Source organism: Bradyrhizobium embrapense (genome assembly GCF_001189235.2).
Lineage (GTDB): Bacteria > Pseudomonadota > Alphaproteobacteria > Rhizobiales > Xanthobacteraceae > Bradyrhizobium > Bradyrhizobium embrapense.
Map to the genome: position 1 here is coordinate 115344 of NZ_LFIP02000006.1, position 228454 is coordinate 343797.

Here is a 228454-nt window from a genome sequence, read left to right on the forward strand (position 1 = left end):
TCGATCTTTGGATTGGCGCGTCTGGCATATCCAATGGTCTTGTCCAGATCGCACTCAAGCAGTGAGGCCAGATCGATCTTGTTGATCACCATGAGTGAAGAAGCCGCGAACATATCGGGATATTTCAGCGGCTTGTCTTCACCTTCGGTCATTGACAACACAACGATCTTGCAGGCCTCGCCAAGATCGAAGGCCGCGGGACAGACTAGGTTACCGACGTTCTCGATGAAGAGGATACCGCGCGTGAGCCGCGGCAAGCGGCGATAAGCCTCGCCAATCATTGCAGCATCGAGATGGCACCCTTTACCCGTATTGACTTGAATAGCTGGCACACCGGCCGCTCGAATCCGTTCGGCATCGTTTGAGGTCTGCTGATCGCCCTCGATGACTCCGGTCGGATAGCTGAGCTTGAGCTCGGATACGGCGCGCACGAGCAGCGAGGTTTTGCCCGCACCGGGACTCGACATAAGATTAAATACCAGCAGCTCATCGGCCGCAAAGCGCGTCCGGTTGTCGGCCGCGATTGCATTGTTCTTGCCGAGGATGTCACGCTCGACCCAAATGACGCGTTCGCGGCTCGTGCCCTTGACCTTCAATCCAACTGGGGGGGCGCCGCAGCCCAGAAGCGCTTGCCGACCATCATTCTGATAATGTTCGTGATCATGACTGTGGCGGGCATCGGACGAATGCTGCACCCTCTCGTCGCCGTGAAAATGCGCGTCATGGCGCTCGCCATCGTTCTGCCTATGAGGACGGCAACGGCCTTGGCTCTCCGGATCACGCCCTCTGGCAAGTTCGATCGAAGACGTCGCTTGGCTGCAACCGCAAACGGTACACATCAATCGATCTCCAGTTCTTTCACTCGCATCTGTTCGCCGCCGGTTACTTGCAACTGATAGCTCCCGCAGCAAGGACAGGCGTCGCCGCGGCGGGCAATTTCGACAGTGCTAGAACAGCTCATGCACCAGGCGATCCCCGGGAGCTCGAGGATCTCAAGAGCTGCCCCCTCGGCAATCGTTCGCGTTGCAACGACAGCAAAGCAGAACCTGATCGCATCAGGCGCGACATGGCTGAGCGCCCCGATTTCGAGACAGATGCTCCGCACCCGCGACAACGATCGGTGACGCACCTCCTCCTCGACGATTTGGATGATGCCCAGACAAACCGCCATTTCATGCATCTTCAACTTTGCGAAACCTGAGTGTGAATCCGACACATGGGTCGAGCGATTCGATCACCGCACGAACCGCTTTCTGATGCCGTCTCGCCGTCAGCACCGCGCCCTGCAGGTTCCGGACAACCGGTCCGCTCCTATGGAAATTCCATTCCGTCGGAGCAAGAAATTCGAAGCGGTATATCTGGCCCTGAGGATCAAGCTCAACCGCGTGATAGAGCCTGCCCCTGGCGCATTCGACGGCGGTCGCGGCGCGTCCCGAACCCAACCGGTAGCTTTCGATGATCCCAGGCTCCGCTGAGTCGATATGAGCGCCGGACTTGAGCCAATCGCAGAGCCGAACGATCTCTGCAATTCTGGCCTTCAGCCGCTCGACCGCACCCGACCGACCCAGCCAGAGCCGATCACGCGTCATTTGGCGTGCCCATGGACCCGTCTCGGGCGCACGCCCCCCAAGGTCGGGACAATGACAAAATGTCGGATCATCGCCGAGCAGCCGTTCAATGATGTTTCGGTCGTCGGCAACGGACAGGAACGAGTGCGCGATCCGGATCGATTTCAAGTCGATCTCGTCCAGCGCGGCTATTCGAATTGCCAATGGGCTGCCGGGCCTGGGCGCGCCGTCTCCGTCCGGCATCCCGATCGTGGCCAGTCCAGCCACAATTCCTGCCGTCGCTTCGCGTCGAGCAGCACCGCATGCCGGTTGTCCGCTACCGATAAGTGCGGACACTCCCTGCATCACGGAACGAATCGCGGCGGCACCGGCGATGTCCTGCGAAAGGTGTCCGACCAAGAGGCCCCGCAGCAATTCTGCGATGCGCTCGGCAACGACCAGCGCAATACGATGCTGTTTCGTCGTGCGGGTAATCGCTTCGTCACGCGCCGTCTCGATCGCAGACAGCAGCGCGGTTTGCTGCGCAACAGCACACAATGCGAAGAGCCGTGGGATGTGTTTGAGCAGCGACGAAGCCGGTCTGCCGGCGAACAGACGCGCCAGCAGTGGCCGGGCTCGTGGCAGGATCTCGACCGCGGCAATTACGTCGGCAGCAAGCCAGATCGTGACATCGATTTTGTTGCGGATCGCGAAGCTCATATGCACCGCTGCGTCATTAGCTTGCGCGGAACGGCAGCCGCGCTGCCTGCGCTGTCTGCGATATCCCACTGGATTTCGAGTATCTTTAAGTTCTTCATGTGAGGTACGCCTCCATAATTTCCTGCAGGCGCCCGGCGGAGTCCTCGAAATCCTCGTCAGCAGCCAAGGCTACGATCGGCACGCCTCCCACCTCCACCGTATCGAGGATGATGTCGTCCAAAGAATTGAAGTACTGTACCGACCAGACGTTTCTCACCTCGGTCGCCTGCACGCGGCATGTGCCGTAACCGCGGAAGATGAGCTGGACCGGACCATTGCCCAAACTTTGCTGCAGGAACGCCATGTCCACAGCACTCATCGGCAGCAACGTCAGATTGATAACATGCGCCCGCATGCCAGACCGCCAGACACGCGCCCGCTCGCGTATTTCCGCAAGTACCGCGAGCACGTTCATGGCGCCGTCCGGCGCCGCGCCGATCAGAAAGTCGGCAGACGTCAACTCAGTTGCGGCGCGCTGCACAATCTGCGGGATTGCCCCAACCTCGACATATTCGTACGTCGGCTCGGACCCGATACGCACGCGCCAGATTCCTGCAAGGACCGACTCCCGGAGTTGCGCAAAAGAGCCATCTGGCAGCGCAACCACGCCGGCGACCTCGCCTTCCCCGAGCACCTCGCCAATCAGCTTGCGCTCGAGCTCGCTGAGATTGGCGAGTCCGTACGGCTGTGTCCGAGTGCTCTGCCTCTGGCCGCGAGCGGCAGCGGCGACATTCGACAACAGCACCGTGACATTCGGATAGTTCCTTGCAAGCTCGTTGCCGTCGCGCCGGGCGCGCTTGGCTACCGCCTCCATAGTCGTCAGCCCGCTATGGAATGCATCGAGACTTTCGGTGCCCGTGGCAGACTTGCTCACCATCTGCTCGACGTCACCGGATACGACGCGGACCGCTGTCGTCATGATACGATGTCCCGGGAGGCATAGCCGGCACAAATGCTACTCGCGTACAGCCAAACGATCGGTACGACGATGCGGTCGATCTTGACCAAACGGACCAGGCGCCTGCCGATCAGGCAGAGCGTACCGTGCCGATGGCACGAAATTGGCGTCGATTGACGACGCGGGCCGAGTCTTCCGACCAGCTTTCCAGCCAACGCATGCGCAGGCCCTGCGCCTTGCACGCAACGCCGAAAAGCCTTGATCAATTCAGGAAAGGATAATGCCACATGGACGGCCCGGAGCGAATGCATGGCAGCGACCGCCAGCACCACTTGGGGTGCGCTCGCGGAAGCGTGCGTGGCCAGGCGTGCAAGCGCGCTGATGCTCTCCACCTCGGACGGACAGGGTGCGAGATCATGCCGCGCCGGCTGGAACTTCATCAGACTCCCTTCAGATCGTCCTTGGTTTGAGCTAGGTGAGATGTAGCAAGGCACGTGCCAATCATCGTCGCGCTGTGAGGGAGACTGGAATCATCACTCGAAGCATTGACCTTTCCATGCGGAAGGTGCGCGCGATTGATCGATTTGCGAGCAGGCGAGGTCACCGCAACATCCGCAGCAGAACCGCTAACGTAGATGCTCAGGCAATTGCGGCTCACGACCGACCAGGTCCGCAAAGAAGGGGCCGCAGTCCTGGCCGTTACGGCTGGCGTCAAGCCCGTCGAGTGCTTCCGAGATCAGTCTTGCTTCATCCTCATCCAAGAGTCGCACGGCGGTGTCGATATGAACGAGCACCCTAGCGCCGACCGGGGCGCAGTAGAGCAGCATGACCGAGACACGCCGCTGTTCGTTGCGATACTCACAAAGTGCCGTGATGTCGTCCGTCTCAACAATCATCATTGGTAAGCCAAGGCACATGATCAATCGCGGGCCGCTAGATCGGCTGCGCTCCCATCTCATAACTTGCATGGTCGATACTGTTCGCCAACAGCCGTTCTGATGCAGGCAGCGGCGCCGTTCGCGGTGCAGCCGGCGAGCCCCACTGCGTCAGGATTTTGCAAGCCAATTCGATTGCCGGCGCAATCTGGAAGCGCACCGGAGCTGTCAGAGGACCACCCCAGTGCTGCAGGTCCAGCGCCTGACATCCGATGAGAGCGAGTTCTCGCGGGCAGCGGCCAAGCAGATCGGCCGCACTCAAGACCTCCTGAAAGCCGGTCTGATGTAGGCTTATCTTCTTGGCGCCGGCAAATTTTGGCACCTCGGCATCCCGCATGAGCTTCAACTCTCCGGGCGGGAGTGCAAAGTCGATAGCATCGAACACGATCAGGCAATCGGCCTGCTCAAGATAGCTCACGAGGTAGAGCCCCTGCGTGCCGCCATCAAGGATGGTGACGTTGTCAGCGACTACATAGCGGCGATGGAACTCCTCTACCGCCCGCACGCCGAACCCCTCATCGGCCCACAGGATATTGCCGATGCCAAGCACAAGGATCCGTTGCTTGTTCTCCGGAACTAGTAACCGCGTGCCATTCAATCGCGAAACTCGCGCTCACCCGAAATCATGGAGGAGATGCTCCGGCGCGACATGATGTCCTCCCGGATCACTGCGTAGATGTGAACCAGAACAAAGACCAAGATCACCCACAGGCCGAGATGATGCCAGGTATGGACGTCCTGGCTATTCGGCCAGATTGAAAACACCCAGCCGAACAGCCTGTCCTGCCAACTGTCGCTACCGGCGCCCTGCCCATAAAGTGCAAAGCCTGTGACGATCATGAACGTGACGGTTTGCGTAAACATAAGAAACATTGCGAGCTGAGCCAGGGGGTTGTGCCCGACGCGTCTGTCGGGCTCAACTGCAAGGAACCCGTACCGGCGAATCTCTTGGTGCACCTCGCGCCAAAAGCACCCGCGCCAGAGCGGAACACAAAAGATCTGCGTGGCATGTCGATTTCCAATCAAGGCCGAGTAAATGCGCAGAACAAAGCCGACGCTAAGGACATATCCCGCAGAGAAATGCGCAAATCGGATATAGCCGAACAGGAAATTGCCGCTTGCTTGTCCCGACATCGCCGGTGTGCCCGTTCCAATCAGATAGCCGGTTAAGGCCAGCATCAGAATGGCCGCCGCATTGACCCAGTGCCACAGTCGCACCGGCGCGTCATAAACGTAGACGCCGCGATGGCCGATGCCGCGCTCGGCCGGTGTAGCATCGACGGCAGCGGGGGGCTGCCGAGCCTCGTTTCGCATGTCCCTAACGAACATTGACTAAAGCCATTTCTTGGCCGTCAAGACTCATCACATGGGTCGAGCACGCCAGGCACGGATCAAAGGAATGGATCGTACGCAAGATCTCCAGGGGTCGCAGCGGATCGGCCAACGGGGTGCCGATCAGCGAGGCTTCAAAGGCGCCAATATTACCCTTGGGATCACGAGGAGATCCGTTCCATGTCGTCGGCACGACACATTGATAGTTGTCGATCTTTGTGTCCTTGATCTTGATCCAGTGTCCAAGCGCACCGCGCGGCGCCTCAGCGAAGCCGTAGCCCATGGCCTCCTTGGGCCAGCTTTCCGGCTTCCATCTTGTGACATTGGCAGTTGCCGTATTGCCTGCCTTAATGTGGACGACCAACTTATCCTGGAAATAACGCAGCTGATGCGCCGCCCACTGACATTCGAGTGCCCGCGCCGCGGTACGGCCGAGTGTCGAGAACATCGCCGTCAGGGGAAGATTTAGTCCCTTGAGCAGTCTGTCGGCCGGCTCCTTGAACTCGGCTTTGCCCTGCGCATAACCGATGATGTATCGCGCTAAAGGCCCGACCTCGACGGCGTGGCCGCGCCAGCGCGGCGCTTTGATCCACGAATACTTGCCGCCTTCGTCGAGTTCCTTGATACTAGTCTGACTGCCCTTGACTCTTGGCCCGAGCTCGAAACTCGGTTCGGTAATGCCATCCCATGGATGCAGTCCACAGCAATCGCGCGGGTATTTATACCACGAATGCGTGACGAACTCCTGGATCTGCTCCGGATCACTATGGTCGATCGGCAATATCTCCGTGAGGTTGCCATCAAGGATCACGCCGCGCGGCAGCTTGAGATTGTTCGAAGAACAGTCGTTGGCGTTTTCGAGGATGTCGCCATAGGACATTACGCTTTTGCTTGAAAGTCCGCCGCCATGGAGCCAATCTTTATAGAACGAGCCGATCATTGCGACGTCGGGCAGATAGACCTGCTCGACAAACTCGATCGAACGGTCGATGATCGAGGATACGAGATTAAGGCGCTCCATGTTGATCGCACCCACCGCACCAGTTCCGTCGATGTTGATTGCGCAGGGCACGCCGCCGACCAGCCAGTTCGGATGCGGATTCTTGCCCCCATAGACGGCTTGGATTTTGACGATCTCCTTCTGGAAGTCGAGCGCTTCCAGATAATGCGCCAGGGCCATCAGGTTCGCCTCCGCTGGAAGCTTGTAGGCCGGATGCCCCCAATAACCGTTCTTGAAGGGACCTAATTGCCCTGATGCGAAGAATTTAGTCAGCCTGATCTGCAGATCCTTAAAATAGCCAGGAGACGACAACGGCCACGGCGAGATGGACTGCGCCAGCGCGGAGGTCGACTTGGGGGCGGCCTGGAGCGCGGAGACCACGTCGACCCAATCGAGTGCGTGCAGATGGTAGAAGTGTACGAGATGATCATGCACGAGCAAGCACAGCTGCATGATGTTTCGGATCGAATTGGCATTCTCCGGAATCGTGATCCCTAGCGCATTCTCAACCGCGCGCACGGAGGTCAGCGCATGGGTGCCGGTACAGACACCGCAAATCCGCTCAGTAAACGCCCAGGCGTCGCGTGGATCGCGCCCGCGCAGGATGACTTCGATGCCACGCCACATCGTCCCGCTCGAAACAGCATTGCGGATCACGTTGTCGGCATCGACATTGGCTTCGACACGCAGGTGGCCTTCGATGCGCGTCAACGGATCGATGACAATCCGCTTCCCGGAGCGATCGAGATTGAACCCATTTGGTATCTGTGCGGCCACCGTCGCCCTCTTCTCAATTCCGTTTACTTTGGTGGAGCTGTGCGATCCGGCTTGTTGGTCAACCGCTTCACGGCGGTGACCGCCGCATGGGCGGCGACGGTCAGCCCAACCACCCCGGCAGCAGCCATACCAATCTGATCGGCGTTCTTCTCAATGCCGAACTGCTTGATGGTCGTGAGTCGGTCGTAAAACGAACCCTTGTCCCAAAAGCCGTCTTCGGAGCAACTGAGGCAGCCGTGGCCGGATTGAATCGGAAATGAAACACCGCCGTTCCACCGAAGGGCCGAACAGGCATTGTAGGTGGTCGGCCCCTTGCAACCCATCTTGTAGAGGCAATGACCCTTGCGCGCGCACTCATCGTCCCACTCTTCGACGAATTGGCCGGCGTCGAAATGGGAACGTCGATAGCATTTGTCGTGAATACGCTCGGAATAAAACATCTTTGGGCGCCCTTGGCGATCGAGCTCCGGAAGCTTTCCGAACGTGGTGATGAAAGTCACCAAGCCGCTCATGACCTCTGCGATAGGCGGACACCCAGGCACCTTGATGATCGGCTTGTTCTTGATCACCTGATCGATCGGCGCAGCGCCAGTCGGATTGGGCTTGGCCGCCTGGACGCATCCCCAGGACGCACACGTGCCCCAAGCGATGATCGCCATCGACTCTTCCGCCATCGACCTGAGCCTTTCAACGAACGGCTTGCCGCCGTCAATACAGAACATGCCCCCCTGCTTCAGCGGCGGATTACCTTCGACCGCAAGCACATACTTGCCTTTATACTTGGCGCGGGCTTCCTCCAGGATGGCTTCAGCCTGCTCTCCTGCCGCCGCCATGATCGTATCGTCATAGTCGAGCGAAATCATCGACAGCAGCATGTCTTTGATCAGCGGATGGGCCGAGCGGATGAAGCTTTCCGAGCAGCAGGTGCACTCGAGCCCGTGCAGCCAGATCACGGGTACGCGCGGCTTGGTCTCCAGGGCGTCGGCAATAGTGCTTGCGGCAAGCGGACCAAGTCCCAAGCTTGCGGCAGTCAAACTGCAGAATTTGTGGAAACTACGACGCGTGATGCCCTGACGTCTGATCACGCTATAAAGCGTCTCCGTTGCCCCACCCATGAACCCTTCCATGTGAGTCGTCGTCGGCAGTAACGAACCGCTGACGCAGCAGCAAGAAACAGGCCATCGGAGCGCAACGCTTGACTGGGTGCCAAGCCAGCCTTTCGACTCTTGTCCTATCGGCGAGCTGGCCAGCAAGCCCCAGGCTCGCGCCGTTGAGTCCGGTCACGCCAGTAATGTCGGGCTTTGAACGTCGATGTGAGAACTTCAACAGAGCAGCACCATGATTTGCCAATCCAGGGCGACCACGTCATACCCTCTTTTGCACGATCGGAACACGCGCGCGCATACCGGTCGTTGAATGAGTTGGTGCAGTTGACGGGCACCGTCCATCTCAATCAGACTTGCTCTCTGCGGGCCAAATGGGGTTCGATCCGCGTCATAGTCCGACTGCGGAAACACGCCAAAGTGGCCGGCCCAGCGCCGAACAGAACGCGAGCCGAGCCGCGCAGCGCACATGCTTTGATCTGCAAGGCGGATCGGTCCGATCTGCGTGTCATTCAATGTGGCTGCCGCACGGCATTACCAAGGGATCGGGCGCCAAGATGTTCTAAAGCGATCATCTAGGAGAGCATCGCGCGGGCCTGCGAGCGTCTCTTCGCGATGCCGGAAGCGTCACGTTCGTTCCTAGCACCGGCGCAATCCGGCCGAGGATAGCAGCTCCGGCGCTGAGTTCAGTCCTCGGTGTCCAGCGGCACCGCCGGTTTCCGAAACTGTCGTCGGGCTCTTTCAACGCCGGGCGAATTATCGAATTATTCCAGCATAGACGATGTACTGGACTTGTTCGCGATAGTACTTGCGGATTTCTCCGGGCGCGGCCGTTCCGACCACCACGATCAGACGCTCCTTCGGGTCGCAGAAAAATTGTGTTCCGTAAGCGCCGGTCCAGGTGAACTCACCTGGATTGCCCGGAACCGCCGAGATACCCTCGCTTATGCGCACAGCCACTCCGAGTCCAAAGCCGAAGCCGGCACGATGCGCCTCCACATTGGCGACCTTATTCTTGATCTCCGGCCCGAGGTGGTTGGAGATCATGTGGCGCACCGTCTTCGGTCCGAGAATGCGCTGCCCATCGAGCTCCCCGCCGTTTAGCAGCATTTGCCCGAAGCGCACATAGTCACCGACTGTCGCAAACGCGCAGGCTCCTCCGCAGTCAAACATTGTCGGACTTTCGAGGAGCTCGATCTCTTGAGGCTTTCCAGTCAGCGGGTCGTCTGGAAACGGATGCGCGAGGCGCTCGCGTTGTGATGTGGATAAATGGAAAGTGGCATCCTGCATCCCGATCGGCTTCCACAGGTTGCTGGCAAGATAGTCGCCCAATCGTTGTCCGCTGACCTGTTCCACGACAGCTCCGAGCACGTCGGTCGAGAAGCCGTATTCGAATTCCGTCCCCGGTTGGTGCGCTAGCGGCAACTTGGTAATGGCCTGGATGAAGGCCTGCTTGTCACCCTTTAGCGGCGGGGCTGCAAAATCCGGGTAGAGACGCGCCACTTGGTCTGGACTATCTGGAGGCGCGCCATAGGTGAGACCTGATGTGTGCCGATAAAGATCGTGGATGTAGATCGGAGAACTCTGCGCTTGATACCGCAACGAACCCTTAAGCCGTGGCACCGCGACCTTCATGTTTCCGAATTCCGGGTAATAATCCGTGAGCCTGCTCCGTAGAGGCAGGCGACCTTGCTCCATGAGGGTGAGCCCGGCAACGGCCACCATCGGCTTGGTCATAGATGCAAGCGCGAACATCGCATCGAGCCGCATCGACGATCCTTTTGCAGGATCAAGTTGGCCATACGCCTTGTAATGAATCAGCTTGCCGTCTCGGGCGATTGCAACCACCGCGCCCGGCACGCGCTTGCTTTCGATCTCACGATCGAAGAACTCGTCTAGCTTGGCAAGGCGTTGCTGAGAAACTCCAACGTCAGCGGCCATGGCCTCGGGCAGAGGCGCTGAATGCACTGAATTGAAGCTGATTCCAGCAACCACTGCGGCCATAACAAGCTTGTTCATTCTATCCTCGCCAATAGACGGAGCTGGCTTGTGCTGCTCCAGCTCTGGCATGTCTGGTCCTCATGTGCTTCTCCTGGCACAGCGTCTGTCGAGGAGAGCTAAGGTGAAGATGATCGCAAAAGCGAACATCACCATACCGCCCGCAACCACACTCGCCTCTCGCCAGCGTGATGCCTGGACGTAGTCTATGACGTAGGCTGACAACACCTTGGTGCGGCCAGGAATATTGCCGCCAATCATCATCACGACACCGAATGTGCCGATCGTATGAGCAAAGCCAATCACAGCGGCTTTGACAAACTCCAATCGCGCCAGCGGCAAACCGATGGTAACGAAGGCATGCAACGGAGAACCCCGCGCCGCAGCTTCCAGCGGAGGGTCGCCCATCGCAACAAAGGCGTTGCGGATCGGCTGCACCACCAAAGGCAGCGCCGAGAGCACCGATCCGACTACGATTCCTGCGAAGGTAAAGGCGAGCGAGCGCTCGCCCCAGAAAGAAGCGAGAAGCCCCCCCGGTCCGCCGGGCCCGAGCAGAACGAGGACACAGAAACCGAGTGCCGTCGGCGGTAGCACCAGCAGAAGCGTGATGATCGCTGCCACCGCCTCGCGCAGAACAGTATGTGAACGCGCTAGCCACCACGCGAGCGGCGCACCAATCACCAAGAGGATGATGGTCGTCACGCTGGCGAGCTCGATCGTGAGCGCAACGGATTGCCAAATCTCTGCCGAAAACGCATCCATAGGCGTCAGCCCCCCAGTGAGAGACGGTCGCCGTCTCGGGGCAGTGATCGCCTACACATCCGGCGCGCCGAGGCATGGGGCGCGCAGCGCCTCTTAGTGGTGCGGACCTTCGCAGCGACCACTACATTGACGCGCATCGCTTTCGCGAGCAAGAGCAGCGTCGCAAACTTCATGGGAAACTCCTGTCACGGGGCTGCTTCGACCGGTCTTGACGGCGGCAGCTCCTCGGTCGTTATCCAGCAATCTCTGTGCCGCTTGCGCAATGTGGTGCGTTCTAGGCTCAACGTGAGAAAATACGCACAGACGACGAGTTCGCTGTGGAGTGAATCTTGCGCTCTGTCAGGTTTCCGGCATCTTTGTTCCCGAGCAGACAGCGACGGCACAATGATGCGGCAGGGTTTGACGCCCTCAGGTTTGTTATTGGATCTTACGGCGCTTCATGGTCACTCGACGCGATCCTTAAGTGGATTCTGTTTCGAAAATTGCCCCGGTCGTTTAGAGTTCGCTCGAACGCGGGCGCGGCTGAGCGCAAGCACAACCCGCCACAGTCCCATTTACGATAATGGGCGCGGCTGGTAGCAAGGGTATCGGAATTCGTGCCTTGCTGGACATTGCCGCAAAGGACCTCCAAGCAGCGACACCTTCATCCGGTATTCATGTGCGCACCGTGATAAACGAGCGCACAACCTTGCGACATGCAGCTAGTTGTGCCGGAGACAGGACCTGCCGCCGAAAACGGTTTGCAGCGACCTACAGAGCGTCCGGGCGGTGCCGTATATCGACCGTGATAGTGCCCCGGGCGCGAGAGACACATGCACAGATCTTTTCGTTCGCGCGTTTCTGCGGCGCGCTGAAGAAGACGTCACGGTGATCAAGCTCACCGTCGATCTTGATGATGTCGATGGCGCAAACACCACACTCGCCGCGCCGGCAATCCGCAATCACCTCGCAACCGGATTCATTGAGTACGTCCAGCAGCGAGCGATCACTCGGAATTTCGATTTCGAGGTTCCTATCGACAAAGCGAACCCGAAATCCTTCAGTCGGCAGCGAGCCGCTCGACCCGAAGGTTTCATAGCGCAGGTCGGACACCGTTCGTCCTGCGCTATCCCAGGCCCGGCGCGCAGCATCGAGCATCCGCATCGGACCGCACAACATGGTCAAGGCGTCAGGCGGCAGCGAGGCGAACAGATTATCGAAATTGAGCCGGCGCCCCTCATTGCCTACATGGACAATAAGCCGCTCGTTCAGCAAGGGGGTGAGGACATCCAAATAGGCGGCTTGCTCGCGCGAGGGCACAGCATAATGCAGCGTGAAATCGGCATCGCGGCGGGCAAGCACCTGAGCTGCCCCAACCAGTGGCGTAATGCCGATGCCGCCCGCGATCAGGCAGTAGTGCCGGCGCGCCCAGTCGATCTGCAGCAATGAGGCAGGCAATGTGATGCTCAGCCGCGCACCCGGCGCAAGGGACCACATGTACCGCGAGCCGCCGCGGGTGTCCTCGGCGCGGCGCACCGCGATACGATAGCCGCCTCGGTCGGCTTCGCCGACCAGCGAGTAAGACCGCGTCTCTGGGCGCCCATCGATAGTGACAGCGACATTGATATGGCCGCCGACCGGATAGATCGCGCCATCAAAGCTTTCCGGTCTGATTAGCAACTCGCGGATCGAAGGCGTCAGATCGCGCGTCGCGACAAGGGTTGCCGGTATCCAGCTTTCAATGAATCGCATGCAGATTCCTTTACTCGCCTGCCATCCTGATAAGCGCCAGCCCCGGCAGTAGGTCAAAATGCGTCTTTTTCTGGAGCACCAAGCGCAAATTGCGCGCCGCCACTCGCGCATGCTCGCGCATGATCGCCTCAGCGCGCGCACCTTCGCGGTTTTCGATTGCGTCGATCACGACGCGGTGTTGATCTTGCGCAATCATGAGCGTGTCGCGCGCGTCCGGCAGTGTCGATTGGGTCATCACAAAGCCGCTTGGGGAGGCAAAGGGCAGCGCGGAGGCGCGATCCACCTGCCGGATCAAGGGCGGGCTACGCGACAATTCGGTCAACATGGCGTGAAGGCGCGCATTGAGTGCGACGTAGGAGGAGAAAGCGTCCACAGAGATTGGATCCTGCCGCACCACGCCGTCGATCTCGTCAAGGCATCGTTTCAGGGGCTCGAGATCGCGCGACGAAGCGCCGCGCTCGGCTGCAAAACGAGCGGCGAGACCTTCGAGCGTGCCACGCAGCTCGATCGAATCTATGACATCTCGCTCCGAGAACGTCTTCACCATGAAGCCGCCAGAAGGAATCGCTTCCAGAAGTCCCTCCTCCTCCAGGCGGACCAATGCCATTCGTACCGGGGTGCGCGAAGCGCCGGTCGTCTCAACAGCCTGCAATTCGGAGATCCGCTCGCCCGGCCGCAAGTCGCCGGACAGGATCAGATCGCGCAAGCTGAGCTGGGCACGTACAGTTTGTGAGACGGAGCGATCGCTTTCGCGCTCGGCCATGCCCTACTCCGCGGCCTGCCGACTGTGCGATGGATTCTCGGCGTCGATCATCCGGTCTACCAGGCGGCGGGCCCACATTGCGCCCGCATCGATATTAAGATTGTAAAAGGCGCGGTCAGGATTTTCGTCAATCGCGCGCTGCTGCGCCTCGAGGAGGACCTCGTCCTCACGGAAGATGCCAGAAACGCCTTGGCGGAGCTCGGTGGTCAGGCGCTGTTCGTTTAAGCGATAATTGCGCACAAATGCCCAGAAATAATGGCAGCTCGTTTCCGTTTCGGGCGTGATCGTGTTGAGCACAAGACCATTGACGCCGGCAGCGCGATTGCCTTCGGGCGCGCCGGTTCCAGTGGGCGCCACACCGACGTCGATATTGATCGTGCACGGGGCTTCGAAACGAATGATTTGCCAGCGGTCCACCGGACCGGGTTTTTGCAACTGCTTGGCCCAAAATGGCGGCGCGGTAATCCCCTTCATCCAGCGCGTTACGGTGGCGGTCTTCTCCCCATGAGTGACGTCAAACGGCGCTTCCGCGACGGCGTCATTGCCGATACTGGCGCCGTGCACAAAAGTTTCGTGCGTCAGGTCCATGAGATTGTCGATAACCAGACGATAATCGCATTTCAGATGAATGGTATCACCATCGCCGGCCCAAGCGGGATCATCGTTCCAGTGCATGTCCGGCACCAAGGCCGGGTCGGCTAGCGCCGGATCACCCATCCATAGCCAGACGAAGCGATGGCGCTCGACGACGGGATACGCACGCACACAGGCGGAGGGATTGATCGTTTCCTGCGAGGGCATGAAGGTGCAGCGGCCCTGCGCGTTGAATTTCAGACCATGATAGCCGCAGACAACGCTGTCGCCCTCAAGGCGGCCTTTTGAGAGAGGCACTAGTCGATGCCAACAGGCGTCCTCGAGCGCCACCACTTCACCATTGGTGCGCCGATACATCACCACGTGCCTGCCGCAGATCGTGCGCGGCAACAAGGCCTGCTTCACCTCGGCATCCCAAGCGGCTGCGTACCAGACATTCATCGGAAAGCACCGGCTCACGTATCAACCCCTTCAGCTCTGGACACTACATGTATACAATATCCGGCAACTTCGGTTGAAGTGTGGCCGCAAATGCGTAATTGAGTGGCAGGCCCGGAAAATGTGTATACAGAAAAGGATCCTAAATCGATATCGCCAGCCAAGCATCGGCTTGGGTTAGCGCGCGGCAAAACGGCAGTGCCCGCTGAGTCCGACCTCGCCGGCGCGCATGCCCGACCGCATCTCGCCCCAGAAACTGCGCTGACCTCATATGGCGATCTGCTAGGTCCCTAACCTGATCGGGCTCTCAGCACGGGGCACTGCCTGGCCGGCAGCACAGCCCTCCCCCTTTGCCGGGATCGGACGTGGAGGCCATAGTGCCGAGACCGGCCCGCACTCTCGAATCATCTAGTGCGTCGCGCCCGCGATCTTTGGCAGCCCTGCGCCATATGCACGGCGCTTCTCAAGCATGCGGCTCCAGATAAGCGCAACCTCCAGCGTGCGCAGCAGCCGCTGCGATCGCCCGAGATCGGATCGAGCTTGATACCTCCAGGTGAAATGGGCAGCGCGAATGGCAGCACTTTATTAATGCCGACATCATGCAGAAGCGCGCCCCGAAGCGCTAGCAAAATCCGATGGGCGACATTCGACACCCAAGCTGAAGGCGCCATTGGTCCGTGCGATCCGGCCGCGAAAGTCGGTAATGGCCTCCGCCAATTCGCCGAAGCGCGCCTCTGCACTATTTACGATAGTGGCAGCCCCTCCCCCAATGCGCACGGATGGCGTGAAGGCGCGTTGCTCAAGCATCGCGCATGCTTGAGCAATCCGATCAAAACCACGGAATCAGTGCGCCCATTCATGTTGCGCCGCGGCAGCCGCGCTGCATGCGCCCGTGCTCGAAGATTCTCATCGAACGACGATTCGGTTCTGTAGCGCGCGCCTACATGCGGGAGCTTTCGCAGCATGTGCGGTGTTCTCATTCGATTTGAAGCCCCTATGTCAACGCCGGCGGCGCCACACCCCTGGCCAACCGCGAGGCCGAGCAGCGGCGACGGTAGCCCGTCTTGAGGTGCCACGTTGCCACTGAAATCGGCAACAGACGGAAGGACTTCAAGGGTCATAAGATTGCTTCTTCTTGGAAGACCTCTGCGAGCTCTTGTACGCACAAGCAGATGTCCGCCTTCTGCTGAACTGTGCGGTCACATCACCTGGAGACAAATGCCCCGCGAACGAACATGCTTTGCCGCTAGCGAAAATGCAGCGCTTCCATTTCAGAATTTGTAGGCAATCGGGTTCTAGATCTTCGATGTGCCGGACATCCATTGCGTGAATGCCTACGATCGAAACTATCGATTTTACCAATCTCACGCAGTGTTGCATCAATCTTATCAGTCAGCGTATACCGATCACGCTAGGCTTCTAGGTCGAGAAGTGCCCACCCTACGCCCAGCCGACCAAAGATGCGTATTATGCCGCCACGTCATGTTCGGGCTTGCGACCGCGGTGCGAGCATTTGATTCGAGCCAATGGCGAGTTTATCCCCGAACACTTGATTGGCCGCAGATCGGGCATCTGGTGCATATCTTGCTTAGCGAAAAAAGATAACCTACTGGACGCCTGCCTTTGGGATGACGCGCCGCCTCGCGGATCGTCTTCAATCGGACACGGCTAAAACAACGAGCCTCGCATGATGCTGTCGCCTCTCAACGACGCGGCGGCTTGCATTCGAGTATATTCGGGAAGGAAGCGTCATGACCACCATGGCAACCGCGGCACCCGCGCGCGCGTCGCAGACTTGGTATAAGATCCTCTACATCCAGGTGTTGATCGCCATTGTGGTTGGTGCCTTGGTCGGTTGGCTGTGGCCATCTGTCGCGACCAACGATTGGGTCAAGGCGCTCGGTGATGGCTTCATCAAACTCATCAAGATGGTGATCGCACCGATCATCTTCTGCACCGTCGCATCCGGCATCGCGCACATTCAGGATGCAAAGAAAGTCGGTCGCGTCGGCGTCAAGGCATTGGTCTATTTCGAGATCGTCTCCAGCTTTGCGCTGCTGTTGGGCCTTATTATGGGTAATCTGGTCCAAGTCGGTCATGGCCTTGCAGTCAAGCCGGACGCTGCAGCGGTCGCCAATTACGTCAAGCAAGCGGAAGCCTCCAAGAGCGTCGATTTCTTTCTCAATATCATTCCCGATACCGTGGTCAGCGCGTTCGCTCGCGGCGATGTTTTGCAGGTGCTCCTGTTCGCGATCTTGTTCGGTTTTTCTATGATGGCGCTGGGAGAACGCGGGGAGCGGCTGCGCGGCATGATTGACGACGTCGCGCACGCGGTGTTCGGTGTAATCGCCATCATCATGAAAGCGGCCCCGATCGGAGCCTTCGGCGCCATGGCCTTCACGATTGGCAAGTTCGGGCCGGCGGCGCTCGGCAATCTGATCGGTCTGATCGCGCTATTTTACGTTACGGCTGCGCTTTTTGTCGTGGTGGTGCTCGGTGTCATCGCGCGCATCGTCGGCTTTTCGATTTTCAAGTTTATTGTCTATATCAAGGACGAGCTTTTGATCGTGCTCGGCACTTCCTCCTCGGAAAGCGCGCTGCCGCAATTGATGGAGAAACTTGAGCGGCTGGGCTGCTCCAAGCCCGTGGTCGGCCTAGTGGTCCCAACTGGGTACTCCTTCAACCTCGATGGCACCAACATTTATATGACGCTTGCTACATTGTTCATTGCCCAAGCGCTCGGAGTCGATCTCACCTTTGGCCAACAGCTCACGATCTTGCTCGTGGCAATGCTGACCTCCAAGGGGGCAAGCGGCGTCACCGGCGCGGGCTTCATCACGCTCGCCGCAACGTTGTCGGTCGTCAACCCAGCGCTGGTACCGGGTATGGCAATCGTGTTCTCGATCGACAAGTTCATGAGCGAGGTACGCGCCCTTACCAACATCACTGGCAATGGCATTGCAGCCGTGTTCGTATCCTGGTGGGAAGGCGAGCTTGAGCACGCGACATTGCACGCTCGGCTCGACCGGCTCACCACTGTCGATACAGGGAGGTAGGCCGCGGATCTTGGTCGCCGTCATTGCAAGACGCGTCGAATCCAAGCGCAACCGCATTCACGATTCTTCGTAGTTTAGGTCGGCATGCACCGTGCCTGATCTGCGAATCCGAGCTTTCTCCCAGGGCATCCCCAGAACGCAGCTCTTGCTCCGCGTCACGCCCTCGGCAGTCGCCTGTGAGGGGTTACCGCACGCGATAAGGAGCTGCAGTTTTAGAAAGTCATTTTCAAGCGTGGTCTTTCGAGGTCAGGCTTCTGGCCAGCCGGGCGCCTGTGCAATATTGCCGAGCCAGACAGTAAGGCTGCGAAAGAACGTATCCAGCTTGACGGACCAAGATGTTGGCCCGCCCACAAATGCCCGTGTGCGTGGTCAACACACTTGCCTCGCCCGGCCGACGAGGCGGTAGCGTCTTCCGTGCAACTCAGTACTACGGTGCGTATCAGATCGCGATGGATGTGATCAGCGCGGACTAGATTGGCACCTTGACAGAGACGAGGCAGCTCGCGGAAGCAAGTATCGGCTCGGCCCTCATATACCCCCCCTGGATTCCGGCTGACGGTTCGTCGGCACCGAGCCTGGGCGCACATGGCCGCGAGGCATAGATAGCAGTTGCATAACTTCGCCCTGCTATCTCGGCACATTACATTGCCCTCCCGTCCGCATGATCAATCGCGAGATGCGTGGTCCCGCAGCTTGCACCTGGCCTTGCCGGGTTCGACGAGGGGCCTGCTTTTTCGGCCGCGACGTCCTGGCTGAACTGAAGTCCTTGTCCTCGTCGCGGGTGCCACGGGGTCGCGGTCCTCGGCCGCAGCCTCGAATGCCTGCCCCAAAGGTCACCGGCGGCGGAGGAAAGCAGACAACCCAGCCTCGATGTACAGAGGTCAGATGCAATATTGAAAGGTTTAGGACAACTATACGTACGTTTGTAATGCGTCTTCCTTCGGCGCGTGCTGAGTTCAACAGAAGGCAATCAATCTCGCAACCGCGTACGAGCGTCTGTCGACACGGAAAGGATTGCCTCATTTTTGCCTAAAATGTTATAGCTCTCCCGCCGGAGAAAAGCCCGGACGATATAAAAATGCGTAGTCAGATCAGCAATTTGAAAGTTTCAGCCCCTCAGTTTACCTTCGGCAGCATAACGTTGGCCGTGGTAACGCTGGCTTGCTTGTACCTTCACGCGCAGTTCGCTGCGACGGCGTTCGCCTATTTGTTGGTCGTATTGCTTTTTTCGCTGATGGGCAGCCTCATCGCGTCATCCGCGCTTTGTGTCGTGGCCATCGTAGGTTTGGCTTACTATTTTGCGCCGCCAGCGTTCAGTCTGCGGATCGATGACCCACAAGATCTTCCGGTGGTCGTTGCGTTCTTCATTGTCTCGATCATTGGAACGCACCTGATGGGAAAAGTCCGCCAAGAAAGCCAAGCCGCGCGTGAGGCCGCAGCCAAGCTCCGGATCAGCGCGGCCGATTTGGAGGACCGCGAGAAACGCTGGCAAGCGATTTTTGAACACAATCCGGCCATGTACGTCATGGTCGACGAAGCCGGTACCGTCCTCAATACCAATACGTTCGGCGCGGCACAGCTCGGCTATGCGCGTTCCGAACTGATCGGCCACTCCATCCTGGGAGTCTTTCTGGAGGAGGATCGCGAGTTAGCTCGCGAATGCATTCGCGCCTGCCTTGAAGATATCGGTCAATCGCGAACCTGGGAGGCCCGGAAAGTCAGGAACGACGGCTCGGTACTGTGGGTACGTGAAAATGCCAAAGCCATGATCTGGGCTGATGACCGGCCCATTGTTCTGATATCCTGCGAAGATATCACCGAACGGAAGCGGACCGAGTCTGCCCTGCAGCGGAGCGAAGCACATTTGGCCCAGGCGCAGGAGCTGAGCCATACAGGCAGCTTCGGCTGGAATGTCGCCACCGGCGAGGTCTTCTGGTCAAAGGAGACGTTTCGAATATTTGAGTTGGACCCGCAGACCGTTCCGTCGCCGCACCTCGTCGTCGAGCGCACCCATCCAGATGATAGGGCTTCGGTTCAAGAGGTCATTAATCGGGCGGTGCGAGATCCGAAGGATTTCGAACATGAATACCGGCTGCTGCTGCCGGACGGCTCGGTGAAGTACATCCATGCGCGGGCACGAGCCACGAGAACCGCCAGCGGTGATATTGAGTTTGTCGGAGCAGCGACGGATGTTACCGCCGAGCGACAATCAGAGCAGAAGCTGCGCCGCAGTGAGGCCTATCTCGCCGAAGCCCAGCACCTCAGTCACACGGGCAGTTGGTCCTGGGACTTTCACGGGCTCGATTTTGTGTATCGCTCCGCCGAGGTCGATCGTCTGTTTGAGTTTGATCCGCAAGAGACTGTATCAATAGAGACCATTCGCTCGCGCATCCATCCAGACGACCTCCCCGGGCTCCAGGAGGCGCACCGCCAGGCTATCGAGCTCAAGAAAGATCGCTTCGAGCATGATTTTCGAATTCTTCTAAAAGACGGCGGGATAAGGCGCATACACTCCGTTGCGCATATCGTGGTCGGCAACGATGGCTGCGTGAGCGAACTGATCGGAACGCATATGGATGTGACCGAGCAATACGCCGCTAGAGAGCGCCTGGAAAACACACTGGCTGCGCTGCGCGAAAGCGAGCAACGCTTTCGCGATTACGCCGAGACGGCTTCCGATTGGCTCTGGGAGACCGGGCCAGATCACCAGGTTACGCGCTTGTCCGAGCACACCAGCACTGCGGGAATCTTAGCGACAGGATTGATGGGCCTGCTCCGCTGGGACATTGCGTGCGATGTGGAAGAGGAACCTGAGAAGTGGCGGCAGCACCGGGCCACACTGGAGGCGCATCTGCCGTTCCGGGATCTGGTCTACCGTACTTTCAACCGGACCGGATCTCCGATCTACGTTCGGACGAGCGGCAAGCCCTTTTTTGATGCGAACGGCAAGTTCCTTGGCTACCGCGGCGTCAGCACCGACATCACCGCTATTATTCGCGCAGATCAAGCCGAACAACAATTGCGGAAGGCACAGGCGGAACTTGCTCATGTGACACGTGTGACGACGTTAGGAGAGCTGACAACCTCCATTGCCCATGAAATCAACCAACCACTCGGCGCTATTATCAGCAACGCTGACGCGTGCCTCGGTTGGATAGGCCGCGAAACTCCTGATCTATCGGCGGCGCGCTCTTCGGTTGAGTGGATCATCGAAGACGCAATACGGGCAAGCGAAGTGATCCGTCGCGTGCGCACACTTGCGAAGAAGGGCGAGATCGAGAGGGCGCCGCTCGATATCAATGAGATCGTTAGGGACGTCATTGCGCTAGTGACACGAGAGCTGGTGAGCCACCAGGTGGCGTTAAGAACCGAGCTGACGGCAGCTCTCCCTACGATTCTCGGTGACCGGATTCAGCTGCAGCAAGTGATCATCAATCTGGTGATGAACGGGATCGAAGCCATGGACGCGGTCACGGACCGAAAGCGTGAGTTGCTGATTCAGTCGTCCATGGACGATATGGGGCACGTGCAGGTGGCCGTGACAGACTGGGGCGTCGGGATCGCCGAGAATGATGCGGACCGCGTGCTAGATCCTTTCTTCACCACGAAGTCCAGCGGACTTGGAATGGGTCTTTCGATCTGCCGGTCAATCGTAGAAGCTCACGGAGGACGGCTGTCCATGGTGCGCAAGCAGGTCCCGGGCGTGACATTCCAGTTTGCCCTGCCGTTGCATGAGGAGGTCGGCTCGTGACGCGACGCTTTGACTCGCCAAGCAGCAATCCCGAGACTTCGACAGCGGCAATCGTCTTCGTCGTCGAGGACGACATCTCCATGCGTCGGTCGCTCACTAACCTTTTTCAATCGGTGGGTTTGGACGTCGTTGCATTTGGGTCGGCCCGCGAGATGCTGCAGAGCGCACTTCCGGATGTTGTTAGCTGTCTGGTTCTTGATGTCCGGCTCCCAGGCTTGAGCGGCCTGGAGTTCCAGACTGAGCTAACGAAGTCGAACATACATATTCCGATCATTTTCATTACCGGCCATGGCGACATTCCCATGAGCGTCAGGGCGATGAAAGGAGGCGCGGTCGATTTTCTTACCAAACCGTTTCGCGATCAGGAATTGCTTGACGCGGTGATTGCCGCGACCGAGCGCGACCGCAAAAGACGGCAGGCCCAGCAAGCCGTCGCAACCCTGCAGTCCCTATTTGAGACCCTAAGCCCGCGCGAACAGGCGGTGATGAAGCTGGTCGCTTCCGGCCTGATGAATAAGCAGGTAGCCGCTGAGCTTGGGCTCGCTGAGATTACGGTCAAGATCTACCGGGGACACGTAATGAGAAAGATGCGTGCCCGCTCACTGGCCGATCTGATCAGAATGGCTGAGACTCTGGGGATCGGAGCCAATCGTTCTGAACAAACCTAAGTATGATTTTACAATTTCGTCACTCGAGCCCACTTTTCGCCCAGGGTGGCTAATGCCTCGGCAGCCGTTAGTCCCGCGCCAGGAGAGATCGTCTTGTCCACGCCTTTGATTTCTGTCGTTGACGACGACGCATCTGTCCGTGCGGCGACGGAGAACCTATTGAAATCGCGCGGCTACATCGTTCAAACATTTACATCGGCGGAGGATTTTTTGAGATCGCCGCGGTTGAACGAGACCTCTTGCGTAATTACGGACGTGCAGATGCCGGTTATGAGCGGCTTGGACCTGCTGGCGGAAATGCGGACCCGCGGTTATCGGGTACCTTTCATTTTCATTACTGCGTTCCCGAACGACCGCGTGCGCGCCTCAGCCTTGAGCGCAGGAGCGATTGGCTTCTTGGCCAAGCCCTTCGCCGGACATACACTGATCGAGCACCTCGATGCCGCACTGAAGGAAAACCGCAATGGAGGACGCACTTGAAACGATCAGCCGGCGGCGAGTCATTTCAGCCCTGAATGTTGAGATCCGGTCGCGAGCTCGGCGCGATCTTATTGAAGCGGGCTCTCCGAAATCAGCCGGCACCAACGGTAGTCGATGTCGTACTGCCTCTTGGCCCGTGAGTTGTCCACCAGGCATCAGGCCGCTCAGAACGACGTTGCCACCAAGGGTCGGCATACTTGGCACCTCTAGGCCCCGCTCGTCTCTGCTTTTTGGCACTTCAGGTGACCTTGCGCAGAAGTTGTTCGACAAGCTCAAGCGCTTCTTCGCTCAGATTCGTAGCAGCTAAATGCGATTGCGACATACCGCCTGGCGCAACAAAAGAGCTTCGTTCAACTCAGAAGCTCCCTGTGGGGCCATCGTGAGAAATCATGGGTGTTTTGGGTGATATTGATTGGCGCGCGAAAGCTCTGCGCGAGCTCCTTCGGCTACGGCGCCAGTCGGCACAGTTTTGCCCTGCTTGTCTATGGTGCCTGGCATCGCTCCGCGCTTTTCTTCAGACCACCCCCTTATAGTGGCCTCTTCGACCCTCCCCACTCTTGTTTCCAGCTGGTAGCTGAAGTATCGCGCGTCGTCGGAATCTCGGGTTGTTCCATAGTCTTCGGCAACTTCTGCAGTCCGCCTTGCTCTAGCGGACACGAACTCGGAGCACTCTTGCGGGTTTATCGGCGATGTACTTGATCTCGTCGCCATGATAGGCCTTCACGGCTTCCCGGAATGATCTGCGATCTTCGAATTCTATCACAGGAGGAGTTGAAACCAGCAAATACGGTCTCGTTGCTGATGATGAGCTGCCGCTTGACCCAGATTCGGCTGACCGCGTGTTGGCGAACGCATCCGCAAAGCTGTTTGCATCCGCTTGTAGTCAGCTTCGGCGAAGGGCGGCGATTGGTAGTAGTACGAGCCATTGATGCGATTATACATGGCGATTAGTGCTTCCGTCGGGCATAGATTTCTGCACTTGGTCAACGGCCTGTTCTCATGTTGCTGTCAAGGGGCTCGATCAAGCGGAACCGCTTCCGGCTGAGCGTCCGGACGCTGGACTTCGAAGGTGCCCACGGTAGGAGGCAGGGCCAAAGACGACGGTTGATCAAGCTCTCATGCGCGGGTTGGCTACGGCATGACCGTGGTTTCGTCTTGGGGCTGCCTCGGTCTAGGAGCGAGCGTCGGCAATGCCGGCTCATAACAGGCCACGAGGATTCCCCACGGCACCCTGCCTCCTGCCCTGGGCACCAGATATGGTCGAGCAGCGTTCTTTCAGGCGACCGGCCCGAGAGCTGTACTTGCCGAGTGATCGCCCACAGGAAGCCGACCATCTCGCGTGCAATGGCAGTGGTGACGATCACCTTGGGTTTGCCGGCCGCCGACAAGCGGCGATAGCGGGCGCACAGCCTGACCTGGGCCGTCCAGGCGATATCGCGGATAGCTTGAGGCAGGCGCTCGTTACGGTCATGGAGCTTGCTGACGCGGGCTTGCATGCGATAGGTCCACGCCCCTCGATCAGAGCCCGCCTGTCCAGAGCGTTGCCAGCCTTGGTGATGCCGCCGCGTCGGATGGTGACGCCGCTCGAATGCTCTGACGGCACGAGGCCGAGAAAGGTCATCAACTGTCGGGGATTGTCGAAGCGGGAGAAGTCGCCGACCTCGGCAACCACCGTCACGGCAACGATGAAGGCGACGCCGCGCATGGCCTGCACGGCCTCTACGAACGGCGTCATCGACCATTGTGGCGCCAGCTCCTCGATCCGCTTGGTCAAGCAGTCCACACGGGCCTCAGCGTCGGTCACGGCATGAATGTAGTCCTGCAGAACGATTTGGCCCGCCGGGTGATCGAAGCGCACCGTGGTGAGCCGGCGACGATAAGCCAGAGTCCGCCCCCCTCTTCCCGGCATAGATGCGCCCATGTCGCAGCAGGAAGCCTTGGAGATGTTGCCGCGCCTTTCCGAGCACACGCATCACCGTGGCGCGAGCTCTCACCAAGTCGCGCATGGCTTCATGCGCCGCATCCGGAACCCACACGGCTGTCAGCTCGCCGCTCCGGTGCAGCTTGGCCAGCATCGCCGCATCGCGCCGGGCAGTTTTTACCCGATCGCCGGCCTTCATCGGGATCAGCGAGGGGGCCACCACGATGCAGTTGTGCCCCAGTCCCGTCAGTTGTCGATGCAGGCCATATCCGCAGGGTCCGGCTTCGTAACAAAAACTTACCTGCCGGTCACCCTTGCCAAGCTTCTCCGCCAGCTTGTCGATTTGATCGGCGTGATTAGGGATGATCCCCAAGTTACGAACTTCACCGCCGCGCATCCCTTCCGCCACTGCGACCGAAATCGTCGCCTTGTGCACATCCAGCCCCACGAAAATGCTATCGTTCATCAGGCCCGCTCCCCATGCTTGAGGCTCGGCGCCGGACCATGCGGCGCAACCCTCGATGGAGCTTGCCGCGGGGCGGGCCGCCCGTCACCTCAAAGGGCAAACATAGGGTCTAGGCCGTGTGGAGTTGATAGGCAGCCTGGCTTACGAAAACCTGGCGGTGGATTCCGCTAATCGTACTTCACTCTGGCTTGCTTGCTTCCAAACGAGCACGGCGCACGCTCAAGCTATTGGCACTCAGTAGGTTTGATGAGGCCGCGAGCAAGTCCTAGAATGCATCTTCACAACCAATTGGATCGTTCGATGTTGGCTTGCTGACTCCAAGCGGATCGTTGGCTTTCCAAACTCCCACCGCACCGCCTCATATCCCGTTCTTCGTTTGGATGCTTCAGTGCAGGTCGTAAACGGGGCGTCTTAAATAGATTGACGATGTCAGGCTTTGACCGGCGATATCGCCTATCTAACTGCGGCTCGTGGAAGCGCGCCCTTTGTCGGCGTCAGCGCTCATTTATCCAAATCCGCATTTCGCCTTCGCCGCGGTTAGCCCAGCTGAACCACGGAATGAATGTCAACCGCTGCGGTTCTAGCTGTCCAGGCACCTTGTCGTAGTGATAAAGTGCCGCTTCTTCGGATTGCGTGTGTTGCAGTCGCACTCCGTCAGCCTGCAGCAAAATCTTGCCCTTGAAGAGACCAGTTCCGTCGACAAGCGAAAACTGGCTGTCTGCATGAAGCCAAACGTTGTGTAACTCGGTCCCGTTGTCGACTTCCTCAAGGCAATAAACTAACGGGCCACGCTCTATGGCCACCTTGCCGGCCAAATTGCGAACTTGCGGATAGCCGTAGACGCGACGCACTTGCATCGGCAGCAATAGTTTGACGCGATCTCCCTGCCTCCATGTCCGGTGAATGTGCAAATAGCCATTTCGCGGCTCGCAATTGATACGTTCTCCGTTCAGGCTCGCCGTCGGCGCGCTGCACCATTGTGGTAGGCGCAGAGCGAGCGTGTGAGAAATTGGCAGTGCGGATTCGACGGCGATCTCCACCTCGTCTTTCCAGGGATAGTCGCCGTTCACGAGCAGTCGCAGCTTAGCCCCGCCGACCGACATTTCCACCCTATTGCCGACGTAGAGATTTACATAGAGCGCATCGGCGCGGAGCGTATAGATATAATGACCAATCGATGCGAAAAGCCGTGCGATGTTCGGTGGACAGCACGCGCAGCCAAACCAGGGCCTTCGCACCGGCGAGACATGATTATAAATGCCATTAGCCCTCAGCGTTTTGGGATGCATTTCGAGCGGGTTAACATAGAAATAATGACGACCGTCGAATGCGATACTGCCGAGAACGGTATTGTAGAGCGCGCGCTCCATCACGTCGGCATATTGACCATCCAGCTCCATCTCCAGCATACGACGCGCGAACATCATTAGGCCAATGGATGCGCAACTTTCCGCGTACGCGGTATCGTTCGGCAGATCGTAATCGCAGCTAAACGCTTCGCCCGCGCTTTGCGAGCCGATGGCTCCGGTGATATAGATCTGGCGCTGCACCATGTTTTGCCACAGCCGTAGGCAAGTCTGACGTTGCTGATCGTTCTGACGCAGACGCGCAAGATGCGCTACCCCAGTCATGAGGTATACAAAGCGAACCGCATGGCCGGTGGCAGTCCGCTGCTTGGAAAGTGGCAAATGCGCTTGGCTATATGCTTTGTTTTTTAACATCCAGGGCAGGCCGCCTGATTCGGTGGCACAGGATTGCCGGCGCTTCTCGTACTCAATGTCGTAAAAATGTGGCTCCGAGCCGCGTTGCTCCACGAAAAAATGGGCTAGCGTGAGATATCGCTGCTCATGCGTCACTTCGTAGAGGCGCGTCAACGCAAGTTCAATTTCCGGGTGGCCATCGTAGCCATGTAGCTGATCGCGTTCCGGGCCGAAAACCGTGTCGACGTGGTCAGCAAGTCTGCAACCAACCTCGAGCAATCGCCGTTTGCCAGTCGCCTGAAAGAAAGTGACACCCGCTTCAATCAAATGGCCGGCGCAGTAAAGCTCGTGGCACTCCGCTAGGTTGCTCCAGCGCTGCCGAGGCGCGTTCAGTATGAAATAGGTGTTAAGATAGCCATCGCCACATTGGGCGGCCGCAATCAATTCAATCAGCTCGTCGGCAGCCTTCTCCAGCTCTGGATTGGGTGCCTGGCATAGTGACCAAGCAACCGCCTCAAGCCATTTTGCGACGTCACTGTCCTGAAAAACCGTTCCATGGAACTCGCCTCTCGCATTTCCTGCGGCGATGCGGAAGTTCTCCACCGCGTGGCTCGGTATCGCCTCGGGATTGCGATCGTTCAGCACCTCCCATTGGTAGGGAATTGCCACTTCCCTTACCAACTGCTGACATTTCCCAATCAGCGGATCCAAGACGTGTAGGTTGTGAAGATCGATTTCGGCCACATTCCGCTCACTCATTTCGTTCCTCCCTGGTGGGTCGGAAGGACGCCTAGCAAGGCAAGCCAACTCACCATGATTGCGTTGCTGGGGTTGCGGCCCTGAGGTTTGCGGCTGCACAGTCCTATTCCCGAAGCGAGCGTTGCAGTGACAGAAATGGAGAGGGTTCTCCTGCGGCGTCGTACGACCAGACACGTGCGGGCAGCGGCTTGTTCGAGGAGCGGGCCAGCAATTCCCATGCCGAGAATGAGGGCTGTTCTTCTGGTCGATCCGATCTGCGGCTCTGCGATAAGCGTCCGTTGGTCCGCCCAACTAACCGGATTTACCAGTCGAGCTAAATCCCGCATCGCTGCAGCGCTGGGTCGATCTGGTATACGAACCGATCGGCTGTCCCAGGGCAGATAATCGCCCACGACCCCGCCGGCCGCAGATACAGCCGGAACGCCCCTTTCGTCGCGACAAGCCGCCCGCACCTGATCCGAGGCCTTTCAATACGCTGCGCGGGAATGTCCGGTTACGAACAATCCTTTGATGACGCGTGGCAGGTGGGCGGACCGCAGGGCGCGTGAAACCCAAGTCGGATCGAATGGGCCGCCGCCGCGCAGGATTCAACGGAGACACTGGGGCGCTAATCCTAGGCAATCCCGACGGGTCGAAGCGCATGCTCCGTGAGCGTCACGAGAGGATCACCGGTTCCTGGGCTTGACCTGTGCGGAATGCTCTGGATAGCACGGTCGGGATGATTGACGCCGCCGGCGCGCGATGATGGGTTGATCCCGGTTCGGAGCGGGCAACGGGGATCAGAATGACCGGCGAGTCGCAGCTGCGCGAGAAGCTTCGGAAGATCGAGGCGTTGTTCGTGGGTGCCGGAACTGCTGGTGAGCGCCTTGCAGCGGAAGCCGCACTGCAGCGGGTGCGAGCCCGGGTCGAGGAACTTGCTCGCCACGATCCACCGATCGAACAGCAATTCTCACTTCCCGACCAGTGGTCTCGGCACTTGTTTCTGGCGCTTTGCCGCCGATGTGGGCTGCGGCCGTTTCGTTATCGCCGGCAGCGACGCAACACGGTGATGGTCCGTGCGTCACGGGGCTTCGTTGATCGGGTCCTGCTGCCGGAGTTCACAGAGCTTGAGGGTGCGCTACAAGTGTATCTGCACGAGGTGACGCTGCGCGTGATCCGCGAAGAGATTTACGACGACGCCAGCGATGCGCAGGAAGTTTCCGACGCCTTGCCGTCGATCTGATCAAGCGGCGATCTTTGCCTCGGAACCGTCGCACGCAGCTTTCTAATGCCACGGCAACAGCGTGTTCAGCTGATTTATTTTGGTGCGTCCGGAGACGATGCGCTCGAGAACGTCACTAAGATAGTGCCGCGAGTCGATGTCGTGAAGTTTTGCCGTGTTGATGAGCGACGCGAGAATGGCCCATGTCTCGTCGGCGCCTTCACTACCGGCGAACAGATAGTTTTTCTTTCCCAATCCGATCGGCTTGATGCTGCGCTCGACCGTATTGCTGTCAATCTCGATGCGCCCATCATCGATGAATCGCGTCAGGCCTTCCCAATGCTTGAGGGCGTAGCGGATCGCCCTGCCAAGGGCCGATTTCTTCGAGACTTCCAGCAGTTGCACTTCGAACCAGGGCTTGAAGTCCTCGATCAGCGGCCTGGTGTCGGATTGTCGCACCGCAACTCGTTGCGTCGCCGGCAAACCGCGAATGCGATCCTCAGCGGCGTAGAACATCGCGATCCGCTGCAGCGCTTCCGCAGCAATCGCGACTTCGTCGCGACGTGAACGCCCCAGAACTTCCGCCGCGCATGCGCGAAGCAGAACGCCAGCTGCATCAGACGGCTGCCGTCTTGATCGGGCCCTTGTAGGCCGCATAGCCGATGGAGTGGACGCCCCCCGACGGCATCGATTGTGCCAAGATGTGGGTGTTTGAACCCGGTAAGGAGGACGTCCGTGGGCGAGGTTAGCATCTTTGGTTTGGATTTGGCTAAGAACGTGTTCCACGTCCACGGAGTTGCTCAGGATGGGAGGACCGTTCTGCGTAAGCAACTCCACCGTGGCAGATTGCCTGAGTTTTCGCGGAGTTGCCGAGGTGTGTGGTCGCGATGGAGGCCTGCGCCAGCGCCCATTATTGGGGACGGGAGATCGGTAAGTTCGGCCACGATATCCGGTTGATCCATCCCTCGTACGTGAAGCCCTTCGTTAAGCGTCAGAAGAACGATGCAGCGGATGCCGAAGCGATCGCCGAAGCCGCGTCTCGACCAACGATGCACTTTGTCGGCATCAAGAGCCCGAGAAGCAAGCTTCTTCCATGGCGTTCAAGGTTCGTGATCTCTTGGTTCGACAGCGTACACAGGCGATTAATGCCTTGCGCGGGCATCTTGCGGAATACGGGTCGATCGTGGCTCAGGGCGTGAGACATATCCCCCGACTGGCTGAGCTCCTGGCACCATATCCGGACCTGCCTGATCTAGCCCGCAGCCTTTGCCAGAATCTCTTGACGCATGTGAAATCCCTGTCGGAGCAGAGAGCAGAGCTGGAGGAGGGACTGCGGGTGCGCGCGAGACAGGACGAAGTTGCCTCTCGTTTAATGACCATTCCGGGAATCGGCGCAATCTGCGCTACAGCGACAGAGGCCTTGGCGCCGTCGGCGGAGGCCTTTTCTAAGGGACGAGATTTTGCGGCCTGGGTTGGTCTCACGCCCAAACAGACTTCCTCTGGAGGTAAGGATAGGCTCGGCAAGATCTCCAGGATGGGCCGGCAAGATCTCCGGCGCCTCCTTGTGCTTGGTGCGACCGCCGTTGTGCGATGGGCAAGACGCTATGGATCACCAGCAGGATCACGGCTGGCGAGAATGCTCTCGAAGAAGCCACCAAAGCTGATCGCGGTCGCTCTAGCGAACAAAATGGCGCGTATCGCCTGGGCCTTGATGATCCGCGGTGGCGCTTACCAGGCTCCAGCGTCTGGCGCTGCTTAACGCAAGGCCAGAAGCCGAGAGACGTCGGGAATGTGGTAAGGTCTAACGGCGGGTTATGGGCAATCGGTCAGGGACTGGGATTGGACGAATCAACTGAATCAACAGGTCGATGAGTGCCAGCGAGCACGCGTAGCCGAATTGGATCCAATCCACGCATTCCATAAGGGCCCGCGACGTGTCGAGGTCGCATTACGATGCCGGACACACGTCAGCACCCAACCACATGCCTATTCCGAAGTTATATTTTGCTTGCATTCACTGGGGCGTCCACACACATCGACCTGCAGGATGCCGCGGTACTCCCCGAACAGCCGCTTGGCGCGGATCGCCTTGCGATCCTCGGCGAACACGTAGATCACCGCCGGCGGCTCCGGGCCGCCCCGTGGGCGGTCATCGGTGGCGATCGCCCAGAACTGGCAGACTTTGGTCCTGCCACGACCGGGATCGAGGACTGGCAGCGGCGTCTCGTCGGCAAACGGCCGCGGGTAGGACATCACCGCGTGGTGCAACAGCGCGTGAAGCGGCTTCAGCCGCCAGGCGAGGCGGCCCATCCACAAGGCCAGTGTTTGCGGATCGAGCGTGATGCCTTGGGCGGCAAACATCTGTTCCTGGCGATACAGCGGCAGCTAGTAGCCATATTTCATACCGCGACGCGGGCCAGCAAGGCTTCCGTCATCATTCCACCGTCGATCGCCTGGGCCGACGCGGGTGCCTGTACCACACCCTGGCGGCAGCCCCGGCAGCCGTGCCGCGGAAGCACGATGCGCTTGATCCGGTACTGCATCGGACTGACGTCGAAGGCTTCCTTGACGGTCTCGGCGATCTTGTGCAGCTGCTCGCCGCAGCAGGGGCAGCTGTGGCTCTCGATATCGACCACGACATCGATGCGCGGCAAATGCTCCGGAAGCTTCCCGCGGTTGCGTCGCGCCGGTCGCTTTCCACGGCCCTCTGCTCCGTCAGGCAGCCTGACTCCGATCACATCGTCGTTGGCGGCGGCACGAGCCGCCTGTGCGCTGATGGTGTAGAGAGACAGCTGTCCGATATCCAGTGTCTTGGAGCGCGCACCGAAGATCGCGCGCTTGCACTGGGACAGGATCATCAGGAGCTTGTCGTTCTCCTGGATCGCAGCGTGCCGGTGAGCGATCGCTGCATCACGCTCGGTCGCCAGCGTGCTGCATTCCTCCGACAACGCCGCAAGCCGTGACGATAGCGCCATCACGGTTTGTCGGAGCATTGCTGGATCGGAAGGCAAATCACTCATGCAGAGTAATCTACAACAACTCCGCATGAGTGACGAACGCCTCTTGGTAATGATCAACCAGCTCGTACCGGCTGATCCACAGGTCGCATCGGCACACGCTTTCAGTCCGAGCCATCGCCGACCCTTCGCGTCTGCACGAATTGCTGCGCTGGGAATGGAAGCTCCCGCGGCAAGCCGACGAGCCCACCGATCAGCAAGCTGCCTAACCTTCAAGCAGCGATATCATAACGCTACCCGGGTTCGATCCTAGGTCTTGATCGTAAGCCGCAGATGTCGGCTGGTCTGCGCTCCTAGCGCCACCTCGTTCATGGATTGGTGGAGATCTCGCATCACATAAAGTCTCCATCAGAGTCGGACGCTGACGAAGATTCAGGATCGCTGGCGTATTTGGAGAGATACGTCGAATGCTGGGTATCACGCCGCCATTCACCATCCCTGCGGCTCCAGGGTCCGGACCGGGTTGGGTCAAGTACCATATCGTCTCGGTCCACATGGACAAAACCCATTTGTTCTGCACGGGTTCTCGCTTCGTCATTCGCAGGACGCCAGTTCACCAGAGGCCGTTCGCCGTCTTGCTGAAGTTGATGCTCGAGCAGAATATCGCCGGCGTTCGAAACGAGCGGATGAGCAACCTGGAAATCCACGATGGACGTGACGTCAGTTCGACCGGGAAACTGTTCTCGCCAGCCTTGGCTGTTGAAGTCAGTCATAGGAAATCCGCCTTCCGTTCTTTGGAGACCGACGCTCCTATTTCCGAGTTGGTAGCTGTAATATCGGGCGGCGTCCGAATCTCTTCGGATGCCATACTCACTAGCGACGTGCGCCGTGCGCCTAGCCCTTTCGGATACAAATTCTGAGTATTCCTGGGGATTGTTGGCGATATGATTGATCTCATCGCCATGAAAAGTCCTCACCTCTCGCCGGAATCTCTCTTGGTTGATCTCGATAACAGGACGTCTTGGACTGTTGTAATAACTTGGACCCGAGGATGAGCCGGCGTCGGAATCCTGCAATCGCATTCTAGAGAATGCGTCCGCGAAGTCGGCGGCATTCCCGTGCTCCGGTGAGCTTGCGCGATGATATTCATCATCGGATGGAACATCCGACCAATTGTTAATTCGACCGTACATGACGACCACACTCCTATGGATGTTGCATTGTGTTCAGGTCGTTAGACCTGACTCCGCTGATAATCAGCTTAGCTGTCCGTAAGCTGACGCGGGCAAATAAAGGGAGAACTAAATTCGGTGAAACGATAGGGCGAGGCGCGCAGTCAGGCGCCGCGCTCACCGGGGCGTCTTCATAAGTGTCGTCCGTGAAGAAGTGTCCAAGCCGTTGAGTGAGAGTCGGTTTTCGTCCCCGCTGCGATACGAGATTGCAAGCTTTTCACGGCGGAAGGCCGGAAAGCCCGCAGAATAGCCAGCCGTGATTCGTTCGTAGCGGAGGCGCGCGATGCGCCCGAAGAAGCCGGAAACGACGGGGGAAGGCGACCTGCTTCGCACCAGGTTCGATCGGATCATCCCCCTGAAGCAGGAGCAAGGGTTTGCTCGTTGCTTTCTTGAGGCGTTTCCGTGATCAGGATCTTTTCGATGCGGTGCGGCTTGGCTTGGCATGAAACGCGACCTTCGGCAAGGGCGCGAGGATACCGAGCATCGGTTCTGAATCGGCTTCAGGCTGATTTGGCCCTGTAGGAAGGGGGGGCAGGTCCCCATCAGCGTTAGTCAGGGGTTACGATGATGACCCAAACAAGATTGAATCTGCTCGTCCAGCTAATCGGTCTATGATTTGAAACTTCGGATGCAACTATATCGATAACCTGTCCGGCTCCGTCATCCAAAACCAACGCAACGGAACGCAAACCCAACAGCCCGATGCCGAGGCGGGAGGCTCCGACATGACCACCGCGGCTTCATTCGACAGTTACCGATTTGGCAAGATTACGTGGCTGATCTACGTCCGCGCCTCTTACGAGGGCGGCATGGTAAGCCAAGAGCTGAAGCGGAATGGCATAGACCATCGGCGCAAAGTTTGCGACCATCTCCGGCAGCACAATGGTCATGAGTGTGTCTAGCGTCGCTTCCAAAGCGCCCTTCGCATCGGTGATCAGAACGATCTTGCCGCCGCGAGCTGCAACTTCTTGCATATTCGATACGGTCTTCTCGAAGAGCTCGTCGTAAGGCGCAATCATCACCACAGGCACGGCCTCATCGATCAAGGCGATCGGTCCGTGCTTGAGCTCGCCGGCGGCATAACCTTCTGAGTGAATATAGGAAATTTCCTTCAACTTGAGTGCGCCCTCCAACGCCAGGGGGGCCGACGTGCCACGGCCGAGATAGAGCACGTCCCTCGAGTTGGCGATGTCGCCCGCGAGCTTTTCGATCTGCGGCTCAATCAACAGCGCCGCAGCAATCAACCGCGGCACTTCGATGAGCTCGCGCACGAGATTCGATTCATGGATCTCTAACAGCTTACCGCGCTCTTTTCCTGCTGCGACGGCAAGCACCGCCAATACCATCAGCTGGCAGATGAATGCCTTCGTAGAAGCGACGCCGATTTCTGGCCCCGCCAGCGTCGGCAGCACGGATTCGCTTTCGCGCGCAATCGTCGACGTAGAGACGTTAACCACAGATATCGTGTGCAGGCCTTGGCTCTTGGCGTATCGCAGCGCAGCTAGTGTGTCAGCGGTTTCGCCGGACTGCGAGATGACGATCGCAAGATCGCCCTGACGCAAAGGCGCCTCCCTGTAGCGGAACTCAGAGGCTACATCTATCTCGACAGGCAAGCGAGCCAACCGCTCGAACCAGTATTTGGCGATGTGACCGGCATAGTTTGCCGTTCCGCACGCGGTAATCGAGATACGCTGAATGGAGCTAAAATTGAACGGCAATGTGAGCGGCAGGGCTACGCGCTCGCCTGACCTATCAAGATAATGCGCCAGTGTTTTGCAGGCCACTGTCGGCTGCTCGTGGATTTCCTTGGCCATGAAATGGCGATAGTTCTCTTTATCCACAAGGAGTGACGATACGCCAGGCTTTGATGTCTCCCGCTGGACGACGGAGCCGTCTGCGCCATAGATCACGCAGATCGCGCGGGTAAGCACAGCCCAGTCGCCGTCTTCAAGATAGGTAATGGTGTCGGTCAACGGCGCGAGCGCGATCGCGTCCGATCCCAGGTACACTTCGCCGTTGCCATGTCCGATCGCGAGGGGCGATCCTTTGCGCGTACCGATCAAAAGGTCGTCGTGGCCCTTGAAGAGGAATGCAAGCGCGAAGGCTCCGCGCAGCCGCGGGAGCGAGGCTTGTACTGCATCCTGCGGCGAGTAGCCATTCTTAAGATAAGATTCGACGAGATGCGCCACCACCTCCGTGTCCGTCTCTGAGCGGAAGTTGGCCCCATCCCTCTCCAGCTCGGCTCGCAACTCGCGGAAGTTTTCAATGATCCCGTTATGAACGACCGCGACATTTTCCGTCGCATGCGGATGAGCATTGCTCTCGGTCGGTTTTCCATGAGTAGCCCAGCGGGTATGACCTATACCGGCATGACCCTCGGGCGGACAATAGCGCAGCCGCTCCTCAAGGTTTCTCAGCTTACCTTCAGCCCGCCGGAGCTTGATATGTAGCCCTTCGAGCGTCGCAAGGCCTGCGGAGTCGTAGCCACGATATTCCAATCGCTTGAGCGAAGCGACCAACTGCCCGACGACCGGACCACGCCCCAAGATGCCGACAATTCCACACATATCAATTAATGCCGCCCAAGCTCAAAGAGCGCGACGTCCCCGACGGGAAATCTGGTCATGAAATTCGCTCTCGACAAAAGCTGACTTTCGCTGGATAGCGACGATGGCGTCATTGCCGCAGAAGCCGCCGCAAGGATACGTCGTGCAAGTAGTGTGGCGTCACCTTACAACGTCCTGCTCTCGCATTCACGCAACCGTTCTAGGGTTTGTCGCGCTGGTGTAACAGGCTCATCAGCCTCTGACGGTTTCCAGCTATGTTGGTCGGAATGAGACTAATTGATTGCCACCGAAGCTCCATTGTACGAACGTAAGCTTTCCATAGCGAACTTATTTGAAGAACTATACCAATGTTTGCTGCATTCTCACATTTCGTGCTCGCGTCGATGATCCTGCCGCCCAGAGTATGGGTTCCGGTCAGAAGAATCGGGACATTTTTGTAGAGCTAATGTTGTGATGCGCGGGCTTCGCCGTGCTCTGGCTTACGTCCAGAGTTCAGATGCATCGACTACCGCGGCTTCAGCAAGTCACCCTCTTGCGCCATGGCCACATCGAGCGAATGCGCGCACCCAATGAAAGATAGAGACCACGAACTTCCGACCCTCTCTCATTGACGTATGCACAGAAGGGGGTTCGCCGTCTGCGAAGGTTCGTCGGATTTCATTTTGAATCTCGATGGTATTCCCCCTCCAGCACGATATAAATCAATGTATATAGTGTGCATTCCTGCACGATGTGTATGACTAGATCTAACGATCGGCTTCCTTTGATTCCGGGTGACGTGCGCCGACGGATTTCTCGAGAAGCCCGTTTCGCAAAGGACGATTCGAAGGGAAGCTTTCTTTCCAGCGCAGCTAAGAGAGACCATGGCGGCTCAGGATTCGAAGCGGCGCGTTGCGCTGATCACCGGCGTCACCGGGCAGGACGGCGCGTATCTCGCCGAATACCTGCTTGGGCTCGGCTACACCGTGCACGGGGTCAAGCGTCGCTCGTCCTCGCTCAACACCGCGCGCGTCGATCATCTCTATCAGGACCCGCATGCCGGCAACGTGCCGTTCCTGATGCACTACGGCGACATGACCGATTCGACCAATCTGATTCGGCTGATGCAGCAGATCCGGCCGACCGAGATCTACAATCTGGCCGCCCAGAGCCACGTCCAGGTCAGTTTCGAGAGCCCGGAATACACTGCCAATGCCGACGCGATCGGCGTGCTGCGCTTGCTGGAGGCGATCCGCATCCTCGGCATGGAGAAGGAGACGCGGTTCTACCAGGCCTCGACCTCGGAGCTGTACGGGCTGGTGCAGGAGGTGCCGCAGAAGGAAACGACGCCGTTCTATCCGCGCTCGCCCTATGGCGTCGCCAAGCTCTACGGCTACTGGATCACGGTGAACTACCGTGAGGCCTACCGCATGTTTGCGAGCAACGGTATCCTGTTCAACCATGAGAGCCCGATCCGCGGCGAGACCTTCGTGACGCGCAAGATCACCCGCGCCGTCGCGCGCATCGAGGTCGGCCTGGAGAGCAAGCTCTATCTCGGCAATCTCGACGCCAAGCGCGACTGGGGCCACGCCCGCGATTATGTCGAGGGCATGCACAGGATCCTGCAGGTGGATGAGCCTGGCGACTTCGTGCTCGCGACCGGCGAGACGCGATCGGTCCGCGAGTTCGTCGAGTTGGCGTTCGCGGAGGTCGGCCGCAACGTCGAATGGCGCGGCAAGGGTGTCGAGGAGGTCGGCGTCGACAAGGCGACCGGCAACACCCTGGTGCAGATCGATCCGACCTATTTCCGTCCGACCGAGGTCGATCTTCTGATCGGCGACGCGAGCAAGGCGCGCGCCCAGCTCGGCTGGGCACCCAAAACGCCGTTCGCGCAGCTGGTGAAGGAAATGATCGAACGCGATCTCGTCGAGGCCAAGCAGGATGCGGCCGATGGCAAGCACGGCGTTTGAACTGAAGGGCAAGAGGGTCTTTGTCGCCGGCCATCGCGGCATGGTCGGCTCGGCGCTGATGCGCCGGCTGGCGCGCGAACAGGCCGATCTCCTCACGGTGTCGCGCAGCCAGATCGATCTGCGCGACCAAGCCGCGGTCAACGCCTGGTTTGCCGCCAAGCGGCCGCAGGCCGTGTTCCTCGCCGCGGCCAAGGTCGGCGGCATCGTCGCCAACAACACGCTGCGGGCCGAATTCCTCTACGACAATCTGGCGATCGCAACCAATGTGATCCAGGCGGCGCACGCCAATGGTTGTGAGAAGCTGATGTTTTTCGGCTCGTCCTGCATCTATCCACCGCTGGCGCCGCAGCCGCTTCGTGAGGATTCGATGCTGACCGGCCCCCTGGAGCCGACCAACGAGCCCTATGCCATCGCCAAGATCGCCGGCATCAAGATGGCCGAAGCCTATCGCAGCCAGTATGGCTCGGACTTCATCAGCGTGATGCCGACCAATCTTTATGGTCCCGGCGACAATTATCACCCCGAATACAGCCACGTCGTCGCCGCGCTGATCCGCCGGTTTCACGAGGCCAAGGTCTCCGGCGCCGGCAATGTCGTGGTGTGGGGCACCGGCACGCCACGCCGCGAATTCCTTTATGTCGACGATCTCGCCGACGCTTGCATTCATTTGATGAAGACCTATTCCTCCCCTGAACTGGTCAACATCGGTACCGGCGAAGATATCACGATCGCCGAGTTCGCCCTGTTGGTCGCGGCCGCGATCGGCTTTCGCGGCGAGATCGGCTTCGACACCTCGCGCCCCGACGGCACGCCGCGCAAGTTGCTCGACGTCAGCCGACTGGGTAGGCTCGGCTGGCGCGCCCAAACCTCACTGCAGGAAGGCATTCAGTTGGCGTATCGGGCGTATCTCGCCGACAGCAGATGGACGGCCAGAGTAACCGCGTGTCCCGACAAGCGGGCGCAGGGCCGATCCCAGAATACTCGGCGGTGAATGTCCCAACATAGCCGGGCTAACCGGTCACGCAGATATTCAACTTCGCCGCGCAGTCAACCCAGTTCATTAACAACAACGCTCGGTGGGACGCCCAGCGCCGAGTGATCCGGTATGTCAAAGCTGCGGCTCAGCTATGCGGCTTGCAGGGACAGAGGCATCATCGACGTGCTGTTCCACAACCATCAAGTTGCGACCTATCGACGGTCGGCACGAACGCCGCCTTGCGACCGGTCATTAGCTCGACGCGCGTCGCTATTCCCTCTGAGCCGTCGCTTAGAGAGACTCTGCCATCACCATCCGCGCCGACAGCGTCGCGATGCACATGAGCACGCCTAACATCGCGAACGCCAACGGCAAGCCGACCATGTGTGCGACGAGCCCAATGCTGGCGGGACCGACCAGTATACCCGCATACCCGGCCGTGGTGATGACTGCAATCGCAACGCCTACGGGCATCACTCTCTGTTTGCCGGCGCATCGACACAGTACGGGTACAACATTTGAAACACCCAATCCAATAAGCACGAACCCCGCCATGGCAATCAACGCAATCGGCGCGGCCACCACAGCCAAGAAGCCGGTCAAAATTGGCACGGTCCCGAGCATCAATGTGGTACGGTCGCCGAGCCGAGCTACCATGGTATCTCCGCTGAGACGGCCTGCGGCCATCGCAATTGAGAAGAGCATACAGCCAAGGCCGCCGTGCGCCTCTGCGAGGAGGCCTTGCCCAACGAGAAGCAAAGCGCTCCAATCAAGCATTGCACCTTCGACGAGAAAGGTGACAGCCGCGAGTACGGCTACCAGCAACACACTGCGATTGGGCAAGACAAACAACGGTTCCTGCGGTCTCAAACTCATGGCGAGCAGCCGCGGCCATGCTGACATAATCGCGATCATCATTAAGGCCGAACAGACCAACGTCGAGATAAGCGGGCCACGCTGCAGCGAAAGAAACGAGGTCACCGCGGCAGAACCGGTAAATTCGCCAATGCTGTATTGGGCGTGGAAGCCGGACATCAATGGACGTCCCGTGGCGTGCTCCAATTCAATCGCATGAATATTCATGGCTACGTCGATCGAACCAAGTGAAACACCGAAGGCAAACAGCATGGCACCGAGGCTGAGAGGTGTGCCGGCAACTGCAAGCCACGGCAGGATGAGCGAGATGCCAAGCCCACCCGCGATGATGATGGGCTTGCTGCCATAGCGCGCATTCGACACACTGGTCAAAAGCATAGCGATGACGGACCCCGCTCCGAGACAGAGTAGCAGAAGACCGAGCACGCGGTTATCCACCCCGAGCCGCTCCTTCGCCAGCGGCACCAAAGGCGCCCAGGCCGCGAGGCCGAAGCCAGCCACGAAAAATGCGAGCCGCGTCCCGAGCAGGCCCGCAGACCAATTGGCAGATGGTATCACAGGCACTCCTGAGAGGACGGCTCGCGAGCGGGGCACCTCACCCCGTGCGCTACGCCTGCAAGCGGCCTGAAGCTCGATGATGACGGCCTCAAGTTGACAATCTTCATCTCTGCAAATGCTATGCCGTCGCAAAACGGCCCAAGTTCTGGCGAGCGAAGGTCAAATGAGAGTAATTGTCGATCACCATCCGGCGTGTCGCGCAGTCTTTCTGGGATAAACTAACCATACGAGTGACAATCGTCTTTGCTGGTACCCTACGGAGCGCAAAGCCCAAGGATTCCTTGTCGGAAAACATACAAAGCCCAGCGCGCCCTTGCCTGCGCTGACTCACCTCGAACACAGTCGTCAGTTTCTATGACATCACTTTTCAGCCAATCCGCAGCTCTCAGCAAAGCTGAGCAGGCTGAACGTGCGCGCGGGGCCTCTGGGACAAGCTGGGACGCAGTTAAGTCGCCGTGCGAAGACATCTGGCACGGCGTAGGGGATCACCGGCCTGAAGCTCTGAATACATGGAATCTCACAAGTATTGGACCGGCATTGACGGCTTGCGCGCGACCGCCGTCTAACGGTCATCGCCTTTCACTAAGGCTCAATCATCCCCGGCGGCTTTATCGGTGAAGAGGTCCTTTTCGTGATCAGCGATTTCGGGTGATCCGGTCTTTCAAGATTAGTGTGCACTGACGAAGATCACCACCATTTCGAGTGGAACGGCAAGAACATCAGCCTACAAACGTTGAATTTCCTCTGATATTGGATATCTGGCTCGTGCGCCGTGTTGTCTTTGGAGCAATTAGTTCGATGTTCATGCCGTTCTCGTCGACACCGAAAGGGGCAGCGCGGCGCCGCGATCACATCAATTCAATTAGCTCCGCGATCGCTTGGCCAGGTCCAGGACGGGTGCCTTCGACATCAAGGAGCCCGCTGGCATCGTTCATGCGCTTATACCCGCACCTTGCCGAGGTCGCCGTTCTGACCAGCTCGAACGGCGCGTGGTAAGGAACGAGTATAGCAACCAAAGATCAATCAATATCGTCGTGGCCATCACGCTATAAGCCCACGCGCTCTGCACTAGATTGAGCTCGATTAGAACCCGTGACAAACCGAAGCCCACGATCCAAGCATCGAAACTCATGCAAATGCGTCGAAATATCTCCGGATCAAGTTGGCGAATGACGTAGGATCCCAGCGGGATGCCGAGCACAACGCTGGGTATTAAGACATGGAGAAGACTGCCGCTTTCGGAGATGAACAGGCCAAGCCTATAATAGACGAAAGCGGTCACGCTCGATTCCGCCACGCGCACCAGGGCAAGTCCGGCGCGAAATTCGTTTTTGACCAGGCCCTGATTGTTAAACAGCATCGCCAAGGGCGGGCCGGAGATAGTAGTCACCGAATAGAGGATGCCCAGCATCGATCCGAATGGCAGACTGATTAGCCAGCTTGCTTCGATAGGGCGGCGCCAACCGGCGGCTTGCAGCAGGATCAAAGGAAGAATGATCGTGTAAGTGGCGAATTTGATCCAGCCTGGCTGCAGTGAAGCCAATGCATACCCGCCAAGTGCAATGCCTGGCAAGAGTCCAACCAAGATGGGAAACACGCGCCTCCAAACCGCCGGTACGCCCTTCAGATTGATGAGGAGCACGTAAACGTTGACGAAGACTTCGACGGTGACAATGGCAGGATTGAGAATGCGATTGGTGTAGAAAACCAGCGCAAGCGGCACAGTGAGCGACGAAAAACCGTAGCCGATGGCTCCGTTTACGAAAGCCGCAAAACACGTCGTTGCGGCCAGGAACCAGATAGAAGCATCAAACTCAGGCATTTCCTTAACTTTCCCACGCCAGAGGGCGCCCAATCCCGCCGGGGAATCAGACGCAAACCTTGGTCTTCAAGATCGCGAAAGATTCTGACCACTCGCTTACGAGCTCCGGCCGCCTTAATAATGGCGATGGCCGCGGTCAAGTGCAGGGCTTCTACGTTTGCTCCCCGTTACGGGCTGCAGTTGTGCAACAAAAGCGGCGCTGTACTCCCCGTTACCTAACTAAATCATTCAGCCATGCGCCTCGGTTTGCTGAAACAATGGTCTTCGTATCGAAATCGCAACAGCGCCAGCATCCGTGTAAGTGCGGACAACCAGTTCTCTAATCCCACAGAATTGCACTTGCGGTAGCCACCCTAAGGCGGATCAGACCGGAATTCATCTCTTTCAGCTAGTAATTCAACGCGGCCAAATGAAAGAAAGTAATTTCTCTTTCAAGAGCAATTTGGATGATGGATAAGCTGCATCCTGCTCAATAACGCATTAATTCTCTCCGCGCGCGGCGCGGTGGGTCAACGTTCGGCTGCGGTGAACGTGCGGCAATTCATCGTGGCGAAGCAACTGCGGATTGTTGACGTGTTCTTCGAGCGCCCGATGCGCGCAGTAACCTCGGCAGCAATAGCGCGAAGACCTCGATGCAACGGAGCGTTACGCCCCTCCTGAGGCTCCGCCGTTCACGACGCCGACACCTTGAAATGATCTTCTTTCTCCTCTATGAGGCAGTCCTTTGCCGCGGGCGAACGATGGGTCGAGAGGAGCGCGCCGGGAGAGGCCGTCCTTTGGTCTCGCCACGAATCTCGGGGCATTACCACGTTGGCAGGAAACGCCCCTACCGTAGAGCAGTAATCAGTCAATCTGGCCTGATCCCGGCGTCATTACTCGGCCGGCTGGGCCTCGGCAGCGCTGGTGAGGTCGAACTTGCGGCCCTTCTTCGCGTGACCGGCACTCGCATCGACGCGGTGATCGGAGGCGATCGCGACATAGACCGCCGGCAGGACGAAGAGCGTGAACAGCGTGCCGATAGACATGCCCGCGACGAGCACGAGCCCAATCGAGAAGCGGCTCGCGGCGCCAGCTCCTGTTGCCGCCAACAAAGGTACCACGCCTGTGACCATAGCCGCCGTCGTCATCAAGATTGGACGAAGTCGGACGCGAGCCGCCATCTCTATCGCGGAGCGACGGTCAAGTCTCTCCTTGAGCTGCAGCTCGTTGGCGAATTCAACCATCAGGATCCCGTGCTTGGCAATTAGACCGACAAGCGTCAGCAGCCCGACCTGAGTGTAGATGTTCATCGTCGCCCAGCCAAAGAATAGTGGTGTCAAGGCGCCGGCAATTGCCATGGGTACACTGATCATAATAATGAGGGGATCGCGCAGACTTTCGAACTGCGCCGCAAGCACCAAGAATATGACGATCAATGCAAATGCGAAGGTGATGGCAAGTTGGTCACCCTCGTGCACATATTGCCGCGCGTCGGCAAGGAAGTCGTGGCTGAAACCCGCCGGCAGCTTCTTTGCCTCTGCTTCCAAGAAGTCCACGGCTTGACCGATCGTGACCCCAGGCATCGGCACGGCCTGAAAGGTCGCGCAGTTGAGCTGGTTGTAGTGGGTGAGCGCGTTCGGATCAGTCGCAGTCTCGACCGAGACGACGGTAGATAGCGGAAGCATCGAGCCCGTCGCAGTCTTTACATAATAGTTCCCAATCGCTTCTGGGGCCATGCGTTTCTCGCGCGGCACCTGCGGGATCACCTGGTAGGAGCGGCCCTGCAGATTGAAACGATTGACGTAGTTTCCGCCAAGTAGGGTGGCCAGCGCGTCGCCGATATTCTGCATGGTGATGCCAAGATTGTTGGCCTTGGACCGATCGACCTTGATTCGCACCACCGGCTGGTTGAATTCGAGGTCAGAGTCGCTAACCATGAACAGACCACTCTTGCGCGCGGCGTCCTTCAGTTTCAACATTTGCTCATAGACGGATTGGTAGCCAAGCGTCGAATTGATCACCATCTGAACGGGCAGGCCGTCCGATCCGCCCGGAAGCGCCGGCAAGCTAAAAGCAAATGCGTTAATGCCTTCGATTTTCGACAGCTCGGCTTGAACAAGGGACCTAAGCACGATCGATGATCGCTTGCGCTCGTCCCACGGCTTCAGCAACATTCCGGCCATGCCTGATTGCGAGGCGCCACTACCGTTGAGCACGAAGCTCAAATCGGTCTCGGAAAACTTTCGGAAGGCCTTTTCGAGCTTGGCACCGTAGTAGTCGAGATAGTCGATATTGGCATATTTCGGCGCCTTCGTGAGTGCGAATACGATACCTTGATCCTCCTCGGGTGCAAGTTCCTTAGAGGTATGCACATAGAAAAAGCCGACAAGGCCCAGCATGGTCAGTGCAAACAGCCAGGTAATTGGGCGATAGTCGAGCGAGCGATCAAGCTTGCGGCTGTACCAGCATGTCATGGCAGCGAACACGCGGTTCGAAAATCTTGCAAACCGCCCCTCCTCGGCGCTCTTTAGAAAGACCGAGCACATCATCGGCGACAGCGTCAAAGCGATCACGCCAGACACGATCACCGCCCCGGCCAGCGTGAACGCGAACTCGCGGAACAGCGCACCGGTGAGGCCACCGAGAAAGCCGATGGGGGCGTATACGGCCGCCAACGTAATCGTCATGGAGACGACAGGGACCACGATCTCGCGCGCTCCCTTCGTGGCGGCCTGCAGGGGCGGCGCCCCTTCCTCTAGATGACGATAGACGTTCTCCACCACGACGATCGCGTCGTCGACCACGAGACCTATCGCGAGCACCATCGCAAGCAGGGTCAGGAGGTTGAATGAGAACCCCAGCGCCAGCATCAAGCTGCAGACGCCAACGAGCGACAGCGGAATGGTGACGACGGGAATGACGACCGATCGCAGCGAGGCTAGGAACAGGAAGATCACCATCACCACGATCACGATGGCCTCGATGAGCGTCTTCTCCACTTCATCGATCGACGATTGGATGAATTTCGTTGAATCGTAGGCCACTTTCATTTTGAGCGATGGCGGCAGGTTGCGCTCCATTTCTGGAAACAGCGCGCGAACGCCTCGCACTATGTTCAGCGGATTGCCTTGTGGACCCGCCTGCACGCCGATGACAACCGCGCGCTCGCCGTTCATGACGGCACTGACGTCTGTCGTCTGCGCGGCAAGCTCGACTGTCGCAATGTCCTCAATGCGCACAAAGCCACCATCATTGGCTTTAACGATCATGCGCTTGAAGTCATCTACACTCCGTAGGTCGGTATTTGCCGTGACGTCGGAGATAGTGAAATATCCCTTGGTCTGGCCGGCCGCCGCCTGGAAGTTATTGGCGGCGATTGCAGCCGAAACATCCGCCGGCGAGACGCCGCGCCCTGCCATTTTCGCCGTATCGAGCCATAGCCGCATCGCAAAACTTTGGCCGCCCAGGATGTCTGCCGCGGCGACGCCATCAACGGTTGACATAACCGGTTGCACGACGCGCGAGAGATAGTCAGAAATCGCGCTGGCCGTCAGTTCCTCGCTGGAGAAAGCGATATACATGACAGCGGTGGCCTGACCCGTTGCCTTAGTGACGACTGGATCGTTTGATTCCTTTGGGATTAAATATTTGATTGAGTTGACCTTAGAAAGCACCTCGGTGAGCGCCTCGTTGGGATCGAAATTCAGCTTTATGTAGACTTGGATTGTCGACGTACCGAGTACCGATGAGGAAGTGATGTAGTCGACGCCCTCGGCGGAAGCGACGGCCTGCTCCAGTGGAGTGGTGATGAACCCCTGGATCATGTCGGCGGAGGCGCCAGGATAGGAAGTCGTGATATTGACGACCGTATTGGACAGCTTGGGATACTGCCGGATCGGCAGAACAGTGGCCGCGCGAAGTCCGATCAGCAGGATCAGGAGACTGAGGACGACAGACAACACCGGGCGTTTGATGAAAAGTTCGGTAAATGCCATCTCGACTCGCATTCAAGGTAACGCAAATTCGTGAGCAGGTCGCGCTGCCCGCGGCTAATGCGCGTAAAACTTGGGAACTGAAAACGCCTGATCCAAAGGCAAACGCGCCCAAGTAGGGAGCTCAGTCCTGCGCTTCTTACATCGTGGTTGCTTGGCCCTGCCCTTCTCATCACTGACCGCGACCTCGAATTGCGGGCGCACTTCCCAAGTTAAACATCCATGTCTTTTGGCACCTAAGCAGCCTGCGGGCCGCCTCGAGACGTGGAATTGAGCTCACCTGTTTCCATGTCGTTTCGTCTTCAGACCTTGATGGAACGCAAGGGCTTCCAGCGAAGAATCAAGCCAGCTCAAGGCTTCGCTTCGATCGCTCGTTGATCCGGCCTCGATGTCGAAATTAGAAACGATCTGATGGATGCTCAACTCTACAAAGGTGAGTGGGTAATATAGGATGGGCTGTCAAACCTATACCAAGGTTTTGTCAAAGCGGAACGCTGAAGCCTCATCGCCCGCCTCAACACCAGTGAAGAGCTCGCTAGGTTGGAAAAACCGTATCTTATGACTTCGCGCCGACGCGGCCTGCTGATTCTACGCACGTCGCGCGCCTTCATAACGACACATGATAACTGCGCCAAAGCGGGCCTTCGGACCGAATTCACGCTTCGAGCTGCAGAACGGGGAAGGAACGTATGCGGAGAAGTCCGAAGCGCGGGCGCGGAAGTGTGACTGAACCTTGCGGGAGCGGCAGACAACCTGTAACGATGCCAGCATGCCGCGTCGCCGCCTTCTAGTGGCGGGGCCTGTAGCTCAATGGTTAGAGCCAACCGCTCATAACGGTTTGGTTGCAGGTTCGAGTCCTGCCGGGCCCACCATTCAGAACGCGGCGTCGAATCCGCGCCTCCGCCGCCGCCTTCATCGGGCGGCACGCCCGACATTTCTGCAATCAGATTAAAGGGTTGACGGAAAGTCGGCGTGAGCTGCCCACCACGCCACGTGGAGTTCGAGAGTACAAAATTTAGAAGACAGCGCTTGTCCGCTGCCGGGCGTTTCTCGAAAAGTCGCTGCGCATCTTTGGCAACTGTTAATAGCTTGACGCCTTCGTCCATGTAGGACTGCTCGGCAGCCTGGTGCCAGCCAATCTCTCGCAAACAGCGATCCTGGCTGCTTAATCTTAATAGTGATTAGCGCTAAAAGCGGACCTATTGCTGCGTCAATCAAAGCAGCATCGGAGCCGGATTTGTCCACTGAAGGGAATGGACGGTAAGCCGTTAGGATCCGACCGTTCATCAGAGGCTCGACAACTCTAAGGGATCAACTTCGGTGGCAGCCTTTCCTTCAGCCTCTTCAATATAGGGCTGGGAACTGGTTGCTTGAGCCTCTTGAACAGCGCAGCAAATGCCTCGTGAATGAGAACGTCAACTGGAACGTCTTGTTGCGCTGCGAGCACCTTGATCGCGCGAAAAGCCTCTGGGTCGAAATAGCCGGCAATCATCCTTTTGCCTTCTCGCCCTCCGCGACGCGCATTGCGATCCTTGAGGTCACTGCCTCGTTTGGCAGCGTTTCGGCTTTTGAACTCCATTGTTAACACCGCTAGATTGTTATCGTCCGCTGAGCAGCCTCGCAGGAGGATGCAAAAGAATCAACGACTATGTCCTGATATTTGGAGCCTCCGGCTGTGCCGCATGTAACGGCGACGATGACTCTCCTGTCTAGGATATTTCGGGATTTAGTTTGGTCCTTCGGCTTGTCCTTGCTTTTAATCGATGAGCACTCAGCAAAGTGCTTGCAAACGTTGCGGCGGCGGAGGATGAAACTAGCGTTGAAATTGTATTTTAGGCCGCCATGATTGAACCGACTTATAATATTGCCGATCTCCCCGATTATCCCGCTTTCCAGCAGCTGGCTCGTGCATTGTGGCGCAACGGCTCCGTTCGCGGCGCCTCGGTCCTGGTTGGTGCCGGCCTCAGCAAGAATGCGGAGCGGCCTGGCGAAGATACGCCCGAACCACCCTTGTGGTCTGAACTCATGACGGAAATGGTCGAGCGGCTGTATCCGCACGATCAGAAGAGAGCGCCAAGCAACCCCCTGCGCATTGCCGAAGAATACCGAACCTATTTTGGTCAGGCGGGGCTCGACGACTTTCTCCGGACACGGCTTCCGGACAAGTCGTGGTCCCCAGGACCGCTGCATGGCGCTCTGCTGAGCTTACCGTGGGGCGACGTGCTCACGACCAATTGGGACACGCTCCTTGAACGCGCCGAACACACCAGCGACCAATCTTACGAGGTCGTAAGAACGGAAGCCGATCTCACCCACGCCCGATCGCCGCGCATCGTGAAACTACACGGATCGATCGGTGATCCAGGTCCCCTCATCTTCGCGGAAGAAGATTACCGAACCTACCCCGTGAAGCACGCGGCCTTTGTTAATCTTGCCCGGCAAATCTTTATCGAGAACGAGTTATGTCTGATCGGCTTTTCCGGCGATGATCCCAACTTCCTGCAATGGGCTGGCTGGGTACGCGATCATCTCGGCGGCAGCGCGCGCCGAATATACCTGGTCGGCAATCTGCGGCTGGAACGATCAACCAGGAAGTATCTGGAAGCTCATAACGTTGCGCCGATTGATTTCTTCCCCATCGTTGAAAAACTGTCGCCGAGCCTTCAGCATGCCGCAGCGATCCGTATTTTCATCGATGAGCTGCGCAAGGTGAAGCCGCCTTTACGGCACGAATGGAAGTTGACCGCCCACGGCGAATTTCCTTTGGCTAAGGCAGGCGGTGATGCTCACCAGCGCATTCACAAGGACAGCGAATTTGCCGCCGATCTGCTGAAGCGGACAATTCCCTTCTTCAAGGCCGACCGCGGCAACTATCCCGGCTGGCAGATCTGCCCGGCCCATCTGCGCCGGTCAATCGCTTACACCGGTGATGCGCATTGGTTGGTACGAAAGCCGGTGCTCGATCTTTTAGAGCCGAAGCTGCGTGCCGAAGCCCTATTCGAGATTCTGTGGCGCCGCACGCTCGCATTTGTTCCCTTGGATGTTCGGCTTGCCGAGGCACTCACGGAGATTGTCGACAATAAGTCACCCGAGATCGACCCCGATGCGCGCCTGGAATTCGCGCTGGCGCTTATGCGAGACGCCCGTGTTTCACGTGACGAGGAGGGCATGCAGCGATGGGCAGCGTTTATCGATACGGAAGCCGCCGCCGATGCACTTGTCCGGCAAGAGGCTCAGTATCAATGGTGCTTGCGCGCGCGTGATCGGATGGAATTCGATACGTTGGCAGCAAGGCTTGCCAAGCTAAAGTCGGACGATCCAATCTGGAGATTGCGGCGTGCTGCCTTGCACACGGAGTGCGGCGAATACGCGAAAGCGGCGAAGCTGATCAAAGACGCGATGGCGGATCTCGAACGCCGTCACCGGCTCGATCGCAATTCGTTGGTTGTCAAATCGCAATTGGGATGGGCCAGTTGGATCAACAGGGCATCTGAGACGTGGGATTCGATTGGTCAAGCCGACCGTCCTCTTCTCTCCAGGGACTTCAAGGAACTCGATATCGCCCCCCGAGCGGAGGTTGAGTACATAGAAAATAGCGCCGCCAGAATCATAAAGAAACGCAACGAAGATACTGTCGCCGTTCAACCCGCATTCGAGGCGGGACATTATCGCCACGGTGCAGCCGAAACGCATTTCGGTTCAAATCCTGCTCTCGAATTGCTTTACGAGTTCGATCAACTCATCGAGCATATCGGCCTTCCTCTCCGCATCAATCGAGTTGATGTCTCCTCGACGGCGGCGCTTGCCGTTGTAGAGGCGGCTCCCCAATCCGACCCGGAATGGTTTGTCTGGCTCTTCCGCGCTTTGCACTCTCATTTCGACAAGCCGTTTGAGCGGCATTTCAGCCGGGTCGCGACTGCGCGAATACCGGCGACGACGGCTTCGCTCCTTCATTCCATCATTGGGTCCGCGGTCGCGTTCTGGGCTCGCCGTATCAAGGATGCGCGCGCCGCCGAAGCTAAGAACGATCTTGGCTACGCCGTCGATGCATTGCGCCTGATGTTGATGGCCTTGGCGCGCCTGACGGTTCGAATGAGTCCCGAAGAAGCGTCTCAGGCGCTGCAAATGGCGAGCGATCTGGCGAAGGATCCCATGGTCACTCACCATTGGTTGATCGATGCCATCGGCGAATTGGCAAAGCACGCGGTCAAAGCTCTTCCAACGGCGCAACGGGGTACGGCCGCCCTCACCTTACTCGAATTTCCGTTGCCTTCGGAAAAGGGTGTACAGGGGTCGTATGCTTCCTGGCCGCAGATCGTTTTTGATATTTGGAATACACGGCCCAGCCGTCAGCCGGCCGACACCCGTTGGGATCATCGGATAGGTCAACTCCTGGCTGCGTCCCAAAAAGGCAACACCGACAGACCGATAGCCATCCCACAGCTCGCTTATCTCGCTTTTAACGAGACGCTCAAACCTGACGAAATCACGGCTTTCGGCAACGCGCTCTGGTCGGACCTCGATGCACAAGAGGGGGGGCTTCCGGCAAATACATATCTCAATGCTGGTCTGTTTCTGAAGATGCCTGCACCGGAGAGTATTGATAGACATGCGAGGCTGTCTGCTCGGCTGCTGGGCTTGGACTTACGCGATGTCATGCGGCTCCCCTCTCCGTTAAACACAAGCGTGATGGGGGATAAGACCAACCATTTGGCCTCAATTACGAATGCAGCCCGCTTCGGTCTCACCATTTCAGCCGATCGGGCAGCGCAAATGTTCGACGAGATCACCGCGTGGGAGATTCAAAAGGTAGAGGGTGACAGGGATCCTTTCGGCGTGTCGTTCGCTAAGAGTTTCAACGATGCGATCCGGCTTGCCGCGGGTTATGCGTTAACCGTCGCCATCGTACCCGCCATGCGCACTGACCAACGGACGATCGAGCGGGCGCATGCCCTTATTGTGTTCATTGGACGTACGCAGTCTTGGACCAGCATGCAGGCGTTGCTATACTTTATCGCATCGGCAACGGATGTCACCGACGAGGCCATTTCTGTTATCCGCGCAAGATTGCTCGGTTCGGATCCCGAGCAGGTAGGAAGTGCCGCGCAGGCCATAGTCGTGTGGGCGCGATTGGTCCTTAGCGGAACACTTCCCGAATTGCCGCAAACGCTTATCGAACGGCTTATAACGACGATCGAAGTGCGCCGCCCAATCGGTCTTCTCGCCCTGCTCGATGCCGCGCTCAAATTGCTAAAGCTGGATTTCCTGGGGCCGGAAGACCTGAAGCGCCTGACAGAAACGATCGCGGAGATTCGTGGAGTCCGCTACGAGGATATCGCACTGAACAGCATGGAGGCCGTTTCAGCTTCACTCGTACGTGCAGAGTGCGTCAAGCTCGCCGTTGCACTCAAGGCGCGTACCAAAGACGACGGATCACTTCAGGCGTGGATCGATGAAGCCCGTATTGATTCCTTGCCTGAAGTCCGGTTTAGCCTGACGGAGCCCGATCAAGATGATCCAGAGTAAGCGGGAGACACTTTGCCAACGGAAGGACCATAGCCTGACTGGTCATGACGTCTTTTTGGACAGAACCTCTTCTAGTCGTGCGACGAGAATGGCTCGCTTGTTCGCGGACAGCTTATCCAGATTCTGCTGGCGCCAGCGCACGGCGGGCAAGTCGGCGGCGCCAGGTACGGCTAGCAGATCCCAGTTGGGCTGACCTTTTTCAAACGAGATCAGAAACTTACGATGATTGTCGGGCATATCGCCGACAATCGACTTTATCAATGCCGCTCTCGCAGCGAGCAGATCCGCAAGCTCGACGGGATCACGGCTCATGCCAGCGAAACCATGCTTGAACGCATCCTCGATATTCTTAAGCGTCGGCGCCAGCACTTCCGACATCGGCCGGTCGTGGCTCAGTAGGTAGACGATGAAGGCCTTGCGTAAGTCGTCGCTGATGCCTTCGTTGGCAATCAGATCGCGTACATCGAAAAGGTCACGGGGATGCTGACGATCGAGGGCTGCAACAATCTTGCCGCCATAAAGATCTTCGAATGATACGGTTCGCGCCTCAGCAAACCCGAACTCCTCTTCAACAGCCGGTTTGACCGGAACTATTGCTGGCTCGAAGACGCAACCACGTAGAACGGGCGTCACTTCAATCTTGATCTGTACGCCTTGTGAGCGGACGATCAGTTTGACGACGGCATTTTCGGTCTTGCTCTCGGTGATTTGCGCATCGGGAATTTTTGCTTTGATCTTACTGGCAATGCGTTTCATGGCGTCGTCGATATTGGCCAACGATTCCGTTCGCGGCGCTACGGGCAAATAGGTGAGATCGATATCGACCGACAGACGTGGAAGATCGCGAACAAACAAATTGATCGCGGTACCGCCCTTGAGAGCAAAACAGGCTTCATCCGTCACGAAAGGCAGGGCGCGGATGAGCAGGGCAACTTGCCGCTTGTAGACATCAGCGAACGCCATGCAAATCCTCAGGCACCGTTATGTGGTAGGTTGGATCGAGAACACCGCCTTTGACAAGCATACGCTTACCACTGCCGAGATCGACATTTTCTTTCTTGACGTGCTTGAGCCATGGATGCTGATGCCGATCGGCAAAGAAGAAGAACAGCCGCTTCACCTTCACACTGGTGCAGTCGTTCAGTAGTTTCTGCAGGCGTTTTGGCCGCAGATTGCTGAGGCCGCCGAACAGGGCGTCAACCTGATCAAAGCTCTCGTGGTGTGGCAGCTCATCGAGCAGCTCAAGAACTGCGCGTTCCGGCGTTGAGAGTGTCAGGGGCCAATCCCACTGACCCCAGGTAAGCTCCGTGACCTCGCCGCCACGAAAACTCGTCGCGTCGCGGGCCTCGCCTTTGTCGACGTTCCATCTGAGGCTACCCAGCCCCTTGGTCACCGGCTCGTTTTTGAAGAGCCGTTGGTCATTGTGATAGACGAAGCGGGCCTTAAGCGGCAGTTTGGAAACCCAGCCGGGCGGCGCCTTGGGGCCGTACAAATGGACGGGCGTGGCCGGTGACTGCGCGAGGTAATGAGCATAGCCCTGCAATTCGAGCGCCGTGCGTCCGCCGACGACGAGCGGCGAGTAATTCAGGATAGTCTGGAGCGAGATCACGACCTGCTGCCAGCTCAAAGTCCCACGGGGCCGGCGAAACACACTGCGGGTCGGCTGTTCGAGCCAACCTGATTTGACATAGAGGTGTTGGAGCTGCGGTGAGTAGCCCTGAGCCGTGAGCCATGCGGCATCCACAAGCATTCCCTCGGGAAGCTTGCTGGCGAGCTGGTTTAGAAGTCCTCCTTTTTCTCTATTCATAATTTATAATATAGCACATTTTAAAACCAAATGCCAGTTTGACAATTCCTAGAAAGATCAATTATGTATTGATATATGGCAGGAAACGTAAACCGACATCGGCTTGTTGACGCCTTTGAAGCAGATGTTGCTCCTCGAACAAATACTGAACAAAATAGCATATGACTCAGGAATCGTATCAACCAGCGCAAGTCGCTGCTCCGTCGGCGACGGGCAATGCCGGACCTCAGTTCGAGGCTAAGGTCGGCGCATTTTATGTTCTGCCTTTGCTGTCCGGCAGCGAGCCGCGCGGCCTGCCCGGCGCCACCGTCCGCAGTGTCGCTTTTCAGCAGCGGGTTGCCGAACATCCTCTGGATGATGTGGTCATCAAGGCAGTCAATCGTGATGGCTCACCGGCAACGCTCGAGATTCAGGTCAAACGCACCCTCACCTTCACCGCCTCGGATAAGGAATTTCGCGAGGTTGTCGGACAAATCTGGGAAGCGGCGCAGAAGCCCGACTTTGAGACGAGCCGCTATGAACTTGCGGTAGCGATCGCGCGAACGACCACGCGTATCGAGCAGGCATACCAGGAAGTCCTGCACTGGGCGCGTCAACTCCCCGATGGCGCGACCTTTGCGGCGCGCATTGGCCGCCTCACATTCGCATCGGACGGGATGCGCAGCTTCATCGAAGTCTTCCGCACCAATCTCGCATTGGCCGGAGCGCCTACGGATGACCAGACGGTTTGGCGGCTACTTCGCCGATTTCAGATTCTGGTCTTTGATTTCGAGTCAGTGGCCTCCGACTATGACCATCGAGCCCGCGAACATTTGCGCTGGATCCTTCCTCTCGATCAGGCTGACCGTGCCAATGAACTCTGGTCTATTATCATCGATCAAGTCGGAGCAGCCGCGCGCGCGGCTGGCGCAATGGATCGGGCCACGGTCGTTACGGCGCTCCAGCAGCAGCACGGAGTTCACTTCACGGCGCATGGCTATGTGCGGCCGGTCTATGAGCGCCTTGCGGAAGCTACCGAGCAGGCGCTTGATGAAATAGATGAAACCGTTGGTGGTGCTCGTCTTGCACGCAATGGGTTGATCGACGAAGCGTATAATCTCCTTCAGCAGCATCCGGTGATGCTGATCGAGGGCCGACCAGGCGTCGGCAAATCCGGCGTCATGAAACACCTCGCAGTTCGTCTGCAAGCAGAGAGCTGTGTCCTGGTTCTGCGCCACGGCAGAATTATTGCTGGCGGCTGGTCCGTGATGGCCCATACAATCGGCTGGGCCGGTTCGCAGGCGGAGCTATTTAATGAGCTTGGAGCTGGCGGCGGCGCGATGTTGTTTGTCGACAATATCGATCAGATCGACAACCAAGGTGAATGGGCGACGGTGACCGATCTGCTGTCGCAAGCAATCCGCAGCCAGGGATGGCGTGTGGTCGCAACCTGTGGGGTCGAAAGCGACGACTGGAAAACGAAGCTTCCCGCCCGTATGAGAGCTGCTGGTATAAGCTGCTTGGCAGTTGGGAACCTGTCGGATGAGGAAAAGGCCGAGCTATCTTCGCAAAATCAGGCACTGGCTCTGATTTTAGCTGACGGTCATCCAGCTAAAGGAGTTGCCGAAAACCTCTTCTACCTGTCGCGCATGGTTGAGCTCGGCGTCGGCGAAGTCGCTGGCATGGCGACCGAACTTGATCTCGCATGTTTGTGGTGGCGATACGGTGCTGGCCGCTCCGAGGATGATCGAAGATTTGCACGCTTGAAGGCGCTCCGCACGCTCGGCGCACAGGTGATCTCGAACCCATCACAGGCGGCTTTCAATGTCGACAGTCTCGATTCTGCGACCGCGGCTGAATTACTGCGCCTCGAAAGCCTGCGTGAGGAAATCAAGGGTGCAAGCGTAACGTTCCGCCACGATGTTCTTCGTGACTGGACGATTGGATTTCAGCTGCACGAAGACGCGAGCCTCCTGGCAACGCAATCAATGGAAAGGCCATTGCCAGTTGTCTTGGCTCGGGGCCTGGAGATAGCAGCACGGTTGGCGCTGGCGGATGATCCGACCGGTCAGCGTTGGCTGGCACTTCTTGCTATTACAGAGCGCGAAGGCAGTCACGGAAGCTGGAAGCGACCGGTCTTGCTTGCACTTCCGCGCTCGGAAGATGCTCTGACACATTATGTCGCGCTGGCGCCGGTCCTTTTGGATGCGGGCGGGCGACGTCTGCGCGAAATCATCCGGCTCATGATCGCGGTTGAGTCCGAACCTCTTGCTGCTCTGATCACACGCCTCAGGCCCGACATTTCCATTCCAGCCGGTGCGGGCGATCTTATCGCGCCGAAAGGGCCCAGTTGGATTCCACTCGTGGTCTGGCTGACGACCTCGGCCAAGTCTATGCCGACCGAACTCATTCCGGACGCCGTCAAGGTGTTTCAGGCCTGGTTGATGACGACGCAGGGCCACGGTTATCCAATCAACGCTCAGATTGTCCAAATCCTCTTTGATTGGCTCGCGCTAATCGAATCCCACCTGACGCAGCGCATCTATAGGGACATCAGCGAGCTTCCGCCAAGCCTCAATATTGATCATCTGGACGATGTGCGTAACGAAATCCGCATGATCGTGTTCACTTACGCGAACCTCAATCGGGCGGCTGCGGAACGTTACCTCTCCCACCTCAATTCAGAAACGATCCGCTATCACGATCAGCAAGCTCTTTTGAAATCGCCCGGCACACTGCCCGAGGCTGCGCCAGGGCCATACGCAGATTTTGTGCTGGCGGCGCTGATTGAGAAAGATGATCCGGACAGTTACCATTCGCGACGCAGTGAATACGGCCCGTTCGAAATCCATGAGCACGTTTTTCTGGATATCCCGCCGGATGGTGGTCCTTTTCTGACCGTCCTGAACAGCTCTCGCGATGACGGATTGCGGCTCATTCGAGGCCTAGTCGAGCACGCGACGAATTGGCGCCGCGAGCAATACCAGAAAAAGCGAATACCGTTTCCGCAGATCAAGATTTCATTTTCTGACAATCAGAGAACCTTCGAGGGCGATCTCACGATCTATCTCTGGGCGCGTGCCGCGGGCCCCTCCCTCATCACAGCCACGGCATTGAGAGCGCTTGAGGCCTGGGGCCATATCCAGATCGAAACGGGACGTTCGTTCGATGATGTTCTGCAGGACATTCTTGGTCCCGATGGCTCGAGCGTCGCGTTTCTCTCCGTCGCAATAGACCTTAGCCTGTCGCATTGGTCGGTTGCCGCGGAAGCAGCTTGGCCCTTGGCGGCCAATCCTCGGTTGCTACAATTTGATGAGGACCGATTCAGGCACGACATTACTGCTGCCAGTCGTCCTTCAGGGGTGTTAAGGCAGCGGAATACAGCCGCCATTCGCGTGGACCTGGATGTGCAGCCGTCTCGACGCTCGCGCTTATTCGACCAGATCGGGCGCTATGTTTTTGGCGAAGACACCGCGATACTCACACAGCTTCGGAGCGCGCTCGAACTGGCCCGTGATGAACTCGGCACCGAAGAGAAGGCTGGTCAAGATCAAGCTGGTGAGTTGCGCGCAACGGTTGTCCGCGCCCTTCGGATGACGGATGCGGCGAATTGGGAGGCGGTGACGCGCACCTTGCAGGACGGCACGCAGGTCGATGCCTATCAATTCAAGGAGGCTCCTGAAGAACAGCAAGAGCGCGAAGACCAGGCGCGCGCAAGCGCTGGCCTTCAACGCATGAATATACGGCTTCGAATCCAGGCCGCTCTCCTTGAGCCCAGCCAATCAACTCCGGAACTGCTGCAGGAAGCGCTCGATTGGGCAAAGGACCAGCCCACGGAAGTTCTATCGACGTCAGACGACGAGGACGATAACTATGACGCCGAATGGGACCGGCGGGCCGTGGTGATGGCTGCGGCACTCGCCGCGCGTGATTATGAAGCCGCGGATCGTGCCGATGTGATGAGTTGGGCCGTGCCCGTCTTGCTGGCTGCATCAACACAACGAGACAGGGAATATCTTGGTAATCAAATTGAATACAATGCGACGGCGATCGCAACGCTTGGAATCGTGTCCGTCTTCCTGAGAGGCGCAGACAACATTAATCGGAGCCATATCCTGTGCGCCGCGGGACAAGACCATCCCGCCGTGCAGGAAGCACTCGGCCAAAACCTGCAGCGTCTCGGTCAGATCGACGATCGGCTTCCGCGATCAATCGCGCGTATTGTCATGATCCGTGCTGTCCACACGCGCCGGGCCTTGAGTGTCAAGCAACAAAAGGTGAATGACCAGCGTGATCGTCAGATGATCGATGCCGCTATCGACGCCGAACTGCGTTGGCTCGACGGAGAAGATGGAGAGCCAGCATGGCCCACGTTAGCGCCTTGGCGAACAAGACCACGCCGCGAAATTCGTCTCGGAGACAATGGACATATCGAAGACGATGATCCGGAAGATCAGCCGCCGAGCCATATTGTCGACGAGAGAGCGATAGGTGCACTTGTTCACCACCTCATCGGCTTCACGATCGGCGACCCGCCGGTCTGGGTAAAGAATTTGGCCGTTCACCTCATGGCGTGGACGGACGAGGCAAATGGACCGCACGATAAAGACCTGCGCGAGCGCGACCATCGGCCGGACACCTGGAATATCAATTTCTTCGATTTTCTTGGCATTTTGAGCGTTGCCCTGCCGCATTCGGAGGTGGTCAGCCTGTTTTTGAATTCCATCGTGAAATTCAATGACGAGGCGTTCCATGATGTGATGGCATCGTTCCTTCGCGGCTATGATGGGGCAACGGTGGCAACTGACACTAAAAATCCCGAGAATCCAGCTGACGTTCGCGGATTGCTGGCAGATCGCATTAAGCGCGCCTGGAACTATCGGCGCCTGGGGCGAGAGAAAGGATTTACCAGCGAAACGCATGCGGGTGATGCCCTGAACGCGATGTTCTATCAGCCGTCGCGCTGGGCCAACACGGGACGTCCAACGATTCCAGTCAATTGGCCCGGTTTGTCGGCAACCATCGCAACATTAACGGACCTTGTGGTAGGGGCTCCGACGTCTGGTTACCTCGCCAGCCTCTTCCTGAATCTGGCTGAATCTTCGTACAATAAAGTTCTTATCCCATTCGTGATCCAGGCTATGGAGGCCTGGTGCTCGGCCTACGGCGTCGACCGAAATTTCTGGGCAGAGAAGAATATTGGCAGCCGCGTCTGCACCTGGTTCGATTCAGCTTTAGCGAAAGATGCCACGGTACATGACGCTCTGACTGAGCGGGCTGACCAACTTTTCAAATGCCTCGATATTCTTGTTCAATCGGGCGTTGCTCAAGCACGCATTCTCGAGGAGAAGATCGCCAACGCTGGCGACACTCGTAAGGCCAGTTAGGCGACCTTCTCGGATCGGTTCAATAGGGCTTCGATCTTTTTGATGTTTAGTTAGGCGCGCATTTGTTTATCTCCATGCGCGGAGCGAGGCGATCGCTTGATTTGCCTTTGTCAATAGTGCGCGCAACGGAGGACATTCGGGATAGTATTGCGCGAGCGTCGCCACTACCTCGGCAAGACTGGCGATGTGCCGCTCGCGGCCCGCAGGAGGCACCGCGAGCGGATCATCCTTCGGCAATCCTTGATAGTAGAGATTGAAAAAGACCTCGTCCGACAGCTCGTCGCGCTTGTACTCGCACTGAACCCAGTTATCGAGTTCGCAGCGAATGGCGTCGACCCGCCGGTAGACGCCTGCGCGCTGACGAGTATCGACCAATACCGATTTCAAAAGGCGTCCAACAGCCTTGTGCCCCTCGACCGGCATTTGGGCCTTAGGTCGGCGGCTCGGGCCGGATGGGAACAAGGCATATTCAACCGAGTTGTTGGTCCCGCGAGGTCGCTCTGACTTCGGCATAGCTGCCTTTGCCTTGGTCTCAGCCAAGCGGCCCGGACTGACGAATTCCGGCAGGAAGGGCCTGGACTCGCCACTCCAATCCGCAACCACAATGGGAGCCGGGGCCGCGGCGAGCTTCAAGATGATCGGGTCCAGCGAATAACCCTTCGAGGTGTCGGCCGCGAGAAAAAGCCATGATCCACCGTCTGGGTTATACATGCCTTTCCAGGGTGCCGCGGCCACCGTCCAGCCATGCTGCGTTGCCCATTTTAGCTGCTCTGCCGTCACATCACCCTGGCTATAGGGCTCATTCGCCCGAATATAGATCTTCGTGGCGGGATCAAACCATGCGCTATCGTGGTCGGATCCTGGCATTCGGTTCTGGAAATCCCCTCGCGGCAAAGAACGCTTGGCCTTTGACGGCTTCAGATTCGTCGCATCAATGAACTGGAGGGTACGCGCTGCGGCACATGCTGCCTCCTGCGCCGCCAGCTTGGACGAAGCGGTGTAGGTGTCCGCGATATGGTCAGGACCCTCGCGCCGCATCGCGATCAGTCCGCGCGCTATCTTGTACTGCGCTGGGCTCACCAGCGCATCCAGCGGCTTGCTAACCATCATTTTGAGGATTTCGCGCCCAGTTGCTTTGGTCGCGCGGTCACGCCATGGCACCGAGATATAGATTTCACATGCCGCTTGTCGTGGCTTCGCATTAGTACCCAGGCTGCGACGCGCGTGCGTGAAGTTTTCGCAGCCAGCCGCCTTGGATGCCATATCCAGTGCGACGCTATGCTTCAGGCCATTTGCCTTCTTGAGACGGTTGGCGAGTTGCTTAATCCCCTCGATCGAGGAAGGACGAATGTGATCGTGCGACATGTCCAGTCTCCTGGCCCTTAGCGAAGCGTCGCCCGTCAACCACCTCTCGGACCCGACTGACATGCGGGAACGATGCATCAAAGCAGTGCCTCAACGGCTTCGCTACGACGGGCGGCAGGCTCCTGCCGGGAGCCAATCCGTACCATACCAGAAGTTGAGTATTTTGAAAGGGCCGGTCGGCTACACACGGCGCAAATGGCATCGGATGCTGTCGGGGGGACGACCGATCGCCGAGCAAGTGGATAGTTGCGCAAATCTCGGGCAGCGAGACAATTCGCCGCCTCATCAACAGCGAGTGCGAGGGGCACATGCGCGAAAGCTTCTTCCATGCTGCGTCTATGCTGCGTGGAGCTAGCAGCAAGAATTGGAAGCGATTGAAAAATCACGAGAATTTTTTGGAATGATGACCGTGCGGAAATTCGCGGAGGATCTCGTAAGAAACCCAATGAAATCGGGCTCTTTGTACTATTTGGGAACGAAAAAGGTGCCAAAATCAGTGACTTCGAGTGGAATCAAAATCCGCTTGTCTTCAGATTTAGGCGAACTCGCTCACGCTTCCGCGCCGAATTTCCTCAAAAATTTCGCGGGCCTCAGGGGGCGGGGCGACGCAAAAAGTTCGATACGTATCCAGGAAGGCCCACCAATTTCGTTAATAATAATATGTGAGGACACTTTTTACGACGGCCGAATTTCCGCTCGTTTTTTTTGCCGATTTTTGAGCTCGAGAAAACCGAGGGTGGTGCCTTCAGGAAATCTGCCTCATGAAACCTGCTGGTCGACGTGGCACCACAGCCGGCGATCCGGACCAGGCGACGGCTCGCTCGGAGGGTAGAGGTTACTCCCAAATTGGGAGCGTGCAGCAAACGCTCCTCCGTCCAGGACTTACGCCACCCGATTTAGTTGTTCCACCAGCTGCCCGGCTTCTCCTCCGCATGGGCGAGCCAGGTCTCCGGCACATCGCTTCTCCTGTTCTCAGATGCAGGATTGATCGCGCCGCCAATATGTCCGCTCGCGCCGAGAACGAAATGAACGACTCCACGGAATAGCCAGTAATCTGGTAAGCAGAGCGTTCCAACACCCCTCTACTTGAGGGCTTTCCCACAGACGATACAATGGCCATAGACGAGTGTAAAAGCATGCCGCTGCTGCTCCCTGCACCAGCCTTATGGCGACAAGCAATATCAATGAGTGAAATTGTCGATTGCCAAATTCAATCCATCGAGATTGAAGGAGAATGTAACGAACTCCGCACCGACCACGCATTTCTGCGGCCCGACTGTAGGCACTATGCACCCGTCGTCAGTACACAAGCGGCCTGTTGCCCCGAATACGATATCCAATTAACACCATAGTTGGTCTCACGGATGAATTCGTCGAAAGCTAGTCTTTCATGCTTCTCGAACCCTACGTAGTTGAAGTATTCGTCAAACACGATAACGCATCCTGGACGAATCTGAGACTTGAGCCCCGTAAAGATACTTTTTGTGCTTGAATATATGTCGCAATCGACGTGGATGAACGCAACGGGCAGCTTGCGCTGAGCAAACAACGGAATCGTCTCATCAAACAGACCAACAATAAGCTCTACGTTCTCCGGAACGTCAGGCGCCTTGCCTCCACGATCGAAGTCCACTGGAAGATATCCATTCCAGCGCTCCGGCAGGCCATTAAAGCTATCGAAGCCATAAAACTTCCGCTCCGGAAATCGCTCGGCCATGGTGCTGATGGTGTAACCGGTATAGACACCGAACTCGAGAGCAACACCCGCATCCGCTTTTGACAAGGCATCAAACCTGAACTCATCATGATCGGCAAAAAAGACAGCATCAGGCATTTCTGTACGGATTATCTCAATCGCTCGTTCTTGTGCAATCACAGACAAAGTACGAAACAAGCTATGATTTGTTCTGGGTAGCCCGTACATTTCCGCAGCGGTTACAAGTTTGCGCAGGTGTTCATTTGCAATGTCCTGCTTGCTCAGCATTGTCGACAAAGCTTTGGCTACCTCGCTGGAAGATTTCGCTAACCGATCAATTGCTGCCAATAGGCGATTATCAACCGTTTCTTTCATCGCGTCATTCCCTTTGACTACACAAATTCAATTGCTCTCGCCGAGCCCGACGAATTTATCTCAACGATCCTCTGAAAAAAGCGGTTGTTTCGAAGAAGAATTTCATGAGACAGGTAAGAGCGACTCGATTTCGGACCATAAGAACAACTGATTTGCTGCTGCTGCGACTACCAAATTCAGCAAAGTCCAAGGTTGACGCGGCAAAGATCCCGACGCTGGAGCAATTCGAAGAATGGGCGCCGAATTTCGCATGGCCGGCAGGCCGCTGGCGCCGGTATCAGGCGGGGGTGAGCCAACTCTTCTGCTCGTGCTGCTGCTGGGTCACGACCGACACTCGACGATGCCGATGATCGGTATGTCGATGATCATTACCAACATGAGGTGATGCCGTCGAACAGCATGCTCATAGTGCAGATGATCAGTTGATCATCGGGTATCTGGCACTTTGGCCTCGGCCCGATTGGCGTTCAATTCAGTCAGGTCTCAGCCGCACTACGTCGCGATCCGGCTGGTAGGCCGATCCGAGAGAATCCTGTCGTCGAACGACGATCGAAAGCCTCGTTTTCGATCACCAGAAGCGCGATATCTGCTTCACCGTACCATTTTGCGCTTCGGTCACTGGTAACTAACGCTCGCGGTCTGACAACGGGACACGCCGACGTACTTCTGAGAGTTAGATTTCTACTCAACAGACTTGTAATCCTCGTTCGCTTGAATTCGAGATTGCGCCTGACGGGCCCGTTCGTCGATCGCGCGTCTGGCCGCGGGACGCGCGTCCAATTCTGCGGCAGCGACGCTGTTGGCGAACGCCAAGCCGTTTCTCCGTATCAGGAAGCCTCGCTTTTTGAGGAAGCGGCCCTCGTAGTCCGCCCTGAGCCTGCAAACCTGCCGGATGTCGCCGACGATGCGGAAGGCCAAACCGCAAGGAATCTGCGGCGATCATTTCCTCCAGCTCAACTAGACCAAAACGAAATGCAACCCGGTATCATAGATGGCGGTCGACCAGTTCCGATAGATCCTAAGAACCTTCCGGTTGAACATCGCGCACAGTCTTGATGCTTCTCGACCACCCTCGGATCCCACTCTTCAGCCCCGCGGAGGCATCACCTGCCTCACCAACGTCATAAGCCCTCCATCCATAGTTCTCACATCGGCGCCGTATCCATGCCGCTGGTGACTCGTTCTGCCCTCCAGAAGCTTAAGCTGGAACGCCGCCTGCGATCCTGATGGAATGCTCGTTCGTGTCTTCCTCAACGAATCCTTGGGAAATCGCCAGAGCCGAGGTCTCGAAGGCAACGGATTCTTTCCCATTAAATGAACCGGCCCCGCCCTTTACCGGAACGTTTCAAATTATAGCGATCGTTCGCGGCACTCGTTCACCGCCGCCGGCCAATCCTCGAAGCACACGCGGGAGCTTCTCCCGCGCACGAAGAAACTTTGCCGCAGGCGACGTGCCTGGCCGGCGCAAAAATGGATGTGCGACGTGTCCTCGGCCCCCTCAAGCATCTGCAGGCGAAAACTGCCTTATCGGGACTGCCACGTAATCGTCTCAGGACCGGAAGATCCGGCGGGCCCGGGTACCCTCACCTGTATCGACGTCGAGACCGGCACGTTCGTCGGTAACGCTCGGATCGCCGATCGGTACTGTCGTCCGATCGGGGACGAGGAAGTCACGCGGATGGTCGGGGGAGCGTACCGATTGGCCTCGATCGCGGTGGATTTGGAGACGGATCTCCTGTCTCGCCGCAGCAGGCGCATTTCGGATATCCTGCGGACCCGCCGACGTCTCTGGCGTCGCCGCTGCCACGCCAGACTGCACGCTCTCGGCTGATTTTTCGCGCCGCCCGCGTCTTGCAGGGCCGAACCCTTAAAGTCTTGAGCACGAATGTAGCGCGATCACGGCCACTTCGGACCGGCCGGGAAATCATCCGGATCAGGCTCGTCGGCATCGACCTCATCTTCCTGACGGCCGGTCAGCCGAGCGCAGGTATCGTCGAGGAGCCGCTGGCCGACCTGCTGCCAGATCGACTCGGGACCGTACAGTCGTAGCGCTAGCGCCGGCGTCCGCCGGTCCTTTGTTCGAATCCTGGATGTCCCGATGGCGCCATTACATATCTGCCCCTCTCCTCGTCCTCTCTCGGGAGGCCCTCATTAGCGAGTTCGGGAAGGCAGGCGATGATGAATATCCTTATCAACCTCAATATCGAAGCAAATGGCGGATCCAATTATCGCCAACAGGATCGCTCTTGATCTCGGACGCGCCCTACCTGCCATTCGACAGATAAGGCTCCGTTCAAGGCGCCCTGAGAAGACCGCGAGAGTCTTGCTGTGGACATGGACGCCACTGGTCTGATCGAGACCGTTGACCTCCCGACAGCACACGTCCCGGTCGCTCTAGCATCCCCACCGGCAATGGAGAGCTATTCCACGAGAGGGACATCTCATGTGCGCCAAGGTTGGGGATGTCCCCCTATTCGACTTACTCTCCCCCCTCGTAGAAGAGCTCCAGCGGCAGACCGACCATTGCCTTTCCGATCCAGTCGCGCGCGATGACATTGGAGGGCCCCATCGCGATCGCTGCACGGGCGTCGCGATAGGCGCGCTCGATCGGACCGCGATGATAACCGTAGCCGCCCGTCACCGTCAGCGCGGTCGCGGCGACCTTGTTGGCGACCTCGGCGGCGTGCACCTTGAACTCGGTCAGCGGAATCAGGATCTCGCTTTGCGGCTTGCCGGCACGCCAGAGCGCGTCGAGCTTGCCCGCGAGCTCGTTGCGCCACGGTCGCAGCGTCTCGACCAGCACCTTGGCGGCACCGAGTTCCTGGCGGATCGCCTGATAATCCGACAGGCTCTTGTTCCTGTCCTTGTGCACGAAGCTCGTGGTGTGGGCGATCGCCGCGTTCAACGCGCCGCGCGCCACGCCTTCCCAAACCGCGCCGAGCCCGATCAGATAGACCGGCGAGACGCCGTCATAGATGATCTCCTTGCCCTGCCCTTCGGCGCCGAGCCGGTCGCGTTGCGGCACATGCACATTGCTGTAGCGGATCGCCCCGGAATGGTTGGCCCGCACGCCGAGCGCATCCCAGGGCCGGGACTCGATGCCCTCGGCCTTGCCGTCGACGATGAAGAAGATGATGTCGGCCTGATCCTTGGCATCAGGCGTGCGCGTCTGCACCACGTAATAATCGGCCTGGCCCGAACTCGTCGTGAACGACTTCTCGGCGTTGACGCGATAGTCGTCGCCGTCGCGCGAGGCTTCGGACAGATTGTACCACCAGTGCCCGCCGGTGGCGCGTTCGCTGGTCGAATAGGTGCCGAGCAGGCCGCCATTATTCGCCTTCAGCCAGCGCTCCTTCTGATCGGTGTTGCCGAACAGATTGATGGTCTGAGCCGCGCCGACATGCATGACGTAGATGAGCCCGGTGGAGGCATCGGCCTGCCCGATCCGGTAGGCGGCTTCCGCGAAGTCCAGATGGCCGAGGCCGAGCCCGCCGAACTGCGGCTCGTTCAGCACGCCGGTCCAGCCGGCCTCCGCCAGCGCGCGAAGGTTCTCGCGCGGAAAGCGGCTCTCGCGGTCGTTGCGGTCGGCATGCACCTTCACCGTCGCGTCGATGGCGGCATCGAGCCTGGCATAAACGTCGTCGTCGATCCTGCGTGCTAGATTGTCGTTGGCCATGGTCAGTCTCTCCGGGTTGCAATCATGCGACAGCCTCGCGCGGCTGCCTTGGGCGCGGGTCGGCCTGCGACGATCCGCCGAGATAGTGGGTCTTGATGTCGGCGCGCTGGCGCAGTTCGGCCGCGCGGCCGGCCAGCACGCTGCGCCCGTTCTCGAGCACAACCGCATGGTCGGCAAAGCGCAGCGCCACGGTCGAGTTCTGTTCGGCGACCAGGATCGACAGCCCCTGCTCGCTGTTGAGCTGCTTGAGCGCCCGAAAGATGGCCTCGACGACCAGCGGCGCGAGGCCCATCGACGGTTCGTCGAGCACCAGCAGCCGCGGACGCGACATCAGCGCCCGGCCGATTGCCGTCATCTGCTGCTCGCCGCCGGAGGTCAGTCCGGCGAGCGTGCGGCGATGCTGCTTCAGCCGCGGAAACAGCTGATAGATGCGGTCGAGGTCCGCGGCGATCTCCGCCCGGCGCGCATCGCGCCCCATCGCGCCGGTGACGAGGTTCTCCTCCACCGTCAGCGAGGCAAAGCAATGCCGCCCTTCGAGCACCGGAACGAGCCCGGCGCGCACCAGCGTCGCTGCGGACGTACCCGCGACATCGCGGCCATCGAAAACAATCCGGCCCGCGGTGATCTGGCCGCGACGCGCCGAGAGCAGCGCCGAGATGGCCTGCAGCGTGGTCGACTTGCCGGCGCCGTTGGCGCCGAGCACGGCGACGATCTCGCCGCGCCGCACGGCAAGCGAGACGTCGCTGACGGCCGCGATCGCGTAGTTGTAAGTCGCGGCCAGACCTTCGACCGAGAGCAGGGTTTCGCTCATCTGTTGATCCATCGTCTTGAGGGACGCGGGAGCTGAACAGCTCCCGCGTCCCTGCGGCGTCAGTTGCTGACGGGATCGTCGCCGGAGCTCCGCACCTTGATGCCGTGCTCCTTGGCATAGGCGGCGGCCGACTTCTCGATGATCGGGCGCAGGAAGGCCCAGTCCGGCGCGATCCAGCCGGAGACGACCTTCCACTTGCCGCCGTCCCACTGCTGGAAGGTGACGCGGCCGTCGCCTTCGTGATTGTCCCAGGTGACGTTGATCGAGTGGAACAAATCCTTGGCGCCGAGCGCTTCGACCCGCGCCGGATCGAGCTGGAGATGCTCGAAGCCCCAGCGCACTTCATCGCCGGTCAAGGTGCGCTTGCCGAACTTCGCCTGCGCGATCCGGATCGCCTCGACATTGAGGATGCCGTTCACGATGCCGAGATTGTGGTAGACGCTGCCGATCCGCTTCTTGTCGTCGAGATTGCCCTTGCCGGCGCCATAGACCGTCTTGATCACCTCCTGCAGCACCGGATATTGCTCGCCGGAGGCTTGCGTGGTGATCGCGATATAGCCCTTGGCGGCGTCACCGGCCGGGATCACGTCTTCCTCGGAATTGGACCAGACGTTGCCGATGATGTGGTCGGCCGGAAAGCCGACCTTCTGCGCGGTCTTCAGCGCCACCGGATTCATCACACCCCAGCCGCGCAGCACCACGTAATCGGGCTTCGCGCGCCGGATCGACAGCCATTGCGACTGCTGCTCGTTGCCGGGATGCGGCACCTCGATCTGCTCCAGGCTGAACTGGTACTTGTCGGCCAAGAGCTTGTAGATCGGGATGGTCTCCTTGCCATAGGGCGAGCCGTGATAGAGCACGACGATCTTCTTGTCCTTCAGCCTGTCGACCCCGCCCTCGCGGCTCGCGATGTAGTTCACGATTCCGGAGGTCTCGCTGTAGGGATTGAGCAGCAGTGGAAACACGTAGGGGAACACGCGGCCGTCGGTCGAATCGGTGCGGCCGTGATTGATGGTGATGAGCGGCACCTTGTCCTTGGTAATGCGGTCGATCATGGCATAGGCGATGCCGACCGACAGCGGATTCCAGGCGGCAACGCCGGGGCGCCCCTTCAGCCGTTCATAGACCTCGACGCCGCGCTCGACCTCGTACTGGGTCTCGCCCTCGTCCCAGGTCAGCTTGACGCCGTTGACGCCGCCGTCGCGGATGTTGATCAAATTGAGATAGTCGATGAAGCCGCCGAAGAAGCCGGTGCCGCCGGCCGCATAGGGACCGACCCGGTAGCTCTGCAGCGGGAAGAACTGCTCGTCGGCCCGCGCCGCCGATGCTGTGGCCAGCACGGAGGCCACCGCGGCGGCGAAGGCAAATCTCAGATATCTCGATTTAATCATCTTGGGTCTCTCCAGTGGTGCGAAATGTCAGGTGTTGCGGATGGCGGCCGGCCGCGCGACCGCGCGCCAAAGCCGGTCCCACAGCGCGATCAGGCCGCGCGGTTCGGCGATCAGGAACGCGATGATGAGCACGCCGACGACGATACGCTGGCTCATCTCCAGCACGCCGGAATCGAACACGCCGCCGAGCAGGGCCGCGCCGGCGCGTGACAGGAGCAGCGGAAACACCACGATGAAGGCGGCGCCGAGAAACGCGCCGCGCAGCGAGGCCAGTCCGCCGATGATGATGATGAACAGGATCTGGAACGAGCGATCGAGGTTGAAGCCGGCCGGCTCGACCGTGCGCAGATAGGCGAAGGCCCACAGCGCGCCGGCAATGCCGATCAGGAACGAGGAGGCGCCAAAAGCGAGCAGCTTGGTGCGTAGCAGCGGCACGCCGATCACCTTGGCGGCGAGTTCGTGGTCGCGCACCGCGATGAAATTGCGGCCGCTCTGCGCGCGCAGGAGCCGCTGCGTCAGGACCGTCGCGACCACCACGACGCTCAGCGAGAAAACGTAACGCTCCGCCGGGCTGGTGAAGGTGAAGCCGGCCACGCTGAGCACCGGGGCATCGATCACGCCGGACGGATTGTCGTTGGAGAACCAGCCGAACTTGGTGAGCGCCCATTGCACGAAGAACTGCGCGGCGAGCGTCGAGACCGCGAGGTAGAAGCCGCGCAGCCGCAGGCTCGGCAATCCGAACACGATGCCGATCGCAGCCGCGATGAGGCCGGCGAGCACCAGATCGACCAACAGCGGCAGCTGCGGCAGCCGGAGGTGAAGGTTGTAGGTGGCATAGGCACCGACCGCGAGGAACGCGGCGGAGCCCAGCGACACCTGCCCGGCGTAGCCGGTGAGCAGGTTGAGCCCGACCGCGGCCAGCGCGAGCGCGAGGAACGGCGTCAGCACCGCGTCCATGAGATAGTCGGAACCGAGCAGCGGAACCGCGCCGAAGGCGACCGCGGCCCCGACAGTGATCGCAAAGGCTCCGGCGCCGGGCAAGAGCTGTGCCGTCGATGGTGCTGCGCTCATGGCCTAGACCCTTTCGACCAGCTTCTGCCCGAACAGCCCCGACGGCCGCACCAGCAGCAGCACCAGCGCCACGACATAGGCCGCCCAGGCCTCGATGCCGCCGCCGAACAGCCGCCCGACATAGACTTCGGAGAGCTTCTCGATGGCGCCGATCAGAAGTCCGCCGATGATCGCACCGGCGATCGAATCGAAGCCGCCGAGCACCAGCACCGGCAGCGCCTTCAACACCACCAGCGACAGCGAGAACTGCACACCGAGCCGCGCGCCCCACAGCAGGCCCGCCACCAGCGCGACGATACCGGAGGCTGTCCATACACTGGCCCAGACCCGCGGCAGCCGCAGGCCGACGGCCAGCGCCGCGAACGGATCATCGGCGACCGCGCGGAACGACAGCCCGGTGCGGGTGTAGCGGAAGAACAGCGCGAACAGCGCCACCAGGCTGCCCGCGACCGCCGCGGCGAACAGGTCGAACCGGCTGATGAAGACCCCGGCGATGTCGAGCGGCACGTCGCTGATCCCGATGTCGAGGCCGTGGACCTGGGTGCCCCACAGCAGCTGCGCCGCGCCCTCGATCACATAGGACAGCCCGAGCGTCGCCACGAACAGCGTGGTCGGCGGCTGGTTGACCAGCGGCCGCAGCACCGCGCGCTCAACGCTGACGCCGAGCACGACCATGATCGCGAGCGTGATGACGAACGCGACCGGAAACGAGCTGCCGCGCTCGACCAGGCTGACGAAGGTCAGCGCCGCAAACAGCAGCATCGCGCCCTGCGCGAAATTCAGCACGCCCGAGGTCTTGTAGATCAGCACGAAGCCGATCGCGACCAGCGAGTACATCACCCCCGACAGCAGGCCGCCGACCAACACCTCGATCAGGAACTGATAATCGAACATCAGACCGCAAGCTCCGTGATGTCCTGATGCGCAACGCCGAGATAGGCGTCGATCACGGCCTGGTCGGCTCTCACCTCGTCGGGCGTGCCGTCGGCGATCTTGCTACCGTTGTCGAGCACCGCGATGCGATCGGACAATCCCATCACGACGCCGATATCGTGCTCGATCAGCACGATGGTGGCGCCATAGCTGTCGCGCGCATTGCGCACGTGCTCGGACAGCTCGAGCTTCTCGCTCAGTGTGACGCCGGCGAACGGCTCGTCCAGCAGCAGCAACGTCGGTCGCGCCACCAGCGCCCGCGCCAGCTCGACCCGCTTCTGCAAGCCATAGGGCAAGGTTCCGGCGGCGCGCTCACGGACCTCGCCAAGATGCAGGAAGCCGATGACGTCCTCGGCGGCGGCCCGATTCTCCGCATCGATCCGCCGCGCCAGCGGCGAGCCGATGATCTGGCGCAAGAAGCCTGAGCGGACGCGATGCGCGAGCCCCATCAGGACGTTGTCGAACACCGACAGCCCCTTGAAGATCGCGAGATTCTGGAACGTGCGCGCCACGCCGTGCGCCGCCAATCGCGCCGTCGGCACCTGGGCGAAGGCGCGCTCGCCGAGCCAGACCTCGCCGCGGTCGGGCCGGTAGAGCCCGCTGATGACGTTGAGCAGCGAGCTTTTGCCGGCGCCGTTGGGCCCGATGACGGCACGGATCTCGCCGGGCGCCACCGCAAGATCGACGTCACGCAGTGCGGCGACGCCGCCGAATGTCAGCGCGATCTGGCTGAGGGCCAGCACCGGCTGCGCCGCGCGATCCGCGGCCTGTGCCGGCCGCCGCTCCGGAACATCGGCTGTCGCCGTTGCACGCGTCTTGCCTTGCGCCGGAGCCGCCTCCAGCGCAAGGACCTCAGCGTTCGTCACCATCACCGTCACGTCGAAAGGCTCCCCATCACTCGGCAGCCTCGGCATGCGCGCCGGTCTTTGCCTCCAGCGCACGGACCAGCGGAATGACGCGGCCGCCGAAATACTCGACCTCCTCCTGGAAGTGCAGGAAGCCGAGCAGCACGAGATCGACCCCGACCTCCTTCAGCGCGACGATGCGCTCGGCGATCTGTTCCGGCGTGCCGATCAGATTGGTCTTGAAGCCGTCATTGTACTGGACGAGATCCTCGAAACTGGATTGCGCCCAATTGCCCTGGCCTTCCGGCGAGGCCTTGCCGGCGTTCTTCACCTCGTGCCCGAACGCGTTGACCGCCTCCGGATCGGCCTTGACGATGATCTCGTCAAGCACGGCGCGCGCCTCGGCTTCGGTGTCGCGCGCGATCGCAAAGGCGTTGACACCGATCTTGACCGAATGATTGTTGGCGCGCGCCTTCGCCCTGATGTCGTCGATCTGCTTCTTGATCTCCGCGACCGAATTGCCGTTGGTGAAGTACCAGTCCGACACCCGCGCGGCCATGTCGCGCGCGGCACGCGAGCTGCCGCCCTGGAAGATCTCGGGCAATGGATGCGCCGGCTTCGGCTTCAGCGTGTAGTCGGAGAAGCGGTAGAAATCGCCGCGGAAGGTGAAATTGTCCTGGGTCCAGATTCCGCGCAGCGCGCGGATGAACTCTTCGGAGCGGCGATAGCGCTCGTCGTGATCGAGCCAGGGCTCGCCGATCGCGGTGAACTCGCCGCGAAACCAGCCGCTGACGATGTTGACGGCGACGCGGCCTTCGGTGAGCTGGCTGATGGTGGCGATCTGCTTGGCCGCGACCGCCGGATTCCACGGTCCGGGCAGCAGCGCTGCGATCACCTTCAGCTTCGTGGTCGCGGCGAGCAAAGCATGGCTGAAGGCGACCGGCTCATGCTGGAACTCGGCGCCATAACCGGCGGTGAAGCGGATCTGGCTCAGCGCATAATCGAAGCCAGCCTGCTCCGCGATCTGCGCCAGGCGGCGGTTATAGTCGATGTCCCATCCGGTTCGCTGTTCGATCTTGCTGATTACAAGGCCACCGGAAACATTTGGAACCCAGTAAGCGAATTTGACCTGATCATGGCTGTTAGTCATTGGAATTGCCTCAAACGTTGGACGTGACGGGGTGAGGAAGGCAGCACGAAGCGTTCGCGCGGGCGCCCATCCAGTGGGTTACAGCGCGGCTCATGCGAGCTGCCGGCAGATTTGAACTAGGGGAAGGGTGGCCGATCAGTATCCGTGATACGCGCCGGCACACGTTCGCTGCGTCAACAACACACCGTTCGACACGATGTCAGCGGCGCGGCGCGACTTCGAGATCGGTCAAACGGGCCATTGCAAGTCATCCGCATTCCCCTCGCAGGCAGCATCGGCGAACGATCAATAGTCTCAGAGAAAGCAGAGACGAGCGAGTCCAAGGCAATCTCTTTTTCAGCCAGTCCGGGAAAGCGGTATTCTTTTGTTGATGCAAAATGCATCGTTTGATGCTGAGCGGTCGATTTTCTTCGGATTGAACGTGCCGCTAAGCACCGAGCGACGCTTATAACGCGCTGGTATTGCGTCTAGCCCGAGCCTTGCTGCTCCATTCGGTAAGGCGAGCATGCATGCGCGAAGAGAGGCGGAGCTGACTATCGGACCAATGTGGGTTTTGGCGCCTCCAGGAGGTGTCGGCACATTCTTCCAGCGATTGGTAATTGCCCGATGAAGCCAAAAGCATTTCTCTGTCGAAGCCAATATCAATTACCGCATGATAGGCCGGAGTGGCCGTCCGGTTAGAGATGCGAGCAATAATCGGGATAGCTTTTTTTGTTTTTGGGTTTCTGCGTGGCAACCGAAGCCACGGTATCAAAAGCGATATGGCAATATGTGTTTTTGTACCTTAAGCTGGATCTGCAATGCTCAGGAGGTTGCCAGCATGGATGGTGCAGACTCGATGTCTGATTTGGTCGATTTCGCGTTCGAGATCGCTGGAAGCGCAGGTTCTCACGCCACCGAATGGTTTCGACGGCCGATAGACATCAACACGAAGGATGACGAGAGCCCCGTTACGGAGGCAGATCGGCGTGTCGAGGAAGCCATCAGAAAGGCGATTTCCGCTAGATTTCCAGAGCATGCGATTTTCGGTGAAGAATACGGGATCCAGGGTGATCTCGATTTGCCTACGTGGGTGGTCGATCCCATAGATGGCACGCGCAGCTTCATTTCCGGGTCTCCGCTTTGGGGAACGCTGGTCGCGCTCGCTATCCAAGGGCGTTCACAGATTGGCGTCGTCGAGATGCCCGCATTGCGGGAACGCTGGACGGGCGCAACCGGCCTGGGTAGCTGGTTTGTCAACTCGAGCGGCCTTCGCACAAAATGCCAAGTTCGCGACTGCCGGCGCCTCGCCGACGCGAACTTCTACACCACGTCGCCCCTCTATTTTGCAGAATCAGAACGCGATCAAATCCTGGGCATCAGCCAAACTGCCCGGATGTGTCGCTTCGGCGGCGATTGCTATAATTATGGATTGCTTGCATCGGGACACATCGACCTCGTGATCGAGACGCGGATGGAGCCTTACGATTTCATGGCGCTGGTGCCGGTGATCGAAGAAGCCGGCGGCATTGTCACCGACTGGGAGGGCAAGCCGCTCACGATCACCTCCGGCAAGCGGGTCATCGCTGCAAGCACGGCAGAACTTCACGCCGAAGTTCTGCCCTTGCTCTAGAAACGATAGAAGCGCGGCTGAGTCGGTCAGTTACGTGGAAGGATGGGCGCCAGCATCATGTCGGTTGGACGCATCGAGCCTATTGTCGTGTCGCGCTATGGCCCGAAGCCGACGATAGAAACTGCTAAGATACTGGGGAGCATCTATGTGACCAGAGGAACGACGGCGTCACATTCGATCGATGTTGGCAACGTTCGGCACGCTAAGCGTTGATCGGCTGACGGAAGATTTTGGAGTGTCGCTCGAAACGATACGCCGCGATCTCATGGAAACGAAAGAAAGCGGAGAACTCCGCCGGGTCCGCGGCGGAGTCGTTCCGGTTGCCAAGGACAAGGAGGCTCCCTGCCAATTGCGCACTGCCGTACGTAGTCGCGAGAAAAGAGCGATTGCCAGGGCAGCGGCAGCAATGGTCGAGGCCGGTCAGACGATCCTTTCGACGGGGAAGCACGACAACTACCCTGGCCCAACGCTCAGCTCAGATGGAAGGGCTTATTGTCGTCACCAACTCTCTCAATGCCGCCAAGTGCTTGACTTCCGCGGGTGATTGCACGCAGCGCGGAAACAGGGGTTGATCCTGGGTGGGACAGACGATCCGCCCGCAACGCTCGGGGCGAATACCGTCAATGAGATAGCTCGCTACCGAGCGGATTTCGCGATGGTCCCTCCGTTCGGTTTTCGATGCGACCGCTGGTGCGATGAGCTTCATCCCGACGAAATAGAGACAGCGTGAGCGACGTTTGATCATGCGCGCAAGCGCATTATTCTCGCCGACTATTCCAAAGTGGGTGTCGTTAGCCGGGTTCATATTGCGCGCTTGGTAGACGCAGACTGCGTGATCGTCGACGTCAGGGCCCGTCAGAACGCCATGTTTCCGCAACTGTGCTCAGTCAATTCGAACGTAGTTGTCGCTTGGGGACTGCGGCGCATCGAGAGGCACGTGCGGCATTTTCTCCATCCCCCACATAACTAGATTCCAAATTTGTAAAAACTAAGCGACCGCTTGCGGCTCGCGCCATCGTGCCGCCATCGAATTGCTCAGAAGTGAGCGGAGCGCGTGTCCGATGCTGCCTTTGCGATACAGCCGCGCATCCGGATCGCTCGTGGACACGTGCGCGCGGTTGCTGCGCGATTGTCCGCGGAAGTCGCTGCCGCCCTCGTCATCGCCGTCCTTCTTGAAACTCTTGCCCGGCCCAAGCCTAGATCAACGTGCGATCCACACTGAAATGTTCGCCGACAACCAGCCCCGGTCAGTGGCGATCTCCACCACTTTGTTGAACAGCGCGATCACCGCATCGTGTTCGATCAGTCGCTCGCAGTTCTTGCAACCGTGGCCGGCGCCGTTTGCTGACCCAGCACGAGGTCCAGATGGCCGTCCTTACGCCGGCTCAGGGCGCCGTGTCGCTCATGTTCGCTCCGTCGGTCGCATCGGGCGACGGCGTTGCGCCGGATCGGACCGACGGCAGTGCGTGCACGCCATCGCCTCCCGCGCGTTCAAGCCGGCGCACGCTAGCCTCCTCCCGCGGCGCGCTGCGGTAGCGGCTGGTCGAGGTCTGGTAGTACTGGGCGTGGATGGCCGCCATGGCCTCGATCAACGCTCCCCACGGCGCGGGAAAGCGTTCTTCCGCCATCAGCCGATACAACATGCGCGTATGGCCGGCCAGCTCGTCGTTAAGGAACTCCACGGCAGGCATAGCCGGATAGCGCTGCAGCAGCAGGATCGCCGCGTTGCCGGCCTCGCCGGCCAACCTGTCCTTGTTCCGTCCATGCAGATCATTCTGCAGGCGCCCTATCGCGGAGATGAGCCGCAGGACCTGGCGAAACGCCGGACGCGCGCGCAAGGTCGCCATGTCCAGCCCCCACAGCAACGACAGGCAACAGAACACGTTCGTGTAGGCGATCGAATCGATGCCGTTGTGCAGGTACTCGGCATAGGACCAGCGTTCCGCGTCTGCCGTCCGCGCCTGTCCGGCGCGCAGCGCCGCGCAGTAGCGCCGGGTATCGTCGAGAAGCTGAGCATAGTCGCGACGATCGTAGGCAAGCGCAGCCAGCGAAGCGCGCAGCACAGCGCAGCCCTCGAATCCGGGGAGCGCGCACGGCTCGCCCTGTCCCAGCGCCTGCTCCACCGCGGCGAGTTGGTCCGGCGCGATCAGGCCAAGGTCGTTGCAATCGTCGAGCCAAAACAGCAGCGCCAATTCGCGATAGAACGCCACGATCAGCGTTTCGTCCTGCAGATCGCGGCCGGTTCGGGCGCTGATTTCGCGCAGGCTCGGGTGGATGCGCTGCAGGATGTACTGGCCGCCTCTGACCGCTTCCATGGCATGGTCGTCGGCGAACCCGGTCAGGGAACGCCCCCACTCCAGCACCTGTTGCAGCGCGCGTTCGAGCTGGATCATGGCGCCGCTCCTGCTCCCTCGGCCAGGACCCGCCGCTCCCAACGAAGCGCCAGCCACAACCCGGCGAGTTCGGCTACGCGCACGACCCGGGTGGGGCAATACAGTTCCTTGCCGATCCACAGCGGCGTTTGCGGCAATGCATGCGCCGCATGGCGGGCGAGCATCCAGTCCAGCGCACGTGCGACTGCCTGCGCGATGCGCCAGCGCCCTGTCGGCTCTTCGCTCCCGTCCATCACGCGCAACGCGAACAGCGCATAGGCGGTTTCCTCGAATGTGGACGCACGACCGGCGCCCCAGCCGCCGTCCTCACGCTGCGCCTGTAGCAGCGCCGCAAGCGTGCGCTCGTCGCGCCACTGCGGCTTGCCTTGCGCTAGCGCAGCGAGCGCATGCGCAGTGGGATACAGCCACGAAACGTGCCATTTTTCGTTGTCCCATAGACCTTGCAGGTTGCGATTGGCCTCGACGTAGGCGCTGGCGCCGGCGGCGGGCTTTCCCAGCAGCCGCAAGGCATGCAGGGCATGGATGTTGGTCGACACCGAGGCATTGCGCTCGCCGGGGAAGGTGGCGAACAGCTCGCCGATTTCGAAATGCCGCAACGCATCGACCGCCGGGTCACGGCCAGCAAGGCGCAGGACGCACAACGCAACCGCGGTGTCGTCCGCATCCGCCGCGAAGTGCAGGGCCGGGCCCAGACCGCGCCCGCTCAGACGCGCGTCAAGCTGCGCGACGATCACGCGCACAGCCTCGGCGAGCGCGGGATGCGCGAACAGCCCGGCCAGATGCAGGGTGTACAGCGACCAGCATGGCTCGAACACATTGATCGGCCAGACGTTGGGAACGACCCCTTCGATGCCGCTGCGCGTCGCCCGCGATGCCGTCTGCAAATACGCGTCGGCGCGCCCGATCTGCGGCGTGCTCCTCTGTGTCACGGCGTGGGCGCGCCACGCAGCGGTGGCCGCCGGACTGATGCCGATGCTGCCGTCCTCATCCGGGAATGCGGTGGTCGGCGACGTCCCCCAGGCTTCCCAGGAGTGCAGCAACGGATGGCCGCTCGGCAACGTCGTCACCGCCGCGAGCCTGACCAGGCGCGCTTGCCGCAACGGCAACAGCGCCCGGTGGCGCGGAAACGCCGTGCCGCCCAGCAAGGATACGGCCTCGCCGCAACACTGCGGCAGGATCAGCTCCGCGGCGATCGGCGCGTCTTCCGGGACCGCATGCGCGTAAGGATCGGGCTGGCGCTGGAGGAACCGGGTTGCAGCCTGGACTGCGTCGGTAGCGCCGGGAAGAGGATAGGCCCGCTGCAATGCCAGCAATGCCGCCCACGTAGGCGCATGGCGGAACAACGGGAAGTCCACGCTTCCCCATCCGCCATCGGCCTGTTGCTGCGCCATGAGCCACGCGTATGCATCCTGCCGACCGGTGACGTTGCCATGGAACCGCAGAGCTCGCGCCGTGTCGTAGACGGACGGACCGACGCTGCCGCCATCGCTCATCTCGCTCAGCAGGCGACGCAATTCGGAGAGGATCTGTTCGGAGAGCGCGTTCACGCGGATGCTCCTTCTGCAGACGGATGGGCAGACGTCGATCATGTCGCCGCAAGCTGTCGTATGGGCAGTGCCGGACGACCGCCCTGCTCCGGCGCGCCGACCGCCCCGATGCTGGCGCGGGCCCGCCGCATAGGCTTGCGCACAGCGCGCAGCGGCAACCTCTGCGATCGGCGCCGGGCACTTCGCACATTAGTGCAGCATGCACGATCCGCGGCCGCCGACCGATCGCACAGCAAAGGAGCGTCTCCAAGCGGACGGGCACGCTCATGCGCATGGCGCGTGCTTGAACAGATACGCGTTGGCCCGCTGCAGGATGTGCGCCAACCGTTCTGCGCGCGGCCCCATCGGCGCGATGGCTTCCCCGGCATCGCGCAACAGATCCAGCGCGAACTGGCGCGCCGCCTGCAGCCCCATGATCGACGCGCAGGTCGGCTTCTGCGCCGCCGCGTCCTTACCGGCGGTCTTGCCCAGCGTCGCGGTATCTGCTGTCACGTCGAGAATGTCGTCGATCACCTGCAATGCCAGGCCGAAACAGGCGCTGTAGCGATCGAGCGCACAGTACAGCGCAGCGTGCGCGGCATCGTCCGCGATGGCGCATAGCGCGCCCATGCGAACGGATGCGCGCACTAGCGCCCCGCTCTTCATTCGGTACATCGCCACGATCCTGTCCAGCTCCACGTGCTTTCCAACCAGCGACAGATCGATGGCCTGCCCGCCTGCGGCACCCTCTGCGGACACCGCCAGCGCCAGTTCGCGCACGAGCGCTATACGGTAATCGCCTGGCGCATCCAGGCTCGCCAGGGTCAGAAAGGCGTGCGCCTGCAGCGCATCGCCGACCAGGATCGCAATAGCTTCGCCGTACTTGACGTGCACGGTCGGAAGGCCGCGGCGAAGCACATCGTCGTCCATCGCAGGCAGATCGTCGTGGACCAGGGTACAAGCGTGCATCATCTCGATGGCAGCGCCGACGTCGTCGAGCATGTGCGCCGGCGTATCGGACAGTGCGCCGGCAGCCAAACAGAGCAAGGCACGGGTACGCTTCCCGCCATACAAGGTGGCGTAGCGCATCGCCGCCTTCAGCTCGCTCTCACCGTCATGTTCGACGAAGAGAAGGCGCGCCAGCACCTTTTCGACCCGCTTTGCGCCCTCCTGCATCCAGATCTCGGGCAGCAGCCCGCCGGATGCGCCGCGCGCCGGTCCGCCCAATCCGCCGAGCGAAGAAGCACCAGTCCTGTCGTCCTGTGGCGTAGTATCGGCCTGCAAGTTGTTCATATGCTCGTACCTGACAGGAGGCCGCCACGGCGAGCGGCGGGGCGCCGCGGTGTTGTCGGCGTCGCACCGTGCGCGCGCCGAGTGCAGCATTGCCGCGCGTCGCCGGCGTCGCTGCCGCGCCACATGCGCATGCGATGCCAGCTCATGAGAATCCGATGCGGATAGTCATGGACGGATGCGCGGTCGGGTAATAGCGCCGGCCTTTTTCGGCGTCGCTCAGCAACCGCGGCCGCACCCCGGCCTCGTGCATGGTCAGCGCCAAGGCGATGCAGAACTGCACCAGTTCCAGCCATGCCAGGTGGTAGCCCACACAGACGTGTGGACCGGTACCGAATTGAAGCATGTCCATCGACCCGATCGGCTCGGTGCGTTGCAGCCACCGCGCCAGCCGAAACTGATCAGGCGCCTCGTGCAACAGCGCCGAGGTCGAGAAATGCAGCAGCGGGACGCACAGATCGGTGCCCGCGGGAATGCGCCGTTGGCCGAGTTGCAAGTCACGCACTGCGCGACGCACCAGGAGTGGCGTCGCCGGATGCACGCGCAGCGTCTCGCGGAACAGCGCCTCGGCAACCGGACACTGCGCCAGATCCGCGTGCCGGGTCGGCACCGCGCCCACGCGTTGCGCCTCCTCGACCAGGGTGTCCCACAGCCCAGGCTGCCGAGCCAGCTCGATCACCATCCAGGCCATCGTCGAGGCGGTGGTTTCGTGCCCACCAAGCAGCAGCAAGCGGATATTGGCGACCAGGACGTCATCGGAAAGCGCATTGTCGCTGCGATCGAAGGCGCTCACCATGTCGTTGATCAAGCCGGTGCGCGAGGCATGTTCACGCGCGGCGCGGACGAACTCGCGCAACCGCGCATCGATCCAGTCGCGGGCGGCGCGACCGCGCCGCAATGGCAGTCCGGGCAGGTCGACTGGGGGCGCGACGATCAGCCGCAGCAGTTGCCGGTACTTGCGACGCCATCCCGGCAGGTCCTGCGCGGGGATTCCCATGAGACTGAAGATGAGCTTGAGCATCAGATCGCCGGTTTCGCGCAAGATGATTACGTCGCCGTGGTCGCGCCACCTCTGCACGCGCGCCCGGATGACGGGTGCGAACAGCTCGCCGATGCCCGCCTGGGTCAGCCCCTTGGGCAGAAGCGACACCTGGATCGCATCGCGCGCCTGCCGGTGCGCGATGCCGTCCTGGGCAACCAACGTTCCGCCAAACAATTCGGGCGCGATGTCTTCGATCAGCGCCGAGGACACGTCCTTGTGCCGGAGCAGTGCGAGAACGTCCGGATCCAGACTGGTCATCAGATGTCCGGCAGGGCCGAAATCCAGCCAGAAGTGGCTGCCCAGAGTCCGTTCCGCGCGCCGCAGCAGGCACGGCAGGTCGCAGACGACGGCGGGAAGATGTCCGACCAAGGGGAAAGCACCCGGCACGACGGCGATGTCGTGCCGCAGCCGATGCCGACGGTTCAGCGGGTTGAGCAGCATGTCCATCAGCAGCCCCGCGACGCGTCCGCTTCGGCGGTCTTGCCGGAAGGACGCGCGGCGCGGCTGTTGCCACCATCGGCGTACGTCGGCACATGCGCCATCATGCCGCCGTCGATGCACACGACCTGGCCAGTAATGAACGCAGCATCGTCGGAGAGCAGGAACGCCACCAGCGAGGCCACGTCTTCGGGGCGGCCGACGCGCGGCAGGAGCTGGTGCCGGCGCAGATGCCATTGCGTGCACTCGTCCAGCTTTGCGAGGAGACGATCGGTCATGATAAGACCCGGCGCAACCGCGTTGCAGCGGATCTGCGCATGACCGTACTGGGTGGCGAGCGAGGCGGACAGCATGTTCATCGCCGCCTTCGACGCGGCGTAGGACGTCTGTGCGGTGTCACCGCTGAGCCCCTGGCACGACGACATGTTAACGATCGCGCCACCACCGCGGGCGATCATCCGTGGGATGGCCTGCCGGCAGCAGAGCAACGTACCGCGCAGATTGGTCGCCATTGTCTGGTCCCAGACCGCCAGGTCCAGGTCAAGGATCGCGCGATCGCGCGGAGTCAGATGCATGGCGCTCGCGTTGTTCACCAGCAGGTCGACCCCACCGAAGTGCCGCTCCGCCGTTTCGAATAGCGCAGCCACCGCCTGCGCATCGGCGATGTCTGTGGCCGAGGCCAGCGCGCGGTCTGCCTCGGATGCAATTTGCGCGGTGCTGGCGATAGCCGCCGAGCCATCAATGTCGGCGACCACCACCCTGCCTCCCTCGCGCGCTATAGCGAGGGCGCATGCCTTGCCGATGCCGGCTCCGGCACCGGTCACCACGGCCACCTTGTCTTCAAACCGTCCCATCGTACCCTCCTGGGTGGCATTGGTCTCTTGCGGCATGCCGCTCGGCTTCCAGTGTAGTAGGCGGAGGGCCGGCGCTTCCGCGCTCGTCATCGCCAGCGTCGCTTTCGATGACCCGAATGGCGGCGACTGGGCACTGGCTCGCCGCCAGCCTCACGGCAGCGTGCAGCGCCTGCGGGACCGTCGCCACGCAAACTTCGGCCACGCCGTCCGATTCGCGCTGGCGAAAGGTGCTCGGCAGCGTCAGCACGCACTGCCCGCTAGTTCCGCACAGATCCTGGTCGACCACGACGCGCATCTCAGCTCCCTTGCGCATCCAGCCGCACCGGTAGCGCGCGGAACGTCCGAAGGAATGCGGAGGGCTCCCGGGTCGGCTGCCCGGCCAATGCCAGCGTGGGGAAGAGGGCCAGGATCCGCGGCAGGCTCTCGGCCAACTGCACCCGGGCCAGTTGCGCACCAAGGCAGAAATGAATGCCATGGCCGAAGCTCAGCATGATCTTCCCGTCGATCGACATGCCTGGACTGGTGCCGTAGAACCGCGCCGGATCGAAGCGATCGGGATCGGCGAAGGCGTCCGGGTCGCGATTGCCGGACGCGATCAGCACGCGCACGTCCGAGTTTTTCGGGATCACCACGCCACCCAGTTCGATGTCGCGCTGCGCGATACGCGGAATGGAGCTGAACATCGCGGGCGCGTCGCAGCGCAGGACTTCTTCGACGAATGCCTTCACCCCCGCGGCGTCTCGCTGCAGCCAGTGCCGCTGTTGGGGATGCGCCAGCATCGCCAGGACTGCATGGTCGATGGTCGCAGCAGTGGTGGTGAAGCCGCCCAACAGCATACCCCACAACATGCTGATCAACTCCGCATCCGATAGCGTGTCGGCATCATCGTCGTGTGCGCCGACCAGCATCGACACGATGTCGAAGCGGGGATTGGTGCGCTTGCGCTGGATGAGACCGCCGAAATAGGCCTTCACTCTGGCACTGGCCGCGTCCGCCGCGGCGAGCTGGGGATCGCTGGCGTGTGGGCTGAGGCCTTCCAGAATGGCGCCGATGCCGGCGGCGAGCCCGAACATGTCGTCCTGGGGCATGCCAAACAGTTCGGCGAAGACCAGCATGGGCAAGGCCAGCGCGAATTCCCGATGCAGGTCCATGGCCTCCCCGCGCTCCAGTGCGGGCGCCATGCCGTCGAGGCGCGCAGCGACGATGCGCCCGATGGTCGGCCGCAGGTCGTCGATCTGGCGCATGGTGAAATCGCGCGAGATCAGCCGGCGCAGACGCGTGTGCGCCGGTGGGTTCTTCATCGCTAGCGTGGACGCCAGTAGATTGAGCGACAGGCTGGCGGCTGCACGCGGAAAATAGCGCGCCAGCTCGCCCGGCGCTGGTCCCCGAAACGCATCGCCCGTGGCCTTGAGCGCCCAGAGAATGTCGGCGTGGCGGCTCAACAGAAAGAGGCCCGACGCTGAGCGATGCACCGGATCGTGCTCGCGCAACCACCGCATGAACGGATACGGGTCGTGAAGGCACGCTGGCGACGCCAGTTCGGCGAAGGCGTCCCGACATACTGCCGTGGCTGCTTGCACGTCCATTTTGGTTACCTATTGGCTGGCTGGTCTGACGGGAGCGCGCGCCGATAAATTGCAGAGAAGATCGCGATAGCCGGCGGCGTCCCGCGAATCACCAGAGCACCGGAAACGCCTCGAACCCACCAGTGATGATGTCCTTGCGCAACTTCAGTTCTTCGGGCGCCACGGCCAGGCGCAACGCAGGAAACCGCTGGAAGATCGAACCGAACACCACCTTGAGTTCGAGTCTCGCCAGCGCTGCGCCGATGCAGTGGTGCGGTCCGTAAGAAAACGCCAGGTGAGGATTTTCGTCGCGCCCGATGTCGAAGGTTTCCGGGGCGTCGAAATGGCGTGCGTCAAACGACGTCGCCGGCAGCCCGACCAGCACCTTGCTCTCTGCGGGAATATTTATGCCCGCGATGGTCACATCGGTTTTCGGATAGCGCATGATTCCGTCCCAGCCGGCGCCCGGCGGGTACATGCGCAGGATTTCCTCCACCGCCTTGTCTACCAGGGATGGATCGCCGACCAGGCGTTTGCGCTGTTGCGGATGGCGGAACATGGCCAGCAGGCCGAATTCGATCTGCGCGACGGTGCTCTCGTGCCCCGCCACCAGCATACCCGCCGCAAGGCCGACCGCCTCTTCCTCGGTCGCCTTGCCCTGGTCGACCGCCGCGAGCAGATCCGTCAGCAGGTTGTCGCCCGGAGCCTGGCGCTTGTCGCGCATCTTGCCGCGCATGTAGAGGCGCAGTTCTTCCCAGGCCTCGCGCGACGCGCTGCGCGGTCCGCTTTCATGCTGGTGCGTCATCACTTCGTTGGACAGCTCGGCGAAAAAGGCGTGATCCTCGTAGAGCACGCCCATCAGCGCGCTGATGACCATGGTCGGAAGCGGAAAGGAGAGATGGCGCCGCAGGTCGGCGGGCTGGGACTGGGCCGCCAGCGTCTCGAACAGCCGCGCGGCAATCGCCTCAACCTGCTGCCCAAGCAGCTTCACCCGGCCGTCACTGAAGGCCGGCGCCACGATTGTGCGTAACCGGGCATGTTCGCCTCCCTCGTGCGAGACCAGCCACCCCTGCGAACCGAGAATCACCGTATCCGGGGTGAATGCCGCCGGCGGCATTCCCGCGGGCCGGAACGCCGCGTCCGACAGCGCCGCCTTTGCCTCGTCGTAACCTGTCACCCACCAGCCTTCGTGTCCGGACGGGAAGCGCACGCGGTGGATCGGACCGTTGGCGCGTAGCGCCAACATCTCCGGCGAAGGCTCGATGTGACTGACTCGCCACATCGGTAGCGTCGGCAAGGATTGTTCGGACATGGTGGCAAATCACTCTCTAAGCGATGAAAGGACGGAAGGTGACCGATAGGAGCCGCAGGCAGCGAATGCATTAGACGGCAGGTAGACGACAGCCTCCGCGGCGTTGGTCCGTACCCGATCTCCCATCCGCACGAGTAGCGCGAAGAAGGCTCATCGCAATTCCAGGCACCCAGCGCACGCTCAGGCGGAAAAGCGGCCCCTAGCCGAACGGCAGGTGCGGGAGCTGTGCCGCCGCATGACATCGAACCTGCCGGCATCGCCAAAGATCGACTGACCGTAGGGATTGGTGAAGGAGGCTCGAAGCACCCGTCACCAACTTGCACGCCAATATAGCCTCCGGACCAGTCGCACTTTTCCGGTGGCAGTTTCGCTGGCTCCCAAAAGAAGAACTCTAGATCGCATCCAATCCTTCCCTGCATTTTCTCGGTCCACTACCGAGCGCCAAGTCATGCCACAGCAAGCCGTCGGAAAGGACCAAACGCGAACAGCGACGCGCGCCGTGTCCGTCCCGAAGATCATCGCACCGCGATTGGTGATGATGCCGTGAACAGAGCAAATCGCGTGCCGAGATGAGTTCGCAGGCTCAGCAGGCACTTCGTAGCGCGCGTATGTCAGGTTTCTGGCATTGGGTCTCAATGCCGACAACGGCGCAGCAAGTGCCCGACAAAGGCCTGCTCTCGCGCTGAATGTGCGGGGCGCCCTTGCGCGGATTTCAAGCAACCGGATTGGCTGTGGAATGTGGTTCGCAGGAAATCACTCCGATGTCGGCGGTAGTTATCCCGAAAGTGAAACCCGCCAATCCGACATCTCGCTGGGTTGGATGGCGCATGCGGCCCAGACCTTTCCCGACCGCAAGGGGCCCGACGGATTCGGCATCAAGGTACACGATTCCCCCCAACACATGAGAGCGCGGTGCGGCTCTGGCTGCACGCGCAAAGACCTAAGCGAACGTGATGCTGGCCATCCTGCAAGAACTGCTCGGCATCTTTCACAGGGATCTCAGAATTGGGGAAACCTTGTCCTCTGCTTACTGGGAATCCAGCCTTGTGCGAGGAGCCGGAACAGATGGCGGACCACAGGATTCGTCGAATTCGAGGTCTACTTCAATGCCGGTCTTCTCCGCCTCGTACTGTATTTCGTAGTCCTGCCACCCGCGCCGGGTCCTGCTTTCGTCCGCGCGCCGTCTTGCTCATTCTTCGCTGCCGCCATCGGTGCCTCCTGTTGTGACATTGAAGCAACGCGACAGGGATGCGCAGGTTCGGAACGATTCGAACTGTGCGTAGAGTTCTTCCAGTGGCGTTTCAGCGTAAAAAACCAATGGCGGCCGACGGCACGACCGACTTCTCGATCCTGCAGAACGAGCTCAAGGGCAAATCGAAGAGCATCATCCTCGTAGCGTTCGATAACGTCAGGCTGAAGGAGACCCAGCCACTCGGCTGGTGCGCGCGTGCGCAACGGCTACGGTTTCAACAAATGACCACGGACCGCACAAGAAAAGACTCGGCCAAAATGCGAGAATGCGATCGGACTCAAAAGACAAAGCAGCGGAATCAACGAAGCTACTCGTTACCGCGTTGCTCATGACGGTGTGCTGCGGGAATTGCCGAGCCTGTCATCTGCGAGAGCAGAACGACTGCTCAGATCTCTACGCTCCCGAGAATCTATCGATTTTTCTTTCGATCATATCCAATTCTGCGATCGATGTCTAAGAAACCTACCCTTCTTGAACCGCTTGCAGCATCGTGGCGTTATGAAGCGTGCGAAAGCAAAGGAACATGCGCCACCGTGGGTAAATTCACCTGGAATAGATCGTGCCTTAGTCAAATTCGTTGAAGCTCTTGCAATCGCCGATGCGAGGCGCGATCATCTCTTCGAGAATGAGCGGCTGATAAAAACTCATATTGACGCCGCCAGCGAGAAACGCATCAGCGGTGGTGTTCAAGATGAAGTCTGCAGCAGTTTATGCTCGGTTCTCGACCGAGCTTCAAAACGAAAAATCGACTGAAGATCAGATTGCTCTGTGTAGGGCCTATGCGGCCCGTAATCAGCTCGACGTCGTTGCGATCTTCGAGGACAAAGCTCGTTCTGGAGCCTCTGTATTCGGTCGCGATGGCTTGATGCAGCTTATGGATGCGGCTCGCCAACAACGTTTCACCGTCGTCATTGTGGAGGCGTTGGATCGGCTTTCTCGTGATATGGAAGACTTGGCCGGCATCCACAAAAGGCTATCTTTCCAGGGCATCCAAATCCAAGCCGTTCATGATGGCACCGCGGATTCGATCTTGATTGGAATTCGCGGCCTCGTTGGACAGATGCAGCGCGAAGACGGAGCGAAGAAGGTCCGTCGCGGTATGGCCGGTGTGATACGCGACGGTCGACACGCCGGCGGACGCGCCTACGGATATCGAGCTATTCCCGGCAAAGCCGGCGAACTCGAAATCGTCGAAGACGAAGCTGCGATCGTCCGACGAATTTTCACGGCCTATGCCGGGGGACGAACGCCGCGGGACATCGCACACGATCTCAACCGAGAAAACGTTCGTCCACCGCGAGGCCGGCTATGGAACGCGTCGACGATCAATGGGAACGCCGAACGTGGTGCTGGGCTCATCTTGAACGAACTCTATGTTGGGCGGATCGTTTGGAACAAAGTCCGGATGGTCAAGGATCCTGACACCGGCAAGCGGCTGTCTCGCCCGAACCCTCGCGATGAGTGGCAGAGCATCGAGGCGCCTCAGCTTCGGATCGTCGAACAGTCCGTTTGGGAGCATGCTCACGCTCTGAAAACCGAGAAGAGCCACTTGGCCAACCACGTGAAGCGCCGGCCACCGCACCTCCTCTCCGGTCTCCTTCGCTGCGGTTGTTGCGGATCGGGGATGTCGGTCCATGACCGTGACAAGACTGGAAAGACCAGGATTCGCTGCTCGGCGGTTCGCGAGAGCGGGAGTTGTTCGAATCGAAAGATTATCTACCTGCGCGACATCGAAAGACTTGTGCTCAGCGGCATGGCGGAAGAACTGAAAGACCCGCAGCTGATCGAGACTTATGTCCGCAACTACAACAGTGAACGGGAGCGGCTTGCTGGGCACGCGGTCGCAGTGCGCGCGCGACTAGAAGCAAAACGTGATCGGATCGAAGGGGAGCGCCAGCGCAACATTGATCTCGTGATCAATTACGTAATTTCCGAGAAGGACGCCAAGCAACGGATCGCGGAACTGAAGGAAGAACGATTGCGCGTCGAGTCCGAACTGGCCGCACTCGAAGAAGCTCCAGTCCCCGTCGCGCTCCATCCGGCGACCCTGGACCGCTACATCAGCACGGTCAACGCACTTGCGGAGATAATGGCCAGCCACACCGAGGCGAAGGACGACCGCGGTTCCCTGATAAACGACTTTCGCGCGCTTGTGCACAGCGTCACAGTCCACCCGAAGGGACCACGGGAAGGGTTCGAGATCGAGGTGAAAGGCAAGCTCGCCGCGCTAATCGGCGGGAACGCTTTTCCCCAGGCCCACCGCGATAGTGGGTTATACATGGTAGCGGGAGACCGCTACAGCGCGAAACCCACTTTTGAAGATAGTGGGGGACGCATGGTAGCGGGGGAGGGACTCGAACCCCCGACCCCAGGATTATGATTCCCGTGCTCTAACCAGCTGAGCTACCCCGCCACGGGTTCGCGATCGGCGGCATGCAAGCCGCGGGTGCGAACGCGCGGCATATAAAGAACGGTACGCGCGCCTGTCAAGCAAACCGGGGCGAGGCGGCAACTTATTGCAGGGAGAGGCTATTTCGGCCTCACCGCGGGGTCGCCGCCGGGGCTGCCGGGCGGCGGAATCACCGGCGTGTTGCCGCCTTGTGGGGTCGGCGCGCGCATTTCGGGGTCGATACCGGCCGGCGGGCACAACACCCCGTCGGATTTGGCGAGCTTGTCACCAAGCGGCTGGCCAGCCTGCCCGGTTGTGGTTCCTTCCGGCACCGCAGCCCCCGGATGCGAAGGCTGCTGCGGCGCGCAATTCGCGGCGGCGCGCTGCGGCGCCGGCGGCGCGGTCTGGGCTGGCGGCGTGGCCGACGTCGGCGGCGCCTGCGCGGCGGCAACGACGGGCGCCAGCATCAGGGCACAGGACAAAGCGAGCGTACGATTGATCCTCATGAGGGGAAAACCGGCACGATGCGCCGATGTTCCCTCGCAAAATCGCCGCAGCCTCACGATTTGCGGAAGCGGATCAGTGAGAAATGCCCCATCGGCGGCATCGGCCGGCGTTCCGCGAGGCTGACGCCGCCATGCTTCGCGGCCCAGTTGGTCAGCCGCTCCCAGGGAAATTCCGGACGCCAGCCGAGCCGCCGCGCCAGCGGCGCGAAGGCGAGTTCGAAGATGCGGCGCGGGCCGCTCTCGGCGCCGATGTGATTGACCAGGATCAGTTCGCCACCCGGCTTCAGCACACGAATGAAATCATCGAGCGTCGCCTCGGGATCCGGCACCGCGGTGATGACGTATTGCGCGACCACCGCGTCGAAGAACCCGTCCGGAAATGCCAGGTTCTTGGCGTCCATCACCGCCAGCGTCTCGACATTGCTGAGCCCCAGCGCGCGCACGCGCTTCAACGCCCGCCGCAGCATCGGCTCGGAAATGTCCACGCCGCACAGCTTTGTCGTGCGCGCATATTCCGAGAGCGACAGCCCGGTGCCGACGCCGACGTCGAGCACGCGTCCGCCGATCCGGTCGGCTTCCGCGATCGTCGACTGACGGCCCTGATCGAACACCTTGCCGAACACCAGATCGTAGATCGGCGCCCAGCGGCCATACGCCTTTTCGACCCCCTCGCGGTCGATGTCCCCAGCCATTCCCTGCCCCGAAGCTGCTTCTGTCTATCCGCGAACCGCTTCCGCGAGCGACGCCATCGCATCCCGCGTCGCGGCCCGCACGACGCGGCTCGCGCTGGCACTCCTGATGAAGCCACCGCCGAGCACACGCGCCTGTCCGGACGCCGCGTCGTAGAACACGCAGGCCTGGCCGGGCGATACGCCCTCCTCGCCGGCGACGAGCTCGACCTCATAGCCGGCGTCCGTGGCGCGCAACCATGCCGGTTGCGGCGCGCGCGTCGAACGCACGCGGACATAGATCTCGATACCCTCACCGATCACGCGATCCAGCGCGCCATCACCGATCCAGTTGACGTCGCGCAGCGCGATGCGATCCATCCGCAACGCCTCGCGCGGCCCGACCACGACGCGGCGCGTCGCCGCATCGAGCTTGACCACATAAAGCGGGTGGCTTGATGCGATGCCGAGGCCCTTGCGCTGGCCGACGGTGAAATGAACGATGCCCTGGTGCTGGCCGATAACATTGCCGGCGAGATCGACGATGTCGCCCGGCGCGATCGCATTCGGCTTCAGCCGCCCGATGATGTCGGTGTAGCGGCCGGTCGGCACGAAGCAGATGTCCTGGCTGTCCTGCTTGTCGGCGACCTCGAGCTCGAAGCGCCGCGCCAGCTCGCGGGTCTGCGGCTTGGTCATGTCGCCGAGCGGGAAGCGCAGGAAGCCGAGCTGCTCGCGCGTGGTGGCGAACAGGAAATAGCTCTGGTCGCGATCGGCATCGGCCGCGCAGATCAGCGAGCGCGATCCGTCGGCGAGCCGGCGCGAGGCAACATAGTGTCCGGTGGCGAGCGCCTGCGCGCCGAGCTCGCGCGCGGTTGCGAGCAGATCGCGAAACTTGACCGAGCGGTTGCACTCGATGCACGGCACCGGGGTCTCGCCGAGCGCGTAGCTGTCGGCGAAATTGTCGATCACCGATTGCTTGAAGCGGCTTTCGTAATCGAGCACGTAATGCGGGATGCCGATCCGCTCCGCGACGTTGCGCGCATCGTGGATGTCGCGGCCGGCGCAGCAGGCGCCCTTGCGATGGGTCGCAGCGCCGTGGTCGTAGAGCTGCAGCGTGATCCCGACCACGTCGTAGCCCTGCGACTTCAACAGCGCAGCCGTCACCGACGAATCGACGCCGCCGGACATGGCAACGACGATCCGCGTGTCTTCAGGGCGGCCTTCAAGATCCAGACTGTTGAGCATCTCTAAGCGGTCATTGGTCACTGTCGCGGCGAAGTCATGCGCTCCGCGACGAAATTGGGAAAAGCCTTTGTCCAGAGAGCCTTGGAACGCGTCCAAGACCGGTTCGGTCGGTTCGGGACGCATCGAAGGCCACCTTTAATATAGGCCGTATTCCGGCGAGGCAATCCGGCGGAATCCGTAGCCGCCGTGCGCGGGGGGCAAATCTTGCCGCCGGGCAAAAACCGGGCCTGCCGGGAACCGGTTCCGGGCTCCGCGCGCGACCCTTAAACAATTGAAATAGCTGAATATTTATCACTACCGATGGTTGGCCCACTCCTTGCTGACAAAACGCCGGAAGTCTCATTTGCGAGGGTTGGCAGTGGTCAGCGTGACGTCGGAAGCATTGGCAAGCCGGTCTTTTCAGGGCGCGACGCCGCGGTCGGCACGGCCAGATCCCGCCTCGCGGGCGGGGAACGGCGGCTTTGCCTCGCTGGTCGACAGCAACACCGCGCCCACCAGCGACAACAACCGGTACGACCCGCAGCCAGCGCCCGCGCGCCGGTCCGACGATTCGACCTCGACGACCGATCCACGCTCCCGCGACACCAGCACGGCCCCCGACCGGGCGCCGCGGGATTCCGGCAGCTCGCGCGATGACAACAAGGTCGATAGCGACAGCGACGCGCCGCGCAAGACCAAGTCGAAATCGAAATCGGACGACTCGAAGTCGAGCACCGATACGCAATCCACCGGCGACAAGGCCACGACGCAAGCCGTGCCGCAGCCGGATCCGTCCAATGCGGCAGCGGCCAACGCCGTGGTTGCCGTTCCAGTTGCAACTGCAGCAGCCACCGACCCGACGGCGACGGCGACCCCGCCATCCGGCCAGCCGGCGGCACCGCTCGCAATCGCGGCTGCGGCTATCGCGGCAAGCTCGGCCATCGCTGGCACTGCTGCCGCGGCCGGCAGCGGTGCGCCTGCCGGCGCCGACACCGCAACGGCGGCAACCACCGCGGCGAATGCCGACAAGGTCGCCAAGGCGGCCGGCGTCAAGACCGAGGGACAGGTCATCACGACGGATGCGGCAACGGTTTCAGGCGCAGCGACGGCGACCGGCGATGCGACCCTCGCCGCCACCGTCGCCGCCGGAACGCCGGCCACGAAGGCGACGACGCAAGCCAAGGCACAGGTGGCCGCAAAGGACGCGACCGCGACAACGCCAATTGGCCAGGACGGCGCGGCCCAGGGCAACAACGCGACCGCACAGGCTGCTCCAACGAACATTGTTCCCGCAGCCACGCAGCCGGCGGCTGTATCCGGCAAGGCGAAGGCCACAGCAGACGGCGCAGCGGATGCCATCAAGGCCGATACAGGCGGAGACGGCGACGCCGCGCCGACACCGCCGGTCGGTGGCCACGCGGCTGCGCAGGCCCAGCTCACGACGCCCGATCCCGGCGCACAGGCGCCGAATGCACTCCAGACGCAACTGCCGGCCAGCCAGACGACGCCGTCTGCGACCGCGCAATTGACCGTGACCAACGCGGCGCAAGCCGCCGTGCCGCTCAGCGGGCTTGCGATGCAGATCGCCGCCTCTGCCAAGAGCGGCAAGAGCCGCTTCGAGATCCGGCTCGACCCCGCCGAGCTCGGCCGCATCGATGTCCGCATCGATGTCGATCGCAACGGCCAGGTGACCTCGCATCTCACCGTCGAACGGCCGGAAACGCTGTCGATGCTGCGCCAGGACGCCAACCAGCTGCAGCGCGCGCTCGACAATGCCGGCCTGTCGACCGGCAATGGCGGATTGCAGTTCAGCCTGCGCGACCAGTCGCAGTCGGGCCAGAACAACAATGGCCAGTCCAATCCGAACGCCCATCGTTTGATCGTCACCGAGGAGGACAGCGTCCCCGCCGCAGCGGCAGGCCGCTCCTATGGCCGCCCAACCGGCGCTCTCGGCGGCGTCGATATCAGAGTGTAAGGAGTTCACCATGGCAGTCGATGCAACCATGCCGACGCCCGTTGTCTCGGCACCGGGCACCAGCAACGGAACCAGCTCGGGAAGCAGCACCGGCAGCGGCCTGACGACCTCGTCGCAGGGCATCGCCGACAATTTCCAGACCTTCCTGACGCTGCTCACGACCCAGTTGAAGAACCAGAACCCACTCGATCCGCTCGACACCAACCAGTTCACCCAGCAGCTCGTGCAGTTCGCCGGCGTCGAACAGCAGCTGAAGTCGAATGATCAGCTCAAGCAGCTGATCGCGATCGAGAAGAGCGCGCAATCGACCCAGGCGCTGGTCTATGTCGGCAACACCGTGGCCGTCGACGGCAGCAAGACCCAGTTCAACAAATCCGCGACCTGGAATCTGGTATCCCCGCAAGCCACCAGCGCCACCATCACGATCACGAGCGCGACCGGCCAGACCGCCTATTCCGGCAATTTCAACCTGAACCAAGGCAACGCCAGCTTCGTCTGGGACGGCAAGGGCACGGACGGCACGCAATGGCCGGCCGGCACCTACACGCTGACCGCGACAGGCAAGGATTCCAAGGGCAACCCGCTTGCGATCTCGACCGAGATTCAGGGCGTCGTCGACTCCGTCGACCTGACCGCTACCCCGCCGCTGCTCTCGATCGGCGGCCAGACCTACACCACCGACAAGATCAAGCGCGTGGTCCGCGGCGCGACGAGCAGCAGCAGCTAAGCAAAGGCGTCGCTGCATCCCGGCAATCCGGCGCTCGCCTCCGCGGGAATTGCGTGTGCGCTTCTGCGCGTCATGAGGCGCCGCATGCACGCCTGTTGTCCCTGCTTCGCAAGGACGACAGTGAATGGGGTGCGCGGCCTGTAATCCGCACCCCGCATTCTCGCGACATGATTTGTCCGAGCCTTGCGCTCCGTTCCGCCCTCTCCTCTCGCAGGAGCACAGAGAAAGCCTACCCGATCGCCCCCATGGGAGCGGCGCACAACATCGACAAATATCAATCAGCAATAAGCTGCAACACGTCAGCTTCCTGTAAGCAAGCGGATGTTATCCTCATGTTCTGCAATTGAACGACGCTTCCGCCCTGAAACTCCGCAGCTGCCTAGGCTGCGCGCTTTGACCGCCGGCAAGAGTTAGCCAGTGACCCCGACACGCCCGATCCCGCCAGACCCCGCCCAGACCACGCCACGGCGTGCGGTGACACCTCACCCGCAGCTCGCCGAGACGATGACCGAGAATGCGCGCCTCAGAACCATCGCCATCACGGTTATGCTTGAAATCGCAGTGCTTCGGGAACGGCTGCCCCGGACTGCAGGCGAGTAACAGCGCGGCCGGAGTGAAATGACAAAGCGAGGCTATCTCGCCGCACTGACGGGCCTCGAACGCCAGTCTTGTTTGACAGGTCAGGCCTTTGCCGGCGGCGCAACCGGCGCGGCCGGCCCGATGACCTCACCGTCCCTTCGATCGATCTTCTTGGCGGGCACACGTCCTGATCACGCTTGCACGGCTCGGTTGGCCCCCCTTCGGGCAAGGCGAACGCCTCGCGGAGAATCGCCGAAGCGAATTCGGAACAAGCGATTGAAATGCGACACGTCCGAGAAGCCAACCTCGAGCGCAATATCGGAAATCCGCCGACGGCCGGCGTCCGACCCGGTCAGCAATTCGAGCGCCCGCTGGAGACGCAGTTCATTCAGGCGCTCGGTGAATGACGTTCCGGATGACGCCATCAGACGCTGGAGGTAGCGCGGCGAGATGCCCTGGCAGCGTGCGACCGTTTGAACGTTGAGCCCAGGGTCCTGGAAGTGTATCGTGATGTAGTCGAGGGCCGCATCGTGCCGCGCAGCCATGACGGCGCTCGCGCTGCTCTCGCCCAGGGCAGGACACTCGTCGATCGCGAGTGCGACGAGATCGTGGATGTGGGTCACGACCGTCTGACGAAGTTTCGGGGAAGTCAGTGCTCGCGCCTTGAGAACTGACTTCAGATAGGTCGCGAATAACCGGAATGCTTCCTTGCGGCGCCCGATCGGCTGCATGACCAGGCTCTCGATATCCGACACGCGCTGCTCGAGGTCCGCGCGCGGCACCGCCAGCCCGAATTGTAGTCCATCAACGTAGGTGACGACGGCTGGTTCGGAATGCAGGATAGCAATCGCATCGCCAGCACGAAGCTCGACGTCCCGACCGCACTGCGATAGCTGACTTATGCCGGGAGAGCAGAAAATGACGCCGACGGAATCATCACCATCGGCAAGACTCGCTTGCGAACGTTCAAAGCGCATCGACGTGCCCCTTAGCGAGAGCATCCGCAGGCCCTGAACCGCCTGAAGCGATGCATGGGCCTCGATTGGAATATTCGACAGAGGCTCGATGTCAGCGTGCACCACGCAGCGCCCAAAGTGCTCGCGCCAGAGAGGGAGACGAATGCGCTCCGGAAGGTCGCGCGTCGAAAATCGATACGATGCAAAATCGGCTGCGTCCGTAGGCATGGGGATCTCCAGCCTTCACAGAGCATCAGGATGAAATGCTGCGGCACACCATTTTCATGTCTGCATTTTGCAATTCACGCACCGGCGTTCTCTCGATCCGTGCGCGCAAGTCCAAGAAGGCATGCTACCGATCTGCTAGTCTGAATTGCCTGCGATCGATGCTGATGTGAACTGGTTCACCTGTCGGTCAGAATAATACGTTTATACTGGTCGCGAAAGTCACGGCCCTTATTTCTCCCTTAAGAGGAGACGGTCGTGATGGCTCTATCTGTAATTGCCGCCGCGGATTCATTGGACATCCCTGGCGGCGCGCAGGCGTAGAACAGCTGATGCCCCTGTTCGCAATTGATCCGGTTTACGGAGCCGCGGGCAGGTCATTTTTGAAAGATTGCCGATACCGATCTTATTTCGCCGCTTTGGCCAAACGCCAAGCAGAATTTGTCGGACATAAAATGCCTGCGGCACTATTAGCTTTTTGCCGCCGGTTGAAATGGTCGAAATCTGTCACGTGGGAAGTCAACCTCAGTGATCAGGAAGGCGTTCGATCATGTCCACTTTATTCGACATGCTTTATCACGAGTACTGTCGTGCCCGCCTCGCCGAAATGCGAAAGCAGCTTTTGATACCGCTCGTCGGCGAAGTCTTGCAGCCGCCGCCGGAAGACGGCGATCGTTCCGGGCCCTTTGATTGCGGCTGGCCGGCGAAAGCGCCGCCAACCCTCGGGTAGCCGGAGCGTCCAATCCCATGGCTTGGCCGGAGGCTGGTCCGGCACGCGCACGACTTTGAGTATCCTAGCGTCCCATGGACCTGTGCCCGATGCGGCCGTGCGCATGACCGACGGATCGACAGATGCATGATCGAACCGACACCTCGAAGCGATTGATCGGCGATACTCCGCCGGAGTTCAGATCGACCGGCCGCGACCTGCGCATCGACGTCTGTCGCGGGATCGCCTTGTGGTGGATCTTTCTCGACCATGTTCCGAATAACGTCGGAAGCTGGCTGACGCTGCGCAATTACGGCTTCTGCGACGCCGCCGAGATATTCATGTTCATCTCGGGCGTGACGTGCGCGCTGGCCTACGGCCGAGCCCGTCAACGTGACGGCTGGAGAGGCGTGATTGGCCGTTCGTTGCGCCGCGGATGGGACATCTACGTCGCGTTCCTCCTGCTTACGCTCGCTTGCGCCGTCCTCGTCTACATCGCCGGCGGCGATCTTGCCGACGACAGCAATACGCGGGTTTTGTTCGAACGTCCGGGCGCGACGCTTGCGCACGCCGCGATCCTGCAATTCCGCCCGGTCAATACCGATGTCTTGCCGGTGTTCGTGATCTGTCACGTGATGTTCGCACCGTTGTTGTGGCTGCTGCTGCGCGCGCCAAACGTGACGCTTGCCCTTTCGTTGCTGCTTTATGCGCTGGTGCACATCCTCGGCTGGCACGTTGCTGCCTGGCCCGACGGCTTCTGGTTCTTCAATCCACTGGCATGGCAGTTTCTGATCGTGCTGGGCGCATGGTCCGTCATCGAGGGGAGGACAATCCGGGGATGGATGACATCGCGCCCCGCGCTGATCTTTTCCGCGCTCTTTCTGGCGATGATCCTCGTCCTGGCGCTCGGCCGGGACATCAAGGCGCTTCAGGCCGTAACGGACCTGGTCTTTCCATTGGACAAATCGAATCTGAGCCCGTTGCGGCTCCTGCATTTCCTGGCTCTTGCAATCGTGACGTCATGGCTCGTCCCCGCGGGATGGCGAGGACTATCGACGCCGATCCTGCGCAGCGCGCGGTGGTGTGGCGAGAACTCGTTGCCGATCTATTGTCTCGGCGTTCTGCTCGCGCTGGCCAGCCAGCTCGATCTGCTCGACATCTCGAACCGGCCCTCGGTGCAGATCGCGCTCAGTCTCGTCGGCGTCTTGACGATGATCGCCGTCGCGGCGCTCCTGAACGCGCTCGGCGCCAAGCGCAAGCCCGCGGGGGTCGCAGTCGATCGGGACATTTCCGCCGCGGTTGCAGATCACAATGTTGGGGATCGCGCACGCAGGACCGTTCTCGATCCACAACTGAGAGCCATCATCGCTCCATCGACGTATCGCCCTTGATCAAAATTGGACTCGTGCCGGACATCGGCTATCTGCCACGTTCAATCGCGTTCGCGGCGGAACTATTCCGTTCGAGCTTCGGTTTCTGCTCCGGCTGGACGCAACACGGAGGCGAGCCCATGAACGACCGCTCGGCGGGACCGGGACGCCCTCCCCTCACGCCGACCGGCCCGCGGCCTCGAGGATCAGCCGCGCAATCGGGTCGGGCTGCGAGATCAGCGCCAGATGGCTGGCCTTCACCTCGATCGTGGTGGCGCCCATCCGCTTGGCCATGAAGCGTTCGAGATCCGGATTGATGGTGCGGTCCTCGGTCGAGACCGCGTAGTAGCTCGGCTTGCTGCGCCAGGCCGCCTGGCTGGTCTTGCCTGCCAGCAGTTGCTTGTGGAACGGCTGCTGCACCGCGTAGAGCACCTTTGCTTTCGCCTCCGGCAGGTCGCCGGCGAAATCGCGCAGGAACGCTGCTTCGCTCAGCCGGCCCTCGTCGCCATCGAACACGATGCCGGCGCTCGCGGGCGGCGTCGGATAGGTCTTGGCCAGTGCGGTGTAGTCCTCGTCCGCATCGGGCGCGCGCGCGGCGACGTAGACCAGCGCCGAAACATTCGGGTGCACGCCGGCCTCGGTGACGATCATGCCGGAGAAGGAATGGCCGACCAGCACCGTCGGGCCGTCCTGACGATCGAGCACACGCTGCGCCGCGGCGACCGCCTCCGGCAGCGTGGTCAAGGGATTTTGCACTGACGTCACATTGAGCCCCGCGGCCTGCAGGCGCGGAATGACCTCGGACCAGCACGAGCCGTCGGCGAACAGTCCGTGCACCAGCACGACGTTGCGCGCCTGCGCCGGCGGCGTGGGTGCGGCGATGCCGCGCGAGGACACCAGCGAAGCGGCAGTTCCAGCAAGCAAGGCAGTCGAGAAGGTGCGTCTGTTCATCAACATGATTGGAACTCGGATCCAAGGATTAGGGGAAACGCGCCGGTTGCGGCGCGCGTACAACCTCTCCTACGCAGGCAAAGGCGGTTGGTTACGCGCGCCGCCTCCGCGGTCCTGCAATCGCGATCAAGGATCAGTGAATGCGTAGAAGATGCGACGAACGTTCATGTGACGTGCGCAACAGTGATTGCTCGAACAAATCCAAATCGATCTCTGCTTACCCCTCTCCCCAACCCTCCCCCACAAGGGGGGAGGGAGCCCGACCGATGTGCTCACCTCACGTTGCGTGGACCCGTCGCGCGAGAATTGGACGTAAAGGATGTGAAGGGGCGTACCGGCGGGAGGGTTCCCTCCCGCCTTGTAGGGGAGGGTTAGGGAGAGGGGTACCACTTGCGCCGCTACCCGACACCGGGCGGACAATCGGCTCATAAGCAGCCAATCCGCCTCCCTGTTCCCGGCCCTTCCAACGAGAATCGTATTGAAGCCTTGGGCTTAGGCAAATTTTAAACCGGTGGGCGTAGGTTACCTATCGCGAGTTCAGTGGTTGAGAGTTTGTGAGTACGCCATGACAGAACCCCATCGCCCGAGGGTGAAATACGTCATCGGGCCTGACGGCAGCCCGTTAACGATTGCGGATTTGCCGGCCCCCGGTACCAAACGGTGGGTCATCCGCCGCAAGGCCGAAGTCGTCGCTGCGGTCCGCGGCGGCCTGCTCTCCCTCGAGGAGGCCTGCAGCCGCTACACGTTGACCGTCGATGAATTCCTTTCCTGGCAGTTCTCGATCGACCAGCATGGTCTGGCCGGACTGCGCACCACACGTATCCAGCAGTACCGGCAGTAAGTTTCTCCTAAAGAGTGGTATTTGACGAAAACCGGCCTCGCTTTGCGAAGCCGGTTTTTTTCATGTCCGCGTTTTTGCCGCGGTTCTTAACCTTCGTTAACCATATGGAAACCATACCCTAGGCAATATTTGCCCAGTCGGACCCGCGTGGGCCGAATCCCTGGGGGCCGTTGGTGCAAAGTCTGGTTGCTTTCTTCAGAGGTCTAGGTGCGGCCCGCCTCGCGGCCATGGTTGCGGTCACTGCGGCCCTGATCGGTTTCTTCGCCTTCGTCATCATGCGCGTCACCACGCCCCAGATGACCACCCTGTTCACCGACCTGTCGACCGAGGATTCCTCAGCCATTATCAAAGAGCTGGAGCGCCAGGCGATCCCGTTCGAGCTGCGCAATGACGGCGCTGCGATCATGGTGCCGAAGGACAAGGTGACGCGGCTGCGAATGAAGCTCGCGGAGGGCGGCATGCCGAAGGGCGGCGGCGTCGGCTACGAGATCTTCGACAAGTCGGACGCCTTGGGCACCACCAGCTTCGTCCAGAACATCAATCACCTGCGGGCGCTGGAGGGCGAACTCGCCCGCACCATCCGCGCCATCGACCGCGTCCAGGCCGCGCGCGTCCACCTCGTGCTGCCGGAAAAGCCGCTGTTCTCGCGCGAGACGCCGGAGCCGTCGGCCTCGATCGTGCTCAGGGTCCGCGGCGCGCTGGAGCCGCAGCAGATCAAGGCGATCCGCCATGTCGTCGCCTCCGCCGTCAACGGGCTGAAGCCGCAGCGGGTCTCGATCGTCGACGAGGCCGGCCAGCTGCTCGCCGACGGCGCCCAATCCGATGCCGATGCCGCGGTCGGCGACGAGCGCCGCGCCGCCTTCGAGAAGCGGATGCGCAAGCAGGTCGAGGACATCGTCTCCTCGGTGGTCGGCGCCGGGCGCGCCCGCGTCCAGCTCTCCGCCGATTTCGACTACAACAAGATCACCCAGACCTCGGACAAGTTCGACCCCGAGGGCCGCGTGCTGCGCTCGACCCAGACCCGCGAGGAAAGTAGCCTCACCGCCGACAATTCCGGGCAGGTCACCGTCAACAACGAGCTGCCGGGCAACCAGAACCAGGACAACGCGGCCCGCGCCCGCGACCAGAGCAAGAAGAGCGAGGAAACCAACAATTACGAGATTTCCCGCACCACCAAGACCGAGGTGACCGAGGCGGGCCGCGTCAACCGCATCTCGGTCGCGGTGCTGGTCGACGGCGCCTACGCCAAGAACGAAAAAGGCGAGATGGTCTACCAGGACCGCTCCAAGGAGCAGCTCGACCGCATCGCCGCTTTGGTCCGCTCCGCGATCGGCTTCGACCAGAAGCGCGGCGACCAGGTCGAGGTCGTCAACCTGCGTTTTGCCGAGCCGCCGGCCGCGCAGCCGATCGCCGAGCCGACCGGCCTGCTCGGCATGCTGCAATTCACCAAGGACGACGTGATGTACGTCATAGAGCTCGGCGTCATGATGATGCTCGGCCTCGTCGTGCTGTTCATGGTGGTTCGCCCGCTGGTCAAGCGCATCGTGGCCGCCGACGTGATCCCGGCGCTGGGCGGCGGTGCGGGCATGCCGGCGCTCGCCGAAGCCCATGCCGAAAGCGCCGGTGCGTCCGGCCAGGCGCTGATCCCGAGCGGCAGCGGCGCGGCGCAATTGATCGACGTCGCCCAGATCCAGGGCCAGGTCCACGCTCAGGCCGTGCACCGGGTCGGCGAGCTCGCCGAACGCAATCCGAACGAGACCGTCTCCATCGTCCGTCAATGGCTGAGCGAGCCGGTAGAGAACTGACATGGCCGCCGTACCCCAGACCACCAACGCCAACGACATCGCCACCGTCCTCTCGACGCTGGCGAACCGGCAGAGCGCCAGGCCCAAGGGCAAGCCGCTGCCCGGCCCCAAGCGCGCCGCGATCCTGATGCTCGCGCTCGGCGAGCAGTATGGCGGCAAGATCTGGTCGATGCTCGACGACGAGGAGGTCCGCGAGCTGTCGGTCCACATGTCGACGCTCGGCACCGTCGAGGCAGACGTGGTCGAGGACCTGATGCTGGAATTCGTCTCGCGGATGTCGGCCTCCGGCGCGCTGATGGGCAATTTCGACGCCACCGAACGGCTGCTGCAGCAATATCTGCCGGCCGAGCGCGTCACCGGAATCATGGACGAGATCCGCGGTCCCGCGGGGCGCAACATGTGGGAGAAGCTCTCCAACGTGCAGGAAGAGGTGCTCGCCAACTACCTCAAGAACGAATACCCGCAGACCATCGCCGTGGTGCTGTCGAAGCTGAAGCCGGAGCACGCCGCGCGCGTGCTGGCGATCCTGCCCGAGGACATCGCGCTCGACGTGGTCGGCCGCATGCTGCGGATGGAGGCGGTGCAGAAGGAAGTCATCGAGCGCGTCGAGCAGACGCTGCGCACCGAGTTCATGTCGAACCTGTCGCAGACCCGCCGCCGCGACGCCCATGAGGTGATGGCCGAGATCTTCAACAATTTCGACCGCCAGACCGAGACCCGCTTCATCACCTCGCTGGAAGAGGAAAACCGCGAATCCGCCGAGCGCATCAAGGCGCTGATGTTCACCTTCGACGACCTGATCAAGCTCGATTCCGCCTCCGCCCAGACGCTGATGCGCAACATCGACAAGGACAAGCTCGGCGTCGCGCTGAAGAGCGCCAACGAGGAGGTGCGCAGCTTCTTCCTCGGCAACATGTCCTCGCGCGCCGGCAAGATGCTGATGGACGACATGGCCGCGATGGGCCCGGTGCGCCTGCGCGACGTCGACGAGGCCCAGGCGCTGCTGGTCAACCTTGCCAAGGACCTCGCCGCGCGCGGCGAGATCACCCTGACCAAGAACCGCGCCGACGACGAGCTGGTGTATTGATGGCCGCGCCCGCAAAATTCCTGTTCGACACGGATTTCTCGGCGCCGGACCGTTCGCGCGAGCGCGCCCCCACTCCGGCTGAGGTCGCGCAGAAGGTTGCCGACGCCGAGGCGCGTGCCTATCGCGCCGGCTACGAGGCCGCGCTGCGCGAGGCCAAGGTCGAGAGCGACCGCCGGGCGGCGCAGGCGCTGGAAGAGATCGGCACCGCGATCAAGGGCATCGCCGCCCGCTTTGCCGGCATCGAGACGCGGATGGAGACCGAGGCCGTCGATATCGCGGTCGCGGTCGCCCGCAAGCTCTGCACCGAACTGATCGCGCGCGAGCCGCTCGGCGAGATCACTGCGCTGGTCTCCGACTGCTTCTCGCATCTGGTGGCGACGCCGCATCTCGTGGTCCGCATCAATGATGCGCTGTACGAGGCGGCGCACGACAACATCGAGCGGATGGCGGCGCAGTCGGGCTTCCAGGGCCGCCTGGTGATCCTGGCCGAGCCGACGATTGCGACCGGCGACTGCCGCATCGAATGGGCCGATGGCGGCGTCGTGCTGGAGCGCGCTGCGATCGAAGCAAAAATCAACGAACTCGTCGGGCGCTATCTGGCGTCCCGCGGCGAGGCTGGCTGAAGGCGATTGAGGGCTGAACCATGAGCGACACCGACACCCACGTCCCGCTTCCCGATCTCAACGCCGCCGACGCGCCCGGGATCGACGACATCGGCTACAACGAGGACGAGAATGCCGCGCGCATCGCCGCCGACCTCGAGGCCGTGTTCGACGTGCCGGTGCAGGTCTCGGCGGTGCTCGGCCGCTCCAAGATGGACGTCGGCGACCTCCTGAAGCTCGGACCGGGCACCGTGCTCGAACTCGACCGCCGCGTCGGCGAAGCGATCGACATCTACGTCAACAACCGCCTGGTGGCGCGTGGTGAAGTGGTGCTGGTGGAAGACAAGCTCGGCGTGACCATGACCGAAATCATCAAGTCAGAACGCTCGTAACAACCAGACGGTAGCGCGCGGAACCTGCGCGACCAGACGAACAGGAGATCATCATGCGGCTTCTCATCGTTGGCACCCTGAAGGGCCAGCTCACGACCGCGACCAAGATCGCGATGGACAACGGCGCCTCGGTGACCCACGCCGAGGCCGCCGAGCAGGCGATGGGTGTGCTGCGCGGCGGCAAGGGCGCCGACCTCCTGCTGGTCGATGTTGGCCTCGACATCCGCGACCTCGTGATGCGGCTCGAAGCCGAGCACATCCACGTTCCGATCGTCGCCTGCGGCATCTCCAACGATGCCCGCGCCGCGGTCGCCGCGATCCATGCCGGCGCCAAGGAATACATCCCGCTGCCGCCCGACCCCGAGCTGATCGCAGCGGTGCTCGCCGCGGTCGCCAACGATGCCCGCGACCTGATTTATCGCGACGAGGCGATGGGCCGGGTGATCAAGCTCGCGCAGCAAATCGCGGGCTCCGACGCCTCCGTGATGATCACCGGCGAGTCCGGCACTGGCAAGGAGGTGCTGGCGCGCTATGTCCATTCCCGCTCGGCCCGCGCCAAGCGGCCTTTCATCTCGATCAACTGCGCCGCGATCCCGGAACACCTCTTGGAATCCGAGCTGTTCGGCCATGAGAAGGGCGCCTTCACCGGCGCGGTGGCGCGCCGCATCGGCAAGTTCGAGGAAGCGACCGGCGGCACGCTGCTGCTCGACGAAATCTCCGAGATGGATGTCCGCCTTCAATCGAAACTATTGCGCGCCATCCAGGAGCGCGTGATCGACCGCGTCGGCGGCACCAAGCCGGTTCCGGTCGACATCCGTATCATCGCGACCTCGAACCGCAACCTGTCGGAGGCGGTGCGCGAAGGCACCTTCCGCGAGGACCTGCTGTTTCGCCTCAACGTCGTCAACCTGAAGATCCCGCCGCTGCGCGATCGTCCGGCCGACATCCTCGAATTGGCGCAGCATTTCGCCAAGAAATATGCCGAGGCCAACGGCCTGCCGGTGCGCCCGGTCTCCGCCGAGGCGCGCCAGATCCTGACCGCCAACCGCTGGCAGGGCAACGTCCGCGAGCTCGAGAACACCATCCATCGCTCGGTGCTGATGGCGCAGGGTGACGAGATCGGCCCGGAGGCGATCCTGACCCCGGACGGCGACCGTCTCGACCTCGCCAAGACCGCGCCCGCGGTCGCGCATGCCACGCTCGCCGCCGAGCAGGTCACCCGCGCGCTGGTCGGCCGCACCGTTGCCGACGTCGAACGCGACCTGATCCTGGAAACGCTGAAGCACTGCCTCGGCAACCGCACTCACGCCGCCAACATCCTCGGCATCTCGATCCGCACGCTCCGCAACAAGCTGAACGAATATGCCGACGGCGGCATCCCGATCACCCCGGCCGGCAATGGTGCGCCGGATTATCAGCGCATGGCGAGCGCCGGCTAAGAAAGGGAGAGCGGCGGAGAAGGCCCCGCCGCTTGCCGAGCCTCACGAATAATTGGGCGCATCCGGCTTGCGAAAGATCCGGATTGGATCGCCGGGTGTGATGTCGCGGCCGGTGAAGGTCACATACGCATAGAGCGCGAGATAGGCGACGGCGATTGCGCCGACGAGATAGAACAGCCAGGTTCCCACGCGCTTCATCAAACCGTCACGTCTCCAACACGTCTGCGGCTTTTAGAGCGCTTGCCGTGCCAGCGCCACGGCCAACATGCCGCGCCGGCCGCCTTCGCCGTTGATCGCTTGAATCTTGCGGCTAGTTGCCTTATTCAATCTCCTATTGCTCTTTCATATTTAGACAACTGGAGAGTGATATGGCTCTTTACGCGCAGACCAGCGGCACCCTGTCCACCAACTCCGGCACTTTCACGCCGATGCAAGGCCTCAACCTGACGATCCCGGAGGGCGTCGGCACCACCACGATCATTACGCTCAACGTTCCGAATCCCTACGCCACCGGCACCGATATTCCGGGCGGCATGTTCGGCGTCACCATCAATGGCAAGGTCTCGCCTGTCGTCGCGAGCTTCACCTATAACGAGACGCCGTCGAGCTTTGGCCGCATCCCGACCACGCTCGTCGTCGGCATTCCGCTGGGCAATGCGGCTCAGACCATCCAGGCCGTATGGGCTGGCGTTCGTGGCAGCACTGTGATCATCGACAGCCCGGCGTCGCTGAGCTCAGTCTACTAAATTCCGATCCGGACCAGCGACGAGCGCTAGCCCACGCCGCGGGCATGGACGTGACGTGACGGCAGGCTGACTTCGGCCAGCCGCGCGGCGTCTTCGTCGCGGTCGATCGCGACATACTCGCCGTGCCAATACGCCAGCGCTGCGGTGCGCTCCGATGCGATCACATCGAGCACGCGGCCGATGACGATCGCGTGCGAGTGCCGCTCGATCATCTCCTCGACCTCGCAGTCGATCGCAGCGAGGGCTCCGACCAGCAACGGCGCGCCCGAGGCGCGCGTCGTCCATTCGGCGCCGGTGAACCGGTCGGCGCCCTTCAGGCCGCCCTTGCCGGTGAAGCGTTCGGCGATGTCGAGCTGATCTGCGGTCAGGATGTTGACGCCGAACGCGCCATGGCGCGCGATCAGCGGCCATGAGGAGGCAGCGCGGTTGATGCTGACGATCAGCGACGGCGGCTCGACCGACAGCGACGACACCGAGGTCACCGTCATTCCGGAGATGTCCTTGCCCCGGCCCGCCGTGATGACGCTGACGCCGCCGGTGAGATGGCGCATCGCGCCTCGGAATTCATCGGCCGCCACCGCGGGCTCGATCGAAACATTGCGGACGATGGAATTCATGGCGGCCTCACAGATCGAATGTGTCTTCGCTGCCCTCGAGCAGATGTTTCAGTATCTCGCCTTCCAGCGCGGCGAGTTCGGCCGAACCGCGCCGGCGCGGGCGCGGCAGGTCGATGGTGACATCCTCGGCGATCCGGCCGTCCTCGATGACCAGCACGCGGTCGGCGAGCGCGACCGCCTCGGCGACGTCATGCGTCACCAGGATCGCGGTGAAGCCCTGGTCGCGCCAGACCCGCTCCAGCAATTGCTGCATCGAAATCCGGGTCAGCGCGTCGAGCGCGCCGAGCGGCTCGTCGAACGCCAGCACGCGCGGCTGGGAGACCAGCGCCCGCGCCAGCGCCACGCGCTGCTTCTGGCCGCCCGACAGCACCGACGGCCACTGCCCGCGCTTGTCGCCGAGGCCGACCTCGACCAGCGCCCGCTCGGCGCGCGCCTGCGCGTCCGCCGACGCGCGCTCGCGCCCCAGACCGACCTCGACATTGGACAGCACTCGCGCCCAAGGCAGCAGGCGCGGCTCCTGGAACATGACGCGGATGTCCTGCGCCCGGGGTTCCTCACCGAACGCGATGCTTCCCGCAGTCGGCGCGTCGAGGCCGGCGACCAGGCGCAGCAGCGTGCTCTTGCCGCAGCCGCTGCGGCCGACGATCGCGACGAACTGGCCGGCCGGGATGTGCAGGTCGATGCCGCGCAGCACCTCATTGTCGCCGAACGCCTTGCGCAGGCCCCGGATGGTCAGCGACAGGCCGCGGGCCGCGCCTTCCGCCACGCGCCGCAAATGCCGCGCCTTCACGACGATGTCGGCCTGGCCGACCGGTTCGGCACCTGCGGGCTGGAAACGAAGCGCTTCTTGCATTCTCATTCTCACTTCTTCTGGAAGGCGGGGTGCCACGACAGGGTCAGCCGCTCCAGCGCCCGCGAGGCGCTGTCGGCGAGCTTGCCGAGCAAGGCATAGATCAGGATCGAGAGCACCACGACGTCGATCAGCATGAACTCGCGCGCCTGCATCGCCATGTAGCCGAGGCCCGACGAGGCCGCGATGGTCTCGGCGACGATCAAGGTCAGCCACATGATGCCGAGCGCAAAGCGCAGCCCGACGAAGATCGAGGGCAGCGCACCCGGGAAGATCACCCGGCGAAACAGCTCGCCGTCGGTCATGCCGTAGATGCGGCCCATCTCGATCAGCTGCGGATCGACGGTGCGGATGCCGTGCAGCGTGTTGAGATAGATCGGGAAGAACACGCCGAGCGCCACCAAAAACAGCTTGGCCGACTCGTCGATGCCGAACCACAGGATGACCAGCGGGATCAACGCCAGATGCGGGATGTTGCGCACCATCTGCAGCGTGGTGTCGGTGAGTTTCGCCGACAGCTGCGAGAGCCCGTTGGCGAGCCCGAACGCGAAGCCGATGCCGCCACCGATCACAAAGCCGATCGAGGCGCGCCAGAAGCTGACCCAGATGTTGCGGACCAGCTCACCCGACAGCAGCAGCTTCCATCCGGCAAGCGCAACGTCGGTCGGCGCCGGCAGCACGCGCGAGGGCACGAAACCGGTGACGCAGGCGAGCTGCCAGATCAGCACAATCGCAAGCGGCACGATCCAGGGGATCAGGCCGTCGACTTTCGGTAATTTCGGTGCGCCGACGCGCGGGAGACTGTCAATGAGACTCATGATTGCGATGCCTGTTTCTGCGGCCGATATTCGTTGCCGATGGTCTCGCCGAACGGCCCGGTGTTGACCCGGATCGGCGTCACGTTGTTGCCGTGTCCGAGCGAGAGCAGCGGGAACACCAGCTCGGCGAAGCGATAGGCTTCCTCGAGGTGCGGATAGCCCGACATGATGAAGGTATCGACGCCGACGTCCTGATACTCCTTGATCCGCGCGGCGACGGTCTCGGGATCGCCGACCAGCGCGGTGCCGGCCCCGCCGCGCACCAGGCCGACGCCGGCCCAGAGGTTCGGGCTGATCTCGAGCTTGTCGCGCCGTCCGCCGTGCAGCTGCGCCATGCGCTGCTGGCCGACCGAATCCATCCGCGAGAAGATCTTCTGTGCGGTCGCAATGGTGTCGTCGGTGACGTATTGGATCAGTTCATCGGCGGCCTTCCACGCCTCCGCATTGGTCTCGCGCACGATCACGTGCAGGCGGATGCCGAACGACAGCTTGCGGCCGCGTTGCGCGGCAACGGCCTTGACCTTGGCGATCTTCTCGGCGACCTGCGCTGGCGGCTCGCCCCAGGTCAGGTATTTGTCGACGGTGTCGACCGCGACGTCGATGCCGGCATCCGAGGAGCCGCCGAAATACAGCGGCGGGCGCGGCGACTGCACCGGATTGAACAGCAGGCGGCCGTCCTCGATCCTGATGTGCTGGCCTTCGACATTGACCGTCTTGCCCGCGAGCAGATCACTGTAGATGTTGAGGAATTCGCGCGTCACGGCGTAGCGCTCGTCGTGACCTAAGAAAATGCCGTCGCCCTTGTTCTCGATCGGATCGCCGCCGGTGACGACGTTGATCAAGAGACGGCCGTTCGACAGCCGGTCCAAGGTCGCGGTCATGCGGGCGGCGACGCTCGGCGACTGCAGGCCGGGCCGGACCGCCACGAGGTAGCGCAGGCGCTCGGTCCAGGGCGCGACGGCGGACGCCACCACCCAGGAATCCTCGCAGCTCCGTCCCGTCGGCAGCAGAACGCCGTAATAGCCGAGCTGGTCGGCGGCCTGCGCGATCTGGCGCAGATAGTTGAAGTTGACCTCGCGGCCACCGACCGACGTGCCGAGATAACGGCTGTCGCCGTGGGTCGGCAGGAACCAGAGGATGTTGGCGTTGGTTGGGGTGCTCATGTGCCCGGCCTCCATGCGACGTCGGAAATCTTGATTGGTTTGGGGATCAGGCCGAGCGCAAAGAACGTGTCGGCGACCTGCTGCTGATCCGCGATGACAGCGTCGGTGACCGGCTTGATGCCGTAGGCCTGCCGCTTCAGCGCGACCTCGACCACCGGTACCGACAGCCCGATGCTCGGCGCCAGCTGCTCGGCCACGGCGTGGATGTCGCCCCTAGCCCAGTCATCGACTTCACTCAGCTGCGCCAGCACGAGTTCGACGATCTTCGCATCGGTCTGTAAGAACTTCTTCGAGGCGAAATAGAACTGATAATTCGCGACGATGCCGACGCCGTCGGTAACGGTGCGCGCACCGGTCGCGGCCTCGGCCGCGGCCTGGAACGGATCCCAGATTACCCAGGCATCGACCGCGCCGCGCTCGAACGCCGCGCGGGCATCGGCCGGCGCCAGGAACACCGGCTCGATCTCCGAATATTTGACGCCGGCTTTCTCCAGCGCCTTCACCAGCAAATAGTGGACGTTGGATCCCTTGTTGAGCGCGACCTTCTTGCCCCTCAGATCAGTCACCGATTTGATCGGGCTGTCCTTCGGCACCAGGATCGCCTCGCCTTTCGGCGCCGGCGGCTCGTAGGCGACATACTGGATCGGTGCACCGGCGGCCTGCGCGAAGATCGGCGGCGCCTCGCCGGTGTTGCCGAAATCGATCGCGCCGACATTGAGCGCTTCGAGCAGCGGCGGCCCGGACGGAAACTCGGTCCACACCACCTTGGTGCCGACCGCTTTCAACTTCTCCTCGAGCGACCCCTTGCTCTTCAGCAGCACCAGCTTGCCGTATTTCTGATAGCCGATGCGGACGACTTTCTCCTGGCCGTAGGAGGCGCCGACGGTCGCCGCGACGATGCTGACCGAGAGCACCGCGCGGGCAACCCAGCGTCGAAATAAACGCGTCATGGGAATATCCTCTGCATCGAATTGACCAAGCGCGCCGATCAGGTCTGGGGGTTGCGCCAGACGATGTCACGGATCGCGATCTGTTTCGGAATCAGGCCGAGCTTGAAGAAGCGATCGGCGACGCCTTGCTGGGTCGCGATGATATCGTCGGTCACGGGGCCGACCGAGAAACCGGCCCGCCGCGCCGCGATGGTCTGGATATCGAGCGGCACGCCGGTGACCGCGGCCAGCGATTTCGCGACCTCGTCGGGATGCGCCTCGGCCCATTTCGCGCTCGATGCCGTGACATCGACGATCTGCTGCAGGATCGCACCGCGATTCCGCGCGAAGTCGCGGTTGGCGATGTAGAACGCGTTGGTCTTGGTGACATCGCGGCTGTTGACCAGAATGCGGCCGTTCTGCTTGGTCTCGGCGATCGCGAAATAGGGGTCCCAGATCGCCCAAGCGTCGATGCCGCCGTTGGCGAAGGCGGGGCCGGCGTCCGGCGGCGTCAGGTAGACCGGCGTGATGTCGTCATAGGTCAGCCCGGCCTTCTCCAGCGCCTGGATCACGACGTTATGCGCGCTGGATCCCTTGGTGAAGCCAACGCGCTTGCCCTTGAGATCGGCGATGTCCTTGATTGCCGAATTCTGCGGCACCAGGATGCCCGACCCGTTCATGATCGGCTGAGCCGCGGCATAAACGATGGCCGCGCCAGCGGCCTGGGCGAAGATCGGCGGGGAATCGCCGACCGCGCCGTAATCGACGCTGCCGACATTCATCGCCTCCATCATCGGCGGCCCCGACGAAAACTCGACCCATTTCACGCTGATGCCCTGCGGCTTGAAATGATTTTCCAAGGCTTCGCGCTGCCGCGTGATAACGAGCACGCCGTTCTTCTGGTAGCCGATACGAATTTCCTTCGCGTCCGCCTGGGCCTGCGCGCGCCCCGACAGCGCAACGGTAGCGGCTGTGGCGAGCGACAGCTGGAGGAACTCACGACGCTTCATTCCAAGACTCTCCTGACGATCAAGCGCGTTTCTCAACACGCGATCATGCGTTGTCAGGATGATGGGGCGCGCGAATGAAGCTGTCGAGCACCGCACAAAAATAGCGATGCCTGCACTTCGGTGCAGGCATCGCGCGTGTCGTTTCGTTCAAGTCGCAGGTCGCGCGTAGCGAATTATTTTCTTCACGGGAACGCGAGGTCGCTGCACAGGAATCGATCAGCCGGCGGCTGCGGTTTTCGGTCCGACATTGACCGCGAGTTTACCATAGCGGTCCGAGAACGCCTGGGTGTCGATCTCCTCGAGCTGGATCGAGCCGTCGAGCACGCCCTTCTTCCAGGCATCGTGCTCGGGATCGTGCTGGAACTCGGGCATCACCTCTTTCCCGAACAGCTCGAGCGACTCGCAGATGTGCTCATGGGTGTTCTTGCCGGCCTGGTTGAGCAGGATCACCTGGTCGATATGCGAGGCGCGGAAACGCCGCAGCTTCTTGCGCAAGGTCTCCGGCGAACCGATCAGGCCGCCGCGTAGCGCGGCCTCCTGCGCCTCCGGATTCTCCCGCTTCCACTTGTTGTACTCGTCCCACATGTTGACCGTGCCGGGCGCCGGGCGCTGCCGGTTCTGCGCCTGGCCGTAATAGCGCAGCGCGAACTGGAAGAAGGTCGCGCCATCAGCGCGCCTGCGCGCCTCCTCATCCGTCTCCGCGCACATGAAGAACGAGACCAGCGCCATGTTCGGATTGATCTCGTAGTCGGCGAGCTTCTTCAGCCGCTTGGTGATCGCGTTGTAATAGGCATGCACCCAGGCATGCGCCGCCTCGGCGCTGACGAACTGGAAGCCGAGCGCGCCGAATCCGTTCTGCCCGGCGCGTTCGATCGTCGGCAGTTGCGAGCAGGCCATCCAGAGCGGCGGATGCGGTTTCTGCACCGGCTTCGGCACGACGTTGCGCAGCGGGATGTCGAAATACTTGCCGTGATGCTCGGTGCCGATTTTGGTGAACATCGGGAAGATCGCACTGACGGCTTCCTCGAACACCTCGCGCTTAGTCTCCATGTCGCGGCCGAACGGCGTCAGCTCGGTGATCGAGGCGCTTTCGCCCATGCCGAACTCGCAGCGGCCGTTAGAGAGCAGATCGAGCACCGCGACCCGCTCGGCGACGCGCGCGGGATGATTGGTGGTGAGCTGGAAGATGCCGTGGCCGAGCCGGATGTTTTTGGTGCGCTGGCTCGCGGCGGCGAGGAAGGATTCCGGTGCCGGCGAGTGCGAATATTCCTCGAGGAAATGATGCTCGACGACCCAGGCATAATCGTAGCCGAGCCGGTCGGCGGTCTCCAATTGCGTCAGTGCATTCTGGTAGAGCCTGAGCTCGTCGCCGTCATTCCAGGGGCGCGGCAGTTGCAGCTCGTAAAAGATGCCGAATTTCATGGCGTCACTCCCAAGGTCGTGCCGACCACCTGTGGTGGTCCCGACCCCTGTTGTTTTCGGTCAGTCTAGTGCCACGCGGGATCAAGTCTAGCCTCGGGCGCGAAACCCCAATTCCGTGCAGCGGGAGACGGCTTGCCTGGGACGCATGAATGTTTAGCTTGTACGGGTGTGAGTCGCGGCGCTATCGATCGCGCGCTCATTCTTCCGAAAGCCCCATGACCACCTTTACGCCGCATCAGGATTCCGCGCTGAAAGCCGTTGCCGACTGGCTGAAGGCCAAGCCCGGCCAGAACGGGACGCCGCCGGTGTTCCGCCTGTTCGGCTATGCCGGAACCGGCAAGACCACGCTCGCCCAGCACATCGCCGAAGGGGTCGATGGCGAGGTGAAGTTCGCGGCCTTCACCGGCAAGGCGGCGCTGGTGATGCGCAACAAGGGCTGCGACAACGCCTCTACGATTCACTCGCTGATCTACCGCGCCCGCGAGTCCGGAGTCGAGCAGCCGAGTTTCGAGCTATGGGACGATGCGCCGGCATCGAAAGCCAAGCTGATCGTGATCGACGAATGCTCGATGGTCGACGCCGAGCTCGGCCGCGATTTGATGTCCTTCGACTGCCCGCTGCTGGTGCTCGGCGATCCCGCGCAATTGCCGCCGATCCAGGGCGGCGGCTTCTTCACCGATGCCGAGCCGGACGCGATGCTGACCGAGGTGCATCGCCAGGCGCAGGACGATCCGATCGTGCGGATGTCGATGGATATCCGCGAGGGCCGCGAGCTCGAGATCGGCCGCCATGGCGAGAGCGAGGTGGTGTTGCGCAAGGAGCTCGATCCGGACCGCGTGATGCGCGCCGACCAGGTGCTGGTCGGCCGCAACAACACCCGCCGCGCCTACAACATGCGGATGCGGCAGCGGCTGAACATCGAAGATCCTCTCCCGGTCGCCGGCGACAAGCTGGTCTGCCTGCGCAACAACCGCAAGAAGGCGCTGTTCAACGGCGGGCTGTGGCGGGTCAAGGCGCGTGCGCAGTCGAAGTCCAAGATCATCACCATGCGCGTGATGCCGGACGAGGATTTCGGCCACAAGGTCACCAAGGTCTCGGTGCGCGGCGAATGTTTCGATGGCGGCATCGAGGGCATTCCGTGGGAGCAGCGCAAGCCCTATGACGAGTTCGACTACGGATACATACTGACCGTGCATAAGTCGCAGGGCTCGCAATGGGACGATGTGGTGCTGTTCGACGAAAGCTTTGCATTCCAGGACTCGCGCGCGCGGTGGCTGTACACGGGTATCACGCGGGCGGCGAAGCGGCTCAGCGTGGTGGTGTGAAGTCCCGCGCATTCGCGATAGACCCGTCATCGCCTTGAATGACCGGCATTTCCCTCACGAAACCGTGTGGCCGGCGCCGTAACAAAACGCGCCCTCGCCCGTATTTTGAAGCGTCGGAGCAGCCCGGCCCGGTTTGCCAATGCCCGCTCCCGCTCTAGACTGGCCCCCAATTGCGATCCCACGAGGAACCCATGCCCAAAAGCTCCCTCAGCCGCCTCACGCTTTGCGCTGCCGCGATCGGCGCGCTGGCCATCGCAGCTTTTGCCGTTGCGCCCTCGCTTGCCGCCGAGGACGCCGTGATCATCCCGCCGCCGGCCGCGAGCGCGCCGGAAACCGGCATCAAGACCGCGGTGCTCGCCGGCGGCTGCTTCTGGGGTGTGCAGGGCGTGTTCCAGCACACCGCGGGCATCGTCAGCGCGGTGTCCGGCTACTCCGGCGGCAGCAAGGCGAATGCCGACTACGAGAAGGTCTCGACCGGCACCACCGGCCACGCCGAGTCCGTCGAGATCAAGTACGACCCGCAGAAGATCTCCTACGGTAAGATCCTGCAGATCTTCTTCTCGGTCGTGCACGACCCGACCCAGCTCAACCGCCAGGGCCCGGACTCCGGCACGCAGTATCGCTCGGCGATCTTCACCACCAGCGACGAGCAGAAGAAGGTGGCGGACGCCTACATCGCCCAGCTCAATGCGGCCAAGGTCTACAAGAAGCCGATCGTCACCAAGGTCGGCGCGCTGGAGGCGTTCTATCCGGCGGAGAGCTACCACCAGGACTACCTGACGCTGCACCCGAACCAGCCCTATATTGCGTATAACGACATCCCGAAGGTCGAGAACCTGAAGAAGATTTTTGCAGAGAACTACATCGAGAAGCCGACGCTGGTGGGCAGCACCAAGGTCACCAACTGACGGGAACAATCACCGTCATTGCGAGCGAAGCGAAGCAATCCATGGTGCCGCAAGCGGACAGATGGATTGCTTCGTCGCTTTGCTCGTCGCAATGACGATCAAACCGAGGAGGTTGAATGTCCGATACCAAGACCGACGGCAAGGTCCGCAAGAGCGAGGCCGAGTGGCGCAAGGAATTGACGCCGATGCAGTACGCCGTGCTGCGGGAAAAGGCGACCGAGCGGCCGTTCACCGGCGAATACGAGCACGATTCCCGCAAGGGCACCTATGTCTGCGCCGGCTGCGGCCAGACGCTGTTCGAGTCCGACCAGAAGTTCGATTCCGGCTGCGGCTGGCCGAGCTTCTCCAAGCCCGCGGTCGAGAGCCATGTCGACGAGGAGCGCGACATGAGCCACGGCATGATCCGCACCGAGGTGCTGTGCTCGAAATGCGACGGCCATCTCGGCCATGTCTTCAACGACGGCCCCGGCCCGACCGGCCTGCGCTACTGCATCAACTCGGCGGCGCTGAAGCTGAACGAGAAGTGACGGCGAAGCCGTCATCCCGGGGAGTCCCAAATCCCGGGAGTCGCAACGGGTCGGCGCTTTGCGCCGCCCGTTGGCAAGCTCCGGACTGAACCTCAGATGCGCAATTGCGCATCAGGGGATCTCGAGATTCCCCAATTCGCAGTTGCGAATTCGGGTTCGATGCTGCGCATCGCCCCGGAATGTGCTTTGCTCCGAATTCGCGGGGCCGTCGGCGTCTCGCCGAGCGGCTGCCGCCTGTTCTGAGGAGGGCGCCATGTCGCTCGGACTGATCCTCATTATCCTCCTGCTGGTTATCCTGCTGGGCGGCTATAGCGGCCGGATCCGCGGCTATGGCTATGGTCTCGGCCACTCCGGAATGGGCCTTTTCGGGGTGATTTTGATCGTGGTCGTGATCCTGGCCTGGCTCGACAAGATTTAATGGCCATAAGCCATTGAAATAAAAGGATTTATTTTGATAACCCGCGTGCTATGCGCGGATTCAGCATGTGCCCTGTCAGGGGCGCTTCCGGGGTCGCATTTTTGTCAAAGAGGCCTATATTAGGGATCGAAATGACATGTACGGCGCGCCGCCGATAATAGGCCGCCGTCCCCCAAAATCCCTTTCGCCGCTCTATGCCAAGAACACAAGAGGTCGTCGACCATGCGTCCGCTGCGTCCGTTCAACTATAACACATCAGCCGAACTGTTCCCTGCCGCGATCCGCAAGAAGAAGCGGGCCGGCTTCGCTTACCGCCGTTTCGGCACTGCCGCCGAGGCCGTGCAGTTCGCGATGGAGCAGCTGCCGGCGGACTCGTTGAACGGCGCCTATCTCCAGGTCGAGGAAGCCCGTTTCGACCAGAACGGCATCCGCTCGCTGTATGAGAGCGAGGCCTTCCCGCTGCCGCGCCGCGCGCGCCCCGAACCGGCCCAGACCGACGCCGACGCCGCATAAGCTCTTCTGCTCTATGCCCAACGAAAAGCCCTCGGCGATGTCCGGGGGCTTTTGTTTGAGAGTTACAGTCTCGGCTGCTTGTCGAGCCAGCGCCGCAGCATCCGCACATTGCGGATGTTGACGCGGAACATGACGTCGAAGGCATCGCCCGCCACCGGCACCATGCCGACCACGCCGTCGACCGCGACATTGGCAAGCATCCGCGCGGTGATGTGCCAGGGCGCGCCCAACAGACGGGCCTCGCGCACCAGCCACAGCGAGATCGCCGTCGTGATGAGATCGCCGACCACGGGGATCAGGCCGATCAGCCCGTCGATGCCGTAGCGGACATTGGTGCCCGGCACGACGAAGGCGACGTCGAGCAGCTTGGCGATCATCTCGAGCCGTGCGAGCCGCTCCTCGCGCGTCAGATTGCCGAACGGGTTGGCGGTGGAGTTGCGGAAGTCGAAGCGGAAGCCGTCCTGAAAGGCTCCCTGAAAACCTTGGAACTGCGGATGCAGCGGGCCATCGCCGAGCTCGCGCCCGTCCTGATCGATGACCTTGCCGCGCGCCTGCGCCCCGCCGAAGGGCGGCCGCGAGCGCGTGGCGTGGGGGGAGAAAATGTCGTCCTCGGGCATGGCCATCACATGGTAACGCGAGCAGATGGTTCAAGTTGCGTCACATTACCAGTGTGTCACCTTGTTGGCTGCTCAAGCCGCACCACCTGCCGTGCGCCGCCGACGGCGTCAAGCCGAAGCGGCGGCGAAAGCAACGATTGAAATCGATGGCGCGGGACGCGATCGTCGCCTCGCTCAATAGACGCCCTTGTTCATGGTCCTGAGCCGCTGGGCCAGCGTCCGCATCACCTTCAGCGCAAAGTGCGGCGTCTGGCTGACGAGGAAGAGAAACTGCTTTTCCGAGACCGGGACGAGCTCCACATCGGTGAGCGCCGTCGCGGTCGCGCTTCTTGGCTCGTTGTCGATCAATGCCATCTCGCCGAAGATCGTGTCGGCCGGCAGGTCCGCCATGGTCTTGTTGCCGACCTGAATGCGCACGTAGCCGCTCTTGATCACGAACAGCTCGTTGGCCTGCTCACCCTCGCGAAAGATGACGCCGCCGGCCCGTACCAGGCGCGTTTCGATATCGTTGCCCGTCAGAAGGCTGAAGCTTGCATCTGCCACTCGAAATTCCTTTCCCCGAACCCGGATGCAAATCTCAGGCATCCGGTTGTCTTGCTGCTCCGGCTAAAATAGATGCGCGAAAACGAAGTAGAGAACGCCCGAGATCAGCATCGCCATCGGCAGGGTCAGAACCCAGGCCATCGCGATGTTGCGGATTGTCGACCATTGCAGGCCGGATCCATTTGCGGTCATGGTGCCGGCGATGCCGGACGACAGCACATGCGTCGTCGACACCGGCAGGCCGTATCCATCTGCCGCGGCGATGGTCGCCGCCGCCGTGATCTCGGCGCAGGCACCCTGCGCATAGGTCAGATGGGTCTTGCCGATCTTCTCACCCACCGTCACGACAATCCGTTTCCAGCCGACCATCGTGCCGAGGCCGAGCGCGACGGCGACTGCGATCTTCACCCAGGACGGAATGAATTTGGTGGCGGCATCCAGCGAGCCCTTGTAGCGATTGAGCGTCGCGACATCGGCATCGTTCAGCCCGCTGTCGCTGCTCTTCATCAGCAGGCGAAGCGCCTCCGATACCAGATACATGTCGTTACGCGTGTTGCCGACGGTCTCCGCCGGGAATTTCGCCAGCGAACCGTACTGCACGACCTGGTCGCGGATTTCGTCGACGAGAACGGAGAGTGACGGATAGGTATCGTCGCTGAGTTGCCGAAGCGCGATGTAGTTCGTCACCGCCGGACGCGGATTGCCGGTCACCCTGCGATCGGCTCCCCTATCCTCGATGACCTTGCTCGCCGCAGCCGAGTTCGCTGTGAATGCCTCGATCTGGCTGGCAGGCATCGCGCGGTTGAGTGCGTAGGCGGTCGGGACCACGCCGATCAGGATGAGCATGATGAGACCCATGCCCTTCTGACCGTCGTTCGACCCATGAAAGAAGCTGACCAGGGTGCAGGTCAGGATCAGGATGCCGCGAATCCACCACGGCGGCGGCTGATCGCCCTGCGGCTCGCCGAACAGCGCCGGCGTTGCGCGCAGCAGCGCGGTCTTCAGCCCGTAGAGCAGGATGGCCGCGAGCGCAAATCCGAACAGCGGCGATAGCAAGAGCGCCTTGCCGGTGTTGACGGCCTGCGACCAGTCCACGCCTGACGTCCCCTCCCGTCCGTGCATCAGCGCATTCGCGATCCCCACGCCCATGATCGATCCGATCAGCGTGTGCGAACTCGAGGCAGGCAAGCCGAAATACCAGGTGCCGACGTTCCAGATGATGGCGGCGATCAGCAGCGCAAACACCATCGCGAACCCCGCACTGCTGCCGACCTGAAGGATCAATTCGACCGGCAACAGGGAGACGATGCCGAAGGCAACCGCGCCGCTGGAGAGCAGGACGCCGATCAGGTTGAACATCCCAGACCAGACCACGGCAATGTGGGCCGGCATCGAGCGCGTGTAGATCACGGTCGCGACGGCGTTCGCCGTGTCGTGAAAGCCGTTGACGAATTCGAAGCCGAGCGAGATCAACAGCGCCACGAACAGCAGCAGAAACGCCGCATAAGAGGTCTTGCCGCTGCCCGTCGCACCAACGTCCGTGTAGATGCTGTAGGCCACGAACAGCAGCGCGGCGCCGATCACGCCGAGATAGATAATGCCGGTGAGAGGATGAAAGCCCTTCTCGAGATCGGGGCCGCGGCGTCGCGCGGGCTCGATCGAACCAGGTAACGCTACGTCGCTCATATGATCGCCCTCACGGCCGCGGGAGGACAAAAGCGGCCATGTGACATTGGGACTACGTTTACATGACGCGCATGTGACAGTTCCATGAAGGTCGATGTGCGCCGCTGCCGGCCGGCGACTAATCCGTTGACAGGATTATGATAACGGCGCGCCCCCATGCTCGCCCCGCGTCGGGCAAAGCCCCCGGTCCGACCGCGACGCGCCAATGCGACGACAGGTCGGACATCGCCGATCGCACCAAGGCCGACAATTTCCGCTTTTCAAAAATCGGACGTGCACGCCCTAATGCTGGGATGCATGCTGTGCCGGCGCGTGCAGCTCCTCGGCATATCGATGCGCCAGCCAGGACGTGATCACGCCCGGGATGAAGCCGACCAGCCCGTACAGGATGAACTGCACCGGGCCGCTTTCGGAGCCGTGCGAGGCGTAGGTCAGCGCCGCGCCGACGAACGCCACGGCGCCGACCATCAGCATCCGCACCGTCGGCGTGATCCGCCGCATATGCATCAGGATGTCGTCGATCGCGCCGAACATCAGCGACGGCACGATGCCGAACAGATAATTGTATTGCAGCGACTTCACGAACACGACGAGCAGCTTCGCCACCTCGCCGCCGTTGGTCTCGGTCCAGTAGCCGGACTGATAGGTGGTCATGAGCAGCAGCAGGAAGCCGCCGATGAACGGCCCGACGGCTGCGAAGATCAGATAGCGTTTCATGGCGTGCCCCTGCCCGGTGTCGGTCAAGTGTAACGCAGTCGCGCGACGGTGCTAGGGAAAATCCAAAGCGCTCCGCAATGTTTCCGGAGCCAGCGCTCGAATGCGCTGCAACAGCCAGACTTCGCTGCGATACGGAATCGCCAGGACCAAGCCGGGCGATGAGATCGTGAGCACCGAGGTGAGCTTCCAGCTGCTACTCACCCCACGCCGCAAACGCGTCGTTGAAGGCGCGCTCGCCGGGGGCGCCCTTTTCGATCGCGATGATGGCGCGGCGCTGGTTGGTGTAGACAAGAGGCACGTCGAACCAGGAGCGCTCCTTCAGGAGCTGCAGATTGCGCGAGCGGTCGGCGTCGACGTTGGAGAGGCCGACCAGGAAGAAGCCGTCGGTGACCTTGACCGCGAGCCCGGCCAGCGGCGTGCCGCGGGCCTGCTCGTTGGACTTCATCAGGATGCCCGGCACGTTGCCGACGCCGCCATTGGCGAAGTCCTGCGGCAGGATGAAGGTCAATTCCGCGGTGTGGCTCGCCGGCAGCGACGTATCGGTGTTGCGGCGGAACGACATCGTCATCTTGAACTTGCGATCGGGGATATCGATGTCGGCGCGCACGGCGATGTCGGGCTTCTGGTTGCCCGATCCCTTGACCTGCTCGGTGCGCCAGACCACCGAACCGACATATTGCTTGCCCTTCGGATCCGACGGGTCCTCGTCATAGAGCACCACGCGCTGCGCCACCGGAGCGACCGGCTCGCCCGACGACGACGGCTGGCCGACGCGGTCGGTGATCTTCTTGCTTGACGGCGTCGCCGCGGCATCCTTCGGCGCCTCGACGGGGGCGGAGGATTTGAACAGGCTGCCGACGAAGGTGGTGGCCTGCTGGTGGAACAGAAAGCCGGTGCCGATCAGGATCAGCAGGATGCCGATCGCGATCGCGGTCTTGAACGGGAACATCGATCCGACGCGCGGCCGCTTCGGCTCGCGCTCGGCATTGCTGACCCGCGTCCGCGTGGGCGGCGCCTGGGGCGGCTGCGGGGCGTAGCGCTCCGCCTCCTCGATCGACTCGTCGTAGGAATACGGCGCCTCGGGATCGCCGCCGCGGTTTTCAAGGCTCGGCTCGAGCCGGTCGAATTCCGGCGAGGGCGACGGCACGTTGGCGTAGGTCTTGCGCGCGTTGCGGCTGGCCTGCGCCGCAGCCCGCCCGAGATCGTCGGCGTCGGCGGTGATGTCACGGAAGCCGCGCACGCCCGGGGCGGCCGGCGGCACCGGCGGCTGCGCGCCTTCGGGTCCGCGGCGCGGCGGCGCCGGCCGGGCCTGCGGCGCCTGGGTATCGGAGCCGGCCGGGACCGGCGGGTTCTGCGGCCGCGGCGGCGTCGGCGGCGCATCGGGACGCAAATTCCGCGGCGGGCGCGGCTCGGCCGGAGGCCGCGGGCGCGCGGCAGTGTCGGCGGGATTGGTTTCCGGCGGCCTTGTATTTGCCTCCGGCGGTCTTGGATTGGCACGGCGCAGCGGGTCGCTGCTGCGGGTAGCCCCGCCGCCGGGACGCGACGCGTCGCGGGCGCGCTGCGCGGCTTCGGACTCGACCTTGCGCACCGCTTCTTCCAGCGACAGCCGCTCGCGGGTGATCTCGGACTCCGAGAGCGGCGGCTGCACGCCGCGAAGTTGCTGGATCAACGCCGTCCGCGCCCGCGCGTACAGCGCGCGGCGGGCTTCGCCGGGAGCGTTGGGGTCCAATCCGGCGATGGCACGGGCGATCAGCGGGTAGTAGTCAGCCATTTCCACACAATTGGTGGGATATAGGTAATATCCCGTTAAGCCTCGAACGGATTCTGTACCAGAATAGTATCTTCACGTTCCGGGCTGGTGGAAAGCAGGGTGACCGGGCACCCGACCAGCTCCTCGACCCGGCGGACATACTTGATGGCCTGGGCCGGCAGGTCCGCCCAGGACCGCGCATTGGCGGTCGGTTGCTTCCAGCCCTCGATGATCTCGTAGATCGGCTCGACGCGGGCCTGCGCGCCCTCGCCCGCCGGCAGATGGTCGATTTCCTTGCCGTCGAGCTTGTAGCCGATGCAGACCTTGATGCTGTCGAAGCCGTCGAGAATATCGAGCTTGGTCAGCGCCAGCCCGGCAATGCCGCAGGTCCGGACGGTCTGCCGCACCAGCATCGCGTCGAACCAGCCGACCCGGCGCTTGCGCCCGGTGTTGACGCCGAACTCCTTGCCGCGGCGGCCGATTTCCTCGCCGATCTCGTCATGCAGCTCGGTCGGGAACGGTCCCTGGCCGACGCGGGTGGTGTAGGCCTTGCAGATGCCGAGCACATAACCGACCGTGCCCGGGCCCATGCCGGTCCCGGTCGCAGCCTGCGCCGCCACCGTGTTGGACGACGTCACATAGGGATAGGTACCGTGGTCGACGTCGAGCAGCGCGCCCTGCGCGCCCTCGAACAGGATGCGCTTGCCCTCGCGGCGCTTGAGGTCGAGCAGCCGCCACACCGTCTCGGCATAGGGCAGCAGCTTCGGCGCCAGCGCCGTCAGCTCGGCCAGGATGCCCTTGCCGTCGATCTCCTCCAGATTGAGGCCGCGGCGCAGCACATTGTGGTGCGCCAGCAGCCGTTCGATCTTGTGCGGCAGGGTGTCGAGGTCGGCGAGGTCCATCAGGCGGATGGCTCTGCGGCCGACCTTGTCCTCATAGGCCGGCCCGATGCCGCGGCGGGTGGTGCCGATCGAGGTGATGGCGTTGGAGGATTCGCGCAGGGCGTCGAGCTCGCGATGCAGCGGCAGGATCAGCGTCACATTCTCCGCGATCCGCAGATTGTCCGGTCCGACCGCAACGCCCTGTCCCTTCAGCTTGGCGACCTCGTCGAGGAAGGCCTGCGGATCGAACACCACGCCGTTGCCGATCACCGCGAGCTTGTTCGGGCGCAGCACGCCGGAGGGCAGCAGCGCCAGCTTGTAGGTCTCGCCGTTGATCACGAGCGTATGGCCGGCATTGTGGCCGCCCTGGAAGCGCACGACGATGTCGGCCTGTTCCGACAGCCAGTCGACGATCTTGCCCTTCCCCTCGTCGCCCCATTGGGCGCCGACGACGACAACATTGGCCATTGCGAAGATGTTCCCTTCAGCTGTTTCAGAGACCATGATCGCGGCGAAAACGCGTCCGCCCACAGCGACCATGCATGATATGCCCAGCCCAAATCGCGGCGCCCGGCCGCGCGCACGCAAGGCGCCTACCGGATAAAGGAAGCGGGTCGGCTGCGCAAGCAAGAACGGGGTCGTTTACGCCTTTTAGATTAGCAACAAGCCTTTGATATCCCCTGAAAATTCCATGCCGGGCCGGGCTGCGCCGGCCGGGCAGGAATTTAATGTTGGGGTGGCCTTGGGCCGACCATGGGCCGACCTTGGACTGACCTTACGGCCGATTGATCGGCGGGCCCATTGCGGCGATCATTCGGCCATATCAACCGGCAGGATCCATGCCCAGTTCGACACAAGCGACGATGGCGCTGCGCAAGCTCGGCATTGCCTTCAGGCTACACACCTATGTCTACGATTCCAGCGCCGAGAGCATCGGGCTGCAGGCCGCGGAGGCGCTCGGCGTCGACCCGAACCGGATGCTGAAGACGCTGATGGCGGAGGTCGACGGCAAGCCGGTCTGCGCCGTGGTGCCGTCCGATTGCGAGCTCAGCATGAAGAAGCTTGCGGCAGCCCTCGGCGGCAAGTCGGCGAAGATGATGCGCCCGGCCGATGCCGAGCGGCTGACCGGCTACCATGTCGGCGGCATCAGCCCGTTCGGCCAGAAAAAGAAAGTGCCGACCGCGATCGACGAGACCGCGCTCACCCATGTCACCGTGTTCGTCAATGGCGGCCAGCGCGGCCTGCAGATCGAGATCGATCCGAACGACGCCGCGCTCGCCGCCGGCGCCACGATGAAGGCGCTGGTGGCGACGCAGGACTAGGGCCCCTTCGCTCGATAACGCGTCGCGCGATCAGTGCGAGGGCTTGTTGCGGCCAAACTCCGCGCCGACGTAGTCGGACAGGCCGGACAACTCCTCCGCCGAAATATCGTTGACGTTGAGCCTGAGCTGCATGATCGCGAGATCGAGCAGATGTGCGGCGAAGGTCGCGCCGGACGCCGTCACGATGCTGCGCTGCTCGATCAAGACCGCGATGACGTCGCGCAGACTGCGCATTTGCACTTGATCCATGGCCCTCTGCCCGATGCCGGCCGTCGTGATGTGTGTTGTCATTGGGATACCGATTGTAATGAGCTGATGGACGCCGCATTGGCGGGTGGAATGTATGGCAGCCGCTCGGCTTCCTCGCCGAGATGCAGGATGCGCGATGGAATCTCGCGGACTTCGATGTCGATCGTCATCGGCGGTGGAATCAGCGTCACCGAGGCTTTCGGCCAGGGCGCCGGATTCGGGCTCACGGCGGTGAAGCGATAGGCCGCGGCAATTTCGAGCGCCAGCAATTGCAGCTCGAGCATCGCAACCCCCATCCCGGCGCAGGCACGCGGGCCGGCGCCGAACGGGATGTAGGCGTCGGTGTTGTAGCGCCGCGTCATCAGGAAGCGGTCGGGATCGGGGAAATGCCTGGGATCGCGCTGCAATTGCCAGGGACAGATCACCAGCGAGGTGCCGACCTTGAGCTCGCGCCCGCCGATCGTCACCGGCTGCATCACCTCGCGCGAGAACCACCAGGCGCTGGGATAGAGCCGGCAGACCTCCTTGACGAACGTCGCGCTCAGATTGGCGTGCTTGACCGCGTCAAGCCGCAGCTCGCCGTCGTCGCCGATGCACTCCGCCGCCTCGTCGGCAATGTCGTCCATCAGGGCGGGATCGGCGGCCATCTGGTAGAACATCCACGCCGCCGTCGATCCCGTGGTGTGGTGGCCGGCCAGCAGCAGTGTCAGGATCTCGTCCTCGAGATCGCGATCGCTGAGGCCAAGCGCCTCGAGGTCGCGCAGCGCGCTGCTCGAGCCCGCCTTGCGGCGCAGCCGTTGCACCACCGTCGACATCGCAAGCTTGGCGCAGACCCGGTTCTGCCGGCGCCGGTACCAAGCCACCGGACCGAACGGCAAGGCGCGGAACATCTCCTCGGCGAGATCATCCTCGATCACGCCGACGGCTTGCACCAGCGCTTCCTCGTCGCCGGACGACATCACCTGGGAGCCGAAGATCGCGACGCAGATGGTCCGCAACGCCAGCATCGCGGTGACATGGTGCGGATCGAACGAGCCGAGCCGGGCCAGACTGGCGCCGACCGCGCGGATCTCGGCGCACATATGCGGCAGGAATTTCTCGACGCTGCCCTTGGCCATGTGCTTCTGCAGCACCGTGCGCCGCCGCTTGTGCTCCTCGCCGCTCAGCATCAGCGAAGAGCGGCCGAGCACCGGCGTCAGCTTCTTGATCAGCTTGCCCTTTCCGATGTCGGTCTCCGGCGCCTTGAGGATCGGGCGCAGCAGATCGGGATCGTTCACCAGAAACACGGGCGCGGGACCGAGCCGCAGGGGCACGAGCCCCGGTTCGGCCTCGTTGCCGCGCGTCAGCAGCAGACGCAGCGGGTCACGCTGGAATGCTCGAACGTCCGAGAACATGTGAGGCATCGTGGATCTCCAATTGCCGTCCAAGGTCGAGGAATTTGGTCAGGCCGGGATTGTCGGAAAGACCAAGCGGGATTTCTCCGGCGAGCGCCGTCAGCGGGCGGCCCATACGATCATTGCCGATCACCTGCGGCGGGCCGTAGCGGCGGGTGCGAATGTCCATACGGGTGAGAAAGCGCTCGTAGGAAAGGTCGGCGAGCGCCACGAGCGCCGCCGCCCCGCGCAGCTCGGCGAAGCGGAACATCAGCGCGTAGTTCACGCGCGCCGTTCGCGACCTCGCGCCGCACGGCAGCACGCCGAAACGGCTGATTTCCCAGGCGTCGCGGCGGCTCGGAAAGCGGCGCACCGCAAGCTGCGGGAACACCGATTTGGTCAGATAGGGATAGTCGGTGCGGATCGCCCGGAAGCCGCCGACCAGCTCGGCGCCTGAGAACAACAGGCAGTGCTCGGTATACCAGCAGTCGAACTGATCGCGCTCGACGTCGCCGGTCGTGCTCAGAAGCCAGCCGCAATGGTCGACGAACAGCCGCTTGCGCAGCCGCAACATCGCCCCGACATGCGCCGGATCAAGCTCTTCCCTGGTGATGAGTGCATGATATCCGTCCAATGCATTCGGCATTATCCTTTCCTCCAAATGCGGAACATCTGGAACAAAAGGGGTTAACTGTGGTACCCCCGGAAACCGGGGGTTTTCGTCATGGGCCTGGTAGACGCGATTGCAACCATCGAGGCGTCGGATACCATCGACGAGCTCAGCTCGTCATTGCACCGTGTCATCCAGAACTACGGCTTCTCGGGCTTCGCCTTTGTCGATGCCGGCCGGCCCGACCTTGATCTGCCCTATCATGTCGGCACCTATCCCGACGCCTGGAAGCGGGCGTATGTGCAGAACGAATTCGTCCATGCCGACCCGGCGCTGGCACGGTCGCGACGCACCAACACGCCGTTCAGCTGGAGCAGCCTGAAGCTGCCGGAGCGCAGCGGGCACAAGCGGGCGCCCGAGATGAAGACGATGGATGCCGCCCGCGAGTTCGGCTTCAAGGACGGCTTCGTGGTGCCGTTCCACTATCGCGACCGGCTCGGCGCCGTGCATTCGAGTTCGACGGTGTTCTTCTGGGAAGACCAGCCGCGCGACTTCGACAAGCTGTTCATCTGCCATCGCCATGAACTGCATCTGTTGATGATCTACTGGGTGCAACGGGCGATGGACATCGTCAACCGCGACCAGCGCAACGCGCCGACCATCCTGAAGCCCGCCGAAGCCGCCGAAACCATCAAGCTCACGGCCCGGGAAAAGGAAGTGATCGCCTGGGCCGCGCGCGGCAAGACCGTGGCCGACACCGCGCAAATCCTCGGTATTTCGCCGGAGACCGTCGAAGGCTTCATCAAGCAGGCGCTGCGCAAGCTCGAAGCCTCCAACAAGACGCATGGGGTGGCAAAGAGCATCGCGCTCGGGATCATCGACCTGTGAGCGGCGCCGCGCGACCGTCGCGGCGTTCCGAGGACTGCTTTCGTGCGCGCTGCTTCCCTTTGCAAGATATCGCACCGCCCGCCGGCAACGCCGCGAACTGTGGCAAGGTCACACATCCGGGTTGGATTTGCCTCGACGACATCCCCAGATTGCATTCGCGCACGATCTTGATAATAAGGCTGCGGCCCGATGACAGGGATCTTGGACTGTGGGTGCGTATTGCAGTGCCCGCCCGGTGGACCGCCCGGCCGTCGTGAAAGCGCGGATTGTCGTGGACGCCGCCCGATGCGGCGGGACCGATCGTCGATCCGGATGATCCGTAGAAATCCCGTGACGACGAACCGCAGTTCCATTTGCTACCAATCAACGTTGCGGACATGCTGTCGACGGACGTAGCTGGAGATCGCCCAAGCGCACCATGAGCACATCGCAGGACGACCAGATCGATCAACTGGTGCAGGCGCGCTGGCGCGAAATCGGGCTGTCGCAGGCAGATCTCGCCGAGATCCTGTGCGCGGGAGCCTCCCTGCAAAAGAACGGCGTGGACGGCACCGTAAAAATCGATACCGGGCGCCTGGCCACCGTCGCCGAGATGCTCGGGATCGCCGCCGATCTCCTCAATCGCCGGCCCGCCACCACGGCGCTGGCACACGGCGGCCTGGCGTCGGAATCGCTGCAATCCCTGCTCGAGCTGCGCATGCTGCGGGTGTTCCGCGACGTCAACGACCCCGACACCAAGCGGATCCTGATCGAGCTCGCCGAGCAGATCGTCAAGCGCCAGACCACGCCGCCGGAAACCCGCTAGAGGTTTCCGGCAGATCGGCTGGTACGCCGCCTGGCAAAGCGCCATCGCGCCTTCCGTAAGGGGCCATCGCGCATGGTCGCGATGCGTCGATCCCCATTGATAGAACGGCAGAATCCGTGTCTGTGACGGGGCGCCGGGGAGATCCATGCCGGCCCGGCGACGGCCGGGCGGGCGGGCCGCGGCGTCGTGAACCCGGGCCTTTCGCATGTCTGCCACCGATTCCACCACAACGCCTGCGTCCGGCTCCTGGATCGCCAACCAGCCGTATCTATTGCTCTGCATCACCGCGATGTGCTGGGCCGGCAATGCGATCGTCGGCCGGCTCGCCGCCGGCCACATTCCGCCGGTGACGCTGTCGTTCCTGCGTTGGTTCGTGGCGTTCCTGATCATCCTGCCGTTTGCCTGGAAGCATCTCGCCAGCGACTGGCCCGCGATCCGCAAGAATCTCGGCATCATGCTGCTGCTGTCGATGACCGGCATCAGCGCCTTCAACACGCTGCAGTACTGGGCGCTCGAACACACCCAGGCGCTCAACACGCTGCTGCTGCAATCCTCCGTGCCGCTGATGGTCGCGCTGTGGTCGCTGATCCTGCTCGGCGCGCGGCTGACGCTGGCGCAGCTTTGCGGCGTCTTGCTGTCGCTCGCCGGCGTGCTGGTGATCCTGCTGCACGGCGATCTTACGACGCTGTCGAAGATCGAGTTCAACAAGGGCGACCTGATCTTCATCGCCGCGCTGGTGATCTTCGCGTTTTACTCGGTGCTGACCCTGAAGCGGCCCAGGATCCATGGGCTGTCGGTCGCGGCCTTTACCTTCGGCTGCGGCGCGCTGTTCCTGATCCCGTTCCTGATCTGGGAACTGGGCACGCGTCCGGTAATGCAGCTCACGGCCGGCAACCTGCTGTCGCTGTTCTATGTCGCGGTATTCCCCTCGACGGTGGCCTATCTGTGTTTCAACCGCGGTGTGCAGCTGATCGGCGCCAACCGCGCCGCGCCGTTCTTCCACATGGTTCCGGTGTTCGGCACCATCATGTCGATCGTGTTCATCGGCGAGCATCCGCAGGCCTTCCACTTCATCGGCTTCGCGCTGGTGCTGGCCGGCGTCTTCGCGGCGTCGCGGAGGCAGTCGGCCTGAGCTACCCCGCGTCCGCAGGCGCGGTGACGGGCGCCGGCAAATCCGCTATTGATCGAGCCCTGCTTCGCGAACGGATGTCTGCATGGCGCGCGCCAGCAATGTTGTGATCGGCACCCTGACGCTGGCCCTGATCGCCGGCTCGCTCGGCGGCTGGCTGGGCTATCAGCGCTATGCCGGCATCAAGCGGATGGTGCCGTTCCGCGTCGTGTTCGAGGGCTCGGCGTCGGGCCTGCGCCGCGGCGCCAGCGTCAACTTCGCCGGTGTGCGGATCGGCGAGGTGGTCTCGATCAGGCTCGACCGCCACCGCGTGGTGGCGATGACGCGGATCGAGGGCAACGCTCCGATCAAGAAGGACACCCAGGCCGGCCTCGAATTCCAGGGCCTCACCGGGATCGCCTCGATTTCCTTCACCGGCGGCACCGACGAAGCCCCGCCGCCGCCGCTCGGCGCCGACGGCATTCCCGAGCTGACCGCCGACGCCGAAGGCACGATGGGCATCCAGGAGAAACTGCGCGTCGCGCTGCGCAATGTCGACCGCGTCATCACCGAGAACGAGGCCGACATCAAGGACTCGCTGCTCGGGCTCGAGAACTTCACCAACTCGCTGTCCGGCAATGGCGAATTGATCGCGGGCTTCATCGATGCCGCCGACGACGGCATCAGCACTGTCGACGCCAAGCTGACCTCGGCCGACAAGTTCCTGAAGAGCTTCGGCAGCGACAAATATGGCGGCGAGCTGTTGCCGACCGTGATCTCGCTGCGCGAGCTGGTCCAGAGCTTCGACAAGAAGTCCGGCACCATGATCGCCGAGACCCGCAAGACGCTCAGCGACGTCAGCCAGTCCGTCAACACATTCAACGAGAAATTTGTCCCGCCCGCCGCCAGGCGCTAGCCTCGCTTTCCAGCCAAGAACCAAGAACAACACCCAAGAACAACGGAAACGCCCAACGTGCACGACCGGACCGCAGCGCCCTCCCCACCTCCCGCCACCGTCAACCGCGCAGCGATCGCCGTGCCCCGGCATTTGCGGCGCTATCTCACGCTCGACGATTTCGAGCCGCAGGCGCGGCGGCTGCTGCCGAAATTCCTCTACGGTTACATCTCCGGCGGCGCCGAGACCGACGCCGCGCGGTCGGACAATCGCCGCGCATTCGACGAATACGGCTTCGTGCCGCGCGTGCTGAACGACGTCTCCGGGCGCGACCAGACCACGACGCTGTTCGGCAAGAGCTACGCCTCGCCGTTCGGGATCCCGCCGATGGGCTCGTCCGCGCTGTGCGCCTATCGCGGCGACATCGTGCTGGCGCGCGCCGCGGCCGCGGCCAATGTCCCGATGATCCTCTCGGCCTCCTCGCTGATCACGCTGGAAGACGTCCGCGCCGCCAATCAGCAGGCCTGGTACCAGGCCTATCTCGCCGGGCTTCCCGAGCGCATCGAGCCGCTGGTCGATCGCGTCGCGGCAGCCGGCTACGACACCTTCGTCGTCACCGCCGACGTGCCGGTGCCGCCCAACCGCGAGAACAACATCCGCAACGGCTTCCAGGTGCCGCTCGAGATCACGCCGCGGGTGTTCTGGGACACCATCACCCATCCGGACTGGCTGCTGAACACGTGGGCGCGCACCGTGCTCAATCACGGCATGCCGCATTTCGAGAACATGGACGCCAAGCGGGGCCCGCCGGTGCTGTCCAAGAACTTGATGCGCAACATCGGCAGCCGCGACCAACTCGCCTGGAAGCATGTCGAGCTGATCCGCAAGCGCTGGCCCGGCAAGCTCGTGGTCAAGGGGCTGATCTCGCCGGAGGACGCGCGGCTGGCGCGCGAGCACGGCTGCGACGGCGTCATGGTCTCCAACCATGGCGGCCGCCAGCTCGACTACACTGTCTCCGCCCTGCGCACGCTGCCTGAGATCGCGGCGCAGAAGGGCGGCATGACGGTCATGATGGACGGCGGCGTCCGCCGCGGCACGGACGTGATCAAGGCGCTCGCGCTCGGTGCCGACTTCGTCTGGGTCGGCCGGCCGTTCCTCTACGCCGCCGTGGTCGCAGGCGAGGCCGGTGTGTCGCGCGCGATCTCGCTGCTGCACGCCGAGATCGACCGCGACCTCGCGTTGCTCGGCATCCGCAGCCTGAAGGAGATTACCCCCGATCTGGTGCGGAAGTTCTAAGAGCGTTTTCGAGCGAAGTGGATACCGGTTCGCGTGAAGAAAACGCGTCACAACAAGAGTCTGGAGCCCCCTTCCGATTCTGTCGGAAAGGAAAAGGCTCTAGACTCACGCATAGCGCGCCGCGCCCATGCAGAGCGCGGTGACCGCGAGCAGCCCGGCCGCGATGCGCTGCGCCACCGCCAGCCTGGAACGCGCAGCCGACTTATCGCCCGCGCTGCTGTGCAGCTGCCGGACCGCGCCGCCGCCGACGATGATCTGGACGGCGATCGCGGCCAGCGCGGCGCTCGCACCACCGGTCAAAATCTGCTCCGACAGAGCGAACGAGCCTTCATGGGCCAGGCGCCAGAGCGTGGCGCCGGTCACGATCGCGACTGTCGCGGCGCCGATTTGCGGAAACAGCAATTTTTCGCCGCCGAGGCCGCCGGTGCGTGCCAAAGTGAAGCTGGAGCCGGCCCAGAACACCGATGACAGGACGTGAAGGGACAGCGCTATGATGAGTGCGGTCTGCATGGTTTCGCTCCAAGGGCACTGGAAATTAGATATACATGATGTATAGTCAATCCGACAAAAGCAAGGCCGACCGATGCTGCCGCGCAGCTATGTGAGCCCGGCGCGCAGTGCCGCCGCCGCCGAAACCCGCGAGCGCGTGATCGAGGCCGCCTCGCGCACGCTGCGCGAAGGCGAGAGCATCGCGCGCTTCTCGCTGGATACGGTGGCGAAGGCCGCCGGCGTGACGCGCCTGACCGTCTACAACCAGTTCGGCTCGCGGCGCGGGCTGCTCGAAGCCGTGTTCGACGAGATCGCGCGCCATGGCGGGCTGCATCAGCTCGCCGATGCCATGGCAATGGCCGATCCGCGCGCCGCGCTCGATCGCATGGTGGAGATCTTCTGCGGCTTCTGGAGCCGCGATTCCGCTGTCGGCCGCCTGCACGACGCGATGGCGACCGATCCCGAATTCGCCGAGGTGCTGCGCGAGCGCAACGAACGCCGCCGCCATGGCGTCGCCGCATTGATCGACCGCATCGCGCGCCGGAGCGCGTCGCCGCAGGCCCGCAAGGACACCGTCGACCTGATCTTCACGCTGACGAGCTACCCGACCTTCGCCTCGCTGAGCGCGGGGCGGTCAAGGGATGAGGTCTGCCGGGTGCTGCAGACGGCCTGCCGCGCGGCGCTTGGACCGCTGATTGGGCCGCGGACGTGAGCCATAGCGATCCCTCAGCCGTCATTGCGAGGAGCGAAGCGACGAAGCAATCCATCTCTCCGCGCTTGGAGGTATGGGTTGCTTCGCTTCGCTCGCAAAGACGTAGAGGGAGCACGCACACCTCACCCGACCTTGAACTTGCTGTAGGCCTCGCGCGTCGCGATGATGACGTGCTCCTCGCAGCCGTTGCGGCGATGCGGGTCGCAGCGGGTCTCGTAGTCGGCCGAGGTCATCATGTCGAGGAAGGCAGCGACGCTCGGGTAATAGACCAGCGCGAGATAATCCCAGCGCTGGCCGGCCGGCTCGCCCAGCGCGACCGTCTCGGCGCTGCCGGTCCAGAGCAGCGTGCCGCCGCGCGCCTTGATCATGGGGACCGTGAGCGCGCTGTAGCGCAGATAGGCATCCCAGCCCGAGCCGTCGCCGTCGAGCGACCGCTGGCGAAATCGCATCAGGTTGACCATCACGACCGGAGCCTCTTGATCCAGTTCGCTCAAGCCTTTGACGTTCAATAGATCGACACCCATCAGCTGCTGCTCCACCCCGGAATAATACGGTCACGTCGGCCAGACCACTGCGGCCGACCGCAACGATTATGTCACATCGCCGGACTAGCCTGAAATATCGCCGGGCCGTAAGCTCGCGTCAGCTCTCGGAGGTCAATGCCGTGATGACCCTTCCCGAACTTGCGGCCGACGCGCTCGGCAAATTCCTCGGTGAATACATGCAGCGCCGGTTCGGCTCTTCGCAGACCCAGCTTGTCGAGATGGTGCCCTCGATCGCGCGGATCGCGATCGAATGCATCGGCAACAGCGACGCGCTCTACCACAATGTCGAGCACACCATGCTGGTGACCCTGGCTGGCCACGCCATCCTGCGCGGCCGCGCGCTGCACGCGCACATGAACGCCGAGGATTATGCGCATGTCATCGTCGCCTGCCTCACCCATGACATCGGCTACGTGCGCGGACTGTTCGATGCCGACGACGAGAACGGCTATCTGGTCTCAGCCGACGGCCGCAAGGTGATCCTGCCGCGCGGCTCGTCGGATGCGGGGCTGATGTCCTATCACGTCGACCGCTCCAAGATGTTCGTGATGGAGCGGCTCAAGGGCGTCGCGCTGCTCGACAAGGAGCGCATCGTGCGCGCCATCGAGGGCACCCGCTTTCCGCAGAGCGCACCTGATGGCAATGAGGAGTTCGGCGAGGAAGCCATCCTGCTGCGCGCGGCCGACCTGATCGGCCAGCTCGGCGATCCCCATTACATCCGCAAGGCCAACGCGTTGTACCTTGAATTCGAGGAGGCCGGATTGAACCGCCAGCTCGGCTACGATTCGCCGGCCGATCTCGTCGACCTCTATCCGCGCTTCTACTGGGACAGCGTCGCGCCGCACGTGCAGAAAGCGATCCGCCACCTCAACATCACCTCGACCGGACGACAGTGGATCGCCAATCTCTACAGCAACGTATTTCGCGCCGAGCGCGACATCTCGTTGTCTGGACCGCAGAGATAGGCGGGCATCCGAGACACATCCAATACCTATCCCCGTCACCCTGAGGAGGCCGCACCGCGGCCGTCTCGAAGGGTGACGGGGATAGTTCTGCATTCGACGTCGTGTCCTGCGGCGATGACACCGCATGCATGGCTCCAATCCGCTCTTTCGTCTTGTGGCGACTGCGGATTCGGGCACAACATCCGCCAGACAATGACCGCTTTGCCCGCACCCGCCACACCCCAGCGCCATCAGCCGCTGCACTGGCTCAATAACCAGCCCTATCTGCTGCTCAGCCTGACGTCGCTGTTCTGGGCTGCCAACATCGTGCTGGCGCGGCACGTCGGCAGCCATGTGCCGCCGGTCACGCTGACCACGATCCGCTGGCTCGGCGTGTTCCTGATCCTGCTGCCGTTCGCCTGGCCGCATTTGAAGGAGGACTGGCCGAAACTGCGCAGGGCGCTGCCTCTGATGCTGCTGTTGTCCGCGGTCGGTTTCGCGTTCAACAACGCGATCTCCTACTGGGCGATGCAATATACCGAGGCGCTGAACGCGCTCTTGATCCAGTCGGCCGGGCCGCTGTTCGTGGCGCTGTGGTCGCTGATCCTGTTCGGCGTGCGGCTGACGCCGGCGCAGCTTGCCGGCATCGCGATCTCGCTGGCGGGGGTGCTGACCATCATCCTGCGCGGCGACTTCTCGGCGCTTGCCAGCATCAGCTTCAACCGCGGAGACATCATGTTCGGCGCCTCGCTGGTGTCGTTCGGGCTGTATTCGGCGCTGATCCCGCGGCGGCCGAAGATCCACCAGCTCTCGCTAATCTCGTTCACCACCTGCTGCGGCGCGCTGATGCTGCTGCCGGTGGCGATCTGGGAATTCGCCAACGGCGTGACGCTGAAGCTCGACGTTCTGACCTTTGCCACGCTGGGCTACACGCTGATCTTCCCGTCCACGCTCGCCTATCTGTTCTTCAACCGCGGCGTCGCGTTGATCGGGCCGAACCGCGCGGCGCCGTTCTTCCATCTGGTGCCGGTGTTCGGCTCGGCGATGGCGATCCTGCTGCTCGGCGAGACGCTCGCGCCGTTTCATCTGATCGGCTACGCGCTGGTGCTCGCCGGCGTCATCATCGCCTCTCGGCAGGGATCGGCGAAGCACTAGCCGAAGGCATGGCTAGCCAACCTTGCGCAGGCCGGCGGATTTGCGTGGCGAATGTGGCTTTGCCGCCAGCGTGTCCGTGATGAAGTCGATAAACCGCCTCACCTTGGCCGGCACGTGGCTACGCGAGGCGTAATAGACGTAGAGCGGAAAGCGCTCGTCGGGCCAATCCGGAAACAGCTCCACCAGCGCGCCGCTCCGCAGGTGATCGTCGATGCCGATATCGATCACCTGCGCGATGCCGAAGCCGGCCAGGCAAGCGCCGAGCTTGGTTCCTGAATCGGTCACGGTGAGCCGGCCGTGGACCGCGACCGGCACGACCTCGCCGCCGCGCCAAAACTCCCAATCGAACGGACGCCCGGTCGCCGCGTCGATGGCCTGGATGCACTGATGGTCGCGGCTCGCCAGCTCCCGCGGATCAAGCGGCCGGCCGTGTCGCTCCAGATAGATCGGCGAGGCCACGGTGAGCACCCGCGCCTCCAGCACGCGGCGCGCAATCAGCGCCGACGGCACCGGCTCGCCGAAGCGCACCGCCAGATCAAAACCGTCGCTGACCAGATCCGCGATCCGGTCGCGGGTCTCGATACGCAGCTCCATGCCCGGGTTCTGCAGCAGGAACTCGCTCAGCTTCGGCGAGAGCACCATGCGGGAGAACAGCGGGTCGACATTGACCCGCAGCCTGCCGCGGACCGCATCGCGCAATTTCGCGGTCTCCGCCGCCGCCTCGCCGATCCCGGCCAGATGCGCCGCAACCCGCTCATACAGCGCGCGTCCTTCCTCGGTGAGCTCGACGGCGCGGCTGGTGCGGTGGACCAGCCTGGCATCGAGGCGCGCCTCGAGCTTGGCGATCGCCTTGCTGACCCCGGATTGCGTCATGCCGAGCCGTTCGGCAGCGCGGCCAAAGCTGCGCGCATCCGCCAGCGCTGCGAGCACCACCAGGCCGCCGACCAGCCGACCGTCAACTTCGTCCATGCCGATGCCTCTCAGTCATCCAAGAGATGACCGTCCAGTCGTAGCACTCCGCCACCATATCGGCCACTGTCGGCGCAGATCACCGGTCTGGTCCGGTGAGTCCACCGCTACATCATCGCTTAAGGAGATTTTGCAATGAGCGACATCCAGGCCATCGCAGCCGCGATCGATGGATATTTCAACCTGATGTATGACGTCGACGACAGCCGGTTTCGTGACGTCTTCTCCGATGCCTGTATCGTGCACGGCATCCGGGACGGCAAGCACACGGTGCGGTCGGCCGCGGAGTTCCGTGACTTCATCCGCAGCCGGCCCTCGCCGGCGTCGATGAAATCGCCGCGCGAGGAGGCCATCATCAGCATCGAACAGATCGCGTCCGATCTCGCCCTCGCCAAGGTGCGCGTCAGGGCCGGCCAGACCGGCTTCATCGACCACCTGGTGTTTCACAGGATCGACGGTAGGTGGCTCATTACCACCAAGGCGTTTCACGTCGCGCAGGTCTTTCCGGAAGGATCGTAGCGTCTCAACGGCCGGATTTCTGACTATCGGAATATGACAGTGAGTTGCCCGACGTGTCAAGTTACCTGAACGAGCGCGGCCGCCGCCGGCTACTGTGCATGGGGTTGTTTTCGATATTTTGGCCGCGCACCCCTGCGGCCGGCCCCGGGGTTGTGGGAGAAGCTGATCCCCTGCGCCCGGATCGGAGAAGCAGCAGGCGACTCAAAACGCGAATGCCCGAGCGAAAGCCCGGGCATTCGGATGACGTCGATCGATCGCCCAGGCGTTACGCCGCGCGGACCTTCTGCAGGAACTCGTCGACCGCGTTGCGCAGCATGCCCGACTGGGTGTCGAGCTCGCGCGCATTCGACAGCACGTCGCCGGCCGCGGTGCCGGTGGCGGCGGCCGCGGACGTGACGCCGCCGATATGGGCGGAAATCTCGCTCGAGCCGGCTGCGACCTGCTGAATGTTGCGCGCGATCTCGCGCGTCGCATCGCCTTGCTGGTCGATCGCGGTCGAGATCGAGGCAGTGATCTCGCTCATCTGCGCGATGGTCGCGGTGATGCCGCCGATCGAGGTCACCGCCTCGCCGGTGGAGGCCTGCATCGCGGCGACCTGCGCCGAGATCTCCTCGGTCGCCTTCGCGGTCTGGTTGGCCAGCGCCTTCACCTCGGAAGCGACCACCGCAAAGCCACGGCCGGATTCGCCGGCGCGCGCCGCCTCGATGGTGGCGTTGAGCGCGAGCAGATTGGTCTGGGCGGCGATCGAGTGGATCAGCTTGACCACCTCGCCGATCTTCTCGGCGCCGGTGGAGAGCGCCTGCACGGTGGCATTGGTGCGCTCGGCATCGGCCACCGCCCGGCTTGCGACCTCGCTGGAGCGCGCCACCTGGCGGGAGATCTCCGCAACCGAGCTGGAGAGCTCCTCGGCGGCGGCGGCGACGGTGCCGACATTGTTGGAGGCAGAGTCGGAAGCGGCACCCACGGTCGCGGCCCGGGCGCTGGCGTCGCTGGCGGTTGCGGTCATCGACTGCGCCGTGGTCTGCATGCCGGCGGCGGCCGAGGCGACCGTGCGGACGATGCCGTTCACGCTGCGCTCGAAGTCGCTGGCAAGGTCCTGCATCGCGCTGCGTCGCTCGGATGCGGCGCGGGCCTGCGTTTCGGCCTCGGCCTGCTCGAGCCCGCGGATGCGGATCGCATTGTCCTTGAAGACCTGGACGGTTGCCGCCATGCCGCCGACCTCGTCGCCACGGCCGACGCCGGGAATGTCGCCGTCGAGCTTGCCATCCGCGATGTCGCGCATGCGGGCACCGAGCAGGTTCAGCGGCCGGGAAATGCTGCGCCCGATCAGCCAGGCGACCGAACTCGAGATGACGCCGATGCCGAGGATCGCAAGTCCGAGCAACCAGGCAATCGGGCGCATCTTGGCGTCAATATCGTCGAGATAGGCGCCGGTGCCGAGATACATGTCGAAGCCTGGCACCGCGACCGCGTAACCAAGCTTTCGGATCGGCGTCTCCTGACCGGGCTTCACATATTCATAGAACAGCAGAATGTCGCCCTTGGCCTTCACGCCGTCCATCAGCTCCTGCGACAGCTTGCGGCCATTGGTCACGACGTCCATGCGGTTGGTTCCTACCTGCTTCGGATCGGGTGCCAGCACCGTGATGCCGTTGTAGTCCGTGCCGAACAGATAGCCCGAGCCGTTGTCGTAGGTCATGGCGTTGGCGCGCTTGCCGAACTCGGCGAGCGCAGCCTCCTTGGTCATCTTCCCGGCATCGACTTCTTTCTTCAGGCTCGCCGCCATGTTCTTCGCCATCTCGACGATGGCCTTGGCCTGGTCGATGCGAGCGTTCGTCATCTCACGCTGCATCAGCTGACCGGCGAGGATGCCGGCCGTGCACAGACCAAGGAGGGTCACCCCCACCAGAATGCCGAGCTTGGGGGTGATCTTCAGATTTGACAGCTTCACGGGGATCTCCAGAAGAGGCGGGAAACGCGACGCAATTGGCGGATTGATTCCGTTCACCGTAATGTGAGACCTTTTACCCGATGGTTACGGAGGTTCCCCGTAGAAGCCCGGAGAATCGGGCCGCGGACCAACCGGCAATTGTGGAGGCAACAGCACAGCTCGCGTAGAAGTATGGGAAGGCGGTGACGCAAGCCCCGCTCCGACAAGCAACAAGACCAAGAAACAAACCAGCAAGAATCAAGAACAGAAGACCTCACATCGGGAGCAGACAATGTCGAAATTCAGGGTAGTGACGCCGAAGGGCGCGAGCTTCACGGTCGCCGGCGGCGGCTACGACTATGAGCGCGAGGCGCTCGATCCGATCGGTGCGGAGATCGTCGAGGCGCCGGCCAACGAAGCCGAATTCATCGCTGCGGCGCGCAACGCAGACGCGATCTACGCCAAGGGCATGCCGATCACCAAGGCGGTCATCGACGCACTCGAAAACTGCAAGGTTATCACGCTCGGCAGCGTCGGCGTCGACTCGGTCGACGTCAAGGCCGCCACCGCCCGCGGCATCCCCGTCACCAACATCCCCGACACCTTCATCGAGGAGGTCGCCGACCACGCCATGATGCTGCTGCTCGCCGGCTTCCGCCGACTGATCGAGCAGGACAAGATGGTGCGCTCAGGCCGCTGGGCCGAGGGCCGCCCGGCGCTCCTGAAGATTCCGCGGCTGATGGGCCAGACGCTCGGCTTCATCTCGTTCGGCCGCGTCGCCCGCGCGGTGGCCAAGCGCGCCGCGCCGTTCGGCCTCAGGATGATGGCCTACGATCCTTTCATCCAGGAAACGCTGATGTACGACCACGGCGTGATCCCGTCGACGCTGTCGGAGGTGCTGTCGCAGTCGGATTTCGTCTCGATGCACGCGCCTGCGCGGCCCGAGGTGCATCACATGCTGACCGAGAAGCATTTTCGTCAGATGAAGAGATCAGCCATCTTCATCAACACCGGGCGCGGCGCCACGGTCGACGAGGAAGCGCTGATCAAGGCGCTGCAAGAGGGCTGGATCGCCCACGCCGCACTCGACGTGCTGGAGAAGGAACCGCCGTCGCACAACAATCCGATGCTCGGGATGGACAATGTTACCTTGACCGCCCATGTCGCCTCGGCATCGGCACGTTTTGACGAGGCACGCAAGCGCCGCGTGGGCTACGAATTGTCACTAGTGCTGCAAGGCATGTGGCCGGTAAGCTGCGTCAACCCGTCGGTGCTGCAAAACACCGCGCTGCGCCGCTGGCAGCCCGTCAGCATGGATCGCGGTCCGAACAGCTAGGCGGGCGACGCGTTGCGCGCGAAGCCTCGCCTCGTTGGCAACGCGGGCCTCTCGCGCGGCGGGCGCACCGAGACGACAAGGCCCTTCACCGGCGGGCAACGCCGGGAAGGAAACAATAGAAGCAGGGAGTGCAAACGGCATGACGTACGAGGTCACGCGTCGCGACGCGCTGGCGCTGGGAGCTTCGGCGGCGGCACTGGCAATTACCGGCGCTTCGGCGCAGGAAGCGTCGAAGGTGAAGGCCGCCGACGTGGCGGCGCCGTCGCTGCCGATCGAAAAGGGCGCGGCCCTGCGCATGCTGCGGCCGGTGCGCTTCGTCCAGGCCGACGAGGACGTGTTCCGCGCCAACGTCAAGAAGTTCACCGACAAGACCGGCGTCGAGGTCAAGGTCGACTTCGTCGGCTGGGAGGACATCAACCAGCAGACCGCGGTGACCTCGAATTCCGGTGCCGGCCCCGATATCATCATCGGCTTCGGCGATGCGCCGCACATCTATATCGACAAGCTGATCGAGCTGACCGACGTCGCCGATTATCTCGGCAATCGGTACGGCGGCTGGCTGACGCTCGCGCAGCGCTACGGCATGCGCTCGAAATCTAAGAGCTGGATCGGCCTGCCGTTCGGCGCCTCCGGCGGCCCGCTGGTTTACCGCAAGTCGCTGGTCAATGCCGCCGGCTTCGACAAGGTGCCGGAGGACCACGCCGGCATTCTCGATCTCTGCAGGAAGCTGAAAGCTGCCGGCAAGCCGGCGGGCTTTGCGCTCGGCAACGCGGTCGGCGACGGCAACGGCTTCGCCAACTGGCTGCTGTGGTCGCACAACGCCGCGCTGCTGGATGAGGAAGGCAACATCACCGTCAACAGCAAGGAGACGATCGCCGCGCTGAAATATCTGAAGGAGCTCTATCCGACCTTCATCGCCGGCACGCCGTCCTGGAACGACGTCTCCAACAACCGCGCCTACTCGTCGCAGGAGATCGGCCTCACCGCGAACGGCGTCTCGCTGTACTTCTCGCTGAAGAACGATCCGGCCACCAAGGCGATCGCCGACGACACCGAGCATCAGTTGCTGCCCAAGGGGCGGGCATCGACCTCGCCGATGTCGGGCCTGACGCTGAATGCGATGGTGTTCAAGCACAGCCCCTATCCCAACGCGGCGAAGGCGTTCCTGCAATTCATGCTGGAGAAGGAGCAGTACGAGCCGTGGCTCAACGCCAATTCCGGCTACTGGTCGCAACCGCTCGCTGCCTACGTCGATGCTGCGGTGTGGTCGGGCGATCCCAAGGTCGCGATCTTCAGGAACACGATGAAGAGCCCCTACTACAACGGCTACAAGGGGCCGATCTCGACCGCGACCGGTGCCGTCACTGCCGACTATGTGCTGGTGCAGATGTGCGCCTCGGTCGCAACCGACGCGGCGACGCCGGAAGCTGCAGCCGCGGAAGCCGAGCAGCGCGCCAAGCGGTATTTCCGGCGGCAGAACCGGTAACTGCGGTCATCGAGACTGTATCAACCGTCATTGCGAGCGAAGCGAAGCAATCCATAGCGCCACAGCGGAGGAATGGATTGCTTCGTCGCTTCAGCGCAAAATTGCTTCGCAATTTTGTCGCGAGCTCCTCGCAATGACCACAGCGGACGAGCATCGGATGTCTGTAACGACGCTACCTTCGCGAGGACACGCGCTCCGGCAACCGGGCTGGCTGGCACGCCTGTTCGACTACAAGCCGTTCCTGATCGTGATGTGCCTGGCGCCCGCGATCGGCCTGCTGCTGGTGTTCCTCACCTATCCGCTCGGCCTCGGCATCTGGCTCGCCTTCACCGACACCACGATCGGCCAGCGCGGCGTCTATATCGGGCTGGAGAACTTCCAGTATCTGCTCAAGGATCCCTTGTGGTGGAACGCGGTGTTCTACTCGATCTTCTACACCGCGGTCGCAACCTTCGGAAAATTCGCGCTCGGCTTCTGGCTGGCGCTGCTGCTCAACAACCATTTCCCGCTCAAGAGCCTGATCCGGGCCATCGTGCTGCTGCCATGGATCGTGCCGACAGTGCTCTCCGCGCTGGCGTTCTGGTGGATCTACGATCCGCAATTCTCGATCATCTCCTATCTGCTGGTCGAGGTGCTGCACCTGCGCGACAGCAATGTCGACTTTCTCGGCTCGCCCTGGCCGGCGCGGTTCTCGCTGATCGCGGCCAATATCTGGCGCGGCATCCCGTTCGTCGCGATCTCGCTGCTGGCCGGGCTGCAGACCATCTCGCCTTCGCTCTATGAAGCGGCGATGCTCGACGGCGCCACCTCCTGGCAACGCTTCCGCTACATCACCTTCCCGATGATGATGCCGATCCTGGCGATCGTGATGACGTTCTCGATCATCTTCACCTTCACCGACTTCCAGCTGGTCTACGCCATCACCCGCGGCGGCCCGGTCAATTCGACCCATCTGCTCGCGACGCTGGCATTCCAGCGCGGCATCGCCGGCGGCGAGCTCGGCGAAGGTGCGGCGATCGCGGTCTCGATGATCCCGTTCCTGGTGTTCGCGACCTTGTTCAGCTATTTCGGCCTCGCGCGACGCAAATGGCAGCAGGGAGAAGCCAATGACTGACGTCGCAGCATCGAACGTCGCCCGCGCCGCACCGGACACGATGTCGTGGGACTCAGGCGCCCGGCGCGCAGTGATGATCTATCTGCCGCTCGCCTGCTTCGTCCTGATCCTGCTGTTCCCGTTCTACTGGATGGCGATCACCTCGTTCAAACCGAACGCGGAGCTCCTGAACTACAAGGAGCACAATCCGTTCTGGATCACCTCGCCGACGCTCGCGCATGTCAAGCATCTGTTGTTCGACACCTCGTATCCGCGCTGGCTGAAAACCACCATGCTGGTCGCGATCGGCGCGACCTTCCTGTCGCTGTTCGCCTCGACGCTGGCCGCCTACGCGATCGAGCGGCTGCGCTTCCGCGGCAGCCCCTATGTCGGGCTCGGCATCTATCTCGCCTATCTGGTGCCGCCGTCGATCCTGTTCATTCCACTCGCCACCGTGATCGTGCAGTTCGGCCTGTTCGATTCGCCGCTGGCGCTGATCCTGGTCTATCCGACCTTCCTGGTGCCGTTCTGCACCTGGCTGCTGATCGGCTATTTCAAGTCGATCCCCTATGAGCTCGAGGAATGCGCGCTGGTCGACGGCGCGACGCGGCTGCAGATCCTGTGGCGGATCACCTTGCCGCTGGCGGTGCCCGGCCTGATCTCGGCCGGCATCTTCTCCTTCACGCTGTCCTGGAACGAGTTCATCTACGCGCTCGCCTTCATCCAGAGCGGCGCCAACAAGACCGTGCCGGTCGCGATCCTGACCGAACTCGTCACCGGCGACGTCTACCAGTGGGGCGCGCTGATGGCGGGCTCCCTGCTCGGCTCGCTGCCGGTCGCGCTGTTCTATTCGCTATTCGTCGACTACTACGTGTCGTCGCTGACGGGGGCGGTGAAGGAGTAGCTGGGGGCACAGCCCATCCTCGTCATTGCGATCGAAGCGAAGCAATCCATTGCACCGCATGTGCGGGCCGATGGATTGCTTGGTCGCTTCGCTCCTTGTCATGACAGATGTGGCTAAGACTAAAGCGCGATGAGATTGGGTTGAATCGTCATCGCGCTTTAGCTTCTTGTTTGAGCATGGTCTTTTCGGAAAACCGCTTCACACTGTTCCGGATCATTCTCTAGCGCGGCACGAACGCCACCGGCACGCTGAAAGCCATCGAGCCCTGCGCGGCCTCGGATGGAAACGCCGGAAACGGCTGAGCCTGGCGCACCATCGCCAGCGCCCGCGCGTCGAAGGTCGGATTGCCGGATGAGCCGCCAAGATGGCTCGACAACACCTGCCCGCCGCGGCCGAGCGTAAACACCAGGCGGACCACGCCGCGTTGGCCGTTGCCGCCGGCCGGATAGGCATGGAAGCGCAAGAGATGCGCGCGGACGCGTGCGTTGTAGGCTGCGATCGCCGACGCCGCGGCGCCGGCGCTGATCGCGGATGCCGCCGGCGCCTGGCGTTCGGCCCGGCTCGGCGCGCTGGTGCGCGGCGCCGGCGTCGCCTCTGACGGCCTCTTTGCTTCCCGGCGGACCACCTTCGGCTTGATAGGTTCGGGATTCCGCTCCGGAACCAGTTGCGCAGGCTCGGGCTTCGGCGGCGTGGCTTGCGGCTTCTGCTCCGGCGGCGCCGTCACCTCGGGCTTTTCCTGCAGTGGCGTCGGCGCGATCTCCTCCGGAACGGGCTGCGCGGCGGCAGGCTCCGGCGGCGAGGCATCGGCCTCCTGCATCGCCAGGCCCGGCGGTAGCTCGGTCTCGGAAATCGTCGGCGCCGATGTGATCGGCGTCAGGTCGACCAGCACGGCGGGCACCGCCACACCGGGCGACGGCGCCGACACCCAGGTGATGCCGAGCGCGATCAGCGCCGCATGCGCGGCCAGGATGGCGGCCGCCGACAGGCCCCACCGCCGCAGCCTGGTATCGTCGCCCGCATCATGAAGCGCATACGCGTTCATCGGAACATGTCTTGTTGGCGCATGATCCTGCCGGAAAACCGGTATCCACTCCGGATCATGCGCTAGCTGCGTCCGTCGAGGCCGACCAGCGCGATCTTGAGATAGCCGGCATTGCGCAGCAGGTTCATCACCTCCATCAGGTCGCCATAGCTGACCGCCTTGTCGGCGCGCAGGAAGATGCGCTCGTCCTTCTTGCCCTGCGTGGCGCCATCGAGCGCCGAGGTCAGCGCATCGCGCGCGATCAGATCCTCGCCGACCGCGACCGAAAGGTCTGATTTCACCGTGACGAACACCGGCTTGTCCGGCCGCGGCTGCGGCTCGGCGGTCGAGGCCGGCAGATCGACGCCGAGGTCGACGGTCGCAAGCGGCGCCGCCACCATGAAGATGATCAGCAGCACCAGCATCACGTCGATGAACGGCGTGACGTTGATCTCATGCGCTTCGGCCAGATCGTCGTCACCGCGACGCCGGCCACCGAATGCGCCGCCCGATCCGAGCTTCGCACCCATTGGCTACTCCGCGGCGCGCGCCAGCCGGAACAGGCTGCGATCGCCCTCGCGGCTGACCAGCAGCATCACCATGACAGAGGCGTCGCCGAGCAGCGCTCGGTAGGCCGCGATCGAGCGGGTCAGATGATTGTAGATCACGACCGCCGGGATAGCAGCCACCAGGCCGAGCGCGGTCGCCAGCAGCGCCTCGGCGATGCCAGGCGCGACCACCGCAAGATTGGTGGTATGGGCCTCGGAGATGCCGATGAAGGCGTTCATGATGCCCCACACCGTGCCGAACAGGCCGACGAACGGCGCCGTGGCGCCGATCGTGGCGAGCACCCCGGTGCCGCGCGCGATCTGCCGCGACATCGCCGCCTCGACCCGCTCGAGCCGCAGCGCGATGCGCTCCTTGAAGCCGTCGTCGAACATGCCGCCGGACAGCGCGGCCTCGCGCGACGCCGACTGCACGATCTGCGCGACGGCATCGCTGCCGTCGCGGCTAGCCTGCTCGACCTCGGCAAGCTGCGTGTCGCGCTCCAGCAGCCCGATCCGTTGCCGGGCGAGCGTGGTCTTGCGGCGGATCTCGACGGTCTTGGCGAGCCAGACCGTCCAGGTGACGAGCGAGGCGAAGGCGAGGCCGATCATGACAGCCTTGACGACGATGTCGGCGTTCTCGAACATGCCCCAGGGCGAGAGATTGCGCGGCAGCAGCGCGGCGTCGGCTGCGGCAAGGCTCGCGCCCGGCAGCATTGCGAACGTGGCCCCGGCCAACATCCCGATCCGTCGCCCAAGCCAGCGATGCGACATGGTCGCCTCCCGTCCTTCGTCGGTCTCAGCCCGCCTTCGGTGCGAGGCGGTCTGCCAGCGCGTGGAAACGTGCCAGCTGATCACTGCGCAGCGCGCGCGTCTCGTCGCGGCCGACGAACACCTTGAACATGATGCCGCCGTCGAGATTGATGAAGGCGATGAAGGCCGACACCTTGCCCATGAAGGGCCGCTCGACGAACGCGATCGCCGCACAGCGCTCATGCCGGAGGTGGCCGTGCAGGCCCTTCGGCTGCATCAGGTTGAAATAGCCGCGGCCCACCTCGCCTTTCGGTATGGCGCCGGTGAACTCGAAGATCGCGTCATCGGTGTGCACGATCAGCATCACCTCGCCCCATTCCGCGATGTCGTGCATCGCGGCGGCGAACTCACCGGCACCGAACCGCACCATGTTGCCCGGCAGCGCCTCCAGCACCGCGCGCGGCGTCACGTTGCGCTCGCGCGCGACGTCCTCGATGACAGCGCCGGGATTGTCGGCCATGTAGGCCGTCAACCCGGCTGGCTCCGCGTTCTGCACGGCCGCCTCCGTCACGCCGGGCTCTTGGCGCGCTCGGTGATCAGCACCTCAAAGCCTTCGAATCGGGGATGGCCGAGATAGAGGCTGCCGCCGGTCTCGTTGCCGGCGCGAGAATGCGCGCGGCGGAACGCTTCGGACTTGGTCCAATCCTCGAATGCCGCCTTGCTGGCCCACACCGTGTGGGTCGCGTAGAGCGTATGATCCTCGGCCTCGGGGCCCTTCACGAGGTGAAACTCGATGAAGCCCGGCAGATCGCCGAGATAGGATTCGCGGGTCTTCCAGACCGTCTCGAACGCCTGCTCCTTGCCCCTGATCACCTGAAACCGGTTCATTGCGATGAACATGAAGCCTTCTCCTGTTTGACGGCGGATGCCTCGCATCCTGCCGGTTGATCTCGTTGATATCATGAATGCGCCAAGGAATGCGCCAAGGCCGCGCCGGGGCACCAGCGCGGCCGGAGCAACCTGGATGGATTGATCGGCTGGTCGCGTCACGCTCCACCTAGGTGAATCTTCAGCCCGGCCTTGTAGACGGTGCCCGGACCGGGGCTCGAGAACAGCACGTCGTTTTGCGTCGTGCCGTCGCTTGAGGAACCCGGGATCGCATAGGGCCGATAGTACTGGTTCAAGAGATTGTCGACCGACGCCGTGAAGGTGATGTCCTTGGTGGCGTTCCAGGTCAGATAGAGATTGACCAGCTCGTAGCCGGTCGAGGGCAGATAGCCCGCCGGCGGGTCGTTGTTGGCACCGAACGAGGACCATTGCGCGGCGATGATCAGCGAGCGGTCGAGCAGGCGGACGCCGCCCGTCGTTGTCACCTTGCGCGGCGTGATGGTGGCGAGCCCGACATTGGTCGCGGTGTTCCGGCCGCGCATCAGATGGCCGGCGACGCCAACGAACCAGTCACCTGCATCATACATCGTCTCGAGCTCAAAGCCCTCGATGCGGGCGTGGGCGATATTCTGGTACTGGTAGAATTGGCTGAAGCGTCCGAACGGCGTCGTGGTCGGCGCCGACGCGACGAGGTCGATGTAGCCATCGACGTCGTTGTGGAACACGTTGATCTTGCCACGGAATGAATCATTCGCGGTGAAGATGCCGTCATACTTCAAATTGATGCCGGCTTCCTTGTTCTTGCCGACCTCGGGCCGCAGCGCCGCATTTGGCAGGAAGCAGAACAGGCCGCTGGTGCCGTCGGGGCAGTTGAACAGCGCCGGCCCGCCGCCGGTGGCATGGCCGCCCGCGATCAGCGTCTCGGTGATCGACGGCGCGCGATAGCCTTCGGCATAGCTGACATAGGGCGTGAAGCCGGTCACCGGCGTGACGCTGAGCGCGATCTTCGGCGACAGCCGATCGCCGCCGGTCGTGGTGTTGATCGAGCTGAGCTCGTAATGGTCGTAGCGGACCGCACTGACGAGTTCGAGCCAGCTCGAATAGTTCTGCTTCAACTGCACGAAGCCGCCGGACACCGTACGCTGGCCGCCGGGCGTCGTGATGTTGGAATTGCCGCGCGAGTCGAAGGTCTCGACATCGTCGCGGAAGGCGTCGAAGCCGTAGGTCACGGCGTTGCGCCAGTCGCCGAAGTTGAAGCGCGAGGTGTTGTTGACGTCGAGGCCGACGGTGTCGAGCGAATAGCCGCGCTTGTCGCCGACGCAGCCGGAGATGTTGTTGCCGGGATTGGCGAGCGTGCAGACGCCGCCGCCTGACGTGATACGGTTGTTGTAGGTCTTGACCTGGTCGTTGTCGGTGCTGTTGCCGTAGACCGAGATGTTCCAGTCGAACAGCATGTCGTCGGGCTTCGAATATCGCCAGCTCAGCGTGCCCGTGTAATTCCTTGCATCGGAAGCGTAGACCGAGGAGCCTGCGATCGCTGCCAGCGGCGCCGCCGTCGTGGTCGGGCCGCGGTTTTGCTGACCGATATTGTACTGGTAGTCCTGGAAGACACCGCCGATCTTGAACTCGTGACCTTCGGCCGGGCGGATCGTCACCTTCATCAGGCCGGCCGCGATATCGTTGCCGGTGTTGCCGATCTCGGTGCCTGCGCCGTCCTTGTAGTTGCTCTGGGTGCGATAGACCGCGCCGCCGAACACGTCGACATTCGGATCGACGCGCACGCCGCCGAACACCGAGCCCATGCCGCGGTCTTTGTTGGACCCGTAGGAGCCCGACATGTCGACGCCCCAGCGCTCGCCGGGACGCACCACATCGTCGATGTCCTTGGTGCGGAACGAGACCACGCCGCCGATCGCGCCGGAGCCGTAGATGTTCGCGGTCGGGCCGCGCACCACGTCGACGCCGCCGATCAATTCGGGATCGAGGAAGAACGAGCCGTTGGCGTTGTGGCCGGTGCGTTGATAGTTCTGCCGCGCGCCGTCGACCACGATGGCGACGCGGCCAAAATCCTGCAAACCGCGGATGTTGATCACGGTTGCCGGATCGTCGCCGCGTTCCTGGAACGAGACGCCGGGCACGTTATAGAAGATGTCGGATACCCGGTTCGGCTGCAGGCCCTGAATTTTCTCCAGCGTGACCGAGCTGACCGGCGCCAGCGCGTCGATCGCGCGCTCCTCGGTCTTGGACGCGACGGCCGTGATGGTGTCGAGCGATTGCACCGGCACCGCGCCGATCTGCGCGCTCGCATTCACCGCAGGCGCCGCCGCCTGCGGTTCGGCCGCGGGCTTCGGCTTCCGCTTGGCCTGCTTCGGCCGCTCGGACGCGGGGCGCGCCGCCGACGCATCGGCGGTTTGCGCCAAACCGCTTGCCGGCAGCGCTGCCGAAAATGAAAATACAGACGCGCCCAACATCAAGGCGCGCGAAACCCTAGCCCCGTCAGCCATTCTAGCCCCAGCCCGATCATCGCTCTTCTGGTTTGGCTGGCGTGCGCTCCACCGAGCGGCTTGCTGGCTACGTCGCGATGCAAGTCACACACTTGCATCGTGTGATGATTGGTTACGAGCCGGCAACAAAATGGTCAAGAATGCGGCGGCGCTGTTTACATCGATTGTAAAGTGCGGCCGTTGGAATGCGCCTTCGCCCGCTTGTACAAGCAAGCATCATTTGAAGGTTTCGAAGGCGCAGCACCACGAGCATGTCGGCAACTTCCGGAGACAACACCGGCGCGGCGGGAAAGCCGGCCGTATCAGCGTCTGACGCCGCCAAAGCGCTCGTCATGCACGGCAATCGCCTCGACAGCCGCGAGCTGTTCTCGACCGAGCGCGAGATCATCATCGTGCATGGCGAAGAGCATTACCGCTTGCGGCTGACCTCGCAGAACAAGCTGATCCTGACCAAGTGACGGCCCCGATGACAATTTGTCGCACGCTCGCCCTGCTCGCACTCACCTGTCTGCTGCCGACGGGCGCAGCAATGGCCGAGGGCATCACCGTGCATGACGCGCGCGACCGCGACGTCGTGATCGACGATCCCACGCGGATCGTCTCGATCGGCGGCGCGATCACCGAGATCCTCTATGCGCTCGGCTTCGAGGACCGCATCGCCGGCGTCGATGCGACCAGCCTCGACCCGCCGTCCGCGCTGCGTGAGAAGCCCGACGTCGGCTACATGCGCCAGTTGTCGCCGGAGGGCGTACTCGGCCTGCATCCGTCGCTGGTGCTTGCGGTGCAGGGCTCCGGGCCGAAGGAGACTATGGACGTGCTGGAAGCGGCGAAAGTGCCGCTGGTGCTGGTGCCGGAGACGTTCTCGGAAGCCGGGCTGGTCGAGAAGATAAAGCTTGTCGGCCATGCCATGGGCGCCGATGCCCGCGCCGCTTGCCTCGCCACGGCGGTGGAGAGCGACCTCGCGCAACTGCGCGCGTTGCGCGCCAAGGTCACGAAACCGGTGCGCGTGATGTTCGTGATGTCGCTGTTGAACGGCCGGGCGCTGGCCGCGGGCCACAAGACCGCTGCCGACGAGATCATCCAGCTCGCGGGCGGCGTCAACGCGATCGATGGTTACGACGGCTACAAGCCGGTCAATGACGAGGCTATCGTGGCGGCGAAACCGGACGTCGTGCTGTCGATCGATCGCGGCAAGGACTCGCTGACGTCGGAGGCCGTGTTCGCGCATCCGGCCTTCGCGCTGACATCGGTCGCGGCCAACAAGGCCTTCATCTCGATGGATGGGCTCTATCTGCTCGGCTTCGGCCCGCGCACCGCGGCGGCGGCGCGCGACCTCTCGGTCAAGCTCTATCCGGCGCTGGCGCCGGAGGCCGCCAGCTTCAAGCCGGCGGCGCTGACCGCGAGCTGCCGGCAATGAGCGTGCTGGCCGAACGCCGCACGCGTGCGACCCAACGGCGCTCCGGCATGTCGCTGCGGCCGGCGGCGACACTCGTTTTGCTCTGCCTGATTGCGGCGCTCGCGGCAAGCGCGCTGGTCGCCCTGACGGTCGGGGCTGCCGGCATTCCATTGGCACGGCTGCCCGCCGCGCTCGGGCTATGGACCGACGGCATGGCCAACCCGCTGCTCGCGCGCGACCAGCTCGTGGTGTGGTCGATCCGGATCCCGCGGATCGCGGCTGCCGCGATGGTCGGCGGACTCCTTGCCCTATCGGGTACAATCATGCAGGGCCTGTTCCGCAACCCGCTCGCAGACCCCGCGCTGGTCGGCGTCTCCTCCGGCGGCGCGTTTGCCGCCGCAGTGGCGATCGTCTTCACCGACAGCCATCTCGGCGAGAGCCTGCGCTTCCTGCAGCATCAACTGCTGCCGATCGCGGCTTTCGCCGGTTCGCTGATCACGACCGTCGTGCTGTATGGCATCGCCAGCCGCGGCGGCCGGACCTCGATTGCGATCTTCCTGCTGGCCGGGCTCGCGATTGCCGCGATCGCCAATGCCGGCATCGGCGTCTTGGTCTTCGTCGCCGATGACCACCAGCTCCGCGACATCACCTTCTGGATGCTGGGTTCGCTGAGCGGCGCGACCTGGAGCAAGCTCACGGCGCTGGCGCCGGTGCTGGCCATTGCTCTGATCACCTGCCTCTGGATTGCGCGCGGGCTCGACGTGCTGGTGCTCGGCGAGGCCGAGGCGTTTCACAGCGGCGTCGATGTCGAACGGCTGAAGCGGATCTCGATCGTGCTGGTGTCGGCGATGACCGGCGTCGCGGTCTCGGTCTGCGGCGTGGTCGGTTTCGTCGGCATCGTGGTGCCGCATCTGCTGCGGCTGGTGGTCGGCCCCTCGCATCGCCTGCTGCTGCCGGCGTCCGCATTGCTCGGCGCGATCCTGCTGGTCGGCGCTGACACGGTGGCGCGCACCATCGTGGCGCCCGCTGAGATGCCGATCGGCATCCTGACCGCCGCGATCGGCGCGCCGTTCTTCCTCGCCATGCTGCTGCGCCAGCGCGGACTGGTGTCGCTGTGAGCGCGCTGCTGGAGGCGCAGTCGGTATCGATGACGACCAGTGGCGCCATCCTGGTCGATGCGGTCTCGCTGCAGATCGGCGCCGGCGAGATGGTCGCGATCGTGGGCCCCAACGGCGCCGGCAAATCGACCTTGCTGCGGATGCTGTCGGGCGATCTCCGTCCGTCGCGCGGAACGATCCGGCTCAGGCAGCGCGACCTCAGCGCCTATGGTCCGCGCGAATTGGCGCAGCACCGTGCGATGCTGTCGCAGCACGTCAACGTCAGCTTCCCGTTCACGGTCGAGGAGATCGTCAGCATGGGCGCCGGCGAAAGCCCGCGCGCGGTGACGCGGGCGCTGGTCGCCGCCGCGCTGGACGAGGTCGCGCTGGCGCATTTCCGTTTCAGGCAGTTGCCGACGCTGTCCGGTGGCGAGCAGCAACGCGCGCATTTCGCCCGCGTGCTGGTGCAGCTCGCCTGCGGCGAGGCGCTGCATGGGCCGGGGCTGTTGTTGCTGGATGAGCCGACATCGAGCCTCGATCTGCGGCATCAGATCGACCTCGTCGAGACCGCCCGGCGGCGCGCCGCGCGCGGCACCGCCGTGATCGCGATCTTGCACGACCTCAATCTCGCGATGCGGTTTGCCGACCGCATCCTGCTGCTGCATCGCGGACGCCTGGCCGTCGACGGCGACCGCGCCGCCGCGATGCAGGCCGATATGCTTCGCAAGGTATTCGAGATCGACGCCACGATCGGTCATACCGGGGGTGGCGTGCCGTTCCTGCTGCCGCAGACGATGCGGCCGGCGGACAAGGCGACGTAACGCCGCAAGCCTTATCGCGTCGCAACATCGGCGATTCACAAAACTGTCAGCCGGCTGTAACAGGCAGCTCGGAGAACACCGCATCGTTTGTCCTTTGGGAGATCAACCATGCGCCTGTCATTGCTCTGTTCCGTCGCCTCGATCCTGCTCGCCACGCCGGCGTTCGCGCAGAGCGAGGGCGAATTCCCGGCGACGCTGGCAGGACACGCCGTGATGCCGGCGGAGAGCTTCACCGACGCCCCCGCCGATGCCCCGAACGATTTGAAGACCTCGGGCAAGTACACCACAGGCAAGCGCGTCGATACGATCGGCACCGTGATGGGCAAGTCCTACGAGCGGCCGACCGGCGTATCGCTGCCGTTCAAGGGCCAGCCGCTGCAGGGCAATTCCGGCATCAAGGCGATGCCCGACGGCTCGTTCTGGGTGATCACCGACAACGGCATGGGCGCGCGCTACAACTCGGCGGACTCGATGCTCTACCTGAACCGCTACAAGATGGATTGGGCCGGCGGCAAGATCGAACGCCAGGAGACCGTGTTCCTGCACGATCCCGACAAGAAGGTGCCGTTCCGCATCGTGCATGAGGACACCGCCAAGCGCTATTTGACCGGCGCCGACTTCGACACCGAGGGCTTCCAGATCATCAACGACACCTTCTGGATCGGCGACGAATTCGGGCCCTATATCCTCAAGGCCGACAAGAGCGGCAAGATCCTCGCCGTGTTCGAGACGGTCGCCGACGGCAAGCCGGTGCGCTCGCCGGACCACTGGGCCGTGCAATCACCCGGCGCGCCCGGCGCCACCTACACCAACGTCAATCTGCGCCGCTCCAAGGGTTTTGAGGGCTTTGCGTCCTCCAAGGACGGCAAATTCCTCTACGGCCTGCTCGAAGGGCCGCTGTGGGATGCCGACAAGAAGGACTGGGAGAAGATCGACGGCAAGGAAGCCTCGCGCATCCTCGAATTCGACGTCGCGGCGGAGAAGTTCACCGGGCGCTATTGGCAGTATGTATTCGAGCAGAACGGCAATGCGATCGGCGACTTCAATATGATCGATCCGGTCCAGGGCCTCGTGATCGAGCGCGACAATGGCGAGGGCACCGCCGACAAGGCCTGCCCGCAAGGCCAGCGCGGCGAGAACTGCTTCCCTGATCTCGCCAAGTTCAAGCGGGTCTACAAGATCGAGCTGTCGGACGCCAATGTCGGCAAGCCGGTGCGCAAGATCGCCTATATCGATCTTATGAAGATCCGCGATCCCAACAAGAAGGCGCGCAAGCCGCTCAACGACGGTGTCTACACCTTCCCGTTCTTCACCATCGAGAACGTCGACCGCGTCGACGAGACCCACATCATCGTTGCTAACGACAACAACCTGCCGTTCTCCTCGAGCCGCGATCCGAACAAGGCCGATGACGACGAGTTCGTGCTGCTCGAAGTCGGCGACTTCCTGAAGGCGAAGTGACGGCGCGTTCGCCGCAAACACGGTGTCATCGCCCGGCCTCGACCGGGCGATCCAGTATTCCAGAGGCAGTTGTCGTTCCCGCGAAAGGCCGCGGCGTACTGGATGCCCCGCTCAAGGCAGGGCATGACAGCGAACTTACGGGAGTTGGTCCCGTCTCCTCGACGCCGGCCAGCGCGACGAGCAGATCAAGCATAATCGAAAAGTTGTTTGACGATTACACTTCTAGCAACGCGCTAGATGATGATAGCCTCGGCGGATACTTGAATCGCTTGGGGCAAATCATGAGAGAAAAATCCAGCCTGACCTACATCGAGGCGTTCATTGCCGCGGGCTTCGTTGCGTATCTGGGCTGGGACCAGAGCTGGGGACTTCCGCCGGGATTGGTCGCCTTGTTTCTCGGCGTGATCGTCTATTTTGCCTACCTCGCGTTGATGCGACGGTTGGTGAGATTTCATCAAAACAGTTATGAGGTCGTGGCAACGATTTTGGCCGCGGCGTGGGGCGTGTTGGCTTATCTGGTCACCAGCGCGCTGCAGGCTGGATTTGCCAACCAGATACCCGCCTCCCTGCTGATGCATCTATGGCCCTTGATCGCGACGGTCGCCGCTTTCATCGGCGCACTCGCCAGCAAGGTGCGGTTCATGGACGATGTTCGCGACTATGTCGCCAGCCGCCGCGCACGCTGGGACAACCAGCAATGGCTGGAGGAGGACGCCGGCTTCTAGCCCGCGCCCTCCCGCCAAGCGTCACTCCTCGTGCACCCGATGCAGATCAGCCCGCCGGCACCATCACGACGCCCTTGTCCTTGGGCCAGCGCATCCGCCAGGCGAAATTGATGTCACGGACCTCGCCGGCCTTGGCCTCGAACGCCCATTCCAGCACACCGCGCTTGTCGCGCAGATTGGTCGTCGTCGCAGGCGTCGACGACGACAACATCTCGACCACGATATCATCGTTCTCGCTGACCGGGAGCTGGTCCTGGATCGCGACCTTGATCGGGAAATCGTGGCCGTTGCGTACCGTGGTCTTGAACGCACGCTCGTCGGTCTTCGACGTGGTCACGATTAGGCCGGCGGAGCCCTCATTGCGCTTCACCACCGTGCGCTCGATCTTGACCTTGTCGTCGGCGCCGAAGCCGAGCCGCACGGTCTCGTCCTTGGCGGCGGTCGCCATCCGGCTGCGGCCGACAAAGATGCCGTCGCGATAGATCGAGACCTGCCCCGGCAATAGCGGCGCTTCGTCGGACTGCACGAAGCTCGCCTCCAGGAACGCTGTCGGATCAATCGCCGGCACGGCGCGGATTGCGAGATCGGGGGCGATCGTCACTGTGGAGATGCGCAGGCTCTTGGCGCCCTCATTGGCGGAGACGCTGACGCGGCCGGGAATCTTGAAGGTGGCCTGGAAGGCACCGACGTCGGCGGTGGCTTCCTGTTCCGCTATGAGCGCCCCTGCACCAAGGCGGAATTCCCTGAGTGCGTCGGCCGCTGGTGCGGGCGCCAAAGCCGCGCGCTGTTGCACGCTGTCCAGCACCTTGCCAGCGACCGCCACCGGCCGCGGCTGCGGATACTGCACGATCAGCGAATGGAGATCGGGCGCGCTGCCGCCGCGGGCGACGCGCACGGTGGAGACGGCGAGCGCAACGTTCGACCAGTCTTCGCCGGTCGACTGGGTGATCTCGGCGCGGCGCACCAGTTCGATCGCCGGCTTGCGATCCTTGGCGCCGGTATCGAGGCGGGCGTCGTAAAGCGGCATCCAGCGGGCGTTGCGCACCGCATAGGTCACCCGCAATGTCGCACGGGTCGCGGCGGCGGAGGCCAACTCGATCCGCACCTCGAGCTTGCTCGGCGGCTTGGCGGCGCGATCGGCTTCGAGGCGCGCGATCTCGCGATCGATGTCGCGCTGCTTGCGCGCGGCGTCGCGGATCGCGGTGGCGGCGGTCGCGACTTCGTCGCCGACTGCGGAGAACGCGGCGCGCCACTCGCTGACCGGACGCGCCTCGCCCTTCTCGCCGATCCCGACCGGCGAAGCCTCGGCGAAATGCTCGGCGAATTTCCGCCGCGCCTCGGCCGAGGCGATGATCCCCTGCAGATCCTCGCGCTGATCCCGCAGCGCCTCGATCCGCCTGTCGATCTCGGGCAGGTTCGCCGGCTCCACCGGGCGCGGCGGCCGTGCGTCGATCGCGCCGATCGTCAGCCTGCCGCCCGCCTCGCCCTCCACGCGGAGCGAGGATGGATCGAGGCCCATCGGGAAATCCTTCGCGACCAGCGTGTTGTCGCCGGCGGGCAGGTCCAGCGTGATGACGCGGGTGACGCTCGCGCCATCGGGATAAACGGTGACGGCGTCAACCTGCGACGCCGCGTCGAGATTGGCCGCATGCAGCGGCCCGGCAACCAGCGCACCCGCCAGCACCAGGCTGGTGGTCACAAGACAATTCGTAATCTTTCGCATCACATCCCTCCGGGAAACATCGCATCGCGCGAGACCGACGGCACGCCCGGCTCAAGGGCGGCCGTTTCTCGTGGTGAGACGCAGCGAGGAAGCGACTGGTTCGATTGAGGTTTCGGTGCGGCGCGACGATGGCGCCCTCGCGGCTGCCATGTGGCGCAGCCGCGTCCTTCGGGTTTAGCGATCCGCCTTGCGCCGGATGAACAGGTAATTCGGCACGAAGCCGGCAATGGTGATGGCGATCATGATCCACCAGCCGCGATGAAACGCCGCGATCCGCTCGGTCATCGAGACCGGCGTTGCCAGGATCGCGACGAAGATCGCGACGCCGATCGCGAGCGCCGCCTGCCGGATCATGTTGATGACCCCAGAGCCGGTCGCAAACGACGATGGTGGCAGCGAACCCGCGCCGACGCCCATCAGGGTCGGAAAGGTCAGCCCGACGCCGATGCCAGTGAACATCATGCCGACCACAAAGGCAGGCATGTTTGGCTCAATTCCAAGCCACGTCGCCCAGATCGTGAGGCCGCCCGCGAACGACGCGATCCCGGCGGACACGACGGCGGCGGCGCCAAATCGTGCGATCAGGCGGCGGGCAAACAACAACGAAGTGAACGGGACAAGCAGCGGCCCCGGCGCGATCGCAAGGCCGGTCTTCAGCGCCGACCAGCCCCACACCGTTTGCTCCCACAGCGCCACCGACAGCAGCATCGCGCCGAAAGCCGCCGAGTATGGCGCCATGACGAACGTCGCCCCGGTGAACGGCCGCACCTTGAACAAGGCAGGATCGACGAAGGGATTCTTCGAGTTGAGGCAGTGCCACGTAAAGGCCGCGAGCGAGAAGGCCGCGATGGCAAAGCCAAGCACGACACCGCGCGAACCCCATCCCCAGTCATTGGCCTTCACGATCGCAAGGGTCAGCGCGCCGATGCCGCAGGTGACCAGCAGCGCCGCCCATGAACTCGGGCGCGGCACCTCGTGACCGGGCACTTCCGGCAATTTCAGCCAGCCGACGATGAGCGCGACCAAACCGATCGGGACATTGACGATGAAGATCCAGCGCCAGTCGAAGGTGACGAGCACGCCGCCCGCCAGCGGCCCGAGCGCGGCGGCAAGGCCGCCGACCGCCGTCCAGGTGCGCACCGCCCCGGCGCGCTGGTCGGGCGGAAACGACGCCAGCAGCAGGCCGATCGAGGTCGGGGTCATCAATGCCGCACCGGCGGCCTGCGCAATGCGGGCGGCGACCAGCAATTCGACGTTGGGCGCAAGCGCGCAGGCCGCCGACGCGGCCGTGAACAGCGCAACGCCGAGCAGGAAACTCAGATTGCGGCTATGGCGTTCGGCGAGTCGGCCGAAGAAAACCAGCAGCGCCGCATAGACGATCGCATAGCCATTGAGGATCCAGGACAAATCCTCGAGCGAGGCGCCGCGGAATTCCTGCGCGATGTTCGGCAGCCCGACATTGACGATGAACAGGTCGAGGTTTGCGAGACAGATGCCCACCGATACCATCGCAAGCACCTGACGCGGCGTTGCGGCGCGGGATCGCGGCCGGGCAGCAGTCCCGACAGCCAACCCGATGGTCTCCGCCTCTACCTTCGACATCACGCCCTCCAAGTACCTGCATATGCATCTATTGCCAATAGGTGCATTATGCATGTATCTGTCAAGCCTCGTTTGGAGGCAGCGATGGTGAAAACGGAACCCGGCCGGTGTAATCTCACGGCGTTGCGCAAGGCGACGCGGCGCGTGTCGCAGCTCTACGATCAGGTCCTTGCGACATCCGGGCTGCGCGGTACGCAGCGTGCCATTCTGGTCCACATCAGACGTTCGGGCGCGCCGACGATGGGTGAGTTGGCCGCAGCCCTGGTGCTCGACCGCACCGCGCTCAACCACAATCTCAAGCCGCTGGAGCGCGACGGCCTCTTGACCATCACCGTCGACAAGAATGACCGCCGCAGCCGCCTGGTGCGGCTGACCAAACGCGGCGAAGCCCGGCTGGACGAGTCGCAGGCCGCCTGGCGTGGGGCGCAGGAGCGCTTCGAGACCGCCTTCGGCGCGAAGCAGGCCGCGGATCTCAGGCAGACGCTCGAACGGATCGCCGCGCTCGAGTTCGGCGAACGCGCGGCGGATTTGCCGGCGTAAGAACCGACTTCAAATAAAAGCGGCCCGGCGTTGCCGCCGGGCCGCTCGTTCTGACACGATCAGGATCGATCGCGCTTAGCTGTAGATCTCGAACAGGCCTGCGCCGCCCTGACCACCGCCGATGCACATGGTCACGACGCCCCACTTGGCCTTGCGGCGACGGCCTTCCTGCAAGAGGTGGCCGGTAAGCCGGGCGCCGGTCATGCCGAAGGGATGGCCGATTGCGATCGAGCCGCCGTTGACGTTGTACTTCTCGGGATCGATGCCGAGCTGGTCGCGCGAATAGAGGCACTGGCTGGCGAAGGCCTCGTTGAGCTCCCAGAGATCGATGTCGTCGATCTTCAGGCCGTGGCGCTTCAAGAGCTTCGGCACGGCGAACACCGGACCGATGCCCATCTCGTCGGGCTCGCAGCCGGCCGAGGCCCAGGCCACGAAGCGGCCGAGCGGGTTGAGGCCGCGCTTCTCGGCATCCTTGGCTTCCATCAGCACCACCGCGGCGGCGCCGTCGGACAGCTGGCTGGCGTTGCCGGCGGTGATGTACTTGCCCGGGCCCTTCACCGGCTCGAGCTTGGCGAGGCCTTCCAGCGTGGTCTCGGGGCGGTTGCACTCGTCGCGATCGACGATGTAGTCGACGATCGATTCGGCCTTGGTCGCCTTGTCGACCACCTTCATTTTGGTCTTCATCGGGACGATTTCGTCCTTGAACTTGTTGGCCTGCTGCGCGGCCGCCATGCGGCGCTGCGACTCCAGCGAATACTCGTCCTGGTATTCGCGGCTGACCTTGTAGCGCTCGGCGACGATGTCGGCGGTGTCGATCATCGCCATGAAGATGTCGGGCGCGGTCTTGAGCAGGTCCGGATCGATCGATTCCTTCGGCGTGCCGCCGCCGGGCATCGAGATGCTCTCGACGCCGCCGGCGACGATGCAATCGGAGCCGTCGGAACGGATCGAGTTGGCGGCCATCGCGATGGTCTGCAGGCCCGATGAGCAGAAGCGGTTCACCGAGACGCCGGCGGTCGACTTCGGCAGGCCGGCGAGCAGCGCCGCTTGGCGGCCGATGTTCGGCGCGCCATGCGCGCAATTGCCGAGGTAGCAATCCTCGACGTACTCCTTGTCGACGCCGGCGCGGTCGACCGCGTGCTTGATGGCATGCGCGGCAAGCGACATCGGCGGGGTGATGTTGAATCCGCCACGGCCGGACTTCGCCAGGCCGGTGCGCGCGTAGGAAACGATTACGGCTTCACGCATTGTTTTCTCCCTCTGAGATCGCCGGATAGTGGCGCGTCTTGACGCCTTCGTACACATATTTTGGCCGCTGCAACAGGGATACCAGACGCCCCCGAACGACAAACGCCGCCTCCGGGCCCGGAGGCGGCGCCATGTTCCGCAGATCGGAATTTGGAGGTGCTTGAGCGGTATCTTCATCGTCATGTCCGGCACGTCCCGGACGATGACGAGAGCCGCTCAAACAGTGTTTGAAACGCCTTGTCCGAACGCCATTTTAGAACGTCAGCGCCTTGGCCTGCTTCACCTGCGGCAGCGATTGCACCTTGGCAAGCAGCTCCGCCGGCACTGCACCGTCGACCTCGACCAGCGCAATAGCGTCGCCGCCCTGCTTGACGCGACCGAGATGGAATGTCGCGATGTTGATTTTCGCATCACCGAGAAGGCTCGCAAACGCGCCGATGAAGCCCGGCTTGTCCTCGTTGGTGACGTAGATCATCGACTTGCCGAACTCGGCGTCGACGCGGATGCCCTTGATGTCGACGAGGCGCGGCTTGCCGTCGGCATAGACGGTGCCGGACACCGAACGCTCCTGGCGCTCGGTGGCGACGGTGACCGTGATCAGGCTTTCATAGTCACTCTGCGCGGCGCGGACGACCTCGTCCACCACCATGCCGCGCTCCTTGGCGACGACAGGCGCCGAGACCACATTGACCTCGCCCAGCATCGGCCGCAGCAGGCCCGACAGCACCGCGGAAGTGATCGCCTTGATCTTCATCTCGGCGACGTGGCCCTCATAGGTGATCGTGGTCTTGAGGATGCCGCTCTCGGTGAGCTGGCCCGCGAACGAGCCGAGCTTCTCGGCGAGCTCGATGAACGGCTTCAGCTTCGGCGCCTCTTCCGCTGTGATCGAGGGAAAGTTGACCGCGTTCGAGATCGCGCCCGACAGCAGATAGTCCGACATCTGCTCGGCGACCTGCAGCGCGACGTTCTCCTGCGCTTCGGTGGTGGAGGCGCCGAGATGCGGGGTGCAGATCACGTTGGGATGGCCGAACAGCACGTTCGAGGTCGCCGGCTCCTCGACGAACACGTCGAAGGCGGCGCCCGCGACATGCTTGGAATTCAGCGCATCGACCAGCGCCTGCTCGTCGACCAGGCCGCCGCGGGCGCAGTTGATGATGCGAACGCCCTTCTTCATCTTGGCGATTGCGGCCGCGTCGATCACGTTGCGGGTCTTCTCGGTCAGCGGCGTGTGCAGCGTGATGAAGTCGGCGCGCTTCAGGAGGTCGTCGAGCTCGACCTTCTCGACGCCGATGTCCTTGGCGCGCTCCGGCGACAGGAACGGATCGAACGCGATCACCTTCATGCGCAGGCCGAGCGCGCGGTCGGCGACGATCGAGCCGATATTGCCGCAGCCGATCACACCGAGCGTCTTGGCGGTGATCTCGACGCCCATGAAGCGGTTCTTCTCCCACTTGCCGGCCTGGGTCGAGGCGTCGGCCTGCGGGATCTCGCGCGCCAGCGCCAGCATCAAGGTGATCGCATGCTCGGCGGTCGTGATCGAATTGCCGAACGGCGTGTTCATCACGATGATGCCCTTGGCGGTCGCGGCCGGGATCTCGACATTGTCGACGCCGATACCGGCGCGGCCGATCACCTTGAGCCTGGTCGCCTTCTCGATGATCTTGGCGGTCGCCTTGGTGGCCGAGCGGATCGCAAGGCCGTCATAATTGCCGATGATCTCGGCGAGCTTGTCCTTGTCCTTGCCGAGGTTGGGCTGGAAATCGACCTCGACGCCGCGATCCTTGAAGATCTGCACGGCAGCGGGCGACAGCGCGTCGGAAATCAGAACTTTGGGTTTTGTCATCGGAATGATCCGTTGCTGAACGATGCGTTTGAATACACGACGGCTGCGGGCACGAAGCCCGCCCGGCCACACTGCGCGATAGATGGCCGGTTGGTGTCCGGCCATAACGATGATGAATTACGCGAGACAGCCTAGGCCGCCTCTTTAAGCAGCCTTGTTATGCCGCCTTGGGCAGTGCCGCCTTGGTTTCGGCGAAGGCCCAGTCGATCCACTGCGTCAGCAGCTCGACGTCCTTGGCCTCGACGGTGGCGCCGCACCAGATCCGCAAGCCCGCTGGCGCATCGCGGTAGTACGCGAAGTCGAAGCCGGCGTTTTCCTTCTCCACCAGCGCGACCAGCTTCTTGCAGAAGTCGGCCTGGGCGTCGGCGGGAAGCGAGGTGATCGCGGGATCGGTGAACTTCAGGCACACCGAGGTGTTGGAGCGGATCGCGGCATCCTTGGCCAGGAAGTCGATCCAGGGCGTCCGCGCCTTCCAGTCGGCGATCGCCTTGGTATTGGCGTCGGCGCGCGCGATCAGTGCCTTCAGGCCGCCGATCGACTTCGCCCAGTTCAGCGCGTCGAGATAATCCTCGACGCACAGCATCGACGGCGTGTTGATGGTCTCGCCCTCGAAGATGCCCTGGTTGAGCTTGCCTCCCTTGGTGAGGCGGAAGATCTTCGGCAGCGGCCAGGCCGGCTTGTAGGTCTCGAGCCGTTCCACCGCGCGTGGGCTGAGGATCAGCATCCCATGCGCCGCTTCGCCGCCGAGCGCCTTCTGCCAGGAGAAGGTGACGACATCGAGCTTGGCGAAATCGAGCGGCTGCGCGAAGGCGGCCGAGGTCGCGTCGCAGATCGTGAGGCCTTCACGGGTTGCGCTGATCCAGTTGGCATCAGGCACGCGCACACCCGAGGTGGTGCCGTTCCAGGTGAACACGACGTCGGAGCTCTGATCGACCTTGGCGAGATCGGGGATTTCACCGTAAGCCGCATTCAGCTTGGTGACGTCCTTCAGCTTCAATTCCTTGACGATGTCGCTGACCCAGCCCTCGCCGAATGACTCCCAGGCGAGCGTGGTGACCGGCCGCGCACCGAGCAGCGACCACAGCGCCATCTCGACCGCGCCGGTGTCCGACGCCGGCACGATGCCGATCTTGTAGTCCGCCGGCACCTCGAGCACTTCGCGCGTCAGTTCGATCGCGAGCTTGAGCTTGGCCTTGCCGACCTTCGCGCGATGCGAGCGGCCGAGGGCGGCGTCCTTGAGATTGTTGGGGTTCCAGCCGGGGCGCTTGGCGCAGGGGCCGGAGGAGAAATGCGGCACATTCGGCCGCGAAGCGGGCTTCGCTGCAGTCATAATCTACCCTTCCAGATAGCTGCCTCTCGGTGGGGAGAGGTTTCCCGCCGTCGGAAATAGTGGAAGGGCCCCAAAACGTCAAGGAAGTTCCGACTATTCCGGAACGATCGGGAGATCACGGCTGATTGATGGAGCGTCTTCGACCTGCTGCATCGTCTCCTGATCGAGCAGATCTGCCGCGAGAGTCATGATCTTAACTGCCTTGCGCCGGCTCGATATTTTCAAAATGCTCTTATCGCCGGCCTGCACGATGTACTCGTTGCCGACCCGCACGATCGAATATTCCGACATTCAAATCCCCAGTCGCCGCCGCCCCGTGGGAGACGCCCGACATACCGGACTCGTTCCGACCCGTAAATTCACGGAGGCCGGCTTAGTTTATTGGCTGTTAACCGGATCGCGCAGCAGCGGCTACCGCAGGCATTGCCGAACGTGCGGCACAACTCGCGCAGGTCAGAAGCGCAGCGTCATGCCGACATGGCTGCGCGCGAATCCGAGCCGCTCGTAGAAGCGCTGCGCATCGACGCGGGTGTGATGCGTCAACAGCTCGACGAGCGTGCAGCCTTGCGCGCGTGCTTCCGTGACCGCCCACTGCACGAGCTGCTCGCCAATGCCGCGGCTGCGGCAGTGCGTTGCGACGCGCACGTCCTCGAGCAGGCCGCGCGAAGAGCCCTGCGAGCTGATGCCCGGCAGGACCGCAAGCTGCAGGCATCCGACCACGGCGCCCTCCCCGTCGACGGCGACGACGAGCTGCAGGTTCGGATCCCGCTCGACCCGCGCGAAGGCATCGTAATAGCTTTGCGGCAGCGGGTCCTCGATCCGCTCGCGCGCACGGCCGAGCGGATCGTCCGCCAGCATGCCGACGATGGCCGCGACATCCTCGCGGTGGGCGCGGCGGATCGTGATCGATGAAGCTTCCGTCATATCGATATTCACCAGAGCTCACCGCACCGCCGGCAGGCCGAGCACATGCTCGGCGTCGGCGATCCAGCGGCGGATCACGGGATAGCGTTCGAGCGCAAGGCCGCCATCCTCGGCAACGCGCGTATAGGCAAGCAGCGAGACGTCGGCGAGCGAGAACGCATCGCCGACCAGGAATTTCGTACCCGCAAGATGCCGCTCCAGCTGGTCGAGCGCCCCATAGCCGCGCTTGATGAGGTTCGGATCGATCTCCGACACGGCCTTGCCGAGATACACGGCCTGAAAGCGGCAGACGGCGACATAGGGCTCGTGGCTGTTCTGCTCCCAGAACATCCAGGCATCCATCTGCGCCGCGCGATAGGGATCGCCGGGGATCAGATCGCTGCCGCGCGCGAGGTAGCGGATGATGGCGTTGGATTGTGCGAGCGTACGGCCGTCATCCAGCTCGAGCGTCGGCACCTGGCCCCAACCGTTCAGCTTGAGGAATTCCGCGGTTCGGCTGCCGCCCTTCATGGTGTCGATCTCGACCCATGTGTACGGCAGCGCCAACTTGTCGCACACCCATTTCACCTTCAGGCAATTGCCTGAATTGGTGTCGCCGTGGATTTTCATGTGAGGTCGCTCCGCTTGCGGAGCAACATCGGATCAGCCGCAGATTGCGGTGTCAAGCGAAGTGCGCGCGTCAGAACTTGTAGCCGATGGCCGCACGAACGCTGTTCTGCGTGACCGCCGTGTTCTTGACCGGGCTGAACTTGACGTATTCCCACTCGCCGCGCACGAAAACACAGTTCCACAGCATGTATTCCAGGCCGAGACCAGCGGTCCAGGCGGCAACGTAGGCGTCCGTCTTCGCATCCGTTGCGGTTTGGGCAAACTGCGGCAGCGCAAAGGTGGTCGAAGTGCCGTCGGCAAAGTTAATCGTTCTGTTCACGGAACTTGTGACCGTGCGCGAAACATCCATCCGGCCGACCGCAAGGCCGCCGAAGGCGTAGGGCAGGAAGTCACCGGTTGCCCAACCCGCGCGGCCGCGGAACGTGATCTCGTCCTTGAGCTTCAGCGACGCGCTTCCATTCAACGTCACGCCGTCGGCGGCAGTGGCGCCGGCTGGAAGGACCAGGTTAGGCTGAGCGACTTGAATGGGGCCTAGACTTCCGGAAGTCGTAGTCGTCAATCCGGACCAATAGGTGTAGTTCGCTTCGACACCCACCACGGCGTCGTCGAACTGATAGTTGCGTCCGACAAATGCGCCGAAGCCCGAGCTCTGCGCGTTGACCCGGCCCAGCAGATTGAATTGGGACGTCGGCCCCTGCAGCGTCGTGTTGCGGAAGATGGAATTGGTCAGGGAAGCAACGCTGCCGCCGAAGTCGGTGTTGATCCATGTTTGGCCGACCTGACCGCCGGCATACCAGCCGTCCCAGTTTCTGGTCGGTGCGCTGGAGGCGGGAAGGCTGCCGCGAAGGAAATCCGGCATGTCCGCCGCCTGCGCGCCGGTCACCGCGCCCAACATCATCGCCACCAGCAAGAACCTACGCATTGCAACGCTCCATCCCACTCACCGAATGCGCGTTGATCATCGCCTGTTAACCTTAACCAATCGTTGTCGCCGGCGGCTTTCGACCACTCAAGTTGCAGAAGCTCGCGACATGACTTAGCAAAGAAGAACGGCGCGGGATGATCCCGCGCCGTTTCAATCGTTAACCGTGAAGGTTTCGAAATTAACCCTCGAATTAACCCTTGCGGATCAGCGGGGGCGGCGGCGGCGGGGGCAGCACGTCGCAGCAGGGCAAGGCGAAGCGAACGCCGAGCTTCACATCCTGCGAGGTCATGTCGCGGTACTGGAAGCTCGAGGGACCGGTCGGCGTGCCGTCGAAGAAGTGACCCTGGCCCTGCCCGACCGTGCCCATGTCGAGGTAGCGATAGGCCAGTTCAACCGTGAAGTTGTTGGTGACCTTGTAGGCGACACCGGCATGCAGCGCCCAGGCGAAGTTGGTCTTGGTCGCACCGTCGGCGATGAAGGAACTGGTCAGGCCCGACCCGCTCGGGAACGTCGTGACGTCGGAGAAGGCCGAGGTCTTGATCACCGCGGCACCGACACCGGCGCCGATGAACGGGGTCAAGCAACCCCAGGTGCCGAGATCGGCGTAGATGTTCGCAAGACCGACCCAGTTCTGAACGCCGCCGTGGTAGGTGTCACCCAGCGAACTCGGCCCGGGGAACGTGAAGAAGTCGGTGCCGTTGAAGCTCACCTTGGAGCGATACTCGCCGGTGATGTCGGCACGGAACCAGCTGTTGAACTGATAGCCGACGCCGAGGCCGAACAGCATGCCGCTGTCGAAACCGTGGCCGTACTGGTTGAACGCGGTGCCGGCCGGCAGCGTGTCGTAGGCGTTGACGTGCAGCTTGGCCTGGGTGTTGGTCATGCCGATGTCGCCGCGCAGATACCAGCCGCCGAAATCCTGGACCGGCGGAGGAGCATACGCCATCGGGGGCGGCGGCATGATCGGCATGTCGGCAGCGAACGCCGCCGAGGACAACAGAGATGCCGCTCCGGCGGCGATCAGGGTCTTTACGCTACGCATTGGCTTCGTCCTTTTGGCCCAAGTGAGGCGACACGAAAGGCCTCACGTCTGAAACTCACGGACGAACGATGGCAGCAAATGTTTAAGCGGCACTTAACCCTAATTTTTAAGGTTGATTTTCTCTCACCGAATTCCGCGGCTATTGCTTATGGGTCCATAAACGCGCGCGTGCAGCAGTGGAAGATGGCGATCTCGCCACAGGTGCTAATGAAGCGTTGACGCAAGCGCGCGGTTTGCAGCGCACGCAAGCGCTGAGTGTTAGCGAATGATTAAGGAAGGCACCGCGTCAGCGAGCTTCGCGACTGAGACACAGGATGCAATAGCTCGACAGGCGCGGGACTCCATCACCGTCACCCTGAGAGAATGTGAATGCATTCAGCGTCCGACCTGGCGAAAGCCAGGACGACGGCGCGAGAAGAGGCCGCTCGCGACAATTCTCACACCGTCACCCTGCGGAGCAGGCGTCTCGAAGGGCGACGGCCCGCCTGGTTGCCGTGCATCCTTAGAGGCTCGCTACGCGAGCACCTCCAGCGACGAAAGCAAAGCCTTCGCGCGGCGATGACGGATCACCAACTCTTTATGCCGCGGCGGCGTGGCCGAGGGCGCTGACGATGTTGTCGACGACCTCTTCCACCAGGATGCGATCGTCACCCTCGCCCATGACGCGGATCACTGGCTCGGTGCCGGAGGGGCGGATCAACAAACGGCCATGGCCGTTGAGGCGTTTCTCGCCGTCGGTGATCGCGGACTTGACCTCGGCGTCGTCGAGCGGCTTGCCCGTGCGATAGCGCACGTTCTTCAGGATCTGCGGCAATGGATCGAACCGCCGGCAGATCTCCGACACCGGGCGGCGCAGCTTCTGCACCACGGCCAGCACCTGCAATGCCGCGACGAAGCCGTCGCCGGTGGTCGAATAGTCCGACATGATGATGTGGCCCGACGGCTCGCCGCCGAGATTGTAGCCGCCGCTCAGCATCTGCTCGAGCACATAGCGGTCGCCGACCGGCGTACGGACCATCGAAAGCCCGAGACCCTGCAGGAAACGCTCCAGCCCGAGATTGGACATCACGGTCGTGACGATGCCGGGCTTGGCGAGGCGCCCCTCTTCCTTCCAGCTCTGCGCGATCACCGCGAGCAGCTGGTCGCCGTCGACGATGTGGCCGCGCTCGTCGACCAGGATGACGCGATCGGCGTCGCCATCAAGCGCGATGCCGATGTCGGCCCGCATCTCGCGCACCTTGCGCGACAGCGCTTCCGGCGAGGTGGAGCCGCATTCCTTGTTGATGTTGAAGCCGTCGGGATCGACGCCGATCGGCACCACGTCGGCGCCGAGCTCCCACAGTGCTTCCGGCACCACCTTGTAGGCGGCGCCGTTGGCGCAATCGACCACGACGCGCAGGCCGTCGAGCGAGAGGTCGCGCGGCAGGGTGCGCTTGGCGAATTCGATGTAGCGGTCATGGACGCCGTCGATACGGCGGGCGCGGCCGAGGCTCGCGCTCTGCGCCAGGCGACGGTCGAGCGATTCGTCGAGCAGCTGCTCGATCTGCTTCTCGACATCGTCGGAGAGCTTGAAGCCCTGCGGGCCGAACAGCTTGATGCCGTTGTCTTCGAAAAGATTGTGCGACGCCGAGATCATGACGCCGAGATCGGCGCGCATCGACTTGGTCAGCATCGCGATCGCCGGCGTCGGCATCGGGCCGACCAGCAGCACGTCCATGCCGACCGAGGTGAAGCCCGCGACCATGGCGTATTCGATCATGTAGCCGGACAGCCGCGTGTCCTTGCCGATCACGACGCGATGGCGATGGTCGCCACGCTGAAACACCAACCCTGCGGCCTGCCCCACCTTGAGCGCGAGCTCCGGCGTGATCAGCCCATTGGCGCGGCCCCGAATTCCATCGGTCCCGAAATATTTGCGGCTCATAGTACCCCCAAGATGGACCTCTCGAACCATCCGGCGAGAGAGTCCTGAACGCTTACCAGTGTAGCGTGCATCGGCCTTATAGACTGCCAGGCGCTAAAATGACTTCAAAAAATATGATGAATCATTACCGCGGACAAACCCTGCGCTTCGATCTTAAGGCACTGAGAGATATAACATTATTGGATCTTCGGCAACCGCGCGAACGAACGCCGTCCCCTATCCTTTGCCGCCTCGCTTGACGTGTTGGTCGCCCTTGCTGGGGGCCGGCTGGGTGACATTGACGGGATCGGAACCGGGAAACGTCTCCTCCAGACCCTCTTCGAGGACCTCGTCGAGCCGGCGCTTCTCCGCGTTGTCGTCCGGTTTCGGCTTGGAGCCTGATTGCGTCATCGTGCTCTCCTATCCGTCTTCAGATTTGGTGGACCATCCAACCATGCTAGATGACGGCACGACCGAACACCCGCAAGACGTCTCCATCGAACTTGCGACATAGAAGAAGGGCCGGGAACGTCCATGAAGCACATTACCTGCATCGAAGATCTGCGCCAGCTGCACAAGCGCCGGGTGCCGAAGGCGTTTTTCGATTATGCGGACCGCGGCTCCTACACCGAGGACACGCTGCGCGCGAACTCCGAGGACCTGCAGCAGATCAAGTTCCGCCAGCGTATCCTGGTCGATGTGTCCAAGCGTACCCTTGCGACCACGATCCTCGGTGAGCCCTCGGCGATGCCGCTGATCCTGGCGCCGGTCGGCCTGCTCGGCATGCAGCATGGCGACGGCGAGATCCATGCCTGCCGCGCGGCGCAGGCGGCCGGCATTCCGTTCACCCAGAGCACGATGTCGATCTGCTCGATCGAGGATATCGCGGCCGCCGTCGACAAGCCGTTCTGGTTCCAGCTCTACGTCATGAAGGACCGCGGCTTCATCAAGTCGCTGATCGAGCGCGCGATCGCAGCGAAATGCTCGGCGCTGGTGTTGACCGTCGACCTGCAGGTGATCGGCCAGCGTCACCAGGACATCAAGAACGGCATGACCGTGCCGCCGGAATGGTCGCTGTCGAAGCTGATCGATTTCGCGACCAAGCCGGCATGGGTATCCGGCGTGCTGCAAGGCAAGCGCCGCACCTTCGGCAACATCGCGGGCCACGTCAAAGGCATGGACGACATCGTCAAGCTGTCGGAATGGACGGCATCACAGTTCGACACCACGCTGAACTGGAAGGACATCGACTGGATCCGCAGCATCTGGCCGGGCAAGCTGATCCTGAAAGGGATTCTCGATGTCGAGGACGCCGAGCTCGCCGCCAAGAGCGGCGCCCAGGCGATCGTGGTCTCCAACCATGGCGGCCGCCAGCTCGACGGCGCGCCGTCCTCGATCGAGGTGCTGCCGGAGATCGTCGACGAGGTCGGATCACAGCTCGAGATCATGTTCGACGGCGGCATCCGCACCGGCATGGACATCATGCGCGCGCTGGCGTTCGGCGCGAAGTCCTGCATGATCGGCCGCGCCTATGCCTACGGCCTCGGCGCCGGCGGCCAGGCCGGCGTCGCCAAGGCGCTCGACATCCTCGGCAAGGAGCTCACCACCACGATGGGACTGTGCGGCGTCAACACCATCGCCGAGATCGACGACAAGGTGCTGGCGGTTTAGGGCTGCCGACGCAGCCGTAGCCCGGATGCATACTTACTTCCCTTCTCCCCTCGTGGGAGAAGGTGGCGCGGATGCAATCCGCGCCGGATGAGGGGTTCTCTCCGCGGAGACAGACTCCTCACCCCGCTTCGCTACGCGAAGCGACCCTCTCCCACAAGGGGAGAGGGTAAGCGCAAGCGTCACATCGGCGGTGCGATGCCGTCGCGGCCGACATTGACGCGGTTGGCTTCCAGCGTGCCGTCGTCCTTCTTCATTGCGCCGAAGATGATGATCTTGGCGCCTGGCTTCAGCTCCGACTTGTCGCCGGAGACGAAGGTGACGACTGGGGTTCCGGGCGGCACCACGACCTTCTTCTCGCCGTCCTTGTATTTCACCGTGATGTTCTGTCCGTCGGTGCCCTCCACCGTCTCGGCGACGGTGGCGTTGGTCATGGTCGAGTTGGCGCGCAGGTCCCAGGGGCGAAAGCCTTCGGCGGCGCCGCGCTGGTTTTCCGGGAAGATATGCACCGCGATCGCCTTCTGTGTTCCGTCCGGCTCGGGCATCGCGGTGACGCCGATATAGGAACCCGCCTTGATCTCGGACAGATCGGTCTTGGCGACGCCGAACACTGCGACGTTGTCGGTGGTGCGCACCTTCACGTCATCGCCGTCGCGCGACTTGATCGACAGCATCGCGCCGTCGACGGCCTCGATGGTGCCGCGGATGCGCACCATCGGCGGCTGCTGGGCGGATGCGGCTGAAGTGAAGGCAACGAGAAGCAGTGCGGCGAACAGCGTCGATTTCGACATGGTGTCCCTCATGGGTTGGGCTGGCGAATCAGGGAACACCGGGAAGTTGAAGGTATTCCGTGCGGCTACCTGCTTCGTGGGAGAGGTGGCACGCACGACAACTACGAGCCAAATGAGAGGGCCGTTACCGCGGTAACGAAACTGTCATCCCGTAGCCCGGATGCAGCGAAGCGCAATCCGGGGCGATCGCACCGCGGAGATAGGCCCCGGATTTCGCTACGCTGCATCCGGGCTACAAACGACACACCAAGCGTCACATCGGCGGCGTCAAGCCGTCGCGGCCGACGTTGACGCGGTCGGTTTCAAACGAGCCGTCGGGCAGCTTCTTCATGAAGGCGATCACCTTGGCGCCGGTCTTCAGGTCCGCCTTGTCGCCGGGAACATAGGTCACGACAGGTGTGTCGGGCGTGACCTGCACCTTCTTCTCGCCGTCCTTGTACTTGACCAGCAAAGTATGACCGTCATTGCCGACGACGGATTCCGCGACGGTGGCATTTGTCATGCTGCTGTTGGGCTTCAGATCATACGGCCGCGAACCCTCGCCGGTGCCCCGCATGTTTTCGGGAAAGACATGCACCTCGACCGCCTTCGGCACGCCGTCGGGGCCGGGCACCGTGGTCGTGCCGATGAAGGAACCGACCTTGATGTCGGACAGCGCGATCTTGGTGAGGCCGAGCACCACCATATTGCCAGCCATGTGCAACTTGACGTCTTCGCCGCTGCGCGACTTCACCGCCAGCGTATCGCCATCGACGCTCTCGACGATTCCGCGCACCCGCGTCGGCGCCGGCGGCTGCTGCGCAAGCGCGTAAAGTGTGGACGTCGTCACCATCGCAAACGCAATGAACGGACGAACGAGATGGGAACTGCTGGCAGGCATGGTGATCTCCGGGAGGGAACGCGGGGGGACTAACACGAGACCCCGAGCCGGAGACGCTATTCCGGGCCTCAAGTCTTTGTGAGATCGGCCTCGACAAGCGCACGCAATTCCGGCGTGACCTGCGGGCGCTGGCCGAACCACAATTCGAAACCGCGCACCGCCTGGTGCAGCAGCATGCCGAGCCCATCTGCCGTCTTCAGGCCACGCGCCTCCGCCGCCGCGAGCAGCGGCGTCACCAGCGGCACATAGACGATATCGGAAACAACCGCATGTTGCGGCAGCAACCCCACATCCACCTCGAGCGCGGGCTGGCCATGCTGGCCGAGCGACGTGGCGTTCACCAGCAGCCCTGCGCGCGGCAGCAACTCGCCAACCGCGTCCCACGTCGCGGGATGAACGCGCGCGTCGAACTGGTCGGCCAGCGCACGGGCGCGGCCGATGGTGCGGTTGACCAGATGCACGCGCTTGATGCCGCGCTCGATCAGGCCGAACACCACCGCGCGTGACGCGCCGCCGGCGCCTAGCACCAGCGCGTCCTCGATCTTGTCCCAGCCGGGCGCGCAGGCGTCCAGATTGTTGATGAAGCCTTCGACATCGGTGTTGGTCGAGCGCAACTCGCCGTCGGCGAACCACAGCGTGTTGGCGGCGCCGACCGCGCGGGCGCGCGCGTCCGGCGCCGTCAGCGCCAGCGCCTGCTCCTTGTGCGGGATGGTGACGTTGGCGCCGACGAAGCCGCGCAGCGACAGGCGGAACAGGAAATCCTTGAAATCCTCCGGCGGCACCGCCTCGATCACATAGCCGCCCTCGATGCCGAGCGTGCGCAGCCAGTAATGATGGATCAGCGGCGAGCGGGAATGCGCCGCCGGCCAGCCGATCAGGCACGCGGCGCGAGTTTTGCCTTGAATGTTGCCTTGGATGTTGCCTTGGGATGTCATGGTCGTGACATCGGCCAAGGCAGGCGCGCTGTCAATCCGTCCCGTTCGCGGTTGCGGCAACCAGCACGCTGAGGGCGAACGCGGTGGCCGCGGCGAACCAGATCGCGGCGAGATTGATCCAGTGGTAGGCCAACGCGCCGGCAAGCGCGCCCGCGACCAACGCCGCCCATAGCAGGACGTTCGGCAACCAGGCCCAGCCCCCGCCGCCGGTCAGCGCCGCGGCAATCAGCTGCCCGGCCTTGATCAGCGCTCCCGTGACATAGGTCAGGCCGAGCCCGGCTCCGCCTTCGAGCTGGAACACCGCGTTCTCGAGCCCCATCGCCAATACGATGGCCGCAACCGCCGTGCCCGGCAGGCCATTTGCATAGGCCCCGGCCGCAGCCGCGAGCAGCAGCGCCTCGATGAGCAGGATCAGCGGCTGGCGACGCGCAATGCGGCTGAGCACGATCAAGCTGCCGGCCGCAGCCCCCGCGACGAACAGCACGATCAGTTCCAGCGCTTCGAGGGCATGCTGCCAATGGCCCTCGGCGAGCGTCACGCCGAGCCGCGTCGAGTTGCCGCTCATGAAGGACACGAACAGCCCGCCGAGATGCAGGTAGCCGATGGCATCGACATAGCCGGCCAGCGCGCTGAGCGCGCAGGCCAGCGCCAGGTTACGGCGGGATTCAAGCATGCTGTCCTTGCGCCCCCATCAGGGACGCAAGCTAGCTGGCTGCGGACGCGCTGCCAACGATCTCCCCATCTCCCGTCATTCCGGGGCGATGCGCAGCGTCGAACCCGGAATCTCGATATGCCGGGTTCGCTCGCTCACGCGAGCGCTCCGGAATGACGGCGAGTTGTTCACGCCGCGTCGCGATGCGCGGCGATGATCTGGTCGGCGGCGCGGCCCGTCACTTCGGCCATGCGGTCGAACTGGCGGGTGAAGGTGCCGGCGCCGGCAGTCGCCGAGCGCAGCTCGACGATGAGGTCGCCGATCTCGGATTCCGGCATCGTGGCGCGAACGCAGTCCCAGCCGCTCCAGCCCTCGCGGGTGTCGAAGCCGAGGATCTGGCCGCGGCGCGCCGACAGGATCGCATTGATCTTGGCGGTCGCATCGGTCGGGCAGACGATCTCGACCATGTGGATCGGCTCGAGGAGCACCGGCTGGCACTGCGGCAGTCCCTCGCTGACGCCGATCCGCGCCGCGGTGCGGAACGCGAGATCGGACGAGTCGACACTGTGATAGGAGCCATCGGTCAGCGTGACGTCGACGTCGATCACAGGAAAGCCGAGCGGGCCACGCGCCAGCGCGTCGACGACGCCCTCCTCCACTGCGCCGATATAGTTGCGCGGCACCGCGCCACCGACCACCTTCTCGTGGAATTCGAAGCCAGATCCGCGCGGCTTCGGCTTGATGTCGAGCACGACATCGCCGAACTGGCCATGGCCGCCGGACTGCTTCTTGTGCCGGCCGCGCTGGGTAATGGCCTTGCGGATGGTCTCCTGGTAGCCGATCGCCGGCGGATGCGATTTGACGTTGACGCCGTAGCGGTCCTTCAGCCGCTCCTGCGCGACGCGCAGATGCATCTCGCCCTGCCCCCACAGCACGGTGTCGTGGGTGCGCGGGTCCTGGATCATGGTCAGCGACGGATCCTCCTCGTTCAGCCGCAGCAGCGCCTGGCCGAGCTTGACGTCGTCCTTGCGGTCGGTCGCTGATATCGAGATCGACAGCACCGGCGCGGCGGGCTCGATCTTGACCAGCGAGGCCGGGGCCGTCTTGCCGCTCGAGACCGTATCGCCGGTCTTGATCGCGTCGAGCTTGCCGAGCGCAACCGTATCGCCGGCCTCGGCCGACGGCCGCTTGCTGTCATGCGTGCCCGAGACCGCAAGGATGCCGGAGACGCGCCCAGTCTCGCCGCTTGAGGATTGCAGCGTTGCGCCGTCGTCGAGCCGGCCTGCGAGCACGCGCGCCAGAGACAGCTTGCCGCCGTGCTGCAGATGCACGGTCTTGAACACATAGGCCAGCGCATCCTTCTGGTCCTTGGCGCCGAGCCGCTTGGCGGTCTCGGCAACGCCGGGCGCCTCGTGGCGCAGCGCCTTCATCAGGCGAAGCACGCCGTTCTCGCGGCTCGCCGCACCAAGCAGCACCGGACAGATCAGTCCTTCGCGCAGTTCGCGCGCGAGATCGTCGAACACGGCATCGCGCGGCGGCTGGATATCCTCCAGCAGTTGCTCCATCAACGCATCGTCGTGATCGGCGAGCTTCTCCAGCATCGAGAAGCGCGCTTCCTTCTCGCGGTCGAGATTGCCGCCCTCCAGCACCATTACCTCCGAGGGCTTGTGCTCACGATAGACGAAGGCGCGCTCCAGCGCGAGATCGACGAAGCCTTCGATCAGATCGCCATTCCAGATCGGGATCTGGCGCAGCACCAGCGGCACGCGCGAGGCTGGCTGCAGCGTCGCAAGCGTCTCGCGGACGCGCTTGTTGGCGCGGTCGATCTTGTTCAGGAACAGGAAACGGGGAATTCCGAGGTCCTCGAGCTCGCGCAGGATGATCTGCAGCTGCGGCAGCTTCTTCTCGTCAGCCTCGCAGACCACGACCGCGGCATCGACCGCCGGCAACGCGGCACGCATGTCGTGCGCGAATTCGATCGAGCCGGGGCAATCGATAAAGGTGTAGCTGTCCCCCATAAAGGTGGTGGTGGCGGCGGTCAGGCCTACGCCCATCTTGTGTTGACGCGCCTCGGGGCTGGCATCGCCGACGGAGGTTCCGGCATCGACGCTGCCGGCAGTCTTGATGGCGCCCGTGCGCGCCAGGATCGCTTCCAGAAGTGTGGTTTTACCGCTTTGGAAAGGGCCCACCAATGCGATGCACCGTGGACCTCGGGGACTTCTGACGTCTTGTCCCATTGCCGCCTCCTCGTGTTGGAGCTCGGCCCATGATTGGGTCGGCGACCTTTGATCGTCCGCCCGTCCCGGGATTTTGGCAAGCCGGAAAACTCGCTGCGGTGCGGCGGCGCGGCGCAAAGCCGCGCGCCGATCGCTTCGCGCGTTAGCGCCCCGGACGGAGCTCCAGGCTCTCGAGGCCGGCGGCAATGTTGACGCCGACCTGGCCCTGCACGCTGAGCGGCTGCAGAGCGATGGTGTTGTCGGAGCCGCCGACCAGCACGTTGCCGCCGACGCCGACGCCAAGCGTCGCGCTGCCCTGCGCGCCGGCATAATTACCGGAGAGCGCACCCGGACCGAGCCGCTCCACCGGTGCGTAGACGCCCCAGGCCAGCGCCGATTCCTGGGTGATGCCGAGATCCACGCCGACCTTCTGGATGGTCGCGATGTAGCGATCCTCAGGCAGGCCATTGGCACGCAACACGCAACCGAGATGGGTCACCGAGCCGACGATGAAGCCGACGCTCGCGCCACCACGGCATTCCAGGACGCCGACCTGTACGCGCTGGCTCGGTTGTTGGGCGCTGGCGCCAGCGATTGCGGTCAGCGCGGCGATGGCGGCACCGGCAAGGAGAGTAAAGCGACGCATGATGGAGAGTCTCCGGCTGAGAGGCATGACGCGAGCAAACAACGGAACGGCGCCGTGTCTGCGGCGCCTTGCGCATCCTATGCCACAACATCGGATGCACAGCCAGAATTTGCGGTGCTCGACCACCGATTGTTGCGGGATGTGGCGGCACTGCTCCTTCATTCGAGCCTGCCGATCCTGGTCGGGCAACGGACAGCGGACAACAAAAAAAGAGGCCCGCTTCCGCGGGCCTCTTTGATCGAACACCAACCAGCTTAGTGGTGGTGATGATGACGGTGGTGGCGATGATGACGGCGCGGACCCGCGGTGCGGACCGGCTCGAGATCGATCCCGGCGATGCCGGCCGCAACGTTGAGGCCGGTCTGGCCCTGCACGCTGATCGGCTGCAGCGCGTAGGCGTTGTTCGGGCCGCCGAACAGGAAGTTACCGCCGGCGCCGAGGCCGACCGAAGCGTTGACGCCGACGCCGCCGTAGCTGCCGGCGAGCGCACCGCGCGGAACCACCGTGGTCGGCGCGCTCACGGCCCAGGCGAGCTGGGTCGTCGCGGTGACGCCGAGGTCGACGCCGATCCGCTTCACGGTCGCAACATAGGGCTCGGGGCGGCGGCCGCCGCTCTGGAACACGCATTCGAGGCGGGCGACAGAGCCGACGACGAAGCCGACATTCTCGCCGCCATGGCATTGCAGGACCCCAGCCTGAACCTGAGGCTGCTGCGCGTTGGCAGTGGCGAACGGCGCCAGCAACGCAAGCGCTGCAAGGGTGAGAGTCGAAAGTCGCATTATCTGTCTCCGCAAGGTGAACTGAACTGGAATTTGTGCGGCGGACACAAAGCAAGGCTCGTGTCCAAAACAAGGCAGTTCGCAAAGAGGCCGTAAAAACTTCCTGCGTGTGGCATCGATGTTCGCGCACACGCACGTGAGATGAGCGTGTTGTGATTTGACTCTGCGATTTTACCGCTGCGCTTCGTCAATGCACAAACAGAAACGCTCCCGCACCAGGTGTGGGAGCGTTTACCGGTTCGAAACCAACTACCGCAGATTACCGCAGAAGCGCTGGATGCGCTTGCAGGCATCCTCGAGATCCGAGGTCTTGGTGGCGTAGGAGATGCGGAACGCAGGTCCAAGGCCGAACGCCGACCCCTGCACGACCGCGACGCCTTCGCTCTCGAGCAGCTCGGTGACGAAGGCTTCGTCGTTGTCGATCACCTTGCCCGATGGCGCCTTCTTGCCGATGGTGCCAGCGCAGGACGGATAGACGTAGAACGCGCCTTCCGGCCGCGGGCACTCGATGCCGTTCGCCTGGTTCAGCATCGACACCACGAGGTCGCGGCGTTCCTTGAACACCTTGTTGTTCGCGGCGATGAAGTCCTGCGGACCGTTGAGCGCCTCGACCGACGCCCACTGCGCGATCGACGACGGATTCGAGGTCGACTGCGACTGGATCGTCGCCATCGCCTTGATCAGCTGCGCCGGGCCGCCGGCATAGCCGATGCGCCAGCCGGTCATGCAATAGGCCTTCGACACGCCGTTCACGGTCAGCGTGCGGTCGTAGAGGCTCGGCTCGACCTGCGCCGCGGTGGTGAAGACGAAGTCGTCATAGACGAGGTGCTCGTACATGTCGTCGGTCATCACCCAGACATGCGGATGCCGGACCAGCACGTCGGTGATCGCCTTGAGCTCGCTCTTCGTATAGGCCGAGCCGGTCGGGTTCGACGGCGAGCACAGGATCACCCATTTGGTCTTCGGCGTGATCGCCTTCTCGAGATCTTCCGGGCGCAGCTTGAAGCCGGTCGAGGCCGGGCAAACCACCGGCACCGACTCGCCGCCGGCGAGCGCCACCATCTCGGGATAGCTGACCCAGTACGGCGCCGGGATGATCACCTCGTCGCCCGGATTGATGGTCGCCATCAGCGCGTTGTAGAGCACCTGCTTGCCGCCGGTGCCGACGATGATCTGGTTCGGCTTGTAGCTCAGGCCGTTCTCGCGCGAGAACTTGTTGATGATGGCTTCCTTGAGCTCCGGAATGCCGCCGACATCGGTGTACTTGGTCTTGCCGGCCTCGATCGCGTGGATCGCCGCAAGCTTGATGTTGGCGGGCGTGTCGAAGTCAGGCTCGCCGGCGCCGAGGCCGATGACGTTGCGGCCCGCGGCTTTCAGCGCGCGTGCTTTGTCCGTGACCGCGATCGTCGCGGACGGCTTCACACGGTCGAGCGCAGCGGACAGGAAGGCCATTATCATCTCCTGGCAAACGTCGTGAGCCGTTGGGCCACGACTTGATTTGAATGGGATCGCGGCACCCTAGGCCTGTCGCCGCTGCATCGCAAGAAGCTTGGCGGTCAAGCACGAAAACTTTCCCGCACGGTGCGCGACACGCGCAATATTCCGCAAGTTCCAGCCTCAAATGACTCATATCCGGCAAGCCCGCTGTGGCCGCTTCAGCCTTGCCGGCAAGGCCTGCGGCCGCGTGCGCTGGCGCGGATTGCTCCGAGGACAATTGCCGCGTGGCGCGTGTCTGATGGCGCCGACCGCAGGCGGTCCGGTGCGGCCGCCAAGGGCACATCGCGCGACCGGGATGGCGTTAACGTTTGTGAACTGCCGCGCGCCGGCCAACCTATCGACCTCGGCATCGACAGCATCGACCGGCACCATGCACAGCGTCGCGCGGCCGTGATCCCTGTTGTTCTGCCGTGTTGATGGAATCGTTCTGCGCGTGTGCAGTGCGGTAGACGTTTCGACTTTTTCCACGTTTCAGGGCTTGCGACGCACCCCCGTCGGCATCATTGTTTAGCGGCGTTGCGGTGTGACAGGCCGCGCAACTTTGAAGCGTACCGTCTCCTGACCCGAGTGAATCCCGACGCAATGTACAAGCTCTATTCGATGCAGCGCTCCGGCAACAGCTACAAGGTCCGGCTGGCGCTTGCGGTGCTGAACACGCCGTACCAGGCGATCGAGATCGACATCCTGCACGGCGAGAGCCGCACCCCGGACTTCCTGGCCAAGAATCCGAGCGGCCAGGTGCCGCTGCTCGAGGTTGCCGACGGCCGCTATCTCGCCGAGTCCAACGCCATCCTCTGGTACGTCGCGATCGGCACGCCGCTGGCGCCGGAGTCGCGGATCGAGCGCGCCGAGGCGCTGCAATGGATGTTCTTCGAGCAGCACGCGCTGGAGCCGAATATCGGCGCCGCCTACTTCTGGCTGTCGCTGGTCAAGGGCGGGCGCGACCTGCAGACCCACGCACTGGAGGACTGGATGGAGCGCGGCTATGCGGCGCTGCAGGTGATGGAAAATCACCTCAAGGGGCACGCCTATTTCGCCGCCGAACAATTTACGGTCGCCGACATCGCCCTCTACGGCTACACCCACGTCGCCGACCGCTGCGACTTCGACCTGGCGACCTTCCCGTCGATCCGCGCCTGGCTGAAACGGGTCGAGCAGACGCCCGGATTTGTCTCGATGGATTGGCAGCCTAGTGCCGGGGCCGAGCCTCAGGCCCGCCTTGTGGCAGGCGTTTGAACAACTCGGTCTGAATTCCGGGGATAGCGGGAAAACTGCCCAAACAACGGGCAAAACCCTCGCCAGCGCCGCATTTTCGCCGTTTTCGGGGGGCTTCGCCGCCGCAATGTTGCCGGTGACGCTGGGCAGATTCGCGCGGATGTCGCGAGTGATTCGCTCGCGGCCTGAGGGATTTACACCATGACACGGTGGTCCGGCACGGCAGGCTTCCATGGCCGCCCTGCCCCAGTGGCATCATCCCGCCTGACCAACGCCATCGCGGCGTCGCTCGCGCTTGGCGCACTGACGCTGTGCCTGGTGGTCGCCGTGACGGTGCTGTCGAGCAACATCAGCATGGCGACATCGATCCCGGCGTAATCCAGCAAATTCCTTTGGCACCTGATCCGCGGCAAGGCGCGGGAGAGACAGCGGCGCGACATGATGAAGACCCCCGTCGGACTTGTGACCGTGACGCTGTCGGTGGCGATCCTGCTGGCCGCCTCGCTCCTGATCGTGACCGGCACGCAGGGCGAAGACCGCGCGCACCCCGCGCATGTCACGACGCCTGCCGCCAGACCGGCCCCGCACCGCTAAAGCACTTTTGAGCGCGAGCGCTAGCTCCATTTGTGGAAGATGAAGAACGCGCCGGCGGCGATGAAGGCGAATCCGAGCGCGTGATTCCAGCCCAGCGGCTCCTTCAGATACAGCACCGAGAAGCCGGCGAACACGACCAGCGTGATCACCTCCTGCATGGTCTTGAGTTGCGCCGCGCTGTAGACCTCGCTGCCCCAGCGATTGGCCGGCACTGCCAGCCAGTATTCGAAGAAGGCTATGCCCCAGCTCACCATGATGACGATGGGGAGCGAATGATCCTTGAACTTGAGATGGCCGTACCAGGCGAAGGTCATGAAGACGTTCGAGGCGAACAGCATCAGGATCGGCAGCAGCGAAGGCAAAATGGCGGGCATCGATGTCCTCTTGCAAGCACGGCACGCGGTAACCCGAAGGCCCGGAACCGGGTTCCGTGCCGATCTGCATATCATTTGATTTGAAAGCAGCGAAAGCTGGTTCGGCCGGCGCAAGGCCGGCTTAACGGTCGGGGCGGAAATCCCGGCGCCGTTGCGGAGCTGTCGTCAAACTACCGCTTTATCGTTCGTTTGACAGATAGCGAGAACGCGCGTGCGGTTTGATTGGCGTGCAATTTCAGGTCCGGCCCTCACGGCGATCACGGCGCTCGCCGCCTTCCTGATCGATCGTCTCCTTGTCCCCGTCCCCAACCCTGCGCCGCTGTTCGTCTGCATCGTGGCGCTCGCCAGCTCGGTCAGCGGCATCACCTCAGGGCTGATCTCCGCCACAATCGCGGTGGCTGCCTCGGCGCTGTTCTTCCTCGACCACCGTGCGCTGCCCGGCTACGACACCGCCGACGTCGCGCGGATGCTGATGCTGGCCGCGACCGCGGCCGGCACCGCCCTGATCACCGGAATGCTGCGGCAGAAATGGATCGACGCCTTTGCCGCGGACCAGCAGCATCACGCAACCTCGGCGCGGCTCGCCGCCGCACTCGACCAGGTCGACATCGGCATCGTGCTGCTCGACGCCGACACCCGCGCCGAATTCATCAACCGCGCCTTCCGCGACTATTTCGCGCTGTCCGACGCGCAAGCCGACAGCAAGCCGCCGTTCGTCGCGCTGATGTATCATGGCCGCGACACCGGCGCCTACGAATTGCCGGAGGACGAGTTGAGCGCGTTCATCGCCGAGCGCATCGCGATGATGCGATCCGGCGATTCCACGCCGATCAATCTCAATCTCGCCGACGGCCAGGTGCTGCGCTTCAGCTGCACGGCGCTGCCGGACGGTGGCCGCATGCTGAGCTACACGCCGGTGACCGACCTCGTGCGGCACACCGACGATCCTGCGAGAGCCGACGAATATCGCGCACAGCGCGCCGGGCGCGAGCGCCATCTGGCGCGGCTGATGCGCGCCGCCGAGTGACGCACCGGGTGAGCCGCGACCGCGTCGGCAATTGATCCCACGCGATAGCGGCGGTAGAACCGTCGCGATCGATGCGCACGCATCGCGCAACGCGGGATCATCCAAGGTTCGTTCATGTCCGACGACGTCACCATCCGCTTCGTCACGTGCGACGATTACGCCCAATGGCTTCCGCTGTGGGACGGCTACAACGCCTTCTATGAACGATCCGGACCGACTGCGCTCGCGCCCGAGATCACCGCGATGACGTGGCAGCGCTTCTTCGATGCCTACGAGCCGATGCATGCGCTGGTCGCCGACGCCGGCGGCACGCTGCTCGGGCTGACGCATTACCTGTTTCATCGCTCAACCACGGCGATTGCGCCGACCTGCTATCTGCAAGATCTGTTCACCAGCGAGGCCGCACGCGGCAAGGGCGTCGGCCGCGCCCTGATCAACGGCGTCTACGCGCAGGCCAAGCTCGCGGGATCGCCGCGCGTCTACTGGCAGACGCATGAGACCAACCACACCGCGATGCAGCTTTATGACAAGGTCGCGGACAGACCCGGCTTCGTCATCTATCGCAAGATTCTCTGAGCGCGCCTGCGCAGCGTGTGGATCGAATAAAGATGTCACCGGCGCGTTACAAAGCCCGGCTAGGCTTCCGCTTGCGTAAGATCAGGCCCCCCGTCTCAGATCTCGCGCCCCGAGCGGTCCCCGTCAGTCGCCGCGTCTGACCGGGACCGCTTTTTTTGCGGCACTGCTTTCATGACATTGCGTTTGTGACACTGCCCTGCGCGGTCGCCGGTAGGGCAGCACCCTTGCTGGCGCTTGGTTGTGTGACAATGCGCAGCATCCTTGCCGAGATCACATATCTCGTCATTCCGGGATGCGCCGAAGGCGCAGGCCCGGAATCCATTTCACCGCCTACGCTGTGGCCCGATGGATTCCGGGCGCGCGACTAGATCGCGCCCTGGAATGACGGTAGAGCGAGTCCTAAACCACCAGCCCCTTCATCGGCTTCACCGGCGCGCTGTCCGGAAACACCGCGTCGGCCAGCACGCGCTCGCCGAGGCCGAACTGGTCGTGCAGCACGCCCTTGATCACGGCGCGCAGGTCGGTGGTCGGGGCGAGGTCGCGGGCCTGATAGAGATTGGCGGGCTTGAGGCCCGGCCAGTCGGTGATCATGCGGCCGCCGTTGACCGCGCCGCCGGCGAGCAGCGCGATGGTGCCGGTGCCGTGGTCGGTGCCCTCGGTGCCGTTGATGCGCGCGGTGCGGCCGAACTCGGTGGCGACCACGATCACGGTGTCGCGCCAGCGCGCGCCGAGACCGCTCTGAAATTCCGCCAGCGCACCGTCGAGCCCGCCGAGCAGCTGCGCGAGCCGGCCGACCGATCCGCCTTCGTTGGCGTGGGTATCCCAGCCGTCGAAGGCTAGCGCGCCGATCCGTGGGCCGTCATCCGCCGCCATCAGCTTGGCGGCGCCGCGCGCCACGAGGCGCATCGCCGCCACGGCGCCACCGCCGGGCTGCGGCTTCATCTCGTTGCCCTGCGCCTGCTTCTCGAGCTGCAAGCCTTGCGTCAGTGCGCTCGCCAGCGCCGGATCGCGATGCTGGTAGAGATCGAGCAGCCGCATCGCGGTGTCGTCAGCGGCTTGCGGCAGCGCGGTCGGCGCCCAGCCGACGGTCGGCGCGGCGCCGCGCAGAACCAGCGGCGTGGTCGGGCCGACGGCAAGCGCACTCGTCACCCGCTCGCCCTTTGGCAATGCTTCGAGCGCGCGGTTGAGCCAGCCCGATTGCACCCGGCCGGGACCGGGGAAGCCGCTCTCCAGCACGTCCTGGCCATCGAAATGCGAGCGGTCGCGATAGGAGGTCGCAACCGCATGAACCACCGCCGCCTGCTTGGCGCGGTACATCCGCGAAAATTCCGGCATCGCCGGATGCAGGCCGAAGAAGGAATCGAGCATCACGGCCGCGTTCGGCCCGTCGGCCTTCAGCGCGATCGCGCCGTGCAGGCCGGCATAGTCGGGGTCGCCGACCGGTGCCACGGTAGCAAGGCCATCGAGCGCGCCGCGCAGGATGATGGTGACGAAGCGCGGATCGCGGCCATCGGCGGCGCGCGCAAATTTCGGCAAATAAGCCCAGGCCGCGAACGAGGCACCGCCGAGCAGCAGCGCGCGCCGCGATGTCGCCTGCAGCATCAGGCTCTCGGAGCAATCCATGATCATCTCCTCTGGAATTCCGGCGACATCAACAGCAGCGCCAGCGCCTGCTGCCGCGATTCCGCGCGCTCGATGGTGCGCCGCGTCTCTGCAGAAGCGGCATCCGCCGCGATCAATTCGAGCAGGTCGCGCGGGTCGAACCGGTCGGCGAGCTGGGAGCCGAGCTGCGCCGAGATGTCGAGCCTGAGCTTGATGCCTTCAGGCGCGGCCCAGGCCGCAGCGGTGTCCGGGAAACCGTTTGGCCCGGCCGGCGACCACAGCGGCTGACCGAGCACATTGAGACCGTTGAGATAGCGACCCGGATCCTCCGGATTGCGGGCCAGCAAACGGCCGGAGGCGAGCAGGAATTCGTAAGGCGAGCGCATCTTCGTCAGCGGCGCCTGCCAGGCCTCGGTGGACTGAACGAGTGCGGTGGCCAGTGCCCTGAGATCGCCGTCGGTCTTGATGAAGGTGTCTTGCAGCTTCGTCACCAGCGCCGGCGGCGGATCGTCGGCGACGAAATGACGGGCGAACTTGGTCGCGATGAACTTTGCGGTCGAGGGATGTCGCGCGATATCTGATAGCACCGCCTCGCCCTGGGCGAGGCCGGCTTGCGCATAGGTCTTGCCCAACACCTGCTGCGGCCCGGGCTGATGCGCATTGGCATTGAACACGAAGCTGCCGGGCGCGCCTAACTGGCCCTTGCGGCCGGCAAAGGTCCAGCCGGTGATGACCCGCGCCAGCGCCGTGACGTCGTCCTGGGTGTAGCCGCCGCCGACGCCGAGCGTATGCAGCTCCATGATCTCGCGCGCGAGGTTTTCATTGAGGCCGCGGTTGCGGTTGATGCCGGCGCGCGACTCCGGACCGAGCGATTGCTGATTGTCGAGGAAGAACAGCATCGCCGGATGCTGCTCGACGGCCTTCAGCATGTCCGAGAAACGGCCGAGCACGTGCGGGCGGATCGCCTCGCGCTCGAACGAGCCGGCCCACATCCGCGCCAGCGCGCCCTTGTTGGCCGAGATGCAGAAGTGGTTGGACCAAAACACCACCAGCCGCTCGACGAAGCCGCAATCGGCGACCACGCCGCGCTGCAGCCGCGCCAGCGCCTCGGCACGAAACGTTTTCTGGATAATGTTGAGCGGCTGCGCCGGCGGCTTGGGCGGACTGGCCACCGTCTGCATCGTCGGAGGCTGCATCGTCGCGGACGGCATCACTGCCGCATTGGCGCCATCCGCCGGCTGCGGTTGCATCGCCGGATCCTTGCCGGCGATCTCCTTGGCAGCAGTCGAGAGCGACAGATTGCGCCGCTGCGGCGGCGTCGCGTCCGGCGCCTGCGGCGGCGTCTCGCTCGCGCCTTGCTGCGCGGTCTTCGCGGCATTGCGCGCCTGCTGGATCTCGAACTGATAGTCGAACACCTGCTTGCCGAGCTCCGGCGTCGAAAGCAGGCCCGGCACTTCGAGCAGCGCGCCGTTCGGACGCGCCAGCTCCGCCAGCACGAAACCGCGCGGATCGGAGGCCGCGTTGATGAGATCACCGGACGCCCCGCCGCGGGCGCCAAATCCAAACCGGTTTAGAGCAATCAGCGCGGCTTGCGAATCACGGGCCATCAGAATTCCCTTAAACGATTCCCTTGGCCGTCCATCCCGGCTATATCTGTTGCCCGGCATCATAGCGCGGTCCGGGATGAACCCGAGATTAATTCGCGCATTAAATCGCGGTTAGAATGGACCTCTCGTCACACCATCGTTCCGAACAGACATCACCGCGCCGGCTTGCCTGCACGGCATGCGGCAGTGAATTTTCCTGCTCGCTCACGGAATCGTGCTGGTGTTCCGACGAGAGCTTCCGCCTGCCGATGCCGACCGATAGCGGCGACTGCCTGTGCCCCGCATGCTTGCGGAAACTGGCGGAACAGCAAGCCGCGGTGAGCGCCTCGTGAACGCACCTTGGACCGTCGACGCCGTCCTGCTCGACATGGACGGCACGCTGCTCGACACCGAGAAGGTCTATTTCGACAGCCTGGTCGCGGCGCTGAATGCGTGCGGCTACACGGATGGCGTCGTTGCGCTGTGCCATTCGATGGTCGGGCTTCCCGGCCCGGTCTGCGAGGCGATGCTGCGCGACCGCTACGGCGTGGGGTTTCCGCTCGCCGAGGTCAATCGCGCCTTCATCATGACCCGCGACCGCATGTTTGATGCCGGCCTGCCGCTCAAATCAGGCACGATCGCGCTGCTCGACGGCCTCGCCGCCGCCGACTGCCGGACCGCGATCGTGACCTCGTCATCCCGCCGCACCGCCGAACGCCATCTCAGGCTTGCCGGAATCCGCGACCGCTTCGAGACGCTGCTGACGCTCGATGACGTGACCCACGGCAAGCCGGATCCGGAGCTCTATTTGAAGGCGGCCGCGCGGCTCGACGTGAGGCCTGCGGCCTGCATCGCGGTGGAGGATTCCAACCACGGCGTCGCCGCCGCCCACGCCGCCGGCGCCATCACGCTGATGGTGCCGGACATGGCGCCGCCGACCGATGCGACACGCGCGAAATGCGCGGCCGTGCTGCCGGACCTCAACGCGGTGCTGGCGCTGCTGCAGACGCGCGGGGCGCTTTAGCTCGTACTGAGCTTAGGTCAAGAAACGCTGTGCTCCCTCTCCCTTGTTCTGACGGGGAGAGAGTCGCTTATTAAAGATTGCGCTTTGCCCACCAGGCCAGGGCCTGCTCGGTCGTCTTATCTTTGAAGAAGGCGGAGAGTTTTACGACCGCATCCCAATCGTAATGTTCTTGGGACGCGCACAATTCTTTTCCATTCTTGTCGAGCAGACACAGTATCGCCCGTCCAGGGTCCGCTGCCGCCTCACGTGATCAACAACCCGAGTTGCTGGGCTGATCAGTATTTGCACATCGTCAACGGGGAGTTCTACTCGGGCAGTGATCGCCGGGTGCCCTTCTCGGCAAATCAGATCAGACGTGTGCTCATCTTCAGTGTGCTGCCGTTGGACAGTCCAGTGATGTCCGTGGTCGCAATGATAGTGCCGGAAGACTCTCATCAGATCCTTGATATCGTTGAGCGGTCCATGGACGCTTTCCACATACATTATTTTCGGAGCGCGCCCTACCCCCGCCTGTGTCTCGGCTTCCGCAGCACCGTTTCGATCAGCGTGCGCGCAGCCTCACCCGCCGTTTCCATGTAGCTGGCGTCGCGATGCAGCAGCACCACGGCGAACGAGCCGTCCAGCAGCAGCAGGATCTGCCGCGCCAGTTTCAGCGGATCCTTGACCCCCTGCTCCGCGAAGGTCGCGCGCAGCCAGTCCTCGAACTTCTTCTTGTGCGCGGCGCCGATCCGGATCGCGGGATGGCCGGGCATATTGGCAAGCTCGGCCGAGGTGCGCAGGAAGCCGCAGCCCTTCCATTTCGGATGCCGCGCCGAGCGCGCGAGGTTCTTGAAGATCGCCTCGACCTTCCCTGGCACGCCGCCCTCGGTTTCCGAAAACCATTTGCGGAACAGCGCGAGATTGGGCTGATCGCGCGCGGCAAGGTAGGCGGCGACCAGATCGTCCTTGCTCTTGAAGTGATAATACAGCGTGCGCTTGGTGAGGCCGGCCTTGGCGGCGACCTCGTCGACGCTGACGCGGCGGATGCCTTCGCTGTAGAATAGCGCATTCGCCGCCTGGACGATGCGCTCGCGGGTCGGCTCGGAGGATCTGGACATCCCCCGTATGTATACTAACCAGTGAATATACACAATTTCGGCCAGCCACTAGGTTCGGGCCACGAACACCCCTGCCGGAGACTGCGCCATGCCCGACCCCATCCTGCTCGCGATCGACGACGGGATCGCCCTGATCACCCTGAACCGCCCCGCGCAGCTCAACGCGCTCAATTACCAGCTGATCGACCAGCTGATGGCGGCACTCGACCGCGTCGAGGGCGACGCCAGCGTGCGCGCCGTGATCCTGACCGGTGCCGGCGAGCGCGCGTTCTCGGCGGGCGCCGACATCAAGGAATTTTCGGAAAGCGTCAGACAGGGCGCGGCGATCGCGGTGCGCGACTTCGTCCGCCGCGGCCAGGCCATGACCGCGCGGCTCGAAGCCTTCAAGAAGCCGGTCATCGCCGCGGTCAACGGGCTTGCCTTCGGCGGCGGCTGCGAAATCACCGAGGCGGTACATCTCGCCATCGCCAGCGACCGCGCGCTGTTTGCAAAACCCGAGATCAAGCTCGGCATGCCCCCGACCTTCGGCGGCACGCAGCGGCTGCCCCGGCTGGCCGGACGCAAGCGCGCGCTCGAACTGTTATTGGCCGGCGATCCGTTCCCGCCCGAGCACGCGCGCGAGATCGGGCTGGTCAACCGGATCGTGCCGCATGATCAATTGCTGGCCGCGGCGCACGAACTTGCCGGCCGCATCACCAGGCATTCGCCCGGCTCCGTTGCCGGCACCATCACCGCGGCGACCCGCGGCCTCAACATGCCGATCGCCGAGGGCCTCTTGGTCGAGAGCGAGCAGTTCGCCGCGCTGGTGCCGGGCCGAGATCTCGCCGAGGGGCTGGCGGCATGGAAGGAGCGGCGGCCGGCGAAGTATGTCGGGGCGTGACTGCGCTGCTCCCACGTCCGTCATTGCGAGGAGCGAAGCTACGAAGCAATCCATCCATCCGTTAAGCCGGAGAGATGGATTGCTTCGCTTCGCTCGCAATGACGGGGAGAGGCCCGGGCCCTACCGCACCACCGCCGCGGTCTGCCCGAACAGCAGCTTGCGCTCTTCCTCGGTGCGGATCGCGGGCTGGCCGAAATTCGGGTTGACCTCCTTCGCCTTGGCATAGGCGCGCTCGGTCGCCGGGCGCTTGCCGATGGTCTCCAGCCAGCGCTTCAGATGCGGGAAGTCGTCGATCTCCTGGCCCTGGTTCTTGTAGGGCACGACCCAGGGATAGCTCGCCATGTCGGCGATCGAGTACTCGCCGGCGACGAACTCGCGGTCGGCGAGCCGCTTGTTGAGCACGCCGTAGAGGCGGTTGGTCTCGTTGACATAGCGGTCGATCGCGTAAGGCAGCTTCTCGACCGCGTAGTTGCGGAAATGATGGTTCTGCCCGGCCATCGGCCCGAGCCCGCCCATCTGCCAGAACGTCCACTGGATTGCGTCATAGCGGCCGTAGAGATCGGCGGGCAGGAATTTTCCGGTCTTTTCGGCGAGATAGAGCAGGATCGCGCCGGACTCGAACAGGGAGATCGGCTTGCCGCCGCCCTTCGGCGCGTGATCGACGATCGCCGGGATGCGGTTGTTCGGCGCGACCTGCAGAAAGTCCGGCTTGAACTGATCGCCCTTGCCGATGTTCACCGGGAAAATCCTGTACTCCAATCCGGTCTCTTCGAGGAACATCGTGATCTTGTGGCCGTTCGGCGTGGACCAGTAGTGGAGGTCGATCATGGGCGTGATCCTGTTGTCGCGAGATGTCGCGCAGTGAAAGATGCGTTTGCATGAATTTGAATAATCCGGATGCCAAGTCAATGGTGCAGGCTGCCATCCGCGCGCAATTGTGATCAACCAATTGAGCGGGCGTGCGATCGGGCCTAAGCTGTCCGAACAGTTTGAATTTGTTTTCATGTCGATGTTTTGGAGAGGGAGGAATTGCGATGATCAAGGATCTGGCACGGCGCGACTTTCTGAAGGGCTCCGCGGCACTCGCCGGCGCCGCGGCTGCGGGCGCATTCTCCTGTGTCGAGATCGCGAGTGCGGCGCCGATCCAGGTGCCGACCGTCGACAAGCTCTCGATCCGCGTGCTGGTCGATTCCAGCTACGACCTGTTCTTCAAGCCGAAGCAGTCCGGCGGCGTCACGATCGCGCCGCCGCCGCGTGCCGCCGACTACCAGAAGTCGCTGCATAACGAATGGGGCCTGTCGCTGTGGCTGGAGTCGGAGGCCAAGGGCAGCCAGCGCACGCTGATGCTCGACTACGGCTACACGCCGGACGTGCTGCTCAACAACATGGCGCTGGTCGGCGTCGATCCGGCGAAGATCGACGCGCTGATCGTGAGCCACGGGCATTACGACCATTTCGGCGGCCTCAACGGCTTCCTCGACAAATTCCGCGACAAGCTGCCGGCCGACGTCAAGCTCTATGCCGGCGGCGAAGACAACTTCTGCCACCGCGTCAGCGCGACGCCGACCAAGGGCCAGTTCACCGATTTCGGCACGCTGGACCGGCGCCAGCTCGCGTCGCAACGCATCACCACCGTGCTGTGCGAGACCCCGACCGTGATCGCCGGCCACGCCTTCACGACCGGCAAGATCACCCGCCGCAGCATCGAGCGCGTGTTGCCCAATACCTGGGTCGAGTTCAGCATGAAGGACGGGCTCGGCTGCAACGCCAGCCACTATCTGCCGGCCGAGATGGAAGGCAAGATCGTGCCCGACGAGCACATCCACGAACACGCGACCTGCTTCAACGTGCGCGACTTCGGCCTCGTCGTGATCTCGTCCTGCGGCCATGTCGGCATCGTCAATTCGGTGAAGCAGGCGCAGGAGGTCTCCGGCATCCAGAAAGTGCACGCGATCGTCGGCGGCTTCCACCTCGGGCCGGCCCCAAGGGACTACCTCACCGAGGTGGTCGCCGAGATCAAGAAGCTCGAGCCTGACGTGGTGGTCCCGATGCATTGCTCCGGGCTCAACTTCGTGCAGGAGGCGACCGCGCAGATGGGCGACAAGGTGCTGGTCACGACAACCGGCAGCCGCCTCTCCTTCGGCATATGATCCCGCCGATCCTGCGCGGCATCGTGTACGCCGGCGCCGGCCTGTGGCTGGCGCTGGCGTCCGCGCTGGCCGGCGATGCGCCACGGCAATCGACGCGTTCGGCCGCCGAGATCATGGACATCCTGATGTGGAACAGGGAGCCGGTCGGCGGCCCGTTCGCACTGACCGATCAGGCCGGTCATGAACGCACCGACAGCGAGTTCCACGGCCGGCTGATGCTGGTCTATTTCGGCTTCACCTATTGCCCCGACGTCTGCCCGACCGATCTGCAGGCGATCGGCCTTGCGCTCGACAAGCTCGGCCCCGACGGCGATCAGGTGCAGCCGATCTTCATCACGGTCGATCCCGCGCGCGACACGGCGGCGCATCTTGCGGAGTACGTGCCGCTGTTTCACCCGCGGCTGATCGGGCTGACCGGCAGCGATGATGCGATCCGCAAGGTCGCCGATGCCTACAGGGTCTACTATGCCCAGGTGCCGCTGAAGGATGCCGGCGATTACACCGTCGACCACACCGCCTACATCTACCTGATGGACCGCGACGGCAATTATCTCGGCTTCTTTCCGCCAGGCACGTCGGCCGACCGCATGGTGGAGATCATCCGGCCGCGGCTCGCCGCGCCCGCGCACTGAACCGGCGGTGATGATGGGCTCGGCGCCTTAATGCATCCGCCCATGCGCGCGCAAGAATGTCTCGCCGCGCTCCGTCACCATCACCCGCATGCCCTCGACCGAGGGACGGCGCGCGACATAGCCGCGGTCGACCGCGTCCTCCCAGATCGTCAGCCGCGGGCATGAGGTGCGCCAGACCTCGAGCACCTCGGCATAGGGCCGCGGCTCGCGCGCAACCCATTCCACGAGATCGAGCACCAGCGCGTCCGGGGTCTCAGTCATTTGGTCCTCGCCGGGTCAGCAGGGATTCATCGTCTGCGGTATTTCTGCGCCGCTTGGCCCCTGCCGGCAAACTGAGTTATCTTGCCCTTGCATCAGTTTTCCTGAGGGTTCATGCGGCGGCTGCTCTTTCTCAACGGCATCAAGGCATTCGAGGCCGCGGCGCGGACCGGCAGCTTCGCGGCCGCGGGCAGCGAGCTCAACGTCTCGGCCGCCGCGATCAGCCGGATGGTGCATCTGCTGGAAGAGCGGCTCGGCGTCGCGCTGTTCGAGCGCAAGGCCAACCGCCTCGTCACCACGCCGGCCGGCCGCGCCTATCAGGGCGGGCTGACACCGATCTTCGACGCGCTGGCGAGTCTCACCGCACAGGTCACGGCGTCCGCGAGCGCACGTGTGCTGACCGTCGGCGTCGGACCGACGTTTGCGCTGAAATGGATGATCCCGCACCTCGCCGAGTTCCGCAAGGCGGAGCCGGACATCGAGGTGCGGATCACGACCGGCGGCATGGCGGTGCCGTTCGCCGACGACTGGAGCTGCGGCATCCAGCTCGGCGACGGCCAGTGGCCGGGCCTGGTCGCCGAGCCGCTGTTCGCCGCCGACCTGATGCCGGTGTGCACCGCGCGGCTCGCCAACGCCTTGAAGCGCCCGGCCGACCTCAAGGGACCGAGCCTGATCCGCGTCGCGCATTCGCCCGACGATTGGCCGTCCTGGCTGAAGGCTGCGGGCGTGCCGCGCCTGACGGCGCGCGGGCCGGAATTCCAGTTCTACGGCCAGGCGCTGCAGGCAGCCAGCGACGGGCTCGGGATCGCGATGGGCATCCGGCCCTATATCGACGACGATCTCGCCGCCGGCCGGCTGGTGGCGCCGTTCGCGCTCAGCGTGCCGAAGGGGATGCGCTGGTATCTGGTCTATCGCGGCTTCCATGCCGAGCAGCGCGATTTCGCCGCGTTCCGGCGCTGGATCATCCGCGCCGCCGCGGAGCCGGCCGCGCGCCGCAAGGAAGCGCGCAATGCGTGAGGAGACCATCGACACGCTGGTGATCGGCGGCGGCCAGGCCGGGCTTACCATGAGCCATCGGCTGAAGCAGCGCGGCATCGCCCATCTGGTGCTGGAGCGGCGGCGGATCGCCGAGCGCTGGCGCAGCGAACGCTGGGACGGCCTGATGTTCCAGTTTCCGAACTGGTCGGTGCGGCTGCCGGAGTTTGCGTATCCGCACAGCGATCCCGACGGCTTCTCGGACACCGCGTCCATCATCGCCTTCATCGAGGATTACGCCGCCTTCGTCGCGCCGCCGATCCGCTGCGGTGTCGAGGTGACGAAGCTGCGCCGCGACGCCGGCGGCTTCCTTGCCGAGACCGCCAGCGGCAACATCGCCGCCCGCAACGTCGTCATCGCCACCGGCCCGTATCAGCGGCCGCTGCGGCCCGACGTGCTGCGCGAGCAGCCCGGCCTGTTTCAGGTCCATGCCAGCGGCTACAAGAATCCCGCGCAATTGCCTGACGGCGCGGTGCTGGTGATCGGCGCCGGCGCCTCGGGCGCGCAGATCACCGATGAACTGGTGCGCGCCGGACGCCATGTCTTCCTCTCGGTCGGACGTCACAACCGCCTGCCGCGCCGCTATCGCGGCCGCGACCTGTTCTGGTGGCTGGCCGAGATGGGCATCGACGAGACGCCGGTCGAGCAGCGCGGCCCATCACGCCTGCTGCCGGTGATTTCGGGCGCCCATGGCGGCCACACCATCGATTTCCGCCGCTTTGCCGCCGACGGCGTGACGCTGCTCGGCCGCGTCACGGCGGCGCGCGACGGCGTGCTCGCCATCGCGCCCGATCTCGCCACCAACATCGCCAATGGCGATGCCTACTACGCGACCTTCCTCGGGATCGTCGACGACTTCATCGCAGCTCGCGGCCTGGATTATCCCGACGATCCCTTGGCGCGCGTCCGCCTGCCCGATCCGCCGTGCCTCACTGCGCCGCTGCGCACCATCGACCTCGGCACTGAGCAGATCAGCAGCGTGATCTGGGCCACCGGCTACGGCCTCGATCTCAACTGGATCGACATACCGGTGCTGGACGGCAATGGAGCACCACGACACCGCCACGGCGTCTCCGAGGAGCCGGGCCTGTATTTTCTCGGCCTGCAATGGCTGTTGAAGATGAAATCCTCGTTCCTGTCGGGCGTTGGCGACGACGCGGCCGTGCTCGCCGATCACATCGCGGCCCGCGCCTGATTGGCGCGTTGGTGCGGTTTGGCTGAAGACCATGCCAAAGCAAAAAGCTGGAACTGCTTTGCCCGTCGGAAATAAACCGCGCGATTTGTGATCTGGTTCACATAGGGCGCCTTGCGCCCGTGCTTCCTATGAGAAGGGGCATCCCGAGGTCGCGATGATTTACAGCGGTTTTGAGATCAAATCGTTCGAGGTGGGGAAGGGGCAATGGCACGCCAGGATTCAACGGGTCGATCAAAGGCCGGTCGTCATCGATGGCATGCCGTTTCCGATGCTCGACATCGGCTTTGCGTGGTCCGATCCGGATGCGGCGATCGACGACGCGAAGCGGACTATCGACCGGTTCCCACAACGGTATGGCATGACAATGCCGTCGGAGTGACCGGCAATGTCGTGGTCGCAATCGCCCCGGAATGCAAGCCGGATCCGGTCTGGCCGGCGCAGGTCAGAACCAGCTGCCCGGAATGCGCCGCCCGGCTCTCGCTGCTGCGCGTGATTCCCGGCCGCGCCGCCGAATACTGGACCATGCGCTGCGACGGCTGCGGCGCGATTCATCTCGACATCGTCGACCTGCCGCGCGCCTGAGGCGCCGGAACGCGCCGCCTGCTGACAGCCTGCTGTCAGCAGCCTCGCCTGCGCGCCAATCCCACCGTCGATTGCCCTTTTCTCGCTGCCGGACTCGTCCCATATTCCGGCCATGGCGAAAGCACCGAACACTCCGAAAAAGCCCGGCAAATCCCCCAAATCCAAGGCACACCGGCCCGAAGTCCAACCGATCGGACCGGCACTGGCCGAGCTGCTCAATCCCGCGATCAATCGCGGCGATGCGGGCATGGGTTCGGGCACCGGCCTGCAGCCGCCGCCGGACAATTCCTGGGATCGCCGCGCCGGCGGCGAGGCCGCGGCGCATCGCGCGCGGGCGTCGACGCCTAAGAACTTCCCCCAGAGTTCCGCCGATCCCTATCCGATGCCGTTGCGACAAAATCCGCAACCGCCGGGCGCGCGAACCAGACCCGAGGGGCTCGATGAAGCCCCGCAGGCCAATTACGGCACCTCGGCCACGATCCCGACGCTCGATCCGGAACTGGCGCGGCAGCTCGGCTTGCCGACCGCCGAGGACGATGACGAGGCGCTGGCTCGTCCGCCGCGCAGCAAGATGGAGGCGCTCGGGGTCAAGGCGACCGCCGACGCGCTGGAGAACCTGATCCGCGACGGCCGCCCCGAGTTCCGCAAGGACGACGGCTCGATGCGGGTGTGGACCCCGCACCGGCCGCCGCGCCCGGAGAAGTCCGAAGGCGGCGTGCGCTTCGAGATCAAATCGTCCTACGAGCCGAAGGGCGACCAGCCGACTGCGATCGCTGAACTGGTCGAAGGCATCGGCCGCAACGACCGCACCCAGGTGCTGCTCGGCGTCACCGGCTCGGGCAAGACCTACACCATGGCCAAGGTGATCGAGGCGACGCAGCGCCCGGCGCTGATCCTGGCGCCGAACAAGACGCTGGCCGCGCAGCTCTATGGCGAATTCAAGAGCTTCTTCCCCGACAACGCGGTCGAGTATTTCGTCAGCTATTACGACTACTACCAGCCCGAGGCCTATGTGCCGCGGACCGACACCTATATCGAGAAGGATTCCTCGATCAACGAGCAGATCGACCGCATGCGCCACTCGGCGACGCGCGCGCTGCTCGAACGCGACGACGTCATCATCGTCGCTTCGGTGTCCTGCATCTACGGTATCGGCTCGGTCGAGACCTATACCGCGATGACCTTCGCGCTCAAGAAGGGCGAGCGCATCGACCAGCGGCAGCTGATCGCAGACCTGGTCGCGCTGCAATACAAGCGCACCCAGGCCGATTTCACCCGCGGCACCTTCCGCGTCCGAGGCGATGTGATCGACATCTTCCCGGCGCACTATGAGGACCGCGCCTGGCGCGTGAACCTGTTCGGCGACACCATCGAGACCATCGAGGAATTCGATCCGCTCACCGGCCACAAGCAGGACGAGCTCGAATTCATCAAGATGTACGCCAATTCGCACTATGTGACGCCGCGCCCGACCCTGGTGCAGGCAATCAAGTCGATCAAGTCGGAATTGAAGGCGCGGCTCGACCAGCTCAACGACCAGGGCCGACTCCTGGAGGCGCAGCGGCTCGAGCAGCGCACCACCTTCGACCTCGAGATGATGGAAGCGACCGGAAGCTGCGCCGGCATCGAGAACTATTCGCGCTACCTCACCGGCCGCCGCCCCGGCGAGCCGCCGCCGACGCTGTTCGAATACGTCCCCGACAACGCGCTGATCTTCGCCGACGAAAGCCACGTCACCATCCCGCAGATCGGCGCCATGTTCCGCGGCGACTTCCGCCGCAAGGCGACGCTCGCCGAATACGGCTTCCGCCTGCCCTCCTGCATGGACAACCGCCCGCTCCGCTTCGAGGAATGGGACATGATGCGGCCGCAGACCGTCGCAGTGTCGGCAACGCCGAGCGGCTGGGAGCTCAACGAAAGCGGCGGCGTGTTCGTCGAGCAGGTGATCCGCCCGACCGGGCTGATTGATCCGCCGGTCAATATTCGCCCGGCCCGCACCCAGGTCGACGACCTCGTCGGCGAGGTCCGTGCCACAGCGGCCGCCGGCTATCGCTCGCTGATCACGGTGCTCACCAAGCGCATGGCGGAGGACCTCACCGAATATCTGCATGAGCAGGGCATCCGCGTCCGCTACATGCACTCAGACATCGACACCATCGAGCGCATCGAGATCATCAGGGATCTCCGCCTCGGCGCGTTCGACGCGCTGGTCGGCATCAATCTGCTGCGCGAGGGCCTCGACATTCCCGAATGCGCGCTGGTCGCGATCCTCGACGCCGACAAGGAAGGTTTTCTGCGCAGCGAGACCTCGTTGATCCAGACCATCGGCCGTGCCGCGCGCAACGTCGACGGCAAGGTGATCCTCTATGCCGACCAGATGACCGGCTCGATGGAGCGCGCCATCGCCGAAACCAACCGCCGCCGCGAGAAGCAGGTCGAGTACAACGAGGCCAACGGCATCACGCCGGAGAGCGTCAAGAAGTCGATCGGCGACATCCTCAACTCGGTCTATGAGCGCGACCACGTGCTGGTCGAGATCGGCGACGGCGGCAAGGGGAATTCATGGGCCGACGACGTGATCTCGATCGGGCACAATTTCGAGGCGGTTCTCAGCGACCTCGAAACCCGGATGCGCGAGGCCGCCGCCGACCTGAACTTCGAGGAAGCCGCGCGGCTGCGCGACGAGGTCAAGCGGCTGCGCGCCACCGAGATGGCCGTGGTCGACGACCCCACCGCCAAGCAGCGCAACGTCCAGAAGCAGGCCGGCGCCTATGCCGGCACCAGAAAATACGGCGATGCCGCCAACCTGCCGGTCAGTACGCTGAAGAACAAGTCCGCGCAGACCTCGCTCAAGGCAAGCCGCGGCGGCAAGTCCGGCTCACGCGTACACAAGCCCGACCTCGACGAGATGCACGGCCCGGAATCGCTGCCCTTCCGCCCCGGCGGCGCGCTGCCGGCAAAGCCGTTCGGCACCACGAGCCGCATCATCCAGCCGACCGACTCCCGGCAGTCGGGCCCGGAGTTCGGGCCGTCGCCGCGGTCTAGCGGAGGAACGCCGGGCAAGCGCGGCGGGTGGAAGAAAAGGTAGAGCATGACGCGCGCCGAGCTTCTCGCCTTCCTGCGGATGCATCGGCTCGCGGTGGTCAGCTCGGTCCACGACGGCGCGCCGCAGGCCGCCCTCGTCGGCATCGCGGTCAGCGACGACATCGAGATCATCTTCGACACGCTGACGACCTCACGCAAATATCAGAACCTCCGCACCGATCCCCGCGCAGCATTTGTAGTTGGCTGGGACGCCGAGCAGACCGCGCAACTCGAGGGCATCGCCGACTTTCCAACCGGCACGGAGCTCGCCGCGTGCAAGCAGGTCTATTTCGCAGCATGGCCCGACGGGCCTGAGCGCGAGACCTGGCCCAACATCGGCTATGTCCGCGTGAGGCCGCGCTGGATGAGGTTCAGCGATTTTGGTGCGGCGCCGGCGAGAATTGAGGAGATGCAGCTGCCATAGGCAGCGCGATCACTAGGCCTCATTCCAATCAGACCACACCGAACGCGGCATGGTACTTTACATCTCCGCGCGGCGGTATCCCGTTCAACACCAGCCACTGAAAGTACCGGCTTGGCTTACCGCCGTAGGTCAGCCAGCGATCATCGAGGAAGCAGAAGCGACGGTGGTATGCGGGATCGCCGAGCACCACGCAGCCATCGGCGCCGAGTGCTGCAAGCCGGACAAGTCCCTCGCTGATCAATGCGCCACCGATGCCCTGGCGCTGCAGGTCGGGAGCGACAGAGACCGGGCCCAGGCCGTACCAGCGACCGGGCGTGCGATCGATCTCGACCTGCGAGAACGCGACGTGGCCGACGATCTCTCCGTCGTCGGACGTCGCCACCAGCGAGAGCGTCAGCGCGCCGGCCTTGCGCAGTGCCTCGACGATGCGCGCTTCGGTGCCGCTGCTGTGCGGCGCGGCCGCGAATGCGGCCGTCGTAATGCGGCTGATCGCGGCGGCGTCTTCATCGCGTTCGTCCCTGATCTGCATGCGTGCAGATAAGGCCGACCGGCGGCGCAGTGCAAGCTCAGCCGACGCTGACGACCGCGACCGCCAGCAGCGACATCATGAGCATCGTGGTCATGAGCTGCAGCGAGACGCCGGGCTGGCTCCGCCATTGCGCGATCTTCTCGGAGAACGACAGGCTCGCATCGAAGAAGACAGGCGCGTGGATGTGCACGAAGCGCTGCGGGAATTTGGCGGCGAGCCACGGCGTGATCGCGGCATAAACCAGCGAGGCAAGCACGACGAAGATCGCGGTGCCGTAGCGTTCGCCGACGATTTCCGGGGCGTCGACCATCTTCAGCAGCAGCACGGCAGCGGCGAAGGTCGGCAGGCCCTGCAGGATGGCGGTGAGCGCAAAGCCTTCGAGCCGGTTCTGCGCAGGTGACTTCGGTGCAGCGATGGCGTTCATGGCGGCGATCCCTTCTCATCGGGTGATCCGATGCCGCCACGCTAGCCGCGTGCCCTCGCCTGCGGCGTGATGCAGGTCACGTCGCTCGCCGCGCAACTTCGCCGCGCCAACAATCTCGATGTCATCGCTGCGAAAGCAGGGACCTGTAACCACGAATGGTTGTTGATGGGCGATCCCCGGAACGACGAGTCCCGTTCATAAAACCCGCCGCGAAGTATGGGTCCCTGCTTCGCAGGGACGATAGCGGAATAAGTGGCGCCGCCACACCCTACCCCGACCGCTTGTTGCTGGTGTTCTGGATCAGATTGCCGTGCGCGGCCTGCTCGCGGATATTGTGCTTCTCGTCGTCGCGATGGCCCTTGGTCGTATCGAGGGGAACGCCGGGGGTGCTGCCGGGGCCCTTGTGGCTCTTGTTGTCTTCGGGAACGGGCTGGATGGTCTTGTTCGAAGGTTTCGTCATCATCGTCTCCGTTACGCAAGCGGACAACGCCGCCCAAGCGGACGGCGTTCCGGCAACGAGACATTACAACCGATCAAGCCTTACAGCTTCTCCTGCTGCGACGGTTGCGCCTGTTGCTGCTGGCGCTGCTGCTCCTTTGCCTGCTCCTTGGCGTGATGGCGGCCGTAGAGGCAGCCGGCGGCGGCGCCGAGCACGCCGTGATGGCCGGCATAATGACCGGCGACGCCGCCGACCACAGCACCCTTGATGCAGCCCTTGGCGTCGGCGGGCGAGGTGGCGGCAATCGCACTGATGGCAATGACGGACGCGAGAAGAATCGATTTCATGATGCGGCTCCAATGGAATTCTCAGGCATTAACGGCCAAGCCACCCTGCCGGTTCCCGTCGCTTTGCCGCAGAAATTCGCTGCGCGCCTGTTACGATCATGCTCTAAATGCCGCCGCATTGCGGACAGCGTCTTGAAGATCATGCGGACATCACACATTGCTCTCCTCCCGGCCTTCATCGCGGCCTTTCTCGCGCCGGCACTCGGCGCGGCGATGCTGGTCATACCGAGCCCGGCCCGCGCGGCCGACAACGACCGCGCGCTGCTCGCGACATTCTGCGCCACTGCCAACATCAAGGGATCGACCTGCACGCGGGCGAAATCCTATCCCGACGGCCGTGCCTGCGACGTCAAGCTGACCCAGGAGCGCTATGCCGGCCGCTTCCTCGCCGCTGGCAACGCGCTGCTCGCCGTCAATTATGAAAGCGAATGCGAGCCGCACGCGACCGATTTCGGCGGTGTCGCGCTGTTCGAGCAGAACGGCACGGCCACTCGCTTCATCCGCTTCCTGCCCGGCGCGCAGGGCCACGACTGCATCGTCCTGCCCAAGGACGAGCGGCAGGACCTGCTGATCTGCGCAGTCGGTCACATGGGCCAGGGCATCGTCGAGAGCGCGGTGGCGAGGATGGAGTTTTCCAGAAAGTCCGGCCGGCGGATCGAGATCGCGCCCGACTTCCTGCTCAGGGCCGAGGATGCGGTCAGCGCCTACGGCTCCAATGTCGTGATGTGCAACGAGGGCCCGAAATATTTCAGCCTCTCCCACCTCGCCCCGGGGCCGCGGCGCAACACGGTGGCGGTCGACGTCGACCTCGCCGACGACGAGACCATCCGCACCGCCTGCGGCGAAGGCTTTCCGAAGCCGAAGGAGCTTTACCACGACCTTGCGCCCGGCGAGGCCTTCGTGCCGCCGGGCTCGGAGAAGACGAAGCGGTTCACGATCGATCTTCTGACCGGCAAGGCCGCGCCGGCGGATTAGCGCACCGTGACAGAGCTACGGCGTAGCCCCGGAGCGAAGCGCTGGCAATATTTCTGAATAATCGAAAATATCACCGAGTTGCCCGACATGTCGAGTGGTCGGGTCGAATGCCGGCAGCCGCCGGCTACTATGCATGGGGTTGTTTTCGATATTTCGGTCGTGCGCCCTGCGACGGCAGGCCATCGTTCGTGTTGGCCGGGCTCATCCAGGACGGAAGATCGCCGCAATACACGCTGCGGTTGCCAAACCTAATTGCGTCTCGTGCGTCAAAACATATGTTTGAGAGTGGAACGCTTCGGTTCACAATGCGGGCCAAGGCAAGTCAAAGGCCAGTCAAAGGCGAGGCGGACTGAACCGGCGGAGCAGATCATGGGCGAGGATTTGAACCGGCAGCGCGTCTTGAACTTCCTCGACGTCTACTATGCCGGCGGCATCGAGGGCGCGCTGGACCGCTGCAGCGACGACGTCGCATTTCTGGCCAACGCGCCGATCGACATTCTTCCGCATATGGGCCAGCACCGCGGCAAGGGCGCGCTGCGCCAGATGTGGACCACGATCCACGAGCGCTATTCCGACATGCGCTACGAGGCGCCAATGGTTGTGGCCGAAGGCGACAAGGTCGCGGCCCAGCTGCGGGTGTTCTTCCGCAAGCGCAACAACGCCCGCGTCGTGCAGTTCGACGTCGCGGTGTTCTACACGCTGCGCGACGGCAAGATCACCGAGATCCGCGAGATCATCGACACATTCGACCTCGTCCAGCAGGTGCTGGAGCGCGACGTCGCGGCGACGCTGATCGGGCCAAGCGCGGGCTAGCTCCCGGGAAATCTGGCAAAGCATGCAGGCGCCCCCGCCCCGCAAATTCGTCCCCGCCAGCGTTGAACCTCGCAGGCCCGGCGCTGACCTATCACTGGGCTTGTTGCGGTCGGGGCTGAAATCACCATGAAACTCGCGTTGCTCGCTGTGCTTGGCCTTGCACTGGGCGCCCTTGGCGGCGCCGCTCTCGGCATCGGAGCCGGGCTCACCTGGATCGGACTCGCCAAAACCTCAGGTCTCGACAGCGGAACGCTGGTGTTTTTCACCTTCATGCCGCTCGGCGCCGCAATCGGCGGCATCGGCGGCGCGCTGCTGTTCGCGGTGGTGGCGATCCGCGACGCCGAGATCGTGATCGAGCGGCAGCCGCTGCGGCAGCGCGACCGCTGAATTGCGGTGACAAGCGGGCGGGCGGACACATTCCGGTCAAGTGCGGCGCAATTGTGCATTGCAAAAAAGTCATTTGCGTTTTGGCCATTCCGCCCTATTTGAGGCGGCAATAGTGACGTGCAGCAACCTGGCAGGGCGTCGGCGCTGACAGCCCGCCATTCGTTTGCTTTGACAATCCAGTTTCAGGACGAGACCAAATGACAGAGCACAGCCTCTGGCGTTTTTCGCGTGCATTGCATCGCGCGATCAACGAACGCCAGCTTGCAGACATCGAGCCGTTGCTCGATGACGAGATCGAATGGGCCATCTATGGGCCGATCGACCTGTTTTCCTTCTTCGGCTCGCGCCGCGGCAAGGCCGCCGTGCTCGAGGTGATCAGGCAGATCGGCGAGAACCTCAGGGTTCACCGCTTCGACCGGGAGTCGATCATGCTGGGCGCGGATTCCGCAGCCTCGATGCTGCGCTATTCGCTGACGGCATTGGATTCCAACAAGCCGATCTCGCTCAGGATCGCGCATTTCGCGCAATTCAAGTTCGGCAAGCTCACCAGCTTCCGCGTGCTGGTCGACAGTTTCGACCTGGTCGAGCAGACGGTCGGTTACCCGATCCACCTGCCGCGCATCGCGGTCTGACAGTCCGAGCGATTTCACGCCTTCGTCATGTCCGGGCTCGAGCGCGAAGCGCGTCTTCGCGTGTTCGGCGCTCCGGCGGGACGCGGCCGGTTTCACCAGCCCCGAACCGGCCGCGCGGGGGGCCTTGCGTACGCGCACGCTTGTCCCGGACATGATGATCACGCGTTGATCATTTGCCTTTGCGGCGCCGTTGCCACATTCTTGCACCACGGCAAATGCATGCTGCCGTTCTGGAATTTGCGGGCTGGGAATGACTTCCACATTGCGATTTGGCTGGGCAAGGCTGCCGGTGCTGGCGGCCGGCTTCAGCATGGCGATAGCGTCTTCGGCCACGGCGCAGACCTCACCATGGCCAGTCGCTCCCGCTGCGCAAGAGGTCGCGAAAGGCAGCCCCGCTGACGACGCCGAGGCTACCGCTGATGAGGCGCCGCCGGCAGCCGATGCCAATGACGCCGACATCCTGAAGGACATCGACCAGAGCAAGCTCGACTGGAGCCAGCTCGACACCGACTCCACCAGCCTGCCCACGCTGGCGCCGAAAAGTGCAGCCAAACGCAGCAGCGTCGCCGGCAACGATCCGTCCTGGTCGACCAACAACAATGCCAACGGCTCGTCGGCGGTGTCGGTCAAGCAACAGGTCTCGCCGTTCCTCGACACCCGCATCGGCGCCGACATGACGGTCGCCAAACAGGGCACGATGACGACGTCGGAGCAATTGTCGGAGCGGCTCGCCAATGGCGGCAGCCTGCCGCAATCCGGCGGCTCGGCCTGGGCGTCGATCTCGGCCGGCGGCGTGGCTTCGATCTGGGACAAGACCTCGGTCGAGGCGCGGGTCGATCCGGGCGCCGACCAGAGCAAGATCGGCACCTCGCTCAGCAAATCGGTGCCGCTGTCGGAGCAGTATTCACTGACGCTGCAGAGCGGCTACAATTTGATCCAGCAGGGGGTGGTCCCGGTGCCCGGCGTCGACGGCCATCCGTCGCGCAGCTACGACACCGATCAGTCGGCACGCCTGTCCGTTACAGACACCGGCACCAGCATCACCGCCGGCCAGACGCTGTCGACGGCCGAGGACAGGTGGCTGCGCCGGGTCGGCGCCGAGCAGAAGCTGTTCGACGGCGTCACCGTCTCCGGATCGGTCGGCGAGGCCGCCCAGGGCACGATCAACAAGAGCATCGGCGCCGGCTTCAAGCGCTCATGGTGAACGATCTGTTAGCCCTGTCGCGCTAATGATCAGGCATTGCCCCAACTTGGCCCAGATGCGGTCAAATTCGGCGGCACTGATAGGTCCGTAACTTCATCAATTCGTCGTGCGGGGGACAAGCCGCGCTTCGCTATTGCGAACCAGGGGAAAGCCGATGAACGCCACCAACCGTACCGAGGAAGCCGAAGTCGAAACGACTTCCGAGGTCGATTCCAACCTTGCTGCGGTCTCGGAAGTCGAAGCCGGCATCCGCGACTTCGTGCGCAACGACATCGCTTATCTGCGCCGGCCGGTGGCGAGCCCGGAGACCGCGCCGACCGACGCCAATACCGATGCCACCGTCAGCAACGTCAACTCGCTGATCCAGCGCGTCGCCGGCACCTCGCTCGCCGAGATCGAGAAGCTGATCGGCGAGCTCGAGAGCCTGCGTGACCTGCTGCATGCCGAGGGCCAGCGCGTCCAGCGCGAGATCTCCGGCTATGCCCAGCTCAGCCAGGCCGCGATGAAGTCGACGCGGATGATTGCCGACAACGTCTCGCAGTGGAAGCGTGCCGCCGACGGCCTGCGCAACAGCTGATCCCGATCAGTTTTCGGGACTGATGGCCGCCGCCTCCCGAACAAGGGGCGGCGGCCTTGTTTTGCGCGGGCCGATTCGGCGCAGAACGATTCATTATTCAGCACGGCGTAAACTGTGCGGCATCGATTCTTGCAGAAGCCGATTTGAACTTGAGATGGCGAGCCCGCGTCCAATCCGGAATTTGCATCCGGACCGCGACGTGGCGGCATTCATTTGGAGAGAATTCATGCAGAGCGTCCGGCCGGAGAACGCCGATCCGATACCGCTGCGTCAGCCGCAGCAGGGCATCGGCACCATGATGATCCGGTTCATAGGCATATTGGCCGCCGCGACCATCGTGCTGGTGCTGATCTGGAATCGTTAAGAATACTTGAAGGAAGTGTGACGCAGCCTGCCGACGGGTCACATTGAAGAGCGCGAATGCGCTGCCGGGCGCTCCGGAGAGCGCCGACGGTTACAGATAGTCGATCAGCGATCGATGCTCGCCGTGGTCTCGAAGGAATAATTGCCGTCGGCAAAGCCCTTCACGACCATTCCGGTGGCCAGCATCACGACAACCGTGACCGTCGCGAAGATGATTCCGACGAGTTTCAGCGCGCTACGATCTGCCATGGTATCCCCAGTAGTGCTTGCCCAGATGTCCGTGCCCGCAAACCATAGGCAGGGACAAAGGTTCAAAATGCGTTAGCAAAAAATCAGTTCCACGCAACGCACATCTACGTCGGCAGCAGAACTAGCTGCCGACCATGGCGTCCGTGCAACATCAGGGGCGCTGGAGCAACATCAGGAACCGGGATTCCGGCGCGGCACGAACGCGGTCGCGAGGAACGAGAACACCACCTCATCGCGCTGATTGACGCCGGTATTGCGGGCTTGAATGATGCCCCATTCCGGCCGCTTCTCGGACGTGCGCTTGGTCTCGACCTGGTTGGTGAAGCTGATGGTGTCGCCGGCCAGCACCGGGCGGATCCAGCGCAGCTCGCGGAAACCCGGCGAGGGTCCCCAGACCGCAACCGTCTCGCCGCGCGCGGCGGCTTCGGCGGCGAGCCGCTTGCCGTCGGCGACGAGCAGCTTCATGCAGACGCTGGCGACGTGCCAACCCGACGCGGCGAGCCCGCCGAACAGCGACTTGCGCCCCTCCTCCTCGTCGAGATGGAAGCGCTGAGGATCGAACTGGGCGGCAAACCGCTTGATGTCCTCGGCGGTAAAGGTGAATGAGCCGAACGCGCGCTGGGCGCCGATCTCCATATCTTCAAAAAAGCGCATGATGTCTCCTATGCGCTCAAAGAATCACGGCGGCTGATCATGATCGGCGCCTCCATCTCGCAGAGCATCTCGCCGCGTGCGTTGCGGATCGTGCTCTTGAAGGTGACGATGCCGGTCTCGGGGCGGCTCTTCGAGACGCGCGCCTCGACGACATCGACATCCAGCGTCAAATCGTCGCCCGGGCGCAGCGGCGCCACCCAGCGCATCTCGTTGACCCCGGGCGCCCCCAACGAGGCGGTGCGGCCGATGAAACCGTCGAACATCATCCGCATCATCAGCGAGCCGAGATGCCAGCCCGAGCCCGACAGGCCGCGGAGCATGGATTTCTTCGCCGCCTCCTCGTCGAGGTGCATCGGCTGCGGGTCGAATTCGGCGGCAAAGGCCAGGATTTCCCCGCGCGAAACATGGCGCGGGCCGAACGTGCCGAAACGGCCGGGCTTGAAGTCTTCGAAGGTCAGCGTGGTCATTGAGTGAGGATATGATGGAGGGGAGCCCGATTGTGGCCGTTATTTGCAGCAATCACAACCAGCCCACTCGCATAGCTCGCCCCTGGACTGCCGGCGCCCGGTCCGGGGCCTGGCTTTGGCGAGACTGATCGGGCTTCTGCGGTATCGACCCCCTTGGGTGCGGCGGCGCTTTGGTGCCGCCCCGAACCATTGGCCCGGCGAGACACGCCTCGTTCTGACGGACGCCTGCTGCGCGGACCGCGACGAAGTGATCACGCCGGAGGTGACGCAGTAGGATGCACGCGACGCGAATCATATTTCGGCTGGCCGGGAGAACCATGATGTTCGATTTCCAGGATCTGTTTCAGTGGGACCGTTTCATCACGCCCACGATCATCAAGACGTTCTACTGGCTGGTGATCGCGGTCATCGTGCTGTTCGGGATCTCCGGCATCCTGTGGAGCCTCACCGCGATGGCGATCAGCCCGTTCGTCGGCTTCATCCAGCTGCTCGCCTCGATCGCCAGCGTGTTCGTCGGCATCGTGTTCTCGCGCATCGCCGCCGAGTTCATCCTGATCGTATTCCGGATCAACGAGCATCTCGGCGCGATCCGCGATCGCGACGGAAGCATGCACTAGAGCATGATCCGGAAAAGTGCGAAGCGGTTTTCCGAAAAGATCATGCTCAAACAAAGAGCTAAAGCGCGATGACAATTCAGCCCAATCTCGTCGCGCTTGAGGCCTTCGGCCTCCCGCCGGACGCGGCCTGCCGCCCCGGCTGTGGTTAATCCGAAGTAGCACCCGCGCGAAAATGCCAGCGAAATTCCGGGCGGGATCTTAAAGCCGCTCGCGTATCAACCTCCGCATTGCGCTTAAGACCAACGCGGGGGCGTCGTGAATTCCAGGAATGGTTTTATTGCCGTGAGGCCGGCTGCCGAGCCGGCCTTCACGACCGAGGATATTTTGTGGGCTGTCGGCATCTGGTCGGTGATCCTGACCCTGGCGCCGGTGATCGCATTCTATCTGCTGATGGTGGCGTAACGCCATCCATCGCGGAAGTACGAGCTCAGGCCGAGGCAATTCGAGATTGCCTCGTTACCTCAGCACACAAAAAACGCGCGAGTGCCGCGCGTTCTTTCCAGTTCGAACCAGAGCGGCGTTATTACGCCGCCTGCTTGTGCATCGCGCCGGATGCCGACGCCGTGCCGCGGATCGCCTTGATCGAGCGCTCGATCGCGGCCCACAGCCGATTGATCTCTGCGGCAGCGCGGCCTTCCGCATAGTATTCGCGGGCGCCTTCACCCTGGCCGAGCGCCATCAGAAGGTCGGCGCGGTTGGTGATCTGGCCGCTCCACACCGGTGCGCGGAATTTCGCCAGCGCCTCGCGCGCGATCGCGACGATGCGGCTTTCGGCGCCGTCGCGCTGCGCGGGCGCGCCGTTGATCACGACGGCATAGGGCTTGCGCATCGAGCGGCAGGTCTGGATGGTTTCCTGCACCGCATTGACGTCGAACACGCCGGGCCGCGCCGGAATGATCACCATCGTCGCATTCTTGATGGAGTCGTCGACCACGGCCGATAGATTCGGCGGCGTGTCGATGAACACCCATTCGATGCCGTCGCGCTTGGCCTGGGCAATGATCCCGCTGACCGAGTTGACCGCCGTCTTGATCGCCGGCTCGTTGGTGCCGCGCAATTTATGCCAGAGCGTCAGCGAGCCCTGCGGATCGGCGTCGATCAGCAGACAGGGCTTCGTTGCCTTGTGCACTTGCGCGGCGAGGTGAGCAGCCAGGGTACTTTTTCCCGAGCCCCCCTTACGCGAAGCGAAAACAATCACGTTCATACGTTGGCCTCCAGATTGACCCCAGGAGGCGAAAATGAATCAGCATGCTGATTCGCGAAAGAAGAAACTTCTTGCAATCCGCAAAGCGGCCAAGATTACCGGTGCATTCTGCTTTTTGAGTCACACTATACTTATGACGCAACCGCAAATGGAAGCGCTAAGCGTTTGATATGACTCCCCCTAGCGTTTTTCGGCAGTCTTGGCGCGCTGGCGCGCGATCCACTTGCGCTCGATCCAGCCGAGCAATTGCGCGGTCGGTTTCTGCAAGAGCGGCACATCCTGCGCGAACAAAAGGAGTCCGAGCGGCAGCATCCAGAGTCCGAGCACCGGCAGGAAGCTGAAGATGCCACCGATGATCAGGAGGATCGCGAGCGGAATCCGCACATAGCGCGACGACGGCTTGCGCAGCCACGCGACGAAGCGCGCCGGCCTTTCCGGAAGCCTGGCTTCGAACCAGGCGAAGTGCCGATCGATCTCTTGCTTGTAGTACTGGCTCACGTGCCTCTCTCCATCCGATCCGCAAGCGGGAACGGATTTGGCAAACAACACATGCCCCAGAGATGATGCTGCGTGACAGCGTCACAAGGCGTCAGTCTGTCGCGCATCGCGGTCTTGAAATCGCAGCCAGGAATCCAGCGCGCGCCTTCGCGCCAAGGTTCGCATCGCGACAACGTACCGGACTTGCGGCTCTTGCGTGCGCGCGATGGGAACCAGCTCGTTGGTGGACGTCAGTGGGGGGACTTCTTCGCCTTGTGCGATTTGTGGACCTTCCGCTTCGCAGCGACCGGCGGCCGCTCCTCGCGCTCGCTCGCCTCACGCGGCTCGGGACCTCCGCGGAAGAACGCGCGGCAGGCCGGCGACAGCTGCGCCTTGTTCCTGATCATGCAGGCCGTGATGCGATCGACGTCGGGAATCTCGGGCCCACAAAGCCGGAACGCATCCGGCGTACACGCCTGCTGCTGGTCGGGCGTGTAGGCCTCGCTTCGGTCCGGCAACAGCAGCGCGGCAAAGGCGATCCCAAGCATCCACGCAAACGAAAAGCTCCTTGAACCGGCGGTCCCCATGCATCCCCCCAAAGGTGTCACCAAGGCGTCGTTAAGGCGTCGTTTCGCGGAGTGTGGGTGAAGGCACGCGGAAGCGCAAGCGGGCGAGCTGACACGCCACGGGCGATGAGCAGACGGCGAGCGATCCTGCGATATCGCAGCGGCTGATCTTGTGGATGGTACAGTTGGGTGGGCTCGAACCACCGACCTCCTGTTCCACAGACAGGCGCTCTAACCAACTGAGCTACAACTGCATCATGACGCACGGCCCCGCAAAAAGGGGGGCGGCGATTTCGGGCGGAAACTAGGTGCAACGCCCGCCTTTGGCAAGGCCGTAGCGCGCTGATTTCCGCTCTTATCTCGGACCGCTTGACAGCCCTTGTCCAGCAAAAAGGCCCGGACCGCCAAGGCCCGGGCCCGTCGCTAGCTCGTATGGACCGCGATCAGGCGGCCGGCTGCTGGTAGAACTTCGAGGCGCTGGCCTTGATAGGCTCGGCGGTCTCGCTGGCGACCTTCTGGCCGAGCTCGGCCAGTTCCTTGGCCTGCGCGGTGTAGGTCTCGAACTGCTTGCGGGCGTGCGAGGTCCACAGCTCGACCGCTTCGGTCGGCGACTTCACACTGAACAGCTCCTGGGCAAAGTCGAGCGAGGAGGAGGTGTTGGCCTTGAAGAACTCGATCAGCTTGGCCGAATACGCGGTAGCGCCCTTGTTCATCGAGCTGAACACGGCCTCGACCGTCGAGTTGTGGGTCTCGGCAGCGTCCTTGAACTTGGCGTAGCTGTCGCGGGCCTGCAGCACGCCCTTTTCGGCGAACGCGCGCACCTGTTCGGGAACCTCGAACGGGATGATCGAGGCGGAAAACGGATCGGACGGGTTGGTCATACGTGTAATCCTTCGCAACGGGTGAGTAGATGTGACCATTGCGAACGTCCCGGAGCCCATCAGGCCGGGAGCGCTGAAATGGATCACGCTGCCTTGATTCACGGGAGTGCCCTTCGTCGGGCGCGCCTAATAAACACCCATATCATGTCAATTTTGTGCAACGCAACGTACGATCGCGTGCAACGCCACATTTTTTATCGGGCGGAATATGGGGTTACCGCGCCCGACCGGGGTTGGGCTGCCACACTTCGTCAGTTCGTCATCAGCCTCTCAGCTGTTGGCAGCTCTCAGCTCTTGGGCTTGACCGCATCCATTGCGGCGCGGCTGACGGCCTGGCCCATTTCGCTGGCCTGCTCGGCGAGCGAGCGCATCTGGCCCTGCACATAGTCGCTGTGCAGCCGCATGACCTCGGTGAGGTCCTTGGCCTTGAGCAGCGACTGGGCGTAGTCCAGCGACGACTGGACGTTCTTCTCGGCGTAGCCGAGCGCCTTGGCGGACAGCTCCTTGGCACCGGCGCGCATCGTGGCGTTGCGCTCCTCGATCTTGCCGGCGGTGTCCCGCGCGTTGGTCACGAATTGCTCGAAAGCCTTGCGCGCCTGATCGAAGCTCGCTTCCGCCATCGAGCGCATGTCCTTCGGGATTTCGAACTTGGGGATCTCGAAATGGTCACGCCCGTTGTCGCTCATGGTCGCTCTCCCTCGCTTGGTGATCGCCCCCGCCGGTTGGCCCTGCGGGCGCGCGGCAGGATATATCGCGGCACTGCAAATGCAGGTGTGACGCGGTGCCCTCCAGTTCCGCATCACACTGCCGCAGTGTCTGCCCGACAACGCTAATCGGCTGTGGATCGTTCGGCCAAGTTAACGTTATCCCGGCTTTGCCTGATACAGGCTGGCCGCGGACATGGACCTACGGTACCCCAGTTGCGATACTAACCTTCTGTTAAGGCTGTCGTCCTGCGGCTGCCGTCGCCCCGGCAGCTTAAGGAAGAAGCCAAACCATGCGGTCAAATCTTGCGTGATGAGTGACGCGGAATTCCAGATCCAGGCGCTCGGCGATGTGAGGCTGGCGGACCATGCGACGAGCGGCCTGCCGGCATGGCTGTGGGCGGCCGACGGTGCACGGATTCTGTGGGCCAATCCGGTCGGTGCGCAGGTATTCGGTGCCGCCAATGGCGCCGAGTTGGCGAAGCGCGTCTTCGGCCCGGCCGATCCGCATCGCCGCCAGGTCGCGCGGCTCGGCTACCGTCTCGACGCAGGCGGCGCGGTGCGGCTGGAGCGGCTGCGCGGGTTTGGCGCGGCGCCCGGCATGCTCGCGACCTGCGGCTGCAGGCGCATCGACTTGCCCGACGGCAGCCACGGCATCCTGATGACCGCGCTCAATGCCTCGGGCCGAAACATGCCGCTTGCCGAGCGCTTGCTGCGGCTGGTGCAATGCTTGCCGCGTCCGGCAGCCGCCTTCACCGGCGACGGACTGCTGGTCGCAACCAACGAGGCGGCGCGTGTGCTGCCCGGCCTGCACGATCTCACCGAAGCCGGCCTCGATGCTGCGCGCAACGAGGCGCTGGCGCGGGGCCGCGCTGCGGCCGATGTCGCGATCGGCCGCGTCGTGCTGCAGCGGATCGGCCGTGGCGCCGATCGCGCGCTGATTGCGCTGATCAAGCCGGCGGCGCATCTCGCCGCCAAGCCGGCCGCGCCGATCGCGCCGGGGCCGGCTCAGCCGAAGACAGCTGCACCGGAAGTGCCGGCACACGCAGTTGCGTCGCAAGAGGCCGCGGCCGTGGAGCCAGCACCCGCCGCCGTCGAACCGCCGACGGCGCATGAAGAAGTTCCCGCGCCGGCCAGCGAAGCGCAGGCCACCTTCACGCTGTTCGATGCGCTGGACCCGCAGTTGGAAGAGCGCGGCGCGATCGAGTCGATCGTCGGCACGGCGGAATCCGAGCCTGTGCACGCCGCTCCGTCTCCCGGGCCGGAAGAGACGCAGGCGGCGACCGCGCCCGTCGAGAGCTTGGCATTCGACACCACGCCTGACGAAAGCCCCGCCGTCGAGGAGCCACTATCGGAAGCACTGATCGACATGCCTGCTGAAGTGCAGGTCGACGCGCCTGCGCACCTTGCTCCACCGCTCGCGTCGGCAGAGCTGACGCTTTTCGAGCCAGCACCGGTCGAGACCACGCCTCCCGACACCACGCCCGACGAAGCTGCCGCGGTCGAGGAACCGCTTTCGGAAGCCATGATCGAGGCGCCCGCTGAGGCGCTGGTCGAAACGCCCGCAGCGGAGCCCGCGCCCGATCTTGAAGAGACCGCACACGCGCCCGTTTCGGAGACACCGGCGCCACCGGCCGATCCCGTGCCGTCGCCCTATGCGATCGCGGATGCACCGGCTCCGCCGCCTGCCGCCAAGCAGGAGCCCGCGACACTGGCGCCGGTGCCGCCGCCATCCTGGCTCGACGAACCGTGGCCGGTGCGGCGGCACCCGCTGCGCTTCATGTGGCAGATGGACCATGAGGGCCGCTTCTCGCTCGGCTCCGACGAGTTCACCCGCCTGATCGGCCTGCAGACCGCGGCAGGCTTCGGCCGGCTCTGGAGCGACATCGCCGACAGCTTCGGCCTCGATCCCGAGGGCCGCGTGCTCAAGGCATTCGCGAGCCACGACACCTGGAGCGGCATCACGCTGCACTGGCCGGTCGACGGCGGCGGCCGGCTGCCGGTCGAACTGTCCGGCCTGCCGGTGTTCGATCGTTCCAGGAATTTCGCCGGCTACCGCGGTTTTGGTGTGTGTCGTGATCTCGATGGCCTTGCGCGACTCGCCGCATTGCGCCGCTATGAGTTCTTCAGCGGCGCAATCGCGCCGAAATCGCTGTCGGCCGATGCCGCGCCTGTGCCGCGCACCGCTGCGCCGCCCGGGCCCGCCGCGCCGCCACAAGACAATCCTCCGCCGCACGCGGAGCCGCCGCCCGACATGACTGCAGCACCACCCGAGGAATTGACCGAGCCGAGCGCAGCAGAGACTTCACACCAAGCCGATCCGGATCACGCCGTGGAAACGCACGAGGAAGCGCAGGAGGCGCGTCACGACACACCGCAGAATGTGGTGCCGTTCCGACTTGCCGGCGACAACCGGCCGCCATCGCTGACGCCGGTCGAGAACAACGCCTTCAACGAACTCGCGCGCCAATTGTCGGCGCGGCTCGAGAACGAGGCCGGCCTCACCGCGACGACGAACGGGAGCGCTACCACGGAGGCGGTCGCCGCAGCGCTGCCCGTGGGCGAGCCGCCGCAGCAGGCGGAGGCGCCGCAGCGAGAGACCGCAGCCAAACTCGAGACGCCGGCCGACGCACCGAAGGCCGGCTGGCTCGCCGCGACGGAACCCGCACCGCGCGGAGAATCCCGCCGCGACCGCGCGCTGCTCGATCTGGTGCCGGTCGGCATCCTGATCTACCGGCTCGACCGCCTGCTCTATGCCAACCACGCCTTCCTCGCCCGCATGGGCTATGACAGCCTGCACGCGCTGGAAGCCGCCGGCGGGCTCGATGCGCTCTATGTCGAGCCCGGCGTCTCGCAGGCAAGCAGCAGTTCCGGCACCGGCACGCCGGTGACGATCTCGGCGAACCAGAACCCGGACAACGGCGCGCAGTCGGTGTCCGCGGAGGCGCGGCTGCACACCATCACCTGGGACGACGATTCCGCGCTGGCGCTGATCTTCTCGCGCACGCTCGACGAGGACGCCGCGATCGCGGCCGCCCTCTCCGAACTCGATCCCGAGCCGGTAGCGGCCGCGGAGCCGGTGCAAGCGCCGCCACCGCAGGCCGGCCACGCCGATGCCGAGGAGTTAGGTGCGATCCTCGACACCGCGGCCGAGGGCATCATCATGTTCGATGCCGAGGGCAACATCCACTCATGCAACCGCAGCGCGGAAGCACTGTTCGGCTATGACGGCGACGAGTTCGTCATGCATAATCTCGCCGACCTGTTCGCGCCGGAAAGCCAGCGCGGCATCTTCGACTATCTTGCGAGCGTGAAATCGGCCGGCCTCGCCAGCCTGCTCGATCACGGCCGCGAAACGCTCGGCCGCGTCCGCCAGGGCGGCGTCATCCCGCTCTCGGTGACGATGGGCCGCACCCGCGCCGACGGCCCGAATTTCTTTGCCGTGTTCCGCGATCTGTCGCAGACCAAAAAGAGCGAGGGCGAATTGCGCGAGGCGCGGCGGCTCGCCGAACGCGCAGCAAACGCCAAGACCGACATCCTGGCGCGGATCAGCCACGAGCTGCGCACGCCGCTCAACGCCATCATCGGCTTTGCCGAGGTGATGATCGGCGAACGCTTCGGCGCCCTCGGCAACGAGCGCTATGTCGAATACATGAAGGACATCCGCGCCTCCGGCGAGCGGGTGATCGCCATCGTCAACGACCTGCTCGACCTGTCGCGGATCGAGACCGGCAAGCTCGACCTCGCCTTCACCAGCCAGAACCTCAACGAGATGGTGGAGAGCTGCGTCGCGGTGATGCAGCCGCAGGCCAACCGCGAGCGCATCATCATCCGCACCTCGCTCGCGCACACCCTGCCGCCTGTCGTCGCCGACGCCCGCGCGTTGCGCCAGATCACGCTGAACCTGATCGGCAACTCGATCCATCTCGCCAATGCCGGCGGCCAGGTGATCGTCTCGACCGCGCTGTCGGATTTCGGCGAGGTGATGCTGCGGGTGCGCGACACCGGCCAGAGCCTCAACGACAACGAGGTCGCCGCCGCACTGGAGCCCTTCCGCGCGCCGACGCCATCCGATCAGGCCGGCTCCGGCGGCGTCAGCCTGTCGCTGACCAAGGCGCTGGTCGAGGCCAACCGCGCCAAATTCCAGATCCGCACCGGCGGCCGCACCGGCACCCTGATCGAGATCGTGTTCTCGCATGCTGCGGCGAGGGCGTAAGCCAGCGAAAACACAACGTCTTAGCGCACGTGCGGCGACTCTTCCTCATCGATGCTGGTGAGGGACGCACAGGCGGAAGGGTTCCCTCCTCCCTTGCGGGGGAGGGTTAGGGAGAAGGGTGCTACACGGCACGCACTTTCCATTTCCAGAACGACGGGATCGAATTGCGAGAACGAGGCTTTCCTCGATCATCCTTCCCGGGGCTACCCCTCTCCCCACCCTCTGCCGCAAGGGGAGAGGGAGCCTGACTAACGTGCTCACCTTACGTTGTTCTAAAGCGCGATGAGATTGAGTTGAATCGTCATCGCGCTTTAGCTCCTTGTTTAAGCATGATCTTTTCGGAAAACCGTTTCACACTTTTCCGGATCATGCTCTAGCGGCGCATATCTACGCACTGCGAAAATCCGTCGCGCTTGCCTCGCGAGGCACGGCATAAATCTTGCTGCAATTTCGATTGTTTGAAATTCATTATCTTGCGAACCCAGCCCGCTTTCCCGGGCATCTGGATCTGGCGGATGCGCTGTCTCGTCGTCGCCGACTTGCACTATTCATTGCCGCAGTTCGACTGGCTGCTGGCGGCCGCTCCGCAATTCGATCTGGTGATCTTCGCCGGCGATGCACTCAACCTCGGCTCGGCGGTCGATTACCGCGCCCAGATCGTCGTCGTGACGAAATACCTCGCGCGGCTCGCCGGCCTCACGCGCGTGATCTTCTGCTCGGGCAATCATGACCTCGACGAGCGCAACGCGGAGGGCGAGAAGGTCGCGCGATGGGTGGCCGCGGTCAGGGAGTTCGGCATCGCCTGCGACGGTGACAATCTGACCATCGGCGACACGCTGTTCACGGTGTGCCCGTGGTGGGACGGCCCGATGGTCAAGGCGCGGATCGACGACCAGCTGCGCGAGGCGGCCGCCATCCCGCACCGCCGCTGGGTCTGGGTGCATCATGCCCCGCCGGCGGATTCGCCGATCAGTTGGGGCGGCAAGCGCTTCTTCGGCGACGTCGAGCTGTTGCACTGGATCGAGCGTCACCATCCGGCGATGGTGATCTCGGGCCATGTGCATCAATCGCCGTTCATCCCGAACGGCTCGTGGTTCGACCGGATCGGCGCCACCTGGGTGTTCAATACCGGGCTGCAACCCGGCCGGCCGCCGGTCTACATCGTGCTCGATCTCACCCAGGAGAAGGCGTTCTGGCTAGGCGCCGGCGACGCCCAGATCGTCGATCTCAACGCCCCCCTGCACCGGCCGGCAACGCCGCTCAGCGAGGCGCCGGACTGGCTCACATCCTTGGATCGGATTGCCGATCCGAGCCTGGCGCGACCTGCATCGGCGGCAGGTTGATCATGTTTTGCAGCACTTCGCTGACCATCGCCAGATGGGTGCCGTGATCGGCATATTGATGCATCAGGTCGGCAAGATAGGTCGTGGCGACATGCAGCCGCTGCGCCAGCAATTGCGCGATCAGCAGCGCCACCGCGGGCTGCTCCCGCAGGAACGACGCCGCATCGTCGAATTCGTACAGCACGCAGTCGGACGCCGCGCGCACCTTCGCGCTGTGCGGCTTGTCGAGCAGAACGCTCATCTCGCCGAACACCGCGCCGGGCTCGTCGATCACGGCGACCAGATTATCGCCCTTCACGACTTCCACCTTGCCCTCGAGCAGCACGAACAGGTGACCCGTCTTGCCGCCCTCCGCGATGAACTCCGTGCCGGCCGGCAGACTGCGCCTGCTGCCGCCGGTGCAGTGCTCAAGGATCGCTCGCATGCTGTTTCATCTCCGTCTGCAGCCAGACTAGGCGGAGATGCGGCGGAGGTGAACGGGATTGGCCGGGCGGTGTGCCCAAATTGTCGGCAGCGCGGCGAGGGATGAGCGTGCTGCGAGCCTCAACTCACGTCGCACTCTCTCCTCCACCTCCAGTTAGGGACGCTCCGGCGGATGGGTTCCCTCCCCCCTTGCGGGGCAGGGTTAGGGAGAGGGTGCCACACGGCAAACTCTCTCCATTTGCAGCGCGATACGAGCGCGATTGCGAGCGCAGCGCTCTCGTCAATCATCTCGCCCGGGGCTCACCCCTCTCCCCACCCTCCCCCGCAAGGGGGAAGGGAGCCTGAGAGTGTGCTCACCTCACAGGAAAGCGCGAGCCAATGCACGCTCGCACTCCGTGACATGCCGCCCTACTGCTTGATCTCCACCGTCTGGCGCTTGCCGGCGGCGATCGAGAACGGCTTTTCCGCCCTCTGGCCGTCGGCATAGATGGCGACCGCGACGTAGTCGCCGGCGCTGAGCGCAACGCTGGCGGCCGCGTCATAGTTCACCGAGACGCGCTTGCGCTCGTCGTTGATGTCGCGCTCGGCCCCCAGGATGTCGATCTCCTGGGCACCGTCGGCCGTGATCCCGACCACGCCGGCGTTGAGGTTGACGTTGATCCGGGTCGGCGCGCCGGACTTCACCTCCGCGCGCGCCGTACCCTTGGCCTCGCCGACCGTCACGACTACCTCGTAGCTGCCGCCGGGCAGATCGAACTTGGATTCGGCGTCGTAGTCCTGCGCGACCTTCTCGCCCTCGTCACCGTCGGCCTTCGCCGGCTGGTGCACGGCAACCACGAGGTCCTTCTCGACCTTGGGGCCGCCTTCGGCATAGGTGGTGGTGACGATCAGCTTGCCGACGTCGAGGGTGAGCTGGACGTTGCTGGAGTCGCCGGCGGCGACCGAAAACGGCTTGCTGGTCTTCGACTGCCCCTTGGTCAGGGTCAGCGTATAATTGCCGGCGGCGAGCACGAAACGCGGCACCGCGTCGTATTCCTGCGCGACCAGCCTGCCGCCCTTGTCGGAGACCTGCCAGACCACGTCGTCGACCTTGGCCGCGCCGCCGGCGACCGCGCCTTCGCTGGTGACGTAGCCGGCATCGAGGATGACATCGAGCATCGCGGGCTTTCCCTTCTCGACCTTGAGCGGAAACTCGCGCTTGAGCTGCCGGTAGCTCACTTCCACGATGTAGTCGCCGGGCGCGATGTTGTCGGCGAACGGCGCGCCGTAGAAGGTGTTGACATGCTCACCCTTCTCGTCACCGGCACGCTTGTAGATGCCCCAGTTGACGTCCTCGTCGCTGATCGGATCGAGCCCTTCGGCGAGCCGCGCCACGCCGCGGAGATTCTTGCCGAGATACGGATCGGCGGCCACGGGCTTCGGCGGCGCCTCGCTGGCGACTTTGGTGCCTTGCGTCGCCGCCACCGCCTTGGTCAGCGCGCCGGTCAGGCTCGCGGCGTTGCCGGCATCGAGATAGACGCCGCCGGTCGCGCGCGCGATGCATTGCAGCTGGCTCTTCGCCGCGGGATCGGCGACGTCGAGGCCGATGACATGGGCGGTGAAGCCGATGCCGGCCTTCTTCAGCTCGGCCGCGGCCGCGCATGGATCCGGCGCGCAGGTCTCGATCCCGTCGGAGACCAGGATCACGTTGGCCTTGTTCTCGGTCGAGTGCAGCGCCTCGGCAGCGGCACGCAGCGAATCCGAGATCGGCGTCTTGCCCTTCGGATTGATGCCGTCGATCGCGGCCTTGATCCGTGCGGAATCGAACTTGCTGAGCGGCACCATCAGCTCGATGTCCTTGCAGTCACCCTTCGAGCGATGGCCATAGACCATCACACCGAGACGATCGGCGGGATTCCATTTCGACAGGATCGCATCGACCGCCTGCCTTGCAGCGGAGATCTTGCTCTGCCCGTCGACCAGGCCCCACATCGAGCCGGACGCATCGAGCACGAGAATGGTGTCGGTCCCCTGCGCCTGCGCGCCTTGAGGTGACAGCAACGCCAGGCCAAGCGACAGCAGGCCGGCAACGAACGAACGGCGAAGAAACCTAGTCACGGATCGATCCTCGATGATGGAAACAATCAGAGGGCAAAGACGACTACGACGACGCGGCGTCCTGGCACTTGGACTATTGCGACAAGTGTTTGGACTGACGCGACACGCAGATGACAATTGGATTGTCTTCACATCTGCGATCATGACGGTTTGACGCGTTTTTTTCACGCGAATCGGTGCCCGCTTCGCCTGGAGGCGTCCTAATCGACGCCGCGGCGCGCCGCATCGAGCGCACCACCCAGCAGCTCGAGCGCCTTGACGCGCCGTCGCCGTGCAAGGCGCTCCTCGCCGACCTCGCGTTCATGCTCGCCGGCGATGAAGGCCTGGATGTCCGGCAATGGACGAATGACACCGCGGCTGCCCCACTGGCCATCCGGTATCTCGGTCGGAAACACCCAGACCTGCGGCGCAACGTCCTCGAACGAACCGCCGTCGGCGCGCACCACGGCATCGGTCACGTCCTTTACCAACGCCGCGCGCGAGGCCTCGGTGTACTGCCCCTCGGGCACCGTTGGCACGATGCGATAGCGCGGCGACGGCGACGGTGCGCCCGCCACGTAAACCGCGGCCGGCCGATGCAGGAACACGACGGTGACGCCTTGCGCCACCTTGTTGGCCGGGTCGAGCCCTCGTGGCCGATCAGGATATCGCCGAGCTCCTTGATCAGCCGCGCCTCCGCGTCCGGCTCTAGGGCTCCTTCGGGAATGGTGACGTCGATCATCGGCATTGAGGCCTCCTGTTGTTGCAACACGAGGTCTATCGGCAAGGCACTCCCCGCAACAGTGGCAGTATCGCCATTCTCGAGCAAATTCGGACACGGCTCGTCAGCTCGCAGGTGCCGTGCGCGCGGCACGCGCAAACCGGCGCTGGTACTCACGGGGCGAAAGCCCGGTCTCGCGCTTGAACAGGCGGCGAAAGGTCGACAGGTCGTTGTAGCCGACCCGCGCGCTGACGGCGTCGAGCTTCAGCCGCCTGGATTCGATCAGGCGCTTGGCTACGTCGACGCGCAGCGCCTGCAGATATTGCAGCGGCGCCTCGCCGACCGCGAGCTTGAAGCGGCGGTTCAAGGTACGCTCGCTGACCGACAGGTCGCGGGCCAGCCTCGCGAGGCTGAAGCCCCGTTGTAGCGACTTCTCCATCAGGCTCTGCGCCCGCGCCACCAGCGCATCGGAATGCTGCGTGTCGTGCGTGCGGCTGGCATAGGACGCCTGCGAGACGCGATTGCCGTCGATCAGCATTAGCTTGCCGGTCTCGGTAGCCAGATCGGCGCTGGCGAATTTCTCGACCAGCCGAAGCGCAAGATTGAGCGAAGTGGTCACCGCGCCCGAGCAGACGATCCGGTTCTGCTCGGTGAGGATCTCGGCGACGCGCAAATCCACCGCCGGATAGCGCATCGCGAAGGTCCGCCCCTTCGCCCAATGGGTGGTCGCGACCCTGCCGTCGAGCAGCCCTGCTTCGGCGAGGATGAAGCTGCCGGTGCAATAAGATGCGAGCAGGGTGCCGCGCTCATGCTGCCGCCGCAGCGCGGCGAGCAACGGCTCGACCGTATCGAGCCGCGCGAAGAAGCGCTCGATATCGCCGACGAACGGCCCGGGGATCACCACCGCATCCGCCGCAGACCGCGCGCTGATCGCTCCTTCGACGCCGATGATCTGGCCGGACGCGGTTTGCACCGGCCGGCCACTCAGCGACTCGATGCGCCAGCGCAGCTGCGACGGCTTGCCGTTACGGCCCGGCGGCCGCTGCGCCGCCACCGAATTGGCGGCCGTGAAGACATCGACGATCCCCGCAACGCCCGAAGCGAGGATGCCGTCATAGACCCAAATCCGGATGAGTGGCATGGCCGTGTCCGATCTTGCACAAAGTGGGGCAATTCTGCCATTGCGGGCGGAACACGGCAAGCAGCCGGCAGCGAGCTGCCGAAAGTGCCAGGCGATGACACCGCATGGTGTGACAACTTGAATCGAGAACCATTCTCATCGTCGTCCTCGCGAAAGCCAGGAGGACGACGGTGGTTGTGGCCGCTTACCGCCGCCTCACATCTCCCGCGCAAATCGGCGAAAGCCCGGCGCGCCGGTCAGCGCTTCGAATGCGGCGTCGCGCTTCTCCTCGGCGAAGGCAAAGCCGGCCTTGGCGTAGCAGCGCTCGGCCGGATCGTTGCCGATCAGGAACGAGATCGAGGCCCGCGAATAGTCGGCAGCCTTGCCGTCGGCGAGCGCACGGCCGATCAGCGCCTGCACCAGACCGCCGCCGCGATAGGATCCGAGGTTTGCGACGTGCTCGATCAGCCAGTCGCCCTCGCCGCCTTGAACCCAGCAATTGCGGGCATAGCCGCCGCGGGCGACGATGCCGTCGGCATCGGCACCGATCTCGGCCGCGACCTCCTCGATCGCCGCGCGTGCGGCGACGACCGTTCCGAATGCGGGCATGGCGCACAGCGCGGCAGCCGGCAGGCCGTCGACCTCAGCGATCAGGAAATGGGCGACATGGTACCAGGAGCGCACCCGCGCCACGGCGAGCCGCGCCATGAACGCGAGGCATTCATCCTCCGGCCGGTCGAGCGCGATGTCGAACCAGCCGCGCGGCAACGGGCCGCGCTGCGCCGCCAGCACGACGCGGGCAATGAAGCCGGCGTCGTCGGATCGTGCGGGACGGATCGAGGATCGTCCCGCATCACCCATCTCAGGTGTTCTTCAGCGCGACGCGGAATTCCGCCTCGGTCTTGGCCTTGACCTCGTCGAGCGTGACGCCGTCGGCGAGTTCGATCAGCGCCATGCCGTCCTTGCCGTGCTTGTCGATGGTGAATACCGCCAGATCCGTGACGACCATGTCGACCACGCGCTCGCCGGTCAGCGGCAGGTTGCACTGCTTGAGCAGCTTCGGCCCGTCCTTGGCGGAATGCTCCATCACGACGACGACGCGCTTGACGCCGGCGACGAGGTCCATGGCGCCGCCCATGCCCTTCACCATCTTGCCGGGAATCATCCAGTTGGCGAGGTCGCCGTTCTGCGCCACCTGCATGGCGCCGAGGATCGACAGGTCGATATGGCCGCCGCGCACCATGCCGAAGGAATCGGCCGAGGAGAAATAGCTGGTCGAAGGCAGCTCGCTCACGGTCTGCTTGCCGGCGTTGATGAGATCGGCGTCGACCTCGTCCTCGTAGGGGAACGGGCCCATGCCGAGCATGCCGTTCTCGCTCTGCAGGCTGACGTCGATACCCTCGGGGATGTAGTTCGAAACCAGCGTCGGGATGCCGATGCCGAGATTGACGTAATAGCCGTCGCGCAACTCCTTGGCGGCGCGGGCAGCCATCTGTTCACGGGTCCAGGCCATGAGGCTCTCCTGAAAAGGTGTGATTTAAGCAGCGGGCCGCGGACGGGTGTTGCGGAACTCGATCCGCTTCTTGCCGGTCCCGACCTCGATGATGCGTTTGACGAAGATGCCGGGTGTGTGGATGTGGTCCGGGTCGATCTCGCCGGCCGGCACCAGGTGCTCGACCTCGGCGACGGTGACCTTCGCGGCGGTCGCCATCATCGGGTTAAAGTTGCGCGCGGTCTTGCGGTAGACCAGGTTGCCGGCGGTGTCGCCCTTCCAGGCATGCACGATGGCGAGGTCGGCAAACAGGCCGCGTTCCATGATGTACTTCTCGCCGTCGAACTCCTTCACTTCCTTGCCTTCGGCGATCAGCGTGCCGACGCCCGTTTTTGTGTAGAAGGCCGGGATTCCGGCGCCGCCGGCGCGGATGCGCTCGGCCAGCGTGCCCTGCGGGTTGAACTCGAGCTCGAGTTCGCCGGCGAGGTATTGCTGGGCGAACAGCTTGTTCTCGCCGACATAGGACGAGATCATCTTCTTGATCTGGCGCGTCTCCAGGAGCCGGCTGAGGCCGATGCCGTCGACGCCGGCGTTGTTGGAGACGACGGTGAGGCCCTTGACGCCGGAATCGCGGATCGCGTCCGACAGGGTCTCGGCGATGCCGCAGAGGCCGAAGCCGCCCGACATGATCATGATGTTGTCCTTGAGGAGACCATCGAGTGCCGATTTGGCGTCGGGATAAACCTTGTTCATGCAGCGAATACCTGATGGAGGGCGCGAAACGGCTGTGTCAAAGCGGATTATTAGGCGAAATCTTCGCAATGCGTCAATCGCGGCCCGGTGCGGCGACGGGCGGCGGCCTGCAACGTCAACATGGCCTTGAAAGCGTCAAGAAAACCCTTCAAGTTGCGTGGGTTGGCAGGGCCTCCGGCGAGAGCCCGCTGTGCTCGACAACGACCCGACAAACCTCAACCGACCCGGATATGTCATTGACGATGGCCCAAGGAATTAAGCGCCTCGGGATGCCGATCGCGGCGCTTTTCGGCCTGGCGGTGGTCGGGCTGGTCGGAACGTCGTGGTTCCTCAACCGGGACGCGCTGCGGAGCGCGGTGGAGGCGCAGATCCGCGCGGTGACCGGGCTCGAGCTCGTCGTCAATGGCCCGATCGACGTTTCGGTGTTTCCGGGCAGCTATGTCTCCTTTCATGATGTCGGGCTGAAGGGCGCCGACACCACGGACCCGGCCTTGCAGGTCGACGTGCTGACCGCGAACCTGCGCCTGCTGCCGCTGTTGCTGCGGCGGTTCGAGATTGCCGACGTCATGATGCTCCGCCCGCATATCCATGTGGTTCGCGACAGCGCCGGCGAGAGCAACTGGACGCCGTTCGTCGAGACCATCGCCAAGGCGATGACGCCCGGCGCCGAGAACCAGGTGTCGTTCTCGGAGATCAGGATCCAGGACGGCGAGCTGAATTATGAGGACGGCACCAACCACATTTCCGAACAACTCGGCGATATCGACCTGTCGCTGGCCTGGCCCTCGATCTCGCGCTCGTTTGCCGCAACCGGCCAGTTCGACTGGCGCGGCGAACGCGTCGACGGCTCGATCAGCGCCAGCGATTTCGTCGCGCTGCTGTCGGGCGATCGCTCCGGCCTCAAGGCACGGCTGGCCAGCGCGCCGCTGAAGGTCGCGTTCGACGGAACCGTCGCCAACCGCACCAGCCTGATGATGGAAGGCACCGCCACCATGGACTCGCCGTCGCTGCGCAACGCGCTGCGTTGGATGGGACAGGCGCCGCCCGGCGGCGGCGGCGGCTTCGGCCGCTTCGCACTGAAGGCCCGCGCCAATGTGGTCGGCGGCTCGGTGGCGCTCACCAATGTCAATGTCGAGCTCGACGGCAATGTCGCCGAAGGCGTGATGACTTACGCCAATAACGGCCGGCAGACGCTGCAAGCGACGCTGGCCGCCGGCAATCTCGATTTCACGCCTTACATCTCGACGTTCCGCCTCCTGGCCAGCGGCCAGCGCGACTGGAACAGGCAGCTGTTCGACCTCTCCTCGCTGTCGTCGACCGATCTCGACATGCGCCTGTCGGCCGCCAAGGTGACGGTCGGCCCGTCCAAGCTCGGCCGCACCGCGTTCGGCGCCAATCTGCGCGGCGGCGCCCTCGCGCTCAGCGTCGGCGAGGCGCAGATGTATGGCGGCATCGCCAAGGGTTCGTTCGCGATCGCGCGCTCGGATGCGGTCGCCGACGTCAGGGCGCAATTCCAGTTCACCGATGTCGATCTGCAGGCCTGCGCCAGCGAACTGTTCGGCATCAACAAGTTGTCCGGCCGCGGCAACCTCAACGTCTCGCTGACGGCCTCCGGCTCGAGCCCGTTCGGGCTCGCGTCGTCGCTCGACGGCACCGCGACGCTGAACGGACACGACGGCGCGATCGCCGGCTTCAATGTCGAACAATTGCTGCGGCGGCTGGAGAAGCGGCCGCTGTCCGGCGGCGGCAATTTCCGCTCCGGCTCGACACCCTACGACAATCTCAGCGTCTCGGTGAAATTCGCCGACGGCGTCGCGACCGCCGACGACATCCATGTCGAGAGCCCCGCGGCGAAGATCACGCTGACCGGCACCGCCTCGGTGCCGTCGCGCGAATACGATCTCAAGGGCGTCGCCAGCCTGAACTCGGCGGCCGGCGGCGGCAATGGTTTCGATCTGCCCTTCGTGATTCAGGGCCCGTGGGACGATCCGCTGATCTTCCCCGATCCGGAAAGCCTGATCCGCCGCTCGCCGGCATCTGCGCCGCTGCTCGACGCGGTGAAGGATCGCAAGACCCGCGACGCGGTGCGCTCGGTAATCGAGCGCTTCACCGGCGGAGCCGCACGGCCCGCGGCCGCGCCCGATGCCGCGGCCGGCGCGCCCGGCAACGCACCGGCGACAGCGGCCGAGAATGCCAAGTCGAACTGACCCAAAGTCGAACCGATCGCTGTCGAACCGACCGATCCATTCACTTTCCGCATCAATGCAGCGGGACTGATCCACGCTTTCCAGCGAGCCCCCGACAGAAGTCGTCGACGCGGCACCTTTATCGGGTCACTTGCATGCGCTAGTGTTTTCTCCAACCGGTTAAAAAAGCCGGCCTCATGAGGGGAGAACAACGTGAGATCCAAGGTTATCGGTGCGCTATCAATTGCGGTCGCTGCGGTCGGCCTGTTCGCCGCAACTGCACCCGCTCTGGCCCAGGGCAAGACGATCACCGTCTGGTGGGGCAAGGGATTTTACAAGTCCGAAGACGACGCGCTGCTCGATACGATCAAGAAATTCGAAGCCAAGACCGGCATCAAGGTCGAACTGTCGCAATACGCGATCCAGGACATGATCCCGAAGACGGTGGCCGCGCTGGATTCCGGCACCGTGCCCGATGTCGCCTATTCCGACACCTACGATGTGCAGGCCCAGGGCAAGTGGGCCTTCGAGGGCAAGCTCGAGGACCTGTCCGACATCATGCTGCCGATGAAGGACGCCTTCGCGCCGAACACGCTGGAAGCCGCCCTGCTCTACAACGACGTCACCAAGAAGAAGTCCTATTACGGCTTCCCGCTGAAGCAGCAGAGCATGCACGTCCAGATCTGGGGCGACATGCTGGAGAAGGCCGGCTTCAAGGCCGCCGACATCCCGACCAAATGGGAGGATTACTGGACGTTCTGGTGCGACAAGGTGCAGCCGGCGATCCGCAAGGCGACCGGCCAGCGCATCTACGGCGTTGGCCAGCCGATGGGCGTGGAATCCACCGACTCGTTCCAGTCGTTCTACACCTTCATGGACGCCTACCACGTCAAGCTGGTCGACGACGACGGCAAGCTTCTGGTCGACGATCCCAAGGTGCGCGACGGCCTGATCCACGCGCTGAAGGACTACACCGACACCTACATCAAGGGCTGCACGCCGCCGTCCTCGACGACCTGGAAGGACCCGGACAACAATGTCGCGTTCCACAACAAGACGATCGTGATGACGCACAATTTCACGATCTCCATCGCGGCGAAGTGGTTCGAGGATTCCACCAACCCGGCGCTGACCGACGCGCAGCGCGCCGCCGGCAAGCAGGCCTACGAGCAGGACATCATCACGGCGTCGTTCCCCAAGGCGCCGGACGGCTCGACCATCAAGTACCGCTCCGACGTCAAGACCGGGCTGATCTTCGCCAACGCCAAGAACAAGGCGGAGGGCAAGCAGTTCATCGCGTTCCTGATGCAGGAAGACAATGTGCGGCCCTATGTCGAGGGCGCGCTCGGCCGCTGGTTCCCGGTGACCAAGGCCAGCCAGGCGAGCCCGTTCTGGCAGGCCGACCGGCATCGCAAGGCGGTGTGGAATCAGTTCACCGGCGGCACCGCGCCGTTCGACTTCACCAAGAACTGGAAGTTCACCATCCTGAACAACGAGAACGTCTGGGCCAAGGCCATGAACCGCGTCGTCAGCGAGAAGGTGCCGGTGGACAAGGCCGTCGATGAACTGATCGCCCGCATCAAGCAGGTCGCGGGGTGATCGTGACTCCCCCTCTCCCCGCTCTTCGCGGGGAGAGGGTCGGGGTGAGGGGCTCTATCCACGAGCAGTGTTCGTGGAAAGTCCCGTACCCCCTCACCCGGATCACATCTACGATGTGATCCGACCTCTCCCCGCAAGCGGGGCGAGGTAGGAAAGGCCAGGGGACGAAACCAACTATGGCGATCACGCTCTCCGCATCCGATGCCCCCTCCCCGCCGCTGTCGGCGCGGCTGTCGCCGCCGCAGGTCTGGGGCATCGCGCTGCTTGCGCCCTATCTGCTCGTCTTCCTCGCCTTCGTGGTCTATCCGGTCGGCTACGGCCTGTGGCTGGCGCGCCATCCGGCGAGCTATGTCGCGCTCTACAACGACCCTATCTTCGCGCGCGCGGCGGTCAACACGCTGATCTTCCTGGTCATCGGCATCAACATCAAGATGCTGATCGCGCTGTTCCTGTCCGGCTTCTTCGCCCAGCAGCGGCCGTGGATCAGGTGGCTGTCGGTCATCTTCATCCTGCCCTGGGCGGTGCCGTCGATCCCGACCATCCTCTCGGTGCGCTTCATGCTCAATCCGGAGTGGGGCGTGGTCAACCAGCTGATCTTCAAGTTCACCGGCGACGACGGCCCGAACTGGCTGAACGATCCGGCGGTCGCGCTGGCGATGGCGATCGGTGTGCACATCTGGAAGTCGCTGCCGTTCTGGACGCTGATCCTTTTGACCGGACGGCTCGCGATCCCGCACGATCTGTACGAGGCATCCGACGTCGACGGCGCCAATTGGTGGCAGAAATTCCGCTACATCACCTGGCCGTCGATGCAGACGCTCTACATCACCTGCACGCTGCTCTCGATGATCTGGACGCTGGGCGACTTCAACAGCGTCTACCTGCTCACCGGCGGCGGCCCCGCCGACCTCACCCACGTGCTGTCGACGCTGGGCATCCGCTATCTCAGGCTCGACCAGCTGTCGCTGGCGATGGCCTCGATCATCTGCGCGATGCCGTTCGTGCTGCCGCTGGTCTATTACATGATGAAACGGTTGTCGCGATGAAGCTGCCCACTCTCCGCGACGTCGGCACCGATGCCAAGCTGCTCTTGATCGGCATCCCGGTCTTCATCTGGACCATGATCCCGATCTACCACATGTTCGTGTTCGCGATCTCGCCGAAGGAGGACGCGTTCACCGGCAAGCTATGGCCGACGCATCCGACGCTACATAATTTCTCGATCGTGTTCCACCAGCAGCATTACTTCCTGCGCGACTTCTGGATCCAGTTCTGGAATTCGACCGTGATCGCGCTGGCGGTCGGCGCGCTGACGCTGTTCGTCGCCACCGCCGCCGCATTCTCGATCTCGCGGCTGCGGGTGCCGGGCGGCCGCGCGGTGATGAACATGGCGCTGTTCACCTATTTCATCCCGGCGGCGTTCCTCGCCGTGCCGATGTACCGCACCATGGGCACCTATGGCCTCTTGAACAATCACTGGTCGCTGATCCTCGCGATGGTCACGATCGCCGCGCCCTACGCGATCTGGGTGCTGAAGCAGGCTTCCGACAAACTGCCGGTCGAGCTGGATGAAGCCGCGACGATGGACGGCGCCACCACGCTGCAGCTGTTCCGCCTGGTCTATGTACCGCTGATGATGCCCTCGCTGGTCGCGGTCGGGACCTACGCGATTCTGCTTGCCTGGAACGAATATCTCTACGCGTTCCTGTTGCTGTCGAAGGACACCGACATCACGCTGCCGGTCGCGCTCGGCAATTTCCTCGCCGCCGACGATTCGCCGTGGGAGCTGTTGATGACCACCGGCTTCATCTACGCGCTGCCGCCGGCCGCGGTCTACTACGCCTTCAAGCGCTACATGGTCGGCGGGCTGACCGCCGGCGCCGTCAAGTCGTGATCTCCATCGTTACCCCGTCATTGCGAGCGAAGCGAAGCAATCCATATCGCCGCGAGCGGAGAAATGGATTGCTTCGTCGCTATCGCTCCTCGCAATGACGGCCGAGGCAAAATTATGACGCAGCAAGACTAAAGCGGCGCGGCGCTCTCGCCGCGCGCGCTCGACAGTTTCGAGGCGAACGAGGCGACCACGATGATGACGGCGATCAGCGCGATGACCAGCGTGCAGATCGCGTTGATCTCGGGCTTCACGCCGAGCCGCACTTCCGAATAGATCCGGATCGGCAGCGTCGCCGAGCCAGGCCCGGTGGTGAAGCTCGCGATCACGACGTCGTCGAGCGACAGCGTGAAGGCCAGCATCCAGCCCGCCACGATCGCCGGCACGATCAGCGGCAGCGTCACCAGCAGGAACGCGCGCACCGGATCGCAGCCGAGGTCCATCGCGGCTTCCTCCAGGCTGCGGTCGAGCGTGGCGAGGCGCGACTGCACCACCACGGTGACGAAGCACATCGTCAGCGTGGTGTGCGCGATCGTCACCGTCCAGAAGCCGCGCTCGGCATTCAGCGCCACGAACAGCAGGAGCAGCGACAGGCCGGAGATCACCTCCGGCATGACCAGCGGCGAATACAGCATGCCGGAGAACAGCGCCCGTCCCCGGAATCGCTCGCCGCGTGCCAGCCCCACCGCGGCCAGCGTGCCGAGCAAGGTCGCCAGCGTCGCCGACACCGCGGCAACCGACAGGCTCATCCACGCCGCATCCAGCATGGCGCGATCGCTGAAGAACTCGTGGTACCAGCGCAGCGACCAGCCGCCCCACACCGTCACCAGCCGCGAGGCGTTGAACGAGTAGATCACGAGGATCACGATCGGCAGATAGAGGAATGCCAGCCCGAGGGCCAGCGACGTCATGTTGAAGCGCGTGAGGCGGGTCGCGGCGTGCGCCATCAGCGGCCACCCTCAAGCTGGCGACGTTGCAGGCGGTCGTAGAGCACGAGCGGCGGCACCAGCAGCAGCAGCAATGCGACCGCCGCGGCTGACGCCACCGGCCAGTCCTTGTTGGTGAAGAACTCGAGCCACAGCGTCTGCCCGATCATCAGCGAATTGGAGCCGGCGAGCAGATCGGGGATCACGAATTCGCCGACGATCGGGATGAAGCAGAGCAGCGCGCCGGCGCCGACGCCCGGCAGCGACAGCGGAAACGTCACCAGCCAAAATGCCTGTCGCGGCGAGGAGCCGAGATCGCCGGCGGCCTCCAGGAGCGAGGCATCCATCTTCGAGAGCGTCGCATAGAGCGGCAGGATCATGAACGGCAGGTAGGAGTAGACGATGCCGAGATACATCGCGCTGTCGGTCGACAGCCAGACCACCGGCGTCGAGACGATGTGCAGCGCCAGCAGGATCCGGTTGAGCAGGCCGTCATGCTGCAGGATGTTGATCCAGGCATAGATCCGGATCAGGAACGAGGTCCAGAACGGCACGATCACCAGCATCATCGCCACGCCTTGCCAACGCTGCGGCAGCCGCGCCATGCCATAGGCGATGGGGTAGCCGATCAGGAGCAGGATCACGGTCGAAGTCACCGCGACGACGAGGCTGCGCAGATAGGACAGGATGTACAGATTGTCCTGCAGCAGCAGGCGGAAATTGTCGAACGACAATTGCGAAAACGCCAACGCCAGCGCCGCGCGTCCTTCGGCGAAATCGAACACCGGCGTATAGGGCGGCTGCGCGATCGCGGTCTGCGACAGGCTGATCTTCAGCACGAAGCCGAACGGCACCAGGAAGAACAGCACCATCCAGAGATAGGGCGCGATCGCGGCGAGCCGCGCCGGCCGGGCGAAGATGCGGCGCGCGCTCATTGCTCCAGTACCAGGCAGTCGTCGGCGGTGAACCATGCGACGACGCGCTGGCCGGCGAGATAGGCGTCGACGTCGAGCCGCGCGGTGTTGGCCATCGACGAGCGCACCATCGCGCCGGTCTCCAGCTTGACCCGGTAGCTGGTGACGCCGCCGAGATAGTTGACGTCGGTGACGACACCCGCCAGCCGGTTGATGGTCTGCGATAAGCCTGCATCCGAGGCCGGCGCACGGCGCGACAGCTTCACCTTCTCGGGCCGGATCGCGACGCTGACCAGCTCCTTGGTCACCGGCGGCCACAGCTCGCTGACCGCGAGCGGGCCGGCTTCCGCGGTCGAGACCGTCAGCCGTCCATTCTCGCGCGCGGCGACCTGGCCGTTGAACAGGTTGATGTCGCCGACGAACTCGGCGATCCAACGCGAGGCCGGCGCCTCGTAGAGATTGCGCGGGGTCGCGACCTGGACCAGACGGCCGGCATCCATCACCCCGATCCGGCCGGCCATCGTCATCGCCTCCTCCTGATCGTGGGTGACGATGATGAAGGTCATGCCGAGCCGGCGCTGCAGCTCCATGAGCTCGCCTTGCGTGCTCTCGCGCAACTTCTTGTCCAGC

At 63.0% G+C, this 228454-nt stretch carries 209 protein-coding genes, 3 tRNA genes and 6 pseudogenes (2 of these 218 only partly in view); 86 read left to right on the forward strand and 132 right to left on the reverse strand.

Features of this window, described 5'->3' with window-relative positions:
• The 15 genes from hypB to AKN83_RS26150 all read right to left on the reverse strand — a co-directional run.
• Positions 1 to 839: the 5' portion of a hydrogenase nickel incorporation protein HypB gene (gene hypB, locus AKN83_RS26085; protein ID WP_050402941.1), read on the reverse strand. The gene continues 109 nt to the left of window position 1, outside the view; the window shows 839 of its 948 coding nt (coding positions 1-839); the start codon lies at positions 837 to 839; its stop codon lies off the left edge, out of view.
• Complete coding sequence (gene hypA / locus AKN83_RS26090; RefSeq protein ID WP_050402940.1) at positions 839 to 1180, reverse strand: hydrogenase maturation nickel metallochaperone HypA; 342 nt, start codon at positions 1178 to 1180, stop codon at positions 839 to 841. Before hypA ends, hypB begins: the two co-directional genes overlap by 1 nt.
• A complete protein-coding gene (locus AKN83_RS26095; protein WP_050402939.1) occupies positions 1173 to 2267 on the reverse strand; it encodes a hypothetical protein in 1095 nt (364 codons plus the stop codon). The genes hypA and AKN83_RS26095 overlap by 8 nt, the downstream gene beginning before the upstream one ends.
• A gap of 94 nt (positions 2268 to 2361) precedes the next feature.
• Positions 2362 to 3225 (reverse strand): hydrogenase expression/formation protein, encoded by an 864-nt coding sequence (locus AKN83_RS38600; protein ID WP_050402938.1) that lies wholly within the window; start codon positions 3223 to 3225, stop codon positions 2362 to 2364.
• Positions 3222 to 3644, reverse strand: coding sequence for a hypothetical protein (locus AKN83_RS39905; RefSeq protein ID WP_050402937.1), 423 nt, complete (start codon positions 3642 to 3644; stop codon positions 3222 to 3224). Before AKN83_RS39905 ends, AKN83_RS38600 begins: the two co-directional genes overlap by 4 nt.
• 186 nt (positions 3645 to 3830) lie before the next feature.
• A complete protein-coding gene (locus AKN83_RS26105) occupies positions 3831 to 4121 on the reverse strand; it encodes a HypC/HybG/HupF family hydrogenase formation chaperone (protein WP_050402936.1) in 291 nt (96 codons plus the stop codon).
• 16 nt (positions 4122 to 4137) lie between these two features.
• Positions 4138 to 4737 carry a HyaD/HybD family hydrogenase maturation endopeptidase gene (locus AKN83_RS26110; protein ID WP_050402935.1) on the reverse strand — a complete coding sequence of 200 codons (600 nt, stop codon included), beginning with the start codon at positions 4735 to 4737 and terminating at the stop codon, positions 4138 to 4140.
• Positions 4734 to 5453, reverse strand: coding sequence for a Ni/Fe-hydrogenase, b-type cytochrome subunit (gene cybH, locus AKN83_RS26115; RefSeq protein WP_050403044.1), 720 nt, complete (start codon positions 5451 to 5453; stop codon positions 4734 to 4736). Before cybH ends, AKN83_RS26110 begins: the two co-directional genes overlap by 4 nt.
• Positions 5454 to 5457: 4 nt before the next feature.
• A complete protein-coding gene (locus tag AKN83_RS26120) occupies positions 5458 to 7248 on the reverse strand; it encodes a nickel-dependent hydrogenase large subunit (protein ID WP_050402934.1) in 1791 nt (596 codons plus the stop codon).
• Positions 7249 to 7271: 23 nt separating this feature from the next.
• Entirely contained in the window at positions 7272 to 8363 is a 1092-nt protein-coding gene (locus AKN83_RS26125) for a hydrogenase small subunit (RefSeq protein WP_050403043.1), read from the reverse strand.
• Between the two features lie 744 nt (positions 8364 to 9107).
• Positions 9108 to 10370, reverse strand: coding sequence for a serine hydrolase domain-containing protein (locus tag AKN83_RS26130; RefSeq protein ID WP_050403041.1), 1263 nt, complete (start codon positions 10368 to 10370; stop codon positions 9108 to 9110).
• Positions 10371 to 10430: 60 nt separating this feature from the next.
• On the reverse strand, positions 10431 to 11111 hold the full coding sequence (locus AKN83_RS26135; RefSeq protein ID WP_050402933.1) for a molybdate ABC transporter permease subunit: 681 nt from the start codon (positions 11109 to 11111) through the stop codon (positions 10431 to 10433).
• Positions 11112 to 11861: 750 nt separating this feature from the next.
• Positions 11862 to 12842 (reverse strand): PDR/VanB family oxidoreductase, encoded by a 981-nt coding sequence (locus AKN83_RS26140; protein ID WP_050402932.1) that lies wholly within the window; start codon positions 12840 to 12842, stop codon positions 11862 to 11864.
• Between the two features lie 10 nt (positions 12843 to 12852).
• Complete coding sequence (locus tag AKN83_RS26145; RefSeq protein ID WP_050402931.1) at positions 12853 to 13605, reverse strand: GntR family transcriptional regulator; 753 nt, start codon at positions 13603 to 13605, stop codon at positions 12853 to 12855.
• 3 nt (positions 13606 to 13608) lie between these two features.
• Entirely contained in the window at positions 13609 to 14658 is a 1050-nt protein-coding gene (locus AKN83_RS26150; RefSeq protein ID WP_050402930.1) for an aromatic ring-hydroxylating dioxygenase subunit alpha, read from the reverse strand.
• A gap of 1730 nt (positions 14659 to 16388) precedes the next feature.
• Between AKN83_RS26150 and dctA the strand changes: the two genes are divergently transcribed.
• From dctA to AKN83_RS26170, 4 genes are all read left to right on the forward strand, one after another.
• Positions 16389 to 17693, forward strand: coding sequence for a C4-dicarboxylate transporter DctA (dctA, locus tag AKN83_RS26155; protein ID WP_050402929.1), 1305 nt, complete (start codon positions 16389 to 16391; stop codon positions 17691 to 17693).
• Between the two features lie 1078 nt (positions 17694 to 18771).
• Positions 18772 to 21444 carry a PAS domain S-box protein gene (locus AKN83_RS26160; protein ID WP_050402928.1) on the forward strand — a complete coding sequence of 891 codons (2673 nt, stop codon included), beginning with the start codon at positions 18772 to 18774 and terminating at the stop codon, positions 21442 to 21444.
• Positions 21441 to 22112: a response regulator transcription factor gene (locus AKN83_RS26165; protein ID WP_050402927.1), complete on the forward strand. Its 672-nt coding sequence runs from the start codon at positions 21441 to 21443 to the stop codon at positions 22110 to 22112. Before AKN83_RS26160 ends, AKN83_RS26165 begins: the two co-directional genes overlap by 4 nt.
• Positions 22113 to 22205: 93 nt before the next feature.
• Positions 22206 to 22592 (forward strand): response regulator transcription factor, encoded by a 387-nt coding sequence (locus AKN83_RS26170; RefSeq protein WP_050402926.1) that lies wholly within the window; start codon positions 22206 to 22208, stop codon positions 22590 to 22592.
• Between the two features lie 387 nt (positions 22593 to 22979).
• On the opposite strand, the gene AKN83_RS42255 is transcribed toward AKN83_RS26170, so the two are convergent.
• From AKN83_RS42255 to AKN83_RS26180, 3 genes and pseudogenes are all read right to left on the reverse strand, one after another.
• Positions 22980 to 23303 carry a hypothetical protein gene (locus AKN83_RS42255; RefSeq protein WP_488226121.1) on the reverse strand — a complete coding sequence of 108 codons (324 nt, stop codon included), beginning with the start codon at positions 23301 to 23303 and terminating at the stop codon, positions 22980 to 22982.
• Positions 23304 to 23890: 587 nt separating this feature from the next.
• Positions 23891 to 24979 (reverse strand): annotated as a pseudogene (locus tag AKN83_RS38605) (IS110 family RNA-guided transposase); the annotation flags it as partial.
• Positions 24980 to 25473: 494 nt separating this feature from the next.
• Complete coding sequence (locus AKN83_RS26180; protein ID WP_050402925.1) at positions 25474 to 27438, reverse strand: glycoside hydrolase family 127 protein; 1965 nt, start codon at positions 27436 to 27438, stop codon at positions 25474 to 25476.
• Between the two features lie 784 nt (positions 27439 to 28222).
• Between AKN83_RS26180 and AKN83_RS26185 the strand changes: the two genes are divergently transcribed.
• Positions 28223 to 28660, forward strand: coding sequence for a hypothetical protein (locus AKN83_RS26185; RefSeq protein ID WP_050402924.1), 438 nt, complete (start codon positions 28223 to 28225; stop codon positions 28658 to 28660).
• A gap of 42 nt (positions 28661 to 28702) precedes the next feature.
• Here AKN83_RS26185 and AKN83_RS26190 read toward each other — a convergent pair whose 3' ends face one another.
• Positions 28703 to 29155, reverse strand: coding sequence for an IS66 family transposase (locus AKN83_RS26190; RefSeq protein ID WP_244522104.1), 453 nt, complete (start codon positions 29153 to 29155; stop codon positions 28703 to 28705).
• A 219-nt stretch (positions 29156 to 29374) separates the two neighbouring features.
• Here AKN83_RS26190 and AKN83_RS26195 point away from each other — a divergent pair.
• A pseudogene (locus tag AKN83_RS26195) lies at positions 29375 to 30398 on the forward strand (IS110 family RNA-guided transposase).
• Positions 30399 to 30625: 227 nt separating this feature from the next.
• Here the strand turns inward: AKN83_RS26195 and AKN83_RS41360 are convergent.
• The 3 genes from AKN83_RS41360 to AKN83_RS42260 form a co-directional block, all read right to left on the reverse strand.
• Positions 30626 to 31000 carry an IS66 family transposase gene (locus tag AKN83_RS41360; protein ID WP_244522105.1) on the reverse strand — a complete coding sequence of 125 codons (375 nt, stop codon included), beginning with the start codon at positions 30998 to 31000 and terminating at the stop codon, positions 30626 to 30628.
• A 38-nt stretch (positions 31001 to 31038) separates the two neighbouring features.
• Entirely contained in the window at positions 31039 to 31632 is a 594-nt protein-coding gene (locus AKN83_RS41365) for an IS66 family transposase (protein WP_244522106.1), read from the reverse strand.
• A 356-nt stretch (positions 31633 to 31988) separates the two neighbouring features.
• On the reverse strand, positions 31989 to 32789 hold the full coding sequence (locus AKN83_RS42260) for an effector protein NopP (RefSeq protein ID WP_172803615.1): 801 nt from the start codon (positions 32787 to 32789) through the stop codon (positions 31989 to 31991).
• Between the two features lie 322 nt (positions 32790 to 33111).
• Between AKN83_RS42260 and AKN83_RS41785 the strand changes: the two genes are divergently transcribed.
• Positions 33112 to 33234 (forward strand): hypothetical protein, encoded by a 123-nt coding sequence (locus tag AKN83_RS41785; protein ID WP_283807407.1) that lies wholly within the window; start codon positions 33112 to 33114, stop codon positions 33232 to 33234.
• A 334-nt stretch (positions 33235 to 33568) separates the two neighbouring features.
• Here the strand turns inward: AKN83_RS41785 and glmS are convergent, their stop codons facing one another.
• Entirely contained in the window at positions 33569 to 35395 is a 1827-nt protein-coding gene (gene glmS, locus AKN83_RS26210) for a glutamine--fructose-6-phosphate transaminase (isomerizing) (RefSeq protein WP_050402921.1), read from the reverse strand.
• Between the two features lie 863 nt (positions 35396 to 36258).
• Between glmS and gmd the strand changes: the two genes are divergently transcribed.
• A complete protein-coding gene (gene gmd / locus AKN83_RS26215; RefSeq protein WP_063695528.1) occupies positions 36259 to 37344 on the forward strand; it encodes a GDP-mannose 4,6-dehydratase in 1086 nt (361 codons plus the stop codon).
• A complete protein-coding gene (fcl, locus tag AKN83_RS26220) occupies positions 37325 to 38335 on the forward strand; it encodes a GDP-L-fucose synthase (RefSeq protein ID WP_063695541.1) in 1011 nt (336 codons plus the stop codon). The genes gmd and fcl overlap by 20 nt, the downstream gene beginning before the upstream one ends.
• Before the next feature lie 276 nt (positions 38336 to 38611).
• Here the strand turns inward: fcl and AKN83_RS26225 are convergent, their stop codons facing one another.
• From AKN83_RS26225 to AKN83_RS26235, 3 genes are all read right to left on the reverse strand, one after another.
• Positions 38612 to 39697, reverse strand: a complete 1086-nt coding sequence (locus tag AKN83_RS26225; RefSeq protein ID WP_244486027.1) for an MFS transporter — start codon at positions 39695 to 39697, stop codon at positions 38612 to 38614.
• A 988-nt stretch (positions 39698 to 40685) separates the two neighbouring features.
• Positions 40686 to 41576, reverse strand: coding sequence for a sulfite exporter TauE/SafE family protein (locus tag AKN83_RS26230; RefSeq protein ID WP_050402920.1), 891 nt, complete (start codon positions 41574 to 41576; stop codon positions 40686 to 40688).
• Positions 41577 to 42448: 872 nt separating this feature from the next.
• Positions 42449 to 45550, reverse strand: a complete 3102-nt coding sequence (locus AKN83_RS26235) for an efflux RND transporter permease subunit (RefSeq protein WP_050402919.1) — start codon at positions 45548 to 45550, stop codon at positions 42449 to 42451.
• Between the two features lie 793 nt (positions 45551 to 46343).
• On the opposite strand from AKN83_RS26235, the gene AKN83_RS26240 reads away from it, so the two are divergent.
• Positions 46344 to 46419: transfer RNA gene (locus tag AKN83_RS26240), tRNA-Ile, on the forward strand.
• Between the two features lie 431 nt (positions 46420 to 46850).
• On the opposite strand, the gene AKN83_RS26245 is transcribed toward AKN83_RS26240, so the two are convergent.
• Positions 46851 to 47126, reverse strand: coding sequence for a ribbon-helix-helix domain-containing protein (locus AKN83_RS26245; RefSeq protein WP_128089496.1), 276 nt, complete (start codon positions 47124 to 47126; stop codon positions 46851 to 46853).
• Positions 47127 to 47389: 263 nt separating this feature from the next.
• On the opposite strand from AKN83_RS26245, the gene AKN83_RS26250 reads away from it, so the two are divergent.
• On the forward strand, positions 47390 to 51073 hold the full coding sequence (locus AKN83_RS26250) for an SIR2 family NAD-dependent protein deacylase (RefSeq protein ID WP_050402917.1): 3684 nt from the start codon (positions 47390 to 47392) through the stop codon (positions 51071 to 51073).
• Between the two features lie 42 nt (positions 51074 to 51115).
• Here AKN83_RS26250 and AKN83_RS26255 read toward each other — a convergent pair whose 3' ends face one another.
• Together AKN83_RS26255 and AKN83_RS26260 are read right to left on the reverse strand one after the other, a co-directional pair.
• Positions 51116 to 52036 carry a nucleotidyl transferase AbiEii/AbiGii toxin family protein gene (locus tag AKN83_RS26255; protein WP_050402916.1) on the reverse strand — a complete coding sequence of 307 codons (921 nt, stop codon included), beginning with the start codon at positions 52034 to 52036 and terminating at the stop codon, positions 51116 to 51118.
• The gene (locus tag AKN83_RS26260) at positions 52023 to 52880 is read right to left on the reverse strand and encodes a type IV toxin-antitoxin system AbiEi family antitoxin domain-containing protein (RefSeq protein WP_050402915.1); all 858 of its coding nucleotides are present in this window, start codon (positions 52878 to 52880) and stop codon (positions 52023 to 52025) included. The genes AKN83_RS26255 and AKN83_RS26260 overlap by 14 nt, the downstream gene beginning before the upstream one ends.
• A 161-nt stretch (positions 52881 to 53041) precedes the next feature.
• On the opposite strand from AKN83_RS26260, the gene AKN83_RS26265 reads away from it, so the two are divergent.
• Positions 53042 to 58246, forward strand: a complete 5205-nt coding sequence (locus tag AKN83_RS26265) for a hypothetical protein (RefSeq protein WP_050402914.1) — start codon at positions 53042 to 53044, stop codon at positions 58244 to 58246.
• 66 nt (positions 58247 to 58312) lie between these two features.
• Here AKN83_RS26265 and AKN83_RS26270 read toward each other — a convergent pair whose 3' ends face one another.
• Both AKN83_RS26270 and AKN83_RS26275 read right to left on the reverse strand, forming a co-directional pair.
• Positions 58313 to 59611 (reverse strand): DUF5623 domain-containing protein, encoded by a 1299-nt coding sequence (locus tag AKN83_RS26270; protein WP_244486029.1) that lies wholly within the window; start codon positions 59609 to 59611, stop codon positions 58313 to 58315.
• A gap of 1285 nt (positions 59612 to 60896) precedes the next feature.
• Positions 60897 to 61682 (reverse strand): class I SAM-dependent methyltransferase, encoded by a 786-nt coding sequence (locus tag AKN83_RS26275; protein ID WP_083992241.1) that lies wholly within the window; start codon positions 61680 to 61682, stop codon positions 60897 to 60899.
• 232 nt (positions 61683 to 61914) lie between these two features.
• Between AKN83_RS26275 and AKN83_RS39910 the strand changes: the two genes are divergently transcribed.
• Positions 61915 to 62067 carry a hypothetical protein gene (locus tag AKN83_RS39910; RefSeq protein WP_157113573.1) on the forward strand — a complete coding sequence of 51 codons (153 nt, stop codon included), beginning with the start codon at positions 61915 to 61917 and terminating at the stop codon, positions 62065 to 62067.
• A gap of 296 nt (positions 62068 to 62363) precedes the next feature.
• Here the strand turns inward: AKN83_RS39910 and AKN83_RS26280 are convergent, their stop codons facing one another.
• The 8 genes from AKN83_RS26280 to sfnG form a co-directional block, all read right to left on the reverse strand.
• The gene (locus AKN83_RS26280) at positions 62364 to 62600 is read right to left on the reverse strand and encodes a hypothetical protein (RefSeq protein ID WP_050402912.1); all 237 of its coding nucleotides are present in this window, start codon (positions 62598 to 62600) and stop codon (positions 62364 to 62366) included.
• Between the two features lie 1561 nt (positions 62601 to 64161).
• Positions 64162 to 65358 carry an acyl-CoA dehydrogenase family protein gene (locus tag AKN83_RS26290; protein WP_050402911.1) on the reverse strand — a complete coding sequence of 399 codons (1197 nt, stop codon included), beginning with the start codon at positions 65356 to 65358 and terminating at the stop codon, positions 64162 to 64164.
• Positions 65359 to 65380: 22 nt separating this feature from the next.
• Positions 65381 to 66169: an ABC transporter ATP-binding protein gene (locus tag AKN83_RS26295; RefSeq protein WP_050402910.1), complete on the reverse strand. Its 789-nt coding sequence runs from the start codon at positions 66167 to 66169 to the stop codon at positions 65381 to 65383.
• A 59-nt stretch (positions 66170 to 66228) separates the two neighbouring features.
• Positions 66229 to 67560 carry an ABC transporter substrate-binding protein gene (locus tag AKN83_RS26300; protein WP_050402909.1) on the reverse strand — a complete coding sequence of 444 codons (1332 nt, stop codon included), beginning with the start codon at positions 67558 to 67560 and terminating at the stop codon, positions 66229 to 66231.
• A gap of 27 nt (positions 67561 to 67587) precedes the next feature.
• Positions 67588 to 68631 (reverse strand): branched-chain amino acid ABC transporter permease, encoded by a 1044-nt coding sequence (locus AKN83_RS26305; protein WP_050402908.1) that lies wholly within the window; start codon positions 68629 to 68631, stop codon positions 67588 to 67590.
• A 3-nt stretch (positions 68632 to 68634) separates the two neighbouring features.
• Complete coding sequence (locus tag AKN83_RS26310; protein WP_050402907.1) at positions 68635 to 69525, reverse strand: branched-chain amino acid ABC transporter permease; 891 nt, start codon at positions 69523 to 69525, stop codon at positions 68635 to 68637.
• On the reverse strand, positions 69525 to 70433 hold the full coding sequence (locus tag AKN83_RS26315) for an ABC transporter ATP-binding protein (RefSeq protein ID WP_094193836.1): 909 nt from the start codon (positions 70431 to 70433) through the stop codon (positions 69525 to 69527). Before AKN83_RS26315 ends, AKN83_RS26310 begins: the two co-directional genes overlap by 1 nt.
• Before the next feature lie 25 nt (positions 70434 to 70458).
• Positions 70459 to 71559, reverse strand: a complete 1101-nt coding sequence (gene sfnG / locus AKN83_RS26320) for a dimethylsulfone monooxygenase SfnG (protein WP_050402905.1) — start codon at positions 71557 to 71559, stop codon at positions 70459 to 70461.
• Positions 71560 to 72379: 820 nt separating this feature from the next.
• Here sfnG and hisN point away from each other — a divergent pair.
• Entirely contained in the window at positions 72380 to 73171 is a 792-nt protein-coding gene (hisN, locus tag AKN83_RS26325; protein ID WP_050402904.1) for a histidinol-phosphatase, read from the forward strand.
• A 172-nt stretch (positions 73172 to 73343) separates the two neighbouring features.
• Positions 73344 to 73715, forward strand: coding sequence for a DeoR family transcriptional regulator (locus AKN83_RS42085; protein WP_430641580.1), 372 nt, complete (start codon positions 73344 to 73346; stop codon positions 73713 to 73715).
• Here AKN83_RS42085 and AKN83_RS40675 read toward each other — a convergent pair.
• The 10 genes and pseudogenes from AKN83_RS40675 to AKN83_RS26365 all read right to left on the reverse strand — a co-directional run bounded on the left by AKN83_RS40675 (position 73647) and on the right by AKN83_RS26365 (position 83591).
• On the reverse strand, positions 73647 to 73976 hold the full coding sequence (locus tag AKN83_RS40675; RefSeq protein WP_172803611.1) for a hypothetical protein: 330 nt from the start codon (positions 73974 to 73976) through the stop codon (positions 73647 to 73649). The two genes, AKN83_RS42085 and AKN83_RS40675, sit on opposite strands and share 69 nt — an antisense overlap.
• Positions 73977 to 74216: 240 nt before the next feature.
• Positions 74217 to 74492: pseudogene (locus AKN83_RS38620) on the reverse strand (IS5/IS1182 family transposase); the annotation flags it as partial.
• Positions 74493 to 74697: 205 nt separating this feature from the next.
• Positions 74698 to 75564, reverse strand: a pseudogene (locus AKN83_RS26330) (terpene synthase family protein); the annotation flags it as partial.
• On the reverse strand, positions 75561 to 77111 hold the full coding sequence (locus AKN83_RS26335; protein ID WP_050402903.1) for a hypothetical protein: 1551 nt from the start codon (positions 77109 to 77111) through the stop codon (positions 75561 to 75563). The gene AKN83_RS26335 and the pseudogene AKN83_RS26330, both read right to left, overlap by 4 nt.
• A gap of 264 nt (positions 77112 to 77375) precedes the next feature.
• The gene (locus AKN83_RS26340) at positions 77376 to 78383 is read right to left on the reverse strand and encodes a polyprenyl synthetase family protein (RefSeq protein ID WP_157113574.1); all 1008 of its coding nucleotides are present in this window, start codon (positions 78381 to 78383) and stop codon (positions 77376 to 77378) included.
• 142 nt (positions 78384 to 78525) lie between these two features.
• Entirely contained in the window at positions 78526 to 79869 is a 1344-nt protein-coding gene (locus AKN83_RS26345) for a cytochrome P450 (protein ID WP_050402902.1), read from the reverse strand.
• Complete coding sequence (locus tag AKN83_RS26350; RefSeq protein ID WP_050402901.1) at positions 79869 to 80714, reverse strand: SDR family oxidoreductase; 846 nt, start codon at positions 80712 to 80714, stop codon at positions 79869 to 79871. The genes AKN83_RS26345 and AKN83_RS26350 overlap by 1 nt, the downstream gene beginning before the upstream one ends.
• Positions 80701 to 81009 (reverse strand): ferredoxin, encoded by a 309-nt coding sequence (locus AKN83_RS26355; RefSeq protein WP_050402900.1) that lies wholly within the window; start codon positions 81007 to 81009, stop codon positions 80701 to 80703. Before AKN83_RS26355 ends, AKN83_RS26350 begins: the two co-directional genes overlap by 14 nt.
• A gap of 1 nt (position 81010) precedes the next feature.
• Complete coding sequence (locus AKN83_RS26360) at positions 81011 to 82300, reverse strand: cytochrome P450 (RefSeq protein WP_050402899.1); 1290 nt, start codon at positions 82298 to 82300, stop codon at positions 81011 to 81013.
• An 88-nt stretch (positions 82301 to 82388) separates the two neighbouring features.
• Positions 82389 to 83591: a cytochrome P450 gene (locus AKN83_RS26365; RefSeq protein ID WP_050402898.1), complete on the reverse strand. Its 1203-nt coding sequence runs from the start codon at positions 83589 to 83591 to the stop codon at positions 82389 to 82391.
• Positions 83592 to 84327: 736 nt separating this feature from the next.
• On the opposite strand from AKN83_RS26365, the pseudogene AKN83_RS41370 reads away from it, so the two are divergent.
• From AKN83_RS41370 to AKN83_RS41890, 3 genes and pseudogenes are all read left to right on the forward strand, one after another.
• A pseudogene (locus tag AKN83_RS41370) lies at positions 84328 to 84459 on the forward strand (phospholipase effector Tle1 domain-containing protein); the annotation flags it as partial.
• An 855-nt stretch (positions 84460 to 85314) separates the two neighbouring features.
• A complete protein-coding gene (locus tag AKN83_RS39920) occupies positions 85315 to 85596 on the forward strand; it encodes a hypothetical protein (protein WP_157113575.1) in 282 nt (93 codons plus the stop codon).
• A pseudogene (locus AKN83_RS41890) lies at positions 85535 to 86581 on the forward strand (recombinase family protein); the annotation flags it as partial. The gene AKN83_RS39920 and the pseudogene AKN83_RS41890, both read left to right, overlap by 62 nt.
• 120 nt (positions 86582 to 86701) lie before the next feature.
• Here AKN83_RS41890 and AKN83_RS41895 read toward each other — a convergent pair.
• The 5 genes from AKN83_RS41895 to mnmA form a co-directional block, all read right to left on the reverse strand.
• Positions 86702 to 87001, reverse strand: a complete 300-nt coding sequence (locus AKN83_RS41895; protein WP_347336838.1) for a hypothetical protein — start codon at positions 86999 to 87001, stop codon at positions 86702 to 86704.
• A gap of 178 nt (positions 87002 to 87179) precedes the next feature.
• Positions 87180 to 87256, reverse strand: a tRNA-Met gene (locus AKN83_RS26380).
• A 116-nt stretch (positions 87257 to 87372) separates the two neighbouring features.
• Entirely contained in the window at positions 87373 to 87738 is a 366-nt protein-coding gene (locus AKN83_RS26385; RefSeq protein ID WP_050402892.1) for a hypothetical protein, read from the reverse strand.
• 53 nt (positions 87739 to 87791) lie between these two features.
• Positions 87792 to 88430: a class I SAM-dependent methyltransferase gene (locus tag AKN83_RS26390; RefSeq protein WP_050402891.1), complete on the reverse strand. Its 639-nt coding sequence runs from the start codon at positions 88428 to 88430 to the stop codon at positions 87792 to 87794.
• A gap of 24 nt (positions 88431 to 88454) precedes the next feature.
• On the reverse strand, positions 88455 to 89651 hold the full coding sequence (gene mnmA, locus AKN83_RS26395) for a tRNA 2-thiouridine(34) synthase MnmA (RefSeq protein ID WP_050402890.1): 1197 nt from the start codon (positions 89649 to 89651) through the stop codon (positions 88455 to 88457).
• A gap of 343 nt (positions 89652 to 89994) precedes the next feature.
• Here mnmA and AKN83_RS26400 point away from each other — a divergent pair, with 343 nt between their 5' ends.
• Entirely contained in the window at positions 89995 to 91605 is a 1611-nt protein-coding gene (locus AKN83_RS26400) for a flagellar hook-length control protein FliK (protein ID WP_157113576.1), read from the forward strand.
• A 10-nt stretch (positions 91606 to 91615) separates the two neighbouring features.
• Positions 91616 to 92332 carry a flagellar hook assembly protein FlgD gene (locus tag AKN83_RS26405; protein ID WP_050402888.1) on the forward strand — a complete coding sequence of 239 codons (717 nt, stop codon included), beginning with the start codon at positions 91616 to 91618 and terminating at the stop codon, positions 92330 to 92332.
• A 770-nt stretch (positions 92333 to 93102) separates the two neighbouring features.
• On the opposite strand, the gene AKN83_RS26410 is transcribed toward AKN83_RS26405, so the two are convergent.
• The gene (locus AKN83_RS26410) at positions 93103 to 94095 is read right to left on the reverse strand and encodes an AraC family transcriptional regulator (protein ID WP_050402887.1); all 993 of its coding nucleotides are present in this window, start codon (positions 94093 to 94095) and stop codon (positions 93103 to 93105) included.
• Positions 94096 to 94642: 547 nt separating this feature from the next.
• Here AKN83_RS26410 and AKN83_RS39925 point away from each other — a divergent pair.
• A complete protein-coding gene (locus AKN83_RS39925; protein ID WP_157113577.1) occupies positions 94643 to 94822 on the forward strand; it encodes a hypothetical protein in 180 nt (59 codons plus the stop codon).
• Between the two features lie 122 nt (positions 94823 to 94944).
• Entirely contained in the window at positions 94945 to 96192 is a 1248-nt protein-coding gene (locus AKN83_RS26415; protein WP_157113578.1) for an OpgC family protein, read from the forward strand.
• A 156-nt stretch (positions 96193 to 96348) separates the two neighbouring features.
• Here the strand turns inward: AKN83_RS26415 and AKN83_RS26420 are convergent, their stop codons facing one another.
• A complete protein-coding gene (locus tag AKN83_RS26420; protein WP_050402885.1) occupies positions 96349 to 97128 on the reverse strand; it encodes an alpha/beta fold hydrolase in 780 nt (259 codons plus the stop codon).
• Between the two features lie 559 nt (positions 97129 to 97687).
• On the opposite strand from AKN83_RS26420, the gene sciP reads away from it, so the two are divergent.
• From sciP to flbD, 6 genes are all read left to right on the forward strand, one after another.
• Positions 97688 to 97963 (forward strand): CtrA inhibitor SciP, encoded by a 276-nt coding sequence (sciP, locus tag AKN83_RS26425; RefSeq protein ID WP_002714638.1) that lies wholly within the window; start codon positions 97688 to 97690, stop codon positions 97961 to 97963.
• A 227-nt stretch (positions 97964 to 98190) separates the two neighbouring features.
• On the forward strand, positions 98191 to 99768 hold the full coding sequence (fliF, locus tag AKN83_RS26430) for a flagellar basal-body MS-ring/collar protein FliF (protein WP_430641576.1): 1578 nt from the start codon (positions 98191 to 98193) through the stop codon (positions 99766 to 99768).
• Position 99769: 1 nt separating this feature from the next.
• Positions 99770 to 100855, forward strand: a complete 1086-nt coding sequence (gene fliG, locus AKN83_RS26435; protein ID WP_021077001.1) for a flagellar motor switch protein FliG — start codon at positions 99770 to 99772, stop codon at positions 100853 to 100855.
• The gene (locus AKN83_RS26440; RefSeq protein ID WP_050402884.1) at positions 100855 to 101478 is read left to right on the forward strand and encodes a FliH/SctL family protein; all 624 of its coding nucleotides are present in this window, start codon (positions 100855 to 100857) and stop codon (positions 101476 to 101478) included. The genes fliG and AKN83_RS26440 overlap by 1 nt, the downstream gene beginning before the upstream one ends.
• Before the next feature lie 20 nt (positions 101479 to 101498).
• Entirely contained in the window at positions 101499 to 101849 is a 351-nt protein-coding gene (gene fliN / locus AKN83_RS26445) for a flagellar motor switch protein FliN (RefSeq protein ID WP_050402883.1), read from the forward strand.
• Between the two features lie 53 nt (positions 101850 to 101902).
• Complete coding sequence (flbD, locus tag AKN83_RS26450) at positions 101903 to 103288, forward strand: sigma-54-dependent transcriptional regulator FlbD (RefSeq protein ID WP_050402882.1); 1386 nt, start codon at positions 101903 to 101905, stop codon at positions 103286 to 103288.
• 42 nt (positions 103289 to 103330) lie between these two features.
• On the opposite strand, the gene AKN83_RS40680 is transcribed toward flbD, so the two are convergent.
• The gene (locus tag AKN83_RS40680; protein ID WP_172803616.1) at positions 103331 to 103486 is read right to left on the reverse strand and encodes a hypothetical protein; all 156 of its coding nucleotides are present in this window, start codon (positions 103484 to 103486) and stop codon (positions 103331 to 103333) included.
• Between the two features lie 170 nt (positions 103487 to 103656).
• On the opposite strand from AKN83_RS40680, the gene AKN83_RS26455 reads away from it, so the two are divergent.
• Positions 103657 to 104034 (forward strand): hypothetical protein, encoded by a 378-nt coding sequence (locus AKN83_RS26455; RefSeq protein WP_050402881.1) that lies wholly within the window; start codon positions 103657 to 103659, stop codon positions 104032 to 104034.
• A 26-nt stretch (positions 104035 to 104060) separates the two neighbouring features.
• Here AKN83_RS26455 and AKN83_RS26460 read toward each other — a convergent pair whose 3' ends face one another.
• The 7 genes from AKN83_RS26460 to AKN83_RS26490 form a co-directional block, all read right to left on the reverse strand.
• Positions 104061 to 104651 (reverse strand): flavin reductase family protein, encoded by a 591-nt coding sequence (locus AKN83_RS26460; RefSeq protein WP_050402880.1) that lies wholly within the window; start codon positions 104649 to 104651, stop codon positions 104061 to 104063.
• 7 nt (positions 104652 to 104658) lie between these two features.
• Positions 104659 to 105504: an ATP-binding cassette domain-containing protein gene (locus tag AKN83_RS26465; RefSeq protein ID WP_050402879.1), complete on the reverse strand. Its 846-nt coding sequence runs from the start codon at positions 105502 to 105504 to the stop codon at positions 104659 to 104661.
• Positions 105505 to 105512: 8 nt separating this feature from the next.
• Positions 105513 to 106319, reverse strand: coding sequence for an ABC transporter permease subunit (locus tag AKN83_RS26470; RefSeq protein WP_050402878.1), 807 nt, complete (start codon positions 106317 to 106319; stop codon positions 105513 to 105515).
• Entirely contained in the window at positions 106316 to 107482 is a 1167-nt protein-coding gene (ssuD, locus tag AKN83_RS26475) for an FMNH2-dependent alkanesulfonate monooxygenase (RefSeq protein ID WP_050403035.1), read from the reverse strand. The genes AKN83_RS26470 and ssuD overlap by 4 nt, the downstream gene beginning before the upstream one ends.
• Positions 107479 to 108432 (reverse strand): sulfonate ABC transporter substrate-binding protein, encoded by a 954-nt coding sequence (locus AKN83_RS26480; RefSeq protein WP_050402877.1) that lies wholly within the window; start codon positions 108430 to 108432, stop codon positions 107479 to 107481. Before AKN83_RS26480 ends, ssuD begins: the two co-directional genes overlap by 4 nt.
• 38 nt (positions 108433 to 108470) lie before the next feature.
• On the reverse strand, positions 108471 to 109421 hold the full coding sequence (locus tag AKN83_RS26485) for a sulfonate ABC transporter substrate-binding protein (protein ID WP_063695531.1): 951 nt from the start codon (positions 109419 to 109421) through the stop codon (positions 108471 to 108473).
• Between the two features lie 216 nt (positions 109422 to 109637).
• On the reverse strand, positions 109638 to 110843 hold the full coding sequence (locus AKN83_RS26490; protein WP_050403284.1) for an LLM class flavin-dependent oxidoreductase: 1206 nt from the start codon (positions 110841 to 110843) through the stop codon (positions 109638 to 109640).
• Positions 110844 to 111058: 215 nt separating this feature from the next.
• Here AKN83_RS26490 and AKN83_RS26495 point away from each other — a divergent pair, with 215 nt between their 5' ends.
• From AKN83_RS26495 to AKN83_RS26510, 5 genes are all read left to right on the forward strand, one after another.
• Positions 111059 to 112168 (forward strand): ATP-dependent DNA helicase, encoded by a 1110-nt coding sequence (locus AKN83_RS26495; protein ID WP_050403283.1) that lies wholly within the window; start codon positions 111059 to 111061, stop codon positions 112166 to 112168.
• 191 nt (positions 112169 to 112359) lie between these two features.
• Positions 112360 to 113076, forward strand: a complete 717-nt coding sequence (gene msrA / locus AKN83_RS26500; RefSeq protein WP_157113579.1) for a peptide-methionine (S)-S-oxide reductase MsrA — start codon at positions 112360 to 112362, stop codon at positions 113074 to 113076.
• A 116-nt stretch (positions 113077 to 113192) separates the two neighbouring features.
• Positions 113193 to 113603 (forward strand): peptide-methionine (R)-S-oxide reductase MsrB, encoded by a 411-nt coding sequence (msrB, locus tag AKN83_RS26505; RefSeq protein ID WP_050403282.1) that lies wholly within the window; start codon positions 113193 to 113195, stop codon positions 113601 to 113603.
• A 253-nt stretch (positions 113604 to 113856) separates the two neighbouring features.
• Positions 113857 to 114021 (forward strand): DUF3309 family protein, encoded by a 165-nt coding sequence (locus AKN83_RS38630; RefSeq protein WP_021076985.1) that lies wholly within the window; start codon positions 113857 to 113859, stop codon positions 114019 to 114021.
• 222 nt (positions 114022 to 114243) lie between these two features.
• A complete protein-coding gene (locus AKN83_RS26510; RefSeq protein WP_050403281.1) occupies positions 114244 to 114534 on the forward strand; it encodes a hypothetical protein in 291 nt (96 codons plus the stop codon).
• 62 nt (positions 114535 to 114596) lie between these two features.
• Here AKN83_RS26510 and AKN83_RS26515 read toward each other — a convergent pair whose 3' ends face one another.
• The 6 genes from AKN83_RS26515 to AKN83_RS26540 form a co-directional block, all read right to left on the reverse strand.
• Positions 114597 to 115157, reverse strand: a complete 561-nt coding sequence (locus tag AKN83_RS26515; RefSeq protein WP_050403280.1) for a DUF4112 domain-containing protein — start codon at positions 115155 to 115157, stop codon at positions 114597 to 114599.
• Positions 115158 to 115325: 168 nt separating this feature from the next.
• Positions 115326 to 115694: a Crp/Fnr family transcriptional regulator gene (locus AKN83_RS26520; RefSeq protein ID WP_050403279.1), complete on the reverse strand. Its 369-nt coding sequence runs from the start codon at positions 115692 to 115694 to the stop codon at positions 115326 to 115328.
• 63 nt (positions 115695 to 115757) lie between these two features.
• A complete protein-coding gene (locus tag AKN83_RS26525) occupies positions 115758 to 117380 on the reverse strand; it encodes an inorganic phosphate transporter (protein WP_050403278.1) in 1623 nt (540 codons plus the stop codon).
• Positions 117381 to 117662: 282 nt separating this feature from the next.
• Complete coding sequence (locus tag AKN83_RS26530) at positions 117663 to 118097, reverse strand: DUF5413 family protein (protein WP_050403291.1); 435 nt, start codon at positions 118095 to 118097, stop codon at positions 117663 to 117665.
• Between the two features lie 193 nt (positions 118098 to 118290).
• Entirely contained in the window at positions 118291 to 119868 is a 1578-nt protein-coding gene (locus tag AKN83_RS26535; protein WP_050403277.1) for a hypothetical protein, read from the reverse strand.
• A gap of 35 nt (positions 119869 to 119903) precedes the next feature.
• Entirely contained in the window at positions 119904 to 121196 is a 1293-nt protein-coding gene (locus AKN83_RS26540; RefSeq protein WP_050403290.1) for an adenylosuccinate synthase, read from the reverse strand.
• 371 nt (positions 121197 to 121567) lie between these two features.
• Here AKN83_RS26540 and ybaK point away from each other — a divergent pair, with 371 nt between their 5' ends.
• The gene (gene ybaK / locus AKN83_RS26545) at positions 121568 to 122050 is read left to right on the forward strand and encodes a Cys-tRNA(Pro) deacylase (RefSeq protein WP_050403276.1); all 483 of its coding nucleotides are present in this window, start codon (positions 121568 to 121570) and stop codon (positions 122048 to 122050) included.
• A gap of 30 nt (positions 122051 to 122080) precedes the next feature.
• Here the strand turns inward: ybaK and AKN83_RS26550 are convergent, their stop codons facing one another.
• The 3 genes from AKN83_RS26550 to AKN83_RS26560 are packed head-to-tail and all read right to left on the reverse strand — an operon-like array spanning position 122081 to position 124318.
• Positions 122081 to 122299 carry a hypothetical protein gene (locus tag AKN83_RS26550; protein WP_050403289.1) on the reverse strand — a complete coding sequence of 73 codons (219 nt, stop codon included), beginning with the start codon at positions 122297 to 122299 and terminating at the stop codon, positions 122081 to 122083.
• 38 nt (positions 122300 to 122337) lie between these two features.
• The gene (locus AKN83_RS26555) at positions 122338 to 123702 is read right to left on the reverse strand and encodes a cytochrome P450 (RefSeq protein WP_244522107.1); all 1365 of its coding nucleotides are present in this window, start codon (positions 123700 to 123702) and stop codon (positions 122338 to 122340) included.
• The gene (locus AKN83_RS26560; RefSeq protein ID WP_050403274.1) at positions 123662 to 124318 is read right to left on the reverse strand and encodes an acyl-homoserine-lactone synthase; all 657 of its coding nucleotides are present in this window, start codon (positions 124316 to 124318) and stop codon (positions 123662 to 123664) included. The genes AKN83_RS26555 and AKN83_RS26560 overlap by 41 nt, the downstream gene beginning before the upstream one ends.
• Before the next feature lie 78 nt (positions 124319 to 124396).
• On the opposite strand from AKN83_RS26560, the gene AKN83_RS26565 reads away from it, so the two are divergent.
• The 5 genes from AKN83_RS26565 to AKN83_RS26585 all read left to right on the forward strand — a co-directional run bounded on the left by AKN83_RS26565 (position 124397) and on the right by AKN83_RS26585 (position 129274).
• Entirely contained in the window at positions 124397 to 125170 is a 774-nt protein-coding gene (locus AKN83_RS26565; protein ID WP_050403273.1) for a helix-turn-helix transcriptional regulator, read from the forward strand.
• Positions 125171 to 125588: 418 nt separating this feature from the next.
• On the forward strand, positions 125589 to 125975 hold the full coding sequence (locus AKN83_RS26570) for a hypothetical protein (RefSeq protein ID WP_050403272.1): 387 nt from the start codon (positions 125589 to 125591) through the stop codon (positions 125973 to 125975).
• Between the two features lie 205 nt (positions 125976 to 126180).
• Complete coding sequence (locus AKN83_RS26575) at positions 126181 to 127107, forward strand: DMT family transporter (protein WP_050403271.1); 927 nt, start codon at positions 126181 to 126183, stop codon at positions 127105 to 127107.
• 82 nt (positions 127108 to 127189) lie between these two features.
• Entirely contained in the window at positions 127190 to 127999 is an 810-nt protein-coding gene (locus AKN83_RS26580) for an MlaD family protein (protein ID WP_050403270.1), read from the forward strand.
• A gap of 120 nt (positions 128000 to 128119) precedes the next feature.
• Complete coding sequence (locus AKN83_RS26585) at positions 128120 to 129274, forward strand: alpha-hydroxy acid oxidase (RefSeq protein WP_050403269.1); 1155 nt, start codon at positions 128120 to 128122, stop codon at positions 129272 to 129274.
• Between the two features lie 105 nt (positions 129275 to 129379).
• On the opposite strand, the gene AKN83_RS26590 is transcribed toward AKN83_RS26585, so the two are convergent.
• On the reverse strand, positions 129380 to 129784 hold the full coding sequence (locus tag AKN83_RS26590; protein ID WP_050403268.1) for a hypothetical protein: 405 nt from the start codon (positions 129782 to 129784) through the stop codon (positions 129380 to 129382).
• 73 nt (positions 129785 to 129857) lie between these two features.
• Between AKN83_RS26590 and AKN83_RS26595 the strand changes: the two genes are divergently transcribed.
• Positions 129858 to 130475 carry a TetR/AcrR family transcriptional regulator gene (locus AKN83_RS26595; RefSeq protein ID WP_050403267.1) on the forward strand — a complete coding sequence of 206 codons (618 nt, stop codon included), beginning with the start codon at positions 129858 to 129860 and terminating at the stop codon, positions 130473 to 130475.
• Between the two features lie 122 nt (positions 130476 to 130597).
• Here AKN83_RS26595 and AKN83_RS26600 read toward each other — a convergent pair whose 3' ends face one another.
• Entirely contained in the window at positions 130598 to 130999 is a 402-nt protein-coding gene (locus AKN83_RS26600) for a DUF1330 domain-containing protein (protein WP_050403288.1), read from the reverse strand.
• Between the two features lie 140 nt (positions 131000 to 131139).
• On the opposite strand from AKN83_RS26600, the gene AKN83_RS26605 reads away from it, so the two are divergent.
• Both AKN83_RS26605 and AKN83_RS26610 read left to right on the forward strand, forming a co-directional pair.
• Complete coding sequence (locus AKN83_RS26605; RefSeq protein WP_050403287.1) at positions 131140 to 131985, forward strand: metal-dependent phosphohydrolase; 846 nt, start codon at positions 131140 to 131142, stop codon at positions 131983 to 131985.
• Positions 131986 to 132177: 192 nt separating this feature from the next.
• Positions 132178 to 133119 (forward strand): DMT family transporter, encoded by a 942-nt coding sequence (locus tag AKN83_RS26610; protein ID WP_050403266.1) that lies wholly within the window; start codon positions 132178 to 132180, stop codon positions 133117 to 133119.
• A 12-nt stretch (positions 133120 to 133131) separates the two neighbouring features.
• Here the strand turns inward: AKN83_RS26610 and AKN83_RS26615 are convergent, their stop codons facing one another.
• Positions 133132 to 134088: a LysR family transcriptional regulator gene (locus tag AKN83_RS26615; protein ID WP_050403265.1), complete on the reverse strand. Its 957-nt coding sequence runs from the start codon at positions 134086 to 134088 to the stop codon at positions 133132 to 133134.
• Positions 134089 to 134223: 135 nt separating this feature from the next.
• On the opposite strand from AKN83_RS26615, the gene AKN83_RS26620 reads away from it, so the two are divergent.
• Complete coding sequence (locus AKN83_RS26620) at positions 134224 to 134607, forward strand: nuclear transport factor 2 family protein (RefSeq protein WP_050403264.1); 384 nt, start codon at positions 134224 to 134226, stop codon at positions 134605 to 134607.
• Between the two features lie 265 nt (positions 134608 to 134872).
• Here the strand turns inward: AKN83_RS26620 and AKN83_RS26625 are convergent, their stop codons facing one another.
• On the reverse strand, positions 134873 to 136558 hold the full coding sequence (locus tag AKN83_RS26625; protein ID WP_050403263.1) for a methyl-accepting chemotaxis protein: 1686 nt from the start codon (positions 136556 to 136558) through the stop codon (positions 134873 to 134875).
• A 271-nt stretch (positions 136559 to 136829) separates the two neighbouring features.
• On the opposite strand from AKN83_RS26625, the gene AKN83_RS26630 reads away from it, so the two are divergent.
• The 4 genes from AKN83_RS26630 to AKN83_RS26645 all read left to right on the forward strand — a co-directional run bounded on the left by AKN83_RS26630 (position 136830) and on the right by AKN83_RS26645 (position 141356).
• Entirely contained in the window at positions 136830 to 137873 is a 1044-nt protein-coding gene (locus AKN83_RS26630; protein ID WP_050403262.1) for a C-terminal binding protein, read from the forward strand.
• A 139-nt stretch (positions 137874 to 138012) separates the two neighbouring features.
• Positions 138013 to 139359 (forward strand): ABC transporter substrate-binding protein, encoded by a 1347-nt coding sequence (locus tag AKN83_RS26635; protein WP_050403261.1) that lies wholly within the window; start codon positions 138013 to 138015, stop codon positions 139357 to 139359.
• A gap of 157 nt (positions 139360 to 139516) precedes the next feature.
• The gene (locus AKN83_RS26640) at positions 139517 to 140473 is read left to right on the forward strand and encodes a carbohydrate ABC transporter permease (RefSeq protein WP_050403286.1); all 957 of its coding nucleotides are present in this window, start codon (positions 139517 to 139519) and stop codon (positions 140471 to 140473) included.
• A 40-nt stretch (positions 140474 to 140513) separates the two neighbouring features.
• Positions 140514 to 141356, forward strand: coding sequence for a carbohydrate ABC transporter permease (locus AKN83_RS26645; protein WP_244522116.1), 843 nt, complete (start codon positions 140514 to 140516; stop codon positions 141354 to 141356).
• A gap of 220 nt (positions 141357 to 141576) precedes the next feature.
• On the opposite strand, the gene AKN83_RS26650 is transcribed toward AKN83_RS26645, so the two are convergent.
• The 6 genes from AKN83_RS26650 to AKN83_RS26675 all read right to left on the reverse strand — a co-directional run bounded on the left by AKN83_RS26650 (position 141577) and on the right by AKN83_RS26675 (position 147067).
• Positions 141577 to 142398, reverse strand: coding sequence for an energy transducer TonB family protein (locus AKN83_RS26650; RefSeq protein WP_050403259.1), 822 nt, complete (start codon positions 142396 to 142398; stop codon positions 141577 to 141579).
• 62 nt (positions 142399 to 142460) lie between these two features.
• Positions 142461 to 142907, reverse strand: a complete 447-nt coding sequence (exbD, locus tag AKN83_RS26655; protein ID WP_050403258.1) for a TonB system transport protein ExbD — start codon at positions 142905 to 142907, stop codon at positions 142461 to 142463.
• Positions 142908 to 142910: 3 nt separating this feature from the next.
• Positions 142911 to 143663: a tonB-system energizer ExbB gene (gene exbB / locus AKN83_RS26660; RefSeq protein ID WP_050403257.1), complete on the reverse strand. Its 753-nt coding sequence runs from the start codon at positions 143661 to 143663 to the stop codon at positions 142911 to 142913.
• Positions 143664 to 143721: 58 nt separating this feature from the next.
• Positions 143722 to 144195 (reverse strand): heme utilization cystosolic carrier protein HutX, encoded by a 474-nt coding sequence (gene hutX, locus AKN83_RS26665; protein WP_172803625.1) that lies wholly within the window; start codon positions 144193 to 144195, stop codon positions 143722 to 143724.
• Between the two features lie 47 nt (positions 144196 to 144242).
• The gene (hmuQ, locus tag AKN83_RS26670) at positions 144243 to 144575 is read right to left on the reverse strand and encodes a heme-degrading protein HmuQ (RefSeq protein ID WP_050403256.1); all 333 of its coding nucleotides are present in this window, start codon (positions 144573 to 144575) and stop codon (positions 144243 to 144245) included.
• Between the two features lie 146 nt (positions 144576 to 144721).
• A complete protein-coding gene (locus AKN83_RS26675; RefSeq protein WP_157113581.1) occupies positions 144722 to 147067 on the reverse strand; it encodes a TonB-dependent hemoglobin/transferrin/lactoferrin family receptor in 2346 nt (781 codons plus the stop codon).
• Positions 147068 to 147318: 251 nt separating this feature from the next.
• Between AKN83_RS26675 and hemP the strand changes: the two genes are divergently transcribed.
• The 6 genes from hemP (at position 147319) to AKN83_RS39935 (ending at position 152567) form a co-directional block, all read left to right on the forward strand.
• Positions 147319 to 147525 carry a hemin uptake protein HemP gene (gene hemP / locus AKN83_RS26680; protein WP_050403255.1) on the forward strand — a complete coding sequence of 69 codons (207 nt, stop codon included), beginning with the start codon at positions 147319 to 147321 and terminating at the stop codon, positions 147523 to 147525.
• 8 nt (positions 147526 to 147533) lie between these two features.
• On the forward strand, positions 147534 to 148484 hold the full coding sequence (locus AKN83_RS26685) for a heme/hemin ABC transporter substrate-binding protein (protein ID WP_063695544.1): 951 nt from the start codon (positions 147534 to 147536) through the stop codon (positions 148482 to 148484).
• Positions 148481 to 149581, forward strand: a complete 1101-nt coding sequence (locus AKN83_RS26690; RefSeq protein ID WP_050404419.1) for a FecCD family ABC transporter permease — start codon at positions 148481 to 148483, stop codon at positions 149579 to 149581. The genes AKN83_RS26685 and AKN83_RS26690 overlap by 4 nt, the downstream gene beginning before the upstream one ends.
• On the forward strand, positions 149578 to 150381 hold the full coding sequence (locus AKN83_RS26695) for a heme ABC transporter ATP-binding protein (RefSeq protein ID WP_050404418.1): 804 nt from the start codon (positions 149578 to 149580) through the stop codon (positions 150379 to 150381). Before AKN83_RS26690 ends, AKN83_RS26695 begins: the two co-directional genes overlap by 4 nt.
• A gap of 108 nt (positions 150382 to 150489) precedes the next feature.
• A complete protein-coding gene (locus AKN83_RS26700; RefSeq protein WP_050404417.1) occupies positions 150490 to 151842 on the forward strand; it encodes an esterase-like activity of phytase family protein in 1353 nt (450 codons plus the stop codon).
• The gene (locus AKN83_RS39935; protein ID WP_157113582.1) at positions 151839 to 152567 is read left to right on the forward strand and encodes a threonine/serine exporter family protein; all 729 of its coding nucleotides are present in this window, start codon (positions 151839 to 151841) and stop codon (positions 152565 to 152567) included. The genes AKN83_RS26700 and AKN83_RS39935 overlap by 4 nt, the downstream gene beginning before the upstream one ends.
• Positions 152568 to 152613: 46 nt before the next feature.
• On the opposite strand, the gene AKN83_RS26710 is transcribed toward AKN83_RS39935, so the two are convergent.
• Positions 152614 to 154290, reverse strand: a complete 1677-nt coding sequence (locus AKN83_RS26710; protein ID WP_050404415.1) for a mucoidy inhibitor MuiA family protein — start codon at positions 154288 to 154290, stop codon at positions 152614 to 152616.
• Between the two features lie 174 nt (positions 154291 to 154464).
• Positions 154465 to 155892 carry an MFS transporter gene (locus AKN83_RS26715; RefSeq protein ID WP_050404414.1) on the reverse strand — a complete coding sequence of 476 codons (1428 nt, stop codon included), beginning with the start codon at positions 155890 to 155892 and terminating at the stop codon, positions 154465 to 154467.
• 84 nt (positions 155893 to 155976) lie between these two features.
• Between AKN83_RS26715 and AKN83_RS26720 the strand changes: the two genes are divergently transcribed.
• Complete coding sequence (locus AKN83_RS26720) at positions 155977 to 156432, forward strand: MarR family winged helix-turn-helix transcriptional regulator (RefSeq protein WP_050404427.1); 456 nt, start codon at positions 155977 to 155979, stop codon at positions 156430 to 156432.
• A 75-nt stretch (positions 156433 to 156507) separates the two neighbouring features.
• Here AKN83_RS26720 and AKN83_RS26725 read toward each other — a convergent pair whose 3' ends face one another.
• The 10 genes from AKN83_RS26725 to AKN83_RS40685 all read right to left on the reverse strand — a co-directional run bounded on the left by AKN83_RS26725 (position 156508) and on the right by AKN83_RS40685 (position 166667).
• Positions 156508 to 157680 (reverse strand): thiolase family protein, encoded by a 1173-nt coding sequence (locus tag AKN83_RS26725; protein WP_050404413.1) that lies wholly within the window; start codon positions 157678 to 157680, stop codon positions 156508 to 156510.
• Between the two features lie 253 nt (positions 157681 to 157933).
• Positions 157934 to 159523 (reverse strand): phosphoglycerate dehydrogenase, encoded by a 1590-nt coding sequence (serA, locus tag AKN83_RS26730; RefSeq protein WP_063695532.1) that lies wholly within the window; start codon positions 159521 to 159523, stop codon positions 157934 to 157936.
• A gap of 157 nt (positions 159524 to 159680) precedes the next feature.
• A complete protein-coding gene (locus AKN83_RS26735) occupies positions 159681 to 160853 on the reverse strand; it encodes a phosphoserine transaminase (RefSeq protein WP_050404411.1) in 1173 nt (390 codons plus the stop codon).
• 93 nt (positions 160854 to 160946) lie between these two features.
• Positions 160947 to 161144, reverse strand: coding sequence for a hypothetical protein (locus tag AKN83_RS26740; protein ID WP_050404410.1), 198 nt, complete (start codon positions 161142 to 161144; stop codon positions 160947 to 160949).
• 162 nt (positions 161145 to 161306) lie between these two features.
• Positions 161307 to 161777 (reverse strand): GNAT family N-acetyltransferase, encoded by a 471-nt coding sequence (locus tag AKN83_RS41375; protein WP_050404409.1) that lies wholly within the window; start codon positions 161775 to 161777, stop codon positions 161307 to 161309.
• Between the two features lie 18 nt (positions 161778 to 161795).
• A complete protein-coding gene (locus AKN83_RS41380) occupies positions 161796 to 162386 on the reverse strand; it encodes a glutathione S-transferase family protein (protein ID WP_050404408.1) in 591 nt (196 codons plus the stop codon).
• Between the two features lie 70 nt (positions 162387 to 162456).
• Complete coding sequence (locus AKN83_RS26755) at positions 162457 to 163308, reverse strand: outer membrane protein (protein ID WP_050404407.1); 852 nt, start codon at positions 163306 to 163308, stop codon at positions 162457 to 162459.
• Positions 163309 to 163501: 193 nt separating this feature from the next.
• Entirely contained in the window at positions 163502 to 164353 is an 852-nt protein-coding gene (locus tag AKN83_RS26760; protein WP_050404406.1) for an outer membrane protein, read from the reverse strand.
• A 577-nt stretch (positions 164354 to 164930) separates the two neighbouring features.
• Positions 164931 to 166277 (reverse strand): phosphoglucosamine mutase, encoded by a 1347-nt coding sequence (gene glmM, locus AKN83_RS26765; protein WP_050404405.1) that lies wholly within the window; start codon positions 166275 to 166277, stop codon positions 164931 to 164933.
• A gap of 216 nt (positions 166278 to 166493) precedes the next feature.
• A complete protein-coding gene (locus AKN83_RS40685; protein ID WP_172803617.1) occupies positions 166494 to 166667 on the reverse strand; it encodes a hypothetical protein in 174 nt (57 codons plus the stop codon).
• Between the two features lie 123 nt (positions 166668 to 166790).
• On the opposite strand from AKN83_RS40685, the gene AKN83_RS26770 reads away from it, so the two are divergent.
• A complete protein-coding gene (locus AKN83_RS26770) occupies positions 166791 to 167927 on the forward strand; it encodes an alpha-hydroxy acid oxidase (RefSeq protein ID WP_050404404.1) in 1137 nt (378 codons plus the stop codon).
• A 179-nt stretch (positions 167928 to 168106) separates the two neighbouring features.
• Here AKN83_RS26770 and AKN83_RS26775 read toward each other — a convergent pair whose 3' ends face one another.
• The 8 genes from AKN83_RS26775 to AKN83_RS26810 all read right to left on the reverse strand — a co-directional run bounded on the left by AKN83_RS26775 (position 168107) and on the right by AKN83_RS26810 (position 176275).
• Positions 168107 to 168715: a single stranded DNA-binding domain-containing protein gene (locus AKN83_RS26775; protein WP_050404403.1), complete on the reverse strand. Its 609-nt coding sequence runs from the start codon at positions 168713 to 168715 to the stop codon at positions 168107 to 168109.
• Positions 168716 to 168968: 253 nt separating this feature from the next.
• Positions 168969 to 169595, reverse strand: a complete 627-nt coding sequence (locus tag AKN83_RS26780; RefSeq protein ID WP_050404402.1) for a hypothetical protein — start codon at positions 169593 to 169595, stop codon at positions 168969 to 168971.
• Between the two features lie 68 nt (positions 169596 to 169663).
• Positions 169664 to 170530 (reverse strand): shikimate dehydrogenase, encoded by an 867-nt coding sequence (locus AKN83_RS26785; RefSeq protein WP_050404426.1) that lies wholly within the window; start codon positions 170528 to 170530, stop codon positions 169664 to 169666.
• Positions 170531 to 170561: 31 nt separating this feature from the next.
• Entirely contained in the window at positions 170562 to 171203 is a 642-nt protein-coding gene (locus AKN83_RS26790; RefSeq protein ID WP_050404401.1) for a YoaK family protein, read from the reverse strand.
• A gap of 167 nt (positions 171204 to 171370) precedes the next feature.
• On the reverse strand, positions 171371 to 173419 hold the full coding sequence (locus AKN83_RS26795) for an elongation factor G (protein WP_050404400.1): 2049 nt from the start codon (positions 173417 to 173419) through the stop codon (positions 171371 to 171373).
• Between the two features lie 142 nt (positions 173420 to 173561).
• Entirely contained in the window at positions 173562 to 174044 is a 483-nt protein-coding gene (locus AKN83_RS26800; protein ID WP_050404399.1) for a DUF992 domain-containing protein, read from the reverse strand.
• Between the two features lie 254 nt (positions 174045 to 174298).
• A complete protein-coding gene (locus AKN83_RS26805; RefSeq protein WP_050404398.1) occupies positions 174299 to 174823 on the reverse strand; it encodes a DUF992 domain-containing protein in 525 nt (174 codons plus the stop codon).
• 249 nt (positions 174824 to 175072) lie between these two features.
• Positions 175073 to 176275 carry a pyridoxal phosphate-dependent aminotransferase gene (locus AKN83_RS26810; protein ID WP_050404397.1) on the reverse strand — a complete coding sequence of 401 codons (1203 nt, stop codon included), beginning with the start codon at positions 176273 to 176275 and terminating at the stop codon, positions 175073 to 175075.
• Between the two features lie 627 nt (positions 176276 to 176902).
• Here AKN83_RS26810 and AKN83_RS26815 point away from each other — a divergent pair.
• The 3 genes from AKN83_RS26815 (at position 176903) to AKN83_RS40695 (ending at position 178129) form a co-directional block, all read left to right on the forward strand.
• Entirely contained in the window at positions 176903 to 177556 is a 654-nt protein-coding gene (locus tag AKN83_RS26815; protein WP_050404396.1) for a glutathione S-transferase family protein, read from the forward strand.
• Positions 177557 to 177736: 180 nt separating this feature from the next.
• Positions 177737 to 177913 (forward strand): hypothetical protein, encoded by a 177-nt coding sequence (locus tag AKN83_RS40690; protein WP_172803618.1) that lies wholly within the window; start codon positions 177737 to 177739, stop codon positions 177911 to 177913.
• A gap of 60 nt (positions 177914 to 177973) precedes the next feature.
• Positions 177974 to 178129, forward strand: coding sequence for a hypothetical protein (locus tag AKN83_RS40695; RefSeq protein ID WP_172803619.1), 156 nt, complete (start codon positions 177974 to 177976; stop codon positions 178127 to 178129).
• Between the two features lie 20 nt (positions 178130 to 178149).
• Here AKN83_RS40695 and AKN83_RS26820 read toward each other — a convergent pair whose 3' ends face one another.
• Positions 178150 to 178503, reverse strand: coding sequence for a DMT family protein (locus AKN83_RS26820; RefSeq protein WP_050404394.1), 354 nt, complete (start codon positions 178501 to 178503; stop codon positions 178150 to 178152).
• A 211-nt stretch (positions 178504 to 178714) separates the two neighbouring features.
• Here AKN83_RS26820 and AKN83_RS26825 point away from each other — a divergent pair, with 211 nt between their 5' ends.
• Positions 178715 to 179530, forward strand: coding sequence for a PAS domain-containing protein (locus tag AKN83_RS26825; RefSeq protein WP_050404393.1), 816 nt, complete (start codon positions 178715 to 178717; stop codon positions 179528 to 179530).
• 114 nt (positions 179531 to 179644) lie between these two features.
• On the forward strand, positions 179645 to 180106 hold the full coding sequence (locus AKN83_RS26830) for a GNAT family N-acetyltransferase (RefSeq protein ID WP_050404392.1): 462 nt from the start codon (positions 179645 to 179647) through the stop codon (positions 180104 to 180106).
• Positions 180107 to 180505: 399 nt separating this feature from the next.
• On the opposite strand, the gene AKN83_RS26835 is transcribed toward AKN83_RS26830, so the two are convergent.
• Complete coding sequence (locus AKN83_RS26835) at positions 180506 to 181735, reverse strand: DUF1501 domain-containing protein (protein ID WP_050404391.1); 1230 nt, start codon at positions 181733 to 181735, stop codon at positions 180506 to 180508.
• Positions 181732 to 183315 carry a DUF1800 domain-containing protein gene (locus AKN83_RS26840; RefSeq protein WP_050404390.1) on the reverse strand — a complete coding sequence of 528 codons (1584 nt, stop codon included), beginning with the start codon at positions 183313 to 183315 and terminating at the stop codon, positions 181732 to 181734. The genes AKN83_RS26835 and AKN83_RS26840 overlap by 4 nt, the downstream gene beginning before the upstream one ends.
• Positions 183316 to 183643: 328 nt before the next feature.
• On the opposite strand from AKN83_RS26840, the gene AKN83_RS26845 reads away from it, so the two are divergent.
• On the forward strand, positions 183644 to 184318 hold the full coding sequence (locus AKN83_RS26845) for an HAD family hydrolase (protein WP_050404389.1): 675 nt from the start codon (positions 183644 to 183646) through the stop codon (positions 184316 to 184318).
• A 500-nt stretch (positions 184319 to 184818) separates the two neighbouring features.
• On the opposite strand, the gene AKN83_RS26850 is transcribed toward AKN83_RS26845, so the two are convergent.
• On the reverse strand, positions 184819 to 185415 hold the full coding sequence (locus AKN83_RS26850; protein ID WP_050404388.1) for a TetR/AcrR family transcriptional regulator: 597 nt from the start codon (positions 185413 to 185415) through the stop codon (positions 184819 to 184821).
• 88 nt (positions 185416 to 185503) lie between these two features.
• Between AKN83_RS26850 and AKN83_RS26855 the strand changes: the two genes are divergently transcribed.
• The gene (locus tag AKN83_RS26855; protein WP_050404387.1) at positions 185504 to 186295 is read left to right on the forward strand and encodes a crotonase/enoyl-CoA hydratase family protein; all 792 of its coding nucleotides are present in this window, start codon (positions 185504 to 185506) and stop codon (positions 186293 to 186295) included.
• Between the two features lie 120 nt (positions 186296 to 186415).
• On the opposite strand, the gene AKN83_RS26860 is transcribed toward AKN83_RS26855, so the two are convergent.
• Positions 186416 to 187123 carry a glutathione binding-like protein gene (locus tag AKN83_RS26860; protein ID WP_050404386.1) on the reverse strand — a complete coding sequence of 236 codons (708 nt, stop codon included), beginning with the start codon at positions 187121 to 187123 and terminating at the stop codon, positions 186416 to 186418.
• Positions 187124 to 187329: 206 nt separating this feature from the next.
• On the opposite strand from AKN83_RS26860, the gene AKN83_RS26865 reads away from it, so the two are divergent.
• Complete coding sequence (locus AKN83_RS26865; protein WP_050404385.1) at positions 187330 to 188445, forward strand: MBL fold metallo-hydrolase; 1116 nt, start codon at positions 187330 to 187332, stop codon at positions 188443 to 188445.
• Entirely contained in the window at positions 188442 to 189077 is a 636-nt protein-coding gene (locus tag AKN83_RS26870) for an SCO family protein (RefSeq protein WP_050404384.1), read from the forward strand. The genes AKN83_RS26865 and AKN83_RS26870 overlap by 4 nt, the downstream gene beginning before the upstream one ends.
• 27 nt (positions 189078 to 189104) lie before the next feature.
• Here AKN83_RS26870 and AKN83_RS26875 read toward each other — a convergent pair whose 3' ends face one another.
• On the reverse strand, positions 189105 to 189338 hold the full coding sequence (locus AKN83_RS26875) for a hypothetical protein (protein WP_050404383.1): 234 nt from the start codon (positions 189336 to 189338) through the stop codon (positions 189105 to 189107).
• A gap of 111 nt (positions 189339 to 189449) precedes the next feature.
• Between AKN83_RS26875 and AKN83_RS26880 the strand changes: the two genes are divergently transcribed.
• The 6 genes from AKN83_RS26880 (at position 189450) to AKN83_RS26905 (ending at position 195655) form a co-directional block, all read left to right on the forward strand.
• Positions 189450 to 190352: a LysR substrate-binding domain-containing protein gene (locus AKN83_RS26880; protein ID WP_050404382.1), complete on the forward strand. Its 903-nt coding sequence runs from the start codon at positions 189450 to 189452 to the stop codon at positions 190350 to 190352.
• A complete protein-coding gene (locus tag AKN83_RS26885) occupies positions 190345 to 191565 on the forward strand; it encodes an NAD(P)-binding domain-containing protein (RefSeq protein WP_050404381.1) in 1221 nt (406 codons plus the stop codon). The genes AKN83_RS26880 and AKN83_RS26885 overlap by 8 nt, the downstream gene beginning before the upstream one ends.
• A gap of 154 nt (positions 191566 to 191719) precedes the next feature.
• Positions 191720 to 191944: a hypothetical protein gene (locus tag AKN83_RS26890; protein ID WP_050404380.1), complete on the forward strand. Its 225-nt coding sequence runs from the start codon at positions 191720 to 191722 to the stop codon at positions 191942 to 191944.
• Positions 191941 to 192147, forward strand: coding sequence for a hypothetical protein (locus AKN83_RS26895; RefSeq protein ID WP_430641577.1), 207 nt, complete (start codon positions 191941 to 191943; stop codon positions 192145 to 192147). The genes AKN83_RS26890 and AKN83_RS26895 overlap by 4 nt, the downstream gene beginning before the upstream one ends.
• 112 nt (positions 192148 to 192259) lie before the next feature.
• Positions 192260 to 195235 (forward strand): excinuclease ABC subunit UvrB, encoded by a 2976-nt coding sequence (gene uvrB, locus AKN83_RS26900; RefSeq protein WP_083992245.1) that lies wholly within the window; start codon positions 192260 to 192262, stop codon positions 195233 to 195235.
• Positions 195236 to 195238: 3 nt separating this feature from the next.
• Positions 195239 to 195655 (forward strand): pyridoxamine 5'-phosphate oxidase family protein, encoded by a 417-nt coding sequence (locus AKN83_RS26905; RefSeq protein WP_050404379.1) that lies wholly within the window; start codon positions 195239 to 195241, stop codon positions 195653 to 195655.
• Between the two features lie 28 nt (positions 195656 to 195683).
• Here AKN83_RS26905 and AKN83_RS26910 read toward each other — a convergent pair whose 3' ends face one another.
• From AKN83_RS26910 to AKN83_RS26925, 4 genes are all read right to left on the reverse strand, one after another.
• A complete protein-coding gene (locus tag AKN83_RS26910) occupies positions 195684 to 196184 on the reverse strand; it encodes a GNAT family N-acetyltransferase (RefSeq protein WP_050404378.1) in 501 nt (166 codons plus the stop codon).
• Between the two features lie 37 nt (positions 196185 to 196221).
• Complete coding sequence (locus AKN83_RS26915; protein ID WP_050404377.1) at positions 196222 to 196608, reverse strand: hypothetical protein; 387 nt, start codon at positions 196606 to 196608, stop codon at positions 196222 to 196224.
• Positions 196609 to 196876: 268 nt separating this feature from the next.
• Positions 196877 to 197068 (reverse strand): hypothetical protein, encoded by a 192-nt coding sequence (locus AKN83_RS26920; RefSeq protein ID WP_244522109.1) that lies wholly within the window; start codon positions 197066 to 197068, stop codon positions 196877 to 196879.
• An 80-nt stretch (positions 197069 to 197148) separates the two neighbouring features.
• Complete coding sequence (locus AKN83_RS26925) at positions 197149 to 197394, reverse strand: hypothetical protein (RefSeq protein WP_050404375.1); 246 nt, start codon at positions 197392 to 197394, stop codon at positions 197149 to 197151.
• A gap of 141 nt (positions 197395 to 197535) precedes the next feature.
• On the opposite strand from AKN83_RS26925, the gene AKN83_RS26930 reads away from it, so the two are divergent.
• From AKN83_RS26930 to AKN83_RS40700, 7 genes are all read left to right on the forward strand, one after another.
• On the forward strand, positions 197536 to 198369 hold the full coding sequence (locus tag AKN83_RS26930; protein WP_157113583.1) for a hypothetical protein: 834 nt from the start codon (positions 197536 to 197538) through the stop codon (positions 198367 to 198369).
• A 369-nt stretch (positions 198370 to 198738) separates the two neighbouring features.
• Complete coding sequence (locus AKN83_RS26935; RefSeq protein ID WP_050404374.1) at positions 198739 to 199182, forward strand: nuclear transport factor 2 family protein; 444 nt, start codon at positions 198739 to 198741, stop codon at positions 199180 to 199182.
• A gap of 126 nt (positions 199183 to 199308) precedes the next feature.
• Positions 199309 to 199569, forward strand: a complete 261-nt coding sequence (locus tag AKN83_RS26940) for a hypothetical protein (protein ID WP_050404373.1) — start codon at positions 199309 to 199311, stop codon at positions 199567 to 199569.
• Positions 199570 to 199766: 197 nt separating this feature from the next.
• Positions 199767 to 200201 carry a nuclear transport factor 2 family protein gene (locus tag AKN83_RS26945; protein WP_050404372.1) on the forward strand — a complete coding sequence of 145 codons (435 nt, stop codon included), beginning with the start codon at positions 199767 to 199769 and terminating at the stop codon, positions 200199 to 200201.
• Between the two features lie 250 nt (positions 200202 to 200451).
• Complete coding sequence (locus tag AKN83_RS26950) at positions 200452 to 201405, forward strand: hypothetical protein (RefSeq protein ID WP_050404371.1); 954 nt, start codon at positions 200452 to 200454, stop codon at positions 201403 to 201405.
• A 154-nt stretch (positions 201406 to 201559) separates the two neighbouring features.
• On the forward strand, positions 201560 to 201982 hold the full coding sequence (locus tag AKN83_RS26955; protein ID WP_050404370.1) for a hypothetical protein: 423 nt from the start codon (positions 201560 to 201562) through the stop codon (positions 201980 to 201982).
• A gap of 226 nt (positions 201983 to 202208) precedes the next feature.
• The gene (locus AKN83_RS40700) at positions 202209 to 202346 is read left to right on the forward strand and encodes a hypothetical protein (RefSeq protein WP_172803612.1); all 138 of its coding nucleotides are present in this window, start codon (positions 202209 to 202211) and stop codon (positions 202344 to 202346) included.
• A gap of 104 nt (positions 202347 to 202450) precedes the next feature.
• Here the strand turns inward: AKN83_RS40700 and AKN83_RS40705 are convergent, their stop codons facing one another.
• From AKN83_RS40705 to AKN83_RS26970, 3 genes are all read right to left on the reverse strand, one after another.
• Positions 202451 to 202594 carry a hypothetical protein gene (locus AKN83_RS40705; RefSeq protein WP_016841369.1) on the reverse strand — a complete coding sequence of 48 codons (144 nt, stop codon included), beginning with the start codon at positions 202592 to 202594 and terminating at the stop codon, positions 202451 to 202453.
• 171 nt (positions 202595 to 202765) lie between these two features.
• Positions 202766 to 203248, reverse strand: coding sequence for a MaoC family dehydratase (locus AKN83_RS26965; RefSeq protein ID WP_050404369.1), 483 nt, complete (start codon positions 203246 to 203248; stop codon positions 202766 to 202768).
• 8 nt (positions 203249 to 203256) lie between these two features.
• Positions 203257 to 203715, reverse strand: coding sequence for a MaoC family dehydratase (locus tag AKN83_RS26970; RefSeq protein WP_050404368.1), 459 nt, complete (start codon positions 203713 to 203715; stop codon positions 203257 to 203259).
• A gap of 320 nt (positions 203716 to 204035) precedes the next feature.
• On the opposite strand from AKN83_RS26970, the gene AKN83_RS26975 reads away from it, so the two are divergent.
• Together AKN83_RS26975 and AKN83_RS40710 are read left to right on the forward strand one after the other, a co-directional pair.
• Positions 204036 to 204332: a DUF4282 domain-containing protein gene (locus AKN83_RS26975; RefSeq protein ID WP_050404422.1), complete on the forward strand. Its 297-nt coding sequence runs from the start codon at positions 204036 to 204038 to the stop codon at positions 204330 to 204332.
• A gap of 255 nt (positions 204333 to 204587) precedes the next feature.
• Entirely contained in the window at positions 204588 to 204734 is a 147-nt protein-coding gene (locus AKN83_RS40710) for a hypothetical protein (RefSeq protein WP_172803621.1), read from the forward strand.
• Between the two features lie 121 nt (positions 204735 to 204855).
• On the opposite strand, the gene AKN83_RS26980 is transcribed toward AKN83_RS40710, so the two are convergent.
• From AKN83_RS26980 to AKN83_RS27005, 6 genes are all read right to left on the reverse strand, one after another.
• Positions 204856 to 205536, reverse strand: a complete 681-nt coding sequence (locus tag AKN83_RS26980; RefSeq protein WP_021081815.1) for a ParA family protein — start codon at positions 205534 to 205536, stop codon at positions 204856 to 204858.
• Positions 205537 to 205716: 180 nt separating this feature from the next.
• On the reverse strand, positions 205717 to 206034 hold the full coding sequence (locus tag AKN83_RS26985) for a hypothetical protein (RefSeq protein ID WP_050404367.1): 318 nt from the start codon (positions 206032 to 206034) through the stop codon (positions 205717 to 205719).
• A gap of 230 nt (positions 206035 to 206264) precedes the next feature.
• A complete protein-coding gene (locus AKN83_RS26990) occupies positions 206265 to 206561 on the reverse strand; it encodes a hypothetical protein (RefSeq protein WP_050404366.1) in 297 nt (98 codons plus the stop codon).
• A gap of 195 nt (positions 206562 to 206756) precedes the next feature.
• A tRNA-His gene (locus AKN83_RS26995) sits at positions 206757 to 206833 on the reverse strand.
• 189 nt (positions 206834 to 207022) lie between these two features.
• Positions 207023 to 207460 carry a phasin gene (locus AKN83_RS27000; protein WP_050404365.1) on the reverse strand — a complete coding sequence of 146 codons (438 nt, stop codon included), beginning with the start codon at positions 207458 to 207460 and terminating at the stop codon, positions 207023 to 207025.
• Between the two features lie 287 nt (positions 207461 to 207747).
• On the reverse strand, positions 207748 to 208146 hold the full coding sequence (locus AKN83_RS27005) for a phasin family protein (protein ID WP_050404364.1): 399 nt from the start codon (positions 208144 to 208146) through the stop codon (positions 207748 to 207750).
• 331 nt (positions 208147 to 208477) lie between these two features.
• On the opposite strand from AKN83_RS27005, the gene AKN83_RS27010 reads away from it, so the two are divergent.
• Positions 208478 to 212380, forward strand: a complete 3903-nt coding sequence (locus tag AKN83_RS27010) for a PAS domain-containing protein (RefSeq protein ID WP_050404363.1) — start codon at positions 208478 to 208480, stop codon at positions 212378 to 212380.
• Positions 212381 to 212895: 515 nt separating this feature from the next.
• Positions 212896 to 213723: a metallophosphoesterase family protein gene (locus AKN83_RS27015; RefSeq protein ID WP_050404421.1), complete on the forward strand. Its 828-nt coding sequence runs from the start codon at positions 212896 to 212898 to the stop codon at positions 213721 to 213723.
• Here the strand turns inward: AKN83_RS27015 and AKN83_RS27020 are convergent.
• The 7 genes from AKN83_RS27020 to AKN83_RS27050 form a co-directional block, all read right to left on the reverse strand.
• A complete protein-coding gene (locus tag AKN83_RS27020; RefSeq protein ID WP_050404362.1) occupies positions 213662 to 214147 on the reverse strand; it encodes a Crp/Fnr family transcriptional regulator in 486 nt (161 codons plus the stop codon). The two genes, AKN83_RS27015 and AKN83_RS27020, sit on opposite strands and share 62 nt — an antisense overlap.
• Before the next feature lie 407 nt (positions 214148 to 214554).
• The gene (locus AKN83_RS27025) at positions 214555 to 216243 is read right to left on the reverse strand and encodes a vWA domain-containing protein (RefSeq protein ID WP_050404361.1); all 1689 of its coding nucleotides are present in this window, start codon (positions 216241 to 216243) and stop codon (positions 214555 to 214557) included.
• A 200-nt stretch (positions 216244 to 216443) separates the two neighbouring features.
• Entirely contained in the window at positions 216444 to 216851 is a 408-nt protein-coding gene (locus AKN83_RS27030; protein ID WP_244522110.1) for a tautomerase family protein, read from the reverse strand.
• A 216-nt stretch (positions 216852 to 217067) separates the two neighbouring features.
• Positions 217068 to 218084 (reverse strand): GlxA family transcriptional regulator, encoded by a 1017-nt coding sequence (locus AKN83_RS27035; RefSeq protein WP_050404360.1) that lies wholly within the window; start codon positions 218082 to 218084, stop codon positions 217068 to 217070.
• 195 nt (positions 218085 to 218279) lie between these two features.
• On the reverse strand, positions 218280 to 218924 hold the full coding sequence (locus AKN83_RS27040) for a GNAT family N-acetyltransferase (protein WP_050404359.1): 645 nt from the start codon (positions 218922 to 218924) through the stop codon (positions 218280 to 218282).
• A gap of 1 nt (position 218925) precedes the next feature.
• Positions 218926 to 219576, reverse strand: a complete 651-nt coding sequence (locus tag AKN83_RS27045; RefSeq protein ID WP_050404358.1) for a 3-oxoacid CoA-transferase subunit B — start codon at positions 219574 to 219576, stop codon at positions 218926 to 218928.
• A 24-nt stretch (positions 219577 to 219600) separates the two neighbouring features.
• On the reverse strand, positions 219601 to 220308 hold the full coding sequence (locus AKN83_RS27050) for a CoA transferase subunit A (RefSeq protein WP_050404357.1): 708 nt from the start codon (positions 220306 to 220308) through the stop codon (positions 219601 to 219603).
• Positions 220309 to 220550: 242 nt separating this feature from the next.
• Between AKN83_RS27050 and AKN83_RS27055 the strand changes: the two genes are divergently transcribed.
• From AKN83_RS27055 to AKN83_RS27070, 4 genes are all read left to right on the forward strand, one after another.
• Positions 220551 to 222515, forward strand: coding sequence for an AsmA family protein (locus AKN83_RS27055; protein ID WP_050404420.1), 1965 nt, complete (start codon positions 220551 to 220553; stop codon positions 222513 to 222515).
• Positions 222516 to 222707: 192 nt separating this feature from the next.
• Positions 222708 to 224093, forward strand: coding sequence for an ABC transporter substrate-binding protein (locus AKN83_RS27060; RefSeq protein WP_050404356.1), 1386 nt, complete (start codon positions 222708 to 222710; stop codon positions 224091 to 224093).
• A gap of 176 nt (positions 224094 to 224269) precedes the next feature.
• Positions 224270 to 225139, forward strand: a complete 870-nt coding sequence (locus AKN83_RS27065; protein WP_050404355.1) for a carbohydrate ABC transporter permease — start codon at positions 224270 to 224272, stop codon at positions 225137 to 225139.
• On the forward strand, positions 225136 to 225987 hold the full coding sequence (locus tag AKN83_RS27070; RefSeq protein ID WP_063695534.1) for a carbohydrate ABC transporter permease: 852 nt from the start codon (positions 225136 to 225138) through the stop codon (positions 225985 to 225987). The genes AKN83_RS27065 and AKN83_RS27070 overlap by 4 nt, the downstream gene beginning before the upstream one ends.
• Before the next feature lie 128 nt (positions 225988 to 226115).
• Here the strand turns inward: AKN83_RS27070 and AKN83_RS27075 are convergent, their stop codons facing one another.
• The 3 genes in view from AKN83_RS27075 to AKN83_RS27085 are tightly spaced (each overlapping or abutting the next) and all read right to left on the reverse strand, a layout consistent with a single transcriptional unit that may run on beyond the window.
• Positions 226116 to 226931 carry an ABC transporter permease gene (locus AKN83_RS27075; RefSeq protein WP_050400841.1) on the reverse strand — a complete coding sequence of 272 codons (816 nt, stop codon included), beginning with the start codon at positions 226929 to 226931 and terminating at the stop codon, positions 226116 to 226118.
• Positions 226931 to 227845 carry an ABC transporter permease gene (locus AKN83_RS27080; RefSeq protein WP_050400842.1) on the reverse strand — a complete coding sequence of 305 codons (915 nt, stop codon included), beginning with the start codon at positions 227843 to 227845 and terminating at the stop codon, positions 226931 to 226933. Before AKN83_RS27080 ends, AKN83_RS27075 begins: the two co-directional genes overlap by 1 nt.
• Positions 227842 to 228454, reverse strand: partial view of an ABC transporter ATP-binding protein gene (locus AKN83_RS27085; protein WP_244522117.1) — the 3' portion only. Its footprint extends 488 nt past the window's final position; only the last 613 of its 1101 coding nucleotides appear in the window; its start codon lies beyond the right edge, outside the window; it ends in the stop codon at positions 227842 to 227844. The genes AKN83_RS27080 and AKN83_RS27085 overlap by 4 nt, the downstream gene beginning before the upstream one ends.

What these genes read in the sequence shown, in the direction of transcription:
- ybaK (WP_050403276.1), top strand. Translation starts at nt 121,568, where the DNA reads ATGCCCAGTTCGACACAAGCGACGATGGCGCTGCGCAAGCTCGGCATT.
- AKN83_RS26125 (WP_050403043.1), bottom strand. Translation starts at nt 8,363, where the DNA reads ATGGGTGGGGCAACGGAGACGCTTTATAGCGTGATCAGACGTCAGGGC.
- AKN83_RS26140 (WP_050402932.1), bottom strand. Translation starts at nt 12,842, where the DNA reads ATGCGATTCATTGAAAGCTGGATACCGGCAACCCTTGTCGCGACGCGC.
- AKN83_RS26685 (WP_063695544.1), top strand. Translation starts at nt 147,534, where the DNA reads ATGACAATTTGTCGCACGCTCGCCCTGCTCGCACTCACCTGTCTGCTG.
- AKN83_RS26725 (WP_050404413.1), bottom strand. Translation starts at nt 157,680, where the DNA reads ATGCGTGAAGCCGTAATCGTTTCCTACGCGCGCACCGGCCTGGCGAAG.
- AKN83_RS26480 (WP_050402877.1), bottom strand. Translation starts at nt 108,432, where the DNA reads ATGACGCGTTTATTTCGACGCTGGGTTGCCCGCGCGGTGCTCTCGGTC.
- sfnG (WP_050402905.1), bottom strand. Translation starts at nt 71,559, where the DNA reads ATGACTAACAGCCATGATCAGGTCAAATTCGCTTACTGGGTTCCAAAT.
- AKN83_RS26490 (WP_050403284.1), bottom strand. Translation starts at nt 110,843, where the DNA reads ATGAAATTCGGCATCTTTTACGAGCTGCAACTGCCGCGCCCCTGGAAT.
- AKN83_RS26965 (WP_050404369.1), bottom strand. Translation starts at nt 203,248, where the DNA reads ATGCGCTTTTTTGAAGATATGGAGATCGGCGCCCAGCGCGCGTTCGGC.
- AKN83_RS40705 (WP_016841369.1), bottom strand. Translation starts at nt 202,594, where the DNA reads ATGGCAGATCGTAGCGCGCTGAAACTCGTCGGAATCATCTTCGCGACG.
- AKN83_RS26250 (WP_050402917.1), top strand. Translation starts at nt 47,390, where the DNA reads ATGATTGAACCGACTTATAATATTGCCGATCTCCCCGATTATCCCGCT.
- AKN83_RS26525 (WP_050403278.1), bottom strand. Translation starts at nt 117,380, where the DNA reads ATGAGCGACGTAGCGTTACCTGGTTCGATCGAGCCCGCGCGACGCCGC.
- AKN83_RS26460 (WP_050402880.1), bottom strand. Translation starts at nt 104,651, where the DNA reads ATGAATTCCATCGTCCGCAATGTTTCGATCGAGCCCGCGGTGGCGGCC.
- AKN83_RS40685 (WP_172803617.1), bottom strand. Translation starts at nt 166,667, where the DNA reads ATGACGCAATCAGGCTCCAAGCCGAAACCGGACGACAACGCGGAGAAG.
- AKN83_RS26275 (WP_083992241.1), bottom strand. Translation starts at nt 61,682, where the DNA reads ATGAAAGAAACGGTTGATAATCGCCTATTGGCAGCAATTGATCGGTTA.
- AKN83_RS26600 (WP_050403288.1), bottom strand. Translation starts at nt 130,999, where the DNA reads ATGGGTGTCGATCTATTGAACGTCAAAGGCTTGAGCGAACTGGATCAA.
- AKN83_RS26135 (WP_050402933.1), bottom strand. Translation starts at nt 11,111, where the DNA reads ATGGATGCGTTTTCGGCAGAGATTTGGCAATCCGTTGCGCTCACGATC.
- AKN83_RS26780 (WP_050404402.1), bottom strand. Translation starts at nt 169,595, where the DNA reads ATGCCTGCCAGCAGTTCCCATCTCGTTCGTCCGTTCATTGCGTTTGCG.
- AKN83_RS26805 (WP_050404398.1), bottom strand. Translation starts at nt 174,823, where the DNA reads ATGCGACTTTCGACTCTCACCCTTGCAGCGCTTGCGTTGCTGGCGCCG.
- AKN83_RS26620 (WP_050403264.1), top strand. Translation starts at nt 134,224, where the DNA reads ATGAGCGACATCCAGGCCATCGCAGCCGCGATCGATGGATATTTCAAC.
- AKN83_RS26300 (WP_050402909.1), bottom strand. Translation starts at nt 67,560, where the DNA reads ATGATTAAATCGAGATATCTGAGATTTGCCTTCGCCGCCGCGGTGGCC.
- fcl (WP_063695541.1), top strand. Translation starts at nt 37,325, where the DNA reads ATGGCAAGCACGGCGTTTGAACTGAAGGGCAAGAGGGTCTTTGTCGCC.
- AKN83_RS42255 (WP_488226121.1), bottom strand. Translation starts at nt 23,303, where the DNA reads ATGGCGACGAGATCAAGTACATCGCCGATAAACCCGCAAGAGTGCTCC.
- AKN83_RS26365 (WP_050402898.1), bottom strand. Translation starts at nt 83,591, where the DNA reads ATGTCCGAACAATCCTTGCCGACGCTACCGATGTGGCGAGTCAGTCAC.
- hmuQ (WP_050403256.1), bottom strand. Translation starts at nt 144,575, where the DNA reads ATGTTCATCGCAATGAACCGGTTTCAGGTGATCAGGGGCAAGGAGCAG.
- hisN (WP_050402904.1), top strand. Translation starts at nt 72,380, where the DNA reads ATGGATGGTGCAGACTCGATGTCTGATTTGGTCGATTTCGCGTTCGAG.
- AKN83_RS26340 (WP_157113574.1), bottom strand. Translation starts at nt 78,383, where the DNA reads ATGAACAACTTGCAGGCCGATACTACGCCACAGGACGACAGGACTGGT.
- AKN83_RS26975 (WP_050404422.1), top strand. Translation starts at nt 204,036, where the DNA reads ATGTTCGATTTCCAGGATCTGTTTCAGTGGGACCGTTTCATCACGCCC.
- AKN83_RS26515 (WP_050403280.1), bottom strand. Translation starts at nt 115,157, where the DNA reads ATGGCCATGCCCGAGGACGACATTTTCTCCCCCCACGCCACGCGCTCG.
- AKN83_RS42260 (WP_172803615.1), bottom strand. Translation starts at nt 32,789, where the DNA reads ATGTACGGTCGAATTAACAATTGGTCGGATGTTCCATCCGATGATGAA.
- AKN83_RS26870 (WP_050404384.1), top strand. Translation starts at nt 188,442, where the DNA reads ATGATCCCGCCGATCCTGCGCGGCATCGTGTACGCCGGCGCCGGCCTG.
- AKN83_RS26495 (WP_050403283.1), top strand. Translation starts at nt 111,059, where the DNA reads ATGACCACCTTTACGCCGCATCAGGATTCCGCGCTGAAAGCCGTTGCC.
- AKN83_RS26305 (WP_050402908.1), bottom strand. Translation starts at nt 68,631, where the DNA reads ATGAGCGCAGCACCATCGACGGCACAGCTCTTGCCCGGCGCCGGAGCC.
- AKN83_RS27075 (WP_050400841.1), bottom strand. Translation starts at nt 226,931, where the DNA reads ATGGCGCACGCCGCGACCCGCCTCACGCGCTTCAACATGACGTCGCTG.
- AKN83_RS26615 (WP_050403265.1), bottom strand. Translation starts at nt 134,088, where the DNA reads ATGGACGAAGTTGACGGTCGGCTGGTCGGCGGCCTGGTGGTGCTCGCA.
- hutX (WP_172803625.1), bottom strand. Translation starts at nt 144,195, where the DNA reads ATGGCCGACAATCCCGGCGCTGTCATCGAGGACGTCGCGCGCGAGCGC.
- AKN83_RS26855 (WP_050404387.1), top strand. Translation starts at nt 185,504, where the DNA reads ATGCCCGACCCCATCCTGCTCGCGATCGACGACGGGATCGCCCTGATC.
- AKN83_RS41365 (WP_244522106.1), bottom strand. Translation starts at nt 31,632, where the DNA reads ATGCTCCGACAAACCGTGATGGCGCTATCGTCACGGCTTGCGGCGTTG.
- AKN83_RS26530 (WP_050403291.1), bottom strand. Translation starts at nt 118,097, where the DNA reads ATGAAACGCTATCTGATCTTCGCAGCCGTCGGGCCGTTCATCGGCGGC.
- AKN83_RS26455 (WP_050402881.1), top strand. Translation starts at nt 103,657, where the DNA reads ATGGCTCTTTACGCGCAGACCAGCGGCACCCTGTCCACCAACTCCGGC.
- AKN83_RS27005 (WP_050404364.1), bottom strand. Translation starts at nt 208,146, where the DNA reads ATGAGCGACAACGGGCGTGACCATTTCGAGATCCCCAAGTTCGAAATC.
- AKN83_RS41380 (WP_050404408.1), bottom strand. Translation starts at nt 162,386, where the DNA reads ATGAAAATCCACGGCGACACCAATTCAGGCAATTGCCTGAAGGTGAAA.
- AKN83_RS26810 (WP_050404397.1), bottom strand. Translation starts at nt 176,275, where the DNA reads ATGGCCTTCCTGTCCGCTGCGCTCGACCGTGTGAAGCCGTCCGCGACG.
- AKN83_RS26815 (WP_050404396.1), top strand. Translation starts at nt 176,903, where the DNA reads ATGTACAAGCTCTATTCGATGCAGCGCTCCGGCAACAGCTACAAGGTC.
- AKN83_RS26785 (WP_050404426.1), bottom strand. Translation starts at nt 170,530, where the DNA reads ATGACATCCCAAGGCAACATCCAAGGCAACATTCAAGGCAAAACTCGC.
- msrB (WP_050403282.1), top strand. Translation starts at nt 113,193, where the DNA reads ATGTCCGATACCAAGACCGACGGCAAGGTCCGCAAGAGCGAGGCCGAG.
- AKN83_RS26230 (WP_050402920.1), bottom strand. Translation starts at nt 41,576, where the DNA reads ATGCCTGAGTTTGATGCTTCTATCTGGTTCCTGGCCGCAACGACGTGT.
- exbD (WP_050403258.1), bottom strand. Translation starts at nt 142,907, where the DNA reads ATGGGTGCGAAGCTCGGATCGGGCGGCGCATTCGGTGGCCGGCGTCGC.
- AKN83_RS26105 (WP_050402936.1), bottom strand. Translation starts at nt 4,121, where the DNA reads ATGTGCCTTGGCTTACCAATGATGATTGTTGAGACGGACGACATCACG.
- AKN83_RS27040 (WP_050404359.1), bottom strand. Translation starts at nt 218,924, where the DNA reads ATGGGTGATGCGGGACGATCCTCGATCCGTCCCGCACGATCCGACGAC.
- AKN83_RS27010 (WP_050404363.1), top strand. Translation starts at nt 208,478, where the DNA reads ATGAGTGACGCGGAATTCCAGATCCAGGCGCTCGGCGATGTGAGGCTG.
- AKN83_RS26775 (WP_050404403.1), bottom strand. Translation starts at nt 168,715, where the DNA reads ATGTCGAAATCGACGCTGTTCGCCGCACTGCTTCTCGTTGCCTTCACT.
- AKN83_RS26565 (WP_050403273.1), top strand. Translation starts at nt 124,397, where the DNA reads ATGGGCCTGGTAGACGCGATTGCAACCATCGAGGCGTCGGATACCATC.
- AKN83_RS26485 (WP_063695531.1), bottom strand. Translation starts at nt 109,421, where the DNA reads ATGAAGCGTCGTGAGTTCCTCCAGCTGTCGCTCGCCACAGCCGCTACC.
- AKN83_RS38600 (WP_050402938.1), bottom strand. Translation starts at nt 3,225, where the DNA reads ATGACGACAGCGGTCCGCGTCGTATCCGGTGACGTCGAGCAGATGGTG.
- mnmA (WP_050402890.1), bottom strand. Translation starts at nt 89,651, where the DNA reads ATGCTCAACAGTCTGGATCTTGAAGGCCGCCCTGAAGACACGCGGATC.
- AKN83_RS26770 (WP_050404404.1), top strand. Translation starts at nt 166,791, where the DNA reads ATGAAGCACATTACCTGCATCGAAGATCTGCGCCAGCTGCACAAGCGC.
- msrA (WP_157113579.1), top strand. Translation starts at nt 112,360, where the DNA reads ATGCCCAAAAGCTCCCTCAGCCGCCTCACGCTTTGCGCTGCCGCGATC.
- AKN83_RS41785 (WP_283807407.1), top strand. Translation starts at nt 33,112, where the DNA reads ATGCGCCCGAAGAAGCCGGAAACGACGGGGGAAGGCGACCTGCTTCGC.
- flbD (WP_050402882.1), top strand. Translation starts at nt 101,903, where the DNA reads ATGCGGCTTCTCATCGTTGGCACCCTGAAGGGCCAGCTCACGACCGCG.
- AKN83_RS26885 (WP_050404381.1), top strand. Translation starts at nt 190,345, where the DNA reads ATGCGTGAGGAGACCATCGACACGCTGGTGATCGGCGGCGGCCAGGCC.
- AKN83_RS26555 (WP_244522107.1), bottom strand. Translation starts at nt 123,702, where the DNA reads ATGCCTCACATGTTCTCGGACGTTCGAGCATTCCAGCGTGACCCGCTG.
- AKN83_RS26675 (WP_157113581.1), bottom strand. Translation starts at nt 147,067, where the DNA reads ATGGCTGACGGGGCTAGGGTTTCGCGCGCCTTGATGTTGGGCGCGTCT.
- AKN83_RS27080 (WP_050400842.1), bottom strand. Translation starts at nt 227,845, where the DNA reads ATGAGCGCGCGCCGCATCTTCGCCCGGCCGGCGCGGCTCGCCGCGATC.
- AKN83_RS26980 (WP_021081815.1), bottom strand. Translation starts at nt 205,536, where the DNA reads ATGAACGTGATTGTTTTCGCTTCGCGTAAGGGGGGCTCGGGAAAAAGT.
- AKN83_RS26310 (WP_050402907.1), bottom strand. Translation starts at nt 69,525, where the DNA reads ATGTTCGATTATCAGTTCCTGATCGAGGTGTTGGTCGGCGGCCTGCTG.
- AKN83_RS26355 (WP_050402900.1), bottom strand. Translation starts at nt 81,009, where the DNA reads ATGCGCGTCGTGGTCGACCAGGATCTGTGCGGAACTAGCGGGCAGTGC.
- AKN83_RS26835 (WP_050404391.1), bottom strand. Translation starts at nt 181,735, where the DNA reads ATGATCATGGATTGCTCCGAGAGCCTGATGCTGCAGGCGACATCGCGG.
- glmM (WP_050404405.1), bottom strand. Translation starts at nt 166,277, where the DNA reads ATGAGCCGCAAATATTTCGGGACCGATGGAATTCGGGGCCGCGCCAAT.
- uvrB (WP_083992245.1), top strand. Translation starts at nt 192,260, where the DNA reads ATGGCGAAAGCACCGAACACTCCGAAAAAGCCCGGCAAATCCCCCAAA.
- AKN83_RS26645 (WP_244522116.1), top strand. Translation starts at nt 140,514, where the DNA reads ATGTCGTGGGACTCAGGCGCCCGGCGCGCAGTGATGATCTATCTGCCG.
- AKN83_RS26920 (WP_244522109.1), bottom strand. Translation starts at nt 197,068, where the DNA reads ATGACGAAACCTTCGAACAAGACCATCCAGCCCGTTCCCGAAGACAAC.
- AKN83_RS26410 (WP_050402887.1), bottom strand. Translation starts at nt 94,095, where the DNA reads ATGCCTACGGACGCAGCCGATTTTGCATCGTATCGATTTTCGACGCGC.
- AKN83_RS26130 (WP_050403041.1), bottom strand. Translation starts at nt 10,370, where the DNA reads ATGAACAAGCTTGTTATGGCCGCAGTGGTTGCTGGAATCAGCTTCAAT.
- AKN83_RS26930 (WP_157113583.1), top strand. Translation starts at nt 197,536, where the DNA reads ATGCGGACATCACACATTGCTCTCCTCCCGGCCTTCATCGCGGCCTTT.
- AKN83_RS26160 (WP_050402928.1), top strand. Translation starts at nt 18,772, where the DNA reads ATGCGTAGTCAGATCAGCAATTTGAAAGTTTCAGCCCCTCAGTTTACC.
- AKN83_RS26865 (WP_050404385.1), top strand. Translation starts at nt 187,330, where the DNA reads ATGATCAAGGATCTGGCACGGCGCGACTTTCTGAAGGGCTCCGCGGCA.
- AKN83_RS26190 (WP_244522104.1), bottom strand. Translation starts at nt 29,155, where the DNA reads ATGTTCTACGCCGCTGAGGATCGCATTCGCGGTTTGCCGGCGACGCAA.
- AKN83_RS27035 (WP_050404360.1), bottom strand. Translation starts at nt 218,084, where the DNA reads ATGCCACTCATCCGGATTTGGGTCTATGACGGCATCCTCGCTTCGGGC.
- AKN83_RS26595 (WP_050403267.1), top strand. Translation starts at nt 129,858, where the DNA reads ATGCTGCCGCGCAGCTATGTGAGCCCGGCGCGCAGTGCCGCCGCCGCC.
- AKN83_RS27000 (WP_050404365.1), bottom strand. Translation starts at nt 207,460, where the DNA reads ATGACCAACCCGTCCGATCCGTTTTCCGCCTCGATCATCCCGTTCGAG.
- AKN83_RS26940 (WP_050404373.1), top strand. Translation starts at nt 199,309, where the DNA reads ATGAAACTCGCGTTGCTCGCTGTGCTTGGCCTTGCACTGGGCGCCCTT.
- AKN83_RS26790 (WP_050404401.1), bottom strand. Translation starts at nt 171,203, where the DNA reads ATGCTTGAATCCCGCCGTAACCTGGCGCTGGCCTGCGCGCTCAGCGCG.
- AKN83_RS26630 (WP_050403262.1), top strand. Translation starts at nt 136,830, where the DNA reads ATGTCGAAATTCAGGGTAGTGACGCCGAAGGGCGCGAGCTTCACGGTC.
- AKN83_RS40700 (WP_172803612.1), top strand. Translation starts at nt 202,209, where the DNA reads ATGCAGAGCGTCCGGCCGGAGAACGCCGATCCGATACCGCTGCGTCAG.
- AKN83_RS26360 (WP_050402899.1), bottom strand. Translation starts at nt 82,300, where the DNA reads ATGGACGTGCAAGCAGCCACGGCAGTATGTCGGGACGCCTTCGCCGAA.
- AKN83_RS26180 (WP_050402925.1), bottom strand. Translation starts at nt 27,438, where the DNA reads ATGAGTGAGCGGAATGTGGCCGAAATCGATCTTCACAACCTACACGTC.
- fliN (WP_050402883.1), top strand. Translation starts at nt 101,499, where the DNA reads ATGAGCGACACCGACACCCACGTCCCGCTTCCCGATCTCAACGCCGCC.
- AKN83_RS26715 (WP_050404414.1), bottom strand. Translation starts at nt 155,892, where the DNA reads ATGTCGAAGGTAGAGGCGGAGACCATCGGGTTGGCTGTCGGGACTGCT.
- AKN83_RS26575 (WP_050403271.1), top strand. Translation starts at nt 126,181, where the DNA reads ATGTCTGCCACCGATTCCACCACAACGCCTGCGTCCGGCTCCTGGATC.
- AKN83_RS26235 (WP_050402919.1), bottom strand. Translation starts at nt 45,550, where the DNA reads ATGGCATTTACCGAACTTTTCATCAAACGCCCGGTGTTGTCTGTCGTC.
- AKN83_RS40680 (WP_172803616.1), bottom strand. Translation starts at nt 103,486, where the DNA reads ATGAAGCGCGTGGGAACCTGGCTGTTCTATCTCGTCGGCGCAATCGCC.
- serA (WP_063695532.1), bottom strand. Translation starts at nt 159,523, where the DNA reads ATGACAAAACCCAAAGTTCTGATTTCCGACGCGCTGTCGCCCGCTGCC.
- AKN83_RS26270 (WP_244486029.1), bottom strand. Translation starts at nt 59,611, where the DNA reads ATGTCGCACGATCACATTCGTCCTTCCTCGATCGAGGGGATTAAGCAA.
- AKN83_RS26540 (WP_050403290.1), bottom strand. Translation starts at nt 121,196, where the DNA reads ATGGCCAATGTTGTCGTCGTCGGCGCCCAATGGGGCGACGAGGGGAAG.
- AKN83_RS27065 (WP_050404355.1), top strand. Translation starts at nt 224,270, where the DNA reads ATGGCGATCACGCTCTCCGCATCCGATGCCCCCTCCCCGCCGCTGTCG.
- AKN83_RS27070 (WP_063695534.1), top strand. Translation starts at nt 225,136, where the DNA reads ATGAAGCTGCCCACTCTCCGCGACGTCGGCACCGATGCCAAGCTGCTC.
- AKN83_RS26915 (WP_050404377.1), bottom strand. Translation starts at nt 196,608, where the DNA reads ATGAACGCCATCGCTGCACCGAAGTCACCTGCGCAGAACCGGCTCGAA.
- AKN83_RS26820 (WP_050404394.1), bottom strand. Translation starts at nt 178,503, where the DNA reads ATGCCCGCCATTTTGCCTTCGCTGCTGCCGATCCTGATGCTGTTCGCC.
- AKN83_RS39925 (WP_157113577.1), top strand. Translation starts at nt 94,643, where the DNA reads ATGTCCACTTTATTCGACATGCTTTATCACGAGTACTGTCGTGCCCGC.
- AKN83_RS26640 (WP_050403286.1), top strand. Translation starts at nt 139,517, where the DNA reads ATGTCTGTAACGACGCTACCTTCGCGAGGACACGCGCTCCGGCAACCG.
- AKN83_RS26580 (WP_050403270.1), top strand. Translation starts at nt 127,190, where the DNA reads ATGGCGCGCGCCAGCAATGTTGTGATCGGCACCCTGACGCTGGCCCTG.
- AKN83_RS26510 (WP_050403281.1), top strand. Translation starts at nt 114,244, where the DNA reads ATGCGTCCGCTGCGTCCGTTCAACTATAACACATCAGCCGAACTGTTC.
- cybH (WP_050403044.1), bottom strand. Translation starts at nt 5,453, where the DNA reads ATGCGAAACGAGGCTCGGCAGCCCCCCGCTGCCGTCGATGCTACACCG.
- AKN83_RS26875 (WP_050404383.1), bottom strand. Translation starts at nt 189,338, where the DNA reads ATGACTGAGACCCCGGACGCGCTGGTGCTCGATCTCGTGGAATGGGTT.
- AKN83_RS26795 (WP_050404400.1), bottom strand. Translation starts at nt 173,419, where the DNA reads ATGGGACAAGACGTCAGAAGTCCCCGAGGTCCACGGTGCATCGCATTG.
- AKN83_RS26390 (WP_050402891.1), bottom strand. Translation starts at nt 88,430, where the DNA reads ATGGCTGGGGACATCGACCGCGAGGGGGTCGAAAAGGCGTATGGCCGC.
- AKN83_RS26990 (WP_050404366.1), bottom strand. Translation starts at nt 206,561, where the DNA reads ATGCTTGGGATCGCCTTTGCCGCGCTGCTGTTGCCGGACCGAAGCGAG.
- AKN83_RS26710 (WP_050404415.1), bottom strand. Translation starts at nt 154,290, where the DNA reads ATGCGAAAGATTACGAATTGTCTTGTGACCACCAGCCTGGTGCTGGCG.
- ssuD (WP_050403035.1), bottom strand. Translation starts at nt 107,482, where the DNA reads ATGAGCACCCCAACCAACGCCAACATCCTCTGGTTCCTGCCGACCCAC.
- AKN83_RS26950 (WP_050404371.1), top strand. Translation starts at nt 200,452, where the DNA reads ATGACTTCCACATTGCGATTTGGCTGGGCAAGGCTGCCGGTGCTGGCG.
- AKN83_RS26245 (WP_128089496.1), bottom strand. Translation starts at nt 47,126, where the DNA reads ATGGAGTTCAAAAGCCGAAACGCTGCCAAACGAGGCAGTGACCTCAAG.
- AKN83_RS26440 (WP_050402884.1), top strand. Translation starts at nt 100,855, where the DNA reads ATGGCCGCGCCCGCAAAATTCCTGTTCGACACGGATTTCTCGGCGCCG.
- AKN83_RS27020 (WP_050404362.1), bottom strand. Translation starts at nt 214,147, where the DNA reads ATGCGAGCGATCCTTGAGCACTGCACCGGCGGCAGCAGGCGCAGTCTG.
- AKN83_RS26345 (WP_050402902.1), bottom strand. Translation starts at nt 79,869, where the DNA reads ATGGACATGCTGCTCAACCCGCTGAACCGTCGGCATCGGCTGCGGCAC.
- AKN83_RS26935 (WP_050404374.1), top strand. Translation starts at nt 198,739, where the DNA reads ATGGGCGAGGATTTGAACCGGCAGCGCGTCTTGAACTTCCTCGACGTC.
- AKN83_RS26145 (WP_050402931.1), bottom strand. Translation starts at nt 13,605, where the DNA reads ATGGCCGAGCGCGAAAGCGATCGCTCCGTCTCACAAACTGTACGTGCC.
- AKN83_RS26800 (WP_050404399.1), bottom strand. Translation starts at nt 174,044, where the DNA reads ATGCGTCGCTTTACTCTCCTTGCCGGTGCCGCCATCGCCGCGCTGACC.
- AKN83_RS26385 (WP_050402892.1), bottom strand. Translation starts at nt 87,738, where the DNA reads ATGAGGATCAATCGTACGCTCGCTTTGTCCTGTGCCCTGATGCTGGCG.
- AKN83_RS26255 (WP_050402916.1), bottom strand. Translation starts at nt 52,036, where the DNA reads ATGGCGTTCGCTGATGTCTACAAGCGGCAAGTTGCCCTGCTCATCCGC.
- AKN83_RS26905 (WP_050404379.1), top strand. Translation starts at nt 195,239, where the DNA reads ATGACGCGCGCCGAGCTTCTCGCCTTCCTGCGGATGCATCGGCTCGCG.
- AKN83_RS26970 (WP_050404368.1), bottom strand. Translation starts at nt 203,715, where the DNA reads ATGACCACGCTGACCTTCGAAGACTTCAAGCCCGGCCGTTTCGGCACG.
- hemP (WP_050403255.1), top strand. Translation starts at nt 147,319, where the DNA reads ATGTCGGCAACTTCCGGAGACAACACCGGCGCGGCGGGAAAGCCGGCC.
- AKN83_RS26740 (WP_050404410.1), bottom strand. Translation starts at nt 161,144, where the DNA reads ATGTCGGAATATTCGATCGTGCGGGTCGGCAACGAGTACATCGTGCAG.
- gmd (WP_063695528.1), top strand. Translation starts at nt 36,259, where the DNA reads ATGGCGGCTCAGGATTCGAAGCGGCGCGTTGCGCTGATCACCGGCGTC.
- AKN83_RS26840 (WP_050404390.1), bottom strand. Translation starts at nt 183,315, where the DNA reads ATGGCCCGTGATTCGCAAGCCGCGCTGATTGCTCTAAACCGGTTTGGA.
- AKN83_RS26720 (WP_050404427.1), top strand. Translation starts at nt 155,977, where the DNA reads ATGGTGAAAACGGAACCCGGCCGGTGTAATCTCACGGCGTTGCGCAAG.
- AKN83_RS41375 (WP_050404409.1), bottom strand. Translation starts at nt 161,777, where the DNA reads ATGACGGAAGCTTCATCGATCACGATCCGCCGCGCCCACCGCGAGGAT.
- AKN83_RS26185 (WP_050402924.1), top strand. Translation starts at nt 28,223, where the DNA reads ATGACCGGCGAGTCGCAGCTGCGCGAGAAGCTTCGGAAGATCGAGGCG.
- AKN83_RS27050 (WP_050404357.1), bottom strand. Translation starts at nt 220,308, where the DNA reads ATGAACAAGGTTTATCCCGACGCCAAATCGGCACTCGATGGTCTCCTC.
- AKN83_RS26910 (WP_050404378.1), bottom strand. Translation starts at nt 196,184, where the DNA reads ATGCAGATCAGGGACGAACGCGATGAAGACGCCGCCGCGATCAGCCGC.
- AKN83_RS26880 (WP_050404382.1), top strand. Translation starts at nt 189,450, where the DNA reads ATGCGGCGGCTGCTCTTTCTCAACGGCATCAAGGCATTCGAGGCCGCG.
- AKN83_RS26415 (WP_157113578.1), top strand. Translation starts at nt 94,945, where the DNA reads ATGCATGATCGAACCGACACCTCGAAGCGATTGATCGGCGATACTCCG.
- AKN83_RS26295 (WP_050402910.1), bottom strand. Translation starts at nt 66,169, where the DNA reads ATGAGCGAAACCCTGCTCTCGGTCGAAGGTCTGGCCGCGACTTACAAC.
- AKN83_RS26690 (WP_050404419.1), top strand. Translation starts at nt 148,481, where the DNA reads ATGAGCGTGCTGGCCGAACGCCGCACGCGTGCGACCCAACGGCGCTCC.
- AKN83_RS26590 (WP_050403268.1), bottom strand. Translation starts at nt 129,784, where the DNA reads ATGCAGACCGCACTCATCATAGCGCTGTCCCTTCACGTCCTGTCATCG.
- AKN83_RS26700 (WP_050404417.1), top strand. Translation starts at nt 150,490, where the DNA reads ATGCGCCTGTCATTGCTCTGTTCCGTCGCCTCGATCCTGCTCGCCACG.
- AKN83_RS40690 (WP_172803618.1), top strand. Translation starts at nt 177,737, where the DNA reads ATGACACGGTGGTCCGGCACGGCAGGCTTCCATGGCCGCCCTGCCCCA.
- AKN83_RS26535 (WP_050403277.1), bottom strand. Translation starts at nt 119,868, where the DNA reads ATGGCTGACTACTACCCGCTGATCGCCCGTGCCATCGCCGGATTGGAC.
- AKN83_RS27015 (WP_050404421.1), top strand. Translation starts at nt 212,896, where the DNA reads ATGCGCTGTCTCGTCGTCGCCGACTTGCACTATTCATTGCCGCAGTTC.
- AKN83_RS26570 (WP_050403272.1), top strand. Translation starts at nt 125,589, where the DNA reads ATGAGCACATCGCAGGACGACCAGATCGATCAACTGGTGCAGGCGCGC.
- AKN83_RS26945 (WP_050404372.1), top strand. Translation starts at nt 199,767, where the DNA reads ATGACAGAGCACAGCCTCTGGCGTTTTTCGCGTGCATTGCATCGCGCG.
- glmS (WP_050402921.1), bottom strand. Translation starts at nt 35,395, where the DNA reads ATGTGTGGAATTGTCGGCATCTTGGGGCGTGGTCCGGTCGTCGGGCAG.
- AKN83_RS26735 (WP_050404411.1), bottom strand. Translation starts at nt 160,853, where the DNA reads ATGACTGCAGCGAAGCCCGCTTCGCGGCCGAATGTGCCGCATTTCTCC.
- AKN83_RS26260 (WP_050402915.1), bottom strand. Translation starts at nt 52,880, where the DNA reads ATGAATAGAGAAAAAGGAGGACTTCTAAACCAGCTCGCCAGCAAGCTT.
- AKN83_RS26650 (WP_050403259.1), bottom strand. Translation starts at nt 142,398, where the DNA reads ATGAACGCGTATGCGCTTCATGATGCGGGCGACGATACCAGGCTGCGG.
- dctA (WP_050402929.1), top strand. Translation starts at nt 16,389, where the DNA reads ATGACCACCATGGCAACCGCGGCACCCGCGCGCGCGTCGCAGACTTGG.
- AKN83_RS39910 (WP_157113573.1), top strand. Translation starts at nt 61,915, where the DNA reads ATGGGCGCCGAATTTCGCATGGCCGGCAGGCCGCTGGCGCCGGTATCA.
- sciP (WP_002714638.1), top strand. Translation starts at nt 97,688, where the DNA reads ATGACAGAACCCCATCGCCCGAGGGTGAAATACGTCATCGGGCCTGAC.
- AKN83_RS26465 (WP_050402879.1), bottom strand. Translation starts at nt 105,504, where the DNA reads ATGCAAGAAGCGCTTCGTTTCCAGCCCGCAGGTGCCGAACCGGTCGGC.
- AKN83_RS39905 (WP_050402937.1), bottom strand. Translation starts at nt 3,644, where the DNA reads ATGAAGTTCCAGCCGGCGCGGCATGATCTCGCACCCTGTCCGTCCGAG.
- AKN83_RS26470 (WP_050402878.1), bottom strand. Translation starts at nt 106,319, where the DNA reads ATGAGTCTCATTGACAGTCTCCCGCGCGTCGGCGCACCGAAATTACCG.
- AKN83_RS26095 (WP_050402939.1), bottom strand. Translation starts at nt 2,267, where the DNA reads ATGAGCTTCGCGATCCGCAACAAAATCGATGTCACGATCTGGCTTGCT.
- AKN83_RS26315 (WP_094193836.1), bottom strand. Translation starts at nt 70,433, where the DNA reads ATGGTGACGAACGCTGAGGTCCTTGCGCTGGAGGCGGCTCCGGCGCAA.
- AKN83_RS27045 (WP_050404358.1), bottom strand. Translation starts at nt 219,576, where the DNA reads ATGGCCTGGACCCGTGAACAGATGGCTGCCCGCGCCGCCAAGGAGTTG.
- AKN83_RS38630 (WP_021076985.1), top strand. Translation starts at nt 113,857, where the DNA reads ATGTCGCTCGGACTGATCCTCATTATCCTCCTGCTGGTTATCCTGCTG.
- AKN83_RS26890 (WP_050404380.1), top strand. Translation starts at nt 191,720, where the DNA reads ATGATTTACAGCGGTTTTGAGATCAAATCGTTCGAGGTGGGGAAGGGG.
- AKN83_RS26610 (WP_050403266.1), top strand. Translation starts at nt 132,178, where the DNA reads ATGACCGCTTTGCCCGCACCCGCCACACCCCAGCGCCATCAGCCGCTG.
- AKN83_RS41360 (WP_244522105.1), bottom strand. Translation starts at nt 31,000, where the DNA reads ATGTTTGCCGCCCAAGGCATCACGCTCGATCCGCAAACACTGGCCTTG.
- hypA (WP_050402940.1), bottom strand. Translation starts at nt 1,180, where the DNA reads ATGCATGAAATGGCGGTTTGTCTGGGCATCATCCAAATCGTCGAGGAG.
- fliG (WP_021077001.1), top strand. Translation starts at nt 99,770, where the DNA reads ATGGCCGCCGTACCCCAGACCACCAACGCCAACGACATCGCCACCGTC.
- AKN83_RS26760 (WP_050404406.1), bottom strand. Translation starts at nt 164,353, where the DNA reads ATGCGTAGCGTAAAGACCCTGATCGCCGCCGGAGCGGCATCTCTGTTG.
- AKN83_RS26830 (WP_050404392.1), top strand. Translation starts at nt 179,645, where the DNA reads ATGTCCGACGACGTCACCATCCGCTTCGTCACGTGCGACGATTACGCC.
- AKN83_RS26635 (WP_050403261.1), top strand. Translation starts at nt 138,013, where the DNA reads ATGACGTACGAGGTCACGCGTCGCGACGCGCTGGCGCTGGGAGCTTCG.
- AKN83_RS40695 (WP_172803619.1), top strand. Translation starts at nt 177,974, where the DNA reads ATGATGAAGACCCCCGTCGGACTTGTGACCGTGACGCTGTCGGTGGCG.
- exbB (WP_050403257.1), bottom strand. Translation starts at nt 143,663, where the DNA reads ATGTTGGCCGGGGCCACGTTCGCAATGCTGCCGGGCGCGAGCCTTGCC.
- AKN83_RS26290 (WP_050402911.1), bottom strand. Translation starts at nt 65,358, where the DNA reads ATGGCCAACGACAATCTAGCACGCAGGATCGACGACGACGTTTATGCC.
- AKN83_RS26860 (WP_050404386.1), bottom strand. Translation starts at nt 187,123, where the DNA reads ATGATCGACCTCCACTACTGGTCCACGCCGAACGGCCACAAGATCACG.
- AKN83_RS26560 (WP_050403274.1), bottom strand. Translation starts at nt 124,318, where the DNA reads ATGCCGAATGCATTGGACGGATATCATGCACTCATCACCAGGGAAGAG.
- AKN83_RS26405 (WP_050402888.1), top strand. Translation starts at nt 91,616, where the DNA reads ATGGCAGTCGATGCAACCATGCCGACGCCCGTTGTCTCGGCACCGGGC.
- AKN83_RS40675 (WP_172803611.1), bottom strand. Translation starts at nt 73,976, where the DNA reads ATGAACCCGGCTAACGACACCCACTTTGGAATAGTCGGCGAGAATAAT.
- AKN83_RS26265 (WP_050402914.1), top strand. Translation starts at nt 53,042, where the DNA reads ATGACTCAGGAATCGTATCAACCAGCGCAAGTCGCTGCTCCGTCGGCG.
- AKN83_RS26925 (WP_050404375.1), bottom strand. Translation starts at nt 197,394, where the DNA reads ATGAAATCGATTCTTCTCGCGTCCGTCATTGCCATCAGTGCGATTGCC.
- AKN83_RS26755 (WP_050404407.1), bottom strand. Translation starts at nt 163,308, where the DNA reads ATGCGTAGGTTCTTGCTGGTGGCGATGATGTTGGGCGCGGTGACCGGC.
- AKN83_RS26420 (WP_050402885.1), bottom strand. Translation starts at nt 97,128, where the DNA reads ATGTTGATGAACAGACGCACCTTCTCGACTGCCTTGCTTGCTGGAACT.
- AKN83_RS26850 (WP_050404388.1), bottom strand. Translation starts at nt 185,415, where the DNA reads ATGTCCAGATCCTCCGAGCCGACCCGCGAGCGCATCGTCCAGGCGGCG.
- AKN83_RS27055 (WP_050404420.1), top strand. Translation starts at nt 220,551, where the DNA reads ATGGCCCAAGGAATTAAGCGCCTCGGGATGCCGATCGCGGCGCTTTTC.
- AKN83_RS26350 (WP_050402901.1), bottom strand. Translation starts at nt 80,714, where the DNA reads ATGGGACGGTTTGAAGACAAGGTGGCCGTGGTGACCGGTGCCGGAGCC.
- fliF (WP_430641576.1), top strand. Translation starts at nt 98,191, where the DNA reads ATGGTTGCGGTCACTGCGGCCCTGATCGGTTTCTTCGCCTTCGTCATC.
- AKN83_RS26955 (WP_050404370.1), top strand. Translation starts at nt 201,560, where the DNA reads ATGAACGCCACCAACCGTACCGAGGAAGCCGAAGTCGAAACGACTTCC.
- AKN83_RS26550 (WP_050403289.1), bottom strand. Translation starts at nt 122,299, where the DNA reads ATGGATCAAGTGCAAATGCGCAGTCTGCGCGACGTCATCGCGGTCTTG.